The sequence below is a fragment of the Niallia sp. FSL W8-1348 genome, assembly GCF_038006745.1.
Lineage (GTDB): Bacteria > Bacillota > Bacilli > Bacillales > Cytobacillaceae > Niallia > Niallia alba.
In genome coordinates this window covers 403701-634386 of the sequence record NZ_JBBOVV010000002.1, presented here as the reverse complement: position 1 = coordinate 634386, position 230686 = coordinate 403701, and the positions used below count along the sequence as shown (strand labels likewise).

The 230686-nt window shown below is 34.6% G+C and carries 233 protein-coding genes, 1 other RNA gene, 4 pseudogenes, 2 riboswitches and 4 other annotated features (1 of these 244 running past the window's edge); of the genes and pseudogenes, 181 read left to right on the top strand and 57 right to left on the bottom strand.

From position 1 onward, the window contains the following. Positions 1–221: 221 nt before the first annotated feature. Positions 222–878: an endonuclease III gene (gene nth, locus NST60_RS21565; RefSeq protein WP_016203073.1), complete on the top strand. Its 657-nt coding sequence runs from the start codon at positions 222–224 to the stop codon at positions 876–878. Next, positions 878–1396 carry a YpoC family protein gene (locus NST60_RS21560; RefSeq protein ID WP_101730969.1) on the top strand — a complete coding sequence of 173 codons (519 nt, stop codon included), beginning with the start codon at positions 878–880 and terminating at the stop codon, positions 1394–1396. Before nth ends, NST60_RS21560 begins: the two co-directional genes overlap by 1 nt. Positions 1397–1528: 132 nt before the next feature. On the opposite strand, the gene NST60_RS21555 is transcribed toward NST60_RS21560, so the two are convergent. Next, positions 1529–4204 (bottom strand): transglycosylase domain-containing protein, encoded by a 2676-nt coding sequence (locus NST60_RS21555; RefSeq protein ID WP_169188764.1) that lies wholly within the window; start codon positions 4202–4204, stop codon positions 1529–1531. 36 nt (positions 4205–4240) lie between these two features. Then, positions 4241–4846, bottom strand: a complete 606-nt coding sequence (gene recU, locus NST60_RS21550; protein ID WP_101730971.1) for a Holliday junction resolvase RecU — start codon at positions 4844–4846, stop codon at positions 4241–4243. A gap of 89 nt (positions 4847–4935) precedes the next feature. On the opposite strand from recU, the gene NST60_RS21545 reads away from it, so the two are divergent. The 4 genes from NST60_RS21545 (at position 4936) to NST60_RS21530 (ending at position 7548) form a co-directional block, all read left to right on the top strand. Then, positions 4936–5907 carry a DUF2515 family protein gene (locus NST60_RS21545; RefSeq protein ID WP_169188763.1) on the top strand — a complete coding sequence of 324 codons (972 nt, stop codon included), beginning with the start codon at positions 4936–4938 and terminating at the stop codon, positions 5905–5907. A 151-nt stretch (positions 5908–6058) separates the two neighbouring features. Further along, positions 6059–6313, top strand: coding sequence for a hypothetical protein (locus NST60_RS21540; protein ID WP_169188762.1), 255 nt, complete (start codon positions 6059–6061; stop codon positions 6311–6313). A gap of 40 nt (positions 6314–6353) precedes the next feature. Further along, positions 6354–6734 carry a YppE family protein gene (locus NST60_RS21535; RefSeq protein ID WP_145999714.1) on the top strand — a complete coding sequence of 127 codons (381 nt, stop codon included), beginning with the start codon at positions 6354–6356 and terminating at the stop codon, positions 6732–6734. 295 nt (positions 6735–7029) lie between these two features. Then, positions 7030–7548 (top strand): YppG family protein, encoded by a 519-nt coding sequence (locus tag NST60_RS21530; protein WP_341100114.1) that lies wholly within the window; start codon positions 7030–7032, stop codon positions 7546–7548. Positions 7549–8153: 605 nt separating this feature from the next. Here NST60_RS21530 and NST60_RS21525 read toward each other — a convergent pair. Further along, positions 8154–8306, bottom strand: coding sequence for a YpzG family protein (locus NST60_RS21525; RefSeq protein WP_169188760.1), 153 nt, complete (start codon positions 8304–8306; stop codon positions 8154–8156). Between the two features lie 142 nt (positions 8307–8448). Then, positions 8449–8934: an Hsp20/alpha crystallin family protein gene (locus NST60_RS21520; protein WP_341100113.1), complete on the bottom strand. Its 486-nt coding sequence runs from the start codon at positions 8932–8934 to the stop codon at positions 8449–8451. A gap of 372 nt (positions 8935–9306) precedes the next feature. Here NST60_RS21520 and NST60_RS21515 point away from each other — a divergent pair, with 372 nt between their 5' ends. The 11 genes and pseudogenes from NST60_RS21515 to NST60_RS21465 all read left to right on the top strand — a co-directional run. After that, positions 9307–10098: an alpha/beta fold hydrolase gene (locus NST60_RS21515; RefSeq protein WP_212120275.1), complete on the top strand. Its 792-nt coding sequence runs from the start codon at positions 9307–9309 to the stop codon at positions 10096–10098. Between the two features lie 216 nt (positions 10099–10314). Beyond that, complete coding sequence (locus NST60_RS21510; protein WP_169188757.1) at positions 10315–12597, top strand: DEAD/DEAH box helicase; 2283 nt, start codon at positions 10315–10317, stop codon at positions 12595–12597. A gap of 10 nt (positions 12598–12607) precedes the next feature. Then, entirely contained in the window at positions 12608–13882 is a 1275-nt protein-coding gene (locus NST60_RS21505; RefSeq protein ID WP_169188756.1) for a ribonuclease H-like domain-containing protein, read from the top strand. Between the two features lie 437 nt (positions 13883–14319). After that, the gene (locus tag NST60_RS21500) at positions 14320–14673 is read left to right on the top strand and encodes a CotD family spore coat protein (RefSeq protein WP_169188755.1); all 354 of its coding nucleotides are present in this window, start codon (positions 14320–14322) and stop codon (positions 14671–14673) included. Between the two features lie 882 nt (positions 14674–15555). Continuing rightward, positions 15556–16113, top strand: a complete 558-nt coding sequence (locus tag NST60_RS21495) for a DUF1273 domain-containing protein (protein WP_205835798.1) — start codon at positions 15556–15558, stop codon at positions 16111–16113. Positions 16114–16188: 75 nt separating this feature from the next. Beyond that, complete coding sequence (gpsB, locus tag NST60_RS21490; RefSeq protein WP_016203089.1) at positions 16189–16491, top strand: cell division regulator GpsB; 303 nt, start codon at positions 16189–16191, stop codon at positions 16489–16491. A 267-nt stretch (positions 16492–16758) separates the two neighbouring features. Next, positions 16759–17137: RNase P RNA component class B (gene rnpB, locus NST60_RS21485), an RNA gene on the top strand. A 205-nt stretch (positions 17138–17342) separates the two neighbouring features. Next, positions 17343–18476 carry a THUMP domain-containing class I SAM-dependent RNA methyltransferase gene (locus tag NST60_RS21480; protein ID WP_016203090.1) on the top strand — a complete coding sequence of 378 codons (1134 nt, stop codon included), beginning with the start codon at positions 17343–17345 and terminating at the stop codon, positions 18474–18476. 104 nt (positions 18477–18580) lie between these two features. Continuing rightward, on the top strand, positions 18581–18751 hold the full coding sequence (locus tag NST60_RS21475) for a hypothetical protein (protein WP_169188754.1): 171 nt from the start codon (positions 18581–18583) through the stop codon (positions 18749–18751). Positions 18752–19131: 380 nt separating this feature from the next. Further along, complete coding sequence (locus NST60_RS21470; RefSeq protein WP_101730978.1) at positions 19132–21045, top strand: helicase C-terminal domain-containing protein; 1914 nt, start codon at positions 19132–19134, stop codon at positions 21043–21045. A 198-nt stretch (positions 21046–21243) separates the two neighbouring features. Then, a pseudogene (locus NST60_RS21465) lies at positions 21244–21672 on the top strand (carboxypeptidase M32); the annotation flags it as partial. A gap of 144 nt (positions 21673–21816) precedes the next feature. Here the strand turns inward: NST60_RS21465 and NST60_RS21460 are convergent. Beyond that, a complete protein-coding gene (locus NST60_RS21460) occupies positions 21817–22941 on the bottom strand; it encodes an IS4 family transposase (protein ID WP_100525935.1) in 1125 nt (374 codons plus the stop codon). A 136-nt stretch (positions 22942–23077) separates the two neighbouring features. Here NST60_RS21460 and NST60_RS21455 point away from each other — a divergent pair. Next, positions 23078–24181: pseudogene (locus tag NST60_RS21455) on the top strand (carboxypeptidase M32); the annotation flags it as partial. Between the two features lie 548 nt (positions 24182–24729). On the opposite strand, the gene NST60_RS21450 reads toward NST60_RS21455, so the two are convergent. Further along, positions 24730–25182, bottom strand: coding sequence for a chemotaxis protein CheX (locus tag NST60_RS21450; RefSeq protein ID WP_016203092.1), 453 nt, complete (start codon positions 25180–25182; stop codon positions 24730–24732). A gap of 653 nt (positions 25183–25835) precedes the next feature. Here NST60_RS21450 and NST60_RS21445 point away from each other — a divergent pair. The 3 genes from NST60_RS21445 to NST60_RS21435 all read left to right on the top strand — a co-directional run bounded on the left by NST60_RS21445 (position 25836) and on the right by NST60_RS21435 (position 31458). Continuing rightward, the gene (locus NST60_RS21445; protein ID WP_169188751.1) at positions 25836–29423 is read left to right on the top strand and encodes a dynamin family protein; all 3588 of its coding nucleotides are present in this window, start codon (positions 25836–25838) and stop codon (positions 29421–29423) included. Positions 29424–29446: 23 nt separating this feature from the next. Continuing rightward, entirely contained in the window at positions 29447–30301 is an 855-nt protein-coding gene (locus NST60_RS21440) for a sulfurtransferase (RefSeq protein ID WP_101730981.1), read from the top strand. A 284-nt stretch (positions 30302–30585) separates the two neighbouring features. Further along, complete coding sequence (locus NST60_RS21435) at positions 30586–31458, top strand: 5'-3' exonuclease (RefSeq protein ID WP_224428192.1); 873 nt, start codon at positions 30586–30588, stop codon at positions 31456–31458. Between the two features lie 227 nt (positions 31459–31685). Here the strand turns inward: NST60_RS21435 and sspL are convergent, their stop codons facing one another. After that, positions 31686–31820, bottom strand: a complete 135-nt coding sequence (sspL, locus tag NST60_RS21430) for a small, acid-soluble spore protein L (RefSeq protein ID WP_016203098.1) — start codon at positions 31818–31820, stop codon at positions 31686–31688. Positions 31821–31928: 108 nt separating this feature from the next. On the opposite strand from sspL, the gene NST60_RS21425 reads away from it, so the two are divergent. Together NST60_RS21425 and NST60_RS21420 are read left to right on the top strand one after the other, a co-directional pair. Next, the gene (locus tag NST60_RS21425) at positions 31929–32408 is read left to right on the top strand and encodes a divergent PAP2 family protein (RefSeq protein WP_016203099.1); all 480 of its coding nucleotides are present in this window, start codon (positions 31929–31931) and stop codon (positions 32406–32408) included. A gap of 192 nt (positions 32409–32600) precedes the next feature. Then, positions 32601–32870, top strand: a complete 270-nt coding sequence (locus tag NST60_RS21420; protein ID WP_016203100.1) for a DUF6123 family protein — start codon at positions 32601–32603, stop codon at positions 32868–32870. A gap of 210 nt (positions 32871–33080) precedes the next feature. Here NST60_RS21420 and NST60_RS21415 read toward each other — a convergent pair whose 3' ends face one another. Then, positions 33081–34007, bottom strand: a complete 927-nt coding sequence (locus NST60_RS21415) for a DMT family transporter (protein ID WP_016203101.1) — start codon at positions 34005–34007, stop codon at positions 33081–33083. Positions 34008–34024: 17 nt separating this feature from the next. Next, positions 34025–34414 carry a reverse transcriptase-like protein gene (locus NST60_RS21410; protein WP_016203102.1) on the bottom strand — a complete coding sequence of 130 codons (390 nt, stop codon included), beginning with the start codon at positions 34412–34414 and terminating at the stop codon, positions 34025–34027. A 358-nt stretch (positions 34415–34772) separates the two neighbouring features. On the opposite strand from NST60_RS21410, the gene NST60_RS21405 reads away from it, so the two are divergent. Both NST60_RS21405 and NST60_RS21400 read left to right on the top strand, forming a co-directional pair. Beyond that, positions 34773–35432, top strand: a complete 660-nt coding sequence (locus NST60_RS21405) for a reverse transcriptase-like protein (protein ID WP_016203103.1) — start codon at positions 34773–34775, stop codon at positions 35430–35432. 25 nt (positions 35433–35457) lie between these two features. Continuing rightward, positions 35458–35643, top strand: coding sequence for a zinc-finger domain-containing protein (locus NST60_RS21400; RefSeq protein ID WP_016203104.1), 186 nt, complete (start codon positions 35458–35460; stop codon positions 35641–35643). Between the two features lie 139 nt (positions 35644–35782). Here the strand turns inward: NST60_RS21400 and cspD are convergent, their stop codons facing one another. Further along, on the bottom strand, positions 35783–35983 hold the full coding sequence (gene cspD / locus NST60_RS21395) for a cold-shock protein CspD (protein ID WP_009332654.1): 201 nt from the start codon (positions 35981–35983) through the stop codon (positions 35783–35785). A gap of 447 nt (positions 35984–36430) precedes the next feature. Here cspD and NST60_RS21390 point away from each other — a divergent pair, with 447 nt between their 5' ends. From NST60_RS21390 to mntR, 5 genes are all read left to right on the top strand, one after another. Beyond that, positions 36431–36718, top strand: a complete 288-nt coding sequence (locus NST60_RS21390) for a hypothetical protein (RefSeq protein WP_101730985.1) — start codon at positions 36431–36433, stop codon at positions 36716–36718. A gap of 668 nt (positions 36719–37386) precedes the next feature. Further along, entirely contained in the window at positions 37387–37686 is a 300-nt protein-coding gene (locus NST60_RS21385) for a hypothetical protein (RefSeq protein ID WP_016203105.1), read from the top strand. Beyond that, positions 37686–38669 (top strand): aromatic acid exporter family protein, encoded by a 984-nt coding sequence (locus NST60_RS21380; protein ID WP_101730986.1) that lies wholly within the window; start codon positions 37686–37688, stop codon positions 38667–38669. The genes NST60_RS21385 and NST60_RS21380 overlap by 1 nt, the downstream gene beginning before the upstream one ends. A 272-nt stretch (positions 38670–38941) precedes the next feature. Further along, entirely contained in the window at positions 38942–41092 is a 2151-nt protein-coding gene (locus tag NST60_RS21375) for a type IA DNA topoisomerase (protein WP_341100108.1), read from the top strand. A 355-nt stretch (positions 41093–41447) separates the two neighbouring features. Then, positions 41448–41873, top strand: coding sequence for a transcriptional regulator MntR (mntR, locus tag NST60_RS21370; RefSeq protein WP_016203108.1), 426 nt, complete (start codon positions 41448–41450; stop codon positions 41871–41873). Positions 41874–41969: 96 nt separating this feature from the next. Here mntR and NST60_RS21365 read toward each other — a convergent pair whose 3' ends face one another. Continuing rightward, complete coding sequence (locus NST60_RS21365; protein WP_101730987.1) at positions 41970–42182, bottom strand: DUF3892 domain-containing protein; 213 nt, start codon at positions 42180–42182, stop codon at positions 41970–41972. A gap of 368 nt (positions 42183–42550) precedes the next feature. Here NST60_RS21365 and NST60_RS21360 point away from each other — a divergent pair, with 368 nt between their 5' ends. Continuing rightward, entirely contained in the window at positions 42551–43255 is a 705-nt protein-coding gene (locus NST60_RS21360) for an AIM24 family protein (RefSeq protein ID WP_224427682.1), read from the top strand. Positions 43256–43343: 88 nt separating this feature from the next. Here NST60_RS21360 and metA read toward each other — a convergent pair whose 3' ends face one another. Further along, the gene (metA, locus tag NST60_RS21355) at positions 43344–44252 is read right to left on the bottom strand and encodes a homoserine O-acetyltransferase MetA (protein WP_016203111.1); all 909 of its coding nucleotides are present in this window, start codon (positions 44250–44252) and stop codon (positions 43344–43346) included. Positions 44253–45021: 769 nt separating this feature from the next. Here metA and NST60_RS21350 point away from each other — a divergent pair. The 3 genes from NST60_RS21350 (at position 45022) to NST60_RS21340 (ending at position 48095) form a co-directional block, all read left to right on the top strand. Beyond that, on the top strand, positions 45022–46710 hold the full coding sequence (locus NST60_RS21350; protein WP_169188747.1) for a formate--tetrahydrofolate ligase: 1689 nt from the start codon (positions 45022–45024) through the stop codon (positions 46708–46710). A 356-nt stretch (positions 46711–47066) separates the two neighbouring features. Then, positions 47067–47603 carry a hypothetical protein gene (locus NST60_RS21345; protein WP_169188746.1) on the top strand — a complete coding sequence of 179 codons (537 nt, stop codon included), beginning with the start codon at positions 47067–47069 and terminating at the stop codon, positions 47601–47603. Between the two features lie 12 nt (positions 47604–47615). Continuing rightward, on the top strand, positions 47616–48095 hold the full coding sequence (locus tag NST60_RS21340; protein ID WP_169188745.1) for a glutathione peroxidase: 480 nt from the start codon (positions 47616–47618) through the stop codon (positions 48093–48095). A gap of 80 nt (positions 48096–48175) precedes the next feature. On the opposite strand, the gene NST60_RS21335 is transcribed toward NST60_RS21340, so the two are convergent. After that, on the bottom strand, positions 48176–48763 hold the full coding sequence (locus tag NST60_RS21335; protein WP_016203115.1) for a MerR family transcriptional regulator: 588 nt from the start codon (positions 48761–48763) through the stop codon (positions 48176–48178). 318 nt (positions 48764–49081) lie between these two features. On the opposite strand from NST60_RS21335, the gene NST60_RS21330 reads away from it, so the two are divergent. The 15 genes from NST60_RS21330 (at position 49082) to NST60_RS21260 (ending at position 67576) form a co-directional block, all read left to right on the top strand. After that, the gene (locus NST60_RS21330) at positions 49082–52153 is read left to right on the top strand and encodes a GNAT family N-acetyltransferase (protein WP_254415340.1); all 3072 of its coding nucleotides are present in this window, start codon (positions 49082–49084) and stop codon (positions 52151–52153) included. Positions 52154–52169: 16 nt separating this feature from the next. Next, the gene (locus tag NST60_RS21325; protein WP_016203116.1) at positions 52170–53030 is read left to right on the top strand and encodes an amidohydrolase family protein; all 861 of its coding nucleotides are present in this window, start codon (positions 52170–52172) and stop codon (positions 53028–53030) included. Between the two features lie 150 nt (positions 53031–53180). Beyond that, positions 53181–53837, top strand: coding sequence for an HD domain-containing protein (locus NST60_RS21320; RefSeq protein WP_169188743.1), 657 nt, complete (start codon positions 53181–53183; stop codon positions 53835–53837). After that, complete coding sequence (locus NST60_RS21315; protein ID WP_341100095.1) at positions 53818–55704, top strand: ABC-F family ATP-binding cassette domain-containing protein; 1887 nt, start codon at positions 53818–53820, stop codon at positions 55702–55704. Before NST60_RS21320 ends, NST60_RS21315 begins: the two co-directional genes overlap by 20 nt. A 183-nt stretch (positions 55705–55887) precedes the next feature. Next, positions 55888–57009: a conserved virulence factor C family protein gene (locus NST60_RS21310; protein ID WP_016203119.1), complete on the top strand. Its 1122-nt coding sequence runs from the start codon at positions 55888–55890 to the stop codon at positions 57007–57009. Between the two features lie 81 nt (positions 57010–57090). Further along, complete coding sequence (locus NST60_RS21305) at positions 57091–57525, top strand: BrxA/BrxB family bacilliredoxin (protein ID WP_016203120.1); 435 nt, start codon at positions 57091–57093, stop codon at positions 57523–57525. 430 nt (positions 57526–57955) lie between these two features. Continuing rightward, positions 57956–58735 carry a class I SAM-dependent methyltransferase gene (locus NST60_RS21300; protein ID WP_169188740.1) on the top strand — a complete coding sequence of 260 codons (780 nt, stop codon included), beginning with the start codon at positions 57956–57958 and terminating at the stop codon, positions 58733–58735. 207 nt (positions 58736–58942) lie between these two features. Beyond that, the gene (locus NST60_RS21295) at positions 58943–60058 is read left to right on the top strand and encodes an IS4 family transposase (protein ID WP_169187985.1); all 1116 of its coding nucleotides are present in this window, start codon (positions 58943–58945) and stop codon (positions 60056–60058) included. Between the two features lie 373 nt (positions 60059–60431). After that, positions 60432–61031, top strand: coding sequence for a YpjP family protein (locus NST60_RS21290; RefSeq protein ID WP_016203122.1), 600 nt, complete (start codon positions 60432–60434; stop codon positions 61029–61031). Positions 61032–61272: 241 nt separating this feature from the next. Continuing rightward, positions 61273–61854 carry a TerD family protein gene (locus NST60_RS21285; protein ID WP_169188739.1) on the top strand — a complete coding sequence of 194 codons (582 nt, stop codon included), beginning with the start codon at positions 61273–61275 and terminating at the stop codon, positions 61852–61854. A 35-nt stretch (positions 61855–61889) separates the two neighbouring features. Continuing rightward, entirely contained in the window at positions 61890–62669 is a 780-nt protein-coding gene (locus NST60_RS21280; protein ID WP_016203124.1) for a TerC family protein, read from the top strand. 497 nt (positions 62670–63166) lie between these two features. Then, positions 63167–64363, top strand: coding sequence for an HpcH/HpaI aldolase/citrate lyase family protein (locus NST60_RS21275; protein ID WP_169189688.1), 1197 nt, complete (start codon positions 63167–63169; stop codon positions 64361–64363). Further along, positions 64305–65663 carry a phosphoribosyltransferase family protein gene (locus tag NST60_RS21270; RefSeq protein WP_205835619.1) on the top strand — a complete coding sequence of 453 codons (1359 nt, stop codon included), beginning with the start codon at positions 64305–64307 and terminating at the stop codon, positions 65661–65663. Before NST60_RS21275 ends, NST60_RS21270 begins: the two co-directional genes overlap by 59 nt. Before the next feature lie 3 nt (positions 65664–65666). Continuing rightward, positions 65667–66785 (top strand): cysteine protease StiP family protein, encoded by a 1119-nt coding sequence (locus tag NST60_RS21265; RefSeq protein WP_016203128.1) that lies wholly within the window; start codon positions 65667–65669, stop codon positions 66783–66785. Further along, the gene (locus NST60_RS21260) at positions 66782–67576 is read left to right on the top strand and encodes an HAD family hydrolase (RefSeq protein ID WP_101731003.1); all 795 of its coding nucleotides are present in this window, start codon (positions 66782–66784) and stop codon (positions 67574–67576) included. Before NST60_RS21265 ends, NST60_RS21260 begins: the two co-directional genes overlap by 4 nt. 107 nt (positions 67577–67683) lie before the next feature. Here NST60_RS21260 and NST60_RS21255 read toward each other — a convergent pair whose 3' ends face one another. Then, complete coding sequence (locus tag NST60_RS21255) at positions 67684–67938, bottom strand: hypothetical protein (protein ID WP_016203131.1); 255 nt, start codon at positions 67936–67938, stop codon at positions 67684–67686. A gap of 326 nt (positions 67939–68264) precedes the next feature. On the opposite strand from NST60_RS21255, the gene NST60_RS21250 reads away from it, so the two are divergent. From NST60_RS21250 to NST60_RS21215, 8 genes are all read left to right on the top strand, one after another. Further along, on the top strand, positions 68265–69602 hold the full coding sequence (locus tag NST60_RS21250) for an ISLre2 family transposase (RefSeq protein WP_169187606.1): 1338 nt from the start codon (positions 68265–68267) through the stop codon (positions 69600–69602). Positions 69603–69852: 250 nt separating this feature from the next. Next, positions 69853–71496 carry a YceG family protein gene (locus NST60_RS21245; protein WP_169188737.1) on the top strand — a complete coding sequence of 548 codons (1644 nt, stop codon included), beginning with the start codon at positions 69853–69855 and terminating at the stop codon, positions 71494–71496. Positions 71497–71505: 9 nt separating this feature from the next. Continuing rightward, positions 71506–72603: a toxic anion resistance protein gene (locus NST60_RS21240; protein WP_101731387.1), complete on the top strand. Its 1098-nt coding sequence runs from the start codon at positions 71506–71508 to the stop codon at positions 72601–72603. A 233-nt stretch (positions 72604–72836) separates the two neighbouring features. Then, entirely contained in the window at positions 72837–73448 is a 612-nt protein-coding gene (locus NST60_RS21235) for a TerD family protein (protein WP_016203135.1), read from the top strand. A 57-nt stretch (positions 73449–73505) separates the two neighbouring features. Further along, positions 73506–74084, top strand: a complete 579-nt coding sequence (locus NST60_RS21230; RefSeq protein WP_169188736.1) for a TerD family protein — start codon at positions 73506–73508, stop codon at positions 74082–74084. A gap of 268 nt (positions 74085–74352) precedes the next feature. Next, positions 74353–75060: an anthrax toxin lethal factor-related metalloendopeptidase gene (locus NST60_RS21225; RefSeq protein WP_254415336.1), complete on the top strand. Its 708-nt coding sequence runs from the start codon at positions 74353–74355 to the stop codon at positions 75058–75060. A 116-nt stretch (positions 75061–75176) separates the two neighbouring features. Next, complete coding sequence (locus NST60_RS21220; RefSeq protein WP_169188734.1) at positions 75177–75971, top strand: thymidylate synthase; 795 nt, start codon at positions 75177–75179, stop codon at positions 75969–75971. Beyond that, a complete protein-coding gene (locus NST60_RS21215; RefSeq protein ID WP_212120208.1) occupies positions 75968–76456 on the top strand; it encodes a dihydrofolate reductase in 489 nt (162 codons plus the stop codon). The genes NST60_RS21220 and NST60_RS21215 overlap by 4 nt, the downstream gene beginning before the upstream one ends. A gap of 304 nt (positions 76457–76760) precedes the next feature. On the opposite strand, the gene trhA is transcribed toward NST60_RS21215, so the two are convergent. Then, positions 76761–77399: a PAQR family membrane homeostasis protein TrhA gene (gene trhA, locus NST60_RS21210; protein WP_016203968.1), complete on the bottom strand. Its 639-nt coding sequence runs from the start codon at positions 77397–77399 to the stop codon at positions 76761–76763. A gap of 199 nt (positions 77400–77598) precedes the next feature. On the opposite strand from trhA, the gene ilvA reads away from it, so the two are divergent. The 5 genes from ilvA (at position 77599) to NST60_RS21185 (ending at position 83874) form a co-directional block, all read left to right on the top strand. Further along, the gene (gene ilvA / locus NST60_RS21205; protein WP_169189687.1) at positions 77599–78864 is read left to right on the top strand and encodes a threonine ammonia-lyase IlvA; all 1266 of its coding nucleotides are present in this window, start codon (positions 77599–77601) and stop codon (positions 78862–78864) included. A gap of 606 nt (positions 78865–79470) precedes the next feature. After that, the gene (locus NST60_RS21200; protein WP_224427691.1) at positions 79471–80313 is read left to right on the top strand and encodes a DegV family protein; all 843 of its coding nucleotides are present in this window, start codon (positions 79471–79473) and stop codon (positions 80311–80313) included. A gap of 352 nt (positions 80314–80665) precedes the next feature. Then, positions 80666–82258 carry a sensor histidine kinase gene (locus NST60_RS21195; RefSeq protein WP_169188731.1) on the top strand — a complete coding sequence of 531 codons (1593 nt, stop codon included), beginning with the start codon at positions 80666–80668 and terminating at the stop codon, positions 82256–82258. A gap of 214 nt (positions 82259–82472) precedes the next feature. Continuing rightward, positions 82473–83288: an SGNH/GDSL hydrolase family protein gene (locus NST60_RS21190; RefSeq protein WP_224427693.1), complete on the top strand. Its 816-nt coding sequence runs from the start codon at positions 82473–82475 to the stop codon at positions 83286–83288. 10 nt (positions 83289–83298) lie between these two features. Continuing rightward, positions 83299–83874, top strand: a complete 576-nt coding sequence (locus tag NST60_RS21185) for a YpmS family protein (protein WP_212120203.1) — start codon at positions 83299–83301, stop codon at positions 83872–83874. A 101-nt stretch (positions 83875–83975) separates the two neighbouring features. On the opposite strand, the gene NST60_RS21180 is transcribed toward NST60_RS21185, so the two are convergent. After that, positions 83976–84734, bottom strand: coding sequence for a DUF4397 domain-containing protein (locus NST60_RS21180; protein ID WP_224427694.1), 759 nt, complete (start codon positions 84732–84734; stop codon positions 83976–83978). Between the two features lie 412 nt (positions 84735–85146). Here NST60_RS21180 and rsgA point away from each other — a divergent pair, with 412 nt between their 5' ends. The 3 genes from rsgA (at position 85147) to msrB (ending at position 87493) form a co-directional block, all read left to right on the top strand. After that, positions 85147–86199, top strand: a complete 1053-nt coding sequence (gene rsgA / locus NST60_RS21175) for a ribosome small subunit-dependent GTPase A (RefSeq protein WP_341100084.1) — start codon at positions 85147–85149, stop codon at positions 86197–86199. A 335-nt stretch (positions 86200–86534) separates the two neighbouring features. Beyond that, positions 86535–87068 (top strand): peptide-methionine (S)-S-oxide reductase MsrA, encoded by a 534-nt coding sequence (gene msrA / locus NST60_RS21170; RefSeq protein WP_016203960.1) that lies wholly within the window; start codon positions 86535–86537, stop codon positions 87066–87068. Further along, positions 87068–87493, top strand: coding sequence for a peptide-methionine (R)-S-oxide reductase MsrB (gene msrB / locus NST60_RS21165; protein WP_016203959.1), 426 nt, complete (start codon positions 87068–87070; stop codon positions 87491–87493). The genes msrA and msrB overlap by 1 nt, the downstream gene beginning before the upstream one ends. 212 nt (positions 87494–87705) lie before the next feature. Here the strand turns inward: msrB and NST60_RS21160 are convergent, their stop codons facing one another. Next, positions 87706–88779, bottom strand: a complete 1074-nt coding sequence (locus tag NST60_RS21160) for an SGNH/GDSL hydrolase family protein (protein ID WP_101731011.1) — start codon at positions 88777–88779, stop codon at positions 87706–87708. Positions 88780–89019: 240 nt separating this feature from the next. Between NST60_RS21160 and NST60_RS21155 the strand changes: the two genes are divergently transcribed. Further along, on the top strand, positions 89020–89259 hold the full coding sequence (locus NST60_RS21155; RefSeq protein WP_101731012.1) for a YozE family protein: 240 nt from the start codon (positions 89020–89022) through the stop codon (positions 89257–89259). A 444-nt stretch (positions 89260–89703) separates the two neighbouring features. After that, on the top strand, positions 89704–90408 hold the full coding sequence (locus tag NST60_RS21150; RefSeq protein WP_016203956.1) for a hypothetical protein: 705 nt from the start codon (positions 89704–89706) through the stop codon (positions 90406–90408). Here NST60_RS21150 and NST60_RS21145 read toward each other — a convergent pair. Next, positions 90405–90557, bottom strand: a complete 153-nt coding sequence (locus NST60_RS21145; RefSeq protein ID WP_156827827.1) for a hypothetical protein — start codon at positions 90555–90557, stop codon at positions 90405–90407. The two genes, NST60_RS21150 and NST60_RS21145, sit on opposite strands and share 4 nt — an antisense overlap. Positions 90558–90763: 206 nt before the next feature. On the opposite strand from NST60_RS21145, the gene NST60_RS21140 reads away from it, so the two are divergent. Together NST60_RS21140 and NST60_RS21135 are read left to right on the top strand one after the other, a co-directional pair. Further along, on the top strand, positions 90764–91879 hold the full coding sequence (locus tag NST60_RS21140; protein ID WP_169188410.1) for an IS4 family transposase: 1116 nt from the start codon (positions 90764–90766) through the stop codon (positions 91877–91879). Between the two features lie 288 nt (positions 91880–92167). After that, the gene (locus tag NST60_RS21135) at positions 92168–92338 is read left to right on the top strand and encodes a YozD family protein (RefSeq protein ID WP_016203954.1); all 171 of its coding nucleotides are present in this window, start codon (positions 92168–92170) and stop codon (positions 92336–92338) included. A gap of 286 nt (positions 92339–92624) precedes the next feature. Here the strand turns inward: NST60_RS21135 and NST60_RS21130 are convergent, their stop codons facing one another. Next, positions 92625–92750 (bottom strand): hypothetical protein, encoded by a 126-nt coding sequence (locus tag NST60_RS21130; RefSeq protein ID WP_169188727.1) that lies wholly within the window; start codon positions 92748–92750, stop codon positions 92625–92627. A gap of 217 nt (positions 92751–92967) precedes the next feature. Between NST60_RS21130 and deoD the strand changes: the two genes are divergently transcribed. From deoD to NST60_RS21105, 5 genes are all read left to right on the top strand, one after another. Beyond that, the gene (gene deoD / locus NST60_RS21125; protein WP_016203952.1) at positions 92968–93669 is read left to right on the top strand and encodes a purine-nucleoside phosphorylase; all 702 of its coding nucleotides are present in this window, start codon (positions 92968–92970) and stop codon (positions 93667–93669) included. Between the two features lie 86 nt (positions 93670–93755). After that, on the top strand, positions 93756–94616 hold the full coding sequence (locus NST60_RS21120; RefSeq protein WP_101731013.1) for a M15 family metallopeptidase: 861 nt from the start codon (positions 93756–93758) through the stop codon (positions 94614–94616). Positions 94617–94906: 290 nt separating this feature from the next. Continuing rightward, positions 94907–96385, top strand: coding sequence for a lmo1851 family serine protease (locus NST60_RS21115; RefSeq protein WP_302183198.1), 1479 nt, complete (start codon positions 94907–94909; stop codon positions 96383–96385). Between the two features lie 85 nt (positions 96386–96470). Continuing rightward, positions 96471–97376 carry a CobW family GTP-binding protein gene (locus NST60_RS21110; protein ID WP_169188725.1) on the top strand — a complete coding sequence of 302 codons (906 nt, stop codon included), beginning with the start codon at positions 96471–96473 and terminating at the stop codon, positions 97374–97376. Between the two features lie 147 nt (positions 97377–97523). Further along, a complete protein-coding gene (locus tag NST60_RS21105; RefSeq protein WP_169188724.1) occupies positions 97524–98348 on the top strand; it encodes a hypothetical protein in 825 nt (274 codons plus the stop codon). An 81-nt stretch (positions 98349–98429) separates the two neighbouring features. Here NST60_RS21105 and NST60_RS21100 read toward each other — a convergent pair whose 3' ends face one another. Continuing rightward, positions 98430–98675, bottom strand: coding sequence for a hypothetical protein (locus NST60_RS21100; RefSeq protein WP_016203948.1), 246 nt, complete (start codon positions 98673–98675; stop codon positions 98430–98432). A 442-nt stretch (positions 98676–99117) separates the two neighbouring features. Between NST60_RS21100 and NST60_RS21095 the strand changes: the two genes are divergently transcribed. Continuing rightward, entirely contained in the window at positions 99118–99882 is a 765-nt protein-coding gene (locus NST60_RS21095) for a CAP domain-containing protein (protein ID WP_016203947.1), read from the top strand. Between the two features lie 328 nt (positions 99883–100210). Beyond that, positions 100211–100714, top strand: a complete 504-nt coding sequence (locus NST60_RS21090) for a GNAT family N-acetyltransferase (protein ID WP_016203946.1) — start codon at positions 100211–100213, stop codon at positions 100712–100714. A gap of 44 nt (positions 100715–100758) precedes the next feature. Here NST60_RS21090 and NST60_RS21085 read toward each other — a convergent pair whose 3' ends face one another. The 3 genes from NST60_RS21085 to NST60_RS21075 form a co-directional block, all read right to left on the bottom strand. Continuing rightward, positions 100759–101196 (bottom strand): Hsp20/alpha crystallin family protein, encoded by a 438-nt coding sequence (locus NST60_RS21085; RefSeq protein WP_101731018.1) that lies wholly within the window; start codon positions 101194–101196, stop codon positions 100759–100761. A gap of 18 nt (positions 101197–101214) precedes the next feature. After that, positions 101215–101697: an Hsp20/alpha crystallin family protein gene (locus tag NST60_RS21080; RefSeq protein WP_016203944.1), complete on the bottom strand. Its 483-nt coding sequence runs from the start codon at positions 101695–101697 to the stop codon at positions 101215–101217. Between the two features lie 212 nt (positions 101698–101909). Beyond that, positions 101910–103274: an MATE family efflux transporter gene (locus NST60_RS21075; protein ID WP_169188723.1), complete on the bottom strand. Its 1365-nt coding sequence runs from the start codon at positions 103272–103274 to the stop codon at positions 101910–101912. Positions 103275–103474: 200 nt separating this feature from the next. Here NST60_RS21075 and NST60_RS21070 point away from each other — a divergent pair, with 200 nt between their 5' ends. From NST60_RS21070 to NST60_RS21060, 3 genes are all read left to right on the top strand, one after another. Beyond that, positions 103475–103819, top strand: coding sequence for an ArsR/SmtB family transcription factor (locus NST60_RS21070; protein WP_169188722.1), 345 nt, complete (start codon positions 103475–103477; stop codon positions 103817–103819). 129 nt (positions 103820–103948) lie between these two features. Next, the gene (locus NST60_RS21065) at positions 103949–105247 is read left to right on the top strand and encodes an arsenic transporter (protein WP_169188721.1); all 1299 of its coding nucleotides are present in this window, start codon (positions 103949–103951) and stop codon (positions 105245–105247) included. 91 nt (positions 105248–105338) lie between these two features. Beyond that, positions 105339–106982 (top strand): FAD-dependent oxidoreductase, encoded by a 1644-nt coding sequence (locus NST60_RS21060; RefSeq protein ID WP_169188720.1) that lies wholly within the window; start codon positions 105339–105341, stop codon positions 106980–106982. A 71-nt stretch (positions 106983–107053) separates the two neighbouring features. Here NST60_RS21060 and NST60_RS21055 read toward each other — a convergent pair whose 3' ends face one another. Continuing rightward, complete coding sequence (locus tag NST60_RS21055; protein WP_101731022.1) at positions 107054–107611, bottom strand: GNAT family N-acetyltransferase; 558 nt, start codon at positions 107609–107611, stop codon at positions 107054–107056. Positions 107612–108040: 429 nt separating this feature from the next. Between NST60_RS21055 and NST60_RS21050 the strand changes: the two genes are divergently transcribed. Continuing rightward, positions 108041–108379 (top strand): DUF4870 domain-containing protein, encoded by a 339-nt coding sequence (locus NST60_RS21050; RefSeq protein WP_101731023.1) that lies wholly within the window; start codon positions 108041–108043, stop codon positions 108377–108379. A 1-nt stretch (position 108380) separates the two neighbouring features. Here the strand turns inward: NST60_RS21050 and NST60_RS21045 are convergent, their stop codons facing one another. Further along, positions 108381–108872: a YdcF family protein gene (locus NST60_RS21045; RefSeq protein ID WP_169188719.1), complete on the bottom strand. Its 492-nt coding sequence runs from the start codon at positions 108870–108872 to the stop codon at positions 108381–108383. Between the two features lie 196 nt (positions 108873–109068). Between NST60_RS21045 and NST60_RS21040 the strand changes: the two genes are divergently transcribed. After that, positions 109069–109854: a hypothetical protein gene (locus tag NST60_RS21040; RefSeq protein WP_169188718.1), complete on the top strand. Its 786-nt coding sequence runs from the start codon at positions 109069–109071 to the stop codon at positions 109852–109854. 227 nt (positions 109855–110081) lie between these two features. Next, entirely contained in the window at positions 110082–111380 is a 1299-nt protein-coding gene (locus NST60_RS21035) for an NCS2 family permease (protein WP_016203935.1), read from the top strand. A gap of 724 nt (positions 111381–112104) precedes the next feature. Here NST60_RS21035 and NST60_RS21030 read toward each other — a convergent pair. Continuing rightward, a complete protein-coding gene (locus NST60_RS21030; protein WP_169187685.1) occupies positions 112105–113544 on the bottom strand; it encodes a DDE-type integrase/transposase/recombinase in 1440 nt (479 codons plus the stop codon). A gap of 165 nt (positions 113545–113709) precedes the next feature. Here NST60_RS21030 and NST60_RS21025 point away from each other — a divergent pair, with 165 nt between their 5' ends. Then, the gene (locus NST60_RS21025; protein WP_101731027.1) at positions 113710–114945 is read left to right on the top strand and encodes an EAL and HDOD domain-containing protein; all 1236 of its coding nucleotides are present in this window, start codon (positions 113710–113712) and stop codon (positions 114943–114945) included. Between the two features lie 163 nt (positions 114946–115108). On the opposite strand, the gene NST60_RS21020 is transcribed toward NST60_RS21025, so the two are convergent. Further along, on the bottom strand, positions 115109–116446 hold the full coding sequence (locus NST60_RS21020) for an ISLre2 family transposase (protein WP_100525934.1): 1338 nt from the start codon (positions 116444–116446) through the stop codon (positions 115109–115111). A 639-nt stretch (positions 116447–117085) separates the two neighbouring features. Here NST60_RS21020 and dapF point away from each other — a divergent pair. Together dapF and NST60_RS21010 are read left to right on the top strand one after the other, a co-directional pair. Beyond that, positions 117086–118072 carry a diaminopimelate epimerase gene (gene dapF / locus NST60_RS21015; protein ID WP_016203933.1) on the top strand — a complete coding sequence of 329 codons (987 nt, stop codon included), beginning with the start codon at positions 117086–117088 and terminating at the stop codon, positions 118070–118072. Positions 118073–118253: 181 nt separating this feature from the next. Further along, entirely contained in the window at positions 118254–119183 is a 930-nt protein-coding gene (locus NST60_RS21010) for an ATP-dependent DNA ligase (protein ID WP_169188717.1), read from the top strand. 20 nt (positions 119184–119203) lie between these two features. On the opposite strand, the gene ligD is transcribed toward NST60_RS21010, so the two are convergent. Beyond that, on the bottom strand, positions 119204–120421 hold the full coding sequence (gene ligD, locus NST60_RS21005; RefSeq protein ID WP_169188716.1) for a DNA ligase D: 1218 nt from the start codon (positions 120419–120421) through the stop codon (positions 119204–119206). Between the two features lie 191 nt (positions 120422–120612). Between ligD and ku the strand changes: the two genes are divergently transcribed. The 11 genes from ku (at position 120613) to NST60_RS20950 (ending at position 132791) form a co-directional block, all read left to right on the top strand. Then, positions 120613–121446, top strand: coding sequence for a non-homologous end joining protein Ku (gene ku, locus NST60_RS21000; RefSeq protein ID WP_016203930.1), 834 nt, complete (start codon positions 120613–120615; stop codon positions 121444–121446). A 306-nt stretch (positions 121447–121752) separates the two neighbouring features. Further along, complete coding sequence (locus tag NST60_RS20995) at positions 121753–122157, top strand: phosphatase PAP2 family protein (RefSeq protein ID WP_341100070.1); 405 nt, start codon at positions 121753–121755, stop codon at positions 122155–122157. 63 nt (positions 122158–122220) lie between these two features. After that, complete coding sequence (locus tag NST60_RS20990) at positions 122221–122766, top strand: glycerol-3-phosphate responsive antiterminator (RefSeq protein ID WP_101731032.1); 546 nt, start codon at positions 122221–122223, stop codon at positions 122764–122766. Between the two features lie 305 nt (positions 122767–123071). Continuing rightward, positions 123072–123890, top strand: coding sequence for an MIP/aquaporin family protein (locus NST60_RS20985; protein WP_016203926.1), 819 nt, complete (start codon positions 123072–123074; stop codon positions 123888–123890). Positions 123891–123915: 25 nt separating this feature from the next. Continuing rightward, on the top strand, positions 123916–125406 hold the full coding sequence (gene glpK, locus NST60_RS20980; protein WP_016203925.1) for a glycerol kinase GlpK: 1491 nt from the start codon (positions 123916–123918) through the stop codon (positions 125404–125406). Between the two features lie 281 nt (positions 125407–125687). Then, positions 125688–127343 carry a glycerol-3-phosphate dehydrogenase/oxidase gene (locus tag NST60_RS20975; protein ID WP_101731033.1) on the top strand — a complete coding sequence of 552 codons (1656 nt, stop codon included), beginning with the start codon at positions 125688–125690 and terminating at the stop codon, positions 127341–127343. A 719-nt stretch (positions 127344–128062) separates the two neighbouring features. Next, positions 128063–128146, top strand: a riboswitch (ZMP/ZTP riboswitch). A gap of 43 nt (positions 128147–128189) precedes the next feature. After that, a complete protein-coding gene (locus NST60_RS20970) occupies positions 128190–129026 on the top strand; it encodes a bifunctional 5,10-methylenetetrahydrofolate dehydrogenase/5,10-methenyltetrahydrofolate cyclohydrolase (RefSeq protein ID WP_341100066.1) in 837 nt (278 codons plus the stop codon). Between the two features lie 311 nt (positions 129027–129337). Beyond that, positions 129338–129538, top strand: coding sequence for a cold-shock protein (locus NST60_RS20965; protein WP_016203922.1), 201 nt, complete (start codon positions 129338–129340; stop codon positions 129536–129538). 757 nt (positions 129539–130295) lie between these two features. Beyond that, on the top strand, positions 130296–131756 hold the full coding sequence (locus tag NST60_RS20960; RefSeq protein WP_224428288.1) for a DEAD/DEAH box helicase: 1461 nt from the start codon (positions 130296–130298) through the stop codon (positions 131754–131756). A 167-nt stretch (positions 131757–131923) separates the two neighbouring features. Next, positions 131924–132124, top strand: coding sequence for a cold-shock protein (locus tag NST60_RS20955; protein ID WP_016203920.1), 201 nt, complete (start codon positions 131924–131926; stop codon positions 132122–132124). A gap of 271 nt (positions 132125–132395) precedes the next feature. Then, entirely contained in the window at positions 132396–132791 is a 396-nt protein-coding gene (locus tag NST60_RS20950) for a hypothetical protein (protein WP_016203919.1), read from the top strand. 56 nt (positions 132792–132847) lie between these two features. On the opposite strand, the gene NST60_RS20945 is transcribed toward NST60_RS20950, so the two are convergent. Next, positions 132848–133138 carry a DUF6509 family protein gene (locus NST60_RS20945; protein WP_016203918.1) on the bottom strand — a complete coding sequence of 97 codons (291 nt, stop codon included), beginning with the start codon at positions 133136–133138 and terminating at the stop codon, positions 132848–132850. A 456-nt stretch (positions 133139–133594) separates the two neighbouring features. Here NST60_RS20945 and NST60_RS20940 point away from each other — a divergent pair, with 456 nt between their 5' ends. After that, positions 133595–133798: a cold-inducible protein YdjO-related protein gene (locus tag NST60_RS20940; RefSeq protein ID WP_198013216.1), complete on the top strand. Its 204-nt coding sequence runs from the start codon at positions 133595–133597 to the stop codon at positions 133796–133798. A gap of 175 nt (positions 133799–133973) precedes the next feature. Here the strand turns inward: NST60_RS20940 and NST60_RS20935 are convergent, their stop codons facing one another. The 5 genes from NST60_RS20935 to NST60_RS20915 form a co-directional block, all read right to left on the bottom strand. Next, positions 133974–134666, bottom strand: coding sequence for an LrgB family protein (locus tag NST60_RS20935; RefSeq protein ID WP_169188713.1), 693 nt, complete (start codon positions 134664–134666; stop codon positions 133974–133976). Next, entirely contained in the window at positions 134663–135034 is a 372-nt protein-coding gene (locus NST60_RS20930; protein ID WP_169188712.1) for a CidA/LrgA family protein, read from the bottom strand. The genes NST60_RS20935 and NST60_RS20930 overlap by 4 nt, the downstream gene beginning before the upstream one ends. A 163-nt stretch (positions 135035–135197) precedes the next feature. Continuing rightward, positions 135198–136073 carry a LysR family transcriptional regulator gene (locus NST60_RS20925; protein WP_169188711.1) on the bottom strand — a complete coding sequence of 292 codons (876 nt, stop codon included), beginning with the start codon at positions 136071–136073 and terminating at the stop codon, positions 135198–135200. Between the two features lie 92 nt (positions 136074–136165). Further along, a complete protein-coding gene (locus NST60_RS20920) occupies positions 136166–136348 on the bottom strand; it encodes a hypothetical protein (protein ID WP_016203913.1) in 183 nt (60 codons plus the stop codon). 566 nt (positions 136349–136914) lie between these two features. Continuing rightward, positions 136915–137241: a hypothetical protein gene (locus NST60_RS20915; RefSeq protein ID WP_016203912.1), complete on the bottom strand. Its 327-nt coding sequence runs from the start codon at positions 137239–137241 to the stop codon at positions 136915–136917. A gap of 302 nt (positions 137242–137543) precedes the next feature. On the opposite strand from NST60_RS20915, the gene NST60_RS20910 reads away from it, so the two are divergent. Beyond that, positions 137544–138056 carry an HAD family hydrolase gene (locus tag NST60_RS20910; RefSeq protein ID WP_169188710.1) on the top strand — a complete coding sequence of 171 codons (513 nt, stop codon included), beginning with the start codon at positions 137544–137546 and terminating at the stop codon, positions 138054–138056. 487 nt (positions 138057–138543) lie between these two features. Here NST60_RS20910 and NST60_RS20905 read toward each other — a convergent pair whose 3' ends face one another. The 4 genes from NST60_RS20905 to NST60_RS20890 all read right to left on the bottom strand — a co-directional run bounded on the left by NST60_RS20905 (position 138544) and on the right by NST60_RS20890 (position 140175). Then, positions 138544–139260: a DUF3298 and DUF4163 domain-containing protein gene (locus tag NST60_RS20905; protein ID WP_169188708.1), complete on the bottom strand. Its 717-nt coding sequence runs from the start codon at positions 139258–139260 to the stop codon at positions 138544–138546. 94 nt (positions 139261–139354) lie between these two features. Then, positions 139355–139582 carry a hypothetical protein gene (locus NST60_RS20900; protein WP_016203909.1) on the bottom strand — a complete coding sequence of 76 codons (228 nt, stop codon included), beginning with the start codon at positions 139580–139582 and terminating at the stop codon, positions 139355–139357. Positions 139583–139593: 11 nt separating this feature from the next. Continuing rightward, positions 139594–139824, bottom strand: coding sequence for a hypothetical protein (locus NST60_RS20895; RefSeq protein WP_101731041.1), 231 nt, complete (start codon positions 139822–139824; stop codon positions 139594–139596). 27 nt (positions 139825–139851) lie between these two features. Further along, positions 139852–140175: an ArsR/SmtB family transcription factor gene (locus tag NST60_RS20890; protein WP_016203907.1), complete on the bottom strand. Its 324-nt coding sequence runs from the start codon at positions 140173–140175 to the stop codon at positions 139852–139854. A gap of 175 nt (positions 140176–140350) precedes the next feature. Here NST60_RS20890 and NST60_RS20885 point away from each other — a divergent pair, with 175 nt between their 5' ends. The 4 genes from NST60_RS20885 (at position 140351) to NST60_RS20870 (ending at position 144663) form a co-directional block, all read left to right on the top strand. Next, positions 140351–140734, top strand: a complete 384-nt coding sequence (locus tag NST60_RS20885; RefSeq protein WP_016203906.1) for a PH domain-containing protein — start codon at positions 140351–140353, stop codon at positions 140732–140734. Positions 140735–140907: 173 nt separating this feature from the next. Next, positions 140908–141666, top strand: coding sequence for a class I SAM-dependent methyltransferase (locus NST60_RS20880; RefSeq protein WP_016203905.1), 759 nt, complete (start codon positions 140908–140910; stop codon positions 141664–141666). 106 nt (positions 141667–141772) lie between these two features. Continuing rightward, positions 141773–142027 (top strand) — a binding site (T-box leader). 133 nt (positions 142028–142160) lie between these two features. Further along, the gene (metG, locus tag NST60_RS20875; RefSeq protein WP_169189686.1) at positions 142161–143804 is read left to right on the top strand and encodes a methionine--tRNA ligase; all 1644 of its coding nucleotides are present in this window, start codon (positions 142161–142163) and stop codon (positions 143802–143804) included. A gap of 343 nt (positions 143805–144147) precedes the next feature. Further along, entirely contained in the window at positions 144148–144663 is a 516-nt protein-coding gene (locus NST60_RS20870) for a hypothetical protein (protein ID WP_016203903.1), read from the top strand. A 12-nt stretch (positions 144664–144675) separates the two neighbouring features. Here NST60_RS20870 and NST60_RS20865 read toward each other — a convergent pair whose 3' ends face one another. The 3 genes from NST60_RS20865 to NST60_RS20855 all read right to left on the bottom strand — a co-directional run bounded on the left by NST60_RS20865 (position 144676) and on the right by NST60_RS20855 (position 146173). Further along, positions 144676–144810, bottom strand: coding sequence for a hypothetical protein (locus tag NST60_RS20865; protein ID WP_263479859.1), 135 nt, complete (start codon positions 144808–144810; stop codon positions 144676–144678). A gap of 203 nt (positions 144811–145013) precedes the next feature. Beyond that, the gene (locus NST60_RS20860; protein WP_016203902.1) at positions 145014–145196 is read right to left on the bottom strand and encodes a hypothetical protein; all 183 of its coding nucleotides are present in this window, start codon (positions 145194–145196) and stop codon (positions 145014–145016) included. A 146-nt stretch (positions 145197–145342) separates the two neighbouring features. Continuing rightward, complete coding sequence (locus NST60_RS20855) at positions 145343–146173, bottom strand: type II toxin-antitoxin system SpoIISA family toxin (protein ID WP_016203901.1); 831 nt, start codon at positions 146171–146173, stop codon at positions 145343–145345. Between the two features lie 224 nt (positions 146174–146397). Between NST60_RS20855 and NST60_RS20850 the strand changes: the two genes are divergently transcribed. The 5 genes from NST60_RS20850 (at position 146398) to NST60_RS20830 (ending at position 149391) form a co-directional block, all read left to right on the top strand. Further along, a complete protein-coding gene (locus NST60_RS20850; protein ID WP_169188707.1) occupies positions 146398–146928 on the top strand; it encodes a GNAT family N-acetyltransferase in 531 nt (176 codons plus the stop codon). Positions 146929–146951: 23 nt separating this feature from the next. Beyond that, positions 146952–147524 (top strand): histidine phosphatase family protein, encoded by a 573-nt coding sequence (locus NST60_RS20845; RefSeq protein ID WP_016203899.1) that lies wholly within the window; start codon positions 146952–146954, stop codon positions 147522–147524. Next, on the top strand, positions 147517–148185 hold the full coding sequence (locus NST60_RS20840; RefSeq protein WP_016203898.1) for a Type 1 glutamine amidotransferase-like domain-containing protein: 669 nt from the start codon (positions 147517–147519) through the stop codon (positions 148183–148185). The genes NST60_RS20845 and NST60_RS20840 overlap by 8 nt, the downstream gene beginning before the upstream one ends. Before the next feature lie 229 nt (positions 148186–148414). Beyond that, on the top strand, positions 148415–148957 hold the full coding sequence (locus tag NST60_RS20835) for a GNAT family N-acetyltransferase (protein WP_341100057.1): 543 nt from the start codon (positions 148415–148417) through the stop codon (positions 148955–148957). 77 nt (positions 148958–149034) lie between these two features. Next, positions 149035–149391 carry a PH domain-containing protein gene (locus tag NST60_RS20830; RefSeq protein WP_341100055.1) on the top strand — a complete coding sequence of 119 codons (357 nt, stop codon included), beginning with the start codon at positions 149035–149037 and terminating at the stop codon, positions 149389–149391. 108 nt (positions 149392–149499) lie between these two features. Here NST60_RS20830 and NST60_RS20825 read toward each other — a convergent pair whose 3' ends face one another. Then, a complete protein-coding gene (locus NST60_RS20825; protein ID WP_341100054.1) occupies positions 149500–149880 on the bottom strand; it encodes a DUF4183 domain-containing protein in 381 nt (126 codons plus the stop codon). A 143-nt stretch (positions 149881–150023) separates the two neighbouring features. Between NST60_RS20825 and NST60_RS20820 the strand changes: the two genes are divergently transcribed. The 3 genes from NST60_RS20820 (at position 150024) to NST60_RS20810 (ending at position 151039) form a co-directional block, all read left to right on the top strand. Then, positions 150024–150359, top strand: coding sequence for a DUF4183 domain-containing protein (locus NST60_RS20820; RefSeq protein WP_101731048.1), 336 nt, complete (start codon positions 150024–150026; stop codon positions 150357–150359). An 81-nt stretch (positions 150360–150440) separates the two neighbouring features. Continuing rightward, positions 150441–150776 carry a cupin domain-containing protein gene (locus NST60_RS20815; RefSeq protein ID WP_341100052.1) on the top strand — a complete coding sequence of 112 codons (336 nt, stop codon included), beginning with the start codon at positions 150441–150443 and terminating at the stop codon, positions 150774–150776. A gap of 83 nt (positions 150777–150859) precedes the next feature. Next, positions 150860–151039, top strand: coding sequence for a hypothetical protein (locus tag NST60_RS20810; protein WP_341100050.1), 180 nt, complete (start codon positions 150860–150862; stop codon positions 151037–151039). Between the two features lie 77 nt (positions 151040–151116). Here the strand turns inward: NST60_RS20810 and NST60_RS20805 are convergent, their stop codons facing one another. Continuing rightward, entirely contained in the window at positions 151117–151731 is a 615-nt protein-coding gene (locus tag NST60_RS20805) for a DedA family protein (RefSeq protein WP_016205386.1), read from the bottom strand. A gap of 218 nt (positions 151732–151949) precedes the next feature. Between NST60_RS20805 and NST60_RS20800 the strand changes: the two genes are divergently transcribed. Both NST60_RS20800 and NST60_RS20795 read left to right on the top strand, forming a co-directional pair. Beyond that, entirely contained in the window at positions 151950–152201 is a 252-nt protein-coding gene (locus NST60_RS20800) for a hypothetical protein (protein WP_254415320.1), read from the top strand. A gap of 7 nt (positions 152202–152208) precedes the next feature. Further along, positions 152209–152562, top strand: a complete 354-nt coding sequence (locus tag NST60_RS20795) for a hypothetical protein (protein WP_341100048.1) — start codon at positions 152209–152211, stop codon at positions 152560–152562. A gap of 228 nt (positions 152563–152790) precedes the next feature. Here the strand turns inward: NST60_RS20795 and NST60_RS20790 are convergent, their stop codons facing one another. Further along, the gene (locus NST60_RS20790) at positions 152791–153564 is read right to left on the bottom strand and encodes a YhfC family intramembrane metalloprotease (protein ID WP_016205383.1); all 774 of its coding nucleotides are present in this window, start codon (positions 153562–153564) and stop codon (positions 152791–152793) included. 123 nt (positions 153565–153687) lie between these two features. Between NST60_RS20790 and NST60_RS20785 the strand changes: the two are divergent. Next, a pseudogene (locus tag NST60_RS20785) lies at positions 153688–154122 on the top strand (RtcB family protein); the annotation flags it as partial. Between the two features lie 73 nt (positions 154123–154195). Here NST60_RS20785 and NST60_RS20780 read toward each other — a convergent pair. Continuing rightward, positions 154196–155131 carry an acetamidase/formamidase family protein gene (locus NST60_RS20780; protein ID WP_169188700.1) on the bottom strand — a complete coding sequence of 312 codons (936 nt, stop codon included), beginning with the start codon at positions 155129–155131 and terminating at the stop codon, positions 154196–154198. Between the two features lie 76 nt (positions 155132–155207). After that, positions 155208–155528, bottom strand: coding sequence for a hypothetical protein (locus tag NST60_RS20775; RefSeq protein ID WP_016205380.1), 321 nt, complete (start codon positions 155526–155528; stop codon positions 155208–155210). A 184-nt stretch (positions 155529–155712) separates the two neighbouring features. On the opposite strand from NST60_RS20775, the gene NST60_RS20770 reads away from it, so the two are divergent. Continuing rightward, positions 155713–156300: a DJ-1/PfpI family protein gene (locus NST60_RS20770; RefSeq protein WP_341100047.1), complete on the top strand. Its 588-nt coding sequence runs from the start codon at positions 155713–155715 to the stop codon at positions 156298–156300. A 263-nt stretch (positions 156301–156563) separates the two neighbouring features. On the opposite strand, the gene NST60_RS20765 is transcribed toward NST60_RS20770, so the two are convergent. After that, the gene (locus NST60_RS20765; protein ID WP_016205479.1) at positions 156564–158000 is read right to left on the bottom strand and encodes a DDE-type integrase/transposase/recombinase; all 1437 of its coding nucleotides are present in this window, start codon (positions 157998–158000) and stop codon (positions 156564–156566) included. Between the two features lie 165 nt (positions 158001–158165). Here NST60_RS20765 and NST60_RS20760 point away from each other — a divergent pair, with 165 nt between their 5' ends. The 5 genes from NST60_RS20760 to NST60_RS20740 all read left to right on the top strand — a co-directional run bounded on the left by NST60_RS20760 (position 158166) and on the right by NST60_RS20740 (position 162654). Continuing rightward, positions 158166–159059, top strand: a complete 894-nt coding sequence (locus NST60_RS20760) for a PhzF family phenazine biosynthesis isomerase (RefSeq protein WP_016205378.1) — start codon at positions 158166–158168, stop codon at positions 159057–159059. 26 nt (positions 159060–159085) lie between these two features. Then, positions 159086–159796 carry a nucleotidyltransferase domain-containing protein gene (locus NST60_RS20755; RefSeq protein WP_169188698.1) on the top strand — a complete coding sequence of 237 codons (711 nt, stop codon included), beginning with the start codon at positions 159086–159088 and terminating at the stop codon, positions 159794–159796. A 102-nt stretch (positions 159797–159898) separates the two neighbouring features. After that, positions 159899–160267, top strand: a complete 369-nt coding sequence (locus NST60_RS20750) for a VOC family protein (protein WP_169188697.1) — start codon at positions 159899–159901, stop codon at positions 160265–160267. Between the two features lie 74 nt (positions 160268–160341). Then, complete coding sequence (locus NST60_RS20745; protein ID WP_254415314.1) at positions 160342–161208, top strand: proline iminopeptidase-family hydrolase; 867 nt, start codon at positions 160342–160344, stop codon at positions 161206–161208. 195 nt (positions 161209–161403) lie between these two features. Beyond that, positions 161404–162654, top strand: a complete 1251-nt coding sequence (locus NST60_RS20740; RefSeq protein WP_254415313.1) for a DUF445 domain-containing protein — start codon at positions 161404–161406, stop codon at positions 162652–162654. A 625-nt stretch (positions 162655–163279) separates the two neighbouring features. On the opposite strand, the gene NST60_RS20735 is transcribed toward NST60_RS20740, so the two are convergent. After that, positions 163280–163513 (bottom strand): DUF378 domain-containing protein, encoded by a 234-nt coding sequence (locus NST60_RS20735; protein WP_016205463.1) that lies wholly within the window; start codon positions 163511–163513, stop codon positions 163280–163282. 234 nt (positions 163514–163747) lie between these two features. Between NST60_RS20735 and NST60_RS20730 the strand changes: the two genes are divergently transcribed. The 8 genes and pseudogenes from NST60_RS20730 (at position 163748) to NST60_RS20700 (ending at position 167776) form a co-directional block, all read left to right on the top strand. Next, positions 163748–164158, top strand: a complete 411-nt coding sequence (locus NST60_RS20730) for an NUDIX hydrolase (RefSeq protein ID WP_254415312.1) — start codon at positions 163748–163750, stop codon at positions 164156–164158. Positions 164159–164188: 30 nt separating this feature from the next. Further along, positions 164189–164377 (top strand): annotated as a pseudogene (locus tag NST60_RS20725) (hypothetical protein); the annotation flags it as partial. 17 nt (positions 164378–164394) lie between these two features. Continuing rightward, positions 164395–165144 carry a class I SAM-dependent methyltransferase gene (locus tag NST60_RS20720; protein WP_169188693.1) on the top strand — a complete coding sequence of 250 codons (750 nt, stop codon included), beginning with the start codon at positions 164395–164397 and terminating at the stop codon, positions 165142–165144. Positions 165145–165165: 21 nt separating this feature from the next. After that, a complete protein-coding gene (locus NST60_RS20715; RefSeq protein ID WP_224428257.1) occupies positions 165166–165696 on the top strand; it encodes a GNAT family N-acetyltransferase in 531 nt (176 codons plus the stop codon). A 103-nt stretch (positions 165697–165799) separates the two neighbouring features. Then, on the top strand, positions 165800–165898 hold the full coding sequence (locus NST60_RS26870) for a hypothetical protein (RefSeq protein ID WP_084668807.1): 99 nt from the start codon (positions 165800–165802) through the stop codon (positions 165896–165898). A 200-nt stretch (positions 165899–166098) separates the two neighbouring features. Beyond that, on the top strand, positions 166099–166920 hold the full coding sequence (locus tag NST60_RS20710; RefSeq protein ID WP_341100039.1) for a pentapeptide repeat-containing protein: 822 nt from the start codon (positions 166099–166101) through the stop codon (positions 166918–166920). Positions 166921–167146: 226 nt separating this feature from the next. Further along, positions 167147–167329, top strand: a complete 183-nt coding sequence (locus tag NST60_RS20705) for a hypothetical protein (RefSeq protein ID WP_212120671.1) — start codon at positions 167147–167149, stop codon at positions 167327–167329. Between the two features lie 162 nt (positions 167330–167491). After that, positions 167492–167776 (top strand): hypothetical protein, encoded by a 285-nt coding sequence (locus NST60_RS20700; protein ID WP_016205482.1) that lies wholly within the window; start codon positions 167492–167494, stop codon positions 167774–167776. A gap of 729 nt (positions 167777–168505) precedes the next feature. On the opposite strand, the gene NST60_RS20695 is transcribed toward NST60_RS20700, so the two are convergent. Further along, positions 168506–168853, bottom strand: coding sequence for a hypothetical protein (locus tag NST60_RS20695; protein ID WP_212120675.1), 348 nt, complete (start codon positions 168851–168853; stop codon positions 168506–168508). 342 nt (positions 168854–169195) lie between these two features. Here NST60_RS20695 and NST60_RS20690 point away from each other — a divergent pair, with 342 nt between their 5' ends. From NST60_RS20690 to NST60_RS20680, 3 genes are all read left to right on the top strand, one after another. After that, positions 169196–169729, top strand: coding sequence for a ClbS/DfsB family four-helix bundle protein (locus tag NST60_RS20690; protein WP_224428258.1), 534 nt, complete (start codon positions 169196–169198; stop codon positions 169727–169729). Positions 169730–169974: 245 nt separating this feature from the next. Next, positions 169975–170376 carry a GNAT family N-acetyltransferase gene (locus NST60_RS20685; RefSeq protein ID WP_224428259.1) on the top strand — a complete coding sequence of 134 codons (402 nt, stop codon included), beginning with the start codon at positions 169975–169977 and terminating at the stop codon, positions 170374–170376. A gap of 52 nt (positions 170377–170428) precedes the next feature. Further along, positions 170429–170794, top strand: coding sequence for a GNAT family N-acetyltransferase (locus NST60_RS20680; protein ID WP_224428260.1), 366 nt, complete (start codon positions 170429–170431; stop codon positions 170792–170794). Here NST60_RS20680 and NST60_RS20675 read toward each other — a convergent pair. Further along, entirely contained in the window at positions 170680–171099 is a 420-nt protein-coding gene (locus NST60_RS20675) for a non-canonical purine NTP pyrophosphatase (RefSeq protein WP_224428261.1), read from the bottom strand. The genes NST60_RS20680 and NST60_RS20675 overlap by 115 nt on opposite strands. Before the next feature lie 333 nt (positions 171100–171432). On the opposite strand from NST60_RS20675, the gene NST60_RS20670 reads away from it, so the two are divergent. The 19 genes from NST60_RS20670 (at position 171433) to NST60_RS20580 (ending at position 188130) form a co-directional block, all read left to right on the top strand. Then, positions 171433–172095 carry a DUF1801 domain-containing protein gene (locus NST60_RS20670; RefSeq protein WP_016203565.1) on the top strand — a complete coding sequence of 221 codons (663 nt, stop codon included), beginning with the start codon at positions 171433–171435 and terminating at the stop codon, positions 172093–172095. A 175-nt stretch (positions 172096–172270) separates the two neighbouring features. Further along, positions 172271–172657, top strand: a complete 387-nt coding sequence (locus NST60_RS20665) for a VOC family protein (RefSeq protein ID WP_224428262.1) — start codon at positions 172271–172273, stop codon at positions 172655–172657. Positions 172658–172755: 98 nt separating this feature from the next. Further along, complete coding sequence (locus NST60_RS20660) at positions 172756–172986, top strand: hypothetical protein (RefSeq protein WP_016203567.1); 231 nt, start codon at positions 172756–172758, stop codon at positions 172984–172986. Between the two features lie 185 nt (positions 172987–173171). Continuing rightward, positions 173172–173654 carry a DUF2975 domain-containing protein gene (locus NST60_RS20655; RefSeq protein ID WP_341100034.1) on the top strand — a complete coding sequence of 161 codons (483 nt, stop codon included), beginning with the start codon at positions 173172–173174 and terminating at the stop codon, positions 173652–173654. A gap of 11 nt (positions 173655–173665) precedes the next feature. Continuing rightward, positions 173666–173881: a helix-turn-helix domain-containing protein gene (locus NST60_RS20650; RefSeq protein WP_016203569.1), complete on the top strand. Its 216-nt coding sequence runs from the start codon at positions 173666–173668 to the stop codon at positions 173879–173881. A 2-nt stretch (positions 173882–173883) separates the two neighbouring features. Then, on the top strand, positions 173884–174654 hold the full coding sequence (locus NST60_RS20645) for a DUF817 domain-containing protein (RefSeq protein ID WP_040343572.1): 771 nt from the start codon (positions 173884–173886) through the stop codon (positions 174652–174654). A 311-nt stretch (positions 174655–174965) separates the two neighbouring features. Beyond that, positions 174966–176081 (top strand): IS4 family transposase, encoded by a 1116-nt coding sequence (locus tag NST60_RS20640; RefSeq protein WP_016201461.1) that lies wholly within the window; start codon positions 174966–174968, stop codon positions 176079–176081. Positions 176082–176390: 309 nt separating this feature from the next. Next, a complete protein-coding gene (locus NST60_RS20635; protein WP_016203582.1) occupies positions 176391–177350 on the top strand; it encodes a LacI family DNA-binding transcriptional regulator in 960 nt (319 codons plus the stop codon). A 152-nt stretch (positions 177351–177502) separates the two neighbouring features. Further along, the gene (locus tag NST60_RS20630; protein ID WP_016203583.1) at positions 177503–177976 is read left to right on the top strand and encodes an 8-oxo-dGTP diphosphatase; all 474 of its coding nucleotides are present in this window, start codon (positions 177503–177505) and stop codon (positions 177974–177976) included. 234 nt (positions 177977–178210) lie between these two features. Then, on the top strand, positions 178211–178528 hold the full coding sequence (locus tag NST60_RS20625) for an alpha/beta fold hydrolase (RefSeq protein ID WP_016203584.1): 318 nt from the start codon (positions 178211–178213) through the stop codon (positions 178526–178528). 277 nt (positions 178529–178805) lie between these two features. Beyond that, on the top strand, positions 178806–179222 hold the full coding sequence (locus NST60_RS20620; protein ID WP_224427679.1) for a DUF1284 domain-containing protein: 417 nt from the start codon (positions 178806–178808) through the stop codon (positions 179220–179222). A 197-nt stretch (positions 179223–179419) separates the two neighbouring features. Then, positions 179420–179734 carry a DUF5694 domain-containing protein gene (locus NST60_RS20615; protein WP_254415291.1) on the top strand — a complete coding sequence of 105 codons (315 nt, stop codon included), beginning with the start codon at positions 179420–179422 and terminating at the stop codon, positions 179732–179734. A 52-nt stretch (positions 179735–179786) separates the two neighbouring features. Next, entirely contained in the window at positions 179787–180155 is a 369-nt protein-coding gene (locus NST60_RS20610; protein ID WP_341100324.1) for a DUF5694 domain-containing protein, read from the top strand. A gap of 41 nt (positions 180156–180196) precedes the next feature. Beyond that, the gene (locus tag NST60_RS20605) at positions 180197–181030 is read left to right on the top strand and encodes an alpha/beta fold hydrolase (protein WP_016203588.1); all 834 of its coding nucleotides are present in this window, start codon (positions 180197–180199) and stop codon (positions 181028–181030) included. A 69-nt stretch (positions 181031–181099) separates the two neighbouring features. Next, on the top strand, positions 181100–183193 hold the full coding sequence (locus tag NST60_RS20600; RefSeq protein WP_169188675.1) for a class I SAM-dependent methyltransferase: 2094 nt from the start codon (positions 181100–181102) through the stop codon (positions 183191–183193). A gap of 9 nt (positions 183194–183202) precedes the next feature. Beyond that, positions 183203–183649 carry a hypothetical protein gene (locus tag NST60_RS20595; RefSeq protein ID WP_016203589.1) on the top strand — a complete coding sequence of 149 codons (447 nt, stop codon included), beginning with the start codon at positions 183203–183205 and terminating at the stop codon, positions 183647–183649. Between the two features lie 154 nt (positions 183650–183803). Next, positions 183804–183983, top strand: coding sequence for an H-type small acid-soluble spore protein (locus NST60_RS20590; protein ID WP_016203590.1), 180 nt, complete (start codon positions 183804–183806; stop codon positions 183981–183983). Between the two features lie 184 nt (positions 183984–184167). Further along, entirely contained in the window at positions 184168–185529 is a 1362-nt protein-coding gene (locus NST60_RS20585; protein WP_169188674.1) for a 3' terminal RNA ribose 2'-O-methyltransferase Hen1, read from the top strand. After that, positions 185530–188130 carry a polynucleotide kinase-phosphatase gene (locus NST60_RS20580; protein WP_169188673.1) on the top strand — a complete coding sequence of 867 codons (2601 nt, stop codon included), beginning with the start codon at positions 185530–185532 and terminating at the stop codon, positions 188128–188130. It begins immediately after the preceding gene. A gap of 70 nt (positions 188131–188200) precedes the next feature. Here NST60_RS20580 and NST60_RS20575 read toward each other — a convergent pair whose 3' ends face one another. Next, complete coding sequence (locus NST60_RS20575; protein WP_341100033.1) at positions 188201–188752, bottom strand: class I SAM-dependent methyltransferase; 552 nt, start codon at positions 188750–188752, stop codon at positions 188201–188203. Between the two features lie 201 nt (positions 188753–188953). On the opposite strand from NST60_RS20575, the gene NST60_RS20570 reads away from it, so the two are divergent. The 13 genes from NST60_RS20570 (at position 188954) to NST60_RS20510 (ending at position 202398) form a co-directional block, all read left to right on the top strand. Continuing rightward, entirely contained in the window at positions 188954–190069 is a 1116-nt protein-coding gene (locus NST60_RS20570; protein WP_100525938.1) for an IS4 family transposase, read from the top strand. A 311-nt stretch (positions 190070–190380) separates the two neighbouring features. Continuing rightward, positions 190381–192363 carry a methyl-accepting chemotaxis protein gene (locus tag NST60_RS20565; RefSeq protein WP_224427676.1) on the top strand — a complete coding sequence of 661 codons (1983 nt, stop codon included), beginning with the start codon at positions 190381–190383 and terminating at the stop codon, positions 192361–192363. 65 nt (positions 192364–192428) lie between these two features. After that, a complete protein-coding gene (locus NST60_RS20560) occupies positions 192429–193358 on the top strand; it encodes a CobW family GTP-binding protein (RefSeq protein ID WP_101731076.1) in 930 nt (309 codons plus the stop codon). Between the two features lie 132 nt (positions 193359–193490). Beyond that, the gene (locus tag NST60_RS20555; RefSeq protein ID WP_101731389.1) at positions 193491–194498 is read left to right on the top strand and encodes a permease; all 1008 of its coding nucleotides are present in this window, start codon (positions 193491–193493) and stop codon (positions 194496–194498) included. Positions 194499–194523: 25 nt separating this feature from the next. Continuing rightward, positions 194524–195300: a TIGR03943 family putative permease subunit gene (locus tag NST60_RS20550; protein WP_016203597.1), complete on the top strand. Its 777-nt coding sequence runs from the start codon at positions 194524–194526 to the stop codon at positions 195298–195300. Between the two features lie 54 nt (positions 195301–195354). After that, positions 195355–195466, top strand: a riboswitch (TPP riboswitch). 192 nt (positions 195467–195658) lie between these two features. Then, complete coding sequence (gene thiM, locus NST60_RS20545; protein ID WP_302183197.1) at positions 195659–196477, top strand: hydroxyethylthiazole kinase; 819 nt, start codon at positions 195659–195661, stop codon at positions 196475–196477. Positions 196478–196481: 4 nt separating this feature from the next. Beyond that, the gene (gene thiD / locus NST60_RS20540; protein WP_016203599.1) at positions 196482–197282 is read left to right on the top strand and encodes a bifunctional hydroxymethylpyrimidine kinase/phosphomethylpyrimidine kinase; all 801 of its coding nucleotides are present in this window, start codon (positions 196482–196484) and stop codon (positions 197280–197282) included. A gap of 20 nt (positions 197283–197302) precedes the next feature. Further along, positions 197303–197965, top strand: a complete 663-nt coding sequence (gene thiE / locus NST60_RS20535) for a thiamine phosphate synthase (RefSeq protein WP_040343582.1) — start codon at positions 197303–197305, stop codon at positions 197963–197965. Positions 197966–198161: 196 nt separating this feature from the next. Further along, positions 198162–198296 (top strand): YjcZ family sporulation protein, encoded by a 135-nt coding sequence (locus tag NST60_RS20530; protein WP_016203601.1) that lies wholly within the window; start codon positions 198162–198164, stop codon positions 198294–198296. Positions 198297–198600: 304 nt separating this feature from the next. Next, positions 198601–199884 (top strand): ammonium transporter, encoded by a 1284-nt coding sequence (locus NST60_RS20525; RefSeq protein ID WP_224427675.1) that lies wholly within the window; start codon positions 198601–198603, stop codon positions 199882–199884. Between the two features lie 143 nt (positions 199885–200027). Continuing rightward, the gene (locus tag NST60_RS20520) at positions 200028–201035 is read left to right on the top strand and encodes a DUF294 nucleotidyltransferase-like domain-containing protein (protein WP_169189682.1); all 1008 of its coding nucleotides are present in this window, start codon (positions 200028–200030) and stop codon (positions 201033–201035) included. A gap of 1 nt (position 201036) precedes the next feature. After that, positions 201037–201765 (top strand): exonuclease domain-containing protein, encoded by a 729-nt coding sequence (locus NST60_RS20515; RefSeq protein ID WP_016203604.1) that lies wholly within the window; start codon positions 201037–201039, stop codon positions 201763–201765. A 45-nt stretch (positions 201766–201810) separates the two neighbouring features. Continuing rightward, on the top strand, positions 201811–202398 hold the full coding sequence (locus NST60_RS20510) for a GNAT family N-acetyltransferase (protein WP_169188671.1): 588 nt from the start codon (positions 201811–201813) through the stop codon (positions 202396–202398). 892 nt (positions 202399–203290) lie between these two features. Here the strand turns inward: NST60_RS20510 and NST60_RS20505 are convergent. Next, a complete protein-coding gene (locus tag NST60_RS20505; protein WP_101731081.1) occupies positions 203291–203641 on the bottom strand; it encodes a hypothetical protein in 351 nt (116 codons plus the stop codon). Between the two features lie 427 nt (positions 203642–204068). Between NST60_RS20505 and NST60_RS20500 the strand changes: the two genes are divergently transcribed. The 3 genes from NST60_RS20500 to NST60_RS20490 all read left to right on the top strand — a co-directional run bounded on the left by NST60_RS20500 (position 204069) and on the right by NST60_RS20490 (position 207676). Continuing rightward, entirely contained in the window at positions 204069–204821 is a 753-nt protein-coding gene (locus NST60_RS20500) for a DeoR/GlpR family DNA-binding transcription regulator (RefSeq protein ID WP_169188669.1), read from the top strand. Beyond that, the gene (gene pfkB, locus NST60_RS20495) at positions 204818–205726 is read left to right on the top strand and encodes a 1-phosphofructokinase (RefSeq protein WP_101731082.1); all 909 of its coding nucleotides are present in this window, start codon (positions 204818–204820) and stop codon (positions 205724–205726) included. Before NST60_RS20500 ends, pfkB begins: the two co-directional genes overlap by 4 nt. Before the next feature lie 69 nt (positions 205727–205795). Next, the gene (locus tag NST60_RS20490; protein WP_169188668.1) at positions 205796–207676 is read left to right on the top strand and encodes a PTS fructose transporter subunit IIABC; all 1881 of its coding nucleotides are present in this window, start codon (positions 205796–205798) and stop codon (positions 207674–207676) included. 134 nt (positions 207677–207810) lie between these two features. On the opposite strand, the gene NST60_RS20485 is transcribed toward NST60_RS20490, so the two are convergent. Continuing rightward, the gene (locus NST60_RS20485; RefSeq protein ID WP_169188667.1) at positions 207811–209091 is read right to left on the bottom strand and encodes an MFS transporter; all 1281 of its coding nucleotides are present in this window, start codon (positions 209089–209091) and stop codon (positions 207811–207813) included. 163 nt (positions 209092–209254) lie between these two features. Between NST60_RS20485 and NST60_RS20480 the strand changes: the two genes are divergently transcribed. The 8 genes from NST60_RS20480 (at position 209255) to trpA (ending at position 216980) form a co-directional block, all read left to right on the top strand. Continuing rightward, positions 209255–209902, top strand: a complete 648-nt coding sequence (locus NST60_RS20480) for an MOSC domain-containing protein (protein ID WP_224427673.1) — start codon at positions 209255–209257, stop codon at positions 209900–209902. 59 nt (positions 209903–209961) lie between these two features. Next, positions 209962–210208 (top strand) — a binding site (T-box leader). A 43-nt stretch (positions 210209–210251) separates the two neighbouring features. Continuing rightward, positions 210252–210487, top strand: a binding site (T-box leader). 91 nt (positions 210488–210578) lie between these two features. Next, the gene (gene trpE, locus NST60_RS20475) at positions 210579–211976 is read left to right on the top strand and encodes an anthranilate synthase component I (RefSeq protein ID WP_016203612.1); all 1398 of its coding nucleotides are present in this window, start codon (positions 210579–210581) and stop codon (positions 211974–211976) included. After that, the gene (locus NST60_RS20470) at positions 211957–212544 is read left to right on the top strand and encodes an anthranilate synthase component II (RefSeq protein WP_169188666.1); all 588 of its coding nucleotides are present in this window, start codon (positions 211957–211959) and stop codon (positions 212542–212544) included. The genes trpE and NST60_RS20470 overlap by 20 nt, the downstream gene beginning before the upstream one ends. Beyond that, a complete protein-coding gene (gene trpD, locus NST60_RS20465; protein ID WP_169188665.1) occupies positions 212541–213566 on the top strand; it encodes an anthranilate phosphoribosyltransferase in 1026 nt (341 codons plus the stop codon). The genes NST60_RS20470 and trpD overlap by 4 nt, the downstream gene beginning before the upstream one ends. After that, positions 213567–214361, top strand: a complete 795-nt coding sequence (trpC, locus tag NST60_RS20460) for an indole-3-glycerol phosphate synthase TrpC (RefSeq protein ID WP_341100028.1) — start codon at positions 213567–213569, stop codon at positions 214359–214361. It abuts the gene before it with no gap. Next, on the top strand, positions 214358–214969 hold the full coding sequence (locus NST60_RS20455; RefSeq protein ID WP_101731087.1) for a phosphoribosylanthranilate isomerase: 612 nt from the start codon (positions 214358–214360) through the stop codon (positions 214967–214969). The genes trpC and NST60_RS20455 overlap by 4 nt, the downstream gene beginning before the upstream one ends. 18 nt (positions 214970–214987) lie before the next feature. Next, positions 214988–216184: a tryptophan synthase subunit beta gene (gene trpB / locus NST60_RS20450; protein WP_101731088.1), complete on the top strand. Its 1197-nt coding sequence runs from the start codon at positions 214988–214990 to the stop codon at positions 216182–216184. A 4-nt stretch (positions 216185–216188) separates the two neighbouring features. Beyond that, positions 216189–216980 carry a tryptophan synthase subunit alpha gene (gene trpA, locus NST60_RS20445; protein ID WP_169188663.1) on the top strand — a complete coding sequence of 264 codons (792 nt, stop codon included), beginning with the start codon at positions 216189–216191 and terminating at the stop codon, positions 216978–216980. 210 nt (positions 216981–217190) lie between these two features. Here the strand turns inward: trpA and NST60_RS20440 are convergent, their stop codons facing one another. Then, positions 217191–218108, bottom strand: a complete 918-nt coding sequence (locus NST60_RS20440) for a LysR family transcriptional regulator (protein WP_101731090.1) — start codon at positions 218106–218108, stop codon at positions 217191–217193. 648 nt (positions 218109–218756) lie between these two features. Here NST60_RS20440 and NST60_RS20435 point away from each other — a divergent pair. From NST60_RS20435 to NST60_RS20400, 8 genes are all read left to right on the top strand, one after another. After that, a complete protein-coding gene (locus NST60_RS20435; protein ID WP_016203622.1) occupies positions 218757–220469 on the top strand; it encodes an ABC transporter ATP-binding protein in 1713 nt (570 codons plus the stop codon). Between the two features lie 385 nt (positions 220470–220854). After that, positions 220855–221826 (top strand): DMT family transporter, encoded by a 972-nt coding sequence (locus tag NST60_RS20430; RefSeq protein WP_169188662.1) that lies wholly within the window; start codon positions 220855–220857, stop codon positions 221824–221826. Positions 221827–222212: 386 nt separating this feature from the next. Beyond that, positions 222213–222989: a Cof-type HAD-IIB family hydrolase gene (locus tag NST60_RS20425; RefSeq protein ID WP_169188661.1), complete on the top strand. Its 777-nt coding sequence runs from the start codon at positions 222213–222215 to the stop codon at positions 222987–222989. A gap of 108 nt (positions 222990–223097) precedes the next feature. Continuing rightward, positions 223098–223304 (top strand) — a binding site (T-box leader). Positions 223305–223368: 64 nt separating this feature from the next. Further along, on the top strand, positions 223369–224466 hold the full coding sequence (proB, locus tag NST60_RS20420) for a glutamate 5-kinase (protein ID WP_169188660.1): 1098 nt from the start codon (positions 223369–223371) through the stop codon (positions 224464–224466). 17 nt (positions 224467–224483) lie between these two features. Next, positions 224484–225731, top strand: coding sequence for a glutamate-5-semialdehyde dehydrogenase (locus NST60_RS20415; RefSeq protein WP_169188659.1), 1248 nt, complete (start codon positions 224484–224486; stop codon positions 225729–225731). A 205-nt stretch (positions 225732–225936) separates the two neighbouring features. Continuing rightward, positions 225937–226836 (top strand): AEC family transporter, encoded by a 900-nt coding sequence (locus NST60_RS20410; protein WP_016203625.1) that lies wholly within the window; start codon positions 225937–225939, stop codon positions 226834–226836. Positions 226837–226902: 66 nt separating this feature from the next. After that, positions 226903–227106, top strand: a complete 204-nt coding sequence (locus NST60_RS20405; RefSeq protein WP_016203626.1) for a DUF2933 domain-containing protein — start codon at positions 226903–226905, stop codon at positions 227104–227106. Positions 227107–227594: 488 nt separating this feature from the next. After that, a complete protein-coding gene (locus NST60_RS20400) occupies positions 227595–228164 on the top strand; it encodes a YdhK family protein (protein WP_224427672.1) in 570 nt (189 codons plus the stop codon). A gap of 92 nt (positions 228165–228256) precedes the next feature. On the opposite strand, the gene NST60_RS20395 is transcribed toward NST60_RS20400, so the two are convergent. From NST60_RS20395 to NST60_RS20385, 3 genes are all read right to left on the bottom strand, one after another. Then, a complete protein-coding gene (locus tag NST60_RS20395; protein ID WP_016203629.1) occupies positions 228257–228934 on the bottom strand; it encodes a response regulator transcription factor in 678 nt (225 codons plus the stop codon). Continuing rightward, positions 228931–230304 carry a sensor histidine kinase gene (locus NST60_RS20390; protein ID WP_224428395.1) on the bottom strand — a complete coding sequence of 458 codons (1374 nt, stop codon included), beginning with the start codon at positions 230302–230304 and terminating at the stop codon, positions 228931–228933. Before NST60_RS20390 ends, NST60_RS20395 begins: the two co-directional genes overlap by 4 nt. A 205-nt stretch (positions 230305–230509) precedes the next feature. Continuing rightward, positions 230510–230686, bottom strand: the end of a protein-coding gene (locus tag NST60_RS20385; protein WP_016203632.1) for a YitT family protein. Its footprint extends 690 nt past the window's final position; the window shows 177 of its 867 coding nt (coding positions 691–867); its start codon lies off the right edge, out of view — the gene reads right to left on this strand; the stop codon is at positions 230510–230512.

Here is a 230686-nt window from a genome sequence, read left to right as displayed (position 1 = left end):
GTTTTCTAAAGGATTGTTGTTTTTTCAATAGGAAAAAGAAATAGTTGGAAAAATGGAGCAGCCGGGATTAGCGAGACAATCTGAGACCCCGGAGGCAAAGCTGAGGAGGCTTAAGCCTAGCCCCACGGAAAGCGAAGTGTATTCCGGTGCGGGTAATCGCAACAAACTTTACGATAACAGCCTATTGTATAGAAGAAAGTTTATTCATTTCGGAGGATTACATGCTAAAAAAAGATGAAATTAGATATTGTCTGGATACGATGGGGGAAATGTTCCCAGAGGCACATTGTGAATTGGTTCATTCTAACCCCTTTGAATTGGTTATTGCCGTATCGTTATCCGCACAATGTACCGATGCACTAGTTAATAAGGTAACTAAAAATTTATTTCAAAAGTATAAAACCCCAGAAGACTACTTAAGTGTTCCCATAGAAGAATTGCAGAATGATATTCGGTCCATTGGTTTATATCGAAATAAAGCCAAAAATATTCAAAAGCTTTGTCAAATGGTTTTGGAAAAATATAATGGTGAAATTCCAATGGATCGAGATGAATTGATTAACTTACCAGGGGTCGGAAGAAAAACGGCCAATGTAGTCGTTTCTGTTGCTTATAATATCCCCGCTATTGCTGTCGATACACATGTTGAAAGGGTCAGTAAACGATTAGGAATTTGTCGATGGAAAGACTCTGTTTTAGAAGTAGAAAAAACTTTGATGAAAAAAGTTCCGAAAGATGAATGGTCTGTGACACATCATCGTATGATTTTTTTTGGAAGGTATCACTGTAAGGCGCAAAATCCTCAATGTGCGGTTTGTCCACTTTTAGCTTTGTGTAGAGAAGGAAAAAAAAGAATGAAGACTAAAGGTGTTGTATAATGGATAATCATCAATTAGATGCACCAATTGAGCTTTTATATGGACCGTTCCCGGTTGTAAAAAAATTTCCTTCTATCGTGACTGATTGCTTAGTATTAACACCAGCTTTTTTACATGAAGCTAATTATTACCATAATAAAGAAGGTTATCAGCCTTGGAATACAGCAAACTTTTCTGAATGTGTAAAATTGGTTTTGGAAAAGTGGAAACAGCTTAAACAGGAATTACAATCGTTTGCAGAAGAGAGGGATACGATTAGACTTCAGCAGGGACTAACGATTGGAATGGAATACTTTTTAGAATGTTTATATTGGCTTAACGAAAAACCAGTCGTATTAAGAAATGGTTTGGTAGACAGTAGCTTAGAAATAAAACCTTTCAATTTAGAAGATCGGCTCCAGTTTATTCTAAAAAGATTAAATGGGTATCATTCCTATAAACAATTGGATGAGCTGTTTAAAGAATTAGAAAAACAGCATGCGATCAAATTAATAAGATTGAATAGAAAATCTAAATAAAAGAAGAGGACCATTCCGGTTGGAATTGTCCTCTTCTTTTACACGTCAGTTTATCCTACTCTTACTGTCCATAAAGGGGCCGCTTGGTTCAACTAACCATAAGTGGGGACCCACACTTATGGAAGTTTTACTTTATTGGGAATCATTTCGATTCTGTTCTCTATTTCGGCTTTGGTTTTGGTTAGCATCATTGGAATTCGTATTATTTTGACCATTGTTGTTACCAGTATTGTTTCCACTATTATTTCCACCATTATTGCCATTATCGTTGTTATTCCCGTTATTGTTACTTTGATTGTTGTTATTTTCTTCCCCATTATCAGAGTCTTCATTGTCTCCATCATCCTGATTGTCATCAGAATCTTCGCCATTAGGATCGTCTTGGTCATCCTCGTCATCTATTGTCTCATTTGGATCCTCAGGTGGCTGTTCCTCGATTTTTGCTGGGACGGAAATACTGCCAGATGCAGGATCACTATCCTGATCATTTTTAATTGCTTTTACAGTAAAGGTATAGGTGCTGCCAGGCGTTGGTTTGGCAATCTTTAAGCTTGTGTCAGAAGTAACAGTCAATTGCTCATTAGCTCCACCATCAACACTTACACTTACGTCAAATTTGACGCCCTCTTTGTCACCATAGTCCCAAGATAGATCGATTTCATCACTGTTCTCATTATAAGTTGCTTTCACTCCAGTAGGAGTATTAGGTTTATTGTACTTTTGTGATACTTCGTTCAGAATATTTCCTTTAACGGCATACTCGGTTTGGATTTGACTACTTGGTGTATAAGAACTTGCTAATCTTGCCGGAAACGTACCTTTTTCGATTTTTACTGTTTCAACACTATCAGGCTTCTTAAAATCAGCTGTTTCTACATCTTCCGAAATATGGCTCATCACTGCTTTGAAAATCTGTTGAGCAATTTTCTGGTTTGGTCCAGGAGTGAGTGGGTTTTTGCGTTCCGTGTATCCAGTCCATACGGCCATAGTAAAATTAGTTGTATAGCCAGCAAACCAAGCATCTGGAACACTTCTAGAATCTGTTATGCCCCATTTGGTTCGTTCTTCTTGCGAATAGTTGGTCGTTCCTGTCTTACCAGCAACAGGCAATCCTGGAACATTAGCAAGATTTCCCGTTCCATCACTGCTTGTAAGTACACCTTTTAACATATCAGTTATGAGGAATGCGGTATAATCCTGCATCACTACTTTTGATTTAGGCTCCATATTTATTTTAGTACCATCTTTTAATTTAAAGGAGCGCACAGCATGTGGTGTATTATATACACCTTCATTACCAAAGGCACTATATGCTCCAGCCATTTCTAGTGTGCTAGCTTCAAATGCTCCAATAGCATAGGATTCATAGGCATTCTCTAGCGGAATGCCTAGATTTACTGCAAAATCTTTAGCTTTTTCAGCACCGACTGCTTGGAAAGCTTTAAGAGCAGGAATGTTTCTTGACATTTCTAACGCTTTTCGCATAGTCATAGATCCCTTATAGCTATTATCCCAGTTACTAATTGGTGTTCCATTTGAATAGGTAGTACGCTCATCTACAATCGTTTGATAAGTTCCCCATTTTAAATGTTCAACAGCTGGACCGTAGTCAAGGATAGGCTTAGCGGTTGATCCAGGCTGGCGCTTCATATCTGTTGCATAGTTTGTCCCGAGCTTTACATCTGGATCGCGGTCACCTCCAAGAGCTAAAATTCCGCCTGTTTTCGTATCTAGTAAGGTAATTCCAGCTTGGAATTGTTCGTCAGGGAATGGGACAATCTCTCCTTCGTACATTAATTCTTCCACATATTCCTGTGCTTCTTTATCCATCGTTGTATAAATTTCTAATCCATCTGTAAATACATTAACATCTGGATATTTTTTCTCGATTTCGGCAATAACTTGTTTTATAAATGGATCATACGGTAGATCATTTGTTTGACGATCCTCTTTTGCAACTAATGAATCTTCCACAGAAGTCTTTTGTGCTTCTTCCATTTCTGCTTTTGAAATATATCCATGTTGATGCATTAAGGATAAGACAATATTACGTCTTTTTTCTGCCCTTTCTGGATTATTAAATGGATTATAGGCATTTGGCGCCTGTGGCATTCCTGCTAAGAGGGCAGCCTCTGGCAATGTTAACTCGTCTAAGTTTTTATCAAAATAAACTTTTGCTGCGGTTTTAACCCCGCTCATATTTTCAGACATAAAGATTTTATTAACATACATTTCAAATATTTCTTCTTTTGAGTACTTGCGTTCTAACTCTAAGGCAAGCCATGCTTCTTGTGCTTTACGATTTAATGTTTTTTGTGGCTGGTTAAAGAAGAAGTTTTTCACAACTTGCTGTGTTATCGTACTTGCGCCTTCTGAACCAAAACCATTTCTAAAGTTTGCTATTACTGCCCCACCTAAGCGGATAGGATCGATTCCATGATGTTTAAAGAAGCGTGAATCTTCGGTTGCGATAAACGCATCTTTTACTAAATCAGGGATATCTTCATAGTTTACATAGTCCCGATTTACGGCACCTACTTTTGCTATCTCCTTATTATTCTTGTCATAGATCGTAGAAGAAATAGGGTCCTTTAAAGTCTCTGGATTCAATTCGGGTGCATCTTTAACCATTATGGCAAATGTTACTCCGCCTGCAATAATACCAATGATACCGATTGTTAATAAAATAAGCAGAACGCGTTTAAACAAATTCTTACCACTTTTTTTCTGTGCTTTTTTAGGAGCATTTTTCTTTGAGGTTTCCAGTTGTTTGCGGCGCTCCTCTCGCGTTTGATATTTATCTGTCATAATTGTTCCTACCTTTCTTTCTAAAAACAAAAGGAATTAGTTGAATTCATAAATAGTATCAATCACTTTAATATAGTCAATTCGAGGCTGATAACCTAGGCTAATGGAATGACCATTGATTGCTAGTTCTTGTTTTGTGATCGATTTTCTTCCGCCATTTATCATTCTTTCCCAAAATATAAAGAGTTTTCCTGCATCTAAGTAGAATATTTCATTTGTTTCTGAAAAAGAGATAATGACAAAGCAAATTCCTTGTTGTTCACATACCATCCGCATATGTTTAATTTGGTGTTCATGGAAGTTATTAAGCGGAAAAGAAGTAGTATGCTTCGTTTCTTTCGCTTCAAAGTCGACATATTTTCCTTTATAAACACCGTTATAGTCTGTAGTGGAAGCTTGTTTAAAATAGGCTTCTTTAATGACGGCAGCACTTCTCTTCGGATAATCGACTTGAACGATTTGAACAGGTGTCGGCTTTTTATGTATGACGGCCTTCCCAAATTCTAAGTAATACTTATTCGTTTCATTCAAATCATCTTCTAAGTTCATTCCTCGGTTACTATAACTTATTTTTTTTTGCGATTTAGTATTTACATTTTTTACAGGTGTATATCTTTTTCCATTTGGATAATGAATCTTCATTTTTTCACCTCACAAAGATTCTTTCAAAGTATAACTTATTGCAATCAACAAACAATAATACCATAAAGCGTTCATAAGAGGTGAACAATTTGATAGGTAAAAAATCATATTTTTCTTCGTTAGAAGAAGAAAAACTTATAACTAGAATAAGGCTAATTACCGATAAGTGCAACTTAGACAATATTTCAAGGACCAAAGCCTATCTCTGCTATTATAACAAAAATAAAGAAATCCAATGGGCATTTCTTGCAAGCCAAGTTTCAAGAAATGCTGGCTGGAATATGGGTGATTTAAATGGACTATGGCTGCCGCAAGTAGTTAGTCAGGAAAAAAGGAAGCAAATCTACTTGACCTATGAGAAAGCAAACTGGCTTATTTTTAATGATGCATTTCCTCAATTACTACTCTATGAATATTCGACGAAAAAAAACTTGCCAATGTTTCATTTATTAAAGTTTTTTCAAGTTTCCTCTTTTATGGAAGAAGAATGGTTAAAGTATTGGGAGACAAAGAATAAAAAAAGATTAATGAATAGTTTAATTATCAATGAACAAAATGTGATTCAACAACCTGTCATTGAAAACGCAAGAATCAAGCATCATGTCCTTCATTACTTTCCGTATCTTTTTCAGGATTTTCTCCATTTTAATGCCGTACTTTTTCCAACTTTACAAGGGAAACTTTACGGGGCTAGCGTTTCTAACTTCACTTCTCTTAACGAACGAATTAAGCTAGGGAATACATTAGCAAGCCTTTTATTTAAATCTAATTTATATCAAGAGTTCTATGATTTTGCAAGAAAAATAGAACATACTGGTTCAAGATATGATTATGAAAAATATATATACCCAAAATTAGCCAATACGACACCCATACTCCGAGTTGCTTATCCGGTAGTCAAGCATCGTGAAGGGAAAAGAAAGGATTGGTATAAAAAGAAAATAAAGAAAAAGTGGCAAACATGTAGCGAGCATAATGAACCCTTGCTTATAACGGATTGGTACTTGAAAAAGCAGCAAACATTACATGAACTGATTCGTCAGGGAAACAAGTGGTTTTAACACATTAATAATAATTTTTTGTCGAATTTTAAACCAGTTATAAAAAAATAAACTTTCTTTGCCGAATCTCTTCTAGTTTTGTCAACTGAGCAGGATAGTTCATAAAAAAAAAGAAAAGAGTATGTATTAAAAATAGCTTGGAGGGATTTGTATGGAAAAGAATTATACAAAGGAAAAGTTATTGATTATGTTGGAGGAGATTCAAGAGGAATTAGAAATACTAGATGCTACACTTTTGAATGCAAGGAATCAAAAAACACAACTAGTAAAAAAACATATGACTTCATTAAATAATATAGAAAAAGGAATGGCTGCTATGGAGAAAAAAATTGCAGCAAGCCAATCGGGGCTTCCTTCTAATGTTCCTCCAAGACAAATGCCTCTTTACTTGAACTTAGCAAAGTAAATCGTTAAAATAAAGTAATTAACGATAAAGGGTAAATGGAGTGGCAAAATTGACCGAAAACCATCAACTAATGGAACATACAGAAAAACTTCTTGAGGCAGTGGAATATTCAATAGAGACCTTCTATAAAGTGAAGGAAACTGGAGCAAATGGGGATTTTTATGAAACCGTACGCCCGTTTGCGAATCGCATCAAAGATTTAAATGAGGAATGGAAGGAAATGGCTAAATTATGGGTGCAGAAATCAAAGCCTGACTACCTAAATGGCATTCAAATTAATACAGCATCTGATCATATAGAAATTATTTCAATCCAAGCTTTTTTTGCCCAAACGAGTAAGAAACGTTTTCTGGATTCTGCAAAATCTGTAAAGTATATACTGCAAACTTTACTTGATGCTCTAAAAGCGGAAGGTCAATAAGGGAATATCAAAAGGGAGAAGAAAATTCTTTTTTTTTGTCTTTTTATTTATTATATAAAAAACCTAAGTATCAGTGCCTTTTGAAAGGAGTAGTATAGGTAATGAGTAACTGTTAGCAAGAGAAAGCAGGCAAAGGTAACAGAAGAGCCTTTGCTGCCGAAACGTTCCATATGCAGTCAGCAATTAAGGGGAAATATCCCTTACTAAATAAGTGTTTTGGAAAATGAATGCACAGTCTAGGCGAAATCATCATATAGTAGATAAGGATATCTTTAACGTGGGAGGATAGAATTTCATGTATAGAGCATCTAATCGCCAAAGAAGGAATGTACCTTATCAGACCGCTTATACTCAACCAAATATACAACAAATGCCGACCGATAATAGACAGTACCATCCATATATGAGCCAGGGACAATGGAATGGGGCAGGAATGAACGGACAAAACTTCTATAACATGCCAATGCATCCGAATTATCCAAACAATCAACCAAGTTATTATCACCCGCAAAATGCTTATAAAAACAATACACAAGACATCTTTCAAAATCCACTTCATTATATGGAGAATGGTGACATGAACCAGTACTCTTCTAATCATATGAATCAAAATCAAGGATTTATGAATCCATATCCAAAGCAATCGTTTATTCCGAAAAAACAAGGCAATATGAAAAGTATCATGAACTCTTTTAAATCACAAGATGGATCTTTAGATTTTAATAAGATGATGGATACGGCTGGTATGATGATGAACGCGATGAACCAGGTGACAGGATTGGTAAAAGGGGTCGGCGGAATCTTTAAAGTATAAGTACATTACGACGAAATAAGAAGAGGCTGGGACAAAACTAAATAGCCAATCTGTAAAGACGAACAATCTCTAATTTATCTCTTAAATAAAGGTTTCTTTTATACAATGGTTATTTATGTTTTTAAATATAGTCAAGTGTAAAAACTAATTCGTTCCATTGCGCTACAGAAACTCGCTTTCCGCGGGGAGCAACCTAAGCCTCCTCGGCTAAAGCCTGTGGGGTCTTAGGTTTTGCTCTACTTCCCGCAGGAGTCGAGTGTCTTCCGCTCCATTCCACTCCGTTTTTAAAGGCAATACCCTAAAAAATATTGTTTTTTTAGAAAAAATGAATTAGTAGGAAATATGGAGCAGCCTGAATACACGTAGACTCCTATGGGAGCTGCGAGAAAGTCCGAGACCCTGCAGGCCAGAGGCCGAAGCGGCTCGGCGCTCGCCCCATGGAAAGCGAAGTGTATTCAGGCTGCGGATATTAACACTAACTGTACTGAAACAACCTTTTATAAAACTAATAAAACCCGAACAACCATTTAGGATTCTTTGATAGTTGTTCGGGTTTATCTATGGCTGGAATACTTATGTCCCAGCCTTCATTTCTTTTTCTCTACTTACCAGCGGTGTGCTTTTGCATTACTTCTTAGAATAATATTTGTTTGAGACATTTGCGTATGCCCATTAACTTGGGACTTAGAACGTTTCGGTCTCGTCCAATTGTGATGAAAAAGCGCAGAGTGAGAATCCAACTGATCTTTATAACTCATCTTATCACCTCAGGAAGTAAGATTAGAAAGAAATTAAATGGATGTAAAAGGAATCTCTCCTTCTCCGTTAATGGAAGGAGAGTATTTCTTACGTGCATCCACTATTAATATGTGCAGATAATATAATATTTACTCTCTTGGTTTACGGATTTTGATCTTCAATCATTATTTTTTTGCCTTTTTGTTTTGGAACTTTAATTGTTAGCAAGCCATTTTTATAGGAAGCGGTCACTTTCTTTTCGTCTATAGGGTGTGGGAAAGCAATGCTTCTACTCCTCTTATTAAACGTTTGACTTGTATGAAAGGTTTTAGCTTGGGTGTTTTCTTCTGTAATGATTTCCTGATGGTTCACACTGATTGTTAAATAATGGTCATAAATGTCTAGTTGAATTTGCTCCTTATTCATTCCAGGTAGCTCCGCTTTAATAGTTGTTCCATTTTCCGTTTCATTCACGCTAATTGGAAAAGTCATATTGGGAAATGGATTGCTAAAAAATTCATCCATTTGTTGAAGAAAGTTTTTCACTGGCTTTTCCTGAAAAAACTGATTCATGGAACGCATGAAACCATTAAAGGGTTGAGGGGTTTTCTCTTTTTTGTTTGGATCCATTGGGAAATTTGAAGACATAGTACATCACTCCTTACATAAAAAACATGAACGAAAGATTAATATGTTTTCTCCCCATTAAAATAAAGGGAAGAAAACTGCAAATGAATAGGCCTTTTTCTACTTATACTATGCCTAATAAAATGGATTGGTGTTTGATTCCTCTTTTTTACTTCATAAAAAATGAATAAGATTTGCTTATAAAAAAAGTGGTATATTAAATGAAAGCCAGTTTTCTCAAAAATGTTGTTTCTTCAATAGGAAAAAAGAATTAAATGCAAAATGGAGCAGCCGGAAAGCAAGTGTATTCCGGCTACGGGGAATAGCCATAAATTTTACGAAAATAGGTTTTAGAATAAAGCCAAATGAAAGGTAGAAAGGAAGTTTGTATAAATGAAAAAAATCACAATTGGAAACGAACAACTATCCTATATAGAGCATGGGCAAGGAGATACGATTGTTTTAATACATGGATTTTGCGGAAGCGTCGATTATTGGGAGTATATTTTGCCCTTACTATCTGATAAATACCATGTAATTGCAGTAAACTTAAGAGGACATGGCAGCTCAACTTATAGTGGAGCCCCATTTGAGATAGAAGATTTAGCGAACGATATGAATAAGTTATTAAAAAAATTAGGTATCGAACAAGTGTATATGTTTGGGCATTCCCTTGGTGGATATGTAACATTGGCTTTTGCAGAGCTTTTTGGAAAGAGCCTAAAGGGATTTGGTTTAATACATTCCACAGCATATCCAGATACAGATGCAGGAAAAGAAGGAAGATTGAACGCAATACGAAAAATTCAAGATCTTGGAATAGAAGAGTTTGTTAATGGGCTAATTCCTAATTTATTTGCCGACGAATCTCTCATAACTTTACCTAACGAAGTGGAAAAGGCGAAAAGAATTGGCTATGGAACAAACGGAATTGCGGCAATGGAGACACAGGCAGCAATGAGAAAAAGACCAGATAGAAATGGAGTAATCGAACAGGCAAATGTGCCAGTTTTATTGGTAAAGGGGACAAAAGATAAAGTGGTTTCATTAGATCGTGTTGCTTCTTCTTCAAACCAAAATGTTTCAGAAGTTAGATTAGATACAGGTCATATGAGCATGCAAGAAGCTCCCGAGGAGTTGGCAAAAGCAATTCGTTCATTTATCCCAAGTAAGACTCTAACCTAAAAGCTAATGAGAAATACGAGGAAGATAGGCGGGAGATCAACTGTCCGTAAATCCGATTGGTTCAACTAACCATCAGTGGAGAGGAAGAAAAATCCCCACTGATGCAAGTTTCACTTTATTTCATCAAATAGTAAATAATGGTTCTTTTTTTCTTTTTAAAACCTCTTTCAAATCGAACGTCCATTCGATAAAATAGATATATTAGAGGTGAAACAAATGAAAGTACGTAAAAACCTACAAGAAATTATCAAGGAACTAAAAACAAAGGAAGAATACAAGGAAAGAATTTCCTATTGGCATACAATCGAAGCAAAGGAAGCTGTAACAGTTCCACTACCCGATGATTTATTGCCAAATTTAAAAGATGCTTTGCAAAAGCGAGGAGTAACACGGCTTTATACACATCAATATTCGTCATATCAGGCGATTAGAGAAGGGGAAAGCATTGTAGCTGTTACACCAACTGCATCAGGTAAAACCCTTTGCTACAATCTTCCTGTCATTCAGTCCATTGCAGAGAACAAAAATGCACGGGCGTTATATATGTTCCCTACAAAGGCTCTTGCACAAGATCAGAAAAGTGAATTAAATGAATTAATTGAAAGTGCTGAACTACAGATAAATAGTTATACATATGACGGAGATACACCAGCTTCTATTAGACAAAAGGTTCGAAAAGCTGGACATATCGTTATTACAAACCCAGATATGCTTCATTCTGCCATTTTGCCACATCATACAAAATGGGTATCACTATTTGAAAATCTCAAATATGTCATTATAGATGAGTTGCATATTTACAGAGGCGTTTTCGGCAGTCATGTAGCTAATGTTATCCGCAGATTAAAGCGAATTTGTGCGTTTTATGGAAGTAATCCTATCTTTGTATGCACATCAGCAACTATAGCAAATCCAAAGGAATTAGCAGAGAATTTAACCGAACAACGTGTACATCTAATAAATAATAATGGTGCTCCAAGTGGAAAGAAACATTTCGTTTTTTATAATCCTCCTATTGTGAATATTCCCTTGAATATAAGGAGAAGTGCTACTTTAGAAGTGCGTCAAATAGCAGGAGAGCTGTTGAAAAATAAAATTCAAACAATTGTTTTTGCCAAAAGTCGTGTTCGTGTAGAGATTTTGCTTACCTATTTGCAAGGTCTTGTGAAATTTCAACTTGGTCCTAAATCGATTCGTGGCTATCGAGGCGGCTATTTGCCAACAGAAAGAAGAGAAATAGAGCAAGGGTTGCGACAGGGGAATATTTATGGAGTTGTCAGTACAAATGCATTAGAACTAGGTGTTGACATTGGACAACTGCAAGCCTGTGTTATGACAGGATACCCTGGTACGATTGCGAGTTCATGGCAGCAAGCAGGACGAGCAGGCCGTAGACATGATGAATCCCTTGTCATTATGGTGGCAAGCTCAAGCCCCCTAGACCAGTATATGGTAGCGAACCCTGACTATTTCTTTAGCAGAAATCCAGAAACAGCGAGAATAAATCCTGACAATCTTATTATTTTAATTGATCATATGAAATGCGCTGCATATGAGCTTCCTTTTAAAGAAGGAGATACATTTGGAAAGTGTGAAATTAGGGAAATACTCGAGTTCTTGACAGAAGAGCGAATCCTTTTTCAAAACGGGGATAAATGGTATTGGATGAATGATTCTTTTCCAGCACATAATATAAGTCTTCGTTCAGCATCACAAGAGAATATTGTGATCATTGATATCTCAGATGTAAGTAAAAGCAGAGTAATTGGAGAAAGTGATCGTTTTTCAGCAATGACGCTCTTACATGAAGAAGCAATTTATATGCATCAAGGAATTCAATATCAAGTAGAGAAGCTTGATTGGGAAGAAAAAAAAGCATATGTCCGTGAGGTAAGTGTTGATTATTATACAGATGCAAATTTAGCGGTATCTTTAAAGGTTTTAGAAGAAGATAATAAAAATAACTATCCTAAGGCGGAAACTGGCTTTGGTGATGTTAGCATTATAGCAATGAGCACCATTTTTAAAAAAATAAAATTTGAAACCCACGAAAATATTGGTTCTGGTCCGATTACGCTTCCAGAAGAAGAACTTCATACGAACGCAGCTTGGATTTCCTTTCAGCCAAACGAGCTAGAATGGGAACAAGAGCAAACAGAGCAAGGCTTAATAGGGGCAGCCCATGCCTTAAAGCATATAGCACCATTACTTGTAATGGCAGACCCTCAGGATTTGCATGTAGTTCCACAAGTAAAAGCAGAGCATAATGAAAAAGCAACGATTTTCTTTTATGATCAATATCCTGGTGGAATCGGCTTAAGTAAAAAAATATTTGAAGAAATGCCTGCTGTATTAAGAGAAGCAAAAAAAATGGTGAAAAATTGTTCCTGTGAGTATGGCTGTCCTTCCTGTATAGGTACGGAGAGTCATGGAAATAACAGTAAACGAGATGTAATTAAAATTCTCTCTCTTTTAGAGAATAGTAATTTTTCCATATAAGGGGATTAATATGTCTATTAAAAATAAATTAAGCAGGATGAAGTCTCATTTGAAAAAAGAAGAACAGCCCCTCCTTGTGAAAAATCCCGTGGGAAATAAGAGCATTATCCCATTCATGGAGCAGTGGAAGCAGGAGAATGTGTCTCCTTATTGGTTAGATAACGAGTATTGCTTAATTCGCGAAGTTCGATATTCACTTGATTATACGCATGGCAACTATACGTTCCGAGAGTTTTGCCACGTTGTCGATGATTGGAATAATGCAACCTATGACCATCCACTTTCAGCAAAAGGCCATCAAGCGAGTGATTTATTCTTTTTTGATACAGAAACGACAGGACTTGGAGGAGGAGCAGGGAACACTATCTTTATTCTTGGATATGCACAGCTTATAAAAAATGAGATTGTTTTAAAACAGCATGTTTTGCCACATCCTGGGGCAGAAATACCTTTATTTAATAGTTTCCTAGAGAACGTAGACTATTCGACTTTAGTAACCTATAACGGTAAGGCATTTGATTGGCCTCAGGTGAAAACAAGACATACGTTAATTAAAGAGCATGTACCAAAGCTTCCTGAATTTGGCCACTTTGATTTATACCACGCGGCAAGAAGGATGTGGAAGCATCGTTTAGAAAGAACGAAATTGTCGATAGTAGAAGCAGAGATTCTCGGAGTAAAGCGAGAAGATGATGTACCTGGGTTTCTTGCTCCCATGATTTATTTTGATTTTGTTGAACGAAAAAATCCAGAAGGTATGCTTGGCATTCTTAAGCATAATGAAATAGATATTCTTTCTCTAATCACTTTGTATACACATCTAAGTTACCAATTGTTAAGAAAGGATCAGCAAATTAGTGCGAAAGAAACGTTAGAAGTAGGAAAGTGGTACACGCTTATCGGACAGACAGATATTGCAAAGCAAAATTTACAGAGTATTGATGAACAGAATAAAGAAGAGTTGTTAGAGGCAGCCTTTTTATTGGCCAAACAGTATAAAAAAGAGAAGAAGTTTGAAGATGCCATTATTTTATGGCGGAAAATTATCGAAACTTATACAAAGAAGACAAACCCGGTAGTTGTTATACAATCGCTGATTGAACTTGCTAAGTTTGCGGAACATAAAGAGAAAAATATCCAAAATGCATTAACTTATACAGAAAAAGCGCAATTTATACTTCGAGAGCATCAAGAGCTACTTAGAATAGAACCAGAACTTCAAAAAAGGTACGAACGTCTAGAAAAAAAACTGCATACGATTAAAAGAAATCAATTATTCCATTAATAACCTAGTTGTTTGTATGCTCGTTCCCTATTAAAATAGTAAGTGGTTCATTTATCCTACTCTTAACGGGCAGCAATTCCTCGAGCTCAAGCGATAGTTAGTTAGGGGTTGAAACTCTTGCCTAAAGGTCCGATAAGTGTAACTAACCCATCAGTGGGGAGAAGGAAATACCCCCAATAAATGAAATACTAATTTGGAGTGGACGAATTTGTATAAAGTAGTTATGTGTATGTTTTTTGTTCTTGTTTGTTTAACCATTATTTTATTTACAACTCTAAAAGACAGCTTTTATGCACATTTATAAAATGATTTTAGGTAGCTCTTGCATGAAATATAAAAAACCAAAGCAAAATAGGTGTTTGTATTAGTACAAGATTATCCCTTTCTACATAAGTTGTTACTGTAAGATAATTAATTTATTGAGAGGAGATTTTCTTATGCATTGTAAACCTAATAACATTTTACCTGCAGTAGTTCATCCAACTAAATGTTGTGTGAATAGCACATATTCAAATAATATTGTGCCACATATTCATCCCACACATACAACTACTGTAAATCATGTGAACTATGAGCACCAACATTATTTCCCACACACTCAATCTGCTGAGACTGTGGTAACTAACACTCAAGCTAATATGGGTCCTGCTCCAGCTCCATATCCAGTAGCTCCTGTTGCACCTGCTTATCCAACAACTGGAGGAATTCCATTTACTGCTACTGGTCAATTGTTCCCAGGTCAACCTGGAACGCCTGGTATGCCTGGTGCATTTCCTTTTAGAAAAAAATAAGTAAGAGGAAGAGGCTGGGACAAAACTAGATAGCCAATCTGTAAAGACGAACAATCTCTAATTTATCTCTTAAATAAAGGTTCCTTTTATACAATGGTTATTTATGTTTTTAAATATAGTCAAGTGTAAAAACTAATTCGTTCCATTGCGCTACAGAAACTCGCTTTCCGCGGGGAGCAACCTAAGCCTCCTCGGCTAAAGCCTGTGGGGTCTTAGGTTTTGCTCTACTTCCCGCAGGAGTCGAGTGTCTTCCGCTCCATTCCACTCTGTTTTTAAAGGCAATTCCCTAAAAAATATTGTTTTTTTAGAAAAAATGAATTAGTAGGAAATATGGAGCAGCCTGAATACACGTAGACTCCTATGGGAGCTGCGAGAAAGTCCGAGACCCTGCAGGCCATAGGCCGAAGCGGCTCGGCGCTCGCCCCATGGAAAGCGAAGTGTATTCAGGCTGCGGATATTAACACTAACTGTACTGAAACAGCCTTTTATAAAACTAATAAAACCCGAACAATCATTTAGGATTATTTGATAGTTGTTCGGGTTTATCTATGACTGGAATACTTATGTCCCAGCCTCTTTCGTGTAGACAAAAAAATATTCTGGAACCGATTATTTTCGTTCATTTTATCGAATACTTATCATATAATGAAAACTGTAATTACAGACTAGCAGTAAAAATGAGAGCGATTGTCTCAGAAAAAGCATAATTTCTTTATCCTACGCTTAACGGACAGTAAGACTCCCCCATAAGCTTTTTTAACTAACCATCAGTGGGGGAGGAAGGAAAACCCCAACTGATGGAAGTTTCACTTTATGGGATTGTATATTTATGATATATTTTATAGTAACAATGGTAAAGATGAAGGAGTTACTTATACGATTATGAAAATAGCCGTCATTTCTGGCTATAAGCCTTATGAAATTGGAATTTTTAAGCGAGATGAACTAGCTGCAGAATACATAAAATTAGCAATTAGAAAGAACTTACAGGCAATGCTAGAAGAAGGACTGGAGTGGGTGTTAATTAGTGGGCAGCTTGGTACTGAACTATGGGCAGCTGAAGTGGTATATGATTTGCAGATGGAAGAATACCCAGACCTAAAGCTGGGTGTTATTACTCCGTTTCTTGAACAGGAACAGAACTGGAAAGAGGCAAATCAAGAATGGTATGAAGAAATAATCATGCAGGCTGATTTTGTTGATTCTGTTTCAAAAAAGCCATATGAAAGTCCTCGACAACTAAGAGATAAAAATATATTTCTACTTAAAAAAAGTGATGTGTTACTACTTTTTTATGATGATGAGAACCCTGGTAGTCCCAAGTACTTGTATGAACTCGCACAAATGTATCAGGAACAAAATACTTATGAAATTCGTAAAATTCAATTTTCAGATTTACAAGATATTGTGGAAGAAGCAAGGTTTAATGAAGAGTATTAATAGATTTATTGACAAAAATGCATATATTTGAAAAAATAATTGAGATAAATGGTAATCGACTGAGGTGAGCGATAAATGCTATCAGATAAAATGAAATTAACAGCAAAAGATATTTTAGAGAAAGAATTTAAAACAAGTGTTAGAGGTTATAAACCAGAAGAAGTAGATAAGTTTTTGGATTTAATTATTAAAGATTATGAAACCCTTCACCAAGAAATTGAAGAACTACAACAAGAGAATTTACGTTTGAAGAAGCAGGCAGAGGAAGCTAGCCGCAGACAACCTGCACCAACTACAGCTGGAACTACTAATTTTGATATCTTAAAAAGATTATCTAATTTGGAGAAGCATGTATTTGGAAGCAAGTTATACGATTGATTTCATCACCAAGAAGCTATTCTTTTTATCCACTCTTAACGGCCAGTAAGACTCCCGCCTCAAGCTTATGAGCATACGAGGAAGAAAGGTGGGAGATCAACTGTCCGTAAAGGTCCGATTGGTTCAACTAACCATCAGTGGGGGAGGAAGGAAAACCCCACTGATGGATGGTTCACTTTATCCAACAAGATAGAAAGTTAATAATTACCTATAATAACCATTGCAATAGATAGGTAAAACAACTATAATAGCTATTGTATCAATAAAACGCTTTGGTAATCGCTGCAAACTTTGTTTGTAGAGGAAAGTCCATGCTCGCACAGGCTGAGATGCTTGTAGTGTTCGTGCCTAGTCAAAAAATAAGCTAGGGCAGCATATCTATGCTGACGGCAGGGAAAATACCTAAGTCTTCGGATATGGTATGAATACCTTGAAAGTGCCACAGTGACGTAGCCTTGTCAGAAATGACAAGGGTGGAACGAGGTAAACCCCACGAGCGAGAAACCCAAATTATGGTAGGGGAACTTTCTCTGAGGAAATGAACGGAAGAGAAGGACAGAAATTATTTTCTGTAGATAGATGATTACCGCCTTAGTACGAGATGAGAGTCGTATGAGTACAAAGGAACAGAACATGGCTTATAAAGCGTTGAGTTGATTTATGATGAAGATAACATTACAAAGGGTGACACGTAGATTTGTGTCTGATATGCTGTAGAATTTCGTTTTAAACAGTATGTCATGCATATAATCTGGTCATCCTTTTTATATGGAATATACTCAATTTGTTGGAAAAAATAGTATCGCATTTATACATAAAAAAATTATTTTAATGACGACAAAGGAGATTTTATGAGGGAATTTGACTTAATTGCTACTGCAGCTATGGGCCTTGAAGCAATAGTTGCAAAAGAAGTAAGAGGGCTAGGATACGAGTGTACAGTAGATAATGGGAAAGTTTTATACAAAGGTGATGAAAGAGCTATTGCAAGAAGCAATATGTGGTTACGTACAGCTGATCGCGTAAAAATCAAAGTAGCAGAATTTAAAGCTACTACATTCGATGAGCTTTTTGAAAAGACGAAAGCGATTCGTTGGGAAGAATATCTTCCTGTGAACGCACAATTTCCTGTTTCGGGTAAATCGGTCAAATCAAAGCTGTTCAGCGTATCCGATTGTCAAGCGATTGTAAAAAAGGCAATTGTTAATCGAATAAGCACGCATTATAAGAAAACAGGTTGGCTAGAGGAAAATGGTGCATTATTTAAGATAGAAGTTGCTATTTTAAAGGATATAGTTACATTAACGATTGATACTTCAGGTCAAGGGCTTCATAAAAGAGGCTATCGTGCTGGACAAGGGGAAGCTCCTTTAAAAGAAACACTCGCTGCCTCCTTAATTTTGCTAACAAATTGGACAGCGGATCGACCTTTTGCAGATCCTTTTTGCGGATCTGGGACAATTCCTATAGAGGCTGCATTAATCGGGCAAAATATTGCGCCTGGCTTTAATCGTGATTTTATTTCTGAAAGTTGGGACTGGATGCCAAGTGAAGTATGGGATGAAATTCGTACAGAGGCAGAGGATAACGCGAAATATGATCAGCCTCTTGAAATCTTCGGATCAGATATCGATCATCGTATGATTAAAATTGCTCAAGATAATGCCTTTGAGGCAGGACTTGGAGATCTTATTACTTTTAAGCAGATGCAAGTAAAAGATTTTACCACTATGAAAGAAAATGGTGTTATTGTTGGGAATCCGCCATACGGAGAGCGATTAGGAGATAAACCATCTGTTCAAAAAATGTATCAGGAAATGGGACAGGCTTTTGCTCCACTTGAAACATGGTCTATTTACATGCTTACAAGTGACGAGGAATTTGAAACACACTACGGCAGAAAAGCAACAAAAAAACGTAAACTATTCAATGGTTTCATCAGAACAGATTATTACCAGTACTGGGGCAAACGAAAAAGAGACTAAAAATTTGGGAATAGCCCTCCAAAAGATTACATCCTTTAAATAAGTATATTTTCTGAGAAACAGTATATATTTATTCTATACGTAATTTGCTGGAGGGAAAATTTATGAAAGACAGTACTTTAGATTATACAAAAATAATCGGCGCATTAAATTCTTCGATGGATTTAATAGAAGGAGAAGGCATTTCGGATGAAACCGTGATAGAGCAGCTATCGGCAGCTCAACAAATGGTTCAGCAGGCAATGACTTATTCCTTATCAAGAGATAGAGGATAACAAAAGGATTAAATCGTTTTGTTATAACGGCAGCATAGTGCATAGATGTTCTCCTATGAGAAATGCGAGCAAGTCCGAAACCTCGCAAGGAGGCTTTGATCGCCTCGAAAAATAAAGGTAATATTAATTTGACTACCTAAAAGTTTAAATGGAAAGTCTTTAGAAAACAAATCATGGATTGTTTGATATCCAAAAAAATATCCAATTTTGTAAGAGAGGGTGCCTAAATCTTGTGTGGCAACCCTCTTTTCACTTGAATATTGGTCTAAAATTGACTATGATTAGGGTTCGTCATTAAAAACAAGTGTAATAACCCATTACTTATTAAATAGATAAAGATGAAAACAAGAAGATTATTTCGTAAAGTCGGAGGGGTACTCATGCAAAATAGCATGCCATTTGAAGTATCAAAAACAGAATCATTTTATGACAAGTTGGGAGAATGGATCGGGGATGTCTTTTATGACATTCTTCCAGAGGCAGGGTATGAATTACGCGATGAGCAAGTATATATGGCTTATCAATTAGAAAAAGCATTTAAAGACAAGAAAACGATTTTCGCAGAGGCAGGAGTAGGGACTGGAAAAACGTTTGTTTATTTACTATATAGTATTTGTTATGCCCGTTATGTAAACAAGCCTGCTATTATCGCTTGTTCAGACGAAACATTAATTGAACAACTTGTTAAAAAAGAAGGCGATATTGCAAAGCTCGAACAGGCACTTGGGTTAAATATTGATGTTCGGTTGGCGAAATCGCGAAATCAGTATTTATGTTTAACCAAATTAGATCAAAAAATTACATTTGAAGATACGTATAATTCCATTTACGATAGCCTTCCAGATTTCGTGCACGGCACTGGTTCGATGCAATCTTTTGCACCATATGGTGATAGAAAAGACTATCCAGATCTGAACGATAAAGATTGGGAAGGGGTAGCATGGGATTCTATGCAAGATTGTTTTACATGTGATAAGCGCCATCGTTGTGGGCAAACATTGCATAGAGACTATTATCGAAATGCCAAAGATCTAATTATTTGTTCTCATGATTTCTATATGGAACATATTTGGACAAAAGAAGCTAGAAAAAGAGAAGGGCAGCTGCCTTTATTACCAGATAGTGCATGTGTCGTTTTCGATGAAGGGCATTTATTAGAATATGCAGCACAAAATGCTCTAACATATCGTTTGACTGAGCAAAACTTGGAGAATCTATTAACTCGTTTAATGGCAAATGATGTGCGAGAAAAGACATTAAATATTATTGAAGAAACAATCTACCAAAATGAGCAGTTTTTTAGAGAATTAACAGATGCATCTTATAAAACAGAAGGCTCTGATAAACAAGAAATCAAAAAAACGGATCGAGTAATACAAGCAGGTAGAAAATTAGCAGGCTATATTTCAGAGCTAGAAGAAGAGCTTGTCTTCGAAAGCGAAATGTATGTCATCAATGAATACGACTTAAAAGTTGTGGAGGAATATTTAGAACAGATATCTCATTCATTAGGCTTATTTTTAAAAGAAATGAATGGAATAACATGGTTTGAGGAAAACAATGGCGAAAGAACGCTTGTCATTATGCCGAGACTTGTTCAAGATATTATGCAAGAGGAAGTATTTAGTCAACAAAAGCCGATTATCTTCTCCTCAGCGACACTGTCTGACAATAAATCCTTTGAATACATGGCAAATAGTATTGGTGCAACCAATTATTTATCATTTTCTGTGGATTCTCCTTTCGACTATGAAGAAAATATGACTGTTCATATCAAACCATTTGCGAAAGAAGCGGACAAAGAAAAACAAGAATATTGTTATGGAGAATTAATAAAAGCAGAAGGTCGTTCCCTTGTTCTTTTCAATAGCAAAGAGGATTTAGCTAGTTTTCAGGAGAATTTACCCAATGATTTCATGCTGCCAATTTATTTTGAAGGGGAAAGAGAAATCAGTACCCTTGTTTCTAAGTTTCAAAATGAGGAAAAATCAATTCTTTGTGCAGTGAATTTATGGGAGGGGCTAGATGTGCCAGGTAGATCATTAGAAAACGTCTTTATCTATTCCTTGCCATTCCCTCCAAACGATCCTGTGTATAAAAGTAAACGAGAAAATGTAGAAAATCCATTTTTAGAAGTGGATTTACCATATATGATTTTAAGGCTACGTCAAGGCATTGGTCGATTAATTCGTACACATGAAGACAAAGGATCTATTCATTTATGTATGAATACGGACGAAACTGAACTTGTAAAGAGTTCTGTGCTAAAGGCATTGCCAGTAAAACCAAATTAATTAGTTTGCATGTCCCATAAGTTTATCTAATGTTGTTAAGCAATACTATAGATAAACTTATGGGACATTTTTGTCTCTAAAGGGAAAAGTATTTGTTATCTATGTGGTCTTCAATGAAAATTAATTATTAATCATATTTAGTTCATTAACCAATATGTTATGATAAAAGAATAATAGGAAAGAAAAGAGGAGAGTATATTGTCTACTAATCAAAAAGAGATAGAAATACAATTTTTAGATTATGTGAAGAAAATAGGTGCATATAATGAAGCGCTCGCTTTAATTTATTGGGATTTGCGTACAGGTGCCCCAAAAAAGGGAGTAGACCAGCGAACAGAAGTAATTGGGGTATTATCCTCTGAATTGTTTGCCTTATCAACTTCTACAGAACTGGAATCTTACCTTTCTATTCTCTCTGAAGAAAACATTCAAAAGGAATTATCGCCTATCACAAGGAAAACAGTAGAGGAAATGAAGAAGGACTTTGATCGCAATAAAAAAATTCCAGCCCAAGAACATAAAGAATATGTAATGCTACAGTCGAAAGCAGAAAGTGTGTGGGAAGAGGCGAAAGAGAAAGCTGATTTTGCCCTATTTCAGCCATATTTAGAAAAGTTAGTTGAAATCACTAACGTCGCATAAATTCTAACTGAATATTCTGTTTTCTGATATTCCCGTTTGAGAAGAAAAACGAAGACACGCGAACAGAGGTAGTAATCATCCATTTTTTTACTATAACCTTTGGCGAGGGCGACAGAAACGGTTAAACCTTTACGGGACAGCTCTTCCTGCTATTTTTCGAATCCAAATACGTGCTGGTTTCCAGGGTGCTGCTTTTAGCCACCGACTGATTTGTAAGTACGTCCGTGAACTATTTGTACTCAGCTGAGCCAGTACATGTAAACAGTAGACGATCATCGCGATGTACACTTGATTATGCACAGCTTGTTCGCTTTGTCCGTAGAACTTTTTGATGTTTAAATGTTGCTTCATCCACTTGAAAAACAGCTCGATTGCCCAGCGTGATTTATACAATTCAGCGATTTCATCTGCACTCAAGTCGAAGCGATTCGTTATGAGGTGTAACTCATTTCCTTTTGAATCCAACACTTTCAATTGTCTGAATTCATTACCTGCTCGACTTTGTGCTGTGCCCAAGGAAATCATTTCATCTGATAAAACGGTTGAATCTTTTGGAAGATCAAATTCCTCGATTTGATGAGTTACAGCGTTTTTCCGCAAGCGTGAAACGAAGAAGTAACCATCGTCGGTCATGCGGTCGAATCGCTCGTAATCCAAGTAGCCACGGTCAAAGACGTACATGCACTCTTTGTCGTCAACGAGTACTTCTAGCTGACCTCGATCATGTTCGATCGCATTCGTTAACACCGCTTTGTCTGGATAGGAACAACCCTTTTCTAAGTAAACAAGACGTAAATGAAGCTTAATGCCTGACTTTGTTTTGCGGAACTTAGCCCATTTATGATTGTTCAAATTCAGTGGCAACGTACTCGAGTCGATGATTTTCAGTGGTGTTGTCATTTTACGTCGCTTATCAAAATCCGTTTTCTCATGAATTTGCGCGACTAAATCTAGAAACACCTGCTGGAACACCTCTGTCGGTACTTGATTTAATCGACGTCCTAATTGTGAAAAGCTAATCGATTCCAAATTCGTTGCTTTTTGTAGGTCGTCTGAAAACAATGTATCACTGACAGCACGCAGACTTTCGGTTTCATTCAGCTGCGCAAACAGCAGTAATTTCAGGAATGAAGCGATGTGTAGCTTCTTTGTATAGTAATTTAATTGATGGGTTTCAACCAATTCTTCAAGTTTTGTGGAGGAAATCGGTGAAAACCATTGTTCAAATGATGTTTTTCGTGTAAACTTATCCATGCTTATGTCCTTTATGTTGGATTTGGATGGTTTACTACCGTCCAACCATTATAAAGGATTTTTTTGTGTATCATTAATATTACAGAAAATTCAGATTTCCGGAAGGCGTTGTATTATTTTAATGCGACGCTAGTGAGTTGAAATGAATAAACGGTTCATTGAATATTGGGGATATAAAGATAATAAATATGATGTTTTATTAGATATGTATGAGCCAGGAATGACAGTTTCTATATTAGATGAAGTATTTTCAAATGTAAGAGAGAAAATAGTGCCATTAGTACATAAAATTGCAGAATCAACTAATAAGCCATCAACAGACTTCTTATATGAGCCATTTTCCAAAGAAAATCAAGAAGCATTCAGCCTCAAAGTATTGCAGCAGGTAGGATATGATTTTGATGCAGGGAGGCTAGATCAAACGGTTCACCCATTTGCTACAGGAATTAATCCAGGTGATGTTCGTATCACGACTAAATATGACGAATCAGACTTTAGAGTAGCTGTATTTGGAACAATTCATGAAGTTGGTCACGCATTATATGAACAAAATATTTCTAAGGAATTAGTTGGTACGCCATTATGTTCAGGAACATCTATGGGGATTCATGAATCTCAATCTCTCTTCTATGAAAATTTTGTCGGAAGAAATCTTTCTTTCTGGAGACATAATTATGAAACATTAAAATCATATACAAATGGACAATTTGATCAAGTTCCTGTGGAAGAATTCTATCGAGCTATCAATGAGTCAAAGCCTTCACTAATTAGGATTGAGGCAGATGAATTAACATATCCGTTACATATTATGATTCGTTATGAAATAGAAAAGGGATTATTTGATGGGGATATAGAAGTAAAGGATTTGCCGAAGATATGGAACGAGAAATATAAATCATATTTAGGTGTTGTTCCTAAAAATGATGGAGAAGGTGTGCTCCAGGATGTACATTGGGCTGGCGGAAGCTTTGGATATTTTCCTTCCTATGCACTAGGTTATATGTATGCAGCACAGCTAAAACAGATAATGCTAAAGGATATTCCTAACTTCGATGAATTATTAGAACAGGGAAAATTATTACCTATTAAAGAATGGCTTAATGAAAAAATTCATCATTATGGTAAAACGAAAAAACCACTTGAGATATTAAAAGATGTTACAGGTGAAGGATTAAATGCTCAATATTTAATTGACTATCTATATAAAAAATATAGTGATGTTTATCAGTTAGAGCAATAAAGAAAACTTTATCCATGCCCCACCTGATTTCGCGAATTTTCGCAGCTTGCGATTGGAACATACTTCCCATTAAGAATGGGAAAAAGATTAAGCATATATTTGAATAAGCATCTATTTTGTGGATCCATGATAACAACAATTTTGCGAATAGATCGAATATGACAAATCGGTTAATCTTTTCTAGTTTTGGCACATATTCCACGAATGATAAATATACTAATATATGTTTATGAAGAAGTGGGTGTGATAAATATGGTGAATTATTATTGTAGTCACTGCCTGAACATCTATACAGAAAAGACAATATGTAAATGCTGTGGGCATAAAGCAGAGAATCTAATAAAAATTGAAGTACAAAGCCATACAAATAATAAGTAAAACAAAAAAAGCAGAAAAAGTAAGTTACTTTTCTGCTTTTTTGTTTAATTCTGTGACTGATGCAGTCTGCTCAGAGCACCATATGAAGAGCAGAAAGGAGACGATTTCCATCAGTAAAAGAGTATCTAAATGAAAAATCAGTGTTAGGAAAACACTGATGTAAATTTAATTTAAATCTCTAAGATTAATACAATGGTCAATTGACCAATATTTTGAAGTGAAATTGGTAGGCTAAGAGCCTTTTCAAAACCAGATAACTTTGTTTCTCCAGCTAAAACAGTAGGTGGAGTAATATCTATTTCAATTCCATTTTGTGATACAAAAGTAGATAAATTTCCAGCAATCATATTACCCAATTCCCCAGAGAATGATTCAAGCATTTCTCCTTCTAAAAACATACCAAACATAGATTCGCCAATCTTACCAAAAACTTGGTTATTTCCGTCAATAATGATTCTGCCACGGAAATCTCCAGTTAAGCCTATTAATACCCCTAAAGATTGTAAAATAAAGGGTGAAACAGTTAAAGCTGGCTTCTCAATTTGTAGTTCACAGGGAATAACACCTTTTACAGCCTCAATAGTTGCATTTAAGATTTCAGTTGTACTTTTTGTTAATGTCACTTACTATTCCCCCATCCTTCTAATAAAAACATCTTATCATAAAATAGACCTATTTTGTTCAAAATTTTTCTGGAAAATAGGAGGATAATCATGGTACATTTTTCCTAAGGGTGTTGATGGATAAGCTTTTCGCCTATGCATATGTGAAAAAATAATCGAAACTTTTTTCTTATTGAAAATGATTTTCATTAATGATACTATATAAATGAGATAGAAAATTATTCTCATTAAGGAAAAGAGGTGTAACGAATGGTAGCTTTTCCAATTGGTTTAACGGTAATTGGTTATTTATTTGTTATGAAATATGTCTTGAATAATACAACGAAGGCAACAAACCCTAAACAATAGATATACATAAACTTTTGATAAATACTGTTTTTTCTTGTCAACACAGCTCACCAAAATAGGTGGGAGTGCTGACAAGGAAAAGCAGTTTTTTATTGTCGTTTTATTCCACTCTTACTATCCGTAATTGTCCGATTGGTTCAACTAACCATCAGTGGGGGAGGAAGGAAAAACCCACTGACGGAAGTTTCACTTTATAAGAATCATGTGATTTTTTGTCTTCGCTTTCAATTTTCAGTTAATTTTTCTTTATTGTTACTTGGAAAATAGTTAAAATAAAAGAAATACAGGATGAAAAGGAGTCTATCATGCTTTCAACGAATACAGATATTTTACATAAATGGACAGCATTTTATCAATATTTTTTGGCACATGGTGATCAGCAAACGGCACAAAGGTTGAAACAACTAATCAAGAAAGCAACAAAAAAAGAATTTATAGTGACTTTTTGTGGACATTATTCTGCCGGAAAATCAAGCATGATTAATAAACTTATTGGTACACAGGTTTTACCAACAAGTCCCATTCCAACAACCGCCAATATTATCCGTGTGAAAAAAGGAAGAAACCAGTTAAAAGTTTCCTACCGTTCTAATCAAGGAGATGTTTATACAGATGTTCTTGATATAAAAGGAGTACTTCAGGCAACAGAAAGAGTTGAGGATATAAAAGAATTGGAAGTTCAGTTAGACACGGAGTTGCTTTTAGAGAATACTATTTTAATGGATACTCCAGGGATAGATAGTACAGATCAAGCTCATCAATTAGCAACAGAATCTAGTATTCATCTTGCAGATATTATTTTTTATGTCGTTGATTATAATCATGTGCAGTCCGAAATAAATTTTGATTTTACGAAACAGTTAGTTGATTCTGGAAAAAAATTTGTGTTAGTCGTTAATCAAATGGATAAGCATCGAGAAGCGGAAATTTCGTTTCAAGATTTTAAACAAAGTGTTTCCGATTCCTTTTTATCTTATGGTATTAAGCCAGAAAAAATATTTTTCACTACATTAATCGAAACAAATTATTTTTATCAAGGATTAGAGGATTTAAAGAGGTTTATTATAAAAAAAATGAATGAAAAAGATTCCATTCTTCCCATTTCAATGGATGAATCCTTTCAAAAACTTTATAAAGACCATATCTCTTTTATTGAAGCAAAGACTGCTGAACTAATCGCTCCTTTTGAGGAACACTTATCAGGTTTAACAGAGGAAGACTATCGTTCTTTAGAATCAACCTTGTGTATAGTCGAAAATGAAATTCGAACAATAGATGATAAAGAAAGTGAAATGGTAGGCTCTTTAGAAAATGAATGGAATTCGATAATTAAAAATGCATATATTATGCCTTTCAATCTTCGTGAATTAGCAAAAGCATATTTGGAAACAGAACAGAAAAATTTTAAAATTGGATTATTTGGCAGTAAAAGTAAAACACAAAAAGAAAGAGAGGAAAGACTTTTAACATTTTACAAAGAGCTAGAAAAACTAGTCCAAATTCAATTGATAACGCCGCTATCACAGTTTTTTGAGAAACAGGGTAAATCCGAGTATTTTTCGATTATTAAAGGGCTTGCGTCTCTTCTCGATGCTCACAAATTAAAGGAGTTAGTAAATAAGGATGCACAGCTTTCGGAAAACTATGTTCTAGTTTATTGTGAGACAGTTGAAAATGATTTAAAGCAGTCTTTTAGAAAAGAAATCGCTCAGCTTTTTGCTCAATGGAAAGAAGAGCGTCAACACCAATTACATAAGGAAAAAGAAACGCTTATTACAGAGCAGAAAAAATGGCAAGAATATGCAAATACTAAGCTAAAAAAAGAAGAGGTAGAGACCGAATGGCAAGAATGGAAAGAGAATCTCGAACAGCTTACTATAGCACAAACAGTTGATGAGAGCATTTTGCGAGTGTTACTAGACTCAGATAAAGAAGAGATAACATATCAATCCTTCTCTTCTATAAAAACAACATCACCGGAAAAGAAAATAAAAATGGCTGAGAATCAAAAGCTAGAGGTAAAAAATGAATTGGATACAGACCTAATAATAAGGCAGTTACGTTTTTTAAGTAGTAACCTTCAAAAGGTAAAGGGATTTACACATATAGCTAAAAATTTACTTGCCAAAGCCTCAAATATTGAAAATCGTACTTATACTATTTGCTTATTTGGTGCCTTTAGTGCAGGGAAGTCTTCTTTTGCCAATGCCTTACTAGATTATCCGATTCTACCAGTTTCACCGAACCCAACGACGGCAACTATAAACCGAATTTTGCCAATTGATGAAGAACATCCTCACAAAACGGTGATTGTTAAATGGAAAACAGAGTCTGAAATGCTTACAGAGATAAATGACTATTTACAGTTAGTAAAGGAAGAAGCTAGCTCTATTGAAGTCGCACAAAATTTGATAAAAAAGCTGGTTGCTAATCCAGTTGAGAGATATGCAAATGAATTTCGCTATCTTCAAGCTTTTATAAAAGGCTATTCTGTTCATCGCGATCACTTGGGCAGTGAAATTAATATTGATTTAGAAGAGCTTTCTAATTATGTTGCAGTGGAAGAGACTTCTTGTTTTGTGGCATCGATTGATGTTTACTTTGACTGTATGATTACTAGAAAAGGAATTACGCTCGTTGATACGCCAGGCGGAGACTCTATTAACAGTAGACATACGGAATTAAGCTTTGAATTTATGAAAAAAGCAGATTGTATTTTTTATGTCAGCTACTATAATCACGCATTTTCCAAAGCTGACCGTGCTTTTCTTGTGCAGCTTGGAAGATTAAAGGATGCCTTCGAAAAAGATAAAATATTTTTTGTAATTAATGCAATAGATTTAGCGAAGGATGAGGAAGAGCAAGCAGCTGTACAGGTGTATTTACAAGAACAATTACAATTATATGGAATTCGCTCTCCGAGAATTCTTCCTGTATCTAGTCTTTATTATAAGCATCATATATATGGGAAATGGATGAAAAAAGCAGAGGAGCAAATGTATGACTTTATCGAACATGAATGGTTATCGATGATGCTTCAATCTGCCAAAAAAGATTATGAGGGAACAAGGGAACTTTTAAAGAAATTAATAGAATCAGCATTTGCAAAAAAAGAAGTAGCAGAACAAGAGTTATTTAGAATGGCGGAAGAAAAACGAAATATTCTCTCCCAAATTGAAACAAAAAGTTTTCAAGATATTTTAGGAAAATTCAAAATGGAAGTAGAGGAACAATTATTTTATTTAAAGCAGAGAGTTATGTTCCGTTTAAATGAATTAATGAAGGAGGCATACCATCCATCCATTTTGCGAGGGGATAATAAGAAAAGAGAAATATCCCTTGCGACGGCTTCCTTTCTAATACAGTTGAATTTTGAATTTGAACAAGAATTACGAGCAGTAAACGTAAGGTTAGATCAACTATTTTTTAAACAAAGAAAAGAAGGTTATGAGGAAGTTCAGCAATTGGTCCAGTCCCACAATGGGGAAATTCGGTTACAGGAAGAAATGGAACATGAATTGGCTTCAAGTTTAACTTATCATGCTCCTTTTAAAGAATTAGATAATGCTCTTAATAAAATCGGAATTAAATATTACAAAAACCCAAAAAGCTTTTTTGAAAATAATGAACGAAAGAATATGGGGGTAGAGTTGGAACAATTAGTTGATGAGCATGGAAATAGTTTTATAAAAGAACAAATCCACTTCTTCTTTACTTTTTATAAAGAGTTATTTGAACAACATATCGATAAACTTCTTAACGATGTAAATGAACAAGTGGCTGAATATTATGATGGCAAAACGGCATTATTGACGGAACATGAAAATATAGAAAAGCTTGAATGGATTTTAAAAGAATCAACACAAATAGATTCACAGCAAACGAATAAATAGGACTTACTATGGGAGGAATGAAGATGGAAATCGTAAAAAGTGTTGATTGGTTAAAAGAAAATTTAGAAAATGATTCAGTTAGAATTATTGATTGTCGCTTTGATTTAACAAATCCTGACAATGGTACAGACTGGTATAAAGAAGGTCATATTCCGAATAGTGCTTATTTTCACTTGGAAAATGATCTCTCCAATCTAATAAGCGAACATGGGGGAAGACATCCATTACCAGATATGGAAGAGCTTGTCGAGAAGTTAGAACATATAGGGATTGGTCCGGATACTATTGTTATTGCCTATGATAATGGGGAGGGGGCATTTTCTGGGAGATTTTGGTGGTTGTTAAACTATATAGGTCATCCATATACATATATTTTAGATGGCGGCTATAAAGAATGGATAAAGAAGGGCTATCCTATTACAAAAGAAGTCTCAACTTTTTCAAAGACTACTTTCACTCCTGTTATTCAGACACATATGATGGCAACTTATGAGGAAGTCTTAGCCCAAGTAAAGGCAAAAAAGCAAGATAGGATACTAATTGATTCTAGAGAACATAAACGCTATACAGGAGAAATAGAGCCAATCGATAAGAAAAGTGGACATATTCCTGGGGCGATAAACATCATATGGACAGAAGGATTAAAAGATGGATTCTTTTTATCAACTAGTGAGCAAAAAGATAGATTCTCTAGATTAGATCCGAACAAAGAATATATTGTATATTGTGGTTCTGGCATAACGGCTACCCCTAATTATATTTCTTTGAAAATGGCTGGACTAGATAAGGTAAAGCTTTATCCGGGTAGTTTTAGTGATTGGATCTCCTATGAAGAGAATGAAATTGAGACTTGTTTGCCAAGTAAGTCTGAAGAATAAAAAAGTGGGAGACCTTAGGTTTTACACTAGTAGAAACAAAGTTAGATGAAATGGGAAGAGAGTATAATAGTCTTGAACTTATATTAAATAAGCTGGATTAGATGAACAGGAAACTAATGGGAAATTTAGTTTCCTGTTTTTTAACTTACAAACAGCTTATTTTAAATTCAACAAAAAAAGGAGAAGAAAAAGCTACCAGCCACAACCTTGGGTCAATCTGTTATAATATACTAATGGAAATAAAGGAGAGATGAAATTTGAGCAATGAGAAAAAAGCTAACCTAATGCTAGTAGATGGAATGGCTCTGTTGTTTCGTGCATTTTTTGCTACAGCAGTTACAGGTCAATATATGGTGAATTCAAAAGGAATCCCAACAAATGCCATTCATGGTTTTGTAAAACATTTTTTCACAGCAATTGAACATTTTAAGCCCTCCCATGTAGCGGTTTGCTGGGATATGGGAAGTACGACATTTAGAACAGAAATGTATCCTTCTTATAAAGCGAATCGTTCAGACGCTCCTGTTGAACTAATACCACAATTCGATTTAGTAAAAGAGGTTGTTGAAAGCTTTAATGTACCGAATATTGGTATTAGTGGCTTTGAGGCCGATGATTGTATTGGAACGATTGCGAAACAAATGCAAGGTGAAGCGAATGTTACCATTCTAACAGGTGATCAAGATATCCTTCAATTACTGGATGACCATGTTTCTGTTGCCTTATTAAAAAAAGGATATGGTAATTATATGCTTTATACTCCAGTAAATTTTCAAGAGGAAAAGGGAATCACTCCACAGCAAATGATCGATTTGAAGGGATTAATGGGTGATACGAGCGATAATTATCCAGGTGTTAGAGGAATTGGTGAAAAAACAGCTTTAAAGCTTCTTCAAACTCATCAAGATATAGAAGGAATACTTACTAATTTAGCGCTACTAACTAAGGGACAGCGAGCGAAAATTGAAGCCGATCTTGAAATGCTGCATTTAAGTAGACGTTTAGCGGAAATTAAATGCGATGTCCCGGTAAGTTGTTTACTGGAAGAAAGTTTTTTAGACATAAATCCGAATCTTGCTATTCAGAAATTCGAAGAACTAGAATTTAAAAGATTCCATCATTATGTAGAGAAGAAAGAAGAACTTACTTTATTTTAATAAGAAAATAATATTGTGAACTGCCACTACCACTATGTTTAAAGGATGAACAATAATGGTAGTGGCTTTTTATCCCACTCTTAACGGACAGTAAGACCCCACTTCAAGCTTATGAGTATACGAGGAAGCTAGGTGGGAGATCAACTGTAAAGGTCCGATTGGTTCAACTAACCATCAGTGGGGATGAAGGAAAACCCCCACTGATGGAAGTTTCCCTTTATTAATTCTTATTTTGTGTTTTTCTTCTTTGCCGCATTTTCTAATTTGCTTTTGGGAGATGGAGTGATATCTGCATCTTGGCCATAGCCTTGTGGATTGACACCGCCAGCAGCTTTCCCTCTGTTTCGTTGGTTTTTACTCATTATATTCACCTCTTCACCTAATAGTGGAAATAAAAATTCATTCATAGTATGAGCAAGCAAGAATAATATCATCCATAAATAAAGAGACTATTTGTTAGAGGTGATTATATGAATAAGGGTGTCTATGTAGCCTTAATAAGTATTGGAATGGCGCAGTTTCTTAAAATCCCCATTCATTTTTTGAAGACGAAAAAATGGGATAAAGGCTTGTTTTTTCAAACAGGTGGAATGCCAAGCTCTCACTCTGCAGGAGTATCTTCTCTAACGACTTTCATAGCACTAAAAAGAGGCATGCCAACGATTGACTTTGCTTTATCTCTAATTTATGGGTTGATCGTTATGTATGATGCGCAAGGCATTAGAAGACAAACAGGTGAATTAACGTTAAAAGTGAATGATTTAGGAGATTTAGTTGATAAAATTAATACAGATAAAAATATTGCTTTTAAAGAGAAGCAACCAAAAAAATTGAAAGAAATGCTTGGACATCAGCCTCAAGAAGTGCTTGGCGGTGCCTTATTAGGCATACTGATTGGTTTTCTAGGACATATATTAACAAAAAAGAAACGATCGTTTTTACATCGGTAATAAGAGGGATAGAGAGTCGAAAATGATCCATTTGATTCTCTATCCTTTTTTGATTAAATCATCTAAAGAATAGTAATGAATAATATATGACAAACGTCATTAAAGCAGTGGAATAATGTTGAAAAAACTAGAAAATTGTCGTGATATAAAGTAACATATAGGTAAAAGGATAGAGGGGAATGTACATTAAGTTTGAAAACTGTCGAGGAGTATTTGCTCTTTTTAGAAAGTAAAGGCTTTTCCTTTGGTGAAGATGCGATAGGTTTTATTTATTTTGGCAAAGCATATACAAATACTACAGATGAACTTGTTATAACAGCTATTGAATGTACGCTAAAATTACAAAAGAAATTTGATGGAAGTTTTTTTGTTTCCTTACTAGAGATGTTTAACGATAATGAACTGAAAACCAAAAAAGAAGTAATGAGCTTTATAAAAAAAAATCACTTATTTCCGCTTTAACTTGTCTGTATAAAGTGGATAAAGTTATTTTCACTAAACGGAGGCTGTGACAAAAGCATCCCAGCAAGGATAAAACCAAACAATTATACGAAGATACTAATAAAAGTTCCGTATAATTGTTTGGTTTTTTTATTTGTTTTAAAAAGGATGTTTCCATGAATTTGGCTGTGGCTTACTAGCAACAAGCTTTACGAAAAATAAAATAGTACATTATTTCTCCATAACCTTTTGAAAAGCAGCAAATAATACTTTCTTCGGTAATTCAGCAAAAATCATTCCAAGTAAAATCAATATACAGCCGATTGCTGAACTAGTTGTTAATTGTTCATTACTAAATAGGTAAGCAGTTGCTGCTGCGAATACAGGTTCAGTTGCAAAAATTAAAGCAACTCTGGTAGAATTGGTGTATTTTTGCAAACTTGTTTGAATGATAAACGCCAATGCGGTAGCAAGAATAGAAGTGATTAATAAGGCAATGATGACTTCATGATGAAGCAAGATATCGATTTTAAAATTTGCCTTAGGGTTCTCGAATAAAATGCTACCCATTATCCCTAAAACGGATACCGTTAAAAGTTGAACAATCGTTAATAATAAGGTTGGATGTTCTTTACTATATTTGCCTGTTAAAATGATTTGCAAAGCAAAACCAATGGCGCAAATGAACACAAAAAAATCCCCTATATTAATGGAAAAGGTATTGCTCATCGTTAAAAGATAAAGTCCTATAGTAGCAATAGCCACACCAATAATATGGTTAACAAGTAAAGCTTGTTTCAGAAAAAGATACAAAAATAAAGGAACAAGCACCACACTCAATCCAGTTATAAACCCAGCCTTCGAGCTTGTCGTATATACTAAACCGATTGTTTGAAAGGCATAACCAATAAATAAACATAATCCTAAGCTTATTCCAGATTTTAAGCAATGTATATTTAATTGCTTTAGTTGGGAAGGCTTAAAAAGAAGTAACCATACAAATAAAAATAGGGCTGCCAAGAAGAAGCGAATCCCATTAAATATAAGTGGTTGTAGAAAAGCAATTGCATTTTGCACGATTACAAAGGTAGCACCCCATACTAGTGCTACAAATAAAAGGGAGACGTCTGCCAACCGAGCGGAAGTATGTATTTTCAATGGACGAATTCCCTTCTTTATTTATTTTTTCTTATTGCAAGTCTTGCTAATTCATCAGCCGTCCTATTATCTTTACTAGGGATCCATTTAATAAAGAATAAATCTAATTCATTTATGAGTTTTAATGATTTTTCTAGCAGCGGAGCAAATTTTTTGTTTTTAGCGAACTCTTTTTCAATTGCACGACTAACAAGTTCAGAATCAGTGCGAAAACTCACTGTTCGATAATCATTGTTTAGGCAGATTTCTAATGCATTTATCAGAGCATGGTATTCAGCTTCGTGATTACTCATTAATCCGAGTGGAATCGAATATTTTTCTGCAGAACCATGGCCTTTTATGAAGATACCAGCACCACTTGGACCAGGGTTTCCAGCACTTGCACCATCAATATAAACTTCAATCATTTTGATACCTCCAAAAAATTTGGTATGATTAAACAATGATTATATACGAATTGTTTTGCTATTTGTTTTCATACAACTCGCATAAAATGTATATATATCATTAAACATATAACCAATTATGAAAAATAATTATTCCTGTTATTAGATGGAAAAATGGTATAATGACAATCCAGTCTTATTTGCAATAAAGTGAAATGAAACATAACAAGCGATGTAAAATATTATAAATGAAAAAAAGCTTAGATGGGAATGTTTTTTATTATTTCTAAGAAGAATGGATATTTCCTCCAATAACGGGGCAATAAGATCCGCAGTATCATTATCGAAGTCACTCTATATGTAGAAAGGTTGTACCGTTATGAAATATAAATTGGAATACAAATTTCAACGAAAGAAAAAGAAGGATTCAATCTATTTTACTTCAGATTGGATACAATCAACTACGGCCCTTGAAGTAGGAGAGGAACTTGAGAAGCGGAATGATGTAATAGATATGCTTTTTTATGATGAAAAAGGAACAAGCTGGACATTAAAAGAATTACGAAAGCTAAATGAAGAAATGGAAGAAGAGCCGCATGACTTTATCATTTATTTTGATGGTGGCTATCATAAGGAAACGAAAACAGCAGGAATTGGAGTTGTGTTATTCTTTCAACAAGGAAAAAAGAAGTTTAGAGTTCGCGCAAATGAGTTATTTCATGATATTCTTTCCAATAATGAAGCTGAATATGCTGCGTTGTTTCACGCCTTAAACCTACTTGAAGAGCTCGATGTGAAAGACGTTACTTGTGAAGTAAAAGGGGATTCCCAAGTAGTTTTGAAACAATTAGAAGGCGAATGGCCATGCTATGAGGAAGAATTAAATAACTGGCTTGATCGGATTGAAGTAAAGCTTAAAAAACTCCATTTAAATATGATATATTCTTCTATTGGAAGAAATGAGAATAAGGAAGCAGATAAATTGGCAACCCAAGCATTAGAAGGGAAACGCATCTATAGTAAAATGCAATTGCTCTAATTGTCAGGTAAAGGAGAGGTGAAGCTTGGAACGAAAAAAACTGATTGAAGAAGCAGATGGATTAATGAAAGACTATTGCAACGACTGTTTTTTATATCGACAAAATAAGATAGAGTATGGGAAAAGAAGAGCTCACCGCTTCTGTATATCACAATGTACAGTAGGGAATAAGCTAAGAGGATATGGGGAGAAACTATCAGGTGCGAAGTGACATATGTGCTTCCACCTTTTAGCATATACCGCGTAAGCCTTTTTGGAGAAGGTATTTGAAAAATAAAAGGGAATTTCTCTAGAAGCACCACTCCTTGAAAAATCCCCTGAATACTATTATTAATATATATAATTATTAATTATAGTTTAACAACATTAGCAGCTTGAGGTCCACGGTTTCCTTCAACGATTTCGAAAGAAACTTCTTGTCCTTCTTCTAATGATTTAAAGCCTTCGCCTTGAATAGCAGTGAAATGTACGAATACGTCGTCTCCACCTTCAACTTCGATGAATCCAAATCCTTTTTCGTTATTGAACCATTTTACTTTACCATTTTGCATAATAAATATCCTCCTAAGCCTTTCAAGACACTAGTTAGTGCCTATAAAATAAATATTCTCATAGAACAAAATAATAATAGAAAGTAATTATTCAGAATTTTGTTAAATGATGTCTATAATATACACGATTACCCATATGTAGTCAAGGTTTCAAAGCGTTTTTTCCGAAAAGTTAATCAAATTAATGGAAGGGCTTTCTTGTTTTGTTCGCGAAAAGTAAGCGGATACAACACTTATTACTTTATTAATAAATTTACCTATGTATCGGTTATTTTTAGCGTGAATGTAAAATCATGATAATGGGTGAATATTCCTATATATATATAAGAAATAATGAACATTTGACTCGTTCACTATCTAAAAATAATATATCTCATAAATAATAAATTTCAACATATTATGAAGTAGCAGTTTTGTTTTCAGGAAATAGAATAAGAGGGTGGCTTAATGTATCGATTTTCGATTGAAAAAGAAAATTGGATCTTGCGATTTACACCGAATATTGTTTTGGAGGACGACAGCAAACAAGCAATTGTCAAAAGCATCCTCCAATTAGGAAATGTTTTACCTACATTTTCGCATGGAGAGTCCTTTGTCATAATGGTAAAAAAAATCGGCTTAATCGTATTCAATGTAGAAAAAATCCCATCTCTTATTTTGACGGTAGCAAATATTATTGAAAAAGAAAATTGGTATATACAAACAGACAGTAAGATCAAAAAATACTTTATGTAGAGGATGGGACATAACTAAATAGATACTCTGTAAAGACGAACAATTTCTAATATAGCTAGTAAATAGCGGCTGCTTTCGCATACTTTTTACAAGAGGAAATATAATTAGTTGGAAAAACAGAGCAGCCGGAATACACGAAGACTCCTATGGGATTAGCGAGACAGTCTGAGACCCTGCAGGCCACAGGCCGAAGCGGCTCAGCGCGAGCCCCATGGAAAGCGAAGTGTATTCCGGCTGCGGGGAATCGCACCAAACTTCATGGAAACATCCTTTGAAAAACAAATAAAAGCCCGAACAATTATACGGAACATTCATTAGCATCTTCGTATAATTGTTCGGAATTATCCTTGGCTGGAATACTTATGTCCCAGCCTCTTTTAATGCCTTAATAAAAGTAGGAAGGTTACCTCGTGTTGGTAGTAAATGTATGTTTTCGCTTTCATGCTTGTGTGCAAAGAAGGGAGAGCTGACAGGCGTTTTAGTGAATAGATGGATGCAAAAATTTCCTGTGAAAAAACGAAAAAAATATCCTTGAAATCATTGAATTAAAGGGGGAAATGTGTTTTTATTAACATGATTACTATTATAAAAGCAAGTTTGTTTTTCAATGAAATAAACTTTTGCAAAAATTAATTAAAAAATAATAATAAAAGGGAAGATTTATTAAAATGATTGAAACGATTGTAAAGAGCAGTCAAAGTCCGTATTATGAAATCTCAAGAGAAGACCAGATGATACTAAGTCCGTTTGAAGGAACTGTAGATGAGATCCTAATGAAGGAAAATGCTTATTTCTATGAATGGGAAACAATTTTAACCATTAGAACTTTAGCAGGAGAAATAAAAGATGTGAGCGTTCCTTTTAGTGGATCCGTTGTCCAATTATTGGTGAAACCTGGTGATAAAATTGCTATGAATACGAGGTTAGCTTCTTTACAAGATGATTTACTTGTTACTGGTTGTGATTAATGATGCAAAGAGCATGGAAAAACTTAAAAAAATATAAAATTGGTTACCGAACCTTTAAAACAGCTGTGGCAGTAAGCATAGGTATATCTATAGCCCAATTTTTACATTTAGATTTTTATGTTTCTTCAGCGATTATAACCATTCTGTGTGTTCAAAACTCTAAGAAAAAATCACTTCATAGTGCATTTTCTCGTTTTATCGCATGTATGCTTGCCATTCCATTTTCCTATATATTCTTTGAAGGTATTGCGTTTGAACCATATATTATAGGATTATTGTTATTGTTATTTATTCCAACAACTGTTTTACTTAAAGTAAATGAAGGAGTAGTAACAAGTACGGTTATTATTCTTCATATCTACTCCACTAATCATATGACTTGGGAAGTAGTCCTAAATGAGCTAGGGTTAATTGTAATTGGAATTGGCGCAGCATTACTTGTAAACAGCTATATGCCTAGTTTGGATAAAGAAATGAAAGTACATCAAAAGGATATAGAGCAGTATTTTAAAGCGCTTTTGATGGATATGGTTGTATATCTTCGGACAAATGAAATGAAAGAAGATTATGTATTAAAATTAAAACGTGCTTCAGATGAAGTGCAATATGCAAAATCAGTAGCCTATAGAGACGTTGAAAATCATTTTTCTCGTAAAGAGAATTATTATTATAAGTACTTTACGATTAGAGAAAAGCAATTAGAAATTATTTCTAGGCTTTTTGACCGAATTTTAGCTGTCGAAACTTTAGATACTCAACGCGAGCTTGTGGCAGACTTTTTAGAAGAACTTAGTTTATGTGTTCATTCAGGGAATACGGCAGTTCTGTTTTTAAGTAAACTCCAACGAGTCGAGGAAATGATTAAACACGACAAGCTGCCAAGTGATTGGCGTTCTTTTGAAGAACAAGCCCATGTCTTTTTTGTCATAAAAGAATTGGAACAGTATTTACAAATTAAAAAATCGCTAAAAGTAGCATATTAACATGCTTTCGTGAACTAAATAGGAGATCGACTGGGACTTAAATGAAAAGAAAAGTCTCGGTCGATATTTCCTTATTCCCCATACTGATTACTTCTTTGTTTGCTATTAACATATTAAAAAAGGAATATACCCTTTAAAAACTAAACTTTCAAAACTACCCCAGTTGCATTTTAACCGTTTTTCCCCATTCTATACAATTAGCTTTATAACGATTATAATATTATTTTGTATAAAAATAGGATGAATATTAGTTGTGAAAAAAGGTGATATAGATGAAATTAATATTAGCAGAAAAACCATCTGTATCGAAAAATATTGCAGATGCTTTAAAAATAAAAAATAGACAAGATGGCTATTTTGAAGGAAATGGCTATATAGTAACATGGGCTTTTGGTCATTTGTTACAATTGAATGATGCAAAGGACTATGATGAAAAAATGTCTACATGGAAACTAGAAAATTTTCCATTTGTCCCTACTAAATTTCAATACAAAGTTAAGTCCGATCCAAAAAATAGAGATAAACCGGACCGTGGTGCTGAGAAACAGCTTAAAATAATACATAGACTGATGAAAAGGCCAGATGTAGATACAATTATTTCTGCTTGTGACTATGATCGAGAAGGGCAGCTTATCGGGGACAGTATTATTTATAATTTAAGAACAGAAAAAGAAGTCTATCGTTTACTATTGAATGAATGGACGCCTAAAGAGGTATTAAACGGCTTAGATAATCTTCGTTCCAATAAAGAATTGCGTCCTCTTCAAGATGCAGGAGTTAGCAGACAATGGGCTGATTGGTTAATTGGCATTAACTTAACATCTGTTGCCACTTTAAAATATCAAAAGGGCAAAGGGAAAGCTTTAAATATTGGAAGAGTTTTACTTCCAACACTAAAAATCATTTATGATCGTGATAAAGAAATTGAGACCTTTGTACCAGAAAATTATTATAAACTACAAGCCATGTTTTTAACTGAAAATGGAAGCAATTATATAGGTACCTATTTAGAAAATAAAGAAGAAAAATTTAAAGAGGAACATTATTTAAAAGATTTAGAGGAAAAAATTAAGGGCAAAACAGCGATTGTAACCGAAAAAAAAGTACAGAAAAAAAAGGAATATCCACCCTTCTTATTTAATCTTTCCAATCTTCAAGGCTATATAACTAGTAAATATAAAGGCTGGACAGCAGATAAAGTATTAAAGGTTGCACAAAGTCTTTATGAAAAAAAGTATATTACGTATCCAAGAACAGCAAGTATTGCACTAGAAGAAAGTTTGATTTCGAAAACAGAGAAAGTAGTAAATCTCCTTGCTGACAGTTTGCCTATCAAAGAGGAAATTAAATTTTTTCCATCCAAACGAATTTTTGATAATAAAAAAGTGGAGAGTCATAGTGCGATTATTCCAACGTATGTGCTACCAAAACGATTAAGTCAAGAGGAAGAACAAGTATATGAAGCAATAAAAAACCGATTATTAATGCAGTTTATGCCGGTTGCTGAAGTAGAAGAAACAAAAATTATTACGAGCATGAATCAAGTAGAACTAAAGGGCAGCTTTATAACGAAGGGGAAAGTCCAATTAGTGGAAGGCTGGAAAAAGATTGAAAAAATTCAATCGAAAGATGTCATGCTTCCATTGGTTCAGTTGCAAGAAGAAGTATTTACAAGTGAAGCAACAACGACCACACATACTACCCAGCCTCCAAAAGAGCATACGGAAAAGACATTGCTTCGATTAATGGAAACGTGTGGGAAAAACTTTGACGCAGAAAAAGAAGAGGATGTTTTGTCTATCTTAAGTGGTTTCAGTATAGGAACGCCAGCCACTCGAGCAGAAACGATAAAGAAATTAAAAGATATTGGCTATATTGAAGCAAAGAATAAGAATTTAGTTTGTACCGATTTAGGAAGAAGAATCGTTGAAATCTTTCCGATTAAAGATCTGTTTAATTTAGATTTCACAGGCAAGCTGGAAAAAGCACTTTATGATATTGAAAAAGGGCAATTTAGCAAACAGCAATTTTTGCAAATTATTAACAACTTCACGACAAACGCAGTAGAAACAATAAAGAAAGAAGAAGAAATCATTATTCAAGAAGTAACCTATACCAAACAAACAACAGAGGTATTAGGGAAATGTCCCCTTTGTGGTCATGCTGTTGTTGAAGGAAAAAAAGGGTTTGGTTGTAGCAATTGGAAAAATGGCTGTAAGTTCGTAATTTGGAAAAATGATAAATTTCTTGCAACCATGAAGAAAAAACCGACGAAAACAATGGTTAAAGCATTACTGAAAAATGGCAAAGCACCCGTTAAAGGATTAGTAAGCAAAAAAGGGAATAAATTTGATGCCATAATGAAATATGAAAAGAATCAAGACAATGAGTATTTTAGCTGGAAAATGGAATTCTCTGAATAATTTTGCTGTGAAATTGTTTCAGTGCTAAAATAGAATGATAAAGTAGCTTTGAATTATACAAGGAAACAAGAGCTCTTTAAGGTAAGCTTTTGATTGAAAGAATCTTGTTTCCCCTTTTTTTTTATAGTAAAATGCAAAAGACATATTCTTTTAATCCATCGCCTTTTTTAGAGAGATAAAATTTATAGGAAAATAGTGCATACTGCTTTACTTTAAAACGTTTTCTTAAAAAATTTAATTTTCTAAGGGGTATTTTTTCTTGTTTAAAAAAGACTATACATACATAGATAACATAGACAAGTATAAATGAATAAAATAGAAAAAAAGGAGAAATCCTGGTAAAGGAGGGGTTGAATTGCCGACACCTAGTATGGAAGACTATATTGAGCGCATTTACAACCTAATAGAAGATAAAGGATATGCACGAGTATCAGATATTGCGGAAGGCTTATCTGTACATCCCTCCTCTGTAACAAAAATGGTTCAGAAATTGGATAAGGATGAATATCTAGTTTATGAAAAATATAGAGGCTTGGTTTTAACGCCAAAAGGAAAAAAAATCGGGAAACGACTAGTCTATAGACATGAGCTATTAGAGCAATTATTAAGAATTATTGGTGTCAAAGAAGAGAATATATACGAAGATGTGGAAGGAATTGAACATCATTTAAGCTGGGACTCGATTGATCGCATTGGAGATTTGGTTCAATTTTTTGAGGAAAACCCAGAACATACAAAAGAATTAAAGTTAATTCAGCAAAAAAACGATTCGATCGAATAAGGGAAGGGCAATTCTCTCTAGGTATGTGCTACTTAACATAACAGTAGCATGGACGCCTACAGAGAATTGCCCTTATTGGTTAATGAAGAAAGTCAATTAATAGATAGGGGGGTAATTGTCAAAGTTATCAATTATAGAAAAGGATAGATCTTCTTCCTTTCTTTCATTCTCAACAACTTCTACTCCATCGATAACGCCTGTTTCGATATCCAGTAGTGCTTTGCGATAGGAGATTACTCTTCCATTAGAGGTTTTAAAACTAATAATGTCTCCTAGATGATTTCTTTCAACTGCAATTATTTTTTCCATACAAAGTAGCTCCTTTCCTCGTGAAAAATATAAATTTTATTCCTAGCAATTAATGTATATGAAATAGTATATACAAACATATTCAAAATTATCATTATTTACTTTTGTGTTTTATGCAATCGTAGAAAATATATTTATCCCACTCTTAACGGACAGTAAGACTCTTGCAGTAAGCTTATGAAAATACGAGGAAGATAGGAGGGAGATCAACTGTCCATAAAGGTCCCCTTGGTTCAACTAACCATCAGTGGGGGATGAAGGGAAATCCCTACTGATGGAAGTTTCACTTTATCTCTACCCCAAATTTATATTTTCATTCCCGTTTCTAGATGATATCCTAAAATTAACAATTTAAAAGAGGTGAGTGTATGGGGAGATATGGATTAGAGGAGTTCTTAACAAAAACAGAGCAAAAAGATAAGGATGAAGGAATTTTTGAACTAGAAACAGAGAGAATGCTCGAAATAAATTTAACAAATCAAATATGGGCAAAAGCAGGAAGTATGGTTTCTTATCGTGGAAACATTCGATTTACAAGGGAAGGTATTTTGGAACATGGACTAGGAAAAATGTTTAAGAAAGCATTAACAGGCGAAGGTGCCTCTCTTATGAAAGCAGAAGGCAATGGAAAGCTTTATTTGGCTGATCAAGGAAAGAAAATTTCCATCCTGCATTTAAATGGGGATTCTATCTTTGTGAACGGTAATGATTTACTTGCTTTTGAACCATCGATTAAATGGGATATTAAGCTAATGAAGAGAATTGCAGGGATGCTTTCTGGTGGTTTATTTAATATCAATCTATCTGGAAGTGGCTTGGTTGCAATTACTTCTCACTATGAACCACTAACACTAAGAGTTACTCCAAATAACCCAGTTTTTACAGACCCTAATGCAACAGTTGCGTGGTCGGGAAACCTACAGCCAGAATTTGTAACAGACATAACCCTTAAAACTATTTTTGGTAGAGGTAGCGGAGAATCCATTCAAATGAAATTTTCGGGAGAAGGCTTTGTCGTGATTCAGCCATTTGAAGAAGTGTATTTTTCCAATGGTGGCGGCAATAATGGCTAAGTTGTGCATCAAATTAAATTGTAAAGGAAAGAAAGTATTGCCTGTTAGGCAGTATTTTCTTTCCTTTTAACTTGATAAGTTAATAGTATTATTTCCACTCGTAAGGTGTTTCTTGATAGACATAATAATTTAGCCAGTTGGAAAATAATAAATGAGCATGAGAACGCCAACTGTTTAACGGCTTCATACCTGGATTGTTATTTGGGAAATAACGTAATGGAAGATGAATATTTAATCCTTTATCTTTATCTCGTTTATATTCCTCCGCTAGTGTACAAGAATCGTATTCTAAATGACCTGTAATCATGATTTGTTTTCCTTTATTTGCACTGATGATAAATGCGCCAGCATCATCTGAGGCAGATAATAGCTCTAGGTTCGAATGGGCTTTAATTTCTTCAATTGATACATTTGTATGCCTTGAGTGAGGGGCTAAAAAGCTGTCATCAAACCCACGCATTAACTTATCCGACGGATTTAATACAGAGTGGGAATAAATTCCGTAACATTTTTGATCTAACTGATACTTATTAATCCCAAAATGATGGTAGAGAGCTGCTTGTGCTCCCCAACAAATATGAAGAGTAGATGTAACATTTGTTTTAGACCATTCCATTATTTTCGTTAATTCTTCCCAATAATCAACTTCTTCAAAGCTCATTAATTCTACAGGCGCACCTGTAATAATCATCCCGTCGTATTTATTTGTTTTTATTGCTTCAAAGTTACGATAAAATTGTTCCAAATGGTATGGACTTGTATTCTTTGATTCGTAAGATGCTGTTCTTAAAAAGGATATATTTACTTGTAAAGGGGTATTCCCAAGCAAGCGTAAGATTTGTACCTCTGTTTTTTCTTTTTGGGGCATTAGGTTTAATATTAATATGTTTAATGGTCGGATATCTTGTGCTTTTGCCCGACCTTCTTCCATTACAAAGATATTTTCATCTTCTAGTATTTCACGTGCTGGTAAGAGATGAGGAATTTTTATTGGCATATAGGTATTTCTCCTCCTAAAGATAGAATCATCTTATAATGTATTTCTATGATGGAAATAGTAGTGTTACACAAAGATATACGGTCGTTTTTCTTAGAAATAACCGAATATCTTAAAAGTTATCAAATGGAATGTTTCTTTATCATGGCACTTTCTTCAACATAGCTTATTATAAATTTGATTTGAATATGTCGCAATCATAATGTTTTGAATTTTAGAAAAGATAGATTATTTTATCCCACTCTTAACGGAGGGCACTGAAAAACTGGCTAGTAATGATGATGGACAATAGCCACTTTTTAAACATAAGATGATGGATTTGTTTTCCGAGGCATCCGCTCGCTTTCCATGGGGCGAGTGCCAAGCCTCCCATAGGAGTCGAGCGGACGCCTCTCCAAACCAACCTTATTTTCACTTTCAAATATGCTTGCTCTTCATTTCACACGAAAAAAAAGACTTTTTCAGTGGCCTCCTCTTAACGGACAGTGAGACTCAACCATAAGCTTACGAGAATACGAGGAAGTTTGGTGTGATTAACTGTCCGTAAAGCCTCGATTGGTTCAACTAATCATCAGTGGGGGAAGAAGGAAAAACCCCAACTGTTGGAAGTTTCACTTTATAGAAAATTATAAGGAGATTGCTAGTAGAAATAAATAAGGATTGGGAACTAATTGAAGAGAGCGTAGAAGGATTTTGTCGAAACGTGTACTTATAACGTCTCTTTTATTGTACAATACTAATTGAAGGTTGAAATTGCAGGAGGAAAATCATGGAGGTAAAGACGAAAATGAAATCTGACATCGAAATTGCTCAACAAGCAGTAATGAAACCAATTATACATATTGCCGAGAAACTTGGCTTATCAGACGATGATATTGAATTATATGGAAAATATAAAGCGAAAATTTCTGCAGATACATTAAATACTTTGAAAAAGAATAAAGCAGGTAAACTTATCCTTGTGACAGCTATTAACCCAACTCCCGCAGGAGAAGGGAAATCGACCGTTACAGTTGGTTTAGGTGATGCATTGAATAAATTACATAAAAAAGCAGTTATTGCGATGAGAGAACCTTCCTTAGGTCCAACAATGGGCATAAAAGGAGGAGCAGCTGGTGGCGGAAAGGCACAAGTGCTTCCAATGGAGGATATAAACCTGCATTTCACTGGAGATCTTCATGCCATTACAACGGCAAATAATGCTTTAGCAGCTTTAATAGATAACCATATTCACCAAGGGAATGAATGCCGTATTGATCAGCGCAGAATCGTATGGAAAAGAGCTGTGGATTTAAACGACCGGGCTCTAAGAAAAGTAGTTATCGGGTTAGGTGGTCCATTACAAGGAGTACCAAGGGAAGATGGCTTTGACATTACCGTTGCTTCTGAAATTATGGCCGTATTATGTTTGGCATCCGATATTAATGATTTAAAAACTCGATTATCACGAATGGTCGTTGCCTATAATATAGATAAAGCTCCTGTGACAGTTGGAGATTTGAAAGTTGAAGGAGCACTTACTTTACTACTTAAAGATGCAATTAAACCAAATTTAGTTCAAACGATCGAACATTCTCCAGCTATTATTCATGGTGGTCCATTTGCGAATATTGCCCATGGCTGCAATAGTGTTATTGCGACAACTGCTGCGGTAAAATTAGGAGATTATGTAGTAACAGAAGCTGGATTTGGAGCAGATTTAGGGGCAGAGAAATTTTTAAATATTAAGTCGAGAAATAAAGAGATAAATCCTGAAATTGTTGTGATAGTTGCAACGATTCGAGCGTTAAAAATGCATGGAGGAGTTTCTAAACAAGAACTTGCCATGGAAAATACCGAAGCACTTCGAACTGGTTTTGCAAACCTGCAGAAGCATGTGGAGAGTATTAAGGAATTCGGCTTACCATTTGTTGTAGCCATTAATAAATTTATAACAGATACAGAATCAGAAATTAACGTGTTGAAAGAGCTATGTGAACAAGCAAACATTCCCGTTGCTTTAACAGAAGTATGGGAAAAAGGTGGAGAAGGTGGCTTAGAACTTGCTCAAAAGATATTAGCTATTTTGGAAAAGAACGAACATACATTCCAAAACTTATATTCTCTTGAATCCACAATAGAAGAAAAGATTCTTGCGATTGCCACCAAAATTTATGGAGCGAATAGAGTGGAATATTCTTCTAAAGCAAAGAAACAAATTGCTGACTTTGAAAAATTCGGCTGGGGTAATCTCCCTATTTGCATGGCGAAGACACAATACTCCTTATCTGATGAACCGTCATTAATCGGCAGACCAGAAGGGTTTTCGATTACGATTCGTGAGTTTAAGCCTTCTATTGGCGCAGGATTTCTCGTAGCCCTTACTGGAGATGTCATGACAATGCCTGGTTTACCAAAAAAACCAGCTGCTTTAAACATGGACGTTGATGAAGATGGAAAAGCGGTAGGATTATTTTAAAATAGTCAAAGTAAAGCGCAAGGATTATATACCCACAATGTAAGAGATTTCTTTTATATGTAAGTAAAAGGCTTGCGCTTTTATAGGCAGCCTGTTTTCTAAAGGATTGTTGTTTTTTCAATAGAAAAAAAGAATTAGTTGGAAAAATGGAGCAGCCGGAATATACGAAGACGCCACGGGGATTAGCGAGACAGCCTGAGACCCCGGAGGCGAAGCTGAGGAGACTCAGCGCGAGCCCCACCCCCACGGAAAGCGAAGTGTATTCCGGCTGTGGGTAATCGCAACAAACTTTACGAAAACAGCCTTTCTAAAAGATCGGTATTCTTTCAATAGGAAAAAGCAAAGGAGAAAAAAGAATGTTTGATCCCACTGCCTTTGAAAATATGAGAACAGTGATGGAAGGTCTTATTTATGACCGCGATTTGGATGGGGATATCATCGTCCTAGATCGTAATGATTTATTTAACAGTAGTAAACTCGCAAGGAAGTATACAATAACATTTCGATTGAAAAATCAACAAAATGCAAAAGTAATGTTTGAATTATTTGCTGATTTACATAATTTATCGGCAGAACTTTTAGCTACTAAAAATAAGAAAAGTTTAATTGGTGCTTCCATCTATATTCATCTATTTTTAAAACATAAAAAGGACACAGAGATTTATACACTGTTACAGCATACATTAGAAGATATTTGGGGAAAGGACATGAAGATCATCCAAGAAGTTAGTTTCTATCCCCTTGATTCTGATGATATTGTCCATAATCATATTACCATTGATTTTAAACGCTTAATTACAGAAGAACAGATTGATGATATGATAACCATGATGGAATTTATGGAAAAAACGTTACATTCGTTGCAATCTCATGATTCATTATTAACTGTATAAGGAGAATGTTGTATGAGCATTTATGATTTCGAAGTAAAAACGATGGATGGAGAATTGCGCTCATTAAGTGATTATAAAGGAAAAGTCTTATTAATTGTAAATACAGCAAGTAAATGCGGGTTCACTCCCCAATTTAAAGAATTGCAGGAGCTGTATCAAGCATATAAAGAAAAGGGCTTTTCCGTGTTGGGTTTCCCGAGCAATCAGTTTATGAATCAAGATCCTGGAACAAATGAAGAGATTAAAACATTTTGTGAAATAAACTTTGGTGTAACCTTTCCGATGTTTGCAAAAGTTGATGTAAATGGCAAAGAGGCAGATCCACTATATCAATTTTTAACAAAAGAAGCACCTGGAGCATTAGGTGTAAAAGCGATTAAATGGAATTTTACAAAGTTTCTAATTGATCAAAATGGAAAAGTGCACGAACGGTATGCACCAAGTACGAAGCCTTCAGAAATAATAAAGGATATCGAAAAGCTATTGAACTAATATAAAAAGGGAGTCTAATCATTTTTAGTGAACAAGCTTATTTCACTAAAAATGATACTAGATTCCCTTTTTTAAAACCATTAACGATAGGAGAAAAGGCGAATAAAGCCGCTTTTTTTCTGCTTTGTTTCTTTTTCACTCACTATTGATTGTTTCGTTTTTCTCGATTTAGCTAGATTTTCTTCTTTTCCTTCTAGAACTACTGGATTTTCTAAAAATGCAATTTGTTTTTCTTGGCTTTCAATATGTTCCTGCTGACGTTCAATATGTTCCTGTTGCTTTTTTAATTGCTGGACTAAAACTTGATTGAAATTTTTTTGAAGTTCCAATTCTTCTTTGATTGTTTGTAAATCCTGAAGAATTTTTTCCGTGGCATCCGTGGCAATTGGGATAGAGGCGGGAACAGGACTTGTAAGCTCATCTTCAATTTGTCTTAGAGACATTTGTTTTTCATTACGCATTTGTTTTACTTTGACTAAAATATCCAAGCTTTTTTGGTCAAAATATCGATAGCCATTTTCGCCAATAACGACGGGAATGAGCGTTTTTAATTCTCGTAACCAGTTTCGTACAACCCCAGGACCTTCTTCAATATATTCTGCCGCTTCTTTCACACTTAATAATTTTTCTTCTTTAATAGAAAGTTCTTTTGTTTGTACACTTAACATTTTATACACCCCTCAATAATAAATAATTGATACTAAACCATTGGCTAGAAGGACGTTTAAAAGACTTGTATGTATAAATTTCTAGATAGACAAAAAAAATCCTTTGACGACCTTTGTCTAGTTTTGTTGGATTATCATTTAAATTATTAGAAAAATTATTATTGCGATATCTTTACAAAAATTCTTAATAATAATACGATAGAAACGGAGCGTTGGAAAAACATTCCTATAATTGAGGAAGGAGGAGATAGCTATGAAACATAATAAAGAAGTTAATGTACAAACAAAAATTCAAAATAAGAGGAATGAGGGTTCTTAGTGGAAAAAGTACAAGAAGATTCACAAACAATAAAAATTGTCAGCTATCACGATGGATTGGCTCGTAATGTGGCGGATATGTGGATGAAGAGTAAAGATTCATGGGGAGGAACAGGAAAAACAGAAGAACAAGTGCGTGATCAACAGCAAAGCTCAGATAATCTTGATACTTTCTTAGCGGTTCTTGGAGAGGAAGTAGTCGGATATTGTGGACTTTCTGTTTATAAAGAAGATGTAGGAGCATTGTATGTCCCCTTGTTAAATGTTCGTCCAGACTTACATGGCAAGAAAGTAGGAAAAAAATTATTATTACATGCCCTTAATGTGGCGATAGAGCAAAAATGGCCGAGGCTAGATTTATATACATGGGCAGGTAATTTAAAGGCGGTTCCGTTGTATAAACGATGCGGTTTCTTTTGGGAGGATAATGACAAATACACACACTTAATGAATTTCATCCCAACAGTTAGAAATGATGATTTACTAAATCATTATTTAAAAGAGATGGACTGGTATGCAGATTTGCAAAGAAATCTGGATATAAAGCCAGATGGAGTGTTGGAAAATGGCTTTACCCATTATGAATATATTTGGCAAAAAGAGCAGGAATCCGTTATTGTAAAATTTGAAAAGACAGGTAGAGGGATCAGCTCTATTGAAACAAAAGATTTTCAGATTGAATTAACAATGAAAAATCATGAATGTATAGAAGAAATAGAGCATCAAGTCTATTTAAAAATAAAAAATAAGACGACAAATCTCGTTTCTCTGCAAGCTTTGGCAGAAAACCATGGCAGAATTCAATGCAGTTTTTCTAAAACAATAGAGGTAAAGGCGAACGAAGAACTATCCTTTCCAGCGTCTTTTGTGATAGCAGAAGGGGTAGAACCTGTGGAAGGAAAAACGTTTCCAGTATTAAAAGTTGCTCTCAGCATAAATGGTATGAAGACTAGTTTACAAGTAGGAGTCTTACCTAAATCGCCACTTTCTATAGAGACAAAGGAAATAGAGGCTATTTTAGCTAAAGGAATGAATACTTATTTAGATTTAGAGGTAAAAAACAATTTAGATAAAGACATTACCGGAAGACTTACCATTCCAACGAATGAGCACTTGCATTTTACGGGTGATAAGTTTACTTTCACACTAGCAAAAAAAGAGAAAAAATGGATACGAATTCCAGTCCGAGTGAAAAATTGTGGTAGTTTTAAAGAAAGGTTTACATGTGAAATTTTTGAAGTTGAGCAGGAAGTATTAACGATCGAAAAAGAAATTAGCATTGGCTTAAAGGGAATTGGAGAACAGTTTATCGTTGAAAATGATAAGAATTGGAAGGTATACAATGGTCCACATCAATTTTCGATAAATAAAGTAGACCAAACGACGGAAATTGTAGATACAGACTTTGCTATATTTGCACCATCCATTGGTAAACCTTTTTCAAATGAGTTGTCTAAACAAAAACCTTATCAGGTGAGTACAGCAAAAACTGGGAATAGTATTGCTTTAAAGCTATTCTTTAAGTCTAGTGACTATCCTGGTATGGATATTATTCTAACGAATCAACTATTCGCAGAAGGTTTTATTAAACGTTGGGTAACGGTTACTAATAATAGCTTGGTAAAAAAGGAAGTTAGCTTACAGGAAACATTTTATGATTCTTGGCAGAATCTATATTTTCCTATAAATGGTAGAGTTGTTTTCTTTAATGAATGGAATACCGTACTTCCATTTGAATTAAACTCGAAAGATATAACAGGAAATTGGTATTTTTCTTCTAAAGGCTCTATTCCATTTGGAGTCGCATGGGATAAAGATGCCCACATCAAAATGGACAATTGGAAAATGCATATCGAGTCTACTCGCGAGCTCAGAATGAATGAATCATTCGATTTTTCACCTATTTGTTTGAACATCGGCGCTTATCGTAAATGGCAACAGTGGGAGTTAGCTTCTGAAGGAATGATGAGAGAGCGAGAAAGCACGGTTGTCCAGGAAACGGTAGTTGAGTTTAACGAAGGAAATCTTATTTTAAATAAACATAATGACTTGAAAGTAAAGGTGAAAACCTTTAGAAATCAACCGTTAAATGGAGATATGGCAATTACTATTAATGAAAAGCAAGAAGATCCATTCCCGATTAATTCAGAGGAATCGGAAATATACCAAATCATGCCCCAGAATGCTGTTCAGACAGGTATAAATAAAATTCAAACAACTATTTCCTTGCCGACAAAGGAAATAGACACAGATGGTTTGTTTTTTGTGCCAAGTGAAAGGGATATTACAACAGAAAGTTTAGAAGAAGAAGGATTAACTGTTTATCGTGTTTCAAACGGGATAGTGTCTTTTAAAGCTTCTCCTGATTATTATCCAGGTGTTTATTCACTAGAAGTAAATGGGAAACAATGGCTAGACCATTCCTTTCCTAAACCTATTGCAAAAAGCTGGTGGAACCCATGGGGTGGCGGCATAAAAAATGGACCACCGGATTTAAATGCATTTTCCTTATTAAAGGAAGTGACAACTTGTGAGTTTACTAGTTTAAAGGATATTCATCAAAATGAATGGTCAGGTTTGAAGCTAGTAACAACAATTCAGCATCATCATAAATGGAAGGGACTTAAGTATGTTCAATATTTTGTCACAATGCAAGGCTTACCTTTACTTATAACTTTTGTAGAAATAATAGATGATGCGGGCAATCGAATGGCAGAGGAGAATTGGCATACAAACCTGTTTATAACCTGTAACGAACAGGAAAAAAGTGTGCTCCATATTAAAGATGATAAAGTGAGAAATAAACAATTTATGGTGGCTGACGAAGAACAAGAAGTCAATATAAAGGATCATTACTATTTATCGCTAGGAGCAGAAAAGCTTTACTATATCGCAAGTGATCAATCAAGAGATATAGAGTTTTATAGTAATAAGGATGCGATACAGTTGATTTCCTTTGCTAAATGTAAAAGAACAAATAATCGCTTACTCACAGAACCAAACTATTTATTGTTTACAAAAGAAGAAATTTCTCCATCTTTAGTTGATCAAGTGAGAAGAATAGGATTTTAAGAAAGGGAATACATGGATGAAAATAATTGATGCCCATATACATTACTCAAGTATAGAATCGTTTAAAGATACGGCGAAGAATCTTTCTTTTGTAGATTATAGTTATGAAGGAATTAAAAAAGAAATGAAGGATGCTAATATTGTCCTTGCGATTGGAATGGGGGTTACAGAAACTCCACAGATGGGTTTTCCTGATTATCATGCACAAACACCGATGGGGCTAGATTTAGATTTATTGATTCCTGAAAATGTAGTCTATTGTGCTGGCATAAATCCATATGATATGGATGTGTCGGCACAGGAAAGGCTTGAGATTGAGATTCAAAAGCCGAATGTGGTTGGAATTAAAATTTATTTAGGCTATTATCCGTTTTATGCTTATGATGAAGTGTATGAACCAGTATACAAACTTGCAGAGAAGTATCAATTACCAGTCGTTTTTCATACAGGAGATACTTATTCGGAGAGAGGATTTTTAAAATATGCTCATCCTTTAGCTATTGACGAAGTGGCTGTTAAGCACCGTGATGTTAATTTCATGATGGCCCATTTTGGTGATCCATGGACATTGACTGGTGCCGAAATAATTTATAAAAATTCAAATGTGTATGCAGATTTATCTGGTTTAATCGTTGGAACAGAGAAAGAACTGGAAGAGGCTCATGAAGGGATTTTTCTTGACCATTTGCGCCATGCCCTCGTTTTTTCTCATTCATATGATAAGCTGCTTTTCGGCACAGATTGGCCGCTAGCTCCATTTGCTCCATATATCAACTTTGTTAGAAAGCTAATACCTGAAGTTTATCATGAGGATGTATTTTATCGAACAGCATTGAAAGTATTTCCCAAAATAAAACCTTTTATAAGCACAGAATAAGGTTTTAATAGAGATGAAAAAGCTAAGTTGGAATGGTGAAACAGTTCCGACTTGGCTTTTTGTATATGGAGTGTGACACTCTTTCTTATTCGAAAAACTAGTTTTCATGATACAATATGTTCATAATAGGATTGCTGGATGTGAAATGAAATGAATATTATTACCAAAGTAGAAAAATTGGTGAAACTAGAGATGGAAAAAGATACAAGCGGCCATGACTGGTATCATGTTGATAGAGTTCGGAAAATGGCTTTATTGCTCTCCGAAAAAGAGGGAAATGGCTATTCCAGGTCAATCGAGCTTGCCGCGTTATTACATGATATTTCAGATGAAAAATTAAATAATTCAAAAGAAGAGGGTCAACAGAAGTTGGCTAACATTCTAGCATGTATTTCGATAGATAATCACGAGAAGGAGCAGATTATCACCATCATATCATCGGTTGGTTTCAAAGGGGGAAATGGGATATTTCCCGAAAGCCTAGATGCAAAAATAGTTCAAGATGCTGATCGATTAGATGCAATCGGAGCACTTGGTATTGCTAGAACATTTGCTTACGGTGGAAGCGTAGGAAGTCCTATTTATGATCCTTCCTTATCGATAAGACAAAAGATGACAGAAGAGGAATATCGGAAAAATAACTCTTCATCCATTCATCATTTCTATGAGAAGCTATTAAAAATCAAAAACCTTTTACATACAGATAGTGCTAGAAAAATCGCAGAAGCAAGGCATCTGTTTATGGAAAGTTTTCTACAAGAATTTTATAAAGAATGGAATGTACAAGATGAAAAGTATTTTAATTGAAAATGTAACAAAAACATATGGAGAGAAAAAATTATTTGAAAACATTTCCTTTTCGATAAGTGAAAAGGAACGTGTCGGTTTAATTGGCATAAATGGTACTGGAAAATCTTCTTTATTAAAAATCGTTGTTGGTATTGATCTTCCAGATGAAGGAGAAATAATAGCACCGAAAGATTATCGGATTGCCTATTCTGCACAAAGTCCGGAACTAAGCCCTGAGCTTACTGTTTTAAATCAAGTATATGCTGGTGATGCGCCAGTGTTATCACTAATTAAAGCGTACGAAGCGATATTAATAGAAATCAACAATGATCCGGAAAACAATCAGCTTCATGAAAGGCTGTTTGATCTGCAAAAAAGAATGGATGCCTTAAATGGCTGGGAAGTTCATACAAATGCAAAAACTGTACTAATGAAGTTAGGAATTACTAATTTTGAAAAGAAAGTTGGAGAATTGTCAGGGGGGCAAAAGAAAAGAGTAGCTTTAGCGCAAGTTCTTATTCAAGAGCCAGATTTACTAATTTTAGATGAACCAACAAACCATCTTGATTTTGAGGCTGTTAAATGGTTGGAAGACTATTTAAGCAGATATACTGGTGCGCTTTTATTAGTAACACATGATCGGTATTTTTTAGATCGTGTCACAAATAGAATGTTTGAACTCGATGGAGGAAATCTCTATAGCTATAAAGGAAACTACGGTGATTTTTTACAAGCGAAAGCTATTCGGGAAGAAAATGAAGCAGCGACGATTGACAAACAAAAGAATTTATTTAGAAGAGAATTAGAATGGATTAGAAGAGGAGCAAAAGCACGTTCTACAAAGCAAAAAGCAAGAATTCAACGGTTTGATGCTTTGGATGATACATTGGCTAATGTTAAAGCAAAAGACAAACTGGATATCTCCCTTAAAGGAAGTAGATTAGGAAAACAAGTCTTTGAATTGGTTGACGCAAGCAAATATTTTGAGGATAAAATTATTTTGGATAACTTTAATTTACTTGTAAAACCGGGAGATAGAATTGGGATAATCGGTAAAAATGGAACGGGTAAATCAACTTTCTTAAATGTATTAGCAGGCAAGATATCACTTGATTCTGGTGAAAGAGTGATTGGGCAAACCGTAAAAGTTGCCTACTATACGCAAGAAAGTGAAGATATGGATACTTCTAAAAGAATGATTGAATATCTAAAAGAAACAGCAGAAATAATCGAGGCATCAGACGGTAAAGTGATTACAGCTGCACAGATGCTGGAAAGATTTTTATTTCCTCCCCATACACATGGTACTATTATCGGAAAGTTATCTGGAGGAGAAAGACGACGACTTTATTTATTAAAAATACTTATGGGGGAACCAAATGTTCTTTTATTAGATGAGCCGACAAATGATCTGGATACACAAACTCTAATGGTGCTTGAAGATTACTTAGATGACTTCAAAGGAGTCGTTATTTCTGTATCCCATGATCGCTATTTCCTCGATAAAGTTGCCGAACAGCTGTTGATTTTAAAGGGAAATGGTGTAATAGACACATATTATGGAAATTATAGTGAATATTTAGAGGTAGAAAGAAAAGAAGAACAACAAATAAAAGAAAAATCGGAAACACCAGTTCAAAGAAAGGAACCAAAAGAGAAAAAAGTAAAGCTTAGCTATAACGAACAGCGAGAATGGGCATCCATTGACCAGGACATTGAAAACGTAGAAGAGCGACTAGCAAGCATCGAAACAGAACTAGCCGAAACAGGCAGTGATTTTGAAAAAGCTGCTCAATTAATGAAAGAACAAGAACAGTTAAATGAGAAATTAGAACATCTTATTGAGCGATGGAGTTATTTATCCGAAATAGCCGATATGTCGTAAGAGTTATTTACTTACAAAATGTCTTCAGTATGCTAGTACTCATTTGATTGCTTATACAAAAAAGGTAATGGAGTTTTGGTAAGCATTATATCATGGCGAAAAAAGACAATACGAAAGCTATTTCTTTTAAGAAAAGGAATAAATCATGATAATATAAGTGTTGTAAGAAGAGGGGGATGGATTATGAGAATTATTTCTATTGAACCAACACCAAGTCCAAATACTATGAAAATTAACTTAGACCAAGAGTTGCCAATGGGAAAGAGTAATAATTATAAGGGAGATAATTCATCGGAAGCACCAGAATTAATTCAAAATATCCTTTCTATTGAAGGAATTAAAGGTGTCTATCATGTAGCTGATTTTCTAGCAGTGGAAAGAAATGCCCGCTATGATTGGAAGGAATTACTTTCAAAAGTGCGCAATGTCTTTGGGGAGGACGAAGCTGCTGAGGAAGTGCAAGAGATAAATGAGCACTTCGGAGAAATCAACGTTCAAGTTCAAATGTATAAAGGTATACCAATGCAAATTAAATTATCAGATGGCAATGAAGAAAGAAGATTCGGCTTACCTGAACTATTTATACAAGCCGTTTCAGCAGTGCGTACTCCTGAAGATAATGTTGTGATGACAAGAAAATGGAAAGATTTTGGCGTGCGATATGGGGAATTTGAGGAAATTGGTAATGTTATGATTGAAGAACTCGTTGCTGCATATCCACAAGAGAGGATTAATGCAATTATTGAACATGCTAAAAATCCACAAACAGAAGCAAGCGAAAAACCTATACGAGTTAGAACTAAACTAACTTTTGCAGATTTAGAAGATCCTGATTGGAAAGTTCGATATCAAAAACTAGAACAAAGCGAAGATCCTACAGTAGATGATATCTCCGTTTTAACGAAAGCACTGGATGATGAAAAACCATCTATTCGCAGACTTGCAACTGTTTACCTAGGCATGATTGAGGATACTGCCGTTCTTCCTTCTTTATACAAAGCTTTGAAGGATAAAACAGTAACTGTACGACGAACAGCAGGCGATTGTTTGTCCGATTTAGGATTTCCTGAAGCGATGGAAGAAATGATGCAAGCACTAGATGATAAAAGCAAGATTGTTCGATGGAGAGCAGCGATGTTCTTATATGAAGTTGGGGATGAAAGAGCCCTTCCGGCATTAAAAGTACATGAAAATGATCCGGAATTTGAAGTTAGCTTGCAAATAAAATTGGCAATTGAACGAATCGAATTAGGGGAAGAAGCGAAGGGGTCTGTATGGAAACAGATGACGGAAGCAAGAAAATAAACAGGTTTAAAAGATTGCAGGAAGACCATTTCTAATGTATATTAATGGGATATAATAACACGGATATTGGAGGGATTTAGTATGTCAATGGCATATGATGAGTATATGAAACAAGTGGTAAAACCGATGAGAGCAGAACTAACACAAGCGGGTTTTGAAGAATTGCTAACAGAAGAAGCAGTGGAGCAATTTATCGAAACAAACAAAGGAACTTCTTTAGTAGTCGTTAATTCAGTTTGTGGCTGTGCTGCAGGTTTAGCAAGACCAGCTGTTACACAAGCAGTGCTTGCTTCAGAAAAGAAACCAGATCAATTAGTAACAGTGTTTGCTGGTCAAGAAAAAGAAGCAACAGCAAAAATGCGTGAATTCTTCGGTGATATCGAGCCATCTTCTCCATCAATGGCATTAATTAAAGATAATCAAGTCGTTCATTTCATTCATCGCTACGATATTGAAGGAAATACAATGGAAGCAATAATGGAAAACCTAGTATCAGCTTTTGAACAATATTGCTAAACAAAAATAGTTCATGGAAAAAGGGTTTACCTTTTTTTCATGAACTTTCTTTTTAGACTCTTATTGTATATTAGTGAGCCACTGAAAAAGTTTTTTTTTTTCGAACGAAATGAAGAGCAAGCATATTTGAAAGTGAAAATAAGGTTGGTTTGGAGAGGCTTGGCGCTCGCCCCATGGAAAGCGAGCGGACGCCTCGGAAAACCAATCCCTCATCTTATGTTTAAAAAGTGGCTATTGTCCATCATCATTAACTAGCCAGTTTTTCAGTGCCCTCTATATTAGTAGGATATAGATAAGAGTTCTCTGGAATATTTGAATGACTTGATAATAATGCAAAATTTCATTTAAAACATCTACTTTCAACAAACAATAAGAACGGTTTTAACATTCCGTTAAAAATCTGTATTATAAAGAATTTAGGAGAAAAAACATGCTTGTAACAACCGCAGGTAGAACAAATAATGAAATGCAGATGCTTGCAAAAAGAATTGCAGCTGAATTTAACTGCAAATTTGTAGTTAGAGAAAAAGTATCTATCGACTACTTAAAACTACAATATCAGTCAGATATCCTTGTTATCGGAAAAAATCGTTTTGAATTTTATCCATTTGATATAGCACAACCATTCTTTTTTCATCCAAATTCAGCTGTGTTTCGAATTAAAAGACTAATAAAAAAGGAATCAGATCCATTTATCACAGCAAGCAATTTAAAAAAAGGAAATAGTTTTTTAGATTGTACTTTAGGTCTTGCTTCCGATAGCATTGTTGCAAGTTTTGCAGTGGGAAGTAATGGCTATGTAGAGGGGGTAGAAGCAAACAATGTGATTGCATTTCTGGTGGAAACGGGGTTAAAAGAATGGGAGACAAATCACTCTGCAATAGATGAAGCGATGCGAAGGATAGTAGTGAAGCATTCCAATGCGTTAGATGTGCTAATCAAAAAAGAAGATAATAGTATAGATTGTGTCTATTTTGATCCCATGTTTGAAGAAACTATTTCATCTGCTGGAATCCATCCTTTAAAAAAACTAGCCCATTATGAAGAGTTAAGAGAAGAAATAATCCATCATGCAAAGCGTGCTGCAAAAGAGAGAGTAGTATTGAAAGATCATTTTAGAAGCAGGAGATTTGAGCAGTTCCAATTTGAGCAGCAAAAACGTAAAACAGCAAAATTTCATTATGGAATTTGGCTAAAAAATGAACAATGAAAAAATAATCTATATATATAGGATAATAGTAGAAGATATACTAGTAAATAATATATACTTAAACTATCACTAGTGTTGCATTAATTTAAATTCACTATTAAAAATACTCAAAATGTTCAATATTATTATTTTGCGCAAAGAAAAAGTCCTTTATAATGGATTAGTCAGGTGGTAACCCGTCCAAATCCACTAAAAAAGGACCATCACATGGACAAGATTACACGAAAAACTTCATTTGGACAATGGTTTTCACCTATAAATCTTCAATTATTTGAAGAAAACGTGAAAACGATGAAATTAGATTACTATACGAAAAAATTAACGACAGAGTCATTTCTAAAATTACTACTTTTTGCGCAGCTACAAGAAATTGAAAGTCTGCATGCGCTGGGTGATTGTCTTTTCGATGACCAGCTTCAAAAAGGGATAGACCTTGATTCTATTAGTATTTCTCAGTTGTCACGGCGGTTAAACGGCATAAACCCTGATCTATTTCAAAGGCTTTTCCTTGATTTAGTGTCACAAATTCATGCCAAAACGCATTACACGAAACTCGTGATGCCGTTAAAAATCATTGATTCAAGCACATTGCCACTTAATTTGACCAATCATAAATGGGCTAAATTCCGCAAAACAAAAGCAGGTGTAAAGTTACATTTGCGCCTTGTGTTTATGGAAAAGGGTATATCCTATCCTGAAAAGGCCGTTATGACAACGGCAAAAGAACATGACCGTGGTCAGCTTGAAATCATGGTGGATGACAAGGAATGCATGTATGTGTTTGACCGTGGTTATCTAGACTACGAGCGCTTTGATCGCATGACTGATGATGGCTACTTCTTTCTTTCACGGCTACGCAAAAATGCAGTCATACGGAACGTTTACGATTTTAAGCTACCCAAGGATACAGCTGTTTTATCAGACCAAATGGTGTTGATAGGTACGACTCAAAACCGTGCTGAAAATTACTTTCGGCTTCTAAAAGTGATGGACTCAAAAGGAAATGAACTTCATTTAATTACAAATCGTTTTGATTTAAGCGCCGAAGAAATTTCAGAAATGTATAAATCACGGTGGGCAATTGAGCTGTTTTTTAAATGGATCAAACAACATCTCAGCATCAAAAAGTTCTACGGTCAAAGCGAATGGGCGATTCAAAATCAAGTATTTATCGCACTAATTGTTTTTTGCCTACATGTTCTCGTGCAAATCGAGACCAGAAGCAAGCGAAAAACCTTACAGATTAGCCGTTATCTAAGGGCTGCATTGTGGAAACCAGCGAATGTTTGGCTTCGAAAGATTGAAGGAAAAGCCATCCCTTAAATATGCAAATTGTCGTCGTTGCAAAAGTCTAATTGTAAATAAATTTCCAAATGGATGGGGCCACCTTTGATTGGGTATTTACTTTTTTGCCTCTAAACAGGGAAGGTGAGTAAACTGAAAATTATGACACTATTTATGCAACACTAGTGTTAAACTATTAATAATTTTTATCCCACTCTTAACGGACAGTAAGACTCCCCCCCCTCAAACTTATGAGAATACGAGGAAGATAAGTGGGAGATCAACTGTCCGTAAAGGTCTGATTGGTTCAACTAACCATCAGTGAGAGATGAAGAAAAACCCCCACTGATGGAATTTTCACTTTATTACATATTCAAAATCATCAGGATGAACGGAAAGCGAGGTGTAATAAATGCCTAATTGGATTCGTAAAAGCCTGGTCGTATTTGTTTCTATTTTAACTTTTGGTCTTGTTTCTCCATCACCGGCTACTTTTTTTAATAATAATAACGATAATGACAAAAAACCAATTGATGAAAGAGAAATGCCTTTTGCTAGAGAAAGTGTGGAAGAAGAAGCTGTATTGACAGATAGTACAGAAGAATACTTCACACGAGAAGCTTTTATTAGCAAAATGATGAAAGAAGCGGAAGAACAAAGCTATTTAAAATTTGGACCAAAGATTAAACCAGTAATTGAAGATGAGTTTCGCTTAGTCGTTCTCCCTAATATGGAAAAAGCAATTAATGAAGTAACAAGTATTTTTCCAGAAGAAGAATTAAGCTATTTAACGGTCACAGAAATTCCATCATCTGGTACAAGTGAACGAATCTTTCACATAACAAGAGAATATGAGGATATTATCCGTTTTCATGTAAGAAGGGATCGCCCCCCACAGGAAGGGTATTATTTTAACTTCCATTATCATACGTATCATGATCAATTCCAAACTCACTATACACTTGGAGAAATATATTGGAATAAAAATACTCCGCCAAAGTGGATGAGTTAAAAGGAAAGACTATTATCAAAAAGATTGGATCTGTGATTATATTTTAAATTGAGAGTGGATTGAAGCAAAACATGCTTATTCCTGTTGCAAGAAGAGGAAAGGTCTGGAATATGATTTCTAGCTTAATTTCATAAAAAAATGACAAAATATATGAAAGCAGTCTAAGATAAAAGAAGATGAAACTTTTTCTAATATGATTACGTAGAGAAACTATACTGAAAAATTTGGAGGTAGTAATATTATGGCAATTAGTTTATCTAAAGGACAAAAAGTAGATTTAACAAAAGGAAATCCAGGTCTGTCAAAAGTAATTATCGGATTAGGATGGGATGTAAATAAATATGATGGCGGAAATGACTTTGATTTAGATGCATCTGTTTTTTTACTTGGAGAAAATGGAAAAGTAACAACTGATGCAGATTTCGTCTTTTACAATAATCCAACTGGTGGTAATGGAGCAATTGTTCATTCAGGAGACAATCGTACAGGAGCTGGGGACGGTGATGATGAACAAATCATCGTTGATTTAAAAGGTATTCCTGCTAATATTCAACGTGTTGCTTTTACAATTACAATCCATGATGGAGAAAATAGAAATCAAAACTTTGGACAAGTTTCTAATTCTTATGTCCGTATTTTAAATGAAGAATCAAATGAAGAATTAATCCGATATGATTTAGGAGAGGATTTTTCCATCGAAACAGCATTAGTTGTTGGTGAATTATATCGTCATAATAATGAGTGGAAATTTAGTGCCATTGGCAGTGGATACCAAGGCGGTTTAGCCACATTAGCAACTGACTTCGGTCTGCAAATTGGCTAATATTTTTAAGCATATTTTAGGGGGAAACAAGTTTCATGGGAATATTTGAGACGATTATTGATACATATGCACAGTTTTTTAACTGGCAAATGTGGGGAGAGGTATTAACAGACCCAGTTAGCTGGGGTTATATTGGAACACTTGTAATATTAGAAGGGTTGCTGTCGGCTGATAACGCATTAGTGCTTGCTGTTATGGTTAAGCATTTACCACCAGAGCAAAGAAAAAAAGCATTATTTTATGGGTTATTAGGTGCTTATTTATTCCGCTTTATAGCTATAGGTATTGGTGTTTATTTAATCGAATTCTCATGGGTAAAAGTACTCGGAGCGGCATATTTAGCATATCTTGCTATTAAGTATTTTGTGGATCGTAGAAAAGCAGCTAATCAAACGGAAGAAGAAGAAGACAACAAAGGAATCAATAAAAACGGGATTCTTATCCGTACATTTGGTCTATTTTGGGGAACCGTAATTTCAGTAGAATTAATGGATATTGCTTTTTCTGTAGATAGTGTTTTAGCAGCATTTGGAGTAAGTAACCAAGTTTGGGTGTTATTACTAGGTGGTATTCTTGGCGTTCTTATGATGCGTGGTGTAGCGGGTGTTTTCCTAAAATTAATTGATAAAATTCCCGAGTTGGAAGCAACAGCTTACATCCTCATCTTAATTATTGCGGTTAAGATGTTACTAAGTGTTTTTGAAATTCACATCGATCATGTTTATTTCTTCGGATTGTTAGTATTAGCATTTGGTGCAACTTTCATTGTCCATTTTAGAAATAAAAAGAAAGCGGAACAACAAGGAGAAGCTTAAACTATTCCTAAGGATATTTCTAGTTGCTTGTTACCGTTACTACTAGAAATATCCTTCTTTCTATTAGGCTGTTTCTTAGAAGATTGTTGGTCAAATAGGAGTAAGGCTCTAATAAGAAAAAACGGAGCAGACTGAATACATATAGACTCATGCAAGATTAGCGAGATAGGAGCGTCGAGGAGAGACGCACCACTCGCACGATGGAAAGTGTAGTGTATTCACTCCAGTTATAGCAACAAACTATAAGAAGTCAGCCTTCTATTAAAAGAAAAAAGTTTTTATTTGTACCCTTCGCCTATATACCTGCCTTGTAAAAAACCTTCACATGCTGTAATAGGCAGCAATCAAACTCCGTTAACTATCTTATCTAAAAGTAATTATTTTCAAAAAATGAATCTTATTGTAAAATAGTAATAATTCCCTATACGTATATACTGTTTTAATTTTCAGAATAGTTTATAAAATGGATGTTATTATAAGTGAATGGAGCAAAGGAAATGAAATTATTCTCTGACTTAAATAAAAAACAAATCGAACGTCTTTTCTTTAAATTGCCAGAAGAGGTGTTTAGTACTTCGGAGAAGGAAGTATTGTCCTATGCGCTTGCTTCAACCCTATATATGCCTGCCACAAGACCAAATATTTATCATGATTTGTTAATAAAAAAGCATCCTGCTTTAACGTCTATGGTTATTTGCTTGGAGGATTCTATAGGCGATCATGAAGTGGAGGTGGCAGAAAGAAAATTAGTAGAAGAGTTAACGCATATTTACCAAGCGCTAGAAGAGGGAGTCTTAGTGAAAAATGAACTACCACTGATTTTTATTCGAATTCGTTCTGTTGCTCAGTTCTTGAAGATTATGCATGCGCTTGGTGACAAAATAGCTTTACTAACTGGAATTGTTATTCCAAAATTTGAAGCAGTAGCAGGAAAGATCATCTTAAAGGAAGTAGAAAATTATAATAAACTAGGACATTGTTTATATGCCATGCCGATTTTAGAAACCAAGAAAATAATTGAAAAGGAAACGAGGATGGAAGAGCTGCTCTCTATAAAAAAAGTCCTCGATCATTATAAGCATCTCATCTTAAATGTACGCATTGGTGCCACTGATTTTTGCGGATTATATGGGATTCGCAGAAACGCTGAAACAACGGTTTATGATATTGCTATTATTCGAGATTGTATTTCTGATATTGTTAACCTATTTACACGCGCAGATAGTGCTTATGTTGTTTCTGGGCCTGTGTGGGAATATTTTACGACTAAAGAAAGAGTTCTGATTCCACAATTAAGAGAGACACCTTTTCGCAAGCGGTATGGAAAAGCTGGCATGAATATGCGAACTCAACTTATAGATAAGCATATGGATGGATTAATTAGAGAAGTGATGATGGATATTACAAATGGATTAACAGGGAAGACCATTATTCATCCAACACATATAAAGCCAGTACAGGCCTTAAATGTTGTTTCTTATGAAGAGTATTTAGATGCTTGCAATATTATTGATAGTAGCAATGGTGATATAGGTGTGATGAAGAGTAGTTTTTCAAATAAGATGAATGAAATTAAACCGCATTTCTATTGGGCTCAGAAAATTATATTAAAATCAAAGGTTTACGGGGTGTTTCATGAAGGAACTACATACATTGACTTACTTAAACAAGAAAATTTCATTACCAATCATTAATGATTTACAGATGAACATTACAGTAGAAGAAAACCCATTTGATCTTCCTATAGAGGATTTTTTTAAAATGGCGGCAAGAATTAATAAGAAGCGGGCATTTTTATTTGTCAGCAAATTATTAGGTAAGCATTTACCGATTGAACCGAATAAAGGTCTATTGACGGGGTTTTTGCTTGCAGCGAGATATGAGGAAATTATTACTGGAAATGTCTCATCAAAAAGAGCTGAGTTGATGACTATTTATCGGAATTCCTCTTTGCATTTTATTGATGAGCCATTTATCGGTAAGGAAGTATCTAATCCTATAATTATCGGATTTGCAGAAACAGCAACGGCATTAGGACATTCCTTTTACAAAGCTTTTCAAAACGCTGTTTTTTTTCATACAACAAGAGAAAACATAAATGAGCTAGTTCCAATCATTTCTTTTGAAGAAGAGCATTCACATGCTACTTCCCATCGTTGTTATGTTAAAGATGAAATCCTTGATAATCAACGAGAAATCATTCTGGTCGATGATGAATTAACAACGGGCAAAACCGCAATCAATATCATCCGGGATTTACATAAGAAATATCCCAGAGACAAATACAGCGTTGTCTCCATCTTAGATTGGCGCTCTAATGATTGGCAGTTGGAAATGAAGGCTCTCGAACAGGAATTGGACATAACAATTCAAGTAGTTTCTCTACTTAAAGGAAATTTTGAGCTAGTTGGAGAACATACGGATTTAGTTTTGCAAGAAGAGATACTAGGAATGATGGTAGAGGAACCTCTAATCGAATATATAAGTTTAGAAGATTTTGCGAAAGAGCGAATAGTTTCTACAACATCTACTAGCCTAGCAGGAATTCGAAATGAATTTGGCTACTTAAAGGATACAGGGAGATTTGGTATCCATACAGATGAAAGAACAGATGACTGGATTAGACAAGCTGCCAATGATCTAAAAAAGAAGCGCTTGGGAACGACACTTTGTGTAGGAACAGGAGAATTTATGTATATACCTATGAAGCTAGCAAGTTTTATGGGGGAGAATACATATTATCAATCAACTACAAGAAGTCCGATTTACCCAAATGATGAAGAGCACTACGGAGCTATGACGGGATTTCGTTTTACGAATCCAGAAGATGACGATGTAATAAATTATTTATACAATATTAAAGCTAATCAATACGATGATATCTTCTTATTTTTTGAGAGAAAAGTGAGCGGTGAAAGATTAAATGAGTTACTAGCTAAATTGAAAGTTATTCAAATGAAAAAAATAAATATCGTATATTTTAGTGGGAGGTAAAGAATGAAAATAAACGCACAACAAAAAGTAAAGTTTGGCTCCTATGATAAAGAAGATGTTATCTTTCTTTTAAAAGATTTAAGTGGAATTTCTTTAGAAGGATCTACCGAAGACCGAGAAAAAAAGATCCAAGGCGGAGCGCATTATAGTGAGACTTTACCAATTGAATATAATCCACCAGAACATTATTTGCAGTTGTTTTGGGAAACTCTTCATGATTATAAAGACAAAGTAGCCCGTAGTATTGCCATCGTGGCAGAGCAAATTTATCAAAAACATAGAGAACAAACGGTATTAGTTTCTTTGGCAAGAGCAGGGACACCTATTGGGATTTTAATCAAACGCTATTTGAAATGGAAGTACAATGTATCATTACCACACTATAGTATATCCATTATAAGAGATAGAGGCATAGATGAAAATGCTATTCATTATATGCTAGAAGCGCATAAAGGGTATGCCCTACAGTTTATCGATGGCTGGACAGGAAAAGGGGCTATTTCGATTGAATTAACGAAAGCATGTGAGATATTTTATCAAAAATATCAAGTCCGTTTAGATGATACTTTAGCCGTTTTGGCTGATCCAGGTTATTGTACAACACTTTATGGAACACGAGAAGATTTTTTGATTCCAAGTGCTTGTCTGAATTCAACCGTATCAGGTCTTGTAAGTCGTACTGTCTTAAATGATGCCTATATAGGACAAGCTGATTTTCATGGAGCGAAATATTATCAGGAATTAGAGCCTTATGATGTATCGAAAGTATACTTAGACAAGATTACAGAGGCTTTTCAAAAGGTAAATCCAGCTTATATAGCGGAGAAGATTAGCGCAAACCATCTTGATCAAACCGTGGATTTTAGAGGGATGCAAGAAGTTCTTGCCATTAAGGAAGAGTTCCACATTGATAGCACGCATTATGTAAAACCAGGTGTAGGAGAAACAACAAGAGTCTTATTAAGAAGAGTACCATGGAAAATTTTAATGAAGGATCCAGACAGTCCATATGTAAAACATATTGTTATGCTTGCAAAAGAAAGAGGCGTAGAAGTTATCCCCTATCCTAATATGAGCTATACTTGTTGTGGATTGATTAAAAAGGTTGTGCAAGAAGGATGAAATTATTTGCATCAGATTTAGATCGAACATTAATTTACTCGAAACGTGCTTTAAATGAAATGGAAACTCCGTGGAATCCACAGATGATTGGGGTAGAAGAGAAAAATGGTGAGCACGTTTCTTTTATGACGAAAGAAAGCTATCATTTGTTGAAAGAAATTGCTGCTAAGCATCTCTTCGTTCCTGTAACAACAAGAACCTATCAGCAATATAAGCGGATTTTTATAATGGAAAAAGAAATTCCTGTTACCTATTGTGTAACGAGTAATGGGGCAAGGATTCATTATCAGGGAGTAGTTTTGAAGGATTGGGATGAAACGATTCAACAGCGTTTAAAAGCAGATTGTTGCGAAAAAGAGGAAATATTAGAGAAACTTCAGCAGTATGCTCTTGATGGTGAATTAAAGATTGCCGATAATCTTTTCTTTTATTATGTATTAAATGCAAAAATAGACCAGGATAATAAGAAAGAAATAACCAAATTAGCAAGTGATCATGGCTGGAATATCTCTTTACAAGGACGAAAACTTTATTTTATGCCTAGTCCTATTTGTAAAGGCAAGGCCATTTCGTATATAAAAGAAAGAGAAGGAGCAGAGCAAACAATCGGAGCGGGTGATTCATTATTAGATTCTCCCTTCCTAAATGTTTGTCAAACAGCTTATATTCCATGTCATGGAGAGCTGACATTGGAAGAATCAAGAAATGCGACACATGTATTAACAAATCAAAAAGGTGCATTTGCCGGAGAAGAAATTGTGAGAAATGTTCATAAACAGTTTGTTTTTTAAGCAAAGGTTGAAGGCGACCGCAAAACGATCGCCTTTAGTACATGATTTCTAATTAATAAGGGAGTGTAAAATAGTAATGAAGGTTTACATTGATGATAAAATAATCATCAAAATTCATCTGGGGGATCTTTTATCCATTTGAGCAATAAACAATATATCGCAACAAAGAATAAATAACTGCAAATAAATATAATAATCCCAAATAAAATGGATTCGAAAAATATAGCCATAAAAAAACTAATAATAAGAGAAATAAAGATTAAATCAACAAATACATACATATTAGAGGAAAGAACATTTTGTACATAATTTAAATCTGCTTCAATTTCATGATACGTGTATTTTCGAAAGAATGATCTCATAGTTAGCACCTACTCGCCTATTGTACTGTATTATATGCACACTCAAAAGCTTTGGTGCTTAAATCAATGGAATGTAGAGGGAAAGTAAAAAATATTGTTGAATAGCCTTTAGTCCTTTTATAAAAAGGTGAAACTTTTGTATGAGTAAAATGTTTGTGGGAGATGTTGTACCCTGTTTCTCAATGGATGGGGCGTAGATCCATCCATTGAGAAACAGGTCACCAAACGGAAGTGCGGTAGATGGAAAATAAAATCAAATGAAAAAAGGACTCTCTTCTTGTATAGTAAAGTCTGCGAAAACCACAAATACAAGGAAGAGGAGTCCTATGAAAAAAGATACCATACAATTACCCACATTAAAAGAACTGGAAAAAGATTTATTTGTTATGCTTCAAAAGACATTTGGTGAAGTTCTCACGAAGCAACTCGAAGAAATGGATCAACAGATTGCAGAAAATAGAGATAAAAAGAGATTTTACCTTCAGGATAAGCGAGCCGTAGAGATGGATACTTCATTCGGTTCTATTATCATCAATCGGAATTACTATAGGGACAGGGAAAAGGGTGGATACGTTTATCTCCTTGATCACTATTTAGAGTTTGAGGGGTCAAAAGGTTTCAGTCCCCTAGTTGAAACGATGGCAATGGAAATGGCAGTTCAAGGTACATCCTATCGTCATGCTTCCTCCATGATTGAGAAACTACTAGGTTACAAAGTAATCAGCCATGAGACTATTCGTCAACACCTTCTACAAACAGAAGTTACTTTCGTCAAGCCGACCGACCAATTGAGGAAAGTGCTCTTTGTAGAAGTAGACGGACTATATGTGAAAAGGCAACGTGGAAAACGACGTGGGCGGGAAGAAAAGATTGCTTCCGTACATGAGGGCTGGATAGTCAACGGGAAACGAACATCCTTAATCGCAAAACGTCACTATGTCCACAAAGGTAAAGAAGCGTTCTGGGAAGGATTTGAGCAGTTCTTAATAGATAATTACAACTACAATCCGAGTGAACATCACCTCGTAATTAATGGGGATGGAGCCCAGTGGATTACGGCTTGTCAGGATCACTATAAGAATGCATTCTTTGTCATCGACCGATTCCATGTAGCTCGTGAGGTTAAAACGCTTTTCAAAGGCCATAAGAGATATAGAGTCATTCGTAAGAAACTGGCTCAATATGATGCGAAAGGATTCCTAGTGGAACTTAATAGTGCAGTTGGTACTCTTGAAAACGAAAAGAAAGAAGAACGGTTAGAAGAGTTCATACAACAGCTGTCAAAATATCCTCAGGCCCTTGGAGATTATCGCGAATGGTTGAAGGAAAAAGACATAGACACAAGCCACTATCGTCCAATGGGAAGTGCGGAAGGAACGATGAGTGTATTCGCTAAACGGCTTAAAAACGGCCGCAGCTGGTGCGATAAAGGAATACAAGCATTTATTGACTTTATGGTTGGTATGAAGGATGAATTAGAAATCAAGACGATTTTAGGACGAATTAACCCTAACGATCAAACCGCTTCTGTTTCTCAGCCAAAATATTATGTGGAAAAGTTAAAGAGTTCAGTCGGAGAGCTAACAAGAAATAATTTATCATATTTAAATCGGCAAAAAGGAAAGCCGATATACCATGCTTTACAAGCCTTACGAGGTTTTTAAAAAATGAAGGAAATGAACAAAAACAAAACTAAATTGTTTAGATAACGCTTTCATTTAGGTGGGAAATATAACTAAATAAGAGGGGAGTTTTTCTATCCAAAAAAAACTCCCACAAAAACTTGACTCAATCGAAACTTTTTTATGAAAAAATCGTAAAGAAATATAGAGTAGAATATTTAGTGTTAACGTATAGCTATGCTATGATAAAGGTAGATATTTATCTTTGGTTTAAAATTAGGAAGTGGAGATAATGAACAAAGACTACTATACAATCAATAACGTATTACTTCCTTTGTCTAAGGAAAATTGGTTTGATATCTTGTTAAAACCAATTAACGAACGACCGTTATATGATACGAATAACCGTATTTATACTTTTGGTCAGGCAGTAATAAAATTATTAGGAATATCATTAGACGAGGATGAATATTATAATCAGCTGTATAATTGGATACATAAAGACAATACTGGTTTACACTTGCTAACCGATGAAACACTGGATAGGACAATTGATAATCAGCATTTTCAATCGATTCAAAAAGTATTTAATCGGATGCATGAGCAAAATTTGTCCATTAATCGATTTGTTGCTTTTCTTGACGGGGAGAATGTATTACTGAAATCTTCCGTTCCTGCTATTCATCGGAAATTGCGAGAAAGCTTTATTAAAGTCATTCAGCATTTTGCTGAAATTGAAGAAAATGGATTGAAGAATAATGATTTAAGAAGATTAGTAGTTGATGTTGTAAAATGGTCGATTAATCATTTGCAACCTGCCCTGGAAGACAGTAAGGTCAGTGAAAATATGCCTAAGTTTCTTTGGTATGGAGATGCGAATAAAAGTCAGTCCTATTTTATTTATTATCTCCTTACATTTGGGTGTGACATTGTTATTGTCCATCCAAGAGGGGAGGATATTCTGGGAAAATTGAAGCTGAATAAGGAACTGTTTTTTCAGCATCAATATCCGCAAAATAAAGAGCCAGAAAGCTTTCCCGCAGAGGAGCGAAAAAGAACAGCAACCGTAGCTTATCGGGCATCGAGGGAAATTGAGAGTATTCTTCACCACGAAGGATCCAATCTTTATAAGCCATGGCAATTTAGAGACTATATCCCGATATCCATCACATTAAAAACGACGTATGATGAAATATTTCTCTTGGAGAAAGAACTCGCTATGATTCGGCCAAACTTTAATGTAATGAATGGAGAAGTGCATATCCCTTCCGTTTTTGCTAAAATATTTGGTGTTAGTAAAAATAGAAAAGAATACTGGGATCGAATACATGGAATAGTCAATAAAGAAGAAACATTATTAATAAATAATTTTCCGTTTACAAGAGCGATTGTTAGTGATTACCGATACCATTATCGTGGGGCTTTAGGAAGAGATGGTATCCTTGAGACAGAAAAGATGATGACAGCGCATTATTGGAGTTATAAACAGCTGCCAGCTGGCTTGCAAAAGGGAATTGCTACTGCCATTTCAAGAGTTTGCGCAAGACCAGCACTTAAGAAACAGTCTAATGAATCAGATGAGGATGTGGCAATTTTTCTATTTTCACAATGTTTACTCATTCCTGATGAATTTTTAAAAATGCTGCAAAAATTTGATTACTCTCAAGAGGTACCAAGTATCGTATTATTTAAAACAGAGAAAAATGGTGTATTTACGAGAGAAGATGCAGCAATGTTACTTCTAATGAATGCATTAGGTGTGGATGTGATCCTCTATAACCCACCAGGCCATGTAGATATGGAGACCTTTACGAAAGACACGCTTTTTGATGTGCATTGGTTAGAAGATGTTGTGTTTGATATGGAATATAAAGAGCCATCCTTTCTAAAAAGAGGCATATTTAGCGGGTTTTTAAAGAATAGAAAAGGAGAATAAAAGATGAATATGCAACCATCGAATATAAATAATGAAACCAACCAAGTTACTGAGTTATTAACAGCAGAAAAAGTATCAGAAATCAAATTAGCGCTTAGAAATGAGCCAGAGGTACAAAAATTGGCTCAGTCTATAGATGAAAAGGATCAAATTCAAATACTTGAATTTGGTAAAGAACCTGCGACACAAATTTCTAAATTCTCCGATAAAATCCTTAATAATATGAGAACAACAAAAGTGGAAGACTCTGGTGAATTATTAAAACAACTTGGCAGAATTATGGATAAATTTGATAAAAAAGATTTTGAAGACACATCAAAAGGCTTCTTGGGTAAACTGTTTAAAAAAAGTGAAAAAATCATGGAAAAGCTTTTTGGAAAATACCAGTCTATGGGCCAAGAGATTGATAAAGTATATGTAGAAATTTCGAAATATCAAAATGAAATGGTTGATTCTACAACGATGCTCGATGAAATGTATGAGCAAAATTATCAATATTATCTTACTTTAGAAAAATATGCTGTTGCAGGGAATATGAAATCAGAAGAATTAAAAATGCAAGTACTTCCTCAAGTAGAGGCAAAAGCTATTGCTGGTGATCAGCTAGCTGGTATGCAACTCGATTCACTCAGAAATGCAATCGAGCTATTGGACCAGCGTGTTTATGATTTGGAAATGGCAAAAATGGTCGCTTTGCAAACCGCTCCACAGATTCGCTTATTACAAAGAGGAAATACGAAATTAATTGGCAAGATTAATTCAGCTTTTGTAACCACTATTCCTATTTTTAAAAATGGTCTTATTCAAGCTGTTGCAGCAAAAAGACAAAAATTAGTCGCAGATAGCATGAGTGAGTTGGACAGAAGAACGAATGAGATGCTTGTTAAAAACGCGCAAAATATTTCACAGCAAAGTGTTGATATTGCAAGACTGGCAGGCAGTCCGAGCATTAAAATAGAGACAATTGAAGAATCCTGGAATATTATCATAAAGGGTATGCAAGAAACAAAATCTATTGAAGAAGAAAATAAACGCCTGAGAGAAGAAGGCACAAAGAAATTAGAAGAATTACAAAATAACTTTAAGCAAATGAAGCTGCAAGGGTAATTCATTTTCAATTTTAATTAAAGGTTTGTTATTTTTAACGTATTGTAAAGAATCACAAACTGAGTTGTTTTTTGCAGGGTCACTTGTGACTCCTACGGGAAGCGAGTGACTCAAAAAGCTTCTACAAATAGGAGAAAAACACCTCTTAAATAAATGAGGGCTTTATATATTTCAGGATTGAGCAGAAACCTTTTTTGAAAAAGATAAATTATTATACATGGGAGTGGAGAAAAATGGCGATTAATTTACAAAAAGGACAAAGAGTCGATTTAACTAAAGGGAATCCAGGTTTAAGTAAAACTTTAATTGGTCTTGGTTGGGATCCCGTTCAACAAAGCAAAGGTGGAGGCTTGCTAGGCGCACTTTTTGGTGGCGGACAGGCAGCAAGTATTGATTGTGATGCTTCTGTGATTATGGTTAATGAGCAAGGAAAAGTTCAAGCAAATAGTGATGTTATCTACTTTGGAAATTTAAAAAGCCGTGACGGGAGTGTCCAGCATAGTGGTGATAATTTAACTGGAGACGGTGATGGTGATGATGAACAAATCCAGGTTGAATTAAGTAAAGTACCTGTACATATTCATAAACTAGTTTTTGTTGTTAATATTTATGATGCAGTAAAAAGAAAACAACATTTTGGGATGATTCAAAATGCCTTTATCCGTATCGTTAATCCATTAACAAATCAAGCACTTATTCACTATAATTTAACAGACGATTATGCAGGTAAAACTAGTTTAATAGTTGGCGAATTATACAGAAACGGACAAGATTGGAAATTTGCAGCAATCGGTACAGGCACAAATGCAGGTAGTTTAGGTGAACTAGTCAAATCGTTTTCATAGAGATCAGAATAATGATTGTTACAAATAATCTATTAATCAACTAGGGAGGAATAGAAATTGAGTATTAATCTTTCGAAAGGTCAACGAATTGATTTAACTAAAACGAACCCCGGATTAACGAGAGCAATCATTGGGCTAGGTTGGGATATTAACCAATATGATGGCGGAACTGGCTTTGACTTAGACGCATCAGCTTTCATGGCAAATGAAAATGGCAAAGTTGTCAATGATGAGGATTTTATCTTCTATAACAATCTTATCCATTCAAGCGGAGGAGTAGAACATACTGGTGATAACCGTACTGGTGAAGGGGATGGGGATGATGAGCAAATCATTATTGATTTTACAAAAATTCCTAGCCATGTAAATAAAGTAGGTATTGCAGTAACTATCCATGATGCAGAAACAAGAAGACAAAATTTTGGACAAGTTTCCAATGCTTTTGTTCGTGTAGTAAATGAAGAAAATAATGTGGAAATATTACGTTTTGATTTAGGAGAAGATTTTTCTGTGGAAACTGCGGTTATCGTATGTGAACTCTATAAACATAATGGAGAATGGAAATTTAACGCAGTCGGCAGTGGCTTTTCTGGAGGACTTGCTGCTTTATGCCGTAATTATGGTTTAGACGTATAAAATGACCGAGTTTGATTGCTAGAAACTCAAGCATACAATTTTCATAACAACAGACTATCCAATAAGAATGACTATAGAAGAATATAAATTTCTTTCTATGTATACATTCTTTTGGATTTTTTTGTGGACTGTAACCCAATATTAACTAGTTTGTGTGTATACCTTCCTATGCTATAATTTTTAATAGATTAGTATGTTCTTAACTGATTTTAGAATCTTATTAGATAATAGGATGAATAACGCAATAGGTGTATTGGGAGGAAGAAGGATGAGATGGCTCAAAAGATTAGCACCAGTATCTATGATAGCAGCAACAAGTATTCTTATGGGAAACTCACAGCTTCCGAATAATGAAATATATTTAAAAACATTATCCGAATTAACGATTGTTAAAGCACATCTTTCTACAGACGCAAAAGAAAATTTAGGAAACATTATTATTTTGCCAGAAGAATCGTTTGATCAGAAAGAAGCAGCAGTGATAATTGAAAGATTAAATCATTTACCACCTTCGCTTTTGAAAAAAGTCCAATCTCGTGGAATAAAGGTGAAATTATTCACTGGCAAATTAACTGATAATAAAACTGCACAAAAATTTACTGGCATTATTCCAAGAGGATATACTTCTCAAAAAACATGGGATGATGTACCTGGCATTGGTGGAGGAAAAGTGGTGCTTGTTAAGATTGGTGCAAGCGAAAGAGGCCAAGGCCATAGTTCTGTAAATTTGGAGTATCATGAATTAGCCCATTCGATAGACTATAAAATATTAAAAAATGCTAGTAAATCAGAGGGATATAGAATAATGTGGAATGAAGAAAAATCTCGATTATTTCCAAACAAACCATACTTTATTCAATATGCGGAGGAATATTTCGCAGAAACCTTTGCCATGTTTTATATAGGGGGAAAAGAAAAGGAAAAATTATTAGAGTTTGCGCCAAAAACATATCATTATATCGCTTCTATTAAATAACTTTTATGATAAAATAAAACGAATTAATAATCTGGCAATAAATAAGTTAGTCTATTAAAGACATACAACTAGGCTAAGTAAATGAAATCGCAACTAAATAAAAAGGGTGTTATAAAATGAGACAATATTTAGATCTATGTGAGCATATTTTATCAAATGGTGTAAGAAAGGAAGATCGTACAGGAACTGGAACGATTAGTACGTTCGGTTATCAAATGCGATTTGATCTTTCGGAAGGTTTTCCATTAATTACTACAAAAAAACTCCATTTACGTTCGATTATTTATGAATTACTTTGGTTTCTAAATGGTGACACAAATGTGAAATACTTACAAGATCATAATGTCCGAATTTGGAACGAATGGGCGGATGAAAAAGGAAATTTAGGTCCAGTGTATGGACATCAATGGCGTTCTTGGACAACGAGAGAGGGGAATACGATTGATCAGATATCTGAATTAATCCATACGATTAAAACCAACCCTGATTCAAGAAGATTAATTGTAAGTGCTTGGAATGTTGGAGATATTGAGAAAATGGCGTTACCGCCATGTCATTGTCTATTTCAATTTTATGTAGCAGATGGCAAATTATCCTGTCAGCTATATCAGCGTTCAGCAGATGTATTTCTAGGAGTACCTTTTAACATTGCTTCCTATGCACTGTTAACACATATGATTGCCCAAGTTTGCGATTTAGAGGTAGGGGATTTTGTTCATTCCTTTGGAGATGTTCATATTTATACCAATCATATTGAGCAAGTAAAGCTTCAACTTACGAGAGATCCTAAGCCGTTACCACAGTTAAAAATCAAGCAAGACGTAAAAGATATCTTTTCCTTTGCATATGAAGATTTTGAAATCGTTAATTACGAAGCACATCCACATATTAAAGGAGTGGTAAGTGTATGATTTCGTTGATTGTTGCAATGGATAAGAACAAGGTCATAGGCGTAAACAATCAATTACCATGGCATTTACCAGCTGACTTAAAGTATTTTAAAAAAGTAACGACTGGGCATCCGATTGTGATGGGTAGAAAAACAAGAGATTCTATCGGTAGAAATTTACCAAATCGTGAAAATGTCATCATAACGAGAAATCCTGACTATCAATGTGAAGATTGTACGGTTCTCCATTCAATCGATGAATTTTATGAGTGGAGCAATGCACATGCTGAGGATGAGATTTTTATCATTGGTGGGGCCGAGCTTTTTTCTGAAACAATTAAGAAAACAGACAGGTTGTATATAACGGAAATTGATGCAGAATTTGAAGGAGATACTTTTTTTCCAGCATTAGATTGGCAGGAATGGCAGGTTGTAAGTGAGCAAAAAGGGATTGTTGATGAGAAAAATATTTATCCACATACTTTTTTTGTGTATGAGAGAGTGTAAGTAATCAGAAAAAGAGCTGGTATATAACTAGATAGATACTATTGTGCTACAGACACTCGCTTTCCGCGGCGAGGAAACTGAGCCTCCTCATTGCATGCACCGCGGGGTCTCAGCCTTTCCTCTACTTCCCGCAGGAGTCGAGTGTCTTCAGACTACGGGCGATTACCACCAACCTTCTTTTTTCCAGGAATAAAAAACCCAAACACGGATACGAAATATTTTTTCAATCTTCGTATCCGTGTTTGGTTTATCTTTGGCTGAAATACATATGTCCCAGCCTTTTCTTACTATAAGTAAATTTCCTTTAAACATAAAGATATACACAGAAATACATTAAAGCACTGCCAGCTAATACAAATAAGTGCCAAATGGCATGGAAGTATGGAATCTTCTGCATAACGTAAAAGATACTGCCTATTGTGTATAGGAGGCCGCCACCGATAAGAAGCATAAAGCCAGTCGTACCAATTGCATGATAAAGCGGAACAATTGCCGTTACAATGAGCCAGCCCATAATGACATACAGAATTGTTGATGTAACAATATATTTTTTTACATAGTAACATTTAAAGACTATTCCAATAATAGCTAATCCCCAGACAATACCAAATAACGTCCATCCTAAGCCGCCACGTATAGCAACTAAAACAAAGGGAGTATAGGTGCCAGCGATTAAAAGATAGATGGAGGAATGATCTAATATTTCAAAAAGATCCTTTACTTTTTCATGGGTGATGCTATGCAGTAATGTGGAACATAAATAAAGAATAATCATCGTGGCTCCAAAAATTGAAAAACTTACAATTCTCCATGGATTTGCAGATTCAGCAGCATTAATAATAAGCATGACTAATGCTGGTATACTTAAAAGTAATCCAATCCCATGGGTAATACTGTTAGCAATCTCTTCCTTTAATGAGAAATCTTTTATTGAAAAATTCATGTATATAGTCACTCCTTATCCCTTCATTGTAAAGTATTTCAGCCATAAAAACAAACATTTGCAGAACATGGCATTAACAATAAATTCTACGCAATCAAAAAAGTTTAAAAAAAAAGAAAATTTAAAATTTTATTAGGAGTAACAGAAAAAATCATGGTATAATGTACAAATTAAAATGGTTAGAAATGAGGGTGTGGAAATGGAACAAGATGTAATGAAAAAATGGGTGCAGTTGGAGGATATTATTATTGCATACCAAGGCATTAAAGACATAGTAGCCCATACTCCCTTACAAAAAAATTATCGTTTATCTGAAAAATATGATTGCAATGTTTATTTAAAAAGGGAAGATTTACAGCATGTGCGTTCCTTTAAATTAAGGGGAGCATTTTATTCAATGAAAATGCTAGAAAAAGAAAAAATGAAAAATGGGGTAGTTTGTGCTAGTGCAGGAAATCACGCACAAGGTGTGGCGTATTCATGTCGTTATTTAAATGTTCATGGGAAAATTTTCATGCCTGCAACCACACCAAAACAAAAGGTTACGCAAGTTAAAATGTTTGGTAAAGAAAATGTGGAAATCATTTTAACTGGTGATACATTTGATGATTCCTACGTAGAAGCGGTTGCTTGTGCTGAAGCAGAAGACAGAGCATTTATCCATCCATTTAATGATGAAAATGTCATCGCAGGACAAGGAACAATGGCAATTGAAATAATGAATGATATTGATGTGCCAATTGATTATGTTTTTGCAAGCATTGGTGGCGGCGGTTTAATGGCTGGTTTAAGTACATATATAAAAAGCGTTTCCCCATCTACAAAAATGATTGGTGTTGAACCAGCAGGAGCACCTTCGATGAAGGAAGCTTTAATAAGAGATAAAGTAGTAACGTTAAATAAAATTGATAAATTTGTAGATGGAGCAGCAGTCAAAAGTGTCGGACAAAAGAATTTTGAAATCTGTCGAGATTACGTGGATGACATTCTTTTAGTACCTGAAGGAAAAGTTTGTACGTCTATTTTATCTTTATACAATGAGCATGCTATTGTTGCTGAACCAGCAGGAGCACTACCAGTTGCTGCCTTAGATTTATATAAGGAGAAGATAAAAGGAAAAAACATTGTGGTTATTATTAGTGGAGGAAATAACGATATTGATCGGATGCAGGATATTAAAGAGCGTTCGTTACTATATGAAGGATTATTATATCACTTCATCGTTAATTTTCCCCAACGGGCGGGGGCACTAAGAGAATTTTTAGATGATGTATTAGGACCAGATGATGATATTGTCCGATTTGAGTATGTAAAAAAGAATAATAAAGAAAATGGTCCAGCCGTAGTTGGTTTGGAGTTAAAAAAAAGGGATGACTATAAAGAATTAATAGAACGGATGGATAAAAAAGGTTTTCCTTATACCGAAATCAATCGAGATTCCAATTTGTTTCATCTACTCGTCTAACATATAAGTAACCTAATTTCAGTTTGTCGACAAAAAGATTTTTAGAAACTTAAATGGAATTTTCATGTGTTGCTTGGAGTGGAAAGCAACATCCCTATTCAAAGAGACTAATAAATATACTATATGAAAACCTCTGTTTCTAAAATTCAGGGATTTGTCTACAGTCTGACCTAATTTGCCTTGCATGTTAAAAGTAATTAGACATGTGAGGCTTATTTTGGAGAAAAATACGATGAGAGAAAAAAGGTTAAACTCTTCTTCTCTGCTCCACTAAGATGATACCCTTTTGACTAAAACAGACTGCGGTTTATTGGGATCTAACAATTCTACTTCTAAGAGTTATGGTTTGTCTGCAGTTAGACAGCTTAGAAAGGCTGATTGTATTATTGGGGAGTTTACTTTATAATATTTCCTTTAAATTAAGTTTTTCCCATAAAGCGGAAGTGTAATGTGATTTAATTCACAGGTTACGAAAAGTATAATTTGTGGTATAGTGAATTATATATGTTCAAAAAATAATAGCAGAGCATATAAATAAATTAATAATAAAACTTTAGTAAAGAAAGCGCTTAAATGAAAAACGAATGACAAATAGGGAAGTGTAAAATGAAAAAAATCAAAATTGTTACAGATTCAACAGTTGATCTATCACAGGAAATGTTAAATAAATATGAAATTGAAGTAATATCTTTATCTATTTATATTGATCATAAATCTTATTTGGATAGAGTGGATATAACACCAGCTGAATTTATCGATAAAATGGTAAAAGCAGAAGAATTACCAAAGACTTCACAGCCATCTGTTGGCACTTTTGTTGAAAAATATGATGAACTTGCTGACGAGGGATATGATATTATTTCCATTCATATGACAGGCGGAATGAGTGGTACGGTAGAATCAGCGAAAAGTGCCAGTCAATTAACAAAAGCAAGGGTATTTGTAGTAGACTCTGAGTTTATATCTAAAGCTTTATCTTTTCAAGTATTAGAAGCTGCAGAAATGGTTCAAGCAGGGCATAACGTTGCTGAAATTTTGCAAAGATTAAATCATGTAAAAAAACATACAAAATTATATGTCGTTGTAGATACATTGGAGAATTTAATGAAGGGCGGTAGAATCGGAAAAGGGAAAGCTTTTTTAGGTTCTTTATTAAATATTAAACCAATTGCAACACTTGAAGATGGTGTATATACGCCTATTGCAAAAGTAAGAAGTCGTTCTCAGGCAGTAAAGTTTTTAGCTAGTGCTTTTGTAGAAGATAGTATTGGCAAAAAAATTAAAAGTGTCGGGATTACACATGCTGGTAGTCTTGAAGTTGCCCTAAAGTTAAAAGAAGCAATCGAAAAGGCTACTGGTTTCAATAAAGTGGATATCGACTATACGACACCAGTTATTTCGACTCATACAGGACAAGGGGCCATTGGTTTTAGTTACTATATCGAATAGTAGTATCGTTCTTCATTATAAAGTTGAAATAATAGCATACTTGTAAATATAACAGAGAGCCCATCTTTATTTTATAAAGATGGGTTTATTTATAGTTGAGGAAATACATACCCTTTACTTGAGCTGATGGTGTGCAATTCTATGAGGATTATTGCAAATTATACAAAATGGGATTTCTCTTAAAAAAAATGGAGTAATTAAAGGGAATTTAAGTGAAAATGTCGAATCAAAATATAATTAAATTACAAAACTATTTTTAAAACTATTTAAATAAATGAAGGATATGTAAACATGTTAATTTTTTACAGTATGTCTATTAAACACGAAGGAATACAAGAAATAGGTGGCCAGTATGATAAAAAAAATTTGCAATATTCCGTTTGTGAATAAATATCAATTATTATCTTTTTTTCTGCCCTTCTTCTTTCTAATGGTTTTTATAACCATAATTTTCTTTCATCATTTTAAAGAGCTAAAAATACATGTTGAAGAAGATGGAGAAGAAATCTTAACATTACTAAGTGAAAATGTTTCTTTGAAAATGAAGGAATGGAAGAATCTTGATTCTGAACAACTGTTACAGGTTTTATATTCGTCTGAATTTAGGGAAAACATAGCAGATATGGAGGAAAGCCTTTATTTTTCAATGACTGCAGAAAATGAAAATCAACCAAGTATTGCCGTTATTTCTTCACACGATCAAATAAAGGAAATCAATTATGTAGATACATTAGCTGAGAATATTATGCCTATTTACAATAAAACACAAATATTGCATGAAATGCAGCATAGTAGCATATACAAACGTAAGGAAGATTATTATATGAGTTCATTCACTCCTATTAATGACGAAAAGGGACAATTAGTAGGAGTTATAGGAGTGGAGAGAAAAGTTAGTGAACTCTTCATTTTTCTAAAAAAATTAGCTGTCCAAACAATCTTATTTATACTTGTTAGTTATCTCTTCATTTTCCTTTTTATCAGAAGATGGTTAAATAAAATACTCCGTCCTATTAACAAGATGATGATAGGTTTAAATGAAATAAGTGTAGGGAATTTTGATGTTAAAATGGAAGTAATTGATAATCCTGAATTACAGGGCTTAATGAAAAACTATAATGAAGTTGTCGATAATCTTGCTTCCCTTTTTTATCGATTAACTAATACAGCGAAAGAACTTGGGACGATTTCAAAGGATTTTCAATTAACTACGATGGAAGAAGCTCTTACTCAAATGGATAATATTGTAGAATTTTTGAAAACGAATCGGGAACTGCAGAAAGCGGAAAAGATGAACGCTGTTGGTCAACTAGCTGCTTCCGTTGCACATGAAATAAGAAATCCAATGACTGTAGTTAAAGGTTTTTTGCAAATATTTTATGCAAAAGAACATATGAGTGAAGAGGAAAGAACATATATTAAACTAATGATTGAGGAAATGAATCGTGCAGAAACGATTATCAATGATTATTTATCGCTTGCGAAACCTGATGTAGATCAATCTCAAAAGATCGATGGTGCAGATTTAGCGAATAAAGTGATTGATTTAATGCACTCTTATGCAATGATGGGCAAAGGGATTCATTTTATAAAGAATATACAGCAAGTATACATAGAAGCAAATAATAACGAATTGAAGCAAGTGTTAATCAATATTTTAAAAAATGCAATTGAAGCAATGAAAAATGGTGGAACGGTTACAATTAGCCTCTCTTCAACAAAAGAATATGGCGTATTTGAAATAGCCGATACTGGTATTGGCATGACAGAAGAAGAGATAAACCGATTAGGTACTGCTTTTTATTCATTGAAAGAAAAAGGGACTGGAATGGGGCTAATGGTTTGTTACCAAATGGTTGAACAGATGAATGGACGTATCGAAGTACAAAGTGAAAAGGGAAGAGGAACGTCTTTTAAAATTTTCATTCCGCTCTCACAAAACTAGTAACAAAGAAAACGTCCATCAGTGGGTTTTTACTATCCGTTAAGGGATAAGACTAATTTTTGATAAATTGAATGAGCAAAAACAAGAGAATTATTTTACTCTTTTGAAAGTGAAATTGGATGCATAGCGGGAGATTATTGGTAAAAAAATAAGTACATAAAATAATTTCGAACCCTCTCCAATATGCTATACTATAAAAATGAAGGTAGGTGAAATGATGAAAAAACCATTTACCTTTCTTGTTTTATTAATTTCTCTTTTAATGCTTGTTTCCTGCTCTAATCAGACACTATATAATACAGAAAAAGATATCGTAGTAACAGAAAAAAAGGATATTCCAGTAAGTTTTTTACCACAGGAATTATCAATAGTATCTGTTGGAGACTCTCTTACACAAGGTGTTGGCGACAGCACAGGAAAAGGTGGGTATGTTCCTTATCTGCAGAATTTGCTAGAAGAAACAAAAGGGGTAAATAAGGCGGATTTTATTAATTATGGTGTAAGGGGCAACAGGTCAGATCAGTTATTAAAAAGAATTAAAACAGAGGAAGTTAGTGAATCGCTTAAAAAAGCAGATGGTGTCATTCTTACTATTGGTGGAAATGACATTATGAAAGTGGTACGAAAAAACTTCACCAATTTACAAGTTGATTCTTTTAATGAACAATTAAGTGACTATGAAAGAAACCTAAATGAGGTATTGTCAATTATACGAGAAAACAATCCTAATGCTGTTATTATATTAGTAGGGGTTTATAACCCATTTATAAAGATGTTTTCTGATATAAAAGAAATGAATCAAATTGTTGCAGATTGGAATCGTACGAGCGAAAAAGTATTAGCACAATATGAGCATACTTATTTTGTTAGCATTGAAAATATTTTTGAGAATCCAACTTCAGATTTGCTGTATGAAGATTATTTTCATCCTAATGACCAAGGGTATCAGCTTATTGCAGAGGCTATATATAATAAGATGTTAACAGCACCGTTAGCTGAAATACTAGAGAATTTGCAAACAGAGAATTGAGGAGAAAAGGTTGTTTAACAATAAGTGGAAAGTAGCATTTTTAACATTAGTAGGTGTTCTCGTAGTTTGTATTATCTTTTTAGCTATTATGATATTTAAACCTGTCGAGAAGTCACCAATCATCAAGAAAAAAGAACGGGAAGAAGTACCTTTTGCTGTTACGACAAATCGTGAGGACTTAACTAAGTTAATTAATCATTATCTAGAAAAGGAAGGACTTAATGGACCCATTCATTATGAAATTAATATAGCGGATCAAGTAGAGTTATACGGTACCTTGCCAATATTTAATACAGATATTCAAATGAAGTTGTCCTTTGAACCCATTGCATTAGAAAACGGAGATTTATTATTAAAGCAAAAAGAAATCAGTATTGGCCAGCTGCCACTGCCAGTTTCTTATGTTATGAATTTTATCGCCAATCAATATAACTTCCCAGAATGGGTTGATATAAACCCAGAGGATGAAGAAATATATGTTCATTTAACAAAAATGGACCTGAAAAATGGAATGCTTATAGAAGCGAAAACATTTGATTTAGAACAAAATATTATTCAATTTAACTTGTTACTGCCAACTGAATAAGCATAATACTAAGGGCTATTCCATTTAAAGTCTCATGTGAAAACAAAACGATTAAGCAAGCTAGATTGTTTTTGCAGAAACGTGATGGAATAGCCTTTTTTTTAACAGGAAAATAACAGTAATTCACATCGTTTGTCTTCGTGTCCTTCCACAATAATTGCACTGTATGTTTTATCAGCTTCTAACCGTATTGGTGGAAATGCGATTATTACTTCTTTTGTTTCTGCATTTCTTGCCTCTAAGTTAACGGTCATTGGATACAAACCTAAATAAGAGCTAGCTCCTTTATAAAGGATGGAAGGAAAGATGGTATCGCCTTTTTGAACAGCGATATCAATTGTTGGCAAGTTTTCTGCCAGTTGAATAAATCGTAATTTTGTTTCGTTAGGTGGGACAACTGGATATTCGGGAAAAGAATGGATCTTTATTTTCTTCTCAGAGCCAGAAAAAGCGAAAGTATGATATATGTTGCTCTCCACACTAATTTTCTGACTGCATAAGGCATCAATCATTTTTCCAGTTTCATAAATATCAATTTGGTATTTTCCTGCCGGCAATGTTAAATCATTGCTCATTGTTTTAAAGGACACCTCTTTAAACATACGCATACCGTTAATATAGATATCAACAATTGCCAAGTTTTGCGAACCATGTAATATTCTTATTTTCCCATATTCTTTCTGCCGATCAACATCAGCTACAATAGCAGATTTCTCCTCATGGCTAAAAGCATGTTTTAAGCTTAGAAGGTGTTTATGATAATAATAAACATGTAATTCTGGATTCGTATATTTATAATAATCACTTAATACATTATACATACCAGCTTCATGTATCGAGTGATAGTGATTTTGTGGCATAGAAATTCCTCCTATTCGTTATCTTTAATGCTGTTTTCTAAGCGATTTAAAAGTAAATCTTGTAAGTTGACTTTTTAGAAAGAGCCTTCTGAAAATAGAATATGCCAAAAGATTAGGGAAAGTGCCTAATGTCAGAGAGGGAAATTTACTTTACAATTTGTTGGAAAATTTATATAATAAAGTTATTAAATGAAAGGGGCTGATGTTTTATGAGCAAAAATACATTTTTTAAGTCGAGTATTTTATATAGCATACAGCCCAAACGGTTATCACAATAGTACGTATTTTATTCTTGGCCGCATTTTATGTGGTTAATATGCGTTCTCTTGTTAAAACTTTTAATTGTTTGTAAGAAAACCATGGGCTGTATGCATCATGGTTTTTTATTTTGCAAATATTTGGAGGTCAATACATGGAATTAACGCATATCGGTTTTAATGATAATGTAAAAGAAGCATATGAAAAGATAGCAAAGGTAAATCAAATAATTGGTAGAATTTCTTTAGAACATAAAAGAATGTATCGTGTGTGGACTGTTTACGGAGAACTGTTATGTGAGGTTTCCGGAAAATTAGCTTACGGTGCACAATCAAGAGAGGGATACCCTGCTGTAGGAGATTGGGTTATTCTTACCCCAAGAAGTGCCGAAGCAAAAGGAACGATTACTAATATTTTGCCGCGAAAAAGCAAATTTTCGAGAAAAGTAGCAGGGAACAATACAGAAGAACAAATAGTAGCAGCAAATATAGATATGATTTTTTTGGTCAATTCTTTAAATGAAGATTTAAATATAAGAAGATTAGAGAGATATGTAACCTCAACATGGGAAAGTGGTGCGAGTCCGGTTATTGTGTTAACGAAAGCCGACCTAACAGCAGATTTAAGCGAAAAATTAAGGGTAGTTGAATCAGTCGCTTTGGGGATACCTGTAATAACGATAAGTGTTGTAAATAATATCGGATTGGATCAGTTGAAAACATATCTTCATCCTGGAAAGACAGTTGCTTTATTAGGATCATCTGGTGTGGGGAAGTCGACATTAACGAATTATTTGTGTGGTTATGAAAAACAGGAAGTACAAGAAATTAGAGATACAGATGCAAAAGGTAGGCATACTACGACTAACCGGGAAATGGTGTTATTACCAAATAATGCGATTTTAATCGATACTCCAGGGATGAGAGAGCTTCAATTATGGAATAGTGAAGACGGGATTTCTAACAGTTTTTCAGAAATAGAAGAGCTTGCAGCAAGTTGTAAATTTAGAGATTGTCAGCATGAAAAAGAAATGGGGTGTGCTGTGAAACTTGCTATTGAAGAGGGAGAATTGGAAGAAGAAAGACTGCAAAGCTATAAAAAATTATTAAGGGAATTAGCTTTTTTAGAAAGACGTCAAGATAAAAAGGCAAAGTCTGATGAGAAGAAGAAATGGAAAAGCACGACAAAGCAATTTAGGAAGAGATGATCTGTGTCATCTATGAAAATGGATGAATCCTTGTTTTATCCCACTCTTAACGGCCAGTAAGACTTCCGCCTCAAGCTTAGGAGAATACGAGGAAGATAGGTGGGAGATCAACTGTCCGTAAAGGTCTGAATGGTTCAACTAACCATCAGTGGGAGAGGAAGGAAAACCCCCACTGATGGAAGTTTCACTTTATAAAAAGCAAGGGATAATTAATTATTTAATCAATAAAGGCTTTATTTTTTGCATATTTCTACATTAAACATTAAGCTAATAGTGTGAAATCAAACATATAAGGGAATAAAAAGAGGAGAATGTTTTTAAAAGGGGCTGTTTAAGTGGAAAAGAATACGGAATTAGCAACATTTGCAGGTGGCTGTTTCTGGTGTATGGTTAAGCCTTTTGATCAAGAGCCTGGAATCATGAAAGTTATTTCAGGATATACAGGTGGTCATAAAGAAAATCCAACATATAAAGAAGTTTGTTCAGAGACGACAGGACATTATGAGGCGGTTCAAATTACGTATGATCCGAGTGTGTACTCTTATGAAAAACTTCTTAATATCTATTGGCAACAAATTGATCCAACTGATCCTGGTGGTCAATTCTATGACCGTGGACAATCTTATCAAACAGTAATTTTTTATCACACTGAAGAGCAGAAGAACTTAGCTGAAGCATCGAAGCAGCAATTAGAAGCAAGCGGAAAATTTAACAAACCGATAGCAACAAAAATACTTCCAGCTTCAACATTTTATCCTGCTGAAGAGTATCATCAGGATTATTATAAAAAAAATCCTGAACATTATAATCGTTATCATATTGGTTCAGGTCGTGCATCATATATTCAATCGAATTGGAGAGAGAATTAATGGAAAAAAATAAATTAAAAGAAAATTTAACACCAATCCAATATGAAGTAACTCAAAATAATGGAACTGAACCACCATTTCGTAATGACTACTGGGATGAGTTTTCAGAAGGTATTTATGTAGATGTTGTTTCTGGAAAACCGTTGTTTAGTTCTCTAGATAAATATGATGCGGGTTGCGGTTGGCCAAGCTTTACAAAACCAATCGATGAAGAGGAATTAATAGAAAAGAAGGATACAAGTCATGGCATGATTCGTACCGAAGTGAGAAGTAAAGAAGCGGATTCCCATTTAGGTCATGTGTTCAATGATGGACCAAATCCAACTGGTTTACGTTACTGTATGAATTCAGCTGCGATGAAATTTATCCCCAAAGAAGAGCTTGAAGAAAAAGGTTACGGAAAGTACTTGCGATTGTTTAAATAGAAGGAGAGGCAGACCCCGCACTGGAACTTAAGAAGCGAGAGGCTTGGCGCTCGCCCCATGGAAAGCGAAGTGTATTCCGTCTGCGGGTGATCACCACAAACCTTCCTTTTAAAATGAATAAAACCCCAAACAATTATACGAACTTTTCTTAGCATGTACGTATAATTGTTTGGGGTTATTTGGTTGAAAATGCTTTTTCTCAAAAGATCATGTTAATTAGTAATAATAGAAGAAATTTGAACTAGTTGTTGATCTGTTATGTTATACCTTGATTTATTTGCAGATAATTGAAAGGTAACTGTATGATTCCGATCGGTTAATCCACTCGTGACATATAAGGATCTTTCTTTCTTAAACGGCCACCATGTGGATATAGTTGTCACATAGTTATCATCTACAAAAACATCTATCATGCCACCTTTTTCACTTCTAATTACGTTCACTCCTAAAAAAGATCCGGAAAAATGATATTCAATATCAGCGCCAATTTTATTCGATGTATAAAAGCCTGCTTCGTTTTTAAAAGAAGGATCAATTGAATGAAATGGATGAAGAGTATTCATTTCTAGACTAGATACTTCTTTAACTGGAATAGTGGAAGTGAGAACGGTTTTTTTCTCCCGAATTGCTTTGTTCATTGTATCAACAACTGCTTGTGCATATAAATAGTAACCATAATCATTTGGATGTACCAGATCATTTGTTAAACGTTCAGTGGATAGACCAGAGTTTCGAAAAGGAATTCTCATATCGATATTGGTAGCATAAAATTCTTTTGATAATTGTTTAATTATGTGAACAAAATCCTCGTTATCTAGACTACTTTCCGTAATTGTCACTAATTCTGCATGCGGATGACGGATGACGATTTCTTCTAATAAAGATTGATAAAAGAAGTAAAATTGCTTATCGTCCATATATTTTCGATCATTTTCTCCAAACACAATGAATACTAAATCAACATCTTTAGATAAGCTATTTTTCAATTTATATAAGCCTTCAAATGCTGTAGCGCCACTTTGTACAACTAAATGTCTTTTAAAAGATCCTCCGTATTTTTTTGTTAAACTTCTCTCTACAAGTTGAAACCATTTTCTATGGTTATTGCTAGCTCCTGAGCTACGACCTATACTATCACCGACAATTAAATAGTTGACCTGTTTTCCATCAGCAATTTTTTTATAGACATTTCTTTCCGGTTGTTTCGAATCAATTAATAAATAAAACATACTTATAATAACGATAAAAATAAGCGAGTAAATAATGTATTTTAATCCCTTTTTCATATTGCTTTTTAATTTTTCCTCCTTTTTAAAGAAAACACAGTACTATTACGATTAAATTACCCTTTTAAAGGACAAGGTAAGCAGTAATTTACTGGTGTTTAATAACAGAAGACAGTGATTGATAGACAATAAGATATCCTGATCAATATGTGCTTGTTTCAAATTAGGTAAATCACTTGCACCATTATTTTCATTTATGTATAGTATACGTTATATCAATTGATCAAGGAAGGTGAGAGCATGACTAAATCCTTTTATCATTTTTTAATGAAGTTTCGACATCCTGAACCAAATGATCAAATTAGTGAATTTGCAAATGAAGCTTATCTTGATCATGATTTTCCAAAGAATAGTTTTGACTATGATGAGATCAGTGAATATTTAGAATTAAATGGTCACTATTTGCAAAGTATGCGTGTTTTTGATGAGGCTTGGGAACAATATCTATTTCAAGAAGAAAAGAAAAATTATAGTTATTGATGACATCCAGCAAGAAATTGTTTGGATGTTTTTTTATGCAAATGGAGATGTTTTTAAACTGCTGCCGAATTTATCTAAAGGTCCTGTAATTGGAAAGAAAAAAAGGAAGAGCTATTGCTTGTACTTATAAGCACAAATGTATTCTTCCTATGTATAGATAGACATATAATGAATAAACAGTTTGAAGTGTCTTTAAATCGTTTGATTCAGGAAGAAAGGAATTTATTATGAGCGAATATTAGAGTATTGCATATGATGGTAGTAACAAATGAATGTGAAAGTCTAATGAACAAAAAGGATGAAAATTAAATGGTAACTGAAGATAGGTTTATATTCCTTTAAGATCCCCCATCTTCATTGATCAAATGTTCTATTCAAGGTGTGGGGGGAAAACCGCATAAGTTGGCAATGCCACCCAATCTTGTTTAGAGAGGATTAGTAATTATGGCGAATCGTAAAAAACCTAAATTTAAAATTGGTGATACAGTAGTTATCACTATTTATGGAACAGTTGGCAAAATTACAGATGTGAAGTATTTAGATAATATGCATGTATATGAAGTGAATAAAAGTGAAGGGTTATATTTAGAATCCAGTTTACAAATGCTTTCTGAGTATGATGGTGAAATAATGGATTCAGAGAAAATAGATATCGAATATCGCTTCTTTATTGGCGATTTAGTAAAAGTGAAAGGATATGGATCCAATCTTTTTAAGATTATGGGATTCCGAACAGAAATTTGGAGATATAAAACAGATGCATGGGAAGATGTAATTTACGAGCTTTCTAGAGTTAGTGATGGAGAATGGCTAGAGGCAGCGGAAGATGAATTAACCTTGGTGGCAGATGCGGATAGTGCGGATTCATTTATACAAAAATTAGGTTTATTATATATAATGGATAAAAAACAAAAGTCTATCGACTTAAAAAAAACAAATAGTTCTTTCCACAAGACTGAAAAGGAATTGTTAGAAAGAACGAAGGAAAAGAAAGAGCTAATTGACGGATTGTTAGATATCTATAATGATTACAGTATTTTATATTCTTTATTTAAAGATCCAGAGTATGAACAAGTAATGAAGTTAACCCTCCGAAAATTGAAACAAGTAAGCAAAAAAACGGATAAAGACAATAACACAAAAATCTAGAATAAGAGATAAATAAACATTGGAACACTACTAATTATCAGAAGAGAAAATAATTTCTTTAAAAGGGAATGAAAAATAGCAAGAATTTGACTGTCTTCTTCGTTTAAATCTACTTTTATATCTTCGACTAGGTATTGGATTTTATTCATTAATAGTGCCTCCCTTTTTTTATAGTAAATCTATATGTTTCAGCTTTCATAAACATGTCTAATTTCACTAGTGTTGCATTAATTTAATTTCACTATTAAAAATACTCGAAATGTTCACTTTTATTATTTTATGCATAGAAAAAGTCCTTTATAATGGATAAGTCAGGTGGTAACCCGTCCAAATCCACTAAAAAAGGACCAATCTCATGGACAAGATTACACGAAAAACTTCATTTGGACAATGGTTTTCGCCAATTAATCTTCAATTATTTGAAGAACAGGTGAAAACATTGAAATTAGATTGCTATACGAAAAAGTTAACGACAGAATCATTCCTAAAACTATTACTTTTTGCACAATTAGAAGAAGTTGAAAGTCTTCATGCGTTAAGTGATTGCCTTTTTGATGATCATCTTCAAAAGGAAATCGACCTTGATTCTATAAGCATTTCTCAGCTCTCGCGCCGTTTAAATGGTCTAAATCCAGATTTGTTTCAAAGACTTTTCCTTGATTTAGTCGGACAAATTCACGCCAAAACACACTACACAAAACTTGTCATGCCGTTAAAAATTATTGATTCAAGTACTTTGCCACTAAATTTGACCAATCATAAATGGGCGAAGTTCCGCAAAACTAAGGCAGGCGTAAAGTTACACTTACGCCTTGTATTTATGGAAAAGGGAGAATCCTATCCCGAAAAAGCCGTGATGACAACGGCAAGCGAACACGATCGTGGTCAACTTGAGATTATGGTTGACGATAAAGAATGCATGTATGTGTTTGACCGAGGTTATCTAGACTACGAGCGTTTTGATCGCATGACCGATGAAGGCTACTTTTTTCTTTCTAGGCTACGAAAAAACGCAGTCGTACGGGAGGTTTATGATTTTAAACTACCCAAGGATTCATCTGTTTTGTCGGATCAAATGGTGTTGATTGGTACAACTCAAAACCGAGCTGAAAACTATTTTCGACTTCTAAAAATAATAGATTCAAAAGGTAATGAACTTCATTTAATCACAAATCGTTTTGACTTAAGCGCCGAAGAAATATCGGAAATGTATAAATCACGATGGGCAATTGAGCTGTTTTTTAAATGGATTAAACAACATCTCAATATCAAGAAATTCTACGGTCAAAGTGAATGGGCGATTCAAAATCAAGTGTTTATCGCACTTATTGTTTTTTGTCTTCATGTTCTGGTACAACTCGAAACAAAAAGTAAGCGGAAAACCTTGCAAATTAGCCGTTATTTAAGGGCAGCATTGTGGAAACCAGCACATGTCTGGCTTCGCAAAATTGAAGGAAAAGCCATCCCTTAATCAACAAATTGTTGTCGTTGCACAGGTCTAATTGTAAATAAATTTCCAAATGGACAGGAGCCGCCTTTAGAAAGGTAATTACTTTTTTGGCTCTAAGTAGAGTAAACAATTAAACTGAAAATTATGACACTATTTACGCAACACTAGTGGTCTAATTTATAAAAAGAATATTTTTGAATTAGTTCCTATTATTTCACTTGAAAAAAAGTCTGTTTTATCAGATAATTTTTTTAAGAAAGCATTATTTTTAAAATGTCACATATATTCTTTAAAAAGGGGGCGATAAGCTTGAAAGAAATCGACGTGATTATTGATACAGAAGAAATAGCAGAGTTTTTCTTTCGTGAGCTATTAAAAAGGGGATTCGTTCCCACTGAAGGTGAAATTGAAGAATTGGCTGACATTACATTTGAATATTTATTGGACAAATGCATTATTGATGAAGAAATTGATGAATAGAAAATAAGAATGGTAAGGAGAAATCCTTGCTATTTTTTTATTGTAAAAATGTCGCAACATAAAGGTGTGTAGAAAATCAAAATTTTTCTTAAACCATCGTGTTAATCAATAGGAATAAACTTCCCACCTGTTTTTATTTCAGATTATCCCACTCTTAAAGGGCGGTAAGCCTTACCTTTAGCTTCGGAGAATGGAGGAAGCGAGGGGGGAAACTCTCCCGTAAAGATCTGATAAGTGCAGCTAACCATCAGTGGGAGATGAAAAATCCCACTGATGGAAGCTTTTGTTACCTTTTTCTTCTAGTTGCAGAATACTCTTTACCATGTGCTTCGTGTTCTGCGATAATAGCCTCTTTTGGAATATGATTATTTTTCTTTGGAGAATTGATTCGATTTCGATGTTTTTTTCCCATAATAATCCCCCTCCAAATCATTTGTTCCATATTAAGATTGTTTTGCCTCAAAGCTAGAGGAAAACTAAATATAGTATAACCCTCTAAAAAAATGTTATCCTAAAATTAAATATGTTTTACAGCATATTAGAATATGATATAGTACAAATAGTGAAGTTTTCATAAGTAGAAAAATTTGGATTTAAATAAGTAATGAAGTATTAATTGGAGGAAATAAATGAGTGTACATATTGGTGCAAAAGAACACGAAATTGCAGAAACAGTCTTACTTCCAGGAGATCCGTTAAGAGCCAAATACATTGCGGAAAATTTCTTGGAAAATGCAACATGCTATAATGAAGTCCGCAATATGTTTGGTTATACTGGAACATATAAAGGGCAAAGAATTAGTGTACAAGGGACAGGCATGGGTGTACCATCTATTTCAATTTATATTAATGAACTAATTAGTAGCTATAATGTTCAAAATTTAATTCGTGTTGGTACTTGCGGTGCTATTCAAAAGGATGTAAAAGTAAGAGATGTAATCCTTGCTATGAGTGCATCAACTGATTCCCAAATGAATCGATTAACATTCGGCGGTGTTGATTATGCGCCAACAGCTGATTTTGAATTATTAAAAAGAGCGTATGATAGCGGACTTGAAAAAGGACTATCCTTAAAAGTAGGAAATGTCTTTACAGCGGATATGTTTTATAATGATAATTCGGAGTTAGAAAAGTGGGCTAAATACCAAATTCTAGCGATAGAAATGGAAACAGCAGCACTTTATACAATCGCTGCTAAATTCGATCGTAAAGCACTATCTGTTTTAACAGTAAGCGATCATATTTTAACAGGCGAAGAAACAACTGCACAGGAAAGACAAACAACATTTAACGAGATGATAGAAGTGGCTTTAGAAGCGGCAATTAAATAATTGTTAACAGATAAAGGTATGCTTTTTGCATACCTTTATCAAATCATGTGCAAGAAGAAAATTTAACGATATGTAAGGTGAATTAAATGAAAAAATCAGTAGCAATCTCTTCTCTAGCATTAGCATTAGCTATGTTAACGGGATGTGAAAGAGTAGATTTAACATCAATAAAAGAGAAAATTTCTTTTTGGGACAAGAAAGCAGATGAGCAAGATAGTGAAACATCAGTTAACACAGAAGACCAGGGGAAGGAAGAGGAGCAAAATACTTCCGAAGATGTGCCAGAGGAAGAAGAGTATCCTTGGACATTAGAATCTGTCTTTTTTAATGAAATTAAAGTAGTAGATGGAAGAAATATTATTCAAAACCCAACAAATATTGTATCTCTTGTCAATAAAGAATTCGGTTTGCCAGATGGATATACACCAGAAGATTTAGTACGGCCAAATGTAGAATTTTCTTTTGGTAATCAGGATATTGAAAAGAGCTATATGAGGCAAGAAGCAGCTAAGGCATTGGAAGAAATGTTTAATGGTGCAAAGAAAAGCGGCGTAACGCTTTATGCAGTTTCAGGATATCGCTCCTTTGATCGCCAGACAGAACTATTTGGAGCAGAAGTAGATCGTGTTGGAGAAGAGAAGGCTGTGCAGGCAGTTGCATATCCTGGTAATAGTGAACATCAAACAGGTCTTGCCATGGATATATCCAGTCAAAGTGCTGAGTTCCTTCTAACGGAAGAATTCGGAGAGACAAAAGAAGGTAAATGGTTAAAGGAAAATGCTCATCTATATGGCTTTATACTCCGTTATCCTAAGGGAAAAGAAAACATTACACAGTATAAATTTGAACCATGGCATTTTCGATATGTTGGGAAAAAATCTGCAAAAGATATTTTTGAAAATGACTGGACGCTAGAAGAATACTTTAAGGTTGTTCGAAAAATATAAAAAGTAAGCAGGAAAGAAATATATATTTCCTTTCTGCTTTATCCCACTCTTAACGGACAGTAAGACTCTCCCCCTCTTTTTTTATGAGAATACGAGGAAGATAGGTGGGAGATCAACTGTCCGTAAAGGTACGATTGGTATCAGTGGGGGATGAGGGGAAAACCCCCACTGATGGAAGTTTCACTTTATTAAAATGGAGCTTCCTTACATTTGATTAAATAAAATTAAACATGGTATTCTATCTTTATACATAATTTATAACTCTCTTGTTAACGAAAGTGGTGAAACATTTGGATAACGAACAAAATAATACGGAAAAGGAAATAGAACAAGAACAGGAAAATGAACAAGGGTATTTTAAAATAAAAAAGTTTTATTTTGTAATGCTTTTATTTGTAGTTGTAATTGCAGCTGCTGGAATTACGACGATTGCCTTTTCCTTTGGGGATGAGCCTGCTGTAACAGTAAACAATCAAAGAGATGAATTTAATAAATTATATACTGCCTATGACACATTAATGGACAGCTACTATAAAGATTTAAGTTCAGACGATCTCGTTAATGGAGCTATTGATGGTATGTTTACAGCTTTGGATGATCCTTATTCAGATTATATGAATGAAGAAGAAGCAGCAAGCTTTCAACAAAGTATTTCCTCCTCTTTTGAAGGGATAGGAGCTGAAATACAACAGTTAAATGATAGTATAGTTGTAGTATCTCCTATTAAAGGTTCTCCAGCTGAAAAAGCAGGGATTAAGCCGAATGATAAAATTCTTACGGTGGATGGAAAGTCTCTTCAAGGAATGAGCTCATCAGAAGCAGTTCTATTAATCCGCGGTGAAAAGGGAACAAAAGTAGAATTGGAAATTGAACGATCAGGTGCAAGTGAACCATTAAAAATCACGATTACAAGAGATACAATTCCAATTGAGACGGTTTATGGGGAAATGGATAAAGATAAAATTGCTAAAATCCAGATTACCAGCTTCTCGGAGCATACTGCATCGGAGCTAGTTGACATTTTAAATAAATATCAAGAAGATGGTATGAAAGGAATTGTCCTTGATTTAAGGCATAATCCTGGAGGTCTTTTAGAAGAAGTCAAAAAAATTGCAGGGCTTTTTGTTCCAGATGGGGAAGTTATCTATCAAATTGAACATAAAAACGGTACAGTCGAAAAAGTTACTTCACAAAATAGTAGTAATATGGATATTCCACTTGTCGTTCTAATTGATGGAGGTAGCGCAAGCGCTTCTGAAATTTTAGCAGGTGCTGTAAATCAATCTGCTGATGTACCATTAGTTGGAGTGAAATCATTTGGAAAAGGAACAGTACAGCAAGCGAAAAGCTTTACAGATGGTAGCAATATCAAGTTTACGGTTGATAAATGGTTAACACCGAATGGTAGCTGGATCCATGAAAAAGGAATTGAGCCAACACATAAAGTAGAGCTTCCAAGCTATGCAAGTCTTACAATGATTAACCCAGAAAGCAAATTAAAAATAGGCAGTAATTCAGAGGAAGTCAAAATCGCACAAGAAATGTTAAAAGCTTTAGGCTATGACATAGACAATACGAATGGCTACTTTGATGAAAGCACAGAAAATGTTACGAAAGAGTTTCAAAAGAAAGAAAAATTAAAGGAAGATGGAGTTATTACGGGTGAGACAACCACCGAATTAATGAATAAACTCCGTGAAAAAATTCAAAAATCAGATACACAAATGAAAAAGGCAGTAGAAGTATTAAAAGAGGAAATGAAAAAATAAGGGTTAAATTAAACCAGAAAAGGGTGACACATTATTGTCATCCTCTTTTTCTTTCTTATAAAAATAATAAAAGGAAGTTTATAAAATGAAACAGACAGATATATATGTACTTTCTGGATTTTTAGGAAGTGGAAAGACGACATTGTTAAAAGAAATACTTAAAAAAGAGAAAGCGCTTGGTCGCAAAGTAGCTGTCTTGATGAATGAATTAGGAAAAATCTCCATTGATTCCAATGAAATCGATGGAGATATTCCGTTAAAAGAATTACTTGGAGGATGTGTGTGCTGCACAATCCAAGATGAAGTCGAAGCGCAAATTCAGACATTATTGGTGCAAGAAAAACCTGATGTTATTTATTTTGAAACAACTGGAGCTGCACATCCAGTAGAAACAATAGATGGTATCCTATCTCCAATTTTTGCAGATCAGCTTCGATTCAAAGGGATAATAACAGTGATAAATGGAAGACAATGGCTTGAACGATCTACATTAAGTGCCCCAATTCAGCAACTTATTATGGAACAAGCTAGACATGCAAGTTTAATAATCGTTAATAAAGAAGACCAATTAACAGAAGCAGAAAAAGCAAAAATTACGTTTGAACTGCAATCGATTTGCTCACATGCATTTACCGTGTTAACAACTTATTCTAAATTCCCTTTTGAAAAATTACTGGAAATGGAAAGTCACATATATAGTGGCATTACCAAGACATCGGTTCATGCCTTACATTTAAGTACGTTTGTATATACCTTTAAAAAGAGTATTGCAGCAGATCAATTTGAATTCTTTTTAAGAGAGCTTCCTAATACAATTTACCGTATTAAGGGCTATGTTAAATTTCATCAAGCCAAATATCCAGATTTGTTTCAGTACTCATACGGAATGCCTTTATTTATGCAAGAGGAAATGAATATGCCATTAAATATGGTGTTTATTGGTGAAAATATCGATTGGAAAAAAGTAGAGAATGAATTGAACCTCTTATAAGATTTAGGATATATAGTAGATAGTACAAGCAAATGACCGATAGTGTCATTAATTGGTAATTATTAGTGATGCGAAGTGCACGAGAGTACAGAGGAGAAAATGGGGCAAACTTTCATTATTGAAAAATTATAATGAAGGTGGTTCTCAGTGTATAAAAAAATTCTACTTTTTCTATTTTGTAGTACTTTCATAACTTCCGCTCATATAGTGAAAGCAACAGGAGAAAATACTTCCTCACCAATTAGTTTTGACATTCAGTTATTGTCATGGGATATGATTAATGAATGGCTTCCTAGATACAGCAAGTTTACAATTATGGACATTGAAACAGGTAAGCAGTTCAACGTTCAGCGAAGAGCAGGAAGCCAGCATGCAGACGTACAGCCGCTTACTACAGAAGATACAAAGATAATGAAGGATATTTATGAGGGTAAGTGGAGCTGGCGTCGGAGAGCGGTCCTCATCATGGTAGAGGATCAATGGTATGCTGCATCCATGCATGGAATGCCACATGGTGCAGGTGCTTTGGCAAATAATTTTCCTGGTCATTTTTGTGTTCACTTTTTAGGAAGCACAACTCATAAAACAGATAAGATGGATTTTTCCCATAAATTAATGGTTTATAAAGCAGCAGGGCAATTAACGGAGTATTTAGAGCAATTGAATCCCAATGATGTAGCTACAGCATTTATTGCTGGCATAAAAGAGCAGGATACAACGATACTACAATCTATTTCAACGAAGCAAGATTGGTCTTCTGAACTAACGATGATAGAGAATATAAAAATGATGGACATGAAAGAGTTAGAGCACGAAGATTATGAGCAAGAGTTGCAAGTGAACCTTTCAATCGATTGCAATGTGTATGTGAAAAACGAAAAATCTAGAAGAGTAAGAAAAGAGCTATTACTGATTAGGAGTTCACCGTTAGAAGGATGGAAGGTAATTGTTGAGAAACCTCTGTTAGAATAGTTGTCCAAATAAAAGACATCCCGTACTTTTTATTATAAGAAGACGGGATGCTTTTTTAATAGGTTTAGGAATGAAAAGAAATTATCCCTTCATTTCCCCAAATTTAATAAATGTTTTTTCCTCTTCAACCAATCCACATGCAGCGCATTGAATGCGATAATCAGGACCAGAATATCCCATATGAAATGGGGATAAATTCTCGGATGTGTATTCCTCTACAACAGTACCGGTTTGCGGATCTAACTTAACCGATTGAGGGACTTGCTGAATAATATTAAAGCGACTGCGATTCGTTTTGCAATTGGGGCAGCAATACGGTGTATTCATATCATTACTCCATTCTTTATAGATATTAATCCTTTTTATTTTTCCAACTATGCCGTTTTTTATGCAATTTTCCTGTTTAGTGACTTGTAATAAACACTACATTTTTGTAAACCTTTTGTCTTTAATGTTATTTTGGAGCTGGTCAAAAAAATATGTCAACTATTTTTTTTTGACCAAAATACGGAGGATGAAGAAAAAAAATCAATTATTGTTTTTTTTATCCATCTTTATTTATAACCAAATAAACAACAGATATTTGTTGATCTACCTATTAATCTATTCTATTTTCTTTTTATCTATTAATTTATTCCGCAACATTATTTTTCATCTGTATTTTTTATCCAAAATTATGACAAAAATCGTATGATATGATGTTGTTGTAAGTCGAAAACAACAAAATCTATTAATTTTTCGATTTGGATAACCAAGGAGGAAATAACCGATGAAAAAGAAAAATGTAATTTTTTCAGTAGCAGCAGCATCAACATTAATGCTGGCAACACCGCTTGCAAATAAAGCAGAAGCAGCATCTATTCAACCTCAAGAAGCAAAAATAATCTATCAATCTAATAATTTATCAGAAGAGCAACTAAATAAAATCCTTAACAATATTTCTACTAATTATCAAGTAGATATAGATAAAGTATGGAACGATCTAAAAGTTGCAAAACAACAGACGCACAATAAACAAAAGGAAGTAGAAAATCGTCCGCTAGAACAAAAAGACACTACAAATAAACAAAGTAAATCAAATCCTAAAAAGACTACTTCACAAAATAATGCAACAACCGATTCGGCTAAAGACAGTTCTGCAAAAACAGCAACATCAGTAAGTGCTTATGAAAAACAAGTAGTAGAATTAACAAACAAAGAAAGAGCTAAAAATGGCTTACCTGCGCTTACATTAGATACTGGATTAAGCAAAGTGGCAAAAGCGAAGTCACAAGATATGAGTGCAAATAATTATTTTGCTCATACAAGTCCAACATATGGAAGCCCATTCGATATGATGAAGCAATTTGGTATATCGTATAAAGCTGCAGGAGAAAATATTGCTAAAGGTCAAAAAACGCCAGAAGAAGTAGTGAAAGCATGGATGAATAGTGAAGGCCATCGTGCCAATATCTTAAGCAATAAATTTACACATATTGGTGTTGGATATGTAGAAAACGGAAACTACTGGACACAACAATTTATCGGAAAATAAACTTCGATTTTAGTTTTACAAAAAGATTAGATAAAATACAGCTTCTCAGAAATTTATTTTTGATGAAGCTGTATTTTTTTTAAACTAGAATAGGTCTAAAGTTTTATTTATCCCACTCTTAACGGACAGTAAGACTTCCCCCACTGATGGAAGTTTCACTTTATCAAAAAAATTAAAATTATAGAAATATAAGCTTCTGTTAATCAAAATAGTGGTTTTTTTGTCGATAAATTTATATAATGATTTTTCCTGAATATCTACTTTTAGAAAAAGCACACTAATTAATAGAGATATCAGAGAAGAATTTATTGTATAGGAGAAATTACAAGTGGAAATTAGACAAGGACATATAGATGATTTGCCAGTAATTATGGAAATCGTACAAAAAGCTTTAGTTATCATGCAAGGAGAAGGAAATGATCAATGGTCACATAAATATCCAAATGAAACTAGCTTCAAAGTAGATATTGAAAATAATAATCTTTTTGTTGCCATAATAGATGATAAAGTGGTTGGTTCCATTACGATCGATCAAATTGGCGGTAAAAACTATGAGGAAATAGAGTGGACCTATACCAATAAGGAATATATGGTTATTCATCGATTAGTTGTGGACCCTGATATCCGTGGAGGTGGAATTGCCAGTAACTTATTAGCTTTTGCTGAGGTTTATGCCATTGAACAAGATATATTCTATTTAAAGACGGATACATACTCATTAAATGATAAAGCACAAAGTTTATTTGTGAAAAATGGATATAATAAAGTTGGCGCAACTTATTTTGAAGGAAAAGACAAGCCATTTTATTGCTATGATAAACTATTTCTATGATATCAGTTTTAAGCTAAATAAGTGCAAGAAGGGAGAGGGAATCATTATATTCCCTCCTTTTTCATTTCTTTCTGTGGAAAAGAAAGCTGCAAAATCCCATTCTCATATTTCTTCTTAATATCCTTTTCCTTTATATCCGCAGGGATTTTAATATTTTTGGCAAAATGTTTGTTCTGTCGTTCTTTTAAAAGGTAGGCACAATTAGGAATAAATGTTTGATAATAGCCCTCTATGTGTAGAACTTGGTTATTTAAGTGAATGGATAACTGATTCACATTCATTCCTGGTAATTCTATTTCGATAAAATAATGGGATTTATTTAAATAATAATCACATGCGGGAAAGGCATCACTGTTTTTAATAGATGTAGATTCATGTGTGATCCAATCTTTGTTGGTTGACCCAAACATTTCTTTCCAATAGTCTTCCTTATGGCTATTCTCAGAAAATTGATAGATTTTTTTTAAGTTATCAAAACTCATGAAAATCTCCTCTTCTTGTTAATTCATTTCTGTCACATCAATCTCAGAATATTGAATATCAATATTCTTTTGAATCCTTATTTCTAAAATATCATCCTTATACAGTGCAACAGAGCCTTTTTTTCGTACAATCGCTGGCAGGGTAATGGTATGTTTATCTTCAAAGGAAGGAATATGTTGAATGATTAATTGATTGGATGTATAAAAAATTTTAAGATGCTCTAACCAGTTGCTATCTAAAATAGGGATTCTTACATAAACATGATGATGGGTTTCAAAAACAACATAGTTAAATTTTTCGGAATGATTAATGTTATCGTTACGAAAATTTTCTCCTTTAGAAAAACTCTGGAACATTTTATCTGGTTCCATTTTTTGGAGAGAATCAGGCATTAGTTTATCCATCATTTGCTGCACATACTTTTGAATATCCTGTGGATTCATTTGATCCATTCTATTTTTTGCATCTTTATTAAAAGGGAATAAATTCCAAGGGAACATTGGAAATTCATCCTTTCTCACTTTACAAATATATGCTTATTTTTCATTGTATTCATGGATGCAAAAAGTGTGTATTTGCCTAATTTGATTTGCAACAGAGGTCAATCGATTTAGAAATGTATACTTAAAGATAAGGTGAATCATATGTTATCAAAAATATAAGTGATTTCAAAGGAGCCAATGAAAAAACTGCGCTACAGAGGCGCAGTTTTTTAAGAGTGAATTTGTTTATAATTAAACTTTTTCTTTTGAATTTGAACTAAACGACTTGTTAAGAATATGGCGCCGGTTGCAAGACCAACGATAAGTCCGATCCAATAACCGAATGGCCCTAAGTTTGTATAGGTAGCAAAAAGATATCCGCTCGGTAGACCAATCACCCAATAGGAGATAAAGCTCATCAAGAGAGTCACATTTACATCTTTATATCCTCGTAACGCTCCTTGAATCGGTGCTTGGATGGCATCTGAAAGTTGAAAGAAAATCGCATAAATTAGAAAATGAGCTGTTAAGTGGAGTACTTCCCAGTCTTTTGTATAAATTTCTGCAATGTCTGTTCGGAACGTTAAAAGAATGATCCCACTTATAATAGCAATTATAACAGCGAGTACGACGCCTAACCAACTATAAATTTTTGCATCCTTCATGCGTCTGGCTCCCACTTCATAACCGACAATAATGGTTAACGCAGTTGAGATGCTTAAGGGAACCATATATAAGAGAGAAGCAAAGTTAATGGCTGACTGATGTGCTGCAATTGTATTCGTATCGTAACTACTCATTAGAATAGTTACAGCACTAAATATACTTGTTTCAAAGAATACAGAAAAGCCAATCGGAATCCCGATCGTTAATATCTCTTTCCATTTTAACCAAGACATTCTCGAGAAATGAGCAAATAACTGAAAGGAGCTAAAAGGCTGTTTTTTATGAACAATATAGACAGCCATAAAGAACATAAACCAATAGGTTAGACTAGTTGCGTATCCAGTACCTACACCACCTAGTTCAGGGAAAATCCAAATTCCATTGATAAGTGCATAATTTAAGACAATATTAATTGGTATTGCTATTAAAGTGATAAACATAGTTATTTGGGTTTGGCCAAGTGAATCGATAAAGGAACGAAGAACAAAGTATAAGAAAATGGGAATAATTCCAGTGCTTAGTGCAACTAAGTAATGGTAAGTAACTTCATATACATCCTTTTCTAATCCAATGCTAGTTAAAACAGGATCTAAGAAGAAATAACCAATAATTAATAGGCAGACAGCCATACTAAAGGAAAGATATGCTGCCTGGATAACAGAAAAACGTACACCTTTGTGTTCGTTTTTTCCCATTAATTGCGAAACAATGGGAGGCAAAGCGAGTAGTATGCCACTAAGTCCTGTATAGATAGGTGTCCATAAGGAGCTTCCTACTGCTACTCCAGCTAAGTCAACGGGACTATAATGCCCTGACATTGTCGTATCAAAAAAGCTTAATGCAAAAATACCAACCTGTGTAACAAGAATAGGCAATAAAATAATAATCATTTGAGATAACTTTTGTTTTATTGAATAAGTTTGTTTCATCTGCTTGTCCTCTTTCTTTACAATAACGTTTCGTATTATATCATAGAAAAGGGGTATGAAGGAGAAGGAAAAATGGAAACTTCAAAATTGTTTGTGAAAAAAAGAGTGGTTTTGTAAGAATAGTTATTCATAATTGCTTGCAAAATTAAATTGCCCCCCTTATGATGTTTATAAATATTATTGGAAATGGATGAGGAATAATGTCTTCAGAACAATTAGAATTAGATAGAGCAGCCATAGTTTTAAAGCTTTTAGGTGATAAGACGCGTTTATCAATGGTAGGTATGCTAATGATTCATGACTGCTGTGTGTGTGAATTTGTCGATGTGATTAACATGTCTCAACCTGCTATTAGTCAACATTTAAGAAAATTAAAAGATGCTGGAGTGGTTAAAGAACAACGTAAAGGTCAATGGGTAATCTATTCCTTAGACCAACAAAACAAATATTTTTCAATGGTGAGTGACATACTAAAATACATTCCTAATCAAGAAGAAAAATTCATTTGGTTAGAAAAACAGGGGTTAAGAATATCCTGTGAGTAACAGTTGATAAATATAAATGAATTGATATGTTGTCTTTTTATAGATAACATATAAGTATATAATTATATGTTAAAATACGTTATGCATATTCTAATGAAATTTGATGTAACTTATGGAGGTTGACAGATTTTGCTACAAACCATTTTGGCAATCATTATCTTTTTATTAACATTAACTTTGGTTATTTGGCAGCCGAAAAATCTTTCAATAGGCTGGTCTGCTTGTGGGGGGGCGATATTAGCGTTACTTATTGGTGTAGTGGATTTTAATGATGTAGTGGATGTAATAGGAATTGTTTGGAATGCTACACTTGCATTTATTGCTATTATTATTATTTCGCTGGTTCTAGACGAAATTGGATTTTTTGAATGGGCAGCATTACATATGGCTCGCGTTGCTAAGGGAAACGGAGTCAAAATGTTTATTTATGTTTCTATATTAGGTGCAATAGTTGCGGCGCTATTTGCTAATGATGGGGCGGCACTTATTTTAACACCAATTGTATTAGCGATGGTACGAGCATTAAAGCTAGATGAAAAAATGGTTTTTCCATTTATTATCGCAAGTGGATTTATTGCTGATACAACTTCTTTACCTTTAGTAGTTAGTAATCTTGTTAATATTGTTTCTGCTGATTTCTTTGGAATTAGATTTGTTGAATATGCGACTAGAATGATTATTCCAAATCTCTTTTCCTTGGCAGCAAGCATTCTTGTCCTATACCTTTATTTTCGTAAGAGCCTTCCAAAGGTATATGAATTAAACCACTTAAAGGCTCCAATTGAAGCAATTAAAGACCCAAAAATGTTTCGTATTTCGTGGTTAATTTTAGCATTTCTTCTTACTGGGTATGTAGGTAGTGAATTTCTTGCTATTCCGGTATCGTTTATTGTAGGTATCATTGCTATTGTTTTTCTTGTTTTTGCCAGAAGAAGTGCTGCAGTATCGATTAAAGATGTAATGAAAGGAGCACCGTGGTCAATCGTATTCTTTTCAATAGGAATGTATGTGGTTATTTATGGACTTCGCAATGTTGGATTAACAAACCTGCTTTCTACAGTAATTCAGGCAGCGGCAGATCAGGGCCTTTTTATTGCGACCCTAGGAATGGGATTTATGGCTGCTATTATATCTTCGATTATGAACAATATGCCCACTGTTCTGATTGATGCATTAGCAATAGCTGATACAAATGCAACAGGAGTTATTAAGGAAGGTTTAATTTATGCCAATGTAATTGGCTCTGATTTAGGACCAAAGATTACACCAATTGGCTCATTAGCTACTTTACTATGGCTTCATGTTTTGTCACAAAAAGGGGTTAAAATTTCATGGGGAACTTATTTTAAAACAGGTATCATCCTAACAATTCCTACCCTTTTTATTACGTTAATCGGTTTATATTTATGGCTTTCTTTTCTTTCGTAGTTGGCCTGTTATGAATATTAAATAGGTTGTTTGCCAAAGATAGGTGCTTCTTTAGTAAGAAAAAATAAATTTTTGTAATAGGAGGATTGACATGAAAATAATTATTATAGGATCAGTAGCAGCTGGAACATCAGTAGCAGCAAAAGCGCGTAGGAATGATGAAAATGCGAAGATCACCCTTTATAATGCTGATTATGATATTTCTTATTCTGCTTGTGGAATCCCATATTTCTTAGGAGGAGAAGTAGAGGACATAGAAACATTGATACCGAGAAGTCCAGCTTGGTTTAAAAAGCGGTACAATGTCGATGTTTTTGTCCGATACGAAGTCACGAAAATAGATACAACTCAGAAAAAAGTTCAAGTGAAGAATTTGGAAACAAATGAAACTATAGAGGATGTATATGATGTTTTAGTTTTCGCTACGGGAGCTTCACCAATAACTCCAGCTATCCCTGGAATTGAAAGTAAGCAAGTTTTTCAGGTTCGTACCATTCAAAATACAGTAGCGATTAATCAATTTATTACAGAACAGCAACCCAAGAAGGCTACAATTATCGGGGCGGGGTATATTGGTTTAGAAATGGCAGAACAGCTAACCCGTAGAGGATTAGAAGTAACATTAGTACAACGGAGTAATCAAGTTTTGACACATATGGATAAAGATATTGCTTCACGTGTACAGGAACACTTAATTAAAAACGGGGTTAATCTGCTATTAAACGAGGAAGTTACAACGATAAGCAAAAAGGAAATACAAACAAAATCAGGGAAAACAATGGAAACAGATCTTGTTATCCTTGCTACAGGTGTTCGTCCTAATGTGAAATTAGCAAAAGCTATTGGTGTAATGGTCGGTGATTCAGGGGCGATAGTCGTTAATAACAAGATGCAAACAAACTTACCAGACATATATGCTGTAGGAGACGTTGCTGAGAGTTATTCGTTAATAACAGGGAAACCACTGTATCGCCCATTAGGTAGTACCGCAAATAAAATGGGGAGAATAGCTGGTGATGTGATAACAGGTGGTTCATTAGAGCATAGAGGGATTTTAGGAACTGGAATCCTTCGAGTTTTTGACTTAGCAGTTGGACAAACTGGAATGAACGAAACAGAAGCATTGAAAGAAGGATATGATATTGAAATACTCCATAATATAAAGCCAGCTAGAGCAGAGTATCTTGGGGGCAAGGAGTTAGTCATAAAGGCAATTGCTGATAGGGAAACAGGTAGAATATTAGGAGTGCAAATAGTTGGGGAAGATGGGGTAGATAAAAGAATCGATGTGTTTGTAACAGCAATTACTTTTAAAGCAAAAGCAGAAGATTTATTTCATCTCGATCTTGCGTATGCTCCCCCATTTAGCACAACGAAAGATCCAGTTATGTACACTGGAATGGCCTTGCAGAATGCGATTGAAAAGAAAAATAAATTAATCACACCTAAAGCTTTAACGGAAAGAATCCATAACAAAGAATCCATTCAAGTTATTGATACACGTGGTGCCAAACAATTTAATGTTTCATGTGTCGACAATGCGATTAACATACCACTAGTGGATTTGCGTAAGAATTTAACCAAACTCGCCCCCAACTTGCCGACAGTAATCTATTGTAATAGTGGAGTAACGGGAAATGCTGCACAGAATGTATTGCGGAATCTAGGATTCACCGAACTTTATAATCTATCCGGTGGAAATAAAAATTATCAATACTACAAGAAGAATCAATAATTTAAATAAAATAAGATCAGTTGATAGGCGAATGGACTATCACTGATCTTTAGTAGATTATGGGAATAAGCTTACGCCTCTCTGCAATCATTTGTCGTCTCTTCTGCATTTTGACGTAGAGTATATAGAGTAAATAAATCTTTAGGAATTTCAAATAATTGATATGGAATGCCAGAACCATTTAATGTTTGCAAAAGATTGCTTCTCGTTTCATTAGCGGAAATCACATAAGGAAGCTTTTCAGCTGCTTTTAGTGAACGGATATTATTGCTTCGAATCCGCATTAGTATACTTTCAATAGTAAGATCGAAGAATGCTTCTGAGAAAAATAGATCTTTTGCTATTTGATTGTATCCTTTTCCGTGATATGGTTTCCCCAACCAAGTTCCGAGAAAGCCGATATTTTCGTTAATATCATAGAGATTAATCGTACCAATCGGATTGTGCCATTCATCTAAAATGGTTCTTGAAATGAGTTCTCCTCTTTCTTCCGCTTCTATTGTTTGTTTCGTTAGAAAAAGATATTCTTCATAAGAATTAGCTTTTTGACGCACGAAAGGGAAGACATCTGGATGCGTCATTAAAGGATACAATGCTTGACATTCCTCAAGGTCTCTTTTCTTTAACACAATAATCCCTCCATTATGAGGGCAGAACTTACTCATGAAAAAAGAAAAGCCCACCCTCGAAATTTTTAATCCATTTGAAAAAAAATTTCGGGGTGGGAATCGAACCCACTAGAACCAAAGCGGTGGCGCACCATTTGCCTTCCCATCTTTAATTATTATCGCATGATAACAAATTACTTTTCTATATCATACAAAATTTCAGCGAAATTGAAAATAGGAAAATACAAACAAAATGTAAATAATTAATGAACAATTATTAAGATAGAATTTACGATTCTTAATATGATAATAGGGAACATATTTTATCCCACTTTTAACGGGGAGTAAGTTTTCATTATCGGACAAATATTATCTAAAAATGAAACCTTTAATGAGAACAATCGTATATAATAACATAGCAATCATTAATTTTAGTTGGAGGTAACTTTCATGGATTTCAATAAAGATAAATCATCAAATGATGATAGAATTTTTGCAATGTTGATTTATGTATCTAGTTTTTTTACAACTTTTATCGGACCATTAATCATATGGCTCGTTAAAAAAGACTCTCCATTTGTTGATTATCATGGGAAGGCATATTTTAATTTTTTAATTTCCTATGCAATCTATTCCTTTGTTGCATGGATTCTTATATTTGTTTTAATAGGGTTTATTATTTTACCTATTATCGGAATAATGGCGTTTGTATTTACGATTATCGCCGCAGTAAAGTCTTATGAAGGACAGGACTATCATATTCCGTTAACTATTCGTTTTATTAAATAATTCATTTTGTAAAGCGCATTTTCATGATGGCAGCATATTCCCTAAAGTACAGCACTAACTTTACCGATTTTGGTGTTTTTGCGGCTAGGGGGTATGCTGTTATTTTTAGTTCTTTCGCTATTTCTAGCGCTCTGAACAAATGGAAATCATTACTCACAATAACTGCTTCGTTAATGGAAAAAAGCGTTTTTGTGTATTGTAAGTTCTCGTAAGTACTAGTTGATTTATCTTCTACAAGAATTCTTTCTTTAGGTACCCCCTGTTCGATAAAAAAATTCAGTAAAGCAGCTGCTTCTGTCATTTCTTTCCCGTTCTCTTTTCCACCAGTAACAATAATGGTTGAAGATTGGTTTTTCTCCCAATAATCAAATGCGGTTTCTGCACGATATGGAAGCGCTTTAGAAAGCTGGTCGCCATTTACCTTTTCTCCTAAAACAATTATATAAGAAACGTTTTTTGGCGGTTTAATGGAAGCTGTCTGTTTTATTTTCATATAAGTATATGAGACGTAGATGATAGAAAAAATAATAGAATCGAAAATAAAATGAATATGTTTTTTCTCAAAAAAATCATCTCCAATTAATCATAGATTGGAATAAAATTAATAGAATAGATAGTAAAGATTAAGAAATGAGCCCAAATTCACAATTCTTTCATGTGATAAGAACGGAAACAAAGGAGCTTTCATTATGAATATTGAAAAATATTACAAATATACAGCAATATCAGCCTTAAACGCTAGTTTAATTAGTTGTATTCCTATCTTTCTATTTGTTGGTGTCTTTATAATTAGTCATTCAAGTATCGCTTTTCTCCTTCTTTTGGCACCATTTGGAATATACAGTGTAACATGCTTTAGCCAGTATTATTTACATAAAAGGCGATTTGAAAAGCTGAACAAATTCCTTAACGTTGGCAAAGCAAGATCGATTTTGAAAACAAATACAGTTGTTTTATCCTTTTTACCTGCCCCCTCCTTACGTATGATTGTTTTTGATAGAGATGGACAGGAGATAGGAGAGATTAAAGATGAAAAATTTTCATTAATCCGCTGGTATCTTCCATTTTTATTTGATCATTTTTATACAAAATCATATGGATTTTATAATACGGAGGACGAGCTCCAATATATTTTTACCATAAAAAAAGATCGGATAGAGATTAAAAATAAGAATAAGAAAACAATCAGTAAAATCATAGAGCTTAAAACTGATAAACGATTAGTGAGCAACTTTTTGTATGGAGATAATATGATTAGGATGAAAAAAAGCTTTGGACATATGGAATATCACTTTGAGAAAGAAGATGGACAAACATTAGCGCACTTGAGAAAAGGGTGGATGCCAAAAGAATGGACGAAGCGTTTTATGGATCCTAACCAACCGCTTTTGACAATTGATCATCATGCATCTGATAAAGAAATTATTCATGTTTATGCTTTATTAACGAAAATATTTGCGTATAGCAATCATTAACTTTCGACGAAATCATTATGGTAATAGTTACAAAAAAGTGCTGAAAAAATAGGAAAAAGTGAGTGTTTTCTCCTAAAAAATATTGGCAAAGTAATGGTAATCTGCTATTATAAGTTCTTGTGGCTACCTTATTAAATACAAAAAAAGTCATGTCAATTTTAGGCATCTTTTCTTGTATGGAAAAGGAAGCGGGTAGGGAGAGGGCTATAACTAAATAGGTATATCAGATGAAAACGTTTATTTTTTCGTTTTTTAAGCTAAAGGAAAGTCAAACATCCATAAAAACGGAAGTCCTTGCAGGGGTTATTGGATTTTTTACTGTTGTCTATATCGTGGTAGTAAATTCCTTAATTCTGGCGGAAGCAGGTATCCCTTTAGAAGCAGCGATAGTAGCAACCATTCTTACTTCTGTTGTCGGCTGTTTTTTAATGGGTTTTTATGGGAATGTGCCTGTTTTGCTAGTACCAGGTATGGGAATTAATGCCTTATTTTCTTACACAATTGTAAAATCAATGTCTCTAACTTGGCAGGAAGCTTTGGCAGTTGTATTTGTCTCGGGTATTTTGTTTATGATTGTTGCCTTTACAAAATTGGCAAAAGTTGTGAGCGATTCTATCCCTGTTTCGTTAAAAGAATCAATTACGGTTGGTTTAGGCCTATTTTTAATGTTAATTGGTTTGGAAAAAGGCGGCATTGTAGAAAGAGGATCAAATTCGATTATCGCTTTAGGATCTTTTAGTGATCTACATGTACTAGCAACTGTGCTTACTTTTTTAATAAGTATCATTCTTTTCTTACGAAATGTGAAGGGCAACTTTCTAATTACGATTGTTGTTGGGACGCTAATTGCTTGGATGTTTGGGCTAATTGAAGTAAACAGCGGGAATAGTCAATCGATTCACTTGCAAGAATACAAAACTGTGTTTGGTCATTTGTCTTTTGATAAACTGCTAACGATTCCGTTTTGGATTGCTGTATTTTCTCTAACAATGGTACTTGTTTTTGAAAATATTGGTCTTGTAAATAATCATGTGCAATTTATTAATAGACCTGAACGTTTTTCGAAAGCTTTTCGTGCTAATTCCATTTCTGTATTTCTTTCTAGCTTTTTTGGCACAAGTCCAACTGTAGCGACTGTGGAAAGTTCTGCAAGTATGACCGCAGGTGGAAAAACAGGTTTGACAGCAGTAACGACAGGTGTTTTATTTATTTGTTCTGCATTTTTTATTCCTGTTATTAAATTAATTCCAGACAGTGCTATTGCACCAATCTTAATTATTATTGGGGGATTAATGCTACAAAATATCCGTAATCTGGATCTAAAGGATCTAAGTGAAAGTTTTCCTAGCTTCTTTATTATTGCCATGATTCCGTTTACTTATAGCATAGCTGATGGCATGGCTATTGGGTTTATTCTTTACCCAATTTTAAAAATAGCATTAGGCAAAGCAAAAGAAGTTTCACTTCCTTTGTATTTAATATCCTCATTGTTTTTGATTAATTTTGTGCTCCAATATACACATTAATCAAATAAAAAGACCATCCTTTATTTAAGAACAATCTTTGTTCTTTTTATGTATCGTTCGAGCTTTTTTCGTATAGCTTGTTGTTTTTTCAATCGGAAAAAAGAATTAGTTGGAAAAATGGAGCAGCCGGAATACAAGAAGACGCCACGGGGATTAGCGAGACAGCCTGAGACCCCGGAGTTCAAAGCTGAGGAGGCTTAAGCTTAGCCCCCACTGAGAGCGAAGTGTATTCCGACTGCGGGTAAACGCAACATACTTTACGAAAACAGCCTTTAGAAAAGAGTCTTTCCTAAAACGTCGTAATAAAGGATGGTCTTTATCATTTCTTATCATTTCAACTTAGATACCCCCATAACATACCAAAATAAGACAAATTAAACGAGAAAATTTGCCATCTAACACTCAAGGTTCGACAACCTTCTACTTATAAATTTATTAAAATGACAATAGCTAATGGCGTAATAGATCGGTAGTGTCAAAAGATTTATGAAAACTACCTAAAGGGTTAGTTTCTCTCCTATTTACTGGATGGAGATGCGCCGCAATCGCTCTTGACAAACACGCCAATGGTTTGAGGATTGTTTAACAAGGGCGAAGGGAACAAAAGAAGGCATACCAAATAAGCCCTTGGTTGTTTCCATTTTAAACCATTGGCAAGTTCGGTTTGTCAAGAGTTCGCTCCGCCGATTGCTGAATTAGCTTAAGGGCTCAGCTAAACAAAAAGTTAGGCTTGTCTTTGTTCTACTATCCATTGTTGTGCTAATCCAATGAGCTTTGTCCAACGTGCTGGCATTGTTGGAAGCCCCTTGAGTTCTGGATTCACTACGGGCACTTTTCCTTCTAAGGCGGCATGCGGACGCAAAAAGTTAAAGTAGGCCGTAAATAAGGTGACGTATGAAATGGAACCATGTTCAGAGCCGAATCCATGAGTGGAGCGATAATTGCCCTTAAAGGTGCGGTTAAGTCTCTCAATTATTTGTTTCAGTGGTCTATATTCGGTCGAAACAGGGTCCTCATTGGTTAATCCAATGACCTGCTTCACATCGAATGAAATCCCATGTTGAGCGAAGAAATGTTGGGCTAAAAGATAGATTGGATTCCCGTCTACCACAAAGGTCAGATTTTCTGGAATCTCTTTCATCTTGATTAAGACCTCATCAATTGCTCGAATGGCTGTTGCTGTGTCTCGATTAGGCGACACCGGATACGAAAGAATAATCTTTTTCACGGCGTCAAAAAAGAAAAATAAATAATGCCATCGACCGTTTACTCTGATATACGTTTCATCACCGCAGAATTGGTCTGAAAGTTCATAGGGATAGTGATCCACATAAGGTTTAAGTAATAAAGCTACGCTATTTTCGTAGTTCAATACAGTCTGATGTGAAATCATCACTCCGTGTACGTCCTGCATAATCGCAGCTGTTTTACGGGCCGAAAGGCCATAGTTTACATGATAGGTTAGGATTAATCCTAATGTATGTGGTGATGCATAAATCTTTGATAAGTCAACGGCCGGCAGTTCTGGTGATTCCTTGGATAACGGCTGGAAATCGATATGAAACTGACGGAAAATGTATCTTAATTTAAATGCTTGAGGGTCCTTTTTGAACCTTTTCTTTTCTTTTGAAGTCATCCCATTGAGCTTCTTTTGATAATAAGAACAGTCATTGTTCTTGCACTTAAACACGTGAAAATCTTTTCTTTCTTTTATTTTCTCGAGAGTTTTGGAACAATGAGGACACTTCAGGATGGCTTCCTTAGAATAACGGTTCTTTTCACTGAAGAGCTCTGTACACACCTTGCATTGATACTGGCCTTTATCTCCATTGTTGGCATAAAGATAATCTGATGGAGCACCACACTTTGGGCAGTTCATGGATTTAGGTACGGAAACTTTTGCATTCTTACGCCTTTGAACAGGTTTAAGTGGTTTCCCGTTCTTCTCTAGATATTCACTAAGAAGAACTCGATAATCAAGCTGTTCCAGAACTTCAATGACCGGAAGGTCGTCCACTTGAAGTTTTCGATATGGTTTATTTACTGGCTGTTCAGTAGGCTTATCAAACATACTCTTACCAATCAATAAAGTAAGCAATGTTCGAATTAGTTGTTCTTGATAGTTTATAAAAGTTAATAAATAGGTTATAATTTGAGGGTACAAATTGTCACTTCCTTTTCTAGGTTGTTGAGAGTGTCGTAACCTCAATTATCCTTAGAATTCAGGGGGTGGCAATTTTTTTGCTTATAAAGCCCTCTCAGATAGGATTTAATAACCTATTTACTATAAAAGTTTTGACAATACGAATAGATCGACGGAGGTAAATGAATGGAAGTTTTTGTGGCGAGGCAGCCACTATTTAATCGAATGGAAGAAGTTTATGGATATGAATTACTTTATCGTGATAATAATATTAATTCATTTCCGAATGTAGATGGAGATCAAGCGACTACAGGTTTAATTATTAATAGTTTTTTAAATATTGGGATGGAAAAATTATCAGATGGAAAACCTTGTTTTATCAATTTTACAGAAAACTTGTTAGAACTTAGGCTTCCTACATATTTTCAACCAAGGGACATTATAATAGAAATTCTAGAGACAGTTGTTCCAAGTCAAAAAATTATTGATATTTGTTTAGAACTTAAACAATTAGGTTATAAATTAGCTTTAGATGATTTTATCTTTGACAAAAGCAATGGATATGCACATTCCTTATTATTATTAGCAGATATGCTTAAAGTCGACTTCAAGCATACATCAAAAGAAGTACGGGAAGAGTTGGAATCGCTAGCTAAAAAACATGATATTGAATTGGTTGCAGAAAAGCTTGAGACAAGGGAAGAGTATGAACAAGCCAAAAAAAGTGGTTATCACTATTTTCAAGGCTATTATTTTTCTAGACCATTAATTATGACTTCCCACGATGTACCAACTTATATCCACACGTATTATAAAATTCTAGAACTTTTGAATGAGGAAACCCCAGATATTAATCGCATTTCAAAGTTGATTGAACAGGATATTTCTTTATCCTACAAGCTTTTGAAATTAATAAACACATTAGGGTTTGGGATGAAACAAAAAGTTACTAGCATAAAAAATGCTATTATTTATATAGGTCTTATAGAGCTTCAAAAATGGATTTATATTCTTACAGTTAGAGAAAAAGACTGGAAGAATGGCATCTCTTTTGAAGTGATGCATAATTGTTTAATTCGTTCTAAAATGTGTGAATCAGTAGCAAAGTTAATACCAGAAAGATTGGAATATGGAAGTTTTTTTTTAACAGGGATGTTTTCTCTAATGGATACTATTATGAATCAAGATATGGAAACCATTCTATCAGATTTGCCTTTAGATGAATCAATTGTCCATGCCCTTTCAGGAAAGAAAAATATGCAGCGAGAAGTGCTCCAATTGGTAATTGCAGCAGAAACTGCAGATTGGACAAGCATCGGACTCGGTTGTAAAGAATTAAATATACAAGAAAAAGAATTGTTTAAAGTATATGCAGAATCCATTTCATGGGCTAAAAAGCTTTTAGATGAAGATTATTTATAATGATACTATAATAAAGGCTGGGACAAAACAAAATATATAATAGATGATTGAGTCAAGTTTTTGTGGGAGTTTTTTTAGCTCCCTTTTTTATAAAGTAAAACCTCTAAGTTTGTATCCGCTTTCCAATTGGTTTTGTTCTTCCAACTGTTGATTCTCTCATTTTTTAAAAACCTTTTAATCCCTGTAAGGCAAAGTGAACGGGTTTTCCAATCGCTTGATTTAAGTATGGCATGTTCTGACGCACGGTTTCTGTTACTAATTTTGTGGGTATTTTTCTTTTCGGTCGATGCTCTTTCTTTGATTTTTCCGTGGCTTTTTCCCATTTTCCATATATCGTTTGGATAGATAGATCATCCTTCAACCCAATCCACAAACGTGCCATGCTCATGACGCCTTTTTTGCTCCATGCTCTTCCATTTTTTAATCGTTTGGCTAATTGATTCATCATTGCTTCTGCACTTCCCATTGGACGATACGCTGTCGTGTCCACGCCTTTCTCCTGTAACCAACTACGGTAATCTTTTATGGTTTCCTGATGATGCGTTAAAAAGCCGAGGAAATGCGCTAGTTTTTCTTCTTCTTCTGGTGTATCCATTGTTCCTACTGCGCTATTCAACTCTAGAAGTAATGTTTCTACCTGGTAGTTTTTTAACGCTCTTTTCATGTAGCGGTATCGAGGATGGCTCTTCATTAGTTGCTTCATCGAACGAGCGACATGAAAACGGTCCATGGTGAAAAAGGCGCGTTCCCGAAAATACTCCCGACATGCCGTTATCCAGCCTGCTCCATCGCCATTAATAATAAGCAAGGTTTGGGTTGGATCATACGCATAATGATTCTGTAAGAATGTTTCAAAAGCTTCCCAAAAGGGTTCTTTTTCTTCATAGAGAAAATGCCTTTTATTTCGGAGCCTGACTCGCTTTCCGTTTTCTTTCCATCCCTCATGTACAGCGGCGAATTTCAACTCCCATCCACGCTTTTTCTTTTCTTGACTCTTCACATATAATCCATCTACTTCGACAAACAACACCTTTTGAAAAGGACGTTTTTCCTTAGCGGGAAGTACGCTTGTATGAAGAAGATGTTGCCGTAATGCTTCGTGGCTCATCGCCGAATAGCCTAAAAATTGTTCGAACGTTTCCACCGCCTTTCGATAGGAGGAACCATTTGTCGCTAATTCTAGCCCCCATTCTTCTAATAGTGGACTAAACCCTTTATTCCCTTGAAACTGTAAATAATGATCTAACAGACAAATATATTTTTTGGTTACACGATCGAAATAATAATTACGCTTCAGCTCCACTGCTCCAAACGCTGTATCTACTCGTATTTCTCGTTTATCTCGTAAAGCAAATCTTCTTTTGTCTCGTTGCTGAGCAATCTCTAGATCCCAATTTTCTAATGTTTGAACAAGGATTTCTTGAAAGGTCATTTGTAGTGTTCGAAATAAAGTTTTTTCCAATTCTTTTAATGATGGCATTTTTGTGTTACATTGATTCATGAGAGCCTCTCCTTTTCGTAGTATTCTAGTCAAACTCTACTTTACAAAAGGAAGCTCTCTTTTTTAATACTTAATTTTTTCCAGCTACCGCGCTTTCGCTTGGTGGCCTTTTTGTCTAGTTGGGGGACTCGTCCCCCAACTAGACAAAAAGGATATTTATTCTCCCACAAACATTTTACTCATACTATAATAGATAAAGACGAACAATCTCTCATTTAGTAGCGAAACCAACTCGTTCCATTACGCTACAGACACTCTATGCGCCGGGGAGCAACCTAAGCCTACTCGGCTAAAGCCTGTGGGGTCTAAAGATTGCTCTACTTCCCGCAGGAGCCCGAGTGCCCTCCGCTCCATTTCAATCCGTTTTTAAAGGTTGTTTCGTTTCATCCTTTTTTTAAAGAAAATATAATGAGTAGGAAATACGAAGCAGACTGAATACACGTAGACTCCTATGGGAGCTGCGAGAAAGTCCAAGACCCCGCAGGAACGAGGAGGCTTGGCGCTCGCCCCATGGAAAGCGAAGTGTATTCAGTCTGCGGGTGATCACCACAAACCTTCTTTTTTAAAATTAATTAATTGCAGGTTAGACAAAGGAACAGTAAAATGAAAGAAGATTGAAATGAGCTTGGAGGAATTGGAATGAATATAAAGATAACAAAATGTCATGGTAGTGGCAATGACTTTTTAATTATAGATGAGATTTCGAATGCCTATCAGTTTACAGAGGAAGAAAGAGCACAATTAGCTATAGCATTATGTGACAGGCAGTCTTCTTTAGGTGCAGACGGAATTCTTTTTGTCATGCCAAGTAGCGTTGCTCATGCTAGAATGAGAGTATTTAATGCAGATGGATCCGAAGCATCTATGTGTGGAAATGGCATTCGCTGTGTTGCTCGCTATGTTTGTGAACTACTTCAAGTAGAAGAGGCTGTAATTGAAACGATGAAAGCTAATTTGGAAGTGAAAAATGAAACGGATATTTATCCAAATATTCCTACGTATTTGGTAGAGATCTCTCCTGTTTCTTTTCACACAAAAGACCTTCCGTTACAGGTGAGCACTGATACACTAATAAATGAGAAAATCACAGGGTTAAATCAAGATCTTTTATTTACTGCATTAGCAGTACCAAATCCACATTTAATTACGCTTGTAAATAAGGCAGTTCTTGAATCCGATATACAAGAAGGTTTAAGTAAATATGTGAATGGACCAAATGAATACTTTCCAGATGGAGTTAATGTTAGCTTTGTTTCAATCCTAGATAAAGGCAGTATTTATGTCCGTACATATGAACGAGGTGTTGGCTTTACAAATGCATGCGGAACCGCGATGTCAGCTTCTACCCTTGTTTCCATATTAAATGGTTATAATGAGGAAAATAGCTATGTTGATGTGTATAATAATGGTGGCAAAGTTCGATGCTATGTACATAATCAAAATAACCAATATCGAATCGATTTAATCGGAAATGCAACATATGTTTATCGAGCAGATGTTACATTTGACTGGAATGCACTTGATGGTTTTGAAGTAGCGAATAAGCAGTACTTTGAGGCTGAAGCTATTCAATATAAAAAACTACAAGATGAAGCAAAAAAGTATGTAGAGACTCATTTAAAGTAATTTTTGGGAAAACGTTTTGCTTGATAGGAATAGAATGATAAGGTTAGGTCTATTCAACATTTCGTTATGTAGAATAGGTACTAACCTTTTTCATTGCTTTAGAGCACCTAAAAGATAGAAATGTAGCCGTTTAGTATAATATTGTTCAATTAGCAAATGGTAAGTAAAAAAGGAATAGGTTATGAAACCAATAAAGCCATTTGAACCAATATTAACAGAAGTAATTCCAAAAGGCGATCAGTGGATTGCTCAGGTAAAGTGGGATGGAACAAGAATCCTCACTTATTATGATGGGGATAGAACGCAATTATTTAATCGAAAGAAAAATGAAAAAACACAACAATATCCAGAGCTATTAAAACCAAGTTCATTTATCCAGGCAAAAAATTGCATTCTCGATGGGGAAGTAATTGCATTACAGGATGGAAAACCGTCGTTTTATGAAGTAATGAGGCGTGATAGGTTACGAAATCTCGAACGATTGAGTGAGTTGCAAGAAAAAGTTCCCATTACATATATGATTTTTGATATCCTCTTTTTGGATGGTAACTGGCTAGTAGACAAACCTTTACAGGAAAGACAGCAAATATTAAGTGAAAAAATTTCTGGAAATGAAGTTGTGCAACTTGTCGAAAGTTTTTCAGATACACAAGGTTTATTTGAGGTTTGTCAGCAGCATCAACTGGAGGGAATTGTATGTAAGGACCTTGAAAGTTCTTATACAATAAATGGAAAAGATGCTAGATGGCGTAAGAGAAAAAAAGAGCAGGATTTAATCGCTATAGTAGGTGGAGTTACGATAAAAAATAATATAGTCCATTCTCTTCATCTCGGATTATTTGATAAGGTGGGTAAGTTATTCTATATTGGAAGTGCTGGCTCAGGCAAGCTGTCAGCAAACGATTGGGTCACTATAACAAAAGTAATGGAGCCGATTATCATACAAGATTGTCCTTTTTTTAATCAATGCGATGTGAAGGGAGGAGTTTGGTTAAGACCAGCGCTCACTGTAAAAATTTCCTTTTTAGAATGGACAGAAGGAAAAACTTTGAGGCACCCTGTGATTGAATCATTTGTAACTGTCCCAATTGAAGAATGCAAATTAGAATAACAGTAAAGGGAGTTATCATGTTAATCGATACTCCCTTTACTATTATGTGGATTGCTTAATACTTCTAGTACTTGACGGAATGGTTGTTTTTCTTTTACTTCAAAATAATGAGCAAATGGGTTGATTCCTTTATGCAATCTTTGCAATACTACATTCATGGAAAAGTGACTAGGATGTAAATCATCTGTTAATTCATTCCATTCAAGTGGACATGCAACAAATCCGCCTTTATTACCGCGAATGGAATAGGGAGCAATAATTGTCTTGCCCTCGCTATGCTGGATATAGTCAATATATAATCTGTTTTTGCGGTTTTTTTTCAATCTTTCAATGGTGAAAAGTTCTGGATTCTCAACAATCATATAGTTAGCAATAAATTCTGTGAACAAACGTACTTCTTCGTAAGTGAATGTTTTTTCAGGAAGTGGTAAATACACTTGAATGCCTTTATTTCCTGATATTTTTAAAAAGGATAAAAGCTGCAAGCGATCAAGAATCTGTTGAAGAGCTTTTGCAGCTTGAATTGCCATATGAAAATGTTCAACAGACGGCGGATCAAGATCAAACACAATTTCAGATGGCATATAATCCGAATAGATGGTTTCAAATGGAATATGAAATTCAAACGCTAATTGATTTCCTAACCATAAAAGAGTTTCTAGGTTATTACAAACAATATATTGAATCCCTTCATGCATAGATGTTTCTACATAGGAAGGGGCATAATCTGGGCATTGTTTTTGATAGAAAGATTCTCCAAATAGACCATGGGGAAAACGGATCGTTGTTAGTAGGCGATTTTGTAAAAAAGGAAGAAAGTAGGGGCTGATTTCTTTTAAATACAAAATATAATCGAGTTTAGTAATGGACGTATCGGGAAAAAGAGGTTTATCAGGATGGGTAATAGTAGTACCATCTGTTTCCAGAATATTTTCTAACTTACAGTCTTGCCAGTTTTGATTATATAAAAACTTCTTAAAAATTGGATTAATTATCTTTTGTTGTTCGAAGGAGGAAAATTGTAATTCTACGCATATTCCTGGTTCCATATAATAAAAGTCGTCATCCTCTATTTTATAATGTTCTTGTATGATAGATATAAGAGCTGTTTTTTCTTCTTTTTTTAATCCCTTTTTAAAAGAGCCGACAGCGATAATGTGTTTATTTAAACAGACGCTAACACCAAATGTTCCTGTTTTTTTATGATAGCTACTAATAAAAAATCCAGCTGAATGCATATGTAATCCCTCCTGAATGTATTCTATTAATAGTATTCCTGCATATCTCGTTCTGTATGAAATGTATGTGTTGCCAATAATTAAATAGTATGAAAAAGACTTGGTAACACAATGTATTAATAAAGATAAAAAGCTAACTATTTAACATATGTTTAGCTTGGATTGAACTAAAAGAGAATGGAGATAGAAGTATGCATACAATGTGGAAAGGAAATATAAGCTTTGGTCTAGTAAGCATCCCAATTAAGCTGCATTCTGCTATAGAGGATAAAGACATTAAGTTAAGAACGCTTCATAAGGCATGTCATGCTCCGATTAAATATGAAAAGAAGTGTTCCGCTTGTGAAAAAGAAGTGGCCCCAGAAGAAATAGTAAAGGCATATGAGTATGCTAAAGGTAAATATGTAGTCCTTGATGAAGAAGATTTGGAAAGTCTACGGAAAGAAAACGAAGACAAAGCAGTAGAGATTATTGACTTTGTAAAAATGGATGAGATTGACCCGATCTATTTTGAAAAATGTTATTATATGTCGTCAGGAGAAGGGGGAAATAAAGCATATGCTTTGCTGAGACAAGCATTACAAGAAACAGGGAAAGTAGGCATAGCAAAAATTATCATTCGTTCTAAAGAGCAGCTGGCTATTATTCGTGTATATGAAAATACACTTGTGATGGAGACAATCCATTTTCCTGATGAAGTCCGCAAAGTAGAGGATGTTCCTAATGTGCCGGCAGCCAATCAAATAGAAAAAAAGGAGTTAGAAACAGCCATTTTATTAATAGACCAATTAACAACAGAATTTACTCCTGAAAAATACATCGATGAATATCGAACCGCACTACTTGAATTAATTGAAGCAAAAAAAGCTGGAAAAGAAGTTGTTACAGGTGCGGATAAACCAAAAGAATCTAATGTGATGGATTTAATGGCCGCACTTCAAGCTTCGATTGACAATACAAAACCAAAGAAAACAGAAGAAAAGAAAAAAAAGCCAACAAGAAAGAAAGTTGTTAAAGAGGCTTAAAATGGAGATGGTGCTAGCTTTGAAAAATAAGCTAGCACCTTATATAACAGCGAGGTATTTACATGGAAAGAAAAATTACGACAAAGTATATAGTATCAATGATTGCGATTATCCTAATTTTTTGTAGTCTTTTTTATGTGATTGCAAAACATGTGACTAGTACTGATATCCTTTCATTTGATAATACTATCATCAAGTTTATTCAGTCTTTTATTTCAAGCGATTTAACAATGTGGGTTTGGACGAATTACATTTTTAGGATCTGTATTCTTTATCGCTGTTGCAATAGCAATTATAGCGGCTCTTTTGTTATGGAAAAAAAAATATGCGTTAGCTATTTTTATCGTTTCAGTAAATGGTCTTGGCGCACTTTTAAATAAGTTGCTTAAATGGTTATTTAAAAGAGAGCGTCCAGATATTTTGCCTGTTATAATAGAGAAAGGCTATAGTTTCCCTAGTGGACATTCAATGGGCTCCCTTATTTTCTTTGGCTCATGTGCATATCTGTGTATACATATTGTAAAATCAACTGGGAAGAAAGTAGTGGCGTATATAATCGCCAGTTTATTTATCCTGCTAATCGGTGTAAGCAGAATATATTTAGGGGTCCATTATCCGACAGATGTTGTCGGTGGATATGCAATAGGGATTGCTTATTCAGCAGTTTGTATTTTAGCTTTTCGTCTCTATGAATATAAAGCGAAGCGGTGAGAGGATTGTTTTAAACCTATAAATAAGAGAAATAAAAGAAGTGAATTATGGGGGAAGAAATGAATGAATCAGCATATCATACCAGCATCATCAAATATGAAAGAATTCGAAGCTTTTTTAAAAAGCGATTATGAAATTGGCGTGTTTTTGGAAGTGCATATTTCTCAATTAAAGCATATTAGCCTCCTTGCGAAACAGGCAAATAAAAAAATGATTTATCATGTTGATTTAATTCAAGGATTAAAAAGCGATGATTTTGGCACAGAGTTTATTTGCCAGGAGTTTAAGCCATATGGAGTCATTTCTACAAAATCATCTGTCATTTTAAAAGCAAAGCAGAAAAATGTAATAGCTATACAAAGAGTATTTTTGCTGGACAGTCATGCCATTGCCAAAAGCGTTAAACTCGTTCAAAGAACCCATCCAGATTATATTGAAGTACTACCAGGAACAATGCCTTGGATGATTAATGAAATTAAAAACAGTTTAAATGTGCCAATTCTTGCAGGGGGTTTAATTCGAACAGAAGAAGATGTTAGAAAAGCAATTGAGGCAGGTGCCACGGCAATTACTACTTCCAAAAAAGAATTGTGGCAAGGGATAAAGTGACTAACGGTATTAAATGTATTTTTACAGTGGGAATAATAAAAATAATTGACAGACCAACAGTAAGCGTTTACAATAATCTTACAAGTTAATTTAATGTGTTGGAGAAAAGGAGATGCACACAGTAGTCACAATTAAGTGGCTGTACTCTGTCGTGCACTCCTTTTTTTGCGCATTTTTTTAATTACTATCACTCTGTGCTTCAGGTGTGAAGATAATGTTACATTAGAAAAGAAAGCTAGAATGGAAACAAAAGGAATTTTTGTGAAAACTGAATGAACAGAGTGAAAAAGGAGAAGGGGGATTTTATGTCTGCTTTTATGGGAGAAGTTATTGGAACGATGATTTTGATTGTGTTTGGAGGAGGAGTAGTCGCAGGGGCGAATTTAAAGAAAGCGTTCTCTAATGGCGGTGGCTGGATTGTCATTACCATTGCATGGGGATTAGCTGTAACAATGGGTGTATTTGCTGTAGGCAGTATTAGTGGTGCTCACTTAAACCCAGCAGTTACGATTGCTCTTGCGATTACAGGAGATTTCCCGTGGAATGAAGTAGTACCTTATATTTTGGCACAAATGATTGGTGCATTTCTAGGAGCATGCATTGTTTATTTACACTATCTTCCACATTGGGGTGCAACAAAGGATTCTGACGCAAAACTGGCTGTATTTTCAACAGGACCAGCTATCCCACATACTTTTTCTAATATTTTAAGTGAATTGATTGGAACGTTTATGCTAGTGCTTGGTTTGTTGTTCATTGGAGCAAATAATTTTACAGAAGGACTTAACCCAATTGCTGTAGGTTTATTGATTGTTGTAATCGGAATGTCATTAGGAGGCACTACGGGTTATGCGATTAATCCAGCACGTGATCTTGGTCCAAGAATTGCTCATTTTGTGTTACCGATTGCGGGAAAAGGATCCTCTAATTTCCGTTATGCGTGGATTCCAGTAGCTGGACCGATTCTTGGCGGTTCTCTAGCAGCTATTGTTTATACTTATCTTTTTAAAGGTGTTGTCTTATCAAGCTTTTGGGTTGTTATAGCGATAAATGTACTTATATTATTGCTTGCATTTTTTATTACAAAAGGGGAAAGTAAGAGTATTGGTAAAAAAGTAGCGTGAATATTTACTAAGGGGAGGAATTATGATGGAAAAATTTATTTTATCACTAGATCAGGGGACAACAAGTTCAAGAGCAATTATTTTTAATAAAAAAGGGGAAATAGTTCATGTAGCCCAAAAGGAATTTACGCAAATTTTTCCTAAGCCAGGTTGGGTAGAACATAATGCAAATGAAATTTGGGGTTCTATTCTGGCTGTGATTGCAACCGTTTTATCTGAATCAGATATTAAACCAGAACAAATAGAAGGAATTGGGATTACTAATCAGCGTGAAACAGCAGTTGTTTGGGATAAGAATACTGGAGTTCCAATCTATAATGCTATTGTATGGCAATCAAGACAAACAAATGGGATATGCGAAGAGTTGAAGGAGCAAGGATATAATCAACTTTTCCGTGATAAAACAGGGCTTTTAATCGATGCCTATTTTGCTGGAACGAAAGTTAAGTGGATTTTAGATCATGTAGATGGTGCAAGACAAAAAGCAGAAGATGGTGAGTTGTTATTTGGGACGATTGATACATGGCTCATTTGGAAATTGTCTGGAGGGAAAGCTCATGTAACAGACTATACCAATGCTTCTCGTACGTTGATGTTTAATATTTATGATTTAAAATGGGATGAAGAGTTACTAGAAATTTTAACTGTTCCAAAATCAATGTTGCCGGAAGTAAAAGGATCATCAGAAATTTATGCTTATACGGTGGAAGGGCATTTCTTTGGGAAGCAAATTCCGATCGCTGGTGTAGCAGGAGATCAACAAGCAGCTTTATTCGGTCAGGCATGTTTTGAAGCAGGAATGGCAAAGAATACGTATGGAACAGGTTGCTTTATGTTAATGAATACTGGAGAAAAAGCTGTGAAGTCAGATCATGGTTTATTAACAACAATTGCATGGGGAATAGATGGAAAAGTGAATTATGCGCTTGAGGGAAGTATATTTGTCGCAGGTTCTGCTATCCAATGGCTACGAGACGGGCTAAGGATGTTAAAGGATGCAAAAGATAGTGAAGATTATGCAAGCAGAGTAGATTCTACGGATGGAGTCTATTTAGTTCCGGCATTCGTTGGTCTTGGTACTCCATATTGGGACAGCGATGTTCGTGGAGCTATGTTCGGCGTGACTAGAGGAACAACAAAGGAGCATTTTATTCGTGCAACACTTGAATCACTCGCTTATCAAACGAAAGATGTTCTTTCTGCTATGGAATCAGATTCGAATATTCAAGTAAAAACATTAAGAGCAGACGGGGGAGCTGTGCGAAACAATTTCTTAATGCAATTCCAAGGAGATTTATTAAATGTGCCAGTGGAAAGACCGGTTGTAAATGAAACAACTGCGTTAGGGGCAGCTTATCTTGCAGGTTTGGCAGTTGGCTACTGGAAGGATCAAAATGAAATTGCGGAGCAATGGAGTCTTGATCGCTCATTTGAACCAAAAATGGCGGAAGAGACAAGAGAAGAATTATATAATGGATGGAAGAAAGCGGTTAAAGCAACAATGGCTTTTAAATAAAGGATTTTGGAAAATGAAATCTTTGTTATTTATGAGAATTATTTCTAATGAATAGTATAAATACTATGAATATATAGAATAATATGTTATAATATAATTAAGTTAATAATATTTGTCTGGAGAATCGGAGAGACCACAAGGCATTATCATCATAATGGTAATGTAGCTTTGTGGTCTCTTTTTGTTTACTTAAATGGCAGATTGATAACGTATATTGCTGTTTTTAAAAGATGGAGATTTAATTAACCAACAAGGTGTTCACTTATAGGGAGGTTTTTACTTTGCAAAAAAAACCAAGTAGTAGAGAGAAAATAGAAGAACTATTAAGAAATAAAAAATTTGATGTCCTAGTTATCGGTGGAGGCATAACTGGATCAGGGATAGCCTTAGATGCAGCAACAAGAGGAATGGAAGTAGCACTTGTAGAAATGCAGGATTTCTCTGCAGGGACTTCAAGTAGATCGACAAAATTAGTGCACGGAGGACTACGCTATTTAAAGCAATTTGAAGTGAGGATGGTAGCAGAAGTAGGGAAAGAAAGGGAAGTTGTTTATGAAAATGGGCCACATGTAACTACACCAGAATGGATGTTACTACCTATCTATCAAGATGGAACTTTTGGTAAATTTTCAACAAATATTGGTTTAAGAGTGTATGATTTTCTTGCAGGCGTAAAAAAGTCTGAACGAAGAAAAATGCTTTCAAAAGATGAAACGCTATCGAAAGAGCCATTAATAAAAAAAGATGGTCTTAAAGGTGGCGGATATTATGTTGAATATCGTACAGATGATAGTCGTTTGACAGTAGAAGTAATGAAAAAAGCAGTAGAAAATGGGGCAGCGACCATTAATTACACAAAAGTAGAAAACTTTTTATATGATAAAAATGGAAAGGTAGAAGGTGTGGAAGTAAGAAATCTAATAACGGATATAGTTTATCCTATTTATGCAGATGTAATTGTTAATGCTACTGGGCCATGGGTAGATACATTAAGAACTATTGACGGAAGCAGAAAAGGAAAAACACTTCAACTCACAAAAGGTGTCCATTTAGTAATTAATGAATCTGTTTTCCCGCTGAAACAAGCGATTTATTTTGATACTCCTGATGGAAGAATGATTTTTGCGATTCCTCGTGATGGGAAAACATATGTCGGAACGACCGATACTTTTTATAGTGATGATCCAATCCATCCTTCCATGTCTGAAGAAGATAGGGATTATCTTTTAGGAGCAATTAAATTTATGTTTCCATCTGTATCTGTTTCAGCGGAAGATGTAGAATCAAGCTGGGCGGGAGTTAGACCATTAATCTTGGAAGACGGAAAAGATCCTTCCGAAATTTCACGAAAAGATGAAATTTGGGAGTCGGAAAGTAAACTTATTACCATTGCTGGAGGGAAATTAACTGGTTACCGCAAAATGGCCGAAACAGTTGTTAATCTAGTTGCAGTTAGACTGGAAGAGAATACTGGGAAAACATATAAAAAATGCATGACTAAATCTTTACCCATCTCAGGTGGTGACGTTGGTGGTTCTAGTGGTTATTCCACCTATATTAAAGATGTAGTATCAAAGGGAGTGGAAGCGGGTCTCTCCAAAGTAGATGCCGAAAAAATTGCAAAATTATATGGCAGCAATGCTCCGATTCTATATGAACTTGCAAAAGAATCACTTGCAAAAAATGAAGAGCTTTCACCAGTTCTTCTTGCAAGAATTCTTTATGCAATAGAATACGAATTTGCTATGACACCAACAGACGTATTGTTAAGACGTACAGGAATGTTGCTTTTCGATATCGATAAAGTGAAAGAAGTAAAAGAGTCTGTAATTAACTATATGGCAGATTATTATAACTGGAACGATGAAAGAATCAATACTTTAACAGTAGAACTAGAAGCAGAAATTCACAAAGCAACAGTACCATTTGAAGGATAATGTAAATAGAAAAAATTACTTAAATTCTTTTCTCTTTCTATCATTCATTTTTCCAAAGTTATTGATGGAAAGCGAAGTGTATTCAGCCTGCAGGCTAAATACACTTCGCTTTTTAGAAAACATGGCTCGAGCAACCATTAAATAAACATTTTTACAAAAATAGGGAAACTAAATGTTGACTCCAATCTAATTCTGCGCTATGATGTTTATTGTATGTATTTGAGGTTTAACAGAATTTTGTAGAATTATGTGTAAGGTAACAAGAAATTTATAAGTATACGGAACAACTATATAAGAGCATTCAAAACAATTACACTCCATTTATCTTCAAAAACACATTTAAAATCCTTCCTAATGCGGATTAATCCTTCCATTATTTTTTCAAAAATGTATTTTTGTGTTCTGCACAATTCACCCTAAATTCAAACTGGCACGGCCTAGGAGCCGTAAGGATGAAAGAGAGGTAGGGCTTTCGTTGTTTTAGGCATTTACACCAATTTTAGTTTTAAGTGTATTTCCTTAAATATATGCATAGCTAAAGATGTATTCATTATAATGGATACTGTGATAGGATCTTCTAAACTTGAGTTTATTAAAGTTTAGAAGATCCTTTTTTCAATTACTTAGAAAAAGACGATACTTTTCGTTCATGATAATTGAAATGATCGGAAAATTTATTTCAATTAAAATCGAGCTATGATATGATACAAAGGTACTTATCAATACATAGTAACTGACGACATAAATGGAAATAACCATATGGGAGCTGTGTATATGTATAGCCGGTCGTCTGGGCAGAAGAGCAGAAAAAGCACTTCTTTTTATAATTTACCAGGAGGTATATACATGTCGGAAAAATTGATTTTAGACGGAAATGTAGTAGCAAATGCAGTAAAGGAAGAATTAAAAGGAAGAATTAGTGCTCTAAAGGAAAAAGAAATAACTCCTTGCTTGGCTACAATATTAGTTGGAGACGATCCCTCATCGGCTACTTATGTACGAATGAAGGGTAATGCATGTGCAAGACTTGGAATAGAATCAAGAAAAATTGAATTAGACAAAGAAACAACAACAGAAGAATTATTAGCAACGATTGATAAATTAAATAAGGATAAAGATGTACATGGTATTTTATTGCAGCATCCGGTACCAAGTCATATAGATGAACGAAAAGCTTTTGAAACAATTGATATCGAAAAAGATGTGGACGGGGTAACTAGCTTTGGATATGGTCAAACTGCTCTTGGATTTGGTAAATATCCATCTTGTACGCCAGCTGCAATCATGAAAATAATCGATCATTATGAGGTGGAAGTTAGTGGAAAGCATGCGGTTGTTGTAGGTCGCAGTCCAATATTAGGAAAACCAGTTTCTGCCCTGTTATTAAATCAAGATGCGACTGTAACAACTTGCCACTCTAGAACCGTGAACCTCGAAGATCATGTAAGACAAGCAGATATAGTTATTGCTGCTGTGGGAAGACCAAACTTTATTCAAGGTGACTGGGTTAAAGAAGGTGCAGTTATTTTGGATGCAGGCTATAATAAAGGTAATATTGGTGATGTGGACTACGAAGCTTGTTTAGAAAAGGCTGCTGCTATTACACCAGTTCCTGGAGGAGTAGGGCCAGTTACCATTAGTATGCTCTTAAAACATACAGTTGACTCTGCGGAATCAATTTAATCTAAGGAGATTTTTAGTTCAGGTAGAATGAAATGTATTTGTTTTTACATTGATCCCTTTAATTTTCTTAAAGAATGAATCACTTAAAGTTTTGAAAACGCTATTGACAAAAAGGGAATAAAATTATATTATAAATGTAACGCAATTAAGTTCGGTATATGTTTTAAGGATAAGGTGGTCGTAGCTGCAATGTATGTAGGCGATTTTCTTCTACATCATTCCAACTATGGCTTTTTCATGTTGAATGACGTATCGATTCCTAAAAGTTATATTAGGTGCTTAGTGTGTAACACATTTTTGGAGGTTTTACAATGAACACAGGTAAAGTAAAATGGTTTAATGCAGAAAAAGGTTTCGGTTTCATCGAGTCTTCTGAAGGTCAAGACGTATTCGTTCACTTCTCTGCTATCCAAACAGAAGGTTTCAAAACTTTAGAAGAAGGCCAAGACGTAACTTTCGAAATCGTTGAAGGTAACCGTGGACCACAAGCTTCTAACGTAACTAAAGCTTAATAAACAATCAAAAAAGGTGATGCCTTTCAAAATGCATCACCTTTTTTAATGATGTTTACTTGAACTTTTTTATAAGGATAATACTATAAAAGCTTTGTTATATATTTTATGTTTAGGCTGTTTTCTAAAGAATTGTTTTTTTATCGGGAAAATGAATGAGTTGGAAAATAGAGCAGCCGGAATACACGTAGACGCCACGGGGATTAGCGAGACAGTCTGAGACCCCGGAGGCGAAGCTGAGGAGGCTCAAGCGCGACCCCCATGGAAAGCGAAGTGTATTCCGGCTGCGGGTAATAGCGACAAACTTTACGAAAACAGTTTATTTTTAAAATGAAAGCAATAAAATAATTAAATTGTGATCTGATAATTAACTTAGCATTTATATAAAATTCTCCATCAACTTCATTATATTCATCCGTTAAAAAACCACACAATTTCCCACTAAAGTATGGTATAAAGGCTTTTAATTGATCCTATTTACCTTAATGTTTTGGAAAATGAAAAAAAGTGAAATAAAATGGAGAGTATATATTTATAACAAAATAAAACAATACACTCTAGGTTGGTATTTTCTAAACAAATAATGTCCCTTATAATAGGGCAATGTTTTTAGGTTTATAATAAAGAGTAATCATGCGCTAAATTAGTGGAATCCATTCATTTATTAAATGATAAAGATCCTTCCTGCGACATTTCTGGCCCTATATTCTAAGGTAATATCAATCAACGGAGTACAATTATTAAGGAGGAAAAAGTATTGACAACTTTTTCAGATTTTAAATTAAGTAATAGTTTAGAAAAAGCATTATCAAACATGGGATTCGAAGAGCCAACACCAATTCAGGCTCAAGCAATTCCGATTGCATTATCAGGAAAAGATATGATTGGACAAGCACAAACTGGTACTGGTAAAACAACTGCATTTGGTGTCCCTTTACTTGAGAAAATCGAAGTTGGTAAAGCTGTACAAGGTTTAGTTCTAGCACCAACGAGAGAATTAGCAGTCCAAGTAGCAGAAGAGTTAAACCGTATCGGTTCTGTAAAAGGAATCCGTACTCTACCGGTATATGGTGGACAAGACATTAACCGCCAAATTCGCGGATTAAAAAAGAAACCGGAAATTATTGCTGCTACACCAGGCCGCTTAATTGACCACATTGAACGGAAAACAATTCGCTTGCAAGATTTAAAAATGATTGTTCTTGATGAAGCAGATGAAATGCTTAACATGGGATTCATAGAAGATATCGAAAGAATCTTAAGTGAAACTCCAGAGTCACGTCAAACATTATTGTTCTCAGCGACAATGCCGAGAAGAATCCAAAGCTTAGCAGAAAGATTCATGGTTGAGCCTGAAGTAGTAAAAGTTAAGGCAAAAGAAATGACAGTAACAAACATTGAACAACATTATATGGAAGTTCAAGAACGTCAAAAATTTGATGTATTATGTAGTTTACTTGATATTCAGTCACCTGAGCTTGCGATTGTCTTTGGTCGTACAAAAAAACGTGTAGATGAAGTAGTGGAAGGTCTAATTAAACGTGGATATTCTGCTGAAGGAATACATGGTGACATTCCACAAGGGAAACGTGACCAAGTTATCCGCCGTTTCAAAGAACAAAGCATTGATATAATGGTTGCTACAGATGTTGCGGCTAGAGGATTAGACATTAGTGGTGTGTCTCATGTTTATAACTTTGATATTCCACAAGACCCTGAAAGTTATGTTCACCGTATCGGTAGAACAGGACGCGCTGGGAAAAAAGGTCTTGCTATCACATTTGTTACTCCTAGAGAGCTTGATCATTTACGTATTATTGAAAATGTAACGAAGAAATCAATGACTAAAAAACCAATTCCTTCTCTTACAGATGTATTAGCTGGAAACCAACAAGCTACCATTAATAAAATTACAAAAACAGTAGAAGAGAATGAGTACGCAGAATATAAGCGTGTTGCAGAAGGGCTATTAGAAGAAACAGATTCGGTAACATTACTTGCAGCAGCATTAAAGCTTCTAACGAAAGAACCAGATGCTACACCAGTTAGATTAACTGCTGTTGAACCATTACGTTCGAAGAAGAAAGATAATCGTTCTGGTGGTGGCGGTAATCGCAGACGTCGTTCTGATCGTGGAGGAGAACGCGGCGGATATGACAGAAAACGCCCAAATGCTTCAGGTGAAAGAAGACCTAGAAATCGTAATAGAAGCAAATAATTATTTTCATTATTCTTGTTGCTATTCTTTTCTGACTTGTGCTTGGTTTCATTTAAAACGAGGAATTTTTATTTTCCTCGTTTTAAATGAAACAAAATGGGTAAACTAGTTAAACGAAGGGTATTTTAAATATATCCTTGTTATTTAAATCTAGGAGGCAATAAAAAATGGCAACAGGTAAAGTAAAATGGTTTAATTCTGAAAAAGGATTTGGATTTATTGAAGTGGAAGGTGGAGAAGATGTATTTGTACATTTTTCAGCTATCCAAACAGAAGGATTCAAAACTTTAGATGAAGGTCAAGAAGTTAACTTTGATATAGAAGAAGGTAGCAGAGGACCACAGGCTGTAAATGTGACAAAACCATAATTGTAATAAAGAGTCCATGGGGGCTCTTTTTCTTTGTATGTTTTCTAAAATGCTGTTTTCGCAAAGTTTGTCGCTATTACCCGCAGTCGGAATACACTTCGCTTTCGGAGTCTTCGTGTATTCCGACTGCTCTATTTTTTCCAATTAATTCTTTTCTCCTGTTGAAAAAACAACAATCTTTTAGAAAATAGCCTTTTCTTATAAAAGGTTTGTCTTTGCTAATTGAACTGTAATTGTTTAAAATAATAGAGAATAGAAAGAGGTGCTTAACATGAAAGAATTTACAGTGCATTTCCATGCGGAAGATGGAGTCGATCAAATGATTGTTCAAAAACTAAGCGAGGACGATTTTAATCGTGTGACAAGTGGTGGAACGAGACAATTATTTGAATTAGATACAAATATCGGATTCTTTATTTATTTTGATGCTGAGGATGAGACTGGAAAAGAATCATATTTAGTTCTTCAGTATGAAGAAGAGAAGGAAGATCCAACTGCATGCTTTAGTTTTCAACTAAAAGATTTTTATCAATTTGTTGCCTTGCACTTAAATGATTTACAATATGAAGAGGATGAGGACGAAGACGAAGAAGAATTCGGTCCTATTCATTATCTTGCTCATTTAATGCATCATATTGTGGAAGATGGAAAAACAGTAGAAGTTTAATTTTACAAATCAAAAAAGCTGAGTGGGGTATTATCCTTCTCAGCTTTTTTGATTCTTTAATTTTCTTCTAAGTAATGCTCCTTACAAAATGCTTGTATTTGCTCTAATTCGTCTTCTTCTAAGCCGTAATCCAAATATTTATTTTCCAAGCTATTATAAAAATGATAATTCAATATACGTGATCCATTATCGTCTACAGAAAAAAGAACTTTTATCTGTAAATGATCTTCAACCGCTAATTCATCCTCTTCATCGAACTCGACAGTCAGGAAATACTCGTATCTTTTACCAGTTAAGATACCGGTAGGATCTTTGATTTCCTCAATTGTATATTCTTTAATATTCACTACCTAAACCTCCAATATTTCTTACCATACAACCTAATAGTGTTTTCACTCTGAAAATAATATCATATAAAAGAAGGAATAGCTAATTGTATTGATTTAAAGCTTAAAAAACCCAATTGTGTGAAAAAGAATTAGGTTAGAAAATTTCTTTGAAATAATATTTGCAATAGATATATGAAGTGTGGCATAATGAAAAGTTTGACTTCTTTATTATTTTATGTTATATTTAATACTAGTTGTTAGTTTTGATTTATATTTTGTTTGGCACTTGTTTAGGGATTTTTTATTGTTTTCTCTGGTTTACAAGTGTTTTTTATTTTTTTATGGTGTTAAAGTCTATGGCTGTTCAACCTAGTATTTAGTTTTCGCAAAAGCAATTAATTTGCGAATAGAATGAATGATGAACAACATAGCTATTAACAAAAAATTAGCTTCCTGGAGGTGCTTCATTTGGCAATGGGATTTGGTAGAAGAAATAATGAAGAAATTGTTAAAGAAGAAGTGGTGGTTTGGGATTGTGTTTCAGAAACTTGTAAGTGTTGGATTCGTGATAATTTCAAAAGCAGTGAGACACCAAAGTGCCCAATCTGCGGAAGTGAAATGGTACAAACAACTAGAGAACTTCAAGTAGTTAATAATAATAGCATATATTCAAAATAAAAGAGGAATTTTCCAATAAGGATGGACCTCACAAGATTTTTCCATTCGATAGAAATAATCGTTTGGTGAATCTTGTATGGTCAGATCCAATGGTGGAGAGGTCTTTTTTTTTGCAATATTATACATCTTATTAAAAAAAGCAGAGAAAATGATATTCATTTTCTCTGCTTTTTTATCATGCAGTAAAGCTAAGCATTAATGGAATTAATGAAGTTCCCCACAAGACAGTAATCCATGCAGCCAAAATCATTGCTAACGTTGAGAAAGTTGCTTCTTGCTCTCCGAATTCCATCGCTTTGGATGTTCCGACTCCATGTGCTCCCATACCGAGTGCTAAACCTCTGGCAATCGGAGAACGAAGGGATAACCATTTTATTGCATAGGGACCGATAATTCCTCCTAATACACCAGTGATAATCACAAATATCGTTGTTAATGTTGGAAGACCACCAATTTCTTCTGAAACGACAATGGCGATAGGAGTAGTTATCGAACGAGGTAAAATACTCATAATAAAGTCACTGTTTAAACGAATTAAAATCGATAATAAATAAGAAGAAATAATTGCAACCAATGTACCCGTTGTAACACTAATAATAATAATGGAAAAGTATTTCTTTAATAAATGTAAATTTTTATAAATTGGCACAGCAAAAGCAATGGTTGCAGGTCCTAATAAGTGCGTTAATGGCTGTGCTGATTCCATATAAGTTGTTGCTGGTATACGAAAGACAGTAATAAACAAGATAAGCAATAATGGAGTTATTAACAATGGATGAAATAATGGTATATTCCATTTTTTATAGCATGCTTTGGCTATACGATAAAGCATATAAGTGATAACAGTTAGAATAATTATTTTCATCATTTGCTAAAACGTCTCTTTCTATTGTAAATTTTTTCAGCAGTAAATCCGGTAGCCCCCATTACAATAAATGTGCTTATTGCGATAAGTAATACTGTTTCAATTCCCTTAATATTTAGAATTTCATTGTAATTAACAATTCCGACAGCTGATGGAATGAAAAATAACAACAATTCCGCTAATAACCAAGCAGCTCCTTTTTCGACCCATTCTACTTTTACTAATTTTAGTTTTAATGCAACAAATAGGACTATCAATCCGATCATTGAAGCGGGAATTGGTATAGTTACGATCAACTTAATTGCTATTCCGATAAACAAAAAAATATGAAGGAATAAGATTTGACCAGCGATTATCAATATATTCTTCAAAAGCAATCACCTTCTGATATTCATTTGATGGAATGAAAGCTTCCATCCTCTTTGCTATATGAATATCATACGCTTATCATTGCTATTCGTAAAATACATACTTATTATAGTTAATATAACTAAAAGTTATAATGGGTAGCTTCTAATCGAACGGGAAAGGAATTCATTCATTATTAAGAACAAAGTCAATGAATCTTCTGCTAGCTACAGATAAATACCGATCCTTTTTAGTTATAATCACCAGTTCCCAATTCGTTACTGGTTCTAAGTCAATAAATCGTACTTGATTATTGTTTGCTCGATTGCAAATAGATTCTGGAAGTATCGAAATTCCCAGGTTTGCGGCAACAATCTCAACCATAAAGTCCCATTGGGAGCTCTTAAAAATAATGTTTGGCTCAAATCCTTCTTGAATAAATTTTCGTCTCATTATTTCATACAAAGCGAATTCCTCACTGTAGAAAATAAATTCCTCTGCTTTTAATTCTTTCATATGAACCTTTTTTCTATTTGCAAACCGATGAGATTCAGGTACAATTAATTTCAACGCTTCTTTTACAAGGGGAAAAATATGAAAGGAATCATCGGTTAAAGGAAGTACCGCAACACCCATCTCGAATTCACCCTCTTCGACACTTTTAACAACTTTGGCAGCCCCATACTCTCTAATATTAATTTGGATGTTCGGATATGCTTTATGAAAGGCAGCGATTATTTTTGGGAAAAATAAACTACCGATAATCGGCGGGAGGCCAATATTAATATTACCTCTCGTTAAATTCGTCATATCGTGCAGGGTAAATGACATTTCTTCTACTTGGGCAATGATTTTTTGTGCATATTCGAAAACAACAGAACCAGCATCCGTTAGCTCATGGGTTTTATTGGAACGGTGAATTAAAGTTAAACCGATTTCTGATTCTAAACTTTTGATTGCTTTGCTTAGAGCAGGCTGGGATATATGAAGTTTATCAGAAGCTTTTGTCATATTTTTTTGTTTAACAACTTCTACAAAATAATGCAGCTGTCTTATTTCCAATTGTATTCCTCCTTTTATGATGGAAAAGGGCTGTCTCACTTTAAGAGACAGCCTTCCAACTTATATATACTGTTTAAATGCCTGGAAAATGGTTATTTTGGTATTTTTTTCAGTAGGGATAAATTTCTGATCATCGATCCGATAAACATAGTACCAGCTCCTCCAAAAAGAAGGATTAATAAAGTTTGCTTGCTTATAAGATCAAGTGGATAGAGAACACTACCTAAGATTGCGAGAAAACCAATTAACGTTAAAAACCAACCAAATTTTGTCATAATAAACTTCCTGTCTTTAAAAATATATTTAACTAATTACTTATTTTACGCAAATCAAGAGGGAAGTACAACTATTGTAGAATTCTTTTTTATCGAATTTGTTAAATCTAACAGTTGCCATAAGATTATCCCATTTCTAACGGCCAGTAAGACTCCAGCAAGAAGAGCAGGAACAAGGTAATGAAACTCTTCCCTAAAGGTCCAAAAAGTAACCTCCAATGAGTATAGAAATACTTATTATTCTTATTTTTTTTGTTTTTGAGGAGGATTTTAGGTTTAAACCTAATAGGAAGGTGGTATAGATAGATTATCAACTTAAGAAAGGTGTGTACATCATGAGCATTTTTCACGAGTCAAAAGACAAGATAATTTTTACGCATAATTGGAAGGATAACTTAATCGCGCACAAAAAGTACGAAAATCTCTATAAAAAAAATCATGCAGAATTGATATATAGTAATTTTTACCGCACCAAACCACGCAAACAAAATGAAAAAAATAAAAGACTAGGGTGGACTGCATCCTAGTCTTTTTTATGCTTCGATATAATTATAATTGCTAATATTTTATTGAGCCATAGATGTTTCTTTCAAATAGTCAGAAAAGACTTTTTCCACAAGAGTTTGTTCTTGGATGTCATCAGAACTATGTAAATCCTTAATACAGACTACGTAAACTGATTTCACAAATAAGTGAAGTGCTTCATCATCGCTTAATTTCTGGATTTTCTTAATTAGTTGATGATCAGTAATGTAATTAACGATACGACCAAGGAATTCCTTCGGGTAATCTTTTGGCTGTTTGCCTGTTTCTTCTTGAAAAATTCCCCCTTGTCCTTCAATTTCGACATGACGTATTACTTTTTCTAATTCTTGAATACTAAATATCTCCATTGATCATACACCTCTTTCCCTCTAGTATTATAACAGGCTATTAAACAGTAGTAAATTGGTGTTTTTACACTATTTGAAAATGCTTTGTTTTCTAGTGTTTCAAAGGTGTTATATAAAAGATTCAGAGAATGTGATGATAAGGCTTTTTTACTATTAGTTAATGGCTATCTAACTATAAAATTACGTAAAAACTCCACAAAAAAGCGAATCTAATGGTACAATAGTTTTTATAAATTTAACTTGTCCTTTTTCTAGTAATAATGAAAAGGAAAGAAAAACAAGTGTGACAAAAAGGAGAAATAATGGATAATAATAAAATGTATCATATGGTAAAAGATTTTCATGAAGCATTTGGCCATGTAGTAGGAACAAAGCCTACTGCTATTGATGAAAAAACAGCTGTTAATCGAGCTGTTTGGACAGGAGAGGAATTGGTCGAATTTTTATATGCAACGGCAGAAGGAGACGAACATACGTTTAAAGTATTATATGAACAGTTTTTAACGGGATTAAACAAAGCAGCAGATAAAATACTTACAGAAAAGAAACCCATTGATGATAAATTAGTAGCACAAATGGATGCATTAACAGATGTAGAGTATTTTAATCAAGGAAGTTTTGTCATTGCTGGGGTAGAACCATTTGCCCTTTTCCAAATTGTGCAAGAGGCAAATATGGGAAAGTTATTTGAAGATGGTAAACCAAGATTCAGAGAAGAAGATGGGAAAATTATTAAGCCGCCAAATTGGGAAAAAGATTTTGCTCCAGAAGGCCGGTTGAAAGCAGAAATAGAAAGACAAAGAAAAAATAAATAAAGAAAAGGAGGATGGGACATAACTAAATAGATACTCTGTAAAGACGAACAATTTCTAATATAGCTAGTAAATAGCGGCTGCTTTCGCATACTTTTTACAAGAGGAAATATAATTAGTTGGAAAAACAGAGCAGCCGGAATACACGAAGACTCCTATGGGATTAGCGAGACAGTCTGAGACCCTGCAGGCCACAGGCCGAAGCGGCTCAGCGCGAGCCCCATGGAAAGCGAAGTGTATTCCGGCTGCGGGGAATCGCACCAAACTTCATGGAAACATCCTTTGAAAAACAAATAAAAGCCCGAACAATTATACGGAACATTCATTAGCATCTTCGTATAATTGTTCGGAATTATCCTTGGCTGGAATACTTATGTCCCAGCCTCTTTATCCTACTCTTAAGGGGTAGTATGACTTTCAGCTCAATCGGAATGTAACAAATCATCCTTGGTTGATAAGGAAAACCCTTACTGATGGAAGTTTTCTTTATTTAAAGATTATTCTTTTTGAATACAGAAGTAGGGATTAATATTGTAGGGTTTCCAGAAGAATATGGACCCACTTCGTATTGTTGAAATATTAATTCAATCCCTTTGTCAGCTAAATAGAAGTTTGTCTGATTAGTTACTTTAAAATTAGTAAATTCCGAAGGATGGGAATAGAAAATTTCGGGACGTTTTTTCATATATGCCAATGCGTAATTTGTTACCTTCTCATACTCTACCTCTGAGGAGAAATAGTCGTCTAATGTTAATTGGTTCCCTGATTTAAGATCAAAATTATATGTCGTGATAACAGTATTACCGTGTGCACCGCCAGTAAATTGGTAATCACTTAATAAAATACTCAATTTATTGTTACTGTTATATTTAACCTGGTAGTTAGTAATATACTCATATTGGCATGTTGCTGGTGATTCTTTACACATGGGCTCTTTTTTTATCTTCACCATATCTTTCATTAATTTTTCATATCGATTATAGGAGTCTTGAATATGTCGAAAAAGAATTTTGTTAACTTTGTTTTGCGCTATATTATTAGGCGCACTAACAAGAGATGGATATTTTAAATTCTCTAGATTTTTGTATTGTTTTGTCATGACAACATTTGGTGTTTTTATTGCATAGGCAGATAGCGGTTGAATTGAAAGGATAAGGATCTGCATAACAATAATTAGTTGAATAAGTAATTTCGCTTGCTTGTTCATATAATTCTCCATTCTTCCGAGTATTAGTACTATTTTCTTACTAATGTGAATGGATATGTATGGTGATAATTGGAAAAACGCTAAACCATGTAGATTATTCCACATTTTTTAGCGTTTTTTCAATAGATTGTAGGTGCTCATTTAAATCATTTATAATCGTCATTTGCTGTTTGTGAATAGAAAGGCTGTTTTTTTCTACCTTTAATCTTTCAATCGCTCTTGCTTCTTTACGCTTTAGAAAACGTACTGTGATAAAAATAAGAAGCAATGGAATGAAAATATAAAGGATTAAGGTTGGCAAAGCTAAAAAAATTAAGCTCATTTTTTTCTCCCTTAATTTGTCTCGTTTAACATTTTTTCAATGTTGACAATTTTTTCTTTTACTTTGTTCAGTGTGTCTATCTGTTCTTTTTGATACGCTACATTTTCTTTTTCGATGTTTAGCTTTTCATCTGCACGTGCTTCCGCTCTCTTCATATATCTCGCCAGATAAAATAAAAAACCAAGTATGAGAAGAATCGGAAGTAGGATGATAAAGATATTAATAATACCGAATATCTCCATTTAATTACCTCCTAAATGATTTGATTACTATTCCTTTCTTTTCTTAATCGTGACACTGTCAGCCAAGTCTGTTATTAGTTCTTCTGTTAAAGGAAGATAAAATGGAATTAACTCATAGTACTTCATTGCTTTTCCATCCTCAGAAATTTCATGATGTCCATTAATCAATTTTGCGTTTTCTAATTTTTGTAGATGTAAATATAACAAAGGTCTACTGATTCCTAGTTCTCGTGCTAACTGACTGACATATTTTCTTTCTTTTTGCAAGATGGCGACAATTTTTAATCGATAAGGATTAGATAATGCTTCCAGGACGAGTAGTAATTGGTCTCCGTTTTTTATATGTTCCATATGTAAGTATTTTATTACAGGTGTAATTAAAAAACAAGAGACTAATTGGAAAATATCTTATGTTTTGCAAAGAAAGAGTAGAAAGAGGATAATTAAGTTTGAATTAGCAAAAAGAAAATGAAACTTTTAAAGTAATTAATCAGTACATAAATAAAAGAAGATGGAGGCTGATAAAATGGGTTTTTTAAATGGGCTAATGGGGAATGCAAGTGCAGCAGACGTAAAAGAATTAGAAAAGGAATTAAGCAAGGTAATTGGGTCAAGTGAAACAATTGAGTTAGCATATAAATTAGTAAGAGATCTGATTGTGTTCACTGACTTACGGTTAATTCTCGTTGATAAACAAGGATTGACAGGAAAAAAAGTCGAGTACTTATCTGTTCCATATAAAAGTATTTCTCGATTTAGCATTGAAACAGCAGGTCATTTTGACTTAGATGCTGAATTAAAAGTTTGGATTTCAGGGGCAGAATTGCCAGCTATATCCAAACAGTTTAAAAAAGACAGCAGCATATATGAAGTGCAAAAAGCACTCGCAAGTTATGTAGCAAAAGCATAATACAAAAGGAACAGTTCTGTAACTACAATAAACCGATACGGGACTGTTCCAAAAAAATATAGAAGGAATGTAATGTTCTTTGTGGAATATTTATTTAGTATAGTGGGAATAGGATAAAAGATTAGTGCATGCGGGGAGAAGGAAGGGAATTTGTTTTAATGAGGGGGAATAAAATGAATTCAGAAGCGAAATTCACAGGGAAGTCCGCATTATACGACCGTTATCGTCCAGGTTATCCAAAACATTTCATGACGGAGCTTATTACAGAGTATATCGGTAGCAAAGATCATTTTGTTATTGCAGATGTGGGAGCGGGTACGGGTATTTTTACGGAACTTATTGCTAGTATTGGTACAGAAATTATCGCGGTCGAACCTAATAATGATATGCAATCCATTTTAAAAGAAAGAATGGAAGGGCTACAACAGGTAACTTGTATAAATGCTTCTGCCGAAAATACTGGCATCTCTGAAAATAGTGTTGATTTAATAACGGTTGCTCAAGCATTTCATTGGTTCGATACTGCTGCTTTTAAAAATGAATGTGAACGTATTTTGAAGAATGATGGCTATGTGATGCTTATTTGGAATAGTCGAGACCATACGAGTAAGTTAAACAAAGAAACAGCAGAAATCTCAAAAAAATATTGTCCAAATTTCCAAGGATTTAGTGGTGGAATTAATATTGATCATTTGGATTTACAGCAATTTTTTACGAATGGTTACGAACATTATGCTGTATCAAATCCATTAAAAATGAGCAAAGAATATTTTATTGGCAGAAACCTATCCGCTTCCTATGCACCAAAAAAAGATGACTTTTTGTATGATGAATTTGTTGAGAAATTAGGATACTTATTTGAAAAGTATAGTAAAGATGGAACCATTTTAGTTCCGAATGACTTACATGTTTATGTAGGCGTTATCATTTAAGGTGTTTGGGAAGAAAACTGGTTTATCCACTCTTAACGGGAAGTAATCTAATTTAAAAACATATTGACAATTAATGAAGAAAAAATTACAATCAACCTTAATAAAAATGATGGCGTTGATAAGGAAAAGTAAATAAGGCAGTATTTTATAGAGAGCTTCCGATGGTGGAAAGGAAGTAAATGAACCTTATTGAAAATGACCTTTGAGCTTCGTACCGAAAACGATAAGTGAGTAGACTACGACGAGATAGGCACTCGTTATAACAGCAGCAGTATCTCTTTTTGAAGACGTACTGATTAGAGGCAAATAGTGCAAATTGTTTGCGAAGCTAGGTGGTACCACGGGTAAACTCGTCCTAATCTTTTTAGATTAGGGCGTTTTTTTATGTGTTTTAAAGAGAGGAGGAATTAAATTCGCTAGTGTATTTTTGAACAGATGCAGACAAATTCAATTGTAGGCAGCCGAATTAGACAAATTATTTGGGAGGAATAATGATGACAATATTAATAGGAGGCGCTTGGCCCTACGCAAATGGCTCTTTACATCTTGGACATGTGGCAGCATTACTACCTGGAGATATTTTAGCAAGATATTTTCGCCAAAAAGGAGAGAATGTCCTTTATGTTTCCGGAAGTGATTGCAATGGTACACCAATTTCCATTCGAGCACAGCAAGAACATATCACTGTTCAAGAAATTGCCGATCGATACCACCAAGAATTTCACCAATGTTTTTTGCAGCTAGGCTTTTCTTATGATCTTTATACAAGAACAGATGCTTGGCATCATCATCAATCGGTTCAGGAGATTTTTTTAGCCTTATTAAAGAATCAGTATTTGTACAAAAAAACGGTCGAGCAAGCTTATTGTCAAAAAGATAATCAGTTTTTACCTGACCGTTTTGTAGAAGGAATTTGTCCTCACTGTAAACAAAAAGCTAGAGGCGACCAATGTGATTATTGCTCAAGCATATTAGATCCTCTTGAATTAAAGGAAAAGCGATGTAAAATTTGTGGTGAGGAGCCAGTAATTAAACAAACAGACCATTTTTATTTTGCTTTTAGCAAGTTTCAAAAGGAGATGGAATCCTATTTAAAAGAAGCGATAGATAAGGAGCTATGGCGCGAAAATGCACTTGCCTTAACGAAACGATATTTACAAGAAGGACTTCCAGACAGAGCAGTAACTAGGGATTTACCTAATGGGATTGATGTCCCGCTAGAGGGCTTTGAAGGCAAGAAGATTTACGTCTGGATTGAGGCAGTCTCGGGATATTTAACTGCAAGTATCGAGATTTGTAAAAAGACAGGTCTTAATGTGGAAGATTATTGGAATGACAAAACGACTTCTTATTATGTACATGGAAAAGATAATATTCCCTTTCATACGGTTATTTGGCCCAGTATTTTGCTCGGGCTAGGGAGAAAATCTTTGCCAACACATATCATCTCCAGCGAATATTTGACATTAGAAAAAAGGAAGTTATCGACTAGCCAAAATTGGGCTGTTTGGGTCCCCTATATATTGCAGAAATATAATCCTGATTCCATACGCTATTTTTTGACCATTAATGCACCGGAAGCAAGAGACACTGACTTTTCTTGGCGAGAATTTATTTATAGCCATAATAGTGAATTATTAGGAGCATATGGGAATTTTGTAAATCGGACATTGAAATTTATTCAAAAAGCGTACAATGGTAAGATTCCGAAAAGACAGGTTTCCAAAAGCATTATTGCTGTAACGGAAGAAGTTTATCAAAGCTCAGGTCAATGGATTGAAAAAGGAAAAGTAAAAAAAGCACTAGAAGAAATCTTTTCTTACATTCGTTATGCCAATCGATATTTTGATCAAGAGAAGCCGTGGGAACAAGTGAAAACGGAAAAAGTGGCTGGGGAAATTACTTTAGCCAATTGTACTTATATAATTGTAAATTTAGCACAGCTTTTAGAACCTTTTGTGCCGTTCTCCACACACAAGATTAGAGATATGTTAGGGATTAGAAAAGTGGAATGGAAGCAGCAACAAACACTTCCGCCTGAAATAAAGTATGTCATCCCACTCTTTGAGCGATTGGATGTAGAACTAATAGAAGAAGAGCTACAGATATTGCTAGAAGGAGCAAAAAATAAGGACTAGATGTTCTTTTACTAATAACATCCCTTTTCCAGTAATTCTTGGAAAAGGGATGTTTTGTTTAATGAAGTAAATCGAATACGCTGTAGAAAATTGCTGTTTTTTCAGGAAAGATACAGGAAAATGGCTAGCAGCTATCGAATAAAAAAGTATTATTGTTTTGTTTTTAACCTTTTTATAAAGCATGGAATATATTATGTTAAATACATTACTTTGTACGGAAGCTTGACTATTCGGCAATATATTCATTGTTATGGAATAGACTAGAGTAAATAAACAAAGAGTGAAATGTAATGACGTTTGTAGTAGCTGGAGTGAAGTAATAAATAAGTAGGAGGGAGCGGAAATGAAGTGGACTGAGTTTGTATCACAGGGAAAGAACAGAGTCTTACCAGTTATTGTTGAGGTATACGGGAAAAAATACCCACATTATGCAAGTAAGCTTTATCCCATATGTTATACAAGCTTTAATGATTTAGGTATTCTTTTTACACCTTGTGGATTGTTGAGAAGAAAAAAGAAGCGGAATTTGCAAACGGTTCGTTATAAAGAAATTGTTTCAGTAGAATTTAATGTGCAACGTGTCCCAACTGTTTTTTTATACCTTTTAGGATCATCGCTTCATTTAGATATTATTATTCACTTAAAGGATTCTTCCACTTTGCATTTGGAGAGTGAAGATATTAGCCTTTTTCCGGAGTTGGTTAAGCTATTAAAGAAACACAAAGTGTTTATTAAAGATCCTTTAAAGCTTCAATCGATTCTCAAAGAGCAACATACAATGGAAAAGTTTTATAGCTATTTAGATCAGCATTTAGAAACAGACCCCCATCATAATGGCAGAGAGCCGAAAATAAAATAAGAACGGATAAGTTTAGATCTTCCTTTGGTCCAATGCTTCTAAGATAGCTATTGTGTTTTTATTGTAAATGGAAACAGAAAAATGCATGGCTGGTACAGTCATATGTCTTCGATTTGGATTCATGTTTTGTTTTCTTTTTAATGTCATATCTGAATTGCCTCATTACTTTTTATATACAGGTTTTCCATTGTTTTAGTGTTTTTATACAAATATTAAGTAATTGTAATGTAGTCTACGCTGTTCTCTAACTTTTTACTCTTTTTCTTGTGATACAAAAAAAAAGCAGAGTCTTAGAAAATGAGTAATTTCTTTCGTAAAGAACTCTTCTCATTTCCATAGACTCTGTTTAATTATGCCCGTTTAGCTAGTAAGTTTAATGCTTTTTTATTCATGTCATGAATATCTTCAAAAGTTTCTGACACTGCTACCGTCATTTTTCTCCTATTCGGATTCATTGATTTTTTTGGCTGTTTCTTCGATTTATTGAATGGGGTAGGAGTGGGAGCAGTTGCAGCGTTTTTTTTGTCTGCCATATCAATTCCTCCTTTTTAACAAAATTTGATGATGAAATTCTTGCACAAGCTACTAATCTCCAAAACTATAAGTTTATTAATTGTGAAAAATGCTCATGCTTTTTTATCTATATATTATTATACTACAGAACATCTAAAATGGAGACTTAAACCATGTACCAATCAAAAATTTGTGCGAGGTTAAGGATATGGGAAGCATCAATTCCGTCGACTTCCACAAAATTTGAACTAATTCCTATCAACATATTATAACTTTCCCCATAATATGCAACGATAAAAACATTCTTTGCCCGTTCTTCTTCATTTGTACCATGACTTGGGTCTTTTAAAGGGATACTTTTCCCATCAAGCAGGTATTGGACCATGCTATCTCTTACTTCTCTATCTACAAAGTTAATATTATAACAAATTTCTACACTATTAAAAGCTGCTTCTAGGTTGCGTTTTAATTCATCAGCACTGGCACTTATGGCAAATGGAAAAATTGCAATATGAAATTGAAAAGTGTCTGCGTATAGATTTAAATAGGCTCGTAGTTCATCTTTATATTGGCGCCAGTGTTGGGGAGGATTGCGATCCATAAAATGATCAGCAGTTCTGGAAATAACTTCGGTAAAGTTCTGGACTTTTTTTGCGTTGTAGCCTAAAACTTCTTCATTTTTGCGAATTGTTTTACGTATGTAATTGCTATGCTGGAATTCTGTGTTCCAAATCTTAAGAATGTCTGGTGTTTGAAAAACGGCTATATCAAGAAAAACAGCCGCACAAACAAAAGACAAAATCGTTTTCCAGTCAACAATTTGAAGTTGATCTGAAAAGATTCCAAGACAGATTAAAAGAAAAAACAATACATAATATGATTTTCGAATCGCCTGAAGATTCTCTACGTATTTATCTGTTCGCCACCAAAAATAGATGAGTGAAAGCACGATCAACAAGATAACTGCAGAAATAAAGCCAAAATAGATTGCTGTCAAAGGTTGTCCTCCCAATATTTTCATATCTATTATTATAGCATGCATTCAGTATAGGAATGAATATTAATAAAAATGAAATCGTTTTCTAATCTCAGGCGTATAGATAGTATCAATGCAATCATTATCCGATATTTCCCCTAGGCTAATTCTAGGATTTCTATTATAATAAGAAAAAAATGGTAAACCGAAACTTAGTAAAAACGAACATAGAAAAGAGGAATAGGATGTTTCCAATATTAGAGACAGAAAGACTGATATTAAGAGAGATTGAAAAAGAGGATGCTGCAGATTTATTTGCCTATTTTTCTAATGCTGAAGTAATGCGCTATTATGGCCAGGAGGCATTTTCGAGCATCGAGCAAGTCGAAACAATAATTGGGCACTTTTCGGAAAGTTTCCGAAATCATCGAGGGTTAAGATGGGGCATGCAAATAAAAGGAACTTCCCGACTTATTGGCACACTTGGTTTAAATAATTTAGTTCTTTCCCATAAAAGAGCGGAGATTGGATACGAAATTCATCCCGATTATTGGCGAGCTGGATATGCTTCAGAAGCGGTAAGAAAAGTTGTCTCCTACGCATTAGAAGAGCTTCAATTAAATCGGCTAGGAGCGATGATTTATTTAGAAAACGAGGCATCAAATAAACTTGCTCAAAAGCTTGGTTTTCAGCATGAAGGCATTTTGAGGAAATATTATGAACAGAATGGGAAGGCATTTGATATAAATGTATATTCCATCGTTAAAGACGCCTAAATCTGTATGATGGGATGAGAAAAGTGGAATCTAGAACAACGATCTATTTAGTCAGGCATGCACACTCCGTATACTCCTCAGATGAATTAGGTAGACCTTTATCGGAGAAAGGTATATCGGATGCTAAACGAGTAGCAAAACGAATGGAAATGGAATCTGTCGATATCGTTTTATCAAGTCCATATAAGAGAGCGATCCAGACAGTAGAAGGAATTGCAGAATATTTCCACGCAGACATCAAGCTTATCTCCGATTTTAAAGAACGGGTGTTAGCAAAAGGATCTATTAGTGATTTTGATACTGCAATCGAAAAAGTATGGAAAGAAGAATCTTTTGCCTGGGATGGAGGAGAGTCTAATCTAACTGCACAGAAAAGAGGTGTCCGAACATTATTTCAAATACTAAAACAATATGAAAATAAAAGGATTGTTATTGGTACACATGGAAATATTATGGTTCTAATGATGAACTATTTTTCAAAGGAATATGATTATCAATTTTGGGAAAATTTACAAATTCCGGATATTTATAAATTAATATTTGATGGTAATCGATTAATAACTGTACAGAGAATATGGGAGGACAGTAATGGATAAGCATCTATTCTTATTGGGTGGGGGCCCGCCATTTACTTGCAAAATGGCAAAAAAATTTACGGAATTGGTCTCTGCACGAGCTGGGAAAATATCTTTGCTTATTCTAGAAAGAGCAAATTGGACAGATTATATGCCCAAGTATACAAAAGTATTGAAGGAAAACGGGATAATGGAATTTCAATATATACCTTTACCAACTGTTTCAGTGGAAGAGGCTAAACAACTACTATTGAATAGTGCAGGAATTATCATCGGTGGCGGGAATTCTGAGCTTTATGCAGAGTATATTGCCAATACAACTATTTCAAAAATACTTAAGGAACAATTTTCGGCAGGAGTACCAATCGCCGGGTTTTCAGCTGGTGCGCTGATTAGTATGGAGAAATGTATTATTTCAGCAAAAGATAATGCGGATGGAGTTTTTAAATATAAAGCTGGATTAGGTTTGTTAAAAGATACGGTTATTGCCGTTCATTTTAGTGAGTGGATGGATGAAAGCCATTTAAGAACTGCGGTCAAAATGTTTCAACCTCGCTTTAATTTTGGAATCGACGAAGGCACTGGAATGTATTGGTGTAATAATACATTAATGGGGACAGAAGGAAAGGGAGTTTATCGGTTAAAAAAAGATCATCTTGAAAAAATAGATAAACCAATGTAGATAATCATTTCATAAAATTTTACACAATCAAATAATTAGCATAAAAAAACTAATTATCAATAGGTAAAATACTTATGAAAAATGGAGCATTATTCCATCTTAGGTTGACGACAATCAAAGCAGCTGGATGTTTAAACTCTCCTGTACTTTATTTGTAATATTGTCAGAAAAATCTGTTGTTTTTATATAAAAAGAATGGTTAAAATAAATGGGAGAGAGGAGAGGTAGTATGATACAAACAACGGAACAGATTTACATAAGATTATTTGAAGAAAAAGATGCAGAAGGATTATGGCAGCTCGAATTAACGAATAGAGAATTTTTCGAAGCTTATTCCATTGCTCGCAAGGAAGAGTTTTATACATTAGATTTTCAGCAGCAATTAATTAAAACATGGAAAGAAAATGAGAAAAAAGATGTCGATTATCATTTTGGGATATTCTTAAAAGAATCAGATGAGTTAATTGGAAGTGTTAATCTCTATATGGTAAGAAGAGAACCTGCTCACAATGCTATTGTTGGTTATGTCCTTGATAAAAATCAAAATGGTAAGGGTTATATGACTATCGCTGTAAAGCAATTAGTTAACTATGCATTTAATACCCTTCATTTGCACCGATTAGAAGCAGGTGTGATGCCACATAATATTGGATCGATTCGTGTATTAGAAAAGGCTGGTTTTCACAAAGAAGGAATAGCAAAAAGTAATGTGAAAATTAATGGACAATGGAAAGATCATCAAATACTGGCTATTATTAATCCTAATGATTAAGTAAAAATAAATAATAAGGAAACTTTTTCCTGCTTCGTCCGTAAGTAGTTTTAGAAGCAGAAGGAGGAGGAAGCCGGATGATAGCAGACTTACAAACAATTGAGCAGCAATTAAAAAATAACGAAACGATAAAAGGAACAATCAGATGTTCATTGGAAGTGTTTATTTATAGAAAGATAGTTCGTCTAGGTATCCTTGCAGCAACTGAAAAACGATTAATCTTCTGTGCGGATTCCATTACTGGAAATGAATTGAACGAAAGCTTTGAGTATGTAAATATGGAAGATATTCAGTTAAAGCAGGGAATGTTGAATCAGTACATAGCGATTAAATATAAAAAGGACACATTGAAATTTAAACAAATTACGAGTGAGAATGTAGAGGACTTTATTACGAAAATTAAATCGTATAATAGCCTTCGATTAGATGTTTAAGATGATAGAAAATGTATCGAAGTAAAGGCTATGTTTTAGATAGTAAATATAAGTAAAAAGAATACGACAGGCCGAAAAGGAAATTATTCGGAGCCTATCGTATTCTTTTTACGTATTAATAGTTGCTTCTGAGGTAGGAGTGAAGTTTGTGATTTCTAAGACGACAGGAGTGTCTGCAATAATAGTAGAACCATCTGGAACTGTTATGACTAATCCTCCAACACCAGTTGCACCTGCTGTATATGTTAGAAGATCCTCCATTTGAAGTACTCCGTTAACATATACATTGAAATAACTATTATCAGCAGTTAGTTCTGGTAATGTTGTTGCTGCATCGCCAGTATCTGTCATAAAATCAGCTGCGTCAATATCTAAAGTACCAGCACCTGTAATAGGGTCAGTAACAATATAAAAAAACCGATCAACTGTTGGAGCAGTGTCAATGTCAAGTGCGGCACTAACAGCAAGCTTCATAATTTGTAAGGGCATACGTTTCACCACCTTATACCATTATACTTCATGTTATGAAAGTAAACTGATAATGACTAGACATAATGGAAATATTCACAATATGTGCACCATCTGACTCTCTATTTATAAAATAACTATTATGGTTAAAAAAGGTGGGGAAGATGGAAAAACGACAAAAAGTGCCAAAACCATATTTGATGATGCCTGAAATACCTTCTGCAGAGATTTGTATACACATACCTAAAAAAATAATGGTATTAGAATATTTCGCTATTGCAGATGGAAGTAAGCATATTTTTACAGAAGAAGATGGAGTAAAAGAGTTAGGAAAACAAAAAATTCTAGATCCTTCAAAAGTTTCTTACATGAATTTGTTTATTAACGCTGTTTTACAGCCAAAGGAAAATTATGAAGTGTCCCAAGGAATGATCTGTCTAAAAACAGAGGATGTTCCGATATGTGGAGCAACTGTGGTGTTGCAAATGTTTATAGTATGATGATAAAGGTCTGTCTTAAAAATGAAGGCAGGCTATATTTTAATTCACAATAATGTGTTTAAAGAAGAAAGGGTGACTGAGATGAAAGTAATCTCGATTGGAAAAGGAAACACTATCTTAAAATATGAATCTGTTGCTTCTAGCTACTGTAAAATAATGAAGACAGAGGAAGCAACGAACATTGGGATTATCTCTATAGAGCCTAACGGAATCTTAGGCTATCATCAAGCTCCAGTTCCACAACTATTCCATGTTGTGGAGGGAGAGGGATGGATTAGAGATGGTTCTGAAGAGAAGATTCCAATTAAAAAGGGATATGCTGTATTTTGGGAGCAAGGAGAATGGCATGAAGTAGGTTCAGATACTGGCTTGACTGCAGTAGTTATTCAAGCGGTAAACTTAAAAAATCCTTTTTAACAATACATAACTAAATATCCAGTCTCTCTCATAAAATATAAACAGAAAAAGACAAATTACTAAATGGAGATGTGGGGATTAAAATGAAGAATAAACGATTCCTATTGAAGATTTTCTTTCTTGGAATTATCGCTTTCTTTTTTATTGATTTTCTAATTCATGCAAGAATTATGATTGTTTATCCAATGAAGATTAGCTTTATATTTTTTATCGTTTTTATTGGTATATTGTTTTATTACTATCATCGAATGCGAAAAAGGTAGCTTGTACCATAAAAAATTTCATTTTGGGTAAAAAAATCATCTCATGGGAAAACCCATGAGATGAAAAATAAACATCGTTATTTTTGCTTTATTACTCTTTTATAAATATAAAGCCCGATGAAAGCAAGTCCTATAATGGCAATAAGCGCGTATGCGACATTTGAGTATAAATCCATGTAATGAACGATATCTTCCCATGAGTCACCCACTGCCGCCCCAATGCGAATTAGAACAAAATTCCATGTGAAAGTACCAATTGTTGTTAAAAATAAAAAGATACCAAAATTCATTTTTGCCATACCTGCTGGAAGCGAAATTAAGCTGCGAATAAGTGGAATAAAGCGACAGAAAAAGACTGTCCAATAGCCATATTTTTCAAACCAACGATCTGCTTTATATAGGTCTTCTCTTTTTAATCGGAGGATATGCCCCCATTTATCAACAATTTTTTCTAATCTTTTTATTTCTAAAATGGAACCGATGTAATAAAGAATGATTGCTCCAAGAACCGATCCAATTGTAGAAACGATGACAACTCCTGTTACAGTCATCCCTGTTTTTACAGTCATCGCACCTCCAAAGGTTAAGATTACTTCTGAAGGAATAGGGGGGAAGATATTTTCGAGCGTAATTAACAAAAGTATACCTATGTATCCGAAATTTTCCATTGTTTCTAAAATCCAATTTTCCATTCACTGCACTCCTTAAACTACTATTTCAATTGTTTTCCTATTTACACACATAACCGTATCTTATCATAAGGAGATAAAATCTTCTAATAATATCTTATTTATACGAGATACATATCATTCATTTTTCCTATAAGGTGATGTTGTTATTTGGTAAACATGCAAAAATAAGGATGAAAAAATGAAGAGTTTTCTAGATTGGAGCAAGCAGATGTTTGATTTTGGAGGATACACAACAATGGTATTATGAATCATTCCCAGAAGTAATGGAAGAAGAATTAGATGATGAAGAATATGCATCTTATCAAACAACGGAGCGCTTTCCCTATATTCTATTGGGTGCAACCTCAAAGTGGGGAAGTGGCTATGAATCTACTATTTATATTGAAACAGATGGAAAAGGCATGATTATATCAACTGAAAAGAGTCAGTACTATTTTCGAACCTCTAAATCTATCTTAAGAGGGAGGTAGTAATAAAATGAGGTATAAATGGTTATGGTGTTTACTAGTTGTAGTAATGATTGCTATATGTTTGTATATTTTCCTTCCAATAACTGATAATCATCGTACGCCTTCTTCAATCCCAAATGAAAATCGTTTAAAGAAAATGATTTTAGACACTGGTGAATTAAATATAGATACTATTTTAAAACAAATTGCCTTAGATGGTAAGCATGTTTTTATTCCTCATCTTTCTAGTGATAAACAATATGGCTATAGTTTATTAGAATGGAAAGATAATAAATGGGAAGTAATCTATATAACATCGACAGGGGAACCACTCCTATGGAAAATTGAAAATGAATCCGGTACAATACCGAACTCATTTTGAACAAGTTGCCTAATGAAATAACCGTGTCTAACTTTTAGGGGTCACTACACAATAGATATCAAAAACGATTAAACGGCCTTAGCCCTATGGAATATAGAGTTAAAGCCGCTTAGATCTTTTTTATTATTTCCACTGTCTACTTGACAGGGGGCAGTTCACTTTGCATGTACGTATAATCGTTCGGGGTTATTTGATTGAAAATACTTATGTCCCTGCTTCCATAAAAGTTTAGTTCTCAAATTTTGGCTTCATTTTCACAATAAAGACAATAGACAGAACAGCAACTACCCCTAAGAATATTTCAATTACAACTAGGTTTGTCACAGTTCCTGCTTGATAAAGTGCTGGCAAGAAATTAATAGCAGCATGAATAAGTATCGCGTAAATAACATACTTAAATTTTTGCTGTCTAACCGCATATAGTACTAAAATCGATAAAGCAAGATGCAAAGCTAATGCAAAGACTCGTTCTAAACCGCCAGTCGCAAACAGCATTATATTTGCCTGTTCAAATTGTTCCTTTATGCTGTTAATTTCTTCAGGGGTGGCTGCGGCACCTAATATCGTTTCTAAGTTTCCGGTTTTTATCATGGAGGAGATAAGCAGAGAATTCAGCGCACTCATACCACCAATAAATATAGCTTCTATTCCACCATGTCCTAATCCATAGGAAAGTCCATCATTAAATTGATGATGGTTTTTCAATAAAACCGTAAAAGCAAAATAGCGCCCAATTTCTTCAAAAAGACCAGCAGCTAGGCCTCCATATAATGCAAAGATATAAGGATTCGTGCTCCATTTTAATTCAGTGCCAGTTGGAGCAAGCACTAGGAAATGAACGACTTTTTCTAAGATCTGTGAAAATACAATAAAGATAAGTATACCAATAAGTAAAGACTTCCATGACATCATTTTTTTTCTTTGTAAATATACCATAAGCAAGATAGGAAGTAACACAGCAAGTAATACTTGTAGAGAGATTCCTATATAAACAGAATTCATTATTTTTTCCCCTCTCATGCTATTTTCATCTGTTATATTAAGTCTATAACAGATTGAAGTTGTACGTCAATGAGTATTCGGTTAAACAAATTCTAAAAGAAAATAAAAAAGGAAGTGATCAAAATGATTGAATTAAGAGGGAAATATAATACTGCTAAAGTATTTACGGATCAATTAGAGGAAATGGCTGAGACACAGATAAAAGGAATTATGTAATCAGGAATTTGCTCAAAACAGCAAGATACGAATTATACCAGATACACACGCTAGAGTCGGTTGTACAATTGGAACAACAATGACGATTCAAGACAAAATTGTCCCTAATTTAGTCGGGGTAGATATCGGCTGTGGGATTGCAGTAGCGAAAGTAAATATAGGCACAAAAGAAATTAATTTTGACGAATTAGATGAGACTATCCGCAAATTTATTCAAGTGGTTTCTCCATCAGAGATAAAGCACATTCATACATGGAGCAAATTAATTTAGAGGAAGTGAAAGCGCCAATAAATCGTAGAAGGGCAGAACAAAGTATTGGCACCTTAGGTAGGGGAAACCATTAATCCATCTTAGAGACCCCAAAAATAGGAGCCTCACTTTCTATTTGTTTTTCCTAGAATAGTATTCTCCAAACTAACGTATAACACCATCGTTCAAAATGGCATGTACCCCTTTTACACGATTAACAATCTGTGTAATCCGTAAATCAACAGTAACACTTGCTAATGCAGTCGCTTCAGTTCGGGAAATAGAATAAAGTTGCGTCATTAAAGAAATCATATCAGCCAAAGCAATCTCCGTTGCTTTATTTAAATCTTCATCAAATCCGAATGTAATCCAGCCTGTTGGGGTTTTGGCTCTCGGATAGGTTAATTGTAAATCTTCTCTTACCACTAGCGTAATATCTACATGATCCATTGGACATTCAATCGCAGTGCCGGAGATTTCTCCATCCCCTTGCAATGCATGTCCATCTCCAATAGAAAAAAGAGCATCTTCAACTGAAATAGGCAAAAATAAGCTGCTACCTTTCACGATTTCCTTACAATCAATATTGCCACCACAATATCTAGGTGGGGAGGTAGAATGGACTCCGGCTTCTTTTGGAGCGACCCCGAGAACCCCCATAAACGGCTGCAAAGCAACATGAAATGATTTAGAATGAATGGAAGTAGAACCAATCATCTTCTCCGAATCTAATTCCCAATCCAATTGAATTCGATCTGTATTAGCGATGCCAATCGCATTATTTTGCCAATTCGCCATCCCGCCAGCCCAATTGCGTCCATACCATCCAGGAACTATATCGTTTAATTTTACTTCTAATACCATCCCAGGTTTTGCTCCTTTAATAGCAATTGGACCAATCATAGGATGCTGTGGTTTTTCCTCTTGTTCTCTTGAAGAGTAAATACGATATTCCTCGTTTTTTGAGGTAGAATAGCCCCATTCAATATCCAATGTTTTTAAAGTAATCGAGTCACCTGAATCCACCGTTAAAATCGGTTTATAGCTACTGCTGAAGGAACCATGTAAATTTTGCTGCTTCAATGATAATGAATGGTGCATAAATTATCCTCCTAAAAGTCATTTTCCCTTCTATTCGATAAAAATAGGCACAATCCTTTAAGACATCAAAAAATACTTATCTTCTTTTTGATAAACTATAAACTTTCGTAGCAATAATATTTGGCGTTATCCGCTCTTTTAAAGTTGGAAAAACAGAACCAACATATTCTTCTGGATTGCGAATATATGCTTTTTCGTACATATAAATGGTAAACGAACAAGATACGCGAACGTAAATATCTCCATCCATATCGTATGGTTCTGATATCGAAATAACTTCAAAGGAATCATCAAATTTATTTTTTTTACCATTAATTTTCTTTGTTACATTGTCTTTATATTTCGTTGTTCTCATTGGCTTGTAATGAAAATCAACAATACCAATTGCCTGAATCATTTCATCCTCCCAGATATATCTTTAGAACAAATATTATACCATTTATTTTTAAGAAATTTAGAAGGATTTATTATTTAAAAATTCAAAATTCATGTTAGTATGAAAAAAGAAGGGATTAACTTGGTTTTATTTCTTGATTGTAACTTTCATAGGAATGACAATTACTCTTTTACAAGGAGGTAGCATGAAAAAACGTATTATTGGAATATTCGTTTTTAATGAGGTTGAAGTTTTGGATGTTGCAGGACCATTCGAAGTTTTTTCTTTAGCTGGAGGGGATAATAAATTATTCTGTGTCTACACCATTTCAGAAAAAGGAGGAATGATTACAGCAAGGAATGGATTGAAGATAGAAGCAGACTATTCTTTTGAAAACCAACCTGCTCTAGATATGCTTGTTGTACCTGGTGGATATGGTGCAGAAGAAATCGAAATACATAACCGTGCGGTAATTAATTGGATTCAAGATCAATCGCACCGAGTAGAATATATGACTTCTGTCTGTACTGGAGCTTTTTTATTGGCTAAAGCAGGTATATTGGACGGGATAAAGGTGACAACTCACTGGATGGATATCGATCGATTGGAAAGGGAATTTCCGAATATTTTGGTGAAAAGGAATGTAAAATTTGTGGATGAGGGAAAAATTTTAACTTCAGGTGGAATATCAGCGGGGATCAATATGTCTTTTCACTTGGTAGTGAAATTATATGGAAAAGAAGTCGCAAAGGAAACTGCCAAAAGGATGGAGTATGATATTAAGTTAGATTGAGAGACAAATATATAGGTAGTGTCAAAACTTCTATGAAAAAGTAACCTGAAGTCTTTTTCTTCTTTCCTTTTTGAAGTGGAGAGGCTCGCAATCGCTCTTGACAAACACACCAATGGTTTGAATTCAGGTTATCAAGGGCGAAGGGGACAAAAGAAGGCATGCCAAATAAGCCCTTGATTTTTTCCATTTTAAACCATTGGCAAGTTCGGTTTGTCAAGAGTTCGCTCCGCCGATTGCTGGTTCAGGGCTCAGCTAAACAAAAGCTAGGTTGTTTGTTCTATAATCCAATCTTGAGCTAATCCAATTAGCTTAGTCCATCTTGCTGGCATATTGGGAAGCTGAAGTAACTCTGGATGAATCACAGGTACTTTTCCTTCTAAGGCTGAATGAGGCCGTAGAAAGTTAAAGTATGCGACAAACAAAGTGACGAAAGAAACAGATCCATGATCAGATCCAAACCCATGAGTCGAGCGATAATTTCCTTTAAACGTTCGATTGAGTCGTTCAATAATTTGCTTGAGTGGTCGGTATTCTGTTGATACTGGATCTTCGTTGGTTAATCCAATGACTTGCTTCACATCAAACGAAATATCATGTTGGGCAAAGAAATGTTGGGCTAATAGGTAAATCGGATTGCCATCTACAATAAACGTGAGGTTTTTAGGGATTTCCTTCATCTTTAGAAGAACCTCATCGATAGCCAGAATGGCTGACTGAGTATCTCGATTAGGAGAAACAGGATAAGACAGAATAATCTTTTTTACGGCATCAAAAAAGAAGAATAAATAATGCCAGCGACCTTTCACTCGAATGTAGGTCTCGTCTCCACAGAATTGATCAGAAAGCTCATAAGGATAATGGTCCACATAAGGTTTAAGCATCAGTGCTACGCTATTTTCGTAATTCAAAATGCTTTGGTGGGAGATGGATACACCATGTACATCCTTCATGAGTGCAGCTGTTTTACGGGCTGACAACCCATAGTTCACATGGTAGGTCAAAATCAGTCCCAATGTATGTGGCGACACATATAGTCTTGATAAATCTAACTTTGGTTTCTGAGGTGAACGCTTCGATAAGGGTTGGTAATCGATACGAAACTGACGGAAAATATAACGCATTTTAAATGCCTGTGGATCCTTTTTAAACTGTTTTTTCTCTTTTGAAGATAGTCCATTTTGTTTCTTTTGGTAATAAGAACAGTCGTTGTTTTTACACTTGAATACATCGAAATCTTTTCTCTCTTTGACCTTTTCAAGCGTTTTAGCACAGTGAGGACATTTTAAAATTGCCTCTTTTGAATAATGATTTTTTTGGTTAAACAAACATGTACACACCTTGCATTGATACTGTCCCTTGTCTCCGTTATTTGCATAAAGAAAATCAGATGGAGCACCACACTTTGGACATTTTATGCTGGAAGGAACAGTTGTTTTTGAATTTGAGTGTCTTCGAACAGGTTTAAGGGGTTTCCCATTTTTCTCCTGATACTCATTCAAAAGAAGTTTATAATCAAACTTTTGTAGGGTTTCGATGATTGGGAGGTCGTCTACCTGTAGTTTTCGATAAGGCTTATTTACAGGTTTTTCTACAGGTTTATCAAACATACTTTTCCCAATCAAAAGAGTTAATAATGTTCGAATAACCTGATCTTGGTACTTAATAAAAGTAAGTAAATAGGTTATAATTTGAGGGTACAATTTGTCACTTCCTATTCTAGGTTGTTGGGTGTGTGGTAACCTCAATTATCCTTAGAATTCAGGGGGTGGCAATTTTTTTGCTCAAAAAGCCCTCTATTATAGGATATAATAGCCTATTTCTATATAAAGTTTTGACAATACGAATATATAGGTGGGGGTTAGATAATGAAAACCATTTCCGTCTTGCATTACGATGCGTTTACAGAGCATCCAAATCAAGGAAATCCTGCAGGAATAGTTTTAGAAGGGGAAAAATTTAACGAGTCAGAAATGCAAAAAATAGCGGAGAAAGTAGGCTTTAATGAAACATCCTTTGTTTTGCCATCAAATATTGCCGATTTGAGAATACGTTATTTTACACCAGGACATGAAATGAATCTTTGCGGTCATGCAACAATTGCTACAGTTTTTGCGTTAAAAGCAAATGGGCATCTTCCTGAAAAAGAGACGATTTTGATTGAGACGAGAGCAGGGATTCTACCTATTCGAATTAATCAAAAGGAACAGTCAACCCCTTCTATTATTATGAAACAAATACCTGCACAATTTAAAGAATTTAACGGTTCAAGAAAAGAATTGGCAGAGGCAATTGGCATCGCAGAATCTGATTTAGATGTAAATCAGCCTATCCTTTATGGAAGTACAGGGATATGGACATTGCTTGTTCCAATAAAGAGTTTACATGTATTTTCACAAATGGTTCCAAAAAATGATTTGTTCCCGTCCATTTTAAAAGAGATTCCAAATGCATCTGTTCACCCATTTTGCCTCGAAACTTTTGAGGGAGAAGCAACAATGCATGGTAGACATTTTTCATCTCCTTTTTCTGGTACGATAGAAGATCCTGTCACAGGAACAGCTTCTGGAGTGATGGGAGCCTATTACGTTACTTATATAAATGATAAGGGAAAGAACCAACCTATTGTTATCGAGCAAGGCAAGGAAATAGGTCGGAATGGAAAAGTTTCTGTCACCGTTTCCGATAAGGATGATCAACTGGATGTTGAGATAAGTGGGACTGCAGTATTTGTTAAGGAAATTAAAATAATATTAGAATGATATATTGATTAGAAAAGGAGATTTAGATGGAAAGATTAGAACCAATAGAAGCAGCTCGTCTTTTTATTGATAAATATTTTACTAATTGCAACGCAGCGGTTTTAGCGGGAAGTGTGGTAAGAGGACAAGCGACAGCAACATCGGATCTTGATATAGTCGTTTTTGATGAACAAATCGAATCTTCCTTCAGAGAGTCTGTATGTGAATTTGGGTGGCCTATCGAAGTCTTTGTACATAATTTATCCTCTTACAAGGATTTTTTCTTAATGGATTATCATATAGCGAAACCATCTATGCAACGAATGGTAACAGAAGGAATCGTGTTGAGGAATGATGGCGTTCTAAATGATATAAAACAAGAGGCAGAAAAAATGTTAGTAGCTGGTCCTAAAGAATGGTCGGAGGAAACAATTAGAACGAAGCGATACTTTATTTCGGACGTATTAGATGATTTTATTGGTTCTACTAATGAACAAGAAGCTATTTTTATCGCAAGTTCGTTAAGTATGCTTCTTCATGAATTTGTCTTAAGAGTAAATAACCAGTGGATAGGAACTTCGAAATGGATGGTTCGATCTTTACGTCAATATGATTTAACTTTCGCTGATAAATTTATTGAGGCGTTTCAAGTTTTTTATCGAACAGGGGAAAAGACAAAAGTAATTTTACTTGCGGAACAAGTGCTAGATCCATATGGTGGAAAGTTATTTGCTGGGTTTTCACTTGGGAAGAAATGAAAAGAGATGTGCGGATAACCAAAATGTTAAATTAAAAATGTGTGTTTAGCAATCTATCTTGTACGATTGATAGGAGGAAGTTTAGAGGAGGGGGGATATAAGATGACTATTATTGGTGTGCATCATGTCCAAATTACGATTCCAAAAGGTACTGAACAAGAGGCAAAGAATTTTTATTGTGAAGTATTAGAATTAACGGAGATAGAGAAGCCATTATCCTTACAAGGTAGAGGTGGTTTTTGGTTAACACTTGGAAACATGGATGTTCATGTTGGTACGGAGGATGGATTTGATCGGTATTCAACAAAATCTCATCTTGCTTATCAAGTAGATAGTATGATTGTATGGAAAAATAAGCTTAGTAAACTAGGCGTAAAGATTGCAGATTCTATTGCGATTGAAGGATATGAGCGCTTTGAATTCCGTGATCCATTTGGAAATCGTGTAGAGATAATTGAAAGAAAGAAATAGAAATAGCTGTTCTTTTGCGATTGAGAGATAATAATATGCTAAACTAGTAGAAAAATACATAAAGGAGTCAACCGATGAAAGAAGGATTTATCGAAGTAACAGGTGGAAAGGTTTGGTATGTTATCCATAATCAACAAGCAACAGGAATACCACTCCTTATTTTGCATGGTGGACCTGGCTCTAGTTCTTACTCTTTACAAGGATTAAAAGACCTAGCAATCAATCGACCAGTCATTTTGTATGATCAGTTGGGATGTGGAAAATCGGATCGACCAGAGGACGATTCACTCTGGACGTTGGATCGATTTGTCGAAGAAGTTGGGCTTGTTCGGAAAGCGTTAGAGCTAAATGAGGTACATATTCTTGGTCATTCATGGGGAACAACTCTTGCAGCAGCCTATTATTTTAGTGAGCCAGAAGGAATTGGTAGTATTATTTTTTCAAGTCCTTGTTTAAGTGCTTCGTTATGGGAAGAAGATCAAAAGAAAAATCTTACTTTATTACCGAAAGAAATTCAAGAAACGATTAAAAGCAGTGAAGCAAATGGAACGACTGATTCATCAGCCTTCCAAAAAGCAATTGAAGTGTTCAATGATCATTTTGTATGTCGATTAAAGCCTTATCCTGAACATCTTAAACAGGGCAAGCATTTTAGAAATCCCCATGTATATCAAGTAATGTGGGGACCATCGGAATTCACGGTACAAGGCAACTTAAAATCCTTTGATTGTACGGAACGATTAGCGGAAATATCGATTCCAACTTTGTATACATGTGGGCGATTTGATGAAGCAACTCCAGCATCAACGGAATATTTTAGTAGGAAAACACCAAATGCATCTTTCCATATCTTTGAAAAAAGTGCCCATATGGCCTATATAGAAGAACCAGAACAATATAGACAAGTAATGAGTAGATTTTTGTCTCAAATAGACCATTAAAACAAAAGAATCAAAGTTGGAGAGCCGAAAGGAGTAATAAACCTTTTGGCTTTTACTGCGCAAATAAGAAAAAATTCAGCAAATCTTTACTTATTCTTTCTGTTTTTAGGCGATTATTGGTATACTACAGAATAGAGGTTCTACATCTTGGAAAGATGTAAATAACGATTTTAAAAGTAAAATGAGGGACAATGTGTGGAAAAAAGATCATCAAGAAAAATTGCAAGATATTCACTTATTATTATGGGAATCGGATTTATTTTAACATTCCCTTTTCAAGATAATATGTGGATTCATTTATTACATGGCGGCTTTGAGGCTGGACTTGTTGGGGGATTAGCGGACTGGTTTGCAGTTACAGCTTTATTTAGACATCCACTCGGGTTACCAATACCTCACACTGCACTATTGCCAAAGAACAGGGATAGAATGGTGAATGGATTAGTGAGTGTTTTAAAAAAGGATTGGTTATCGAAGGAAAGTATTCAGGATAAAGTGAAGAATATTCCTTTTACTGAAAAAGTCACAGCAGCTATTAAAACAAGAATTCAAACAGAACCAGTCAAAAAAGCAATGATAAAAGCTACACAACAAGCAATTAGCAATATCAATGTAGAAACGATCACTCCGTTTGTTCGAGAGCAAATGTCATCTGCTTTATCCAATGTGCAAATAAGTAATATTTTAACACTGCTTACTAATCAGTTAATTACCGAGGAAGTAGATAAAAAAGCATTGGATCATGTTTTAGTAAAAACAGAAACTTGGCTAAGAAAAGAAGAAACAGCTAGAAAACTTGGTTCTGTTTCGATGAATGTACTAAATAATGTAGAAGCAAGTGGCATGCTTCAATTCGCATTAAAGACTTTGCAAAATATTTTAACAGAAGATAAGTTAGGGCAAATTGTCCAAAATCTTTGCTTAAGTGGAATGCGAAGTCTCCAAAAAGAAGGAGAGCAAAATCGAGAAGCGCTCATTCTTTATATTCGCAAGGAGATTGAGAGCCTTCCAGAAAACGATAAGGTTTTAGAAGGAATCAATACATGGAAAGATAAAGTGTTAGACTCACTTGAATCTAATCATACGATCTTAGCAAGCCTTAAACAGGTACAAGAAAAGGCGATTGAACTTCTTGAAAACGAAGAATTCATGGAAACAAAAGCAATTCCGTTTATTTTGCAATTAGTAGAAAAAATCGAAGCAAACGGCAAAAAGATCGATCCGTGGATTGTTCAACAAATCTCTAATTTTATCGAGAATAATCATGATCAAATTGGTAATTTAGTAAAAGAAAATCTCGACAAGTTAGATAATGAAACACTGGTCGATATGATTGAAAATAATGTCGGCAAAGATTTACAATGGATCCGTGTAAACGGAGCTGTATGTGGTTTTATTATTGGCCTGTTTTTAAGTGGCATTCAGTTAGTGGCGAATATATTATAAGCGTATAATTTATACCACTCTTAATGGACCCCCCTCCCCCCTCAAGCTATGAGAATACGAGGAAGGTGGGAGAGCAACTGTCCGTAAAGGTCCGCGATTGGTTCAACTAACCCTTAGTGGGAGATGAAGGAAAACCCCCACTAAGGGAAGTTTCACTTTATGATCGAAAAAACGACAAATACATTTTCGAATAAAGGTTTTGAATTTCATCTACTAAAATAAATAATGAGGCTGGGACATAAGTATTCCAGCCAAGGATAATTCCGAACAATTATACGAAGATGCTAATGAATGTTCCGTATAATTGTTCGGGCTTTTATTTGTTTTTCAAAGGATGTTTCCATGAAGTTTGGTGCGATTCCCCGCAGCCGGAATACACTTCGCTTTCCATGGGGCTCGCGCTGAGCCGCTTCGGCCTGTGGCCTGCAGGGTCTCAGACTGTCTCGCTAATCCCATAGGAGTCTTCGTGTATTCCGGCTGCTCTGTTTTTCCAACTAATTATATTTCCTCTTGTAAAAAGTATGCGAAAGCAGCCGCTATTTACTAGCTATATTAGAAATTGTTCGTCTTTACAGAGTATCTATTTAGTTATGTCCCATCCTCTATTATTTTTTATGAAACCTTTTTAATATACAGTTCTCTCTTTTGTGCTATTTTTTGATAAGCTTTTTGAAGAGAAAAGTAAACTAATGCTCAGCAAACCGGCTATTCCAACGATGCTATAGATAATTCGGGATAATCCTGCATGCTGCCCTCCAAAAATAGCTGCAACTAAGTCAAATTGAAATAAGCCGATAAGTCCCCAATTAATTGCTCCGATAATCATAAGTATTAAGGCAATTTTCTGTAATACACTCATCTTTATACCTCCTTTTAGATTATGTTTACTATTACCTATATACCACCTTTCAGCAAAAGTAAAAACTAAGAAATATTACCAGTTTAAGAGGAAAAAGTTTATAATATAAAAGACTTAATTTTACAAAAATATAATCTTAATATTGGAGTGAAGATAAAACATGGCAAATGAAGAGGCGCAAACACCTATTCGCAGTACTGGGATAGCAGTTGTGTTATTGAAAAAATAGAGGGGATGTATAAAGTCTTATTATTAAAAAGGGCAACACCGATATTGAAAGATATGTGGTGCTATTATATAGGAGGCAGCTTAGAACAAGGAGAACAAGCTTGGCAAGCAGCTTTAAGAGAAGTGAAAGAAGAAACGGGAATTACAAATTTACTACTCTACAGCATGAATACATTTGATCAAATATATTCTCCGCAAGAAAACTACATTTATATTGCACCTGTCTTTGTTGGTTTCATAGAGGAAGATGACCATGTTAGGTTAAATGATGAGCATAGTGAATATAAATGGTTATCCTTTAAGGAAGCAATCGAATATGTTTCATTACCAGGAAACGATGAAGTTCTTACACATATTGAAAAACATTTCGAAAAAAAATCACCTTTGGACTGGCTACGTGTTGGAGTCACTAAGTAAGGAGAATAGTATGGGAACTTATATCTATAAGGAAAGAACATAGTAATTGGAACACATGGTGTAGTAATGACATTAATGATGGGCTATTATGACAATCAGTTTGACTTGGATTTTTTATTAAATACGACAAAGCCGGATATCTACCGAATGGAATTTCAAGGTAATAAACTCATGCAAGTGCAAAGGTTGGGGTTATTAGGAAAAAACATTGATTTATAAAGGAGAGGATTTCCATTATGAATGAGCAAAGCTCGGCTAATAAAGTGGCTTGGGAATATCGCGCCTATGAATTTTGGATGCAGAGGGATGGTCCTCCAAAGGATAAAGCGATTGAATTAAAGAAAAATCCCTTAGGAAGTTTAAAAAAACATCAAGTGTATTTTAACAATGTGGAAGGGAAAAAGATAGCGAATTTATGTGGTTCAAATGGGAGAAAAGCTGTACCATTAGCCTTATTAGGCGCAGATGTGACAATATTTGATATATCAGTGGAAAATGAACGTTATGCAAAAGAATTAGCTTACTATGCCAATATTTCCATCACCTATGTTGTTGGAGATCTTTATGATATAGATCTAGAAACTTACGGAAACTCATTTGATATGCTCTATTTAGAAGGCGGAATCTTACATTATTTTAAGGATCTTGATAAATTAATGTCGATTCTGTCCTCGCTTTTAAAAAAGAATGGAACGATGATTCTAAGTGATTATCACCCTTTTCTAAAATGCTTGAATGAAGATTTCACTGTAAAGCAAACATATTTTGATTCAGGATTACAAACAGGAGATGTTGCTTTTAAACAATTTTTTCCTGAAGAAGAACAAGTGGATTTTCCTGCTGTTTCTATCCGGTTGTATACACTTAGCGAAATCATTAATTCATTGATACCTGCTGCGTTTAAGCTAGATCGATTTGATGAACATCGTGGTTGGAAAAATGAAAATATTCCATGGGAATTTACGATTGTTGCTAGGAAATTATAAAAAAATGGGGATTAGTAGATAATGATATACGAAAGTGGTCTTTTAAAAGTTCGTAAATTAGAAAAAAAGGATAATATTCTTTTAGTTAAGTGGCTTTCTGACCCATCTGTCCTCGAATTTTATGAAGGGAGAGATAATCCGTTTGATTTAGATAAAGTGAATAAAGTGTTTTATTCTTCTGAAGACGATGAAGTGAGATGCATCGTGGAATATGATAATAAAGCGATCGGGTATATTCAGTTTTACAAAATAGATAGTGAAACGAGTATGTTATATGGTTATAAGACAGAAATAATATACGGAACAGACCAATTTATTGGTGAGCGTAACTATTGGAATAAAGGAATTGGAACATTACTCGTCACGTCAATGATTAACTTTTTAATTGAAGATAAGAAAGCAGACTATGTAGTTATGGACCCACAAGCAAGGAATGTAAGAGCAATTTCATGCTATGAAAAGTGTGGATTAAAGAAGGTCAAAATTCTTCCGAAACATGAATTGCATGAAGGCGAGTATCATGATTGTTGGTTGATGGAGTATCGCAAATGAACTATCAGTGAGGAAAAATATATTAATTTAAATGGGGAATAAGAATGAATCGAAAAACTCCAAAATCGGCTAACAATAAAGCAATTTTGGAGTTTGTGGAGGTATTGGCGAATACTTTGGGATATCCCCTTTAGGTATTCGTCTGATTTTTGTCCCACTCTTAACGGGCAGTAATCCCCCAGCTAAAGTTGAGAAAAATTGAGGAAGCTAAGTGGGGGAATAACTGCCCTTAAAGGTCCGATAAGTGCAACTAACCCTCAGTGGAGGTTGAGAAAAACCCCCACTGAGGGAAGTTTTCTTGATAGTAACACTGCCACTTTCCCTTATCATCTATATTATTTTGGTAAATAGTTTACAGATCCACCAAGAAGTTTGTAATTATATTTTAGGAAGTGTCTAATAATGATAAATAATTTAAAGTCAGATTGTCAAAACTGCTTTGGACTGTGTTGTACAGCATTGCCATTTGGAAAATCAGCAGACTTTCCAATTAATAAAGATGGAGGAGAACCCTGTATCCATTTATGTTCAAATTATTCTTGTCTCATCCATGAAACATTAAAGGATAAAGGTTTTCATGGATGTGTATCTTATGAGTGTTTTGGTGCAGGTCAGCATGTTTCACAGTCTATTTATAACGGTATGGACTGGCGGGAGGGAGAACATGCAAGAGAAATGTTCGAAGTCTTTCCTCTTGTTCAACAATTGCATGAAATGCTTTGGTACCTTCATCAAACACTAACATTAAAGGAAACTTCGTCTTTTCATGGCAAACTTCAAAAGATTTATGAAGATACAGTTGAGCTAACAGTAAGAAAGCCAAAAGAGATTTTAGAAATAGATATTGTTTTCCATCGCAGTAAAGTTAATGCACTATTAATAGAATCAAGCAAAAAATATAGAAACAATTGTGTGAATAAAGGGAAAAAGAGACAGTTAAAGAATAAATCAAACTATATAGACACTAACTTTAATGGTTTAAATCTACAAGGTGAAGATTTTCGTGGGAAACTAATGATTGCATCTAATTTAAGCAAATGTGATTTAAGGCGAGCAGACTTTATTGGGGCAGATCTTAGAGATGCTGATATAAGTGGTGCAAATTTAACAGACGCTCTTTTTCTCACACAGTCACAAATTAATTCAGCCATTGGGAATGTACATACTAAAATACCAAACTATCTAGAAAATCCAAGTCATTGGACGAAGAGTAGTATTTCTTAATTTTTCGTGTGACAAGTTACAATCTAGATAAAATACTAAACTGAACTCATTTTCTGATTTAGTTTTTTTAGGTCTTAAGTGTCTATCTGCGGATAAATGAAATGATAAAAATCATGAACTTTCATAAATAGTATTCATGAAATGGAAAACTCGGATTTAGAGAAGCATAAATATTATAATGAAGGAACTTATTTCTTGGAATATCAATAGAAAGAGGAGATTGGTTATGGTGAGACTAAATACTTTATATCAGCATAAAGTGAAAGGCTGGCAATCAAAGCAAATTATTTTTCAAATCCCGCCATCCATCGGAGAAACAATAATAATTGATAAAGCTTACTACAAAATTGTAAATATTATGCATTATGCAGAAGATGGATCTGTAGAAGTAGTAGCTAATGCAGAATAATAATCGATTAGAAAATTCTGAGATATGCTGAGACTTCAGGTATATAATTGTTTTTTGTTTTGTGTATACAAATGCCTATTCTTCTCATTATTACAGTAAATGATGTCTAATTCTTTTCATTTAAGCTATAATAGTAAATAGACACACTCTGAAGGAGAATGTATGAAAACTAAGGCTAAGATTAAAGGTGTTAAGTATAGCTCAGACTACAAATTTCCAAGATACAAGGTCAAATTAGAAACACCTGAGGGGAAAGTATTAATTATTGCCTTCGATCATACTTTATCGTCCAAATCAAAAGGATACGTTCCATTAAATGTTAATTATGATGGTGAAGACATGGGCAATAAATTGTCATGGTATTCGAAAAAAATCGAAAATATGACAATTAATAACTTTCTAAGAATTTTAGCTGGTAAAATCGATAAATTTTATAAGGTAAGCTAGGAGACTCTCTGTTTGAGAGTTTTTTTCTTGCGTACATATAGTTTTGTATCATTTTAATAACGTGCACAATAAAGTAAGCGGTTACATTTTGCTTATCTGCTTCATATTATATAGTAAATATTAAATAATCGAATGGGTTAGGAGAATGAATATGATATTTGAAGCGCTTCCGACATTAGTTAAGATTTTGTTTTACTTATTTTTTGTATTAACGATGGGGAATTAGCGAGGACAAACCTTATTTCAAATAATTGGCTGGATTCAGTAAATGAACTCAGCTTTTTCATGTCTTAAAGTATGCCGATATGGATAAATAAAAAGGTGCTATAATTATTTAGGAAAATTATGCAAATTATAACGATAAAAGTGTACCCTATTGTAAATCCATGTCGCTTAACTAGCGATTCTGTAAGGGGGGGAAGAAGTGATATCGAATTCCTTATTAAACGAGGTAGAGGAGAATGATGTAATTAAACTTTTGGTATATCTCTCCAAATAAGATAGCAGATAATTAAATAATTGGTTAAATGCTTCAATTTAATAGAAGCAATACTTTTATTCTCTCCTACGATACTATAACGGATATAATTAAAATATACGGTGCTTTTCTTAAATCAAAGGGAAGGCTTTTTATTTTACAGAGTTATGGTGAAAAGGGTCAGGTTAGTATAAAAACAGGTTTTTCAATAAAATATATTTATACAAATAAACGTGAGAATCCCACGCTTATCATTGCCTTTTTTTTAATTGTAAATTGCCTTTATTAAACATAATAAGGCCATTAATTCGCTCATATAGGGCATATAAAGGATATAATAGTCCTATAAATACAATAATGGAAGGTATTTTTCGAATAATGGGTATAATGCCAGATAGCAAAGATATTAATGTTTCTGTTAAGTAAATAAATAAAGGAATTATTATTATCAAGCCAATTAGGAGAAAGGGTGTGACTTTTGTTTCTTTTAATTTTGCTTTGCAGTACGGACATTTCATCGTAAATGGTGATGAAAAATCCTCAAAATCATCAAGCGTTATTGCTTGTTCACAATTTGGACATGGGACAGAGGTTCTCATTATCAATCTCCTTAAAACGAGTTTAAATATAGTATAATTGGAAATTACATGCTGAGTAAATGGATAATATCGGTAAAAGGTTTTGAATTTCTTGTATCTTATATCTTTTCTAGAACTATGCTGGTAGGAGTTCCAGTAATAATGAAGAGAATCTTTATTGTGTAAACTTGCAAGGATAATGGCAGAATGAATTCTCGAAATTCTATTGAATATCTATATAAACCTAAGTAGGTTAAAGAAAGTGACTCAATGTACAAGATTTTCCTTTGGATTTTAAAAAAAAAATTAACATAAGATCATACGTTCTTATGTTAATATATATTAAAAAGGGAGTGGATTAGTGTGGCAGTAAAGAGTGAAAAAGAAATTTTATTATTGAATAGCAACATAAATTTTAAATCATTGCTTGAAATAATTGACTCTGTACCTACCAGAAAAAGGGTAACTTCTATTGAAACTCAAGAGAGAGATAAGAATTTTCGTGATGTATTAATGCACCTTTATGAATGGCAAGCTATGCTTGAAAGGTGGTATAGAGAAGGCATGGATGGAGATATTCCTTTTATGCCAGCAGCGGGTTATAAATGGAATACTATAAATCTGCTTAATAAACAAATTTGGGAAAAGTATCAAGATGTAACTTTGAATCAGGCTATTAAGAAATTGAAGTTAAGTCATGATAGAGTAATGAAACTAATTAAATTACATACTAATGAAGAACTCATAACAAAGAAATACTACAAGTGGACAAAAACAAGCAATTTATATACCTATTTTGCTGCAAACACCTTACAACATTATACTTGGGCTATAAAAAAATGTGAAGTCATTGCAAAGATTATAAAAGAAACAGAAAATGACAAGGCGGTAAAATAATAAACTAAACAAAGGGGCATTGACCGAATGAATGGATGAATGCTCTTTTTTCTCAGTACTCCTTTAATAATTTGAAGTTGAAAACGAATAACTTTGTGAAGAAATGTACTTAAACTATAGGGGGCAGGATACTTCAATAAATAAGGGAAGCATTTTTCTACTGATGATATAGGGGTTTAGCGGTAGAAGAAGATAATTTTAAATGAGGAAATATATATTCATTAAACCATTAAAAGGATGAGACAATGAAAATAATTAATAGTAAAACAATCCAACCATCTGTACGAAAACTTCTTTCATTTGCTACCTCAGATTTTAAAGTTGACCTAGAATATCAAATATATTTGAAATCCCAAAACAGAAAATTATTTGGTTTTGAACTTCAAGGGCAGATTATTGGCTGTATAGGAATTGAAAATATTAGGTTTAACGAGTGTGTTATTAAACATATCGCTGTATTTCCAGAACATAGTGGAAAAGGTACTGGTAGCAAAATGATTGGATTTCTTTCTGAAGAATTCACTTTGATCACTGCTGAAACGGATAAGGAGGCAATAGATTTTTATAGAAAATACGGTTTCTCGGTAACAAGTCTAGGTGAAAAGTATCCAGGTGTAGAACGGTTTTTATGTGAATATAAGACTTAGATTTTATTGCACTAACAAGGCAGGTTAGTCAATTTATATTGGAGGATGAAAGATGGTGAAATTATTAGAATTAGCGAGTAACGAAGTATTACAACAAGTATCAGAAATCTATAAAACAGTTTGGAATAGTGAGGATAATTCAATAAAAGAACGGATTTTAAAACATAGCTCATATAGGGGATTTAGAGGATTTGCATTCCTATCTGACGAAGATAAAGCAATAGGTTTTTCATATGGTTATACTTCATTACCTGGACAGTTTTATCACGAGTTACTTGCAAAGGAATTTAATTCAGAAGAATATCATAATTGGCTACAAGATTGTTTTGAAGTTGTTGAGTTAGCAGTCCATCCATCATATAGAAAACAGGGTTTTGGTAAAATGCTAATTGAAAAATTACACCTAAATTCACAATAGCGATTTTCTTCTTCACTTAATAATTTTAAGATGCCACTAATTCCTATCGTGTCTAACATATGATTGACATATGCCCTAGGAAACCCATTTAATTCATCAATGAAAAATCCAGAATCTAAGGCAATACATGGACGCTTCACGATTTCATATGCTTGTAATACTTTTTCTCTTGCAATATCTTTAATATTATCTGTTCTTGGTTCACTTAATTCTGCGCTGATAGGAGTTACTTTAATACTTTTTAATTCATTTTGAGCAGAAGCGATTTTTCCTTTGTTGGTGGTGACAAATACAATCTCTTTCATTTGAAAAGTTTCTCCTTATGCTTCGTTTTAAAGATGAGAACTACAATTTAATTCCATTCTTATTAATAAATATAACAAATATACGAATGATAAGAGAATAGAGAAGTTTGTAAATAGTTGATTAATGGTGTTATGCAATGAGTAAAGCTGATTTTCGCACTAATTTTTTGGTATTTTTCATGGACTATTATGCAAAATTAGGAGAAAATGAAAAAAAGGTAGCAAATAGATTTCCCTTTACTTGAAAAAATGATTGAGTTTAATATTAATGATAATAAAGAAGAATGTACGATTTTTTGGAGAAAAGAGTAAAATTTAGAAGGGTGTAATTGGATGACAAATAGGGAACTAAATCCTAAAGTTGAGGAATTTTTAAGCAAAGATAGTCAGTGGAAGGAAGAATTTGAGAAGTTAAGACAGATTGTTCTTGATTGTGAGGAACTTACCGAAGAATTTAAATGGATGCACCCTTGTTACACATTTAACAATAAAAACATTGTTTTAATACATGGATTTAAAGAATATTGTGCGCTCTTATTTCACAAAGGTGCCTTGTTAAAAGATTCTCACGGGATTCTAATTCAACAAACGGAGAATGTACAGGCGGCGCGCCAAATTAGATTTACTAATTTACAAGAAATAGTAGACAAGGAAGTAATTATAAAAGAATATATTCATAATGCTATTGAAGTGGAAAAAGCAGGTTTGGAAGTGAAAGTAAAAGAGCACGAAGCATACATCCTTCCTGCAGAACTTGAAACTAAATTTGCAGAAATACCTGAATTAAAAAATGCATTTGAAGCATTGACACCGGGACGTCAAAGAGCATACATTTTTCATTTTTCACAACCGAAGCAATCCAAAACACGAGTATCAAGGATTGAAAAAGCGATGGAGCGAATTTTGAATGGTAAGGGGTTAAATGATTGTATATGTGGACTATCCCAAAAGATGCCTAATTGTGATGGATCGCATAAGTTTGCGGGGAAAAAATAAATAGCTACAGAGGGACGGTTCTATTGCTTTGCAAGGAACGGTTCCTTTTTCTGTTACACGAAAATATTTAATTTATTGAAGGAAATTAATTATCTATGTTGAATTCTACTTAAAATATTATCAGTCTAGTTAATAAAAAGGTATTAGAAATTCAAAATTAACGGAGGAATAGCATATGCATTTTAAGTCTCCACAAATCAATCTATATGTTGATGATTTGGAAAAATCAAAAAAATTTTATCAGAAACTGGGATTTAGACAAACCTTTGCTGCTGAAATCGATGGTAAGGAAGTACATTCTGAACTGTTATTAGATGGTTTTAATTTAGGTATAGCTACAAAAGAGTCTGCAAGAGAAATTCATGGGTTATCTCCCAGCAAAAATATGGGGATTGAAATTGTATTATGGACAGAAGATACGGATTTGGCTATTCAGTATGCGATTAATAATGGTGCAACTCTACTATCTGAACCACATAATTTTTTAAATGACTTAAGATCTGGCTGGGTACAAGACCCTGATGGTAATCCTATACAAATAGTTTGCAAAAGGGAGAAATGATAATTCTCTAGAACCATCCCTCTCTTCTTTTTTAAAAGAAGGAATATTCTGTCTAAACATAGAAATATACATAAAAATATGTTTAGAGAGGTGTAAGGATGGACCAAATTAGTTGTATATCCTACATATTGCATCAGTCTCGTGAAGAAAACATAAGAAAAATAGCGATTGATCTGTTAATTGGAGACATTTCGTTAAAAGAAGCAGAAAAGATTTCGCCTCAAGTGAAAAAGCAATTGAAAAAGGCAGAAATATTGTATAAAAGTCATAAGGTGGATTTAAAAGCTGTTTCAACATTTGTCCAGGACTTTATGTTTGTGACAGGATAGCTTACACATTGAAAAATAAAAGATAAATCTAATTTTAAAGTGTTTCTTTCGATAAGAAATGCTTTTTATTTTTGTTTTACTTATCCAAAAACAATAAAAAACAAATCAAAAATAATAAAAATTTATTGTAAAACGATAAACAATATGATAAATTCAAATTGAAATAAATATGAGAGGTGTTTTTTATGAAACAAGTGTCAACGCTCTTTTTAAAAATTGCTGTTATTCTTATTGGACTGCCGATCCTTGCATTGTGCATCTTTTTAGTACCGGAAATTGGCAATTTCGTAGCTGCGTTATATCCAAATAATGCTTATATAAAATATCTTGTGATGATTGATTTTTATGCAGCAGCAATTCCTTTCTACTTTGCACTGTATCAAGCATTTAAACTTTTAAACTATATTGATAAGAATGAAGCTTTCTCGGAGTTATCGGTAAAGGCTTTAAAGAAAATAAAAAACTGTGCCATTTCCATTAGTGTAATTTTTGTATTAGGTTTGCCGTTATTTTACCTCATTGCAGAAATGGACGATGCTCTTGGTGTCATTCTAATTGGACTAATTCTTATTTTTGCTTCGATGGTGATTGCCGTTTTTGCCGCAGTACTTCAAAAGCTATTAAAAGAAGCAATCGATATAAAATCAGAAAATGACTTAATAGTCTGAGGTGAAAACAAATGGCAATTATAATTAATATCGATGTAATGTTGGCTAAAAGAAAAATGAGTGTAACCGAATTATCAGAGAAGGTTGGAATTACAATGGCCAACCTATCTATATTAAAAAATGGTAAGGCAAAAGCTATCCGAATATCGACGTTAGCTGCTATATGCGAAGCTTTGGATTGCCAACCAGGCGATATATTAGAATATAGAAAAGATGGAGAGAGCTAATGATACGTGCATTAAAGCAGCTCGTCTATTTTGGCTGGGAACAAGCTTTATCCTGTGTATTTCCTGTCGTAATTTTTGCCTCTTTGGCTTTTACAAAAATAATAGATCTTCCCTTGTTGCCAAGATACGATTGGCTGCTTCTCATCTGCCTCCTGATGCAGTGGGGAATGGTCCGATCTGGACTGGAAACAAAAGACGAGCTAAAGGTAATTACTGTTTTCCACTTAATTGGACTTGCACTTGAACTTTTTAAGGTACATATGGGTTCCTGGTCGTATCCGGAAGAAGCTTATACAAAAATTTTTGGGGTACCATTGTACAGTGGGTTTATGTACGCAAGTGTAGCAAGTTATTTATGCCAAGCCTGGAGAAGGTTAAATGTCAAATTAGTTAAATGGCCACCGTTTTTAGTTGTAGTGCCTCTTGCTGCTGCCATTTATTTGAACTTTTTCACCCACCATTATTGGCTAGATATTCGTTGGATCTTATCTGGATTAGTAATAATCGTGTTTTGGAAGTCATGGGTTTTATATGAAGTAAATGGCACAAGTTATCGAATGCCACTTGCACTTTCTTTTGTCCTAATCGGTTTTTTTATTTGGATAGCGGAGAATATTGCCACTTACTTTAGCGCATGGGAATACCCAAATCAAGCGGAAGCTTGGAGTCTTGTGCATTTAGGAAAGGTAAGTTCATGGCTCTTATTAGTGATTGTCAGTTTTCTTATTGTCGCAACGTTAAAGCAGGTAAAGGAGAAAATGCCTAATAGTTAATAGTAGTTATTAAAAAGTGTAGCATGTCAATTTTATAAAAAAGTAATCAGAAATGCCCATTTTACTAAAAGCTCCTTGATGTGAACAAGAATAATATTCATTTTGATAAATAAAGTCTTGGAGCTTCTTAGTAAGTTAATCTTTGAGTAAAGATATATTTTTAGTTTAATTCACTAGTGTTGCATTAATTTATTTTCACTATTAAAAATACTCAAAATGTTCAATTTTATTATTTTATGCAAAGAAAAAGTCCTTTATAATGGATAAGTCAGGTGGTAACCCGTCCAAATCCACTAAAAAAGGACCAACTCATGGACAAGATTACACGAAAAACTTCATTTGGACAATGGTTTTCACCAATAAATCTTCAACTTTTTGAAGAAACCGTGAAAACGTTGAAATTAGATTACTATACGAAAAAACTAAAAACAGACTCATTTCTAAAATTACTCCTTTTTGCACAGCTACAAGAAGTCGAAAGTTTGCATGAGCTAAGCGATTGTCTTTTCGACGACCAACTACAAAAAGGCATTGATCTTGATTCAATCAGTATTTCTCAGCTCTCACGCCGATTAAACGGTATAAATCCAGATTTATTTCAAAGGCTTTTCCTTGATTTAGTCGCACAAATTCATGCAAAAACACATTATACAAAGCTTATTATGCCGTTAAAAATCATTGATTCAAGCACATTGCCACTTAATTTGACCAATCATAAATGGGCAAAGTTCCGCAAAACAAAAGCGGGTGTCAAGTTGCATTTGAGACTTGTGTTTATGGAAAAAGGGAGTTCCTATCCTGAAAAGGCTGTTTTAACAACGGCAAAAGAACATGATCGTGGTCAGCTTGAAATCATGGTTGATGATAAAGAATGCATGTATGTGTTTGACCGTGGCTACCTAGATTACGAGCGCTTTGACCGAATGACAGATGATGGTTACTTTTTTCTTTCAAGGCTACGGAAAAACGCAGTCATACGGGAAGTTTATAATTTTAAACTACCCGAGAATTCAGCTGTTTTGTCAGATCAAATGGTGTTGATTGGTACGACTCAAAACCGTGCTGAAAATTACTTTCGTCTTCTAAAAGTGATGGATTCAAAAGGAAATGAACTGCATTTAATTACCAATCGTTTTGATTTGAGTGCCGAAGAAATTTCAGAGATGTACAAATCACGGTGGGCAATTGAGTTGTTCTTTAAATGGATCAAACAGCATCTCAGCATCAAAAAGTTCTACGGTCAAAGTGAATGGGCGATTCAAAACCAAGTGTTTATCGCACTGATTGTTTTTTGCCTACATGTTCTCGTACAACTTGAAACAAGAAGTAAGCGAAAAACCTTACAAATTAGCCGTTATTTAAGGGCTGCATTGTGGAAACCAGCCCATATCTGGCTTCGAAAGATTGAAGGGAAAGCCATCCCTTAATAAGCAAATTGTTGTTGTCGCACAAGTCTAATTGTAAAAAAAACCCAAATGGATGGAGCCACCTTTGAATAGGTATTTACCTTTTTGGCTCTAAACAAGGAGGATAATCAGACTGAAAATTGCGACAATATTTATGCAACACTAGTGATATTTTAGCTTATGTTTGCTTAAAGAAATCAGGGGAATCATTGGAAGTTACACCGATTCAATCTTTTGAAGACTATTTCATTGGTATATACAGAAAAGAGTAAAAAATGTATTCTTAGTGTATAAGTAAAAATGATATTTCGGTTTTGAAAAGGTGAAAGTATGACAAATATAAAAGATTTAGCAAAAATGGCAGGAGTTTCCGTAACGACCGTTTCTCGTGTTTTAAACAATCATCCATATGTAAGGGAAGAAAAGCGAAATGCCGTTTTAGAGGCAATTAGAGAAAGTAATTATCAACAAAATCTCAATGCCGTTCATTTAAGTAAAGGGAAAACACAAATGATTGGTGTTGTTCTTCCTTTCTCAGATCACCCTTATTTTGCATTGCTGTTAAAAGGGATCGCTAAACAAGCATTGGAAAATAATTATAAGCTTGTTCTATTTCAGACTGATTATATGGAAAGTAGAGAGTTGGAAGCACTGCAAATGTTAAAACAAAAGCAAATTGATTCTCTTATCATTTGTTCGAGAGCTTGTGGATGGTCTGTAATACAAGAATATCTACAATATGGAAAGATTGTATTGTGTGAAGATGCTAACGATAAAGAAGTCTCCTCTACATTTGTTAACCAATATAAAATTTTAATGGAAGCGTTAGAATTTCTGTATAAAAAAGGACATCAAAAAATTGGTTACACGATAGGGAGAAAAACGGGACCAAGCAGCAAATTTCGTGCACTAGCATATCAGGATTTTCTGATCAGGAGCCATCTCCCTTTTCATGATGAATTTATCTTTGATCAGTGTTATTATTTCGAAGATGGCGAAAAAGTCATGAAAGAAATTCTTAATATGAAGACACCTCCTACTGCATTGATTGTCACAAGTGATCAAGTTGCTGCTGGAATAGTAATTTATTGTCAAAAACAAGGGGTTAAAATACCGGAAGAACTTGCAATAATTGGTTTTCATAATGAGCCTATTGCAAAAATGATGGAAATATCTTCGGTTGAAATTCCACTTGTAGACATCGGGAAGAACTTATTTCAACAAGCAATTAGCGATGATATAACTAAAAAAGAAATGTTTTCTCATTTTATTGAAAGAACTACGGTTTAAAAACAAGCGATTATACTAAATATCCATGTACTCTTCATTAGGAGAGTGCTTTTTTATTTGAATTTTTAGTACAATTTGACAATTTCTGCGTTAAAATTAAATTATTCTAAAACATTGCCAAAAATGATTTCGATATTTTGAGGGGGAAAAAGATGAGTGAGAATGTTAATTATAAATTTTGGACTGTTTGCTTGGTTCAAAACGGAGATTATGTACTGCTATTAAATAGACAGCACGATAATTTTAAGGGATATATACCTCCAGGAGGAAAAGTAGAGTTTCCTGAAAGTTTTACGGATGCAGCCATTAGGGAGGTTAAGGAAGAAACGGGTTTAGAAGTGAGCAACCTTATTTATAAAGGACTTTATGAGTACGTTAATCCAGAAAAAAATGACAGGTATATGATTTTTAATTATATAACTAAATGTTTTAGTGGAACCTTGTTGGAAGATGCACCCGAAGGTAAACCTATTTGGGTTAATATAAATGAAATCCCTAGCCTTCCAATGCAAGCTTCTATAAGAAGAAGATTTCCTTTGTTTTTTGAAGATGGAACTTTTGAAATTCAGATTGAATGGGACAATGAGAAAAACCAAGAGGGTAAAGTTACCATAAAGAAAACCTAAGTATATGATAAAAGGAGTAAATTTCTGCTTTTAATACTAATTTAATGTTGAATTTATTGCGAAATATTATATCTTTTCCCCTGCTAATTCTGTTTTTTCTAGTGGGGAAACAGAATTTTACGCATCCAATTTTCATAAAAATTATTTAAATCAATTAAACATTTATTAATAAATGGTAAAATATGAAAAAAGAATCGAATAATAACATAATTGATTTTGAAAGGAAGTGATCGAATGAATAAAGGTATTCATAAAGAGAATATTCGTTATTTAAGCATATCAGGTAATAGAATGGAAGCGTTGCTTATTGGTAATAATGGGATACCTATTGTTATTCTTACTGGGTTAGGCTGTTCTTTTTATGAGTGGAATAAAATAATTGGGCCATTAAGTGAAACGAATAGAATAATCATGTTTCATAGACCAGGGTTAGGTGAAAGTGAACTTCATACCAACATACGCAATACAGAAATGGTAGTAAATGAAGTAGTTGAATTACTTGATGTATTAGAAATTGAAGAGAAAATAATCCTCATTAAATACGAAAAGTGAGTTAATCTTAGCAACTAATTCAAGTCATTTTGTATATCTAGATAGACCGGATGTAATTATAGTTGCAATTAAAAAAGTTATAGAGAGAATTTAATAAAACAAAAGCTGAATTTTTGAATACAAGCATAGTATTTACGGTTATGACCTGTATTTTAATAATATCTTTTAAACATCAACACATATCATCCGCCCAAAATCTAGGTTAATATTTATATGTAAACTTACATAATGTTAATGTTAACATATAATAGTAGGATACTTAAAAAGGGGAGATTTTATGTATAAATTACGTGGTCATCATTTATTATGTCTTTTAGGATATAGGGGAATGGGGTATTCCGCTGAATATATAGAAAATATGACCCACTTGCATCACACTTTAAGAATGGAACCGAACACAATCATTCATTTAGTAGATGAACCAGATTATTTATGTGAGAAATATCCTAATTCAGGTAAATATCACTGCCATGATACACATATTTATAAAAGAGATGCATTAATCATGGAGAAATTAGCGCTTCAAGTTGGACAGAAAGTTAAATGGAAATACATAGAAGAAAGAGTTTGTCAACATATAATTCCTTCTGATCTTGCAGAGATTTGCGAAACGTGTTCATGGCGTTCATACGGAGTTTGTGAGATAGGCATAAAAGATATCCATCTCGGTAAAGGGTTAAGAGAAGTGAAATAAATCAAGAAAATTAATAGATTTGCAGCTTATAGGAAATAGAAAATAATAGCCAATGAAACGTAACACAATTCTATTTGTATGTTAAGAAGAGGTGTTATGTTAATATGGTTTTTCAATCAAAAGGATATCGTTTCTTCTAATTATTAATCTCAGTATAATAGTTTTAATTATTGCGATTTAGTGAAGGTGGAGAGTAAATGAAGAAGAAAATAATATTAGTAGGAACATTTCATTTCGAAGAAAATGTGGCTTTAATTAAAACAAAAGAAGATGAAGTAAAAGAACTTGTTGAATTGTTGGCAGAATGGAAACCATCTAAAATTGCAGTAGAATGGGAAAAAAATGAGGAGAATCTACTAAATGAAAGATACAAGAAAATAAGTAATAAGTACTCTATAGATGAAATCGAACATATTGGATTTAGATTAGCAAAAAAATTAGAACATAATAAGCTGTATGGAGTAAACTGGGAAGGAGAATTAGTACAAGAAGATGTCAAGAATCTTTTTTAATGAAATACAAGAAAATTATTCGGAACTTTTTGGAAAAATAGAGAGTTAAAATATTAATGGTCCAGTAATTTCTACCAACTATTCATTAATAGAATCATTTTGTCGTTTAAATGAAAATATTAATATCCAAAAATTAGAACAACTTTATTTATCTCTTGTCATAGTAGAAAATAAAAAAGGTGAAAAAATAGGAATCAATTTTTTAGATAAATGGATGAAGAGAGAACTGACAATTTTTAAAAATATGATAGATATTTCAAGGGATAGCACGGAAGAATGTATTCTTCTTGTTATCGGTAGTGATCATATATGGATGTTAAGAAGGTTATTTGAAGGATTTGGCTGGGAAGTTATTAATCCTTTCTTAAATTTGGAAAATAAAATGGAATGTATGATGGATAGAATAAAAGGTTTTCATTAAACAGTTAATTAGATTAATTGGTAGTTAAGGAGAATACATAGATGAATTTTAAAACAAGTGATGGTTTACAAGTATATTATGAAATTAGTGGAAGCGGGGATCCATGCATTTATCTTCACGGAGGGCCAGGATATTGGAGTAAATCTTTTCAAGTATTTGCACAGGGTCTTTTAGAAGGAGATCTCCAAATGGTGTATTTAGATCAACGTGGATGTGGCCGATCAGAACATTCTTTATCGCAAGATTATTCTTTAAAAAGATTAATAATGGACATAGAAGAGTTAAGAATTGGATTAGGAATTGAGGAATGGTATGTAATGGGGCATTCCTTTGGCGGCATTCTTGCAGTTAACTATGCTGCTCAATTTCCGGAACGAACAAAAGGGGTTATTTTAGCAAATGTAACACTGAATATGTATGATTCCTTTGAACATCAAATAAATAGAGGACTTGAAATTTTACAGGAGCAAAGAGATGTATTTCCTTCTGAACCACTGAAAGACTATATGGAACTTGTTTATTCGACTCTTTTGAAATTAATCGAGAAAGGAGTTTACTATCGCTTTCAATATGAGGATATGGAAAAGAAAAAGGAAGTCGATATACTTGATAAAGAGTTAAGAACAGATCCTTATTTTCAGAAGAAAATTTTTTCATCAGCGGAGTATTTTCAAAATTTTACTGAATTAACGGAAGAAATACAAAAGCCAATATTGATAATAGCTGGAAAATCTGACCATGCGGTTGGACCACATCATCATTTATCTTTTAGAAGTAAGAATGCGAAAATTTATTCTATAAATGGTGGGCATCACCCTTATATCGAAAATCAAAAAGAATTTAAAGATGCTATCTTGGGCTATGTAAAGAGTTAAATGAAACTTGGCAATAATCTTTTGTCCCATGGTAATATGGGGAAAGAGATTTCGTTAGGAGTGAATTTCATGCTTTCTTCATTAAAAGCGATTCAAAAAGTGAAACAGGGAGATAAAGAAGTACTTCGTCAATATAAATGGCTACAGTATCTCTATCTAACAAAGGAAAAGAACATTAACTTAGAACAAGTTAATTCTCTTGAAGGAATAGAAAGTCATCCAGTTCTGTCCTATATTGAAAGAGCGCTAACCATTTTAGACAACAGTACACGAGTAAATCAAGTTGGAAAATGCATCATAGAAGAAGTGTTGATTTGGAGTGATGTCGCAAAATGTGGTTCACCATCTAAAAGAAGGTATTGGCGTGAGCGAGGATTTCAATTAGGCATACATAATATTGGTTCTGCGCAAATTTATGCAGAAGAAAAAAAGAACGTAGCAATCAACCAACGGAATTTAGCACAAGAAGAGCTCGTGTTCACACTCATTTATACGCACGGATTAACGGGACAATTTATTAGAGGAGAAGTTCGCTATTGTCAATTAGAGCCTTTAATTTTATATATGAATAAAAATACAATAGTAAACCAAGATGACATGTACAATATATTGTATGTCATGAATCAATGTATCATCGAAGCTGTTTCGCCGCAAATATGGAGAGATGTTCAAGAAGAGGTTAAAGAAATTATAGGCTCTATTTTATCAGGAAAAAGGGAGAAAGAGTTATCGTTAAAAGAACGAATAAAAAGACTAAGAAATGCCGCTATTCAAAACGGCGAAAATTTTGATATGGGGTATGAGCAATTTTTTAAGGACGAGAAGCTGAAAGCGTTGTTTCAAATATTTTTTCGCAAAACTGATATGTGGTATGTGGAGTCAGCACTTCATGATTTCACCCTTGAAGAATTTTTAAAAATCTTTCTATTAATATATCAAAAAGTCAATCCATTAACAGTAAAGCAAATCAGCTTTGAACCGTTTATGAAAGACATATATTATGACTATAAAGGCAAAAAAACAATTAATTTATATAAGAAGCGAATCATTGAGGCTTACTTGAAAGAACAAATGATGGAGAAATTAGTTGCAGGACACGATAGCAAAAATGACCATGTAGAATTAACAATTGTTCCACTTGATTCTTTAAATGAAAATATAGGAGTAGCGTTTGCTTATTCAAAAGCAGGAGAAAAATTAATTGAGTTTTGCCAAGAAGCGGAAAAATCCCCCCTTTATGAACGTGCAATTATTCTCCTATATGATTTTTTCGGTTTTCGAAAGGATGGATTTGATCGCCTGCAAAACGAGCAAAACTATCTTACCGATATGAATAATGCCAAAAATTATAAAAAGGCAATTGCCGACTATGCAGTGGGAAATAAGATGCTTGATATAGGTGCAGGCGGCGGGATCATGTTAGATATTTTATCGGATAGTCATCCTAAGGCAACAGTAATTGGCATTGATATTTCTACAAATGTTATTGAGTCATTAGAAAAAAGAAAAATAAGAGAAAAGAAAAGTTGGTATGTTAAACAAGCGGACGCACTTCAATTAAAAGAAACATTTGCGCTTAATAGTATGGATACCATTATATTCTCTTCCATTCTTCATGAGATGTATTCTTATATTCCATATAAAGGGATAAAATTTAATCCAGAGGTTATTTCCGATAGTCTAACAAGTGCATTTGAGGTATTAAAACCAGGTGGCAGAATCATTATTAGAGATGGTATTATGACAGAACCGAAAGAAGAATTAAGACAAATTGAATTTAAGCTGCCAAATGGCATGGACTTTTTTAAACGCTATGTAAATGATTTTAAAGGAAGACAGATCACTTTTGAACAAATAAACAAATCCACTATTCAATTACCGATTAATGATGCGATGGAATTTCTTTATACGTATACATGGGGAGAAGAAGCTTATCCGCACGAAGTACAAGAGCAGTTCGGCTATTTTACCCCTACAGAGTATAAAGATGTTATTCATAAGGTGATTGGAAAAAAGGGAAAAGTTCTATTGTTTGACCATTATTTACAAGATGGGTACGGAGAACATCTTTTACCGAAAGTGAAATTGATGGATGCATCCAGGAATGTAGTTAAACTTCCTGATAGTACTTGTTTTATTGTTATCGAAAAATTAAGTCGATAGGGGATTAAAATGGAATACTGGTCTTTAGTAGAAAACCCAACAGGGGAGGTTTACCAGCAATTAATAAATGTACTTTGTAGTTATTCAGATAAATTTTATTTTATTACTAGAAAAGAATTAGGTTATGACATGAAAATAATAAAGAACTTTGAACCTTATATAGTAGAGACATATAAAACAAAAAAATGGGCAAATACTATGACGGATGGTCCATCTGCAACTGTTTATGTTATTGATGTTAATCCAGAAACTTGTTTATTATTACAACAATTGGCCAATTCTTTATATGATTGGGTTTCGCCTAAATTGCCAGAAGATCTTACGTTTATAAAAAATAATCATCCCTGGTTTACAAGTACAGCACATGAAGAGTTTGCGATTTTCTCCATACGCTCGGATTATTATCGAAATATTATGAAGAAAATAGATGGCTTAACTATACAGATGGAAGAATAGTTCTAATTAAAACGAACTAAATAGAACAAATAAAAAGAATAGAAATTCACCTACTTTCACATAATGAAAAAGGATCTATTTTAACAAAGGAACCGCTATCTTCTGTATTTCATATGAATATAAAAGGTTCTTTTTATAGAAAGTAGGTGGAACTATGGATATAAACAGAGCGAGGCAAATACTTTCGTCATCAGCTGAAATAGAAGTACAGTATAATGGTGTTTCTGTTTGGATAGATGACATTAAAGAAGAAGACGCAACTGCAATCGTTCATCTTGTAGGTGGGATTGAAGAACAAACAGAAGTAGATATCGCAAGCTTGGAAGAAGTATAAAGTTCAAGAAAGACAACCACTAATATTAATAGTGGTTCGTTTTTTTTTTTTTTTTTTTTTTTGAAATTATTAGCTCCTAATTCTCATTTCCTGGTTTTTTTTTTGATAGATAATTATTTATATCGGTAAATGTAAATATGGTAAAATAGTATTCAAATGGTTTAGAAAAAAAGAGGTGAGATACATGCAAATAAGTCTTAAAGTCTATGGTGAGCACGCAGGGATGGTATCCCATCTTATTGCTAAAAACCCGCATAATCTATATGAAAGAAAAGAAAAGGGTGGATTAGTGCGGATTGTTTTTACGAAAAACGAGGAGAGAGAAGTCAATATATTATTTTTCGTTACAGTAGATAATGTTGAATTAACGAAGAATCAAACGAATTTTTCGTCTATAACTCACTATATTAATGATAGAGAAAGCGCTGTTAGTAGTATTTTCTGCTCTGTTTTACGAAAAGCAGTAGGAACAGCACTAAATGGAAAGCCAAAAGAAGAATTTAAAGATTGGGTAAACTTTGCTTTTTCACTTGAAATTACTTTTGGGCCTCTTTCCACAAATTTATCCGAGAAAGAGATAAGGGAGCTCTTTGAACCTTTAGGATATGAAGTGAGCATCGAAAATGGAAAAGTACTTTTGCCAGCAGCTTTTCAGAAAAAAAGTTCAGCCAAGTTTATTACCTTAAAAGCAAATCAGACGATACAAGATTTCTTTCGGCATTTATTTGTATTAATTCCTGTCATGGACCAATATAAGCATTATTTTATTGATGAAAAAGAAGTCGATAAGCTAAAGCGCTACGGGGAGGGCTGGCTTTCCTCTCATCCGAAAAAAAGTTTTATTATAAAGGAATCACTTATTTTTTCAGACTTAATCGACAAATCAAGGTTATTAGATTCAAATTCTAATAACCAAAAACAAGAAACAATTGTAAAAAAGAAAAGCTTAAATCAATGGCGTTATGAGAAAATAGTTGAAACGGTAAAGATACTTCCTCATAATAGCCGGATTGTAGATATGGGTGCTGGAGAAGGAAAGTTAACTGCGCAATTAGGATTTGTTAATGGGATTAAAGAACTAATCGCTGTAGAGCCCTCCGAAAGAGAACAGCAAAAAGCTAAAAAAAGAATCGAAGCATTAGTGGACAAGCCAGATTTTCTTTTCCCAACCTTTAAATGGGGTTCTTTATTCTATTATGATAGCGAATTGGAGAATAAAGATATATTTATTCTCTGCGAAGTGATTGAACATATTGATGAAAATCGATTATTTAAGACGTTTGAAACAATTTTCACGAAATATCAGCCGTATCATTTGATTATTACAACGCCTAATCAAGATTATAATGTTGTCTATGATATGAAGGAAGCAAAAAGGCATAGCGACCATCGCTTTGAATGGACTAGACAGCAGTTTCAAGAATGGGTGAGCTATTGGCAAAATCATTCAACCTATGAGGTGCAAATAGATGGAATTGGCGAATTTGTGGAAGGATTTGGTTTTCCTACACAGATGGCTATTTTTTCAAAGAAAAGAGGTGTATAAATGAAAACGATAAGCATTCCACATAACAGTATAGTCTTATTGATTGGCCCTTCGAATAGTGGGAAATCTACGACATTACAAAATTGGGTAAGAAAAGGCTATTTGCAAGCGGAAGAAGTAATTAGTTCTGATCATTTTCGAAGATTGGTCAGTGATATTGACTTTTTAGACTGGACAAATCAGCCTAAAGAAGTAGCTGCCAATTTGATGGAAGAATATAGCCAAATATCGAGAGTAGCTTTTGATATGATGGAAAAAATGATTGGAGCAAGAGCAGCATTAAATAAGCGCTCGTTTATAGATGCAACCCATTTAAAAGAAGCAGAGCGCGAAAAATATCGACTTCTTGGTAAGCAATTTCATGTTCCAGTAATAGCAATTTTCTTCGATATTTCCTTGCCTGTTCTCCTTGAAAGAGATGAGAAACGAACTCATCCGAGAGGGAAGGGAAGAGTGAAAAGACACTTTGAAATAATGCGCCAAGAAATTCGCAAAATCCAAAAAGAGACCTACTATGCAATTTATTCTTTAAGAGAACGGGATGAGTCTGTGCAAATAGATCCAGTCGTTTCTTCTTTATATTTAAGTGCAGATAGTGGTTTGGATGTTATCGGCGATATTCATGGATGTATGGATGAATGTTACGAATTGCTTGAACGGCTGGGATACGTGAAAGAGGAGGATGGATTATTTAGACATCCAGAAGGGCGAAAGTTTGTTTCAGTAGGCGATATTATGAGTCGTGGACCAAAATCTGCCGAAGCGCTATTCTTTTTTTCTGCGCATCTAAAAAATAATCTTGCCTATATGATCGACAGTAATCATGGTTGGAAAATAGCAAGATGGCTAGACGGCAAAAAAGTGACACTAAGTCATGGTGATGAATGGATTGAAGAAGCCTTTTCTGCATTTTCTCATGAATATACGGATAAGCAGATAGAGGAAATAAGAGAAGATTGGAAAACAATACTCCTTAATGCCCCTTCTCATTATGTATTAACAAGAAATGGAATTAAAACAGCCATTATCGCCCATGCAGGTATTAAGGATAAATATATTGGAAAAGAATCTGCTGGAATTTCTGATTTTACGAGATATGGAGAAACCTTAGGGATGGATTCAGACGGAAAGCCAATTCGCGGAGACTGGTATCGAAAACATTTATCAAAAGAATTAATCATCTGGGGACATGATCCAAAGCCAGAGCCGCTCGTTGTGAATAATACGATAAATATTGATCAAGGCGTTGTTTTTGGCGGCAAGCTAACGGCTATACGCTATCCAGAAAGGGAATTTATATCAGTAAAGGCGCAACAAGATTATGCCCAAATCGAAGATAATCCATTAAAAAAGTGGCAAGAAACAAGATTAGCCTTACCAAACGTTCATCGATTTATAAATGGTTTTAGTGTATGGACAGACACATATGGAGAAATTAACTGTCCACAAAACAATGTGAAAGCAGCACTGGACAAAGTTTCTCATTATACGATTCCTATGGAAGAATTAATCTATATTCCGCCAACCATGAGCCCTACACCGAAGAGTTCGTCGATAGAAGGATATTTAGAACATCCGATAGATGCCTATCACTATTACAAAGACAATGGGATAGAACAAATGGTTGTGGAGAAAAAGCATATGGGCAGTAGAGGAATTCTTTTGTTATACAAAAATCAAGAAACAGCTGAAAAATATATCGGTAAAAAGAGCTTGGGAACTATCTACACGCGAACTGGGAGAGCTTTTTTCTCCCATGAACTAGAAGAAGAGATCCTCACTAAGCTGCACAATGATTTAACAGCTGCAAATTATTTTGAAGAGAATCAGACAGACTGGGTATTGCTTGACGCTGAAATTCTCCCTTGGAATTTAAAAGCGAAAGATTTAATTATTCAGCAATACGCTCATGTCGCTGAAATGAGCCAGATGGATAGAGACAAGATACATCAGCAGCTTCTTCTTGCACAACAAAATGGCATGGATGTTCAAAGTTGGATAGAAGAATTTGAGCAGAAACGAAAAAATGCGCAAAGCTTTAGTGAAGTATATAACCAATATTGCTGGGAGATTCAGCGTTTAGATGACATAAAAATTGCACCATTTCATTTACTTGCACATAGTAAAGAAAGCTTTTTTCTAAAAACCCATCAGTGGCATATGGAGCAAAATGAATATTTTAGTACCATAAGCAGTCTTTTTATGAAAACAGATTATATGATTGTAAATGATGAAGAATCACTGACAAAAGCAGTGAGATGGTGGGAAGAGATAACTGCAGACGGCCATGAAGGAGTTATCTTTAAACCATATCATTTCCTCGCTAGAAATCAAAAGGGCAAATTACTTCAACCGGCTATTAAAGTAAGGGGACAGAAATACCTTCAAATTATTTATGGTATGGATTATTTAGAAAAGGATCAATTACGTCGTCTTAAAGACCGAAAAACAGGAAAAAAACAGCGTAATGCCTTAAAAGAATTAGCATTAGGGTTAGAAGGAATCAATCGCTTTATACAGCTTGAATCTCTGGAACGGATTCATGAATGTGTTCTTGCTACACTGGCGCTTGAAGAAGAACCTATTGATGCAAGATTATAAGATGGAACCAGTATCCATGCAAAAAGCAAATTCAGAGGACGTTTTCATATCACTCCCTGAATTTGCTTTTTTATCTTTTAATCGCATCTATAATAAGAGAGGGAAATAAGAGTTTTTCCCCATTATTTCGTGGATCATACTTTTTTGACCGGAAAATGACGCCATCCTCCCCATCCCAGTCATTTTCATGGAAAGTTCCTTTTTCATCACAATATTCCAATAATTTAGTATCAAATCCTGCTAATTCAAACATCCGACTTAATGTTCGATAATTATGAACGATTCTATGAGTAGAGACAGGATGATCCTTTGGGCCTGGTCCACCTACTTGAACTATTTGTTGATACGACTTATCTGGAAAGAAACCATCTGGAACAGCACAACGAATGTATCCTGAGGGCTTCAAGTATTGATAGCAAAGAAAAGCTGCTTGAACGCCTTCTTTAAAGGTTAAGTGCTCCCACACATGTTCAGCTAAAATAGCGTCAATCGAAGATTTGTTAAAGTGTATCCAGGTTGATTCATCTAGTAAATTCAATTCTTCTTCTTGTGTATATATCCAGCCAGGATTATTCCTGTATTCTCCTGCACCTATAACAAGCTTTATAGACTTTTCATTCATTTAAATTCCCCTCCTTTTTGCTTAGAAAATTTTAATTACACTATAATATATAGTTTGTAGGTCACTAGTGTTGCGTTAATTTAATTTAACTATTAAAAATACTTGAAATGTTCAATTTTATCATTTTATGCAAAGAAAAAGTCCTTTATAATGGATAAGTTAGGTGGTAACCCGTCCAAATCCACTAAAAAGGACTATCGCATGGACAAGATTACACGAAAAACTTCATTTGGACAATGGTTTTCACCAATAAATCTTCAATTATTTGAAGAAAACGTGAAAACGTTGAAATTAGATTTCTATACGAAAAAACTAACGACAGAGTCATTTCTAAAATTATTACTTTTTGCGCAGCTAGAAGAAGTCGAAAGTCTGCATGCGCTGAGCGATTGTCTTTTCGATGATCAACTGCAAAAGGGCATTGATCTTGATTCTATCAGTATTTCCCAACTCTCACGCCGTTTAAATGGCATGAATCCAGACTTATTCCAAAAGCTTTTCCTTGATTTAGTTTCACAAATTCATGCCAAAACGCACAACACGAAACTTGTGATGCCATTAAAAATCATTGATTCAAGCACATTGCCTCTCAATTTGACTAATCATAAATGGGCAAAATTCCGCAAAACAAAAGCGGGTGTTAAATTGCACTTACGCCTTGTGTTTATGGAAAAAGGTATATCCTATCCCGAAAAGGCCATTATGACAACGGCCAAAGAACATGACCGCGGTCAGCTTGAAGTAATGGTTGATGACAAGGAATGTATGTATGTGTTTGACCGTGGTTACTTAGACTACGAACGCTTTGATCGGATGACAGATGACGGCTACTTTTTCCTTTCTAGGCTGCGAAAAAACGCAGTCATACGGGAGGTTTACGATTTTAAACTACCCGAGAATACATCTGTTTTGTCGGATCAAATGGTGTTGATTGGTACGACGCAAAACCGTGCCGAAAATTACTTTCGTCTTCTAAAAGTGATTGATTCAAAAGGAAATGAGCTTCATTTAATCACAAATCGTTTTGATTTAAGTGCTGAAGAAATCTCAAAGATGTATAAATCACGCTGGGCGATTGAGTTATTTTTCAAATGGATTAAACAACATCTCCATATCAAAAAGTTTTACGGCCAAAGCGAATGGGCAATTCAGAATCAAGTGTTTATCGCACTTATTGTTTTTTGCCTGCATGTTCTCGCACAAATCGAGACAAAAAGTAAACGAAAAACCCTACAAATTAGCCGATATTTACGGGCAGCTTTGTGGAAACCAGCACATATTTGGCTTCGAAAGATTGAAGGAAAAACCATTCCTTAATAAACAAATTGTCGTCGTCTCTTAAGTCTAATTGTAAAAAAATTTCCAAATGGATGGATCCACCTTTAGTTGGGTATTTACTTTTTTGGCTCTTAACAGGGGACATATTTAAACTGAATATTCTAACAACATTTATGCAACACTAGTGTTTGTAGGTGAGCAATAAAAAAATGTTAACGAGTAACAAATGAAAAATATGACTAATGGCATAGGAACCTTCTCCTATCTATTGTAAAATAAGGGAGCAGATAAGGGATTACCTATTTTTTCTTGTAAAGATGTATGCGTATACAAAGAGAGGGGCGATTACAATGAAAAAATTTTATATTCGAAAAAATAAAGGAATTCCGCTAAAAAAGAAGCTTATTTTTTCTTTTTTAGTGATGTTATTAATTCCAAGTATCCTAATTGGTGCATTTTCCTTTTTATATGCAAATAAGCAAATGGAAAAGGACTTTATAAACAATGCAAGTACTAATTTAAACATGCTAGATACATCGATAACTAACCTAATGTCCGCAAAGGTTTATGATATCTCGGCACTGGCAGAAACGCTGACGAAGGAAACAATCGAAAAAGATTCAGCGATTATTCAGAACACAATTGAACAATATAGCCAAGTCCATCCTGAAGTCTCGAGTATCTATATAGGGACAAATGATGGAAAGCTTTTTCAGAAGTCTACAGAGGAACTCGATGATCATATGGATCCTAGATTGAGAGACTGGTATAAAGCAGCTGTTAATAAACCAGGGGAAGCCGTTATCATGGATCCTTATCTATCCCCAGTTTCTCAGAAAATGGTTATTACAATAGGAAAAACAATTGCAGACAATGCAGGAGTTATGGCCGTTACGATGAATTTAGATTACTTAGCAGAGCTATCAGGTGAGATCACGTTTGGTCAAGAAGGTTATGTTATTCTTCTTGATCAGAAGAAACGTTTTATCGTTCATCCTGATGAAAAACAAGGAGACATTGTGAAAGATGCTTTTTACGAAACGCTTTATGAGAGACAAGCTGGAACATTGGATTATTCAGCAAATAAAGTTAATCGAAAAATGGTTTATCAGACGAATAAACTGACCGGATGGAAGCTAGCTGGAACGATGGAAAAATCAGAAATTGTCAATAATTCTAGAGGTCTTTTGTATACGATTGCAGGGATATTAACAGGATCTCTTATTATTGGAGGAATAATGATGATGCTTATTGTTTCCTCTATCATCAAGCCGATAAAAAAATTAAAAGAACAAGCAATTGCAGTTAGCAAAGGTGATTTAACAACCTCCATTAATATTGCAACAAAAGATGAAATTGGCGATGTAGCGGCTGCTTTTCATACGATGCAGCATAATTTGCAACAACTTATCAAAAATATTGAACATAGTTCAGAGAATGTCGCAGCAAGTGCGGGTCAGTTAACATCAAGCGCTAATGAAGTAACCATTGCTTCAGAGCATGTAACCAATACAATTCAACAAGTTGCAAGTGGCGCGGAAATACAGACAAAAGGATTAGATAATAATGTAGATAATATCAAATCTGTCTTAGAAGGAACAAATCAAATTGTTGCCTTTAGTAAGAAAGTGTCCGATCTTTCAACTGGCACAATAACAAAAGCCCATGCCGGCGGAAGTTCTATTCAAGCAACACTAGAACAAATGCAAGTAATAAGTGAGACCGTAGCAGAATCAAATAAAATGATTAAAGAACTAGTCGAGCAATCCAAACATATTGGGAAGATTACAGAAAGTATTACCACAATCTCAGAACAAACAAATCTATTAGCTTTAAATGCGGCGATAGAAGCTGCCAGAGCAGGAGAGAAAGGAAAAGGGTTTGCGGTTGTTGCTAATGAAGTACGCAAACTTGCTGAGCAGTCAGGTGAATTTGCGAATAATATCTCTCAATTAATTAATAGTGTTGAGAAAACGACCGAAAATACGGTGCATCGAATGGCAGAGGTATCACTGGCAGTTCAAGCAGGGTTAAAAGTAACAGATGAATCAAATACAAGGTTTCAAGAAATCGTTCATAGTATGAAGGAAATGACACCACATATTCAACATGTTACCGATACTTCAAACGAAATGGCTATAACGTTAAATGAAGTAAGCATTTCAGCTGGTGAATTAGCCCAAATTGCTTATGATAATGCTACTTCCTCTGAAGAAGTCGTTTCTTTAACGGAAGAACAACTAGCCGCTATGGAAGAAATTTCTGGGTCGGCAAAGAACTTATCAGAGATGGCGAAAGAGCTTAGGAAGAATCTTCATCAATTTACCTATTAATCTGTCATAATTAAAATACCTCCTGCATAAAGTAACGATAGGCTTTATATGCAGGAGGTATTTTAATGAAAAAAATTAATGTTTATTTAATAAATGGGTTCCTTGGAAGCGGAAAAACAACAACTCTATTAAAATGCATGGAGTATTTTAAGGGGAAGAATAAAAAGTATGCGATTATCCTTAATGAACTTGGTGAAACAAATATAGAAAAACACCTATTTAAAGATGAGTCACTCTATGAACTGTTAAATGGCTGTGTATGCTGCTCCATCAAAGAGGATTTAAGAACAACGCTCGATGAACTGGCAGAGACATTACATAAAGAAAACATTGAAGTCGTTTTATTAGAAGGTACAGGAGTAGCAAATCCTTCCGAAATAATGGAGACATTTAATGAAAAGCAATATAGGGAAGTTTTTGAGATTGCTGAAAGTATTTGTTTGATTGATAGTTTGCATTTTACGGAATATACGAGTATTTTTTCGAGCAGCAAAGAAGTGAGACAGCTGCAAAAAGAGCAAATTGAAAACGGAACAGTACTTGTCCTAAATAAAGTTGATCAGCTTTCTAGCAAACTTGCTATTGAAAAGGTTGAAAAGCGAATTAGAAAATTAAATGCTGAAGCACCATTACTATATAGTAATTATGGAAATGGTGTAACGGAGTATCTAGAAAGCCAGCAAAAAAACAGCAAGATCAAAGAACGTTCCATTTCTGGTCACCATCATCACCATCACCACCACCATATTAAAGCAATAAAAGTGGAGCAGACAACTGCAATGACGAAAAGAGAACTAAGAGATTTCTTGAAAAGCAATCAAGATAAATTACTTCGTGCCAAAGGGACAATCAAAAATAGTGATGATCAATCATGGTATCATTTTCAATATGCTTCTGGATTGCTAGAATGGCAAAAAGTTAACGAATATCTTCCGAATCGAAAAGGCGAGATTATTTTAATAGGAGAACGATTATCTGAGAAAGTTACTATATAAATTTTTTTCTAAGTGTATCTTATCGAATCTATCATAAGATACACTCATTTTTTGCATAGATAGAATAGGACAAGCATAGACATGTAATAAGTGATTGTAAAAGGTCGAACGATGGAAGAAAAGGAGTATGCTATGTCTATCCCAACACGTGTAAAAGATATTCTTATATTTGGCTTGTTTCTGGCTATGATGTATTTATTTTTTTTCGGAGATATTTACGTTGCGAATAAATGGAATTTCGTATTGCCAGATCAGATAAAAACCATTTTTGTTTTATTTCTTGGAATTATGCTTGAGGCCCTACCATTTTTATTATTAGGAGCAATTGCCTCTTCTGTTATTAATCTATATATTTCTGAGGAGTATATTGCTAGAATCATGCCCAAAAATCCATTTGCAGCTATAGGTGTCGCATTAATTGCTGCAGTAATTACTCCTGTGTGTGAATGTGCGATTATCCCAGTTGTGCGCAGGCTTATTCAAAAAGGAATTCCTGTCCATATCGGTGTCGTTCTCTTAATGGGAGCACCAATCCTTAATTTTATCGTGTTTGGCAGTACTTATTATGCCTTCCAAAATAATTTATCGATTGCATACGGACGTTTTATTATTTGTATCTTGGCAAGCATCATTGTGAGTATCATCGTATATATGCTTTTTTCGAAACAAAAGGTATTAAAAACACACAGAGAAGATTTAATGGCAGTTGTTCCTATTAATGAAAATAAAGGTGATTCCAAGTGGAAAGGGATCTTACATCATACATGCCATGAATTCTTTACGATTGGCAAATATTTTATTATTGGAGCAGTATTTGCTAGTGTTGCACAAGTTTATTTAAAAGATAGTTATATAATGCAAGCTGGAGAATCATCAATCGAAGGCACCGCTGTGATGATGGGACTAGCATATGTGTTATCGCTTTGCTCTGAGGCAGATGCTTTTGTTGCAGCTTCCTTCTCAAAGATGTTTACACCTGAAGCAATTATTGGATTTTTAGTGTTTGGACCTATTCTTGATTTTAAAAATACTTTCGTTATGATGGCTTCATTTCGGATAAAGTTTGTCCTGCTATTTATTTTGATTGTTACGATTGTTGTCTTTATACTTTCTTTAGTATCAGGATTGTTTTTGGCATAAATTACAAATATAAGGAGGGAAAACGATGAAAATCAAATGGAGTCCAACCTGGCAATTGGCAAACGAACTGCAAGGAATTGTGTTGATTGGCTTCAGTCTCCTTATTTTTAAATTAATGGTGACAGGAGAGGTAGTGCGACTTGTTGCCCCGAAGATGGTGCCATTGTTATATATAACCATGGCCCTGTTATTTTTGCTTGGATTTTTTAGATTGCTTAACAGTAATTTAAAGGGGGCTGATTGTGATTGTGATGTGTGCGACGAAAATGCCTCTTTAATGAATCTTACTTTTTCTTATTTATTATTTTTTAGCCCTTTATTTTTGTTTTTCACCCAACAAGATATGTCCATTAACAAAAGCATTCTCCCAAATACTCAATTTGAGCATGGTCAAACTTTTTCTGTTAGTCAAGTTAATAACGAAGCAGCAAATGATGAAGATATGATTGCAATAGAGGACGATAATTATTTACAAACGATGGACATGATTAATACAAATTTGGACAATTTAGTTGGGAAAGAAATAATGATTACAGGTTTTATCCATCGAGAGGAATCGTTTACCGACAAACAAGCAGTTATTGCCAGATATGTGATGACTCATTGTATCGCTGATCTTGGGTTGTATGGCTATTTGATTGAGGGAGAAGTAAATGAATTACAAAATGAACAGTGGTATGTGATAAAAGGAAAATTGGAGAAAAAGGAATACGAAGGTCAGTTAATGCCAGTTATTAAGGTCGAAAAGGTAGAAGTGACGGAAGAACCTGAGGAAGAATACTTATATGCATTAGACTATTAGCCTACAATTCTTGCATTATTCCTATTTTTTCGCTAAAATTTAGATGAAATCAATTGAATACGTAGCGGGAGCTTGTGGAAACAGGCTGAGAGTATGGCTATTTGCTGCCATTGACCGGATGAACCTGTTGGATAATGCCAGCGTAGGGAGGTGTATGAAATAGACGAACACTTTGCTTAGGCGTAGTGTTTTTATTTTTGTCATAATTACTGACAACTAGCACGCCGCTTCCTTTTTATAACGCGTGCAAAACGTTACAGTCAGTTATGGCTTTTTTTAGTTTGCATTCCTTTACATTGTATGAATATTGCGAGCAATCAAGTTAATAAGGATAACAGAAAGGAAATGAGTTTGAGAGATGAATGAAAAATATGAAATGTTGATACCGAAAGTACTAACAAAATTACGAGCGCAAGTTCCGTTAGTTCATAATATTACAAACGTAGTAGTCACTAATTTTACAGCGAATGGCTTATTAGCAATTGGGGCTTCTCCAGTAATGGCATATGCAAAGGAAGAGGTTGCAGATATGGCAACAGTAGCGAATGCCCTTGTTCTCAATATTGGAACATTAACTGCTGAAAACGTAGAAAGCATGATTATTGCTGGAAAGGCTGCAAATTTGGCTAATACTCCTGTTATCTTAGACCCGGTTGGGGCTGGAGCTACTAGATATCGTACGGAATCTGTACATCGTATTATGAAGGAAGTGGAAATCACTTTACTACGAGGAAATGCAGCAGAAGTAGCGAATGTTGCTGGTATTAAAGCAAAAATGAGAGGCGTAGATTCTGTTAGTGAACATAATAATAGCGAAATCGCGCTAGAAGCTGCAAAGCTATTACAGGTACCAGTTGTTATAACAGGAGAAAAAGATATAGTAGCTGTTAACGAGAAGCTATCTATAGTACATAATGGCCATCAGATGTTAACAAAGGTTACGGGGACAGGCTGCTTACTATCTTCTATTCTTGGAGCATTTATCGCTGTAGAAGAAGATGTTTTCCTTGCTTCAACAGCAGGTTTAGTGACATATGGGGTTGCAGCTGAGCGTGCCTTTGAAAAGACGAAAGAAGAAGGACCAGGAAGTTTTCAAATTGAGTTATTGAATCAATTAATGAAAATTAAAGAAGAAGATATAAAAAAATGGATGAAAGTAGAGAGTATAAGGGGGTAATTCAATGACCACAGCAAAAGCTTTAACAATAGCAGGATCAGATAGTGGAGGTGGGGCTGGAATTCAGGCAGACTTAAAAACTTTCCAAGAACTTAAAGTATATGGAATGAGCGTGATTACCGCAATAACAGCGCAAAATACCCTTGGTGTTGATGGAGTATACCCAATGATGCTCGAGGCAATAGAAAAACAATTAGAATGCATCGCTGTTGATTTACAGCCAGATGCCTTAAAAACAGGAATGTTATTTAATAGCGAAATAATTGAATTAGTAGCCAATAAAATGGAACAATACAAATGGAAAAATTTAGTTGTTGATCCAGTCATGATTGCTAAAGGCGGAGCCAATTTACTACAGCAAGAAGCAACAGAGTCCATGAAAAGGAAGCTTCTTCCCCTTGCCACTGTCTTAACACCAAATATACCTGAGGCAGAGGAATTAACTGGGATAAGCATTCGAAATATGGAGGAAAGAAAAGAAGCGGCTAAAAGATTAAGTGCCATGGGGGTTAACTATGTCATTATTAAAGGCGGACATGGGGATGAAAAGGAAGCTGTCGATTTGCTATTTGATGGCAGCCATTTTTCAAGTTTGGTAGCGGAAAGAATTCCAACCAAAAATACGCATGGGACAGGCTGTACTTTTTCTGCTGCAATAACGGCAGCTCTTGCAAATGGCTATTCTATTAACGATGCATTCCAATTAGGCAAGGATTTTATTCATCAAGCAATAAAAAATGATCTTCATATAGGAAGCGGGCATGGACCAACCAATCATTGGGCTTACCAAGAAAGCAAACGATAAGAATGCAATTTGGAGGATATATGACATCTTATACAAAAGAACGAATGAAACAACTGCTCAAAGTATATTTTATTATGGGAAGTAACAATAATAGTACACTTGCTCCAGAAATTATTTTAGAAGAAGCATTAAAAGGTGGTATTTCTATTTTTCAATTCAGAGAAAAAGGAACTGGGGCATTAAAAGGAGCGGCCAAAATTCAATTAGCAAAAAGAATGCAAGAACTTTGCAATCAATATCATGTTCCATTTATTGTGAATGATGATATTGAACTAGCCTTAGCATTAGATGCAGATGGCGTGCATATAGGGCAAGATGATGAAAACGCCATAAAAGTACGGCAATTGTTTGCAAATAAATTAGTGGGAGTATCTGCTCACACTATAGAGGAAGTTAAAGAGGCAATCGAGGCAGGTGCTGATTATATAGGCATAGGTCCTATCTACCCGACGAGCACAAAGAAAGATGCTAAAGAAGTGCAAGGAACCTCACTTATCGAAAAAGTCAAAGAGGCAAACCTTACTATACCAATCGTTGGTATAGGGGGGATTACAGCCGAAAATGCTTTTCCTGTTATTCAAGCTGGTGCCGATGGAGTCGCCATTATTTCAGAAATTAGTATGGCGGATAATCCCTATGAGCAAACAAAGCGATTAAAGAAAGTAGTGTTTGGCCAAGGGTAATTTCTATAAATAAGTAAAATGGAAACAATTTAGGTTTTTTGCGGAAAATAGACATTTACCCAACCCAAATATACATCTCTGCATACAATAATTTTGTAAGAGGAGCTAGTAAAGAAAAACATAAAAAGCTCCTTCCTCGTTAACCAAAAAAAGATATGGTTAATATACTACAAAAATGAGAAAGGGAGATGTATATATGTACGGTTATGGTGGATATGGTTATGGATGCGGATATGGAGCTGGACCTGGTGTAGGATACGGCGGCGGTTTCGCATTAATCGTAGTATTATTTATCTTGTTAATTATCGTTGGTGCAACTTTTATTTGCTAATATAAGATGAAAAGCTGACCTTGTGTCAGCTTTTTTTACATTCTAAAAAGAATAGCCTTTATTTTAGCTATCCAATAAATGGTAGCGGTTTCGGGAAAATTAATAAAAAATACATACAATTATCGCGGAAAAACAAATAACTAAGTATAAAATCGAATAAGTTATAATATTTTAAGTTTTAAGAAAATTAATTTTCAAAATCTTATTGACAGAAAATATAATATGGGTAAAATAAAGTTATTAGAGTGTTAGATTATATGACACTTGATGGTAATTTTATATACATAAAGGGGGAAATGGTAAAATGGAAAATTTGGAATTTTTGATGAACAGCTTGTGGACGATGATTGCTGCAATTTTAGTTATTTTTATGCTTGGTGGATTTATATTATTAGAAGCAGGTTCCACAAGAATGAAAAATGCGGGACATATTGCTGGTAAAACCATCTTCACATTTGGAATTGCTTCCTTAGTATTTTGGGCTGTGGGCTATGGCTTTATTTTCGGAGATAATGCGAATTTCTTTGTAGGGATGAGTGACTTTTTCTTCAATGGAGGTGAAGTTGGTCAAATTGATGGCGATGGATTACAAACAACTGTATTCTTTATTTTCCAACTAGCATTTGCAGGAATTTCCTTAACGATTGCGCTTGGTGGATTTGCAGAACGTGCGAAATTATCTGTTTATCTTATCTTCTCTGTGTTATTCGGTATTTTAGTTTACCCAATCATCGCCCATTGGATTTGGGGCAGCGGCTGGTTAGCGGAGCACGGAAAACAGGACTTTGCAGGATCCACTGTTGTTCACTTAACTGGTGCGGCAGCAGCGCTTGCAGCGACAATGCTTTTAAAACCACGTATTGGAAAATACAATGCTGACGGTTCAGCAAACCCAATTTTCGGGCATAACCAAGTATATACGGCATTAAGTGTATTAATTCTTTGGGTAGGTTGGTTTGGTTTTAATGCAGGTAGTACAGTTTCTGTAGCTGACGGTTTCTTCGGATATGTTGCTTTAAACACAAACTTAGCAGCAGCAGCAGGTGGGGTTGCAGCGTTACTAATTTCTTGGATTGTATTAGGGAAGTCAGATATCACTACAATGCTGAATGGTGCATTAGCTGGACTTGTTGCAATCACAGCATCTTGTGCATTCGTTGAGCCTTGGGCAGCGGTTGTTATTGGTTTAATTGCTGGAGTGCTTGTGTTTTATAGTGTTCGCTTCTTTGAAAGCAGAAAAATCGATGATCCAATCTTTGCATTATCCGTGCATGGAACAGCGGGGATTTGGGGAACATTATCCAATGGTTTATTTGCTACAGCAGAGTTAGCGGAGTACACGGGAGTAGGTAAAGCTGGTCTATTTGATGGCGGTGGATTTGGTCAATTAGGTGTTCAAGCGCTTGGCGTACTTACTTGTGGACTATTCGCTTTTGCAATAAGCTATGCCATTCTATTTGTTATCAAGAAAGTTAGCGGTCTACGTGTAACAGAGGAAGAAGAAATCATGGGCTTAGATATTAGTGAACATGGTTCATACGGTTACCCAGAAGCTTTCTTGCCAAAAGAAGAAACAAAAAGCCTATAATACATGGCGATAGTCGGATTTAAGTAATAGGCGATCGAATGAATGAAGATAGGAGTCTCGCTGAAAAGTGGGGCTTTTATCTTTTTTAAGTGGTCTATAGGAAAAGATTAAATGATATGATAGACATAGAGAAGATATTAATAATGATTATCGAAGGAAGTGCATGGATGTGCTCTAATACTATTGGACTAAGTGAACTGAAAAAAGATAAGAAATTATTTTTGCGATCAAATTCTTATAATAATAGTGAATTAAATGATTTTCACGATCAAATTTTTAAACAGTTATTTCATTTTGTCCTGGCTGAGTATACGAAGGCTTTTGGAGATCCGCCATGTTCGTTTGTTTGGTTTGTAACAGGGAGCGCTGGAAGAAAGGAACAAGGCATTTTAAGCGACCAAGATCATGGAATCATCTATGAAGTGAAAGATTCGTCCTATAAGGAGTATTTTTTAAAATTTGGAGAATTTCTAAGTGATGCGTTAGATGAGATCGGATATCCCTACTGTGAAGGGAATGTTATGAGCAGTAATTTTGTTTGGTGCAAATCCTTAGAAGAGTGGAAACAACAATTGCAACAATGGATGGAAAAGGAAAACTGGGAATCTATTAGATTTTTACAAATTTTTTATGATAGTAGAAAAATATTTGGCGAACATGAATATGTCCAAGAACTAAGAAATTATATCCATGCGTACTGTAGATTACATCCCAATCTCTTAAAAAGATTTATGAATAATGTAATGCGTATAAAGAAAGGTGTTGGAATATTCGGTCAGTTTTTCGTGGAAAGAACTGGAAGTCACAGAGGATCGATTCATTTAAAGCATACTATGTATTTGCCTTATGTGAATTCAATCAGGCTCCTTGCAATTAAGGAAAGTATTCAACGAACTTCAACTATTGATCGGATACAGGCATTGCGGGATATGGAAATATATGATGAATGGCTAAAACCATATGAATCCTCTTTTAATAGAATTCTAGAATATCGGATTGATTTATTTCGAGAAGCAAAAACATATGAGGATGTTCACTATCTAAGTATTAATCAATTAACGAAGGAACAAAGGCAGGAAATAAAAACATTAATGCGCAACGGTATTAAATTATATCATCAAGTACACAGGATAATCGAAAAAGGGTGTTAATATGGGAGTAGAATCGTTTCTTCAATATATGAGAGATTTATATGGAAAAGTTAATTCTAGTGTATTGCACGCAACCTCGAGTGGAAGTAATTCGCAACAAATTGCCTTTATGCGACAGCTTCAAAAGGATTTAAAGGTTGAAGTTGCTTCCAGATTGCCGTTAAGTAATTTAAAAGCTGTTGTTTTTGACATTGAAACAACAGGTTTTTTACCAGATAAAGGTGATCAAATTATTTCTATTGGCGCGGTAAAGGTAGAAGGTTGCGAAATCCTCGATGAACAATTTTATACACTAGTGAATGCTGATGTTGAGATACCAAGAGAAATAAGTCGCTTAACAGGAATTGAAACAGAAAATTTACTTGATGCTCCACCCTTATCAGATGTACTTGTACAATTTTTTGAATTTATAAAAGATGATACGCTTGTTGCACACCATTCTTCCCATGAAAAAAGCTTTATGCAATCTGCTTGCTGGAAAAGCTTTAAAACACCGTTTAAGCATCGGATTGTGGATACTTCCTTTGTATTTAAAATTGTTGAACCTAAACAACGGATATTAACATTAGAGGAATGGTGTGAGTTTAGTGATATTCCTGTAATTGATCGTCACCATGCATTAGGGGACGCAAAATTAACAGCCATTTTATGGTGTCAATATTTACAAAGGGTGCAACAGTTAGGGTGCCGTACGTTACAGGATATTTATGAAAGGTTAGCTTTACGATAACATCGATGAGAGAAAGTTTAACAATAAACTGGTGGTGATTTATTGATGGACAGGTTTGAGACAGAGAGACTACTGTTGAGAGGATGGCAGGAATCGGATTATAAAGATTTATATGAGTATGCACAAAGGGAAGAAGTTGGTCCTTTCGCCGGCTGGTCCCCGCATAAAAGTGAACAAGAAAGTAAAGAAGTGATCCGTTATTTTTTACAAAATAAAAATTCTTATGCCATCGTATGGAAAGAGGAAAACAAAGTAATTGGAAGCATTGGTTTTCATAAGCGGACACCAGATGTTAAGCAATCCCATCTAGCGCAACGAGAAGTTGGTTTTGCTCTCCATCCAAAATATTGGGGAAGAGGGATTGTTCCTGAAGCGGTAAATCATCTTTTAAAATATGGTTTTGAACATTTGCATTTGGATTTAATATGGTGTGGACATTTTGACTTTAATACAAAGTCAAAACGAGTAAATGAAAAGTGTGGTTTTCGCTATAAATTTCAGAAAACGGACCGTTATAAGCTTTTTAACAATCGGTTAATTACAAGTGTCTATTATTGTATGACAAAAGACGATTATTTTGAAAAAAAACAGCTTAAATCTACAGCTGATTTATCCCATACGAATAGGCTATAAGCAAAATTCTTTTAATAAAAGTTAAGAGGATGGGAGGACGTTGGGACCTAAGTATTCCAGCCGTGGATAAAACCAAACAATTATACGAAGATGCAAATGAAAGTTCCGTATAATTGTTTGTTTTTTGTTTTTAAAAGGATGGTTCTAGAAAGTTTGGTGCTATTCATCCATGGGACTCGCGCTGAGTCACCTCAGCTTAGCAGTGCATCCCACTTATTGGACGCAATAAGTGGGGTGTTTTTTGTATGGAGAAAAAAGAAAAATGGACAGTAGAAGGAAAGTTGTCTGTTGTTCAACTATATGAGAGTGGAAAATATTCTTTTGCTAAATTAGAGATTATTCGTCTTTACAGAGTATCGATTTAGTTACGTCCGAACCTCTTAACAAAGTTATAGTTTGTTAACCTCATTATCTACATCATTTACCTTCACATATAGCCATAACTATTGATCGAGAAATCTACCGACTTCCCTAATTGCATGGACTCAAGGTGATTTTAAGCATTTTTCAGAAAAATCCCGTTCGTTTTATCCCACCCTTAACAGACAGTAAGACTCCCGCCTCAAGCGTATGTTTCACTTTATTGTTAATTGTATATCTTGCCGACTTTATTTGTAATTCAGCGGCTTTTTTGATTGTTTCCTCTACAAATCAAGCGAGTGCTTGATTTTAAATTTCTTGGTACTATTTATGTATAAATGGCGAATTAAAGAAATAAAATCGCGGAAGTTTTGCAAAAAAAAGTCGCTTCTAAGAAGCGAAAAAAGAGACATTGGATTAAAGAATTGATTCGATAACTATATATAGTGGATTATTAATTTAAATCAACTATATATTGATTTGATAGTATCATACAATCCATTCTTACGCAATTACTTTCTATTAAAATAATTTAGTAAACGAGAAGAACAATATAAAATACCAAAATAAAAACTATGCCAAAAAGTACGAGATATTTAGACCATATCGGTGGAAGTTTTTTTCTCTGTTTATTTTTCATAAATCCGATAAAACTCAGATAGTTTTTATAAATAACAAAATAAATCAGTGCAAAACCTATGTATTGAAGGATAAACAATCCAGATAGCGCTTGTTTACCATCTAAAAATTGCGCATTGGGAAATGAGACACCAGTAATCATTTTTATAATACTATCGTTAATTGTTCCAAAAATCGCGAACAAGAGAACAGCAGAAAATAGTATTTTTACAAATTCCAAGTAGAAATAAGAGACCTTTTTCATAAATGCATTCCTTTTCCTTATTTATATTTTTTGTACCAGAACAAAGAATACCATAAATAAGCGATAATTGATAAAGAAAACTTCTATCAGTGGGGGTTTTTCTTATCCCTCACTGTTGGTTAGTGCACTTATCAGACCTTTACGGGAGAGATTCAGCAACCTAGCTGTCTCGATTTTTCGCAGCTTGTGGTTTGGTCTTACTGATGTTAAGAATGGAATAAATAAAATAAATAGTTTCGGGCATTATACATGTAATTATAGACTGGCAAACTAATAAGAAAATTCAAATTCTACTAAAAACGTTCACAAAACGTCAAATTTATGATAATATTTGATTGTTTTTGAAAGAAAATGCTTGAAATGTGAAATCGTTTACAGTAAGATGTAATTAAATCAAAGACATACCCGAAAAGGGAGTGTGATAATTTTGTTAACACCTGAAAGGCATGAACTTATTTTACAATTGCTTAAACAACAAAACGTTGTCAAGATACAAGAGTTAATGGATATTACGAATACATCTGAATCAACCATAAGACGTGATTTGACTCAATTAGAGCAAGAAGGTTTTTTGAAAAGAGTTCATGGTGGCGCAGCGAGGCTTCAAGGGAAAATAAGTGAGCCAAGTATGAGTGAAAAAGCGTTCAAAAACATCCAAGAGAAAAAAATGATCGCCGCCTATGCAGCAAATCTAGTAGAAGATGGAGACAGTATTTATTTAGATGCAGGGTCAACTATTACAGAAATGATACCCTATTTAAAAGATCGTGACATTGTAGTGGTAACAAACGGTCTTATGCATTTGTCCACATTACTAGAAGCTCGAATCCAAACCTTTATTACAGGTGGTTATGTCAAAGAAAAAACAAACGCTTTAGTAGGACGTGGCGCTATATTGAGTCTTGATAACTACCGATTTGATAAATGTTTTATGGGAGTCAATGGTATTCACCCTGAATATGGGTATACTACTCCTGATCAAGAAGAAGCTATGGTGAAAAGTAAGGCACTAACATTATCAAGAGAAGCTTTCTTTGTCGCAGATGACAGTAAATTTTCTGAAGTGTATTTTTCGAAAATTGCTGATTTGCACGAAGCTTCTATTATTACAAACTCCCTGGATGAGGAAGTAAACGATTTTTATTCAAGGAAAACTAGTATAAAGGTTGTGAAAGAATGATTTATACCCTAACCTTAAATCCTTCTGTCGATTATATTATCGAGGTACCAGAAGTGCATTTAGGAGAGCTAAATCGATTAGAAAAAACAAGTAAGTTTGCTGGTGGAAAAGGAATAAACGTTTCCAGAGTATTGAAAAGAATGGGAGTACAAAGTAAAGCATTAGGATTTGTGGGCGGTTTTACAGGTAGCTTCATTGAAAATCAATTACAAGCAGAAAATATTGAAACTGATTTTGTTAAAGTAGAAGAAGACACGCGAATTAACGTTAAGGTAAAAGCTGATACTGAAACGGAATTGAACGCGAGTGGGCCGACTATCTCCGAAGTTAAATTCCAAGAGTTAAAAAATAAGATAGCTTCTTTAACCTCAGAGGATCTTCTTGTTTTAGCAGGAAGTGTACCATCTACTCTGCCAAAAACCACCTATGAAGAATTGGTGAAGATTTGTCATGAGAATAATGTATCCTTTGTTGTAGACGCAGAAGGAGATTTACTAAAAGCAGTCTTGCCATACCGACCATTTTTAATTAAGCCTAATCATCATGAACTTGGTGAACTGTTTGGAACAACTATTACTACTGCTGAAGAAGCGATTCCATATGGAAAAAAACTATTGGAAATGGGCGCACAGAATGTCATTGTTTCGTTAGCTGGTGAAGGAGCAGTATTGATTAGTCAGCACGAAGAATTAATAAGTACGGTACCAAAAGGAGAAGTAAAAAGCTCTGTCGGTGCAGGGGATAGCATGGTGGCAGGATTCCTATCAAAATATGAGGAAACACAGGATATGAAAGAATCTTTCCGCTATAGCATTGCTTCAGGTAGTGCAACAGCATTTTCGATTGGATTATGTACAAAGGAAAAGGTAGAGAGTCTCCTTTCACAAGTTCAATTACAATCATAAACGGAAGCCATTTTACAAGAAAGAAATAGTGAAATGGATAAAATATAATGAAAAAGGGAGCGTTATAGGATGAAAATTACCGAGTTATTAACGCAAGAGACTATCCTTTTAAATATTGAAGGAAACGGGAAACTGGATGCTATCAATCAGTTAGTGGATACTCTTTATTCGGCAGGGAAATTAACAGATAAAGACACATATAAGCAAGCCATTTTAAAAAGAGAAGAGCAAAGTACAACTGGGATTGGAGAAGGGATTGCCATTCCCCATGCAAAAACGAGTGCCGTAAAATCACCGGCAATTGCGTTCGGTCGATCAATTAGTGGTGTTGATTATGAATCACTTGATGGACAGCCAGCAAATCTATTTTTTATGATTGCTGCACCAGATGGAGCGAATAACACTCATCTTGAGGCATTATCAAGATTATCAACTTTATTACTTAAAGAAGAAGTTCGTTCTAAGTTATTAAATGCAACGTCTAAACAAGATATTATATCTATAATCGATAGCTATGATGTAGAGGAAGAATCGGTCGAGGAAAATATTGCAGATAAGAAGAATTTCATTGTTGCAGTAACTGCTTGTCCAACTGGTATAGCTCATACTTATATGGCAGCAGATTCTTTAAAAGCAAAAGCAGCTGAAATGGGAGTAGATATTAAGGTTGAAACAAATGGATCTGGCGGTGCAAAAAATGTTCTTACGGCTGAAGAAATTGAAAATGCAACGGCGGTAATCGTAGCAGCTGATACGAAAGTACAAATGGATCGTTTTAACGGCAAACATGTGCTGGAAACACCTGTTGCAGATGGTATTCGTAAACCTGAAGAACTGATTAACCGTGCTCTTAAGCAGCAAGCTCCAGTTTATCAAGGAGGCTCTGGTTCTAGTTCGGGCGAAGGGAAAGCAGAAGGAAAAAAAGGTATTGGAAGTCAAATCTATAAACACTTAATGAATGGTGTATCCAATATGTTGCCATTTGTTGTCGGTGGCGGGATTTTAATTGCGATCTCTTTTATGTTTGGTTATAACTCTGCTGATCCGAATGATCCGAGCTATAATGCATTTGCAGCTGTAATTAAATATATCGGTGGAGATAATGCGTTTGCACTATTAGTGCCAGTTCTTGCTGGATTTATTGCAATGAGTATTGCTGATCGTCCTGGTTTTGCACCAGGTATGGTGGCTGGATTTATGGCAGCTCAAGGTGGCGCAGGATTCCTTGGTGGCTTAATTGGCGGATTCTTAGCAGGTTATTTAGTGATTGGCTTGAAAAAATTGTTAGAAGTTCTACCAAGATCATTAGAAGGAATTAAAACAATTCTACTGTATCCATTATTAGGGATTTTCTTTACTGGACTTATCATGAATTATGTGATTATGGAACCAGTCGCAGCAATTAATACAGGAATGACTAATTGGTTATCAGGTCTTGGAACTGGAAATGCGGTAATTTTAGGAATTATATTAGGTGCGATGATGGCCTTTGATATGGGTGGTCCAATCAATAAATCTGCCTATGTTTTTGGTACGGGTCTTATTGCAAATGGTGTATTTGAACCAATGGCTGCGATTATGGCTGGTGGAATGGTTCCACCACTTGCAATTGCATTAGCAACTGTATTATTTAAAAAGAAATTTACGAAACAAGAAAAAGATGCAGGCTTAACAAACTTTATTATGGGACTTTCGTTTATTACAGAAGGGGCAATCCCATTTGCTGCAGCAGATCCATTGCGTGTTATTCCATCTGTTGCAATTGGGGCAGCAGTTACTGGTGGATTATCAATGTTCTTTAATATTGGATTAAGAGCCCCACATGGCGGAATTTTCGTTGTTGGATTAGTTGATGGAAATCCATTGTTATATCTTTTAGCAATCGTTATTGGCGCTATTATAGCTGCTCTATTATTAGGACTATTGAAGAAACCTGTTCAACAAAAATAAAGGAAACTTTAGAAAAGCGGTAAATTAACCTTTAAGTTAATTTACCGCTTTTTAGTTTCTTCTTTTACACCTAATAAAACCAATGAAGAATCTTAAAAATGTTCTTCATTGGTTATTTGTTGTTTCGTCATGTCTTACTTTGTCTGTGTTTCTTTTTCTTCTTGCTTTAATCGGAAGAATGCAGCAAGGGCAGCGATTAAAGCAAAGGAACAAAGCAGATAGAATTGAAAATTCTCCATATGCTTCATTAAAATGGCCATAATTGGTGGCCCTGCTGCTACTCCGATAAAGCGCATGCTACTATAAATACTAGTGATGGTGCCTCGTTCTTCTTTTTCGATACCTTCTGTTATAAGGGCGTCCAGAGGTGGCAAGCTAGCACCAATACCAATACCAGCAATGGTAAGAAAGACGATGATAAACCACATGTTTTCCGAAAAATTAAGAGCAATCGTACCGATAATGATTGCGACCAGACCGATAAAGGTAATCCACCTCATTAAATTTTTGTCTTTTTTTATTTTTTTGCCTGTAATGTAAGAAGTAAGGCATAAGGCTCCAAGTGGTATAGCAAGATATAGCCCTTTTTTAATATTTTTTATCTGATATTTCTTTTCTAATATATCTGATAAGTAAAACATTTCCGCAAAAAGAACAAACATAACAATAGCTCCAATAAAGAAAATGGCGTATAGCCATTTTTTGTCTTTATGCATTGTTTCTTTCGTATGTTGGATAAATTGCTTAAACGGCAGTGGTTTAACTTTACTCTTTGGCGATTTGACAAAAAACAAGATCAAAACGATTGAAATCAAACAGAAGACCGGAATAGACATGAATGGGATAAACCAAATAAAACCCGCCAAAAAGGCACCAAGAATTGGACTAAGAACTTTCCCAAATGTATTCGCTGTTTCAATAACCCCTAATGTGCTACTAACTTCCTCCTCCTCTTTAAACAAATCACCTACTAACGGTAATACTATCGGAAATGCTCCTGCAGCTCCTACCCCTTGTAATGCACGTCCTATAAGGATCACCCAGTAACTATTATCCATCAGCCATGCAGCAATACCTGAAATCACTCCACCAATAGCTGCAATAATTAAACTTGGGATAATAACCCGTTTACGCCCGATATGATCAGATAAATAACCTGCTACAGGTATAAGAATAATCGCAAGAACAGAATATACTGTAATAATCATACTAACTTGAAAAGAAGATATATTTAACTTTTGTTCAATTGATGGCAATACTGGAATCAGCATGCTATTCCCAAGAGTCATTACTAATGGAATGGAGGAAAGTGAGAATATTGCCATTTTAGAAACCTTTACATTTTGCTTCTTCGCTGTCTTGTGTGCTTTGTTTGTAAGGTTTACTATTCTTTTATCGTCATTTACATGATCCATTTTCATTCTCCCTGCTTTCAAATAGTTAACTATAGTTAATATGTACAGACAAGCTCAAAAATAATGCACTTTCTATCATCCAAAAACTGGGTTTGTGTATTCAGTTTATTTGAACTTTTCGTTTAATAGTGTGTTATTATGGAATAAAAATAGTGGTGGTGTCATGTTAGTGGGAAAAGTTATTGCACTTAGTATTGGCAAGGAAAAATCATTCACATGGAAAGAAAGAAACATTCAGTCAGCGATTGGCAAAGAAAAAGTGAACGAAGCGATTCTAACGTTTGACGGCTTTGTTGGAGATGGAGTTGCCAACACAGCGTTTCATGGTGGGAAAGAAAGGGCAGTATGTTATTATCCTTATGAGCATTATAAAAAATGGGAAGAAGAATTTAAAGCAACGATTAATCCTCCTGCCTTTGGGGAAAATATTTGTGGGACGGAATTTACAGAGCATAATACATATATTGGTGACATCTTTTCTTTAGGAGATGCTGTTGTTCAAGTAACACAAGGGAGAGTTCCTTGTTCAACTATTTCAAAATATAATCAGATTGATACATTTTTAAGCAGGATAGTGGAAACATGCTATACCGGTTATTTTCTAAAAGTATTGGAAGAAGGAGTAGTCAGTGAACGGTCTACCTTTCAACTGTTAGATCGTCCCCAAGATAAAGTGTCTGTTTGGGATGCTACAAAAGTGATGCTTCTTGATCGGAAAAATAAAGATGCCATGTTATCAATACTACAAATCGAGCAATTGGCGGAAGATTGGAAAAATCGTTATAAAAAGGCACTTGAAAAAATCAACTGATTTTTTCGAGAAAATGGTTGACTTTTATTTTATTGTTCATTATCATGTAAGTAATATATTGAACGGCAATGAAGAAGAGTAGTATCTTTATTAGAAACCTCAGAGAGCTGGTGGTCGGTGCAAACCAGTGTGGACGATAAAGAGAATGGACTTCTGAGCTTCTAAACCGAACCTATTGTAGTAGGCTTTAGCGAACGTCTCATCGTTACAAGAGACAGAAATTTGTCGATATTCGACTGATTTCTTAAAGTGAGCTTAATTTTATTGAGCTAATGAAGGTGGCACCACGGGTTTCTCGTCCTTTTTATAGGAGAGAGACCCTTTTTTATTTGTAAAAAATATTTGAAACAATAAAGCGTTGAAGAAGAGTAGTAAGTATAAGAAGGATGTTTAAGAGAGTCGGTGGCTGGTGTGAACCGATACATCAATTGTGCTGAATGGACTTCTGAGCGGAGGCTTGAAATAAAAGTAGGGCCTAACGGTATCCCCCGTTACCAGGATAGAGTATAAAATGTACTCGATAAGCGAGAGTGAATCCTTCACTCTAACCAGAGGTGGTACCGCGGTTCATGAATCGTCCTCTATCTGCAAAAGACCAATGCAGATAGAGGACTTTTTTTATAGAGTTTTAAACGGATTAGAGCTTTTCTAATAGCTATAACGAGGAGGATTTATGATGGAAAATAATATGTTGTTAATGGATGAAATTCAAGGAGATACACTTACCCCGATAAGTATTTATCAAAGGTTGTCCGGAAAAAAGAAATTCTTGCTGGAAAGCTCTTTAAAACACGAAGATTCAGGGAGATATTCCATTATCGGATGTGACCCAACCTTTGAACTTATTGGTAAAGGCATGGAAACAGTCATACTTGAAGGCGATAAACGAGAAGTAAGACAAGAAAGAGCGCTTGACTTAGTCAAAGAATTATTACCTAAAAATAACCTAACACTTCCCTTTCAACTACCAGTTAACGCAGGAGCATTCGGTTATGTTGGTTATGATAATATAAGGCACTATGAAAACATTGGTCCAGAAGTTAAGGATGATATTGGAATCCCAGATGTACATCTGATGTTTTTTGAAGATTTAGTAATTTTTGATCATTTAGAACAAAAAGTTTATTTAGTGGCAAGTCCATTAAAAGAAACAACAACAGCAAAAGATCTAAAATTTCGTCTACAGATAAGAAAGCTAGAGATTACTGCTCCATTTAAAGAGGATTCTCCTAAAGTGAAACTGAGCCCTTTTGAAACATGTATATCGAAAGAGCAGTTTATAGAGAAAGTTAATAAGGCGAAGCAATATATTTTAGAAGGAGATATTTTCCAAGTAGTTCCATCACAAAGAATGACAGCAGATATGGAGGGATCTCCGTTTTCTTATTATCGAAAACTGCGCATCAAGAACCAGTCACCTTATATGTATTTCATCGATTTTGACGATTACGCAGTACTTGGGAGTTCACCTGAAAGTTTGATTAAAGCAATAAATGGAAAAGTCATAACGAATCCGATTGCAGGTACTAGGCCAAGAGGTGCGACAAACGAAGAGGATACCAATTTAGAAAATGACTTATTAAAGGATGAAAAGGAATTAGCTGAGCATAAAATGTTGGTTGACTTAGCAAGGAACGATGTTGGAAAGGTAAGTACCTTTGGGAGTATCTCCGTTGATAAGTATATAAAAGTAGAAAAGTATAAGCATGTTATGCATCTAGTTTCAGAAGTAAGTGGAAATTTAAGAAATAATTATACAAGTGTTGATGCACTGATTTCTTGTTTGCCTGCTGGAACTGTATCTGGAGCACCTAAAATACGGGCAATGCAGATTATAAATGAATTAGAAGGAACAAAAAGAGGGATTTACTCAGGGGCAGTTGGCTATTTTTCAAAAAATGGAAATATGGACTTTGCCTTGGCGATTCGTACGATGGTTATTAAAGACAAAAAAGCATATATCCAAGCTGGTGCAGGCATTGTACATGACTCTGTTCCAGAAAAGGAATATGAGGAAACCATTCATAAGCTAAAATTATTTTTGGAGGGACAACATGATTTTATTAATCGATAATTATGATTCTTTTACGTATAACTTATTTCAATATTTAGGGGAATTAGGAGAAGAAATAAAGGTTGTTCGAAATGATGAAATCACTGTAGAAGCTATTCGAAGTTTAAATCCTGAGCGCATTGTTTTGTCACCAGGACCAGGTAGGCCAGAAAATGCAGGCATTTTAATTGAGCTTATCCAATCCCTCTATCAGGAATATCCGATATTAGGAATTTGCTTAGGCCATCAGGGAATTGGATATGCTTTTGGATCAGAAGTAGGAAAGGCGTTAAATGTAATGCATGGAAAAACATCCATATTAAAGGTGACTGGTAATTCTGTTTTTCGTCATATCGAACAACCAATCGAAGTGATGAGATACCATTCTCTTGTTATAAAAAAGGATACATTGCATGAGGACTTTGAAGTATTAGCTTATTCAACGGATGATAACGAGATAATGGCGATTAAGCATAAGCAGTATCCTCTTTATGGCTATCAATTTCATCCTGAGTCAGTTGGAACAGTTAGCGGAAAGCAATTACTGCAAAATTTTATCAATGAAACAAGAAAGGAAGTTCAAAGATGAAACAATATGTGGAAAGATTAATGGCGAATGAATCATTAACGGAACTAGAAATGGAAAGTGCTGCTGCCCTTCTTTTTTCAGATGAAATAACTGATACAGAGATTGCTGCCTTTATTACAAGTTTAAAGATGAAAGGCGAAACAGTAGAAGAAATCGTTGGTATCGTAAATGCTGTACGTAAGCAAACCTTATCTTTTTCTGAACCAATTAGCGGTTGTATGGATAATTGTGGAACAGGTGGAGATAGGTCTCAAAGTTTTAATATAAGTAGTACTTCGGCATTTGTTTTAGCAGGAGCTGGAATTCCAGTCGCTAAACATGGAAATCGTAGCATTTCCAGTAAGACAGGGAGTGCAGATGTTTTAGAGGAACTTGGAATTAAATTAAATGTGACACCAGAACAAAATATGCAACAATTAGAAGAAGTAGGGATTACATTCTTATTCGCCCAACATGTGCAACCGAAAATGGGCAGAATTATGAAGGTTCGCAGAGAATTAAAACTACCGACTATTTTCAATTTAATTGGTCCACTAACCAATCCAATTTCCCTTGAAACGCAAGTATTGGGGATATACAGAAGTGATTTATTGGTTACATTTGCAGAAAGTTTACGAAAGTTAGGAAGAAAACGAGCAGTTGTATTAAATGGAGCAGGTGGTATGGATGAAGCTTCCTTACAAGGTGACAATCAACTAGTCATTCTACAGAACGGAAAGATTGAGGAAACTTCTCTCACACCAGACGATGTAAATTTACCCTATTATACGAATGAAAAAATACGTGGGGGCGATGCAAAGGAAAATGCAGCTATTTTATTGAATGTGTTAAAAGGAAAGAAGGGTGCATATCGAGATACAATCCTTTTAAATGCAGGAATCGGCATCTATACGGCAGGAAGAGCTGAAAGTATTGTTGAGGGAGTCAATTTAGCAAAGGAAAGCATTGACTCTGGAGCAGCGCTTCATAAGTTATCCCAATTAGTAGAAACAAGTAAAGAATTTGAAGGAGCTGGGATTTAAGTGACAACCATTTTGGATAAAATCATTGCAAAAAAAAGGGAAACGATTGAAAATTTATATAAACGAAAAGAAGAGCTAAAAACAAGAAATCAACATTTAAAAAAGAAGTCCTTTGTAGAAAAAATTAAACAAGCAGACACCTTAGCCATCATTGCTGAATTTAAGCGGTCATCACCTTCAAAAGGTGACATTAATATCGATAAAGATCCAACGGAACAAGCAAAAATGTATGAATTATATGGTGCTGATGCCATTTCAGTTTTAACAGATACACCTTTTTTTAAAGGGACATATGAAGATTTAGCTAAGGTTAGAGAAACGGTAAATTTGCCGATATTGTGTAAAGATTTTATTATCGATAAAATTCAAATCGACTTTGCCAAACATTTTGGTGCTGATCTTGTGTTATTAATTGCCGCAGCATTAGATGATGAAACACTCGATGAACTATATACGTACGCAACGAAATTAGGGCTTGAAGTATTGTTGGAGGTTCATAATGAAGAAGAATTGGATAGAGCTTTAAAAACAGACGCACAATTAATTGGGGTCAATAATCGGAATTTAAAAACCTTTGAAGTAACCCTTGAAACGACTGAAAAGCTGGCAAGAAAAATAAAAGAAAGTGGCAGATATATGGTTAGTGAAAGTGGTATATCTACATTTGAGGATATAGTAAAGGTTACTTCTTGTGGAGCTAATGCCATTTTAGTTGGTGAAACTTTTATGAAAGCTTCGGATCTTGAAAGCAAAATGAAAGAAATGAAAGTCGCTGTAAAGGCGGAGATAAAATGAAAGTGAAAATTTGTGGAATTACTACGAAGGAAGCAGCTGCATGTGCGGTAGAAAATGGAGTAAATGCACTCGGCTTTGTGTTTGCTGCTAGCAAAAGAAAAATCAACGCGGAACAGGCGAAAGAAATTATCAAAATACTTCCAACAAACATATTAAAGGTCGGCGTTTTTGTCAATGAATCTAAAAAAAATATAGAGAAAATTGTGAATGTTTCAGGGATTAATGCGATTCAGCTTCATGGCGATGAAACAGCAGACTTTGCTACTGATTTTTCTTTGCCAATTATTAAAGCATTTAGTATTTCATCACAGGCTGATTTACAACAAGTAGTCTCCTACCCATGTGATTATGCCTTACTAGATAGTCCAAAGGGGAAGTATCATGGCGGAAATGGAATAGCTTTCGACTGGAGTATTCTCAAAGATTATGACTTTGGTAATAAGAAAATTATTCTTGCAGGTGGGTTAAATGAAGATAATCTCATTGAAGCAGTAAATACAGCAAAGCCTTATATGGTCGATGTTAGTAGTGGAGTAGAGACCGATGGAAAGAAAGATCTAGTAAAAATAAAAAATTTCTTACAAATCGCAAATACAGTTCATATTTAAGAAAAGAGGGAGCTTAACATGACAGAAACATATGCATATCCAGATAATAAAGGACATTTTGGAATGTATGGAGGAAGATATGTTCCAGAGACATTGATGCAGGCAGTAACAGAGCTGGAAGCAGCATATAAGAAGGCACAAAAAGACGCTGCCTTCCATGAAGACTTAAATAAACTTTTAAAGGATTATGTGGGTAGAGAAACACCGCTCTATTTTGCAGAGAATTTAACAAAATATGCGGGTGGGGCAAAAATTTATTTAAAAAGAGAAGATTTGAATCATACAGGTGCCCATAAAATTAATAATTCTCTAGGGCAAGCTCTTCTTGCGAAAAGAATGGGAAAAAAGAAAGTGGTTGCGGAAACAGGAGCTGGACAGCATGGCGTAGCAACTGCTACAGCATGTGCACTATTAAACTTAGAATGTACGATTTTTATGGGGGAAGAGGATATTAGAAGACAGAAATTAAATGTATTTCGAATGGAATTATTAGGTGCAAAAGTAATAGGGGTTACTTCAGGGAGTGCCACACTTAAGGATGCTTGTAATGAAGCATTACGCTACTGGGTAACAAATGTAGTAGATACCCATTATATATTAGGCTCTGTAATGGGACCACATCCATTTCCAATGATGGTGCGTGATTTTCAAAGTGTCATTGGGATAGAAGCTAAAAAGCAATATATTGAAAAAGTTGGCAACCTACCTGAAGCAATTGTTGCTTGTATTGGTGGAGGAAGTAATGCGATGGGGATTTTTTATCCTTTCATTGAAGATGAAAGTGTCGCTTTATATGGGGTAGAGGCTTCAGGACATGGTCTTCATACAGATAAGCATGCTGCTTCTTTATCAAAAGGCAAACCAGGTGTGTTACACGGATCTTATATGTATTTACTGCAAAATGAAGATGGGCAAATTCAAGAAGCACACTCTATTTCAGCAGGTTTAGATTATCCTGGAATTGGTCCAGAACATAGTTTTTTACATGATATTGGACGGGCAACCTATGAGTCTGTTACAGATGACGAAGCCTTTGAAGCACTTCAGCTGCTTTGTAAAGTGGAAGGGATTATTCCAGCCTTAGAAAGTGCTCATGCAATTAGCTATGCGGTGAAACTGGCAGCTAAAATGAATAAAGAAGAAGGAATAATTGTTTGTTTATCTGGAAGAGGAGATAAAGACGTAAATACAGTTATGGAAAGAATGGAGGAGTAACAATATGATAACAATCGAAGCTGCCTTTAAAAAGACACTCGAAAAAGGAGATAAAGCATTTGTTCCATATATTATGGCTGGAGATGGAGGGCTGGAGACTTTAAAAGATAAAGTTCTCTTCCTTGAAGAAGCAGGTGCAACTGCCATTGAGCTCGGTATTCCATTTTCTGACCCAGTAGCGGATGGCCCTATTATTCAAGCGGCAGGTATCCGTTCGCTTGAAGCTGGAACGACTTTGAGAGGTGTTTTCGAAACAATTCAATCCTTTAGATCATTAACTAGCATACCCCTTGTCATAATGACCTATTTAAACCCAGTTTTAGCCTATGGACCAGAGTCATTTTTCCAAGACTGTGAAAAAGCAGCAATTAATGGATTGATAGTACCTGACTTACCAGTTGAAGAAGAAGTGCTACTAGAAGAACTAGCAGCAAAGCACAATGTAGAAATTATCCGATTAGTAACCCTAACAAGTCCTATCGATCGGATTGAAAATATTTCAAAAAAAGGAAAGGGATTTTTATACGCAGTTACAGTTACGGGTATCACGGGATCTAGAACAAACTTCCAAGCTCATTTAGGTGCTCATTTATTAAAGGTGAAGGAAGTTAGCCCAATTCCCGTCCTTGCTGGATTCGGAATTTCTTCGCCAGAACACGTTGCGAGCATGGCAGAATATTGTGATGGTGTTATTGTAGGGAGTAGAATCGTTGAACTATTTTCACAGAATAATTTAGATGAAATAAAAGCGCTAATTGCTGCAAGCAAAAAAGGAAATACATTATCTGCTATTTAAAATAACAAATTCTCCTTCATTCTAATACTTGAATGAAGGAGAATTTGTGTTTAAACCATTCCTCAATAAAAAGGACTGTTCCATAAAGTGAAACTTCCATCAGTGGGGGTTTTCCTTGATCCCCCACCTAGCTTCCTCGTATTCTCATAAGCTTGAGGGGGAGTCTTACTGTCCGTTAAGAGTGGGATAAATGGTTGGCCTATCAGTAAATTACTCTCCAAAATTAAGATTTTTATATAATTGTCTGTTTTCCTTAGTCAGCTCGTTAATAAGAGGTGACACAGCATACTGTTTAAAAGTAAATTCAGGAACAATGTAGGAAAAGTATCTTAGAATTGACTCGTTTTTTATCCGGAGCATCCTAAGGCTTCCCATAAAAACTTCTTTCTGGATGGCGTATTTAGAAACGATGGAAATTCCTAAATCAGCTTCTACCGATTCTTTAATAATCTGTGTACTGCCAAATGAGCGGATTATTGGAGGATGAAAGGCATGGTTTTGAAAAAAATGATTAACGATTTCTCTTGTTCCTGACCCTTCTTCTCTAAGTATCCAAGTTTCATCATATAATTTCTCTAAATCTACAGATGAAAGATGGGCGAACCGATGATTCTTGCTGACAATGACGACAAGTTCATCTTCTTTAAATGGAGTTATCGTTAAATGGGGATGGCTTTTTAAATTACTATCAATGATTCCTAAATCAATCTCTCCCCGAAGTAATTGGGCAATAACACGATTGGAATTTCTTATACTTATCATGGGATCATCGCGTTTTTCGTCCAATTTTAAATATTCAGCAATCACTTTTGGAAGTAAATACTCCCCGAATGTAAAGCTAGAACCAATGGCGAGAGGACGACTTTTCTTTTCTGAAAGATGTTCAATTAAATCATTCACTTCCTTGTACTCAGATAAAATCTTCTTTGCATGAAAATAGAATAGCTCTCCTGCTTTAGTAAGTTTTACATATTTATTCGTTCTGTCTAAAAAGGTAACATTATACTTTTTTTCAAGTGCTTTTATGGAAAGCGTTACTGCAGATTGAGTAATATGTAAGCTTTCGGCTGCCCTAGTAAAATTTAGTTTTTCAGCAACTGTTACGAAGGTCAATAAATGATAATCCAAAAAAACACGCTCCTTTATAAAACAATAGAATAGCTGATGCGAAAGCAAACTTTTAAAAATTAGATGGAGAGAATATTAAGAGTGTTCCAAAAAAAAGGAATAGGAAACTGATTCTATCTATTATTATACTAAAAACTAGCAAGGATAAATATATAAGTTGATAGAATTATTGAAAAATAATGAATATTTACTAAATTGATTTTTGTCTGTTTTTATTAATCATCCATATCTCCTAGTTTAAGAAGCATAGTTCGGTATTTATTTCGGAATTTTAAATATTTTTCTTGTGGAAAAAGCAAATAACCTCTATAATCAATAATGATTCTCAATATGAGTTATAGCAGAAAATGGAAACAAAACTATTTGATTTGAACATTTATCCCACTCTTAACGGGCAGTAAGACTCCTACCTCATGCTGGGTAAAATCAAAGAAGCTAGTGGGGGATAACTGTAACTGCCTATAAAGGTCCGATAAGTGCAACTAACTATCAGTTTGGCGTGAGGAAAAAACCCCATTGATGGAAGTTTTCTGTATAAGAATAAGGGGAGTTAAAAATAACTGCTTAAAGGGAACAATAGGAACAAAAAAATAGTTGACTAGAATGATACGAAAATCTAGAAAAGGATAGGTGTGAAGGAGAACAATCATGATTAAACGCTTTTTTTCATATTATAAACCTCATAAGAAATTATTTACGCTCGACTTTTCCAGCGCGATAGTCGTTGCATTATTAGAGCTCGCTTTTCCACTTGCGGTATCTTGGTATATTGATGAATTACTACCAGAAGGAAATTGGAGTTCCATTTTATCTGTAGGCGTAGGTCTGCTTCTATTATATGTAACAAGTACCTTTCTTCAATACATTGTTAACTATTGGGGACATAAGTTAGGAATAAATATTGAAACGGATATGAGAGGTCAATTATTTACCCATGTACAAAGACAGTCGTTTTCGTTTTTTGACAATACGAAAACAGGACATATTATGAGTCGGATTACCAATGATTTATTTGACATTGGAGAACTTGCTCATCATGGACCAGAGGATTTATTTATTGCTATTATGACTTTTGTAGGCGCGTTCTGGATTATGTTGACGATCAATGTAAAACTAGCAATAATCGTTATCTTTATCGTGCCGATCCTTGTTTGGCTCATTACATACTGTAATCGAAGCATGAATAAAGCATGGGGACAAATGTATGGAGATATTGCAGATGTAAATGCTAGAGTAGAAGATAGTGTATCTGGTGTGCGTGTTGTACAATCTTTTACAAATGAAGAGTATGAGATTTCTAGATTTACAGTTAACAATAGAAGATTCCGTAAAGCTAAAATTGGCGCATATAAAGTAATGTCCATTACCTCATCCTCTGTGTATATGTTAATGAGATTCTTTACATTAGTCGTTTTAGTATTTGGTGCCTGGTTAACTTTTAATGAACAAATGAAAATTGGGGAATTAGTATCCTTTATCCTTTTTGTGAATATATTACAAAAACCAATTGATAAAATTAGTGCAATATTAGAACTATATCCTAAAGGGATGGCTGGCTTCAAGCGCTTCTTAGACTTGTTAGATTCAGAACCCAAGATTCTAGATCGTAAAGATGCAATAGAGATAAACTCCTTAAATGGTGATATTGCATTAGCGGATGTAACCTTTAGCTATGACAGTAATCCTGTTTTAACAAACATTAATTTGTCCATAAATGCCGGAGAAACAATTGCATTTGTCGGTCCTTCTGGGGCTGGAAAGACAACTATTTGTTCTTTAATCCCACGCTTTTATGACGTAAATAGTGGAAGTATCAAAATTGATGGTATCGATATTAGAGATATGACGATGAAATCATTAAGGTCACAAATTGGAATTGTTCAACAAGACGTCTTTTTATTTACAGGCACGTTAAAGGAAAACATCGCCTATGGAAATTTAAATGCAACAGATGAAGAAATCCATGAGGCGGTTAGAAGAGCGCATCTCGAAGATTTAGTGCTTAAATTGCCAGATGGCTATGAAACGCAAATTGGTGAAAGAGGATTGAAATTATCAGGTGGACAAAAACAAAGAATTGCGATTGCACGGATGTTCTTGAAAAACCCACCAATTCTCATATTAGATGAAGCGACTTCTGCACTTGACACAGAAACAGAATTAATTATTCAAAACTCTTTAAATGAGCTAGCTAAAAATCGAACTACACTAATTATAGCTCATCGTCTTGCGACTATCCGTAATGCGGATCGTATTGTTGTAGTAACGGAAAATGGGATAGAAGAAGAAGGGAAACATGATGAATTATTAGAACGTAATGGTATTTTTGCTAATCTTCATCGTGTTCAATATCAACGCTAATTTTCGGGTCTGTACTTATAATAGTACAGACCCTCAGACTGTCGACAAACCCTGAATTTTAGAAATAGAGGTTTGTCTATAGTATATTTATTAGTCTCTTTGAATAGGGATGTTGCTTTTCGCTCCAGGGGCTCGCCCCGTGGAAAGCGAAGTGTATTCCGTCTGCGGGTGATCACCACAAACCTTCTTTCTTAAAATGAATAAAACCCCAAACAATTATACGAACTTCTCTTAGCATGTACGTATAATCGTTCGGGGTTATTTGGTTGAAAATACTTATGTCCCAGCTTATTTTACATCATAAAAAATACTGTTCTAATTATCCGATATGCGATATATTGGATATAAGTTTTTTGAATATTAAATCAGAAAGAGGGGCAAGTGGTTGAGACCAATTATTTTAGGGATATTTGCTGCGTTATTTTTTGCAGTCACATTTGTATTAAATCAGTCCATGGAAATAGGTGGAGGAAACTGGATATGGAGTGCATCCTTACGTTATTTTTTCATGGTTCCGCTATTGCTTGTAATAGTAGTGTGTCGAAAGAATGCATCGGCAGTTTGGCAAGAATTAAAGAAAAACCCAGTTTCTTGGATGCTCTGGAGTACAATCGGGTTTGGAATTTTTTATGGTGGAATTTGTTTAGCAGGTGCTTATGGACCAGGATGGCTTGTAGCAGGAACATGGCAGATCACGATTATTTCTGGAACACTTCTGGCACCTTTATTTTATGAGGAAAAAATGAGAAGAGATGGAAGTATTCAAATAGTAAGAAGGAAAATCCCCTATAAAAGTCTATCCTTTTCCATATTAATTGTTTTAGGTGTCATTATTATGCAATTAGAATTCGCTGTATCCATTTCGTTAAAGGAGGCTTTATTTTGTTTTATACCAATTCTTATCTCAGCATTCGCTTATCCATTAGGTAATCGGAAAATGATGGTGATTTGTAATGGGAGGCTAGATGTTTTTCAACGTGTATTAGGGATGACAATTGCAAGCATTCCTTTTTGGCTCGTATTATCGCTTATTGGTACGTTTACTGTAGGGATACCCGGAAGGCAGCAAATTATCCAATCTGCTATAGTTGCCGTATTTTCTGGGATAATTGCGACAATATTATTTTTTGCAGCAACTGACTTAGTGAAGGACAATATGGTTAAATTAGGTGCAGTAGAAGCAACACAATCATTGGAAATCTTATTTGCTTTAATAGGAGAAGTTTTATTTCTTTCCGCTCATTTACCGAGTCCAGTAAGTTTTTTTGGAATTAGTCTGGTTATGGTTGGAATGATTTTTCACAGTGTATATTCGAGTAAGAAAATACACATAAATAGTAGCGTGGAAGCATCATGATGTTCTTTAGAGTATTCGTTAATAATTTGTTAAGATTCTTAAGGTTTATTAAGTTTATTTGGAGTTATCGGAATTTTTTACTTTTTCCAATAGAATCGTTATACTATGTTAATGAGTAGGAATAGATATTTACAAATTTAGAAGTTTGATTTAGTTAGTCCGAAATAAGTTGATTTTTAGGTGCATCGTGGTTTGATTAAGAAGTCATAAAGGTAAATTTACGGAATTTCATACATAGTAAATGTAAGGACAAAGGCTGCTTTGTTTTAAAAATCAAACTTAAGGTAACAAAACGGATAGATATAGAGCCTTTAAGAATACGGTATTCTGACAGTCGTGTTTTTTGGCTATCACTTCTAAAATTAATGATTAGGAGGAAAAGCAAAATGACAAAGAAGTTAGAAGAGAAAGAGATTAAATTAATTGCACTGGATATGGATGGTACGTTATTAAACGAAAAAGGTGAAATTCCGGAGGAGAATAAAAAAGCAATTAAAGAGGCTCATGATCAAGGGGTGCATGTAGTATTAAGTACCGGTAGATCCATTGCGACCTGTAGAGATCATGCGAAAAGCCTTTTATTAAAAACCTTTTTAGTAACAGTGAACGGTAGTGAAATATGGGATATGAATGGGAATTTAATCGAAAGAAATCTTGTAGACGCTACCCATATTCAATGGATGTGGGAATTAGCACAGCAGCATAAAGCAAATATGTGGGCAGCTAGTTGTGATCAAGTATGGATAGATAAAATGCCTGAAGATGTAAGTAAATCAGAATGGCTTAAATTTGGCTTTCACATAGAAGATGATCAAGTCCGTGAACAAGTTTTAAACAGTTTAAACGAGAAAAACTGTTTTGAAATTAGTAATTCATCACCAGTTAACATTGAGGTAAATGCATTAGGTATAAATAAGGCAAGAGGGCTCAAAAAAGTATGTGAGCTATTACATATCACAATGGATCAAGTATTAGCAGCTGGGGACAGCCTAAATGATATTAGCATGATTAAAGAAGCTGGGATAGGGGTAGCAATGGGAAATGCTCAAGAAATTGTAAAACAAACAGCAGATGTTGTGACTTTAACGAATAATGAAAATGGTGTTGCATACGCGATTAGAAAATGGGCATTAAAAAAGGAAGTTGCCGAAGTAAAAAAATAATCCATTCTAATTGTCATACTGAAATATGTTTTTCTATTATTAATAAATTTCAAAAAACGATTGAAACGATTGAAAAAACTGCTTATAATTAGTAAAAAGAAAACGGAACGAAGCGAAAGGACTAGTATGTGAGTAGCTTTCATAAAAGAGAGTGGAGTTTATAAGCTGAAAGACTTCATGATGAAAGTACACAGAACCTACCTTTCAAGTCCTATTAAAGTAGGCGCATCTCTTGCGTTATCAGACAGAGTGGAATCAATATTTTTATTGATTCAATTAAGGTGGTACCACGGAAAGCCCTTTTTCGTCCTTTGTTTAGGATGGAAAAGGGCTTTTTTATTCCATTGAAGCAGGTTTAATAAAGTACGGAGGAAATAGAATGGAGAAGAAAAGAATTGTCGTAAAAATTGGCAGCAGCTCTTTAACGGATTCAAAAGGAGCTATCGATCAATCTAAACTAAGTGACCATATCGCAAGTATTGCAAATTTAAGAAATAAAGGCCATGAAGTCCTTTTAGTGTCTTCAGGAGCAGTGGCTGCTGGCTTTGCAAAGCTCGGTTATCCTTCAAGACCGGTGACATTGAAAGGGAAACAGGCTGCAGCAGCAGTTGGTCAAAGCTTATTGATTCAAAGCTATAATGAACAATTAAGTAAGTTTGGAATAGTTCCAGCACAAGTCCTCATTACGCGAAATGATTTTTCTAAGCGGGATCGGTACCGAAATGCTTATTCTACATTGACTGAATTGTTAGAAAGAAGCATATTGCCAATTATAAATGAAAATGACACAGTATCAGTAGAAGAGTTAACGTTTGGAGACAATGATATGTTATCAGCTCTTGTTAGTGGGCTTATCCATGCTGATCAGCTAATAATTCTAACAGATATTAATGGGTTATATGACAAGAATCCAAAAGAAGACTCCTCTGCGAAACGAATCAATTATTTGCCGGAAATTACGGAAGAATGGAAGACTGCTGCAAAAGGTTCTGGCTCTAAGGTTGGTACAGGTGGTATGAAATCAAAGCTGATTGCAGCGGAAACGGCTAATACTTTAGGAGTAAAGGTTTTTATTGGAAAAGGGGAAGGGGAAAATAAGTTAATCGATATAATGGAGGACAAAGGTGATGGAACTTATATTGGTTCTGCTGCTTTAACATCGATAAATAGTAATCGTCAATGGATTTCCCTCCATTCTACTGTAGAAGGAAGTCTATATGTCGATGAAGGGGCAGAAATAGCTCTAATGAATAATGGCAGTAGCTTGCTGCCAGCAGGTATTTATAAAGTGGAAGGTTTCTTTGAAAAAGGAAATGTTGTGGAAGTGTATGGAGTAAATGGCGTTATCGGAAAAGGGGAAGTACTTTATTCTTCTGAAGAACTAAAAGAAATTATTTTACAAAGGGCAGAAGAACAAAAAATAGAAAAACATCCAAAATTGGAAGTCATTCACCGTGATAAATGGGTGAAAATGTGAAATGGGAGAGATGAAAAATGGGCGAGGTTTATCAAAAAGGCAAATTAGCGAAGAAAGCAAGTTATCAATTACTAAATTACACAACCGATGAGAAGAATGAGGCATTACTACTAATCAGCAATCAATTAATAGAAGAGAAAGATTTAATTATAAAAGAGAATAAAAAAGATCTTCAAAGTGGGGCAGAAAATGGTTTATCGACTTCCATTTTAGATCGTATCATGCTTGACGAAAAGCGAATTGAGGATATGGCTTCAGCACTAAAGGAGTTGGTTAAGCTTAAGGACCCTGTTGGCGAAGTAGTAGAAGAAATGGAAAAAGAAAATGGACTGAAAATAAGGAAGAAAACTGTCCCAATTGGTGTGATGGGGATGATTTATGAGGCAAGACCTAATGTCACGATAGATGCAGCGAGCCTTGCGCTGAAAACAGGAAATAGTATTGTCTTAAGAGGTAGTTCATCTGCAAAACATTCTAATATGGCACTAGTTAACACGATTCATAGAGCGCTTGATAAATCTGTACTGCCAAGAGATGCTGTGCAGTTGATTGAAGATACGAGCAGAGAAACAGCGAAGGAACTCTTTCATTTAAAGGAATTTTTAGATGTGTTAATACCTCGTGGGGGAAAAGGATTAATTGACACGGTAGTAAAAGAAGCTACTGTTCCAGTCATTGAAACAGGTGCTGGAAATTGTCATTTATTTATTGATGAAACAGCAGATAGGGAAATGGCATTTAATATTAGTCTAAACGGAAAAACCCAGCGTCCGTCTGTTTGTAACGCTTTAGAGACTATTTTGATAGAAAAAAATTGGTTTGATCAATACGGATTGTCTCTCTTAGAGGCACTGCATAATAATGCTGTAGAGATTTATGGAGATAATACAGTGTGTTCCTCTTTTTCTTTTGCAAAAGAAGCAACAGTAGAAGATTGGTATACGGAATATTCCGCTTTAAAGATTAGTATAAAGGTAGTAGAGGATGTTATAGATGCAATCAGCCATATTAATACTTATGGCACAAAGCACTCGGAAGCAATTATTACCGAAAACAAAGAGAATGCCGAGCTATTTTTGTCAGGAGTAGATGCCGCCGCAGTCTATCATAATGCTAGTACGAGATTTACAGATGGATTTGAATTTGGCTATGGGGCAGAGATTGGCATAAGTACGCAAAAGCTTCATGCGAGAGGTCCAATGGGGCTAAATGCATTAACATCTGTTAAATACTTTATTTATGGAGATGGCCAAGTTAGAAAATAACTGCATTTTATCCCCCACTTAACGGATAGTAACCGTAAGCTTCTGAGAATACGAGGAAGATCAACTGTCCGTAAAGGTCCGATTGGTTCAACTAACCATCAGTGGGGGATGACGGAAAACCTCCACTGATGGAAGTTTCACTTTATCTTATAAAATGTTTGATGCAACAGGACATATCATACTTTATTAAGATTGGATGATGATAGTGCAGTATTTAAGTATTTTATTACCAATTTTCTTTATTTTTTCAGTTGGATTCATTGGACAAAAAATGCTTCATATTGATATAAAATCCGTTTCGGCTGTTTCTGTTTATTTGATGACACCATTGTTGTCATTTAGTGTATTTTATGAAACAACTTTTACAATGGACTATTTGTATATGACTCTTTATGCCTTAACTTTAGTATTAGCTATTGTTGCAATTGTTTCTATCATTGGTTATTTTAGGGGTTATTCGGTAAGAAAGACATGTGGAATGATCTTATCCTCTGCATTTATGAACAATGGCAATTATGGCACACCACTTGTTTTATTTGTTTTCGGTGAGCCAGGATTGCATTATGCTGTTATCCTGATGGTTATTCAGCAATTAATTATGGTAACGATAGGTGTCTACTATGCAGCAAAAGGCTCTGTGGAAGACGGGAATGGTAAAGACACATTAACGAAAGTACTTAAAGTACCAGTTATGTATGGGGCTATACTAGGTGCCTTTTTTCATTTCTTCCATATTCCTGTTGGAGAAACGATGCTTGAAGCGATTAAATTAGTTGGGAATGCAGCTATTCCGACAGTAATGCTTGTTTTGGGAATCCAGCTTGCTAATGTAAGTGTAAAAAATATTGCTTATCGGCCTTTATCCATTTCTTTGTTTTTAAAGTTGATTGTATCTCCAGTTATTGCATGGCTGTTGACATTTATTTTGCCAGTAGATGAGATGTTAAAGCAAATAATGGTCTTACTAGCTGGAATGCCAGCAGCAGCGAATACGACACTCTATGCTGTCCAATATGGAACAGAACCAGATTTTGTTTCCAGTGCCACCTTTTTTAGTACAATTGCAAGTTTAATAACTTTACCGGTTATTTTGTCCTTGATTTAATATATTTCTCCATAAAATCTTCATATTTTATAGATATGATTATGTTATAAATGGAGGGATGATAAAATGGGATTGTTACAATTACTTACGTTACTAATTTGTCCATTAATGATGCTATTTTGTATGAAAGGCATGTTTGGACACAACAAGCATCATCATTCACATACATCAAAAGATTTGGATGATAGAGTAAAAAGCCTTGAGTTGGAAAATGGAAAGTTGAGAAAAGAAATCGATACTCTTTCAACGATTGAGAGAAAAGAATCATAGAACAATAGAATGGAATTTATCCCAATTTTAACGGGCAGCTTATCCATCAGTGCGGGATAAGGGAGGTTGGGATATAATCATTCTAGCTAAAGATAAACCAAAACTATTATACGAACATGCTAAAAAAGGTTCGTATAATAGTTTTGGTTTTTTTCTTTGTTTTTAAAAGGGTGTTCCATGAAGTTTATTACCATTACCCGCAGCCGGAATACACTTCGTTTTCCGTGGGACTTGCGCTGACCCGCTTAGAGCAATGGAACGAACTAGTTCTTACATATGACTACATTTAAAAGCACAAATAACCAAACCAAGTATGCGAAAGCAACCATTATTTAATAGTTAATTAGGGATTATTCGTCTTTACAGAGTATCTATTTAGTTCATTATGTCCCAGTCCCTTTCCTATTTATAAAGAAATCTGCACGATAATTGCACATATATAAAGTACTCTAATTATGGACATAACCAAGTTAGGAAGGATGATAATCATGATTAGAAGGAAAATTATATTTAGTCTAGTATCTTTAGTAGCAATGTTTGCCTTAGCTGCATGTACTGGGAAAGATGATGCAGCTCCAAAAGGTGATTCAAGTTCTAATATGATGGAAGGTCATGAGGGAATGAATCATGCAGGTACAAGTGATGTTCCGGAAGGTCTAAAAGAAGCTCTGAATCCAACTTATCCAGTAGGTTCAAAAGCTATTATCCATGCAGATCATATGCCGGGAATGAACGAAGCTGAAGCTACCATTTCTGGTGCTTTCGATACTACTGTTTATACAATAACTTATACGCCTTTAAATGGGGGGGAGAAAGTAGAAAATCATAAATGGGTCATTCATGAGGAAATCGAGAATGCTACAAATGACAGCTATCAAGCAGGAGACGAAGTCATAATAAATGCTGAACATATGGAAGGGATGGATGATGTCACAGCAACTATTGATTCAGCAGAAGAAACAACTGTTTATATGGTAGATTATCAAGATACGGAGACAGGGGAGGATGTTACTTATCATAAATGGGTAACAGAAAGCGAATTGTCACAAGTAGAATAACTAATAATCCCCCTCTCTCAAAAATAATCAAAGAGGGAGGGGGATTATGATACTGTTAAAAATAGGTAGTGAAAGTACTAATGCATACAATATCAATCCTGATCTGTCCATTTATAGCCAACACCCCAAACAGTTTGTAAATAAGTATCTGCAGGAAATCCTGTTTTTCGCAGCTTGTCCCGTAGGTTGCGAATATGAGAATCAATGGTTCGGTCTTCTGTTGATACATCATATCCCCAAATGGTTGTAATTAAATGCTCTCTTGAAAACACCAAGTTTTGATTGGATAAAAATAAGGTTAATAAGGAAAATTCTTTTGGTGTAAGGACAATTTCCTGTCCATTAAAAGTTACTTGGAAGGAGTTTTTGTCTAATTTGAGACCTTTAAAGATAATTTTTTTTGAATCTGTTTTCAATCTACGTAAAACGGCATTTATTCTTGCAACCAATTCTTCTTCATCGAATGGTTTTGCGATATAATCATCAGCTCCATATTCTAGCCCTTTAACTATATCGGCTTTTTCGCTTCTTGCTGTCAACATAATGATAGGGGTATTCCAGTTCTTCCTTATTTCTCTACAAGTTTCCAAGCCATCCATCTCTGGCATCATAACATCTAATAGAATTAAGTCTATCTCATTGGATTCGATAAAGTTGATAGCGTCCATTCCTGAATTGCATTTGATGCATGTATAGCCTAATGGAGACAAGTATAAAGATAATAAATCTAGCATAATCGGTTCATCATCCACTAGTAATAAAGTTTTCATTGTTCATTCTCCTTAAAAATAATTTCAAATTCGGTACCTATCTGTTCCTGACTTTTTAAGGTAATTTCAGCTCCGTGCGCATGAACTAGCTCTTGAACAATGGAAAGTCCTAAACCAGTGCCACCAAGCGATCTTTTTCGTGATTTTTCCACGCGATAGAATCTGTTAAATATATAAGGAATATCTTTTTCAGGAACTCCCTTTCCGTTATCTCTGATTAAGAAATGAATCGTTTTCTTCTCTTTCCAAACCTTCAATTCTACTAAACCACCAGTTTTTGAATATTTTATGGCGTTATCTAATAAGTTCAGGAGAATTTGTTCGAGTCTAATCGGGTCGGCATGTAAATTTAAGCTGCTTGGATTGTGAACATTAAATATCATGTTTTTTTCATTAATAGCAGGTGTGAGCTTTCGTTCAAGTCTTTTTAGAAAAATACTTAAATCAATTTTCTCTTTTTTTATGACAAATGAATTTTTATCTATTTTAGCCAGCTCAAATAAGTCTTGAATTAATAGATTCAACCGATTTATTTCTGTCACAATAATCGCTAAGTATTTCTCCCGTTCGTCTGTAGGAGGATTCTGTTTTAGAAGGATATCTGCATATCCCTTTATATAGGTTAATGGTGTTCGAAGTTCATGAGAAATACTCGCTAAAAATTCATTACGCTCTCTTTTTAAATAGTTTAAATCAGTTGCTAGTGTTTCAATAGAAGTGGCTAATTCACCTAATTCATCTGCTGATTTCTGTGGTAGGGTGACAGCGAAATTTCCTTTGTTGATTTGAGAGGTTGCTTCTTTCATTTGAATTAAAGGCTTGGTAATACCACGCGATAAGAAAATGATAATAATAATGGTAATAAAAACAGAGATGAAGCCTATTAAAAGAAAATGTTTATTTAAACTTTGAATGAGATTATGTACCGACTCAGTATCCTGAAACATAAATACATAACCACTTGTCTGTCCATTAATCTTTATGGGACTCATTGTAGAAATAACCGGTTCTTGCCGCCAATTCCCTTCCGCGATTTTCCCTTTGTATGGAATATCACCAAATTCTTTTTTTATATATTTATCATATGAATGGTTAGTTATGGACGAACTAAGTATATTCTTTTTTTCATCTGTAATTACTACGTCCGTGTTTGATTCAGATTCCATCAAAATAACATGTTCGATTATTTCTTTGTTAAAATGCTTTTCTAATACAGTTCGATGTGAGTTTCCTCTTGATTGTAGAGCATTTAATTCCTCCTTTACTCTATTTTCCACAACTGCTTCATGTAATAGGAAGAGCATAAAGGTAATAAGTCCGAAAATAATGCAAAAAAATATGATTCCAATTTTTATTGAGAGTTTCTTCATCGTCTATCTCCTAATATTTCAGCTACTTTCTCAAGTATAAAGGATAAATTTCAAGATTTTATGGAGAAATATGAAATTTTTATAGAGGGTATTAATAGTTTGAAAGCAAAACAAGACTCACATTGCTTCTTAAAAGCAATGGAGTCTTGTTACACATAAAGAAAACTTCGGTCAGTGGGAAAATATCCAATAGAAAAAAACTTGCTTAATGAATGGCAGATTTAGAGAATTTCCCACCATGTGCTTCTTGTGTATCCATAATTGTAATAAATGCATTTGGGTCAATTTCTTGAACAATGCTTCGAAACTTTGCTACCTCTAATCGGGTAAACACTACATATAATACTTCTTTTTCCTGATCCAAATAGCCACCTTTTCCTTT

Coding starts and splice junctions, on each gene's coding strand:
- NST60_RS20910 (WP_169188710.1), top strand. CDS start 137,544: ATGGATAATAATAAAATGTATCATATGGTAAAAGATTTTCATGAAGCA.
- NST60_RS20920 (WP_016203913.1), bottom strand. CDS start 136,348: ATGACAAAATTTGGTTGGTTTTTAACGTTAATTGGTTTTCTCGCAATC.
- NST60_RS20595 (WP_016203589.1), top strand. CDS start 183,203: ATGGAATACTGGTCTTTAGTAGAAAACCCAACAGGGGAGGTTTACCAG.
- NST60_RS20480 (WP_224427673.1), top strand. CDS start 209,255: ATGTTAGTGGGAAAAGTTATTGCACTTAGTATTGGCAAGGAAAAATCA.
- sspL (WP_016203098.1), bottom strand. CDS start 31,820: ATGAGTAAAAACCAACGAAACAGAGGGAAAGCTGCTGGCGGTGTCAAT.
- NST60_RS20640 (WP_016201461.1), top strand. CDS start 174,966: ATGGACAAGATTACACGAAAAACTTCATTTGGACAATGGTTTTCACCA.
- NST60_RS21425 (WP_016203099.1), top strand. CDS start 31,929: ATGAATAAGGGTGTCTATGTAGCCTTAATAAGTATTGGAATGGCGCAG.
- NST60_RS20580 (WP_169188673.1), top strand. CDS start 185,530: ATGAAAACGATAAGCATTCCACATAACAGTATAGTCTTATTGATTGGC.
- NST60_RS20890 (WP_016203907.1), bottom strand. CDS start 140,175: ATGGAACATATAAAAAACGGAGACCAATTACTACTCGTCCTGGAAGCA.
- gpsB (WP_016203089.1), top strand. CDS start 16,189: ATGCTATCAGATAAAATGAAATTAACAGCAAAAGATATTTTAGAGAAA.
- NST60_RS20585 (WP_169188674.1), top strand. CDS start 184,168: ATGCAAATAAGTCTTAAAGTCTATGGTGAGCACGCAGGGATGGTATCC.
- NST60_RS21085 (WP_101731018.1), bottom strand. CDS start 101,196: ATGAGTTTTGATAACTTAAAAAAAATCTATCAATTTTCTGAGAATAGC.
- NST60_RS21315 (WP_341100095.1), top strand. CDS start 53,818: ATGAAAAGTATTTTAATTGAAAATGTAACAAAAACATATGGAGAGAAA.
- NST60_RS21405 (WP_016203103.1), top strand. CDS start 34,773: ATGAAATATAAATTGGAATACAAATTTCAACGAAAGAAAAAGAAGGAT.
- NST60_RS20775 (WP_016205380.1), bottom strand. CDS start 155,528: ATGATTCAGGCAATTGGTATTGTTGATTTTCATTACAAGCCAATGAGA.
- NST60_RS21285 (WP_169188739.1), top strand. CDS start 61,273: ATGGCAATTAGTTTATCTAAAGGACAAAAAGTAGATTTAACAAAAGGA.
- NST60_RS21560 (WP_101730969.1), top strand. CDS start 878: ATGGATAATCATCAATTAGATGCACCAATTGAGCTTTTATATGGACCG.
- NST60_RS20860 (WP_016203902.1), bottom strand. CDS start 145,196: ATGGCAGACAAAAAAAACGCTGCAACTGCTCCCACTCCTACCCCATTC.
- NST60_RS20670 (WP_016203565.1), top strand. CDS start 171,433: ATGACAAATAGGGAACTAAATCCTAAAGTTGAGGAATTTTTAAGCAAA.
- NST60_RS21160 (WP_101731011.1), bottom strand. CDS start 88,779: ATGAAAAAGGGATTAAAATACATTATTTACTCGCTTATTTTTATCGTT.
- deoD (WP_016203952.1), top strand. CDS start 92,968: ATGAGTGTACATATTGGTGCAAAAGAACACGAAATTGCAGAAACAGTC.
- NST60_RS20900 (WP_016203909.1), bottom strand. CDS start 139,582: ATGAGCTTAATTTTTTTAGCTTTGCCAACCTTAATCCTTTATATTTTC.
- metA (WP_016203111.1), bottom strand. CDS start 44,252: ATGCCAATAAAAATTCCTCATCTCTTACCAGCACGTGAAATACTAGAA.
- NST60_RS20550 (WP_016203597.1), top strand. CDS start 194,524: ATGAAAATCAAATGGAGTCCAACCTGGCAATTGGCAAACGAACTGCAA.
- NST60_RS20865 (WP_263479859.1), bottom strand. CDS start 144,810: ATGACATTAAAAAGAAAACAAAACATGAATCCAAATCGAAGACATATG.
- NST60_RS20790 (WP_016205383.1), bottom strand. CDS start 153,564: ATGAATTCTGTTTATATAGGAATCTCTCTACAAGTATTACTTGCTGTG.
- NST60_RS21220 (WP_169188734.1), top strand. CDS start 75,177: ATGAGACAATATTTAGATCTATGTGAGCATATTTTATCAAATGGTGTA.
- trpB (WP_101731088.1), top strand. CDS start 214,988: ATGACAGAAACATATGCATATCCAGATAATAAAGGACATTTTGGAATG.
- NST60_RS21440 (WP_101730981.1), top strand. CDS start 29,447: ATGGAAATCGTAAAAAGTGTTGATTGGTTAAAAGAAAATTTAGAAAAT.
- NST60_RS20570 (WP_100525938.1), top strand. CDS start 188,954: ATGGACAAGATTACACGAAAAACTTCATTTGGACAATGGTTTTCACCA.
- cspD (WP_009332654.1), bottom strand. CDS start 35,983: ATGCAAAATGGTAAAGTAAAATGGTTCAATAACGAAAAAGGATTTGGA.
- NST60_RS21270 (WP_205835619.1), top strand. CDS start 64,305: ATGAAGGAACTACATACATTGACTTACTTAAACAAGAAAATTTCATTA.
- NST60_RS20520 (WP_169189682.1), top strand. CDS start 200,028: ATGATTATCGAAGGAAGTGCATGGATGTGCTCTAATACTATTGGACTA.
- NST60_RS20950 (WP_016203919.1), top strand. CDS start 132,396: ATGAAAGAATTTACAGTGCATTTCCATGCGGAAGATGGAGTCGATCAA.
- NST60_RS20895 (WP_101731041.1), bottom strand. CDS start 139,824: ATGGAGATATTCGGTATTATTAATATCTTTATCATCCTACTTCCGATT.
- NST60_RS21110 (WP_169188725.1), top strand. CDS start 96,471: ATGAAACAGACAGATATATATGTACTTTCTGGATTTTTAGGAAGTGGA.
- thiM (WP_302183197.1), top strand. CDS start 195,659: ATGAATGAAAAATATGAAATGTTGATACCGAAAGTACTAACAAAATTA.
- NST60_RS20650 (WP_016203569.1), top strand. CDS start 173,666: ATGGCAATTATAATTAATATCGATGTAATGTTGGCTAAAAGAAAAATG.
- NST60_RS20470 (WP_169188666.1), top strand. CDS start 211,957: ATGATTTTATTAATCGATAATTATGATTCTTTTACGTATAACTTATTT.
- NST60_RS20990 (WP_101731032.1), top strand. CDS start 122,221: ATGAATCAGCATATCATACCAGCATCATCAAATATGAAAGAATTCGAA.
- NST60_RS20555 (WP_101731389.1), top strand. CDS start 193,491: ATGTCTATCCCAACACGTGTAAAAGATATTCTTATATTTGGCTTGTTT.
- NST60_RS21145 (WP_156827827.1), bottom strand. CDS start 90,557: ATGAATAAAATCCAATACCTAGTCGAAGATATAAAAGTAGATTTAAAC.
- NST60_RS20710 (WP_341100039.1), top strand. CDS start 166,099: ATGATAAATAATTTAAAGTCAGATTGTCAAAACTGCTTTGGACTGTGT.
- proB (WP_169188660.1), top strand. CDS start 223,369: ATGGAGAAGAAAAGAATTGTCGTAAAAATTGGCAGCAGCTCTTTAACG.
- NST60_RS20490 (WP_169188668.1), top strand. CDS start 205,796: ATGAAAATTACCGAGTTATTAACGCAAGAGACTATCCTTTTAAATATT.
- NST60_RS21295 (WP_169187985.1), top strand. CDS start 58,943: ATGGACAAGATTACACGAAAAACTTCATTTGGACAATGGTTTTCACCT.
- NST60_RS20390 (WP_224428395.1), bottom strand. CDS start 230,304: ATGAAGAAACTCTCAATAAAAATTGGAATCATATTTTTTTGCATTATT.
- NST60_RS20730 (WP_254415312.1), top strand. CDS start 163,748: ATGTATAAAGTCTTATTATTAAAAAGGGCAACACCGATATTGAAAGAT.
- NST60_RS21075 (WP_169188723.1), bottom strand. CDS start 103,274: ATGAAACAAACTTATTCAATAAAACAAAAGTTATCTCAAATGATTATT.
- NST60_RS20395 (WP_016203629.1), bottom strand. CDS start 228,934: ATGAAAACTTTATTACTAGTGGATGATGAACCGATTATGCTAGATTTA.
- NST60_RS21470 (WP_101730978.1), top strand. CDS start 19,132: ATGCAAAATAGCATGCCATTTGAAGTATCAAAAACAGAATCATTTTAT.
- NST60_RS20780 (WP_169188700.1), bottom strand. CDS start 155,131: ATGCACCATTCATTATCATTGAAGCAGCAAAATTTACATGGTTCCTTC.
- NST60_RS20820 (WP_101731048.1), top strand. CDS start 150,024: ATGGAAAAACGACAAAAAGTGCCAAAACCATATTTGATGATGCCTGAA.
- NST60_RS21060 (WP_169188720.1), top strand. CDS start 105,339: ATGAAAATAATTATTATAGGATCAGTAGCAGCTGGAACATCAGTAGCA.
- NST60_RS21080 (WP_016203944.1), bottom strand. CDS start 101,697: ATGTTCCCTTGGAATTTATTCCCTTTTAATAAAGATGCAAAAAATAGA.
- NST60_RS20815 (WP_341100052.1), top strand. CDS start 150,441: ATGAAAGTAATCTCGATTGGAAAAGGAAACACTATCTTAAAATATGAA.
- trpE (WP_016203612.1), top strand. CDS start 210,579: ATGGAAAATAATATGTTGTTAATGGATGAAATTCAAGGAGATACACTT.
- NST60_RS20885 (WP_016203906.1), top strand. CDS start 140,351: ATGGGTTTTTTAAATGGGCTAATGGGGAATGCAAGTGCAGCAGACGTA.
- NST60_RS21510 (WP_169188757.1), top strand. CDS start 10,315: ATGAAAGTACGTAAAAACCTACAAGAAATTATCAAGGAACTAAAAACA.
- msrB (WP_016203959.1), top strand. CDS start 87,068: ATGGAAAAAAATAAATTAAAAGAAAATTTAACACCAATCCAATATGAA.
- NST60_RS21390 (WP_101730985.1), top strand. CDS start 36,431: ATGTATCGATTTTCGATTGAAAAAGAAAATTGGATCTTGCGATTTACA.
- NST60_RS21530 (WP_341100114.1), top strand. CDS start 7,030: ATGTATAGAGCATCTAATCGCCAAAGAAGGAATGTACCTTATCAGACC.
- NST60_RS20760 (WP_016205378.1), top strand. CDS start 158,166: ATGAAAACCATTTCCGTCTTGCATTACGATGCGTTTACAGAGCATCCA.
- NST60_RS20660 (WP_016203567.1), top strand. CDS start 172,756: ATGGACCAAATTAGTTGTATATCCTACATATTGCATCAGTCTCGTGAA.
- NST60_RS20525 (WP_224427675.1), top strand. CDS start 198,601: ATGGAAAATTTGGAATTTTTGATGAACAGCTTGTGGACGATGATTGCT.
- NST60_RS21410 (WP_016203102.1), bottom strand. CDS start 34,414: ATGATTGAAGTTTATATTGATGGTGCAAGTGCTGGAAACCCTGGTCCA.
- NST60_RS20575 (WP_341100033.1), bottom strand. CDS start 188,752: ATGAATGAAAAGTCTATAAAGCTTGTTATAGGTGCAGGAGAATACAGG.
- ilvA (WP_169189687.1), top strand. CDS start 77,599: ATGGAACAAGATGTAATGAAAAAATGGGTGCAGTTGGAGGATATTATT.
- NST60_RS20620 (WP_224427679.1), top strand. CDS start 178,806: ATGTATAAATTACGTGGTCATCATTTATTATGTCTTTTAGGATATAGG.
- NST60_RS21040 (WP_169188718.1), top strand. CDS start 109,069: ATGAATATTGAAAAATATTACAAATATACAGCAATATCAGCCTTAAAC.
- NST60_RS20805 (WP_016205386.1), bottom strand. CDS start 151,731: ATGGAAAATTGGATTTTAGAAACAATGGAAAATTTCGGATACATAGGT.
- NST60_RS20655 (WP_341100034.1), top strand. CDS start 173,172: ATGAAACAAGTGTCAACGCTCTTTTTAAAAATTGCTGTTATTCTTATT.
- NST60_RS20880 (WP_016203905.1), top strand. CDS start 140,908: ATGAATTCAGAAGCGAAATTCACAGGGAAGTCCGCATTATACGACCGT.
- ligD (WP_169188716.1), bottom strand. CDS start 120,421: ATGCATTCAGCTGGATTTTTTATTAGTAGCTATCATAAAAAAACAGGA.
- NST60_RS20830 (WP_341100055.1), top strand. CDS start 149,035: ATGATAGCAGACTTACAAACAATTGAGCAGCAATTAAAAAATAACGAA.
- NST60_RS21120 (WP_101731013.1), top strand. CDS start 93,756: ATGAAAAAATCAGTAGCAATCTCTTCTCTAGCATTAGCATTAGCTATG.
- NST60_RS20560 (WP_101731076.1), top strand. CDS start 192,429: ATGAAAAAAATTAATGTTTATTTAATAAATGGGTTCCTTGGAAGCGGA.
- NST60_RS20590 (WP_016203590.1), top strand. CDS start 183,804: ATGGATATAAACAGAGCGAGGCAAATACTTTCGTCATCAGCTGAAATA.
- NST60_RS21435 (WP_224428192.1), top strand. CDS start 30,586: ATGCTAGTAGATGGAATGGCTCTGTTGTTTCGTGCATTTTTTGCTACA.
- NST60_RS21010 (WP_169188717.1), top strand. CDS start 118,254: ATGAAACCAATAAAGCCATTTGAACCAATATTAACAGAAGTAATTCCA.
- NST60_RS21480 (WP_016203090.1), top strand. CDS start 17,343: ATGAGGGAATTTGACTTAATTGCTACTGCAGCTATGGGCCTTGAAGCA.
- NST60_RS21345 (WP_169188746.1), top strand. CDS start 47,067: ATGTTTGATCCCACTGCCTTTGAAAATATGAGAACAGTGATGGAAGGT.
- NST60_RS20795 (WP_341100048.1), top strand. CDS start 152,209: ATGAGGTATAAATGGTTATGGTGTTTACTAGTTGTAGTAATGATTGCT.
- NST60_RS21310 (WP_016203119.1), top strand. CDS start 55,888: ATGAGAATTATTTCTATTGAACCAACACCAAGTCCAAATACTATGAAA.
- NST60_RS21025 (WP_101731027.1), top strand. CDS start 113,710: ATGGAAGTTTTTGTGGCGAGGCAGCCACTATTTAATCGAATGGAAGAA.
- NST60_RS20455 (WP_101731087.1), top strand. CDS start 214,358: ATGAAAGTGAAAATTTGTGGAATTACTACGAAGGAAGCAGCTGCATGT.
- NST60_RS21180 (WP_224427694.1), bottom strand. CDS start 84,734: ATGCCACAAAATCACTATCACTCGATACATGAAGCTGGTATGTATAAT.
- NST60_RS21360 (WP_224427682.1), top strand. CDS start 42,551: ATGGGGAGATATGGATTAGAGGAGTTCTTAACAAAAACAGAGCAAAAA.
- NST60_RS20935 (WP_169188713.1), bottom strand. CDS start 134,666: ATGATGAAAATAATTATTCTAACTGTTATCACTTATATGCTTTATCGT.
- NST60_RS21305 (WP_016203120.1), top strand. CDS start 57,091: ATGTCAATGGCATATGATGAGTATATGAAACAAGTGGTAAAACCGATG.
- NST60_RS21525 (WP_169188760.1), bottom strand. CDS start 8,306: ATGAGTTATAAAGATCAGTTGGATTCTCACTCTGCGCTTTTTCATCAC.
- NST60_RS20850 (WP_169188707.1), top strand. CDS start 146,398: ATGTTTCCAATATTAGAGACAGAAAGACTGATATTAAGAGAGATTGAA.
- NST60_RS20400 (WP_224427672.1), top strand. CDS start 227,595: ATGATTAGAAGGAAAATTATATTTAGTCTAGTATCTTTAGTAGCAATG.
- NST60_RS21245 (WP_169188737.1), top strand. CDS start 69,853: ATGAACAAAGACTACTATACAATCAATAACGTATTACTTCCTTTGTCT.
- NST60_RS21380 (WP_101730986.1), top strand. CDS start 37,686: ATGATGCAAAGAGCATGGAAAAACTTAAAAAAATATAAAATTGGTTAC.
- NST60_RS21260 (WP_101731003.1), top strand. CDS start 66,782: ATGAAATTATTTGCATCAGATTTAGATCGAACATTAATTTACTCGAAA.
- NST60_RS20515 (WP_016203604.1), top strand. CDS start 201,037: ATGGGAGTAGAATCGTTTCTTCAATATATGAGAGATTTATATGGAAAA.
- NST60_RS21505 (WP_169188756.1), top strand. CDS start 12,608: ATGTCTATTAAAAATAAATTAAGCAGGATGAAGTCTCATTTGAAAAAA.
- NST60_RS20625 (WP_016203584.1), top strand. CDS start 178,211: ATGAATAAAGGTATTCATAAAGAGAATATTCGTTATTTAAGCATATCA.
- NST60_RS20720 (WP_169188693.1), top strand. CDS start 164,395: ATGAATGAGCAAAGCTCGGCTAATAAAGTGGCTTGGGAATATCGCGCC.
- NST60_RS20415 (WP_169188659.1), top strand. CDS start 224,484: ATGGGCGAGGTTTATCAAAAAGGCAAATTAGCGAAGAAAGCAAGTTAT.
- NST60_RS21515 (WP_212120275.1), top strand. CDS start 9,307: ATGAAAAAAATCACAATTGGAAACGAACAACTATCCTATATAGAGCAT.
- NST60_RS20665 (WP_224428262.1), top strand. CDS start 172,271: ATGCATTTTAAGTCTCCACAAATCAATCTATATGTTGATGATTTGGAA.
- NST60_RS21200 (WP_224427691.1), top strand. CDS start 79,471: ATGAAAAAAATCAAAATTGTTACAGATTCAACAGTTGATCTATCACAG.
- glpK (WP_016203925.1), top strand. CDS start 123,916: ATGGAAAAATTTATTTTATCACTAGATCAGGGGACAACAAGTTCAAGA.
- NST60_RS20600 (WP_169188675.1), top strand. CDS start 181,100: ATGCTTTCTTCATTAAAAGCGATTCAAAAAGTGAAACAGGGAGATAAA.
- NST60_RS21150 (WP_016203956.1), top strand. CDS start 89,704: ATGGCGAATCGTAAAAAACCTAAATTTAAAATTGGTGATACAGTAGTT.
- NST60_RS20745 (WP_254415314.1), top strand. CDS start 160,342: ATGAAAGAAGGATTTATCGAAGTAACAGGTGGAAAGGTTTGGTATGTT.
- rsgA (WP_341100084.1), top strand. CDS start 85,147: ATGGAATTAACGCATATCGGTTTTAATGATAATGTAAAAGAAGCATAT.
- NST60_RS20810 (WP_341100050.1), top strand. CDS start 150,860: ATGAAGAATAAACGATTCCTATTGAAGATTTTCTTTCTTGGAATTATC.
- NST60_RS20825 (WP_341100054.1), bottom strand. CDS start 149,880: ATGCCCTTACAAATTATGAAGCTTGCTGTTAGTGCCGCACTTGACATT.
- NST60_RS20965 (WP_016203922.1), top strand. CDS start 129,338: ATGAACACAGGTAAAGTAAAATGGTTTAATGCAGAAAAAGGTTTCGGT.
- NST60_RS21365 (WP_101730987.1), bottom strand. CDS start 42,182: ATGGAAAAAATAATTGCAGTTGAAAGAAATCATCTAGGAGACATTATT.
- NST60_RS20505 (WP_101731081.1), bottom strand. CDS start 203,641: ATGAAAAAGGTCTCTTATTTCTACTTGGAATTTGTAAAAATACTATTT.
- NST60_RS21495 (WP_205835798.1), top strand. CDS start 15,556: ATGAAAATAGCCGTCATTTCTGGCTATAAGCCTTATGAAATTGGAATT.
- NST60_RS20955 (WP_016203920.1), top strand. CDS start 131,924: ATGGCAACAGGTAAAGTAAAATGGTTTAATTCTGAAAAAGGATTTGGA.
- nth (WP_016203073.1), top strand. CDS start 222: ATGCTAAAAAAAGATGAAATTAGATATTGTCTGGATACGATGGGGGAA.
- NST60_RS20970 (WP_341100066.1), top strand. CDS start 128,190: ATGTCGGAAAAATTGATTTTAGACGGAAATGTAGTAGCAAATGCAGTA.
- NST60_RS20675 (WP_224428261.1), bottom strand. CDS start 171,099: ATGAAAGAGATTGTATTTGTCACCACCAACAAAGGAAAAATCGCTTCT.
- NST60_RS21155 (WP_101731012.1), top strand. CDS start 89,020: ATGACTAAATCCTTTTATCATTTTTTAATGAAGTTTCGACATCCTGAA.
- NST60_RS20510 (WP_169188671.1), top strand. CDS start 201,811: ATGGACAGGTTTGAGACAGAGAGACTACTGTTGAGAGGATGGCAGGAA.
- NST60_RS20735 (WP_016205463.1), bottom strand. CDS start 163,513: ATGAGTGTATTACAGAAAATTGCCTTAATACTTATGATTATCGGAGCA.
- NST60_RS20705 (WP_212120671.1), top strand. CDS start 167,147: ATGGTGAGACTAAATACTTTATATCAGCATAAAGTGAAAGGCTGGCAA.
- NST60_RS21140 (WP_169188410.1), top strand. CDS start 90,764: ATGGACAAGATTACACGAAAAACTTCATTTGGACAATGGTTTTCGCCA.
- NST60_RS21385 (WP_016203105.1), top strand. CDS start 37,387: ATGATTGAAACGATTGTAAAGAGCAGTCAAAGTCCGTATTATGAAATC.
- NST60_RS21540 (WP_169188762.1), top strand. CDS start 6,059: ATGGAAAAGAATTATACAAAGGAAAAGTTATTGATTATGTTGGAGGAG.
- trhA (WP_016203968.1), bottom strand. CDS start 77,399: ATGAATTTTTCAATAAAAGATTTCTCATTAAAGGAAGAGATTGCTAAC.
- NST60_RS20630 (WP_016203583.1), top strand. CDS start 177,503: ATGAGTGAGAATGTTAATTATAAATTTTGGACTGTTTGCTTGGTTCAA.
- NST60_RS21240 (WP_101731387.1), top strand. CDS start 71,506: ATGCAACCATCGAATATAAATAATGAAACCAACCAAGTTACTGAGTTA.
- NST60_RS21325 (WP_016203116.1), top strand. CDS start 52,170: ATGAAAATAATTGATGCCCATATACATTACTCAAGTATAGAATCGTTT.
- NST60_RS21500 (WP_169188755.1), top strand. CDS start 14,320: ATGCATTGTAAACCTAATAACATTTTACCTGCAGTAGTTCATCCAACT.
- NST60_RS21375 (WP_341100108.1), top strand. CDS start 38,942: ATGAAATTAATATTAGCAGAAAAACCATCTGTATCGAAAAATATTGCA.
- NST60_RS20915 (WP_016203912.1), bottom strand. CDS start 137,241: ATGGAGATATTTAGTATTCAAGAATTAGAAAAAGTAATACGTCATGTC.
- NST60_RS21095 (WP_016203947.1), top strand. CDS start 99,118: ATGAAAAAGAAAAATGTAATTTTTTCAGTAGCAGCAGCATCAACATTA.
- NST60_RS21340 (WP_169188745.1), top strand. CDS start 47,616: ATGAGCATTTATGATTTCGAAGTAAAAACGATGGATGGAGAATTGCGC.
- NST60_RS20635 (WP_016203582.1), top strand. CDS start 176,391: ATGACAAATATAAAAGATTTAGCAAAAATGGCAGGAGTTTCCGTAACG.
- NST60_RS21520 (WP_341100113.1), bottom strand. CDS start 8,934: ATGTCTTCAAATTTCCCAATGGATCCAAACAAAAAAGAGAAAACCCCT.
- NST60_RS20435 (WP_016203622.1), top strand. CDS start 218,757: ATGATTAAACGCTTTTTTTCATATTATAAACCTCATAAGAAATTATTT.
- NST60_RS21035 (WP_016203935.1), top strand. CDS start 110,082: ATGAAAACGTTTATTTTTTCGTTTTTTAAGCTAAAGGAAAGTCAAACA.
- NST60_RS20565 (WP_224427676.1), top strand. CDS start 190,381: ATGAAAAAATTTTATATTCGAAAAAATAAAGGAATTCCGCTAAAAAAG.
- NST60_RS21320 (WP_169188743.1), top strand. CDS start 53,181: ATGAATATTATTACCAAAGTAGAAAAATTGGTGAAACTAGAGATGGAA.
- NST60_RS20755 (WP_169188698.1), top strand. CDS start 159,086: ATGGAAAGATTAGAACCAATAGAAGCAGCTCGTCTTTTTATTGATAAA.
- NST60_RS21300 (WP_169188740.1), top strand. CDS start 57,956: ATGCTTGTAACAACCGCAGGTAGAACAAATAATGAAATGCAGATGCTT.
- NST60_RS21445 (WP_169188751.1), top strand. CDS start 25,836: ATGCTTTCAACGAATACAGATATTTTACATAAATGGACAGCATTTTAT.
- NST60_RS20700 (WP_016205482.1), top strand. CDS start 167,492: ATGAAAACTAAGGCTAAGATTAAAGGTGTTAAGTATAGCTCAGACTAC.
- NST60_RS20905 (WP_169188708.1), bottom strand. CDS start 139,260: ATGAACAAGCAAGCGAAATTACTTATTCAACTAATTATTGTTATGCAG.
- NST60_RS20695 (WP_212120675.1), bottom strand. CDS start 168,853: ATGAGAACCTCTGTCCCATGTCCAAATTGTGAACAAGCAATAACGCTT.
- NST60_RS20605 (WP_016203588.1), top strand. CDS start 180,197: ATGAATTTTAAAACAAGTGATGGTTTACAAGTATATTATGAAATTAGT.
- NST60_RS21275 (WP_169189688.1), top strand. CDS start 63,167: ATGAAATTATTCTCTGACTTAAATAAAAAACAAATCGAACGTCTTTTC.
- NST60_RS20940 (WP_198013216.1), top strand. CDS start 133,595: ATGGGATTTGGTAGAAGAAATAATGAAGAAATTGTTAAAGAAGAAGTG.
- NST60_RS21225 (WP_254415336.1), top strand. CDS start 74,353: ATGAGATGGCTCAAAAGATTAGCACCAGTATCTATGATAGCAGCAACA.
- NST60_RS21335 (WP_016203115.1), bottom strand. CDS start 48,763: ATGTTAAGTGTACAAACAAAAGAACTTTCTATTAAAGAAGAAAAATTA.
- trpA (WP_169188663.1), top strand. CDS start 216,189: ATGATAACAATCGAAGCTGCCTTTAAAAAGACACTCGAAAAAGGAGAT.
- NST60_RS20615 (WP_254415291.1), top strand. CDS start 179,420: ATGAAGAAGAAAATAATATTAGTAGGAACATTTCATTTCGAAGAAAAT.
- NST60_RS20840 (WP_016203898.1), top strand. CDS start 147,517: ATGGATAAGCATCTATTCTTATTGGGTGGGGGCCCGCCATTTACTTGC.
- NST60_RS21250 (WP_169187606.1), top strand. CDS start 68,265: ATGAAAAAAGATACCATACAATTACCCACATTAAAAGAACTGGAAAAA.
- NST60_RS21100 (WP_016203948.1), bottom strand. CDS start 98,675: ATGAATACACCGTATTGCTGCCCCAATTGCAAAACGAATCGCAGTCGC.
- NST60_RS20485 (WP_169188667.1), bottom strand. CDS start 209,091: ATGGATCATGTAAATGACGATAAAAGAATAGTAAACCTTACAAACAAA.
- thiE (WP_040343582.1), top strand. CDS start 197,303: ATGACATCTTATACAAAAGAACGAATGAAACAACTGCTCAAAGTATAT.
- dapF (WP_016203933.1), top strand. CDS start 117,086: ATGAATATAAAGATAACAAAATGTCATGGTAGTGGCAATGACTTTTTA.
- NST60_RS20425 (WP_169188661.1), top strand. CDS start 222,213: ATGACAAAGAAGTTAGAAGAGAAAGAGATTAAATTAATTGCACTGGAT.
- thiD (WP_016203599.1), top strand. CDS start 196,482: ATGACCACAGCAAAAGCTTTAACAATAGCAGGATCAGATAGTGGAGGT.
- NST60_RS21195 (WP_169188731.1), top strand. CDS start 80,666: ATGATAAAAAAAATTTGCAATATTCCGTTTGTGAATAAATATCAATTA.
- NST60_RS20750 (WP_169188697.1), top strand. CDS start 159,899: ATGACTATTATTGGTGTGCATCATGTCCAAATTACGATTCCAAAAGGT.
- NST60_RS21350 (WP_169188747.1), top strand. CDS start 45,022: ATGGAGGTAAAGACGAAAATGAAATCTGACATCGAAATTGCTCAACAA.
- NST60_RS21045 (WP_169188719.1), bottom strand. CDS start 108,872: ATGAAAATAAAACAGACAGCTTCCATTAAACCGCCAAAAAACGTTTCT.
- metG (WP_169189686.1), top strand. CDS start 142,161: ATGACAATATTAATAGGAGGCGCTTGGCCCTACGCAAATGGCTCTTTA.
- ku (WP_016203930.1), top strand. CDS start 120,613: ATGCATACAATGTGGAAAGGAAATATAAGCTTTGGTCTAGTAAGCATC.
- trpD (WP_169188665.1), top strand. CDS start 212,541: ATGAAACAATATGTGGAAAGATTAATGGCGAATGAATCATTAACGGAA.
- NST60_RS20405 (WP_016203626.1), top strand. CDS start 226,903: ATGGGATTGTTACAATTACTTACGTTACTAATTTGTCCATTAATGATG.
- NST60_RS20680 (WP_224428260.1), top strand. CDS start 170,429: ATGGTGAAATTATTAGAATTAGCGAGTAACGAAGTATTACAACAAGTA.
- NST60_RS21475 (WP_169188754.1), top strand. CDS start 18,581: ATGAAAGACAGTACTTTAGATTATACAAAAATAATCGGCGCATTAAAT.
- NST60_RS21265 (WP_016203128.1), top strand. CDS start 65,667: ATGAAAATAAACGCACAACAAAAAGTAAAGTTTGGCTCCTATGATAAA.
- NST60_RS20530 (WP_016203601.1), top strand. CDS start 198,162: ATGTACGGTTATGGTGGATATGGTTATGGATGCGGATATGGAGCTGGA.
- NST60_RS21050 (WP_101731023.1), top strand. CDS start 108,041: ATGGATTTCAATAAAGATAAATCATCAAATGATGATAGAATTTTTGCA.
- NST60_RS20870 (WP_016203903.1), top strand. CDS start 144,148: ATGAAGTGGACTGAGTTTGTATCACAGGGAAAGAACAGAGTCTTACCA.
- NST60_RS21215 (WP_212120208.1), top strand. CDS start 75,968: ATGATTTCGTTGATTGTTGCAATGGATAAGAACAAGGTCATAGGCGTA.
- NST60_RS20715 (WP_224428257.1), top strand. CDS start 165,166: ATGATATACGAAAGTGGTCTTTTAAAAGTTCGTAAATTAGAAAAAAAG.
- NST60_RS20985 (WP_016203926.1), top strand. CDS start 123,072: ATGTCTGCTTTTATGGGAGAAGTTATTGGAACGATGATTTTGATTGTG.
- NST60_RS21290 (WP_016203122.1), top strand. CDS start 60,432: ATGCCTAATTGGATTCGTAAAAGCCTGGTCGTATTTGTTTCTATTTTA.
- NST60_RS21555 (WP_169188764.1), bottom strand. CDS start 4,204: ATGACAGATAAATATCAAACGCGAGAGGAGCGCCGCAAACAACTGGAA.
- pfkB (WP_101731082.1), top strand. CDS start 204,818: ATGATTTATACCCTAACCTTAAATCCTTCTGTCGATTATATTATCGAG.
- NST60_RS20770 (WP_341100047.1), top strand. CDS start 155,713: ATGAAAAAACGTATTATTGGAATATTCGTTTTTAATGAGGTTGAAGTT.
- NST60_RS21070 (WP_169188722.1), top strand. CDS start 103,475: ATGTCTTCAGAACAATTAGAATTAGATAGAGCAGCCATAGTTTTAAAG.
- NST60_RS21020 (WP_100525934.1), bottom strand. CDS start 116,446: ATGAATCAATGTAACACAAAAATGCCATCATTAAAAGAATTGGAAAAA.
- recU (WP_101730971.1), bottom strand. CDS start 4,846: ATGAAGATTCATTATCCAAATGGAAAAAGATATACACCTGTAAAAAAT.
- NST60_RS21280 (WP_016203124.1), top strand. CDS start 61,890: ATGGGAATATTTGAGACGATTATTGATACATATGCACAGTTTTTTAAC.
- NST60_RS21190 (WP_224427693.1), top strand. CDS start 82,473: ATGATGAAAAAACCATTTACCTTTCTTGTTTTATTAATTTCTCTTTTA.
- NST60_RS21255 (WP_016203131.1), bottom strand. CDS start 67,938: ATGAGATCATTCTTTCGAAAATACACGTATCATGAAATTGAAGCAGAT.
- NST60_RS21460 (WP_100525935.1), bottom strand. CDS start 22,941: ATGGATAAGTTTACACGAAAAACATCATTTGAACAATGGTTTTCACCG.
- NST60_RS20685 (WP_224428259.1), top strand. CDS start 169,975: ATGAAAATAATTAATAGTAAAACAATCCAACCATCTGTACGAAAACTT.
- NST60_RS21130 (WP_169188727.1), bottom strand. CDS start 92,750: ATGGGAAAAAAACATCGAAATCGAATCAATTCTCCAAAGAAAAATAAT.
- NST60_RS21235 (WP_016203135.1), top strand. CDS start 72,837: ATGGCGATTAATTTACAAAAAGGACAAAGAGTCGATTTAACTAAAGGG.
- NST60_RS20835 (WP_341100057.1), top strand. CDS start 148,415: ATGATACAAACAACGGAACAGATTTACATAAGATTATTTGAAGAAAAA.